This window comes from Lutibacter citreus, from assembly GCF_003260195.1.
Lineage (GTDB): Bacteria > Bacteroidota > Bacteroidia > Flavobacteriales > Flavobacteriaceae > Lutibacter > Lutibacter citreus.
Map to the genome: position 1 here is coordinate 230687 of NZ_QEIH01000003.1, position 230686 is coordinate 461372.

203 protein-coding genes and 1 riboswitch (2 of these 204 cut by a window edge) are annotated in these 230686 nt (G+C 29.0%); of the genes, 111 read left to right on the forward strand and 92 right to left on the reverse strand.

From position 1 onward, the window contains the following. Positions 1-759, reverse strand: partial view of an MFS transporter gene (locus tag DAD81_RS07090; protein ID WP_111707557.1) — the 5' portion only. Its footprint begins 384 nt before the window's first position; only the first 759 of its 1143 coding nucleotides appear in the window; its start codon is at positions 757-759; its stop codon lies off the left edge, out of view. A gap of 261 nt (positions 760-1020) precedes the next feature. Further along, entirely contained in the window at positions 1021-2103 is a 1083-nt protein-coding gene (gene gcvT / locus DAD81_RS07095; protein ID WP_111707558.1) for a glycine cleavage system aminomethyltransferase GcvT, read from the reverse strand. Positions 2104-2288: 185 nt separating this feature from the next. Between gcvT and DAD81_RS07100 the strand changes: the two genes are divergently transcribed. Further along, complete coding sequence (locus DAD81_RS07100) at positions 2289-3752, forward strand: aminopeptidase P N-terminal domain-containing protein (protein WP_111707559.1); 1464 nt, start codon at positions 2289-2291, stop codon at positions 3750-3752. Positions 3753-3755: 3 nt separating this feature from the next. Here DAD81_RS07100 and DAD81_RS07105 read toward each other — a convergent pair whose 3' ends face one another. From DAD81_RS07105 to DAD81_RS07150, 10 genes are all read right to left on the reverse strand, one after another. Continuing rightward, on the reverse strand, positions 3756-4250 hold the full coding sequence (locus tag DAD81_RS07105; RefSeq protein WP_111707560.1) for a DUF6265 family protein: 495 nt from the start codon (positions 4248-4250) through the stop codon (positions 3756-3758). A gap of 44 nt (positions 4251-4294) precedes the next feature. After that, a complete protein-coding gene (locus DAD81_RS07110; RefSeq protein ID WP_111707561.1) occupies positions 4295-4636 on the reverse strand; it encodes a P-II family nitrogen regulator in 342 nt (113 codons plus the stop codon). 24 nt (positions 4637-4660) lie between these two features. Then, positions 4661-5914 (reverse strand): ammonium transporter, encoded by a 1254-nt coding sequence (locus DAD81_RS07115; protein ID WP_111707562.1) that lies wholly within the window; start codon positions 5912-5914, stop codon positions 4661-4663. A gap of 29 nt (positions 5915-5943) precedes the next feature. Further along, positions 5944-7239 (reverse strand): threonine synthase, encoded by a 1296-nt coding sequence (gene thrC, locus DAD81_RS07120; protein WP_111707563.1) that lies wholly within the window; start codon positions 7237-7239, stop codon positions 5944-5946. A gap of 100 nt (positions 7240-7339) precedes the next feature. Further along, complete coding sequence (locus DAD81_RS07125; protein WP_111707564.1) at positions 7340-8263, reverse strand: homoserine kinase; 924 nt, start codon at positions 8261-8263, stop codon at positions 7340-7342. A 4-nt stretch (positions 8264-8267) separates the two neighbouring features. Next, positions 8268-10712: a bifunctional aspartate kinase/homoserine dehydrogenase I gene (gene thrA / locus DAD81_RS07130; protein ID WP_111707565.1), complete on the reverse strand. Its 2445-nt coding sequence runs from the start codon at positions 10710-10712 to the stop codon at positions 8268-8270. 354 nt (positions 10713-11066) lie between these two features. Continuing rightward, positions 11067-12275, reverse strand: a complete 1209-nt coding sequence (gene lysA, locus DAD81_RS07135; protein ID WP_111707566.1) for a diaminopimelate decarboxylase — start codon at positions 12273-12275, stop codon at positions 11067-11069. A gap of 158 nt (positions 12276-12433) precedes the next feature. Further along, positions 12434-13666 carry a peptidase T gene (gene pepT / locus DAD81_RS07140; protein WP_111707567.1) on the reverse strand — a complete coding sequence of 411 codons (1233 nt, stop codon included), beginning with the start codon at positions 13664-13666 and terminating at the stop codon, positions 12434-12436. 63 nt (positions 13667-13729) lie between these two features. Next, positions 13730-14287 (reverse strand): hypothetical protein, encoded by a 558-nt coding sequence (locus tag DAD81_RS07145; protein ID WP_157961096.1) that lies wholly within the window; start codon positions 14285-14287, stop codon positions 13730-13732. Positions 14288-14290: 3 nt separating this feature from the next. Further along, entirely contained in the window at positions 14291-15325 is a 1035-nt protein-coding gene (locus DAD81_RS07150; RefSeq protein ID WP_111707569.1) for a WD40/YVTN/BNR-like repeat-containing protein, read from the reverse strand. A 166-nt stretch (positions 15326-15491) separates the two neighbouring features. Here DAD81_RS07150 and DAD81_RS07155 point away from each other — a divergent pair, with 166 nt between their 5' ends. The 3 genes from DAD81_RS07155 (at position 15492) to DAD81_RS07170 (ending at position 19035) form a co-directional block, all read left to right on the forward strand. After that, a complete protein-coding gene (locus tag DAD81_RS07155; protein ID WP_111707570.1) occupies positions 15492-16121 on the forward strand; it encodes a DUF2202 domain-containing protein in 630 nt (209 codons plus the stop codon). Positions 16122-17620: 1499 nt separating this feature from the next. Further along, positions 17621-18118: a CAP domain-containing protein gene (locus tag DAD81_RS07165; protein WP_111707572.1), complete on the forward strand. Its 498-nt coding sequence runs from the start codon at positions 17621-17623 to the stop codon at positions 18116-18118. 518 nt (positions 18119-18636) lie between these two features. Further along, entirely contained in the window at positions 18637-19035 is a 399-nt protein-coding gene (locus DAD81_RS07170) for an acyl-CoA thioesterase (RefSeq protein WP_111707573.1), read from the forward strand. On the opposite strand, the gene DAD81_RS07175 is transcribed toward DAD81_RS07170, so the two are convergent. Both DAD81_RS07175 and DAD81_RS21130 read right to left on the reverse strand, forming a co-directional pair. Continuing rightward, entirely contained in the window at positions 19032-20258 is a 1227-nt protein-coding gene (locus DAD81_RS07175) for a glycosyltransferase (RefSeq protein ID WP_111707574.1), read from the reverse strand. The genes DAD81_RS07170 and DAD81_RS07175 overlap by 4 nt on opposite strands. Before the next feature lie 143 nt (positions 20259-20401). Next, complete coding sequence (locus DAD81_RS21130) at positions 20402-20533, reverse strand: hypothetical protein (RefSeq protein WP_262511271.1); 132 nt, start codon at positions 20531-20533, stop codon at positions 20402-20404. A 110-nt stretch (positions 20534-20643) separates the two neighbouring features. On the opposite strand from DAD81_RS21130, the gene DAD81_RS07180 reads away from it, so the two are divergent. The 12 genes from DAD81_RS07180 (at position 20644) to DAD81_RS07235 (ending at position 34097) form a co-directional block, all read left to right on the forward strand. After that, a complete protein-coding gene (locus tag DAD81_RS07180) occupies positions 20644-22629 on the forward strand; it encodes a tetratricopeptide repeat protein (RefSeq protein WP_111707575.1) in 1986 nt (661 codons plus the stop codon). Between the two features lie 30 nt (positions 22630-22659). Beyond that, positions 22660-23220 carry a hypothetical protein gene (locus tag DAD81_RS07185; RefSeq protein WP_111707576.1) on the forward strand — a complete coding sequence of 187 codons (561 nt, stop codon included), beginning with the start codon at positions 22660-22662 and terminating at the stop codon, positions 23218-23220. Between the two features lie 5 nt (positions 23221-23225). Continuing rightward, the gene (locus DAD81_RS07190; protein WP_111707577.1) at positions 23226-25466 is read left to right on the forward strand and encodes a caspase family protein; all 2241 of its coding nucleotides are present in this window, start codon (positions 23226-23228) and stop codon (positions 25464-25466) included. Positions 25467-25483: 17 nt separating this feature from the next. Further along, the gene (locus DAD81_RS07195; protein WP_111707578.1) at positions 25484-25708 is read left to right on the forward strand and encodes a hypothetical protein; all 225 of its coding nucleotides are present in this window, start codon (positions 25484-25486) and stop codon (positions 25706-25708) included. Between the two features lie 50 nt (positions 25709-25758). Next, positions 25759-27135 (forward strand): toll/interleukin-1 receptor domain-containing protein, encoded by a 1377-nt coding sequence (locus tag DAD81_RS07200; protein ID WP_111707579.1) that lies wholly within the window; start codon positions 25759-25761, stop codon positions 27133-27135. 235 nt (positions 27136-27370) lie between these two features. Next, positions 27371-27811, forward strand: a complete 441-nt coding sequence (locus DAD81_RS07205) for a cold-shock protein (RefSeq protein ID WP_111707580.1) — start codon at positions 27371-27373, stop codon at positions 27809-27811. A gap of 268 nt (positions 27812-28079) precedes the next feature. Beyond that, positions 28080-28556, forward strand: a complete 477-nt coding sequence (locus tag DAD81_RS07210) for a hypothetical protein (RefSeq protein ID WP_111707581.1) — start codon at positions 28080-28082, stop codon at positions 28554-28556. Between the two features lie 76 nt (positions 28557-28632). Further along, on the forward strand, positions 28633-30186 hold the full coding sequence (locus DAD81_RS07215) for a DEAD/DEAH box helicase (protein ID WP_111707582.1): 1554 nt from the start codon (positions 28633-28635) through the stop codon (positions 30184-30186). A gap of 58 nt (positions 30187-30244) precedes the next feature. Beyond that, positions 30245-31159, forward strand: coding sequence for an EamA family transporter (locus DAD81_RS07220; protein ID WP_111707583.1), 915 nt, complete (start codon positions 30245-30247; stop codon positions 31157-31159). Between the two features lie 4 nt (positions 31160-31163). Then, a complete protein-coding gene (locus DAD81_RS07225) occupies positions 31164-32471 on the forward strand; it encodes an MFS transporter (RefSeq protein WP_111707584.1) in 1308 nt (435 codons plus the stop codon). A 410-nt stretch (positions 32472-32881) separates the two neighbouring features. Continuing rightward, entirely contained in the window at positions 32882-33409 is a 528-nt protein-coding gene (locus tag DAD81_RS07230; RefSeq protein ID WP_111707585.1) for an EF-hand domain-containing protein, read from the forward strand. A gap of 94 nt (positions 33410-33503) precedes the next feature. Next, the gene (locus DAD81_RS07235) at positions 33504-34097 is read left to right on the forward strand and encodes an EF-hand domain-containing protein (RefSeq protein ID WP_111707586.1); all 594 of its coding nucleotides are present in this window, start codon (positions 33504-33506) and stop codon (positions 34095-34097) included. 186 nt (positions 34098-34283) lie between these two features. Here the strand turns inward: DAD81_RS07235 and DAD81_RS07240 are convergent, their stop codons facing one another. The 4 genes from DAD81_RS07240 to DAD81_RS07255 form a co-directional block, all read right to left on the reverse strand. Continuing rightward, the gene (locus tag DAD81_RS07240) at positions 34284-34898 is read right to left on the reverse strand and encodes an acetate uptake transporter (RefSeq protein WP_111707587.1); all 615 of its coding nucleotides are present in this window, start codon (positions 34896-34898) and stop codon (positions 34284-34286) included. Between the two features lie 172 nt (positions 34899-35070). Further along, positions 35071-37254 carry an amino acid permease gene (locus DAD81_RS07245; protein WP_111707588.1) on the reverse strand — a complete coding sequence of 728 codons (2184 nt, stop codon included), beginning with the start codon at positions 37252-37254 and terminating at the stop codon, positions 35071-35073. A 106-nt stretch (positions 37255-37360) separates the two neighbouring features. Continuing rightward, a complete protein-coding gene (locus tag DAD81_RS07250; RefSeq protein WP_111707589.1) occupies positions 37361-39739 on the reverse strand; it encodes an outer membrane beta-barrel family protein in 2379 nt (792 codons plus the stop codon). Between the two features lie 491 nt (positions 39740-40230). Beyond that, positions 40231-40620 carry a winged helix-turn-helix transcriptional regulator gene (locus tag DAD81_RS07255; protein ID WP_245949190.1) on the reverse strand — a complete coding sequence of 130 codons (390 nt, stop codon included), beginning with the start codon at positions 40618-40620 and terminating at the stop codon, positions 40231-40233. Positions 40621-40832: 212 nt separating this feature from the next. Here DAD81_RS07255 and DAD81_RS07260 point away from each other — a divergent pair, with 212 nt between their 5' ends. The 6 genes from DAD81_RS07260 (at position 40833) to DAD81_RS07285 (ending at position 47725) form a co-directional block, all read left to right on the forward strand. Beyond that, the gene (locus DAD81_RS07260) at positions 40833-41777 is read left to right on the forward strand and encodes an NADP-dependent oxidoreductase (RefSeq protein ID WP_111707590.1); all 945 of its coding nucleotides are present in this window, start codon (positions 40833-40835) and stop codon (positions 41775-41777) included. Positions 41778-41797: 20 nt separating this feature from the next. Next, positions 41798-42175 (forward strand): putative quinol monooxygenase, encoded by a 378-nt coding sequence (locus tag DAD81_RS07265; RefSeq protein WP_111707591.1) that lies wholly within the window; start codon positions 41798-41800, stop codon positions 42173-42175. A 45-nt stretch (positions 42176-42220) separates the two neighbouring features. Further along, complete coding sequence (locus DAD81_RS07270) at positions 42221-42844, forward strand: putative quinol monooxygenase (RefSeq protein WP_111707592.1); 624 nt, start codon at positions 42221-42223, stop codon at positions 42842-42844. A 148-nt stretch (positions 42845-42992) separates the two neighbouring features. Beyond that, positions 42993-44543 carry an SDR family NAD(P)-dependent oxidoreductase gene (locus tag DAD81_RS07275; protein WP_111707593.1) on the forward strand — a complete coding sequence of 517 codons (1551 nt, stop codon included), beginning with the start codon at positions 42993-42995 and terminating at the stop codon, positions 44541-44543. 112 nt (positions 44544-44655) lie between these two features. Next, positions 44656-45987, forward strand: a complete 1332-nt coding sequence (locus DAD81_RS07280; RefSeq protein WP_111707594.1) for a DEAD/DEAH box helicase — start codon at positions 44656-44658, stop codon at positions 45985-45987. Between the two features lie 271 nt (positions 45988-46258). After that, the gene (locus DAD81_RS07285; protein ID WP_111707595.1) at positions 46259-47725 is read left to right on the forward strand and encodes a tail fiber domain-containing protein; all 1467 of its coding nucleotides are present in this window, start codon (positions 46259-46261) and stop codon (positions 47723-47725) included. Between the two features lie 115 nt (positions 47726-47840). Here DAD81_RS07285 and DAD81_RS07290 read toward each other — a convergent pair whose 3' ends face one another. After that, on the reverse strand, positions 47841-48740 hold the full coding sequence (locus DAD81_RS07290) for an AraC family transcriptional regulator (protein ID WP_111707596.1): 900 nt from the start codon (positions 48738-48740) through the stop codon (positions 47841-47843). Positions 48741-48962: 222 nt separating this feature from the next. On the opposite strand from DAD81_RS07290, the gene DAD81_RS07295 reads away from it, so the two are divergent. The 9 genes from DAD81_RS07295 (at position 48963) to DAD81_RS07335 (ending at position 57098) form a co-directional block, all read left to right on the forward strand. Further along, complete coding sequence (locus DAD81_RS07295; protein WP_111707597.1) at positions 48963-49262, forward strand: putative quinol monooxygenase; 300 nt, start codon at positions 48963-48965, stop codon at positions 49260-49262. A gap of 88 nt (positions 49263-49350) precedes the next feature. After that, positions 49351-50295 carry an aldo/keto reductase gene (locus tag DAD81_RS07300; protein ID WP_111707598.1) on the forward strand — a complete coding sequence of 315 codons (945 nt, stop codon included), beginning with the start codon at positions 49351-49353 and terminating at the stop codon, positions 50293-50295. 10 nt (positions 50296-50305) lie between these two features. Next, positions 50306-50857 carry a thioredoxin family protein gene (locus DAD81_RS07305; protein WP_111707599.1) on the forward strand — a complete coding sequence of 184 codons (552 nt, stop codon included), beginning with the start codon at positions 50306-50308 and terminating at the stop codon, positions 50855-50857. A 173-nt stretch (positions 50858-51030) separates the two neighbouring features. Then, entirely contained in the window at positions 51031-52524 is a 1494-nt protein-coding gene (locus DAD81_RS07310) for a BCCT family transporter (protein ID WP_245949191.1), read from the forward strand. A gap of 690 nt (positions 52525-53214) precedes the next feature. After that, complete coding sequence (locus tag DAD81_RS07315; RefSeq protein ID WP_111707600.1) at positions 53215-53892, forward strand: NAD(P)H-dependent oxidoreductase; 678 nt, start codon at positions 53215-53217, stop codon at positions 53890-53892. 79 nt (positions 53893-53971) lie between these two features. Then, positions 53972-54979, forward strand: coding sequence for a zinc-binding alcohol dehydrogenase family protein (locus tag DAD81_RS07320; RefSeq protein ID WP_111707601.1), 1008 nt, complete (start codon positions 53972-53974; stop codon positions 54977-54979). 245 nt (positions 54980-55224) lie between these two features. Further along, the gene (locus tag DAD81_RS07325; protein WP_111707602.1) at positions 55225-55698 is read left to right on the forward strand and encodes a cupin domain-containing protein; all 474 of its coding nucleotides are present in this window, start codon (positions 55225-55227) and stop codon (positions 55696-55698) included. A 194-nt stretch (positions 55699-55892) separates the two neighbouring features. Next, positions 55893-56462, forward strand: a complete 570-nt coding sequence (locus DAD81_RS07330; RefSeq protein ID WP_111707603.1) for a hypothetical protein — start codon at positions 55893-55895, stop codon at positions 56460-56462. A 204-nt stretch (positions 56463-56666) separates the two neighbouring features. Next, positions 56667-57098: a C-GCAxxG-C-C family protein gene (locus tag DAD81_RS07335; RefSeq protein ID WP_111707604.1), complete on the forward strand. Its 432-nt coding sequence runs from the start codon at positions 56667-56669 to the stop codon at positions 57096-57098. 153 nt (positions 57099-57251) lie between these two features. On the opposite strand, the gene DAD81_RS07340 is transcribed toward DAD81_RS07335, so the two are convergent. Continuing rightward, positions 57252-58865, reverse strand: a complete 1614-nt coding sequence (locus tag DAD81_RS07340; RefSeq protein WP_111707605.1) for a helix-turn-helix transcriptional regulator — start codon at positions 58863-58865, stop codon at positions 57252-57254. 197 nt (positions 58866-59062) lie between these two features. Here DAD81_RS07340 and DAD81_RS07345 point away from each other — a divergent pair, with 197 nt between their 5' ends. The 7 genes from DAD81_RS07345 to DAD81_RS07370 all read left to right on the forward strand — a co-directional run bounded on the left by DAD81_RS07345 (position 59063) and on the right by DAD81_RS07370 (position 69599). Continuing rightward, positions 59063-60505 (forward strand): sulfatase, encoded by a 1443-nt coding sequence (locus tag DAD81_RS07345; RefSeq protein WP_111707606.1) that lies wholly within the window; start codon positions 59063-59065, stop codon positions 60503-60505. A 313-nt stretch (positions 60506-60818) separates the two neighbouring features. Next, positions 60819-62657: a sulfatase-like hydrolase/transferase gene (locus DAD81_RS07350; RefSeq protein ID WP_111707607.1), complete on the forward strand. Its 1839-nt coding sequence runs from the start codon at positions 60819-60821 to the stop codon at positions 62655-62657. A 64-nt stretch (positions 62658-62721) separates the two neighbouring features. Next, positions 62722-64236: an alpha-L-fucosidase gene (locus DAD81_RS07355; protein ID WP_111707608.1), complete on the forward strand. Its 1515-nt coding sequence runs from the start codon at positions 62722-62724 to the stop codon at positions 64234-64236. Positions 64237-64370: 134 nt separating this feature from the next. Next, a complete protein-coding gene (locus tag DAD81_RS07360; protein WP_111707609.1) occupies positions 64371-66269 on the forward strand; it encodes a sulfatase-like hydrolase/transferase in 1899 nt (632 codons plus the stop codon). A gap of 24 nt (positions 66270-66293) precedes the next feature. Then, complete coding sequence (locus tag DAD81_RS07365; RefSeq protein ID WP_111707610.1) at positions 66294-67877, forward strand: sulfatase family protein; 1584 nt, start codon at positions 66294-66296, stop codon at positions 67875-67877. 157 nt (positions 67878-68034) lie between these two features. Beyond that, positions 68035-68205, forward strand: a complete 171-nt coding sequence (locus tag DAD81_RS20695; protein WP_157961097.1) for a hypothetical protein — start codon at positions 68035-68037, stop codon at positions 68203-68205. A 5-nt stretch (positions 68206-68210) separates the two neighbouring features. Next, positions 68211-69599, forward strand: a complete 1389-nt coding sequence (locus DAD81_RS07370; RefSeq protein ID WP_111707611.1) for a sulfatase family protein — start codon at positions 68211-68213, stop codon at positions 69597-69599. Between the two features lie 92 nt (positions 69600-69691). Here the strand turns inward: DAD81_RS07370 and DAD81_RS07375 are convergent, their stop codons facing one another. The 12 genes from DAD81_RS07375 to DAD81_RS07430 form a co-directional block, all read right to left on the reverse strand. Then, positions 69692-70147, reverse strand: coding sequence for a hypothetical protein (locus DAD81_RS07375; protein WP_111707612.1), 456 nt, complete (start codon positions 70145-70147; stop codon positions 69692-69694). 179 nt (positions 70148-70326) lie between these two features. Further along, a complete protein-coding gene (locus DAD81_RS07380) occupies positions 70327-71064 on the reverse strand; it encodes a DUF3667 domain-containing protein (RefSeq protein ID WP_111707613.1) in 738 nt (245 codons plus the stop codon). A 160-nt stretch (positions 71065-71224) separates the two neighbouring features. Then, a complete protein-coding gene (locus DAD81_RS07385; protein WP_111707614.1) occupies positions 71225-71959 on the reverse strand; it encodes an SDR family oxidoreductase in 735 nt (244 codons plus the stop codon). A gap of 114 nt (positions 71960-72073) precedes the next feature. Further along, entirely contained in the window at positions 72074-72472 is a 399-nt protein-coding gene (locus tag DAD81_RS07390) for a MauE/DoxX family redox-associated membrane protein (RefSeq protein WP_111707615.1), read from the reverse strand. 104 nt (positions 72473-72576) lie between these two features. After that, positions 72577-73179, reverse strand: coding sequence for a TetR/AcrR family transcriptional regulator (locus DAD81_RS07395; RefSeq protein ID WP_111707616.1), 603 nt, complete (start codon positions 73177-73179; stop codon positions 72577-72579). Between the two features lie 183 nt (positions 73180-73362). Further along, positions 73363-74031 carry a 3,4-dihydroxy-2-butanone-4-phosphate synthase gene (ribB, locus tag DAD81_RS07400; protein ID WP_111707617.1) on the reverse strand — a complete coding sequence of 223 codons (669 nt, stop codon included), beginning with the start codon at positions 74029-74031 and terminating at the stop codon, positions 73363-73365. A 100-nt stretch (positions 74032-74131) separates the two neighbouring features. Beyond that, a riboswitch (FMN riboswitch) is annotated at positions 74132-74253 on the reverse strand. A gap of 132 nt (positions 74254-74385) precedes the next feature. Further along, a complete protein-coding gene (locus DAD81_RS07405; RefSeq protein WP_111707618.1) occupies positions 74386-75819 on the reverse strand; it encodes a bifunctional metallophosphatase/5'-nucleotidase in 1434 nt (477 codons plus the stop codon). A gap of 630 nt (positions 75820-76449) precedes the next feature. Then, positions 76450-78912 (reverse strand): sugar-binding domain-containing protein, encoded by a 2463-nt coding sequence (locus DAD81_RS07410; protein WP_111707619.1) that lies wholly within the window; start codon positions 78910-78912, stop codon positions 76450-76452. A gap of 11 nt (positions 78913-78923) precedes the next feature. Then, complete coding sequence (locus DAD81_RS07415) at positions 78924-80390, reverse strand: alpha/beta hydrolase (RefSeq protein ID WP_111707620.1); 1467 nt, start codon at positions 80388-80390, stop codon at positions 78924-78926. 63 nt (positions 80391-80453) lie between these two features. Continuing rightward, the gene (locus DAD81_RS07420; RefSeq protein ID WP_111707621.1) at positions 80454-81563 is read right to left on the reverse strand and encodes an alpha/beta hydrolase-fold protein; all 1110 of its coding nucleotides are present in this window, start codon (positions 81561-81563) and stop codon (positions 80454-80456) included. Between the two features lie 23 nt (positions 81564-81586). Continuing rightward, on the reverse strand, positions 81587-82693 hold the full coding sequence (locus DAD81_RS07425; protein WP_111707622.1) for an alpha/beta hydrolase-fold protein: 1107 nt from the start codon (positions 82691-82693) through the stop codon (positions 81587-81589). 43 nt (positions 82694-82736) lie between these two features. Then, a complete protein-coding gene (locus DAD81_RS07430; protein ID WP_157961098.1) occupies positions 82737-83654 on the reverse strand; it encodes a hypothetical protein in 918 nt (305 codons plus the stop codon). 203 nt (positions 83655-83857) lie between these two features. Here DAD81_RS07430 and DAD81_RS07435 point away from each other — a divergent pair, with 203 nt between their 5' ends. Beyond that, positions 83858-85027 carry a hypothetical protein gene (locus DAD81_RS07435; RefSeq protein ID WP_111707624.1) on the forward strand — a complete coding sequence of 390 codons (1170 nt, stop codon included), beginning with the start codon at positions 83858-83860 and terminating at the stop codon, positions 85025-85027. A 455-nt stretch (positions 85028-85482) separates the two neighbouring features. Here the strand turns inward: DAD81_RS07435 and DAD81_RS07440 are convergent, their stop codons facing one another. From DAD81_RS07440 to DAD81_RS07465, 6 genes are all read right to left on the reverse strand, one after another. After that, complete coding sequence (locus DAD81_RS07440; protein WP_111707625.1) at positions 85483-88614, reverse strand: sensor histidine kinase; 3132 nt, start codon at positions 88612-88614, stop codon at positions 85483-85485. A gap of 584 nt (positions 88615-89198) precedes the next feature. Then, entirely contained in the window at positions 89199-91295 is a 2097-nt protein-coding gene (locus DAD81_RS07445; protein ID WP_111707626.1) for a glycosyl hydrolase 115 family protein, read from the reverse strand. A gap of 146 nt (positions 91296-91441) precedes the next feature. Beyond that, positions 91442-93316, reverse strand: coding sequence for a hypothetical protein (locus DAD81_RS20880; RefSeq protein ID WP_218939682.1), 1875 nt, complete (start codon positions 93314-93316; stop codon positions 91442-91444). 217 nt (positions 93317-93533) lie between these two features. Beyond that, positions 93534-96098, reverse strand: a complete 2565-nt coding sequence (locus DAD81_RS07455) for a glycoside hydrolase family 3 C-terminal domain-containing protein (RefSeq protein WP_179950032.1) — start codon at positions 96096-96098, stop codon at positions 93534-93536. A gap of 30 nt (positions 96099-96128) precedes the next feature. Next, complete coding sequence (locus tag DAD81_RS07460) at positions 96129-97523, reverse strand: glycoside hydrolase family 30 protein (RefSeq protein WP_111707628.1); 1395 nt, start codon at positions 97521-97523, stop codon at positions 96129-96131. 83 nt (positions 97524-97606) lie between these two features. Continuing rightward, positions 97607-100468: a glycoside hydrolase family 2 TIM barrel-domain containing protein gene (locus DAD81_RS07465; protein ID WP_111707629.1), complete on the reverse strand. Its 2862-nt coding sequence runs from the start codon at positions 100466-100468 to the stop codon at positions 97607-97609. 248 nt (positions 100469-100716) lie between these two features. Between DAD81_RS07465 and DAD81_RS07470 the strand changes: the two genes are divergently transcribed. Next, a complete protein-coding gene (locus tag DAD81_RS07470) occupies positions 100717-101895 on the forward strand; it encodes a hypothetical protein (RefSeq protein ID WP_111707630.1) in 1179 nt (392 codons plus the stop codon). Positions 101896-102064: 169 nt separating this feature from the next. Here the strand turns inward: DAD81_RS07470 and DAD81_RS07475 are convergent, their stop codons facing one another. The 9 genes from DAD81_RS07475 to DAD81_RS20810 form a co-directional block, all read right to left on the reverse strand. Further along, complete coding sequence (locus DAD81_RS07475; protein ID WP_111707631.1) at positions 102065-102391, reverse strand: DMT family transporter; 327 nt, start codon at positions 102389-102391, stop codon at positions 102065-102067. A gap of 36 nt (positions 102392-102427) precedes the next feature. Beyond that, entirely contained in the window at positions 102428-102820 is a 393-nt protein-coding gene (locus DAD81_RS07480) for an ACT domain-containing protein (RefSeq protein ID WP_111707632.1), read from the reverse strand. After that, positions 102821-103630 (reverse strand): type 1 glutamine amidotransferase domain-containing protein, encoded by an 810-nt coding sequence (locus DAD81_RS07485; RefSeq protein WP_245949192.1) that lies wholly within the window; start codon positions 103628-103630, stop codon positions 102821-102823. It abuts the gene before it with no gap. Positions 103631-103767: 137 nt separating this feature from the next. Next, positions 103768-104331: a Crp/Fnr family transcriptional regulator gene (locus DAD81_RS07490; RefSeq protein ID WP_111707634.1), complete on the reverse strand. Its 564-nt coding sequence runs from the start codon at positions 104329-104331 to the stop codon at positions 103768-103770. 1241 nt (positions 104332-105572) lie between these two features. Continuing rightward, positions 105573-106745 carry a cation:proton antiporter gene (locus tag DAD81_RS07495; RefSeq protein WP_111707635.1) on the reverse strand — a complete coding sequence of 391 codons (1173 nt, stop codon included), beginning with the start codon at positions 106743-106745 and terminating at the stop codon, positions 105573-105575. Positions 106746-106834: 89 nt separating this feature from the next. Further along, a complete protein-coding gene (locus DAD81_RS07500) occupies positions 106835-107212 on the reverse strand; it encodes a hypothetical protein (protein WP_111707636.1) in 378 nt (125 codons plus the stop codon). 11 nt (positions 107213-107223) lie between these two features. Beyond that, positions 107224-107538 carry an HPF/RaiA family ribosome-associated protein gene (locus tag DAD81_RS07505; RefSeq protein ID WP_111707637.1) on the reverse strand — a complete coding sequence of 105 codons (315 nt, stop codon included), beginning with the start codon at positions 107536-107538 and terminating at the stop codon, positions 107224-107226. Positions 107539-107823: 285 nt separating this feature from the next. Further along, the gene (locus tag DAD81_RS07510; protein WP_111707638.1) at positions 107824-108060 is read right to left on the reverse strand and encodes a hypothetical protein; all 237 of its coding nucleotides are present in this window, start codon (positions 108058-108060) and stop codon (positions 107824-107826) included. Between the two features lie 17 nt (positions 108061-108077). Continuing rightward, positions 108078-108221: a hypothetical protein gene (locus DAD81_RS20810; protein WP_179950033.1), complete on the reverse strand. Its 144-nt coding sequence runs from the start codon at positions 108219-108221 to the stop codon at positions 108078-108080. A 638-nt stretch (positions 108222-108859) separates the two neighbouring features. Here DAD81_RS20810 and DAD81_RS07515 point away from each other — a divergent pair. Beyond that, positions 108860-109405, forward strand: a complete 546-nt coding sequence (locus DAD81_RS07515; protein ID WP_111707639.1) for a dual specificity protein phosphatase family protein — start codon at positions 108860-108862, stop codon at positions 109403-109405. 127 nt (positions 109406-109532) lie between these two features. Further along, positions 109533-109724, forward strand: a complete 192-nt coding sequence (locus tag DAD81_RS07520) for a cold-shock protein (RefSeq protein WP_101045874.1) — start codon at positions 109533-109535, stop codon at positions 109722-109724. A gap of 211 nt (positions 109725-109935) precedes the next feature. Here DAD81_RS07520 and DAD81_RS07525 read toward each other — a convergent pair whose 3' ends face one another. From DAD81_RS07525 to DAD81_RS07575, 11 genes are all read right to left on the reverse strand, one after another. Continuing rightward, complete coding sequence (locus DAD81_RS07525) at positions 109936-110775, reverse strand: restriction endonuclease (protein ID WP_111707640.1); 840 nt, start codon at positions 110773-110775, stop codon at positions 109936-109938. A 20-nt stretch (positions 110776-110795) separates the two neighbouring features. After that, a complete protein-coding gene (locus DAD81_RS07530) occupies positions 110796-111692 on the reverse strand; it encodes a hypothetical protein (RefSeq protein WP_111707641.1) in 897 nt (298 codons plus the stop codon). 80 nt (positions 111693-111772) lie between these two features. Beyond that, positions 111773-112894, reverse strand: a complete 1122-nt coding sequence (locus tag DAD81_RS07535) for an ABC transporter permease (RefSeq protein WP_111707642.1) — start codon at positions 112892-112894, stop codon at positions 111773-111775. Further along, on the reverse strand, positions 112894-114000 hold the full coding sequence (locus tag DAD81_RS07540; protein WP_111707643.1) for an ABC transporter permease: 1107 nt from the start codon (positions 113998-114000) through the stop codon (positions 112894-112896). The genes DAD81_RS07535 and DAD81_RS07540 overlap by 1 nt, the downstream gene beginning before the upstream one ends. A 46-nt stretch (positions 114001-114046) precedes the next feature. Continuing rightward, a complete protein-coding gene (locus tag DAD81_RS07545; RefSeq protein ID WP_111707644.1) occupies positions 114047-114775 on the reverse strand; it encodes an ABC transporter ATP-binding protein in 729 nt (242 codons plus the stop codon). Beyond that, a complete protein-coding gene (locus tag DAD81_RS07550; RefSeq protein WP_179950034.1) occupies positions 114775-115677 on the reverse strand; it encodes an ABC transporter ATP-binding protein in 903 nt (300 codons plus the stop codon). Before DAD81_RS07550 ends, DAD81_RS07545 begins: the two co-directional genes overlap by 1 nt. A gap of 6 nt (positions 115678-115683) precedes the next feature. Then, complete coding sequence (locus tag DAD81_RS07555; protein ID WP_111707646.1) at positions 115684-116145, reverse strand: hypothetical protein; 462 nt, start codon at positions 116143-116145, stop codon at positions 115684-115686. Beyond that, a complete protein-coding gene (locus DAD81_RS07560) occupies positions 116142-116507 on the reverse strand; it encodes a hypothetical protein (protein ID WP_111707647.1) in 366 nt (121 codons plus the stop codon). The genes DAD81_RS07555 and DAD81_RS07560 overlap by 4 nt, the downstream gene beginning before the upstream one ends. 118 nt (positions 116508-116625) lie before the next feature. Then, positions 116626-117516 (reverse strand): HlyD family secretion protein, encoded by an 891-nt coding sequence (locus tag DAD81_RS07565; RefSeq protein ID WP_111707648.1) that lies wholly within the window; start codon positions 117514-117516, stop codon positions 116626-116628. A 10-nt stretch (positions 117517-117526) separates the two neighbouring features. Next, positions 117527-118777, reverse strand: coding sequence for a TolC family protein (locus DAD81_RS07570; RefSeq protein ID WP_111707649.1), 1251 nt, complete (start codon positions 118775-118777; stop codon positions 117527-117529). Continuing rightward, positions 118777-119391, reverse strand: a complete 615-nt coding sequence (locus DAD81_RS07575; protein ID WP_111707650.1) for a TetR/AcrR family transcriptional regulator — start codon at positions 119389-119391, stop codon at positions 118777-118779. The genes DAD81_RS07570 and DAD81_RS07575 overlap by 1 nt, the downstream gene beginning before the upstream one ends. A gap of 493 nt (positions 119392-119884) precedes the next feature. Here DAD81_RS07575 and DAD81_RS07580 point away from each other — a divergent pair, with 493 nt between their 5' ends. Next, the gene (locus tag DAD81_RS07580; protein ID WP_111707651.1) at positions 119885-120808 is read left to right on the forward strand and encodes a 1-phosphofructokinase family hexose kinase; all 924 of its coding nucleotides are present in this window, start codon (positions 119885-119887) and stop codon (positions 120806-120808) included. A 134-nt stretch (positions 120809-120942) separates the two neighbouring features. Further along, a complete protein-coding gene (locus tag DAD81_RS07585; RefSeq protein ID WP_111707652.1) occupies positions 120943-121365 on the forward strand; it encodes an MgtC/SapB family protein in 423 nt (140 codons plus the stop codon). A gap of 188 nt (positions 121366-121553) precedes the next feature. Here the strand turns inward: DAD81_RS07585 and DAD81_RS07590 are convergent, their stop codons facing one another. From DAD81_RS07590 to DAD81_RS07600, 3 genes are all read right to left on the reverse strand, one after another. Next, positions 121554-122000 (reverse strand): KTSC domain-containing protein, encoded by a 447-nt coding sequence (locus DAD81_RS07590; protein WP_111707653.1) that lies wholly within the window; start codon positions 121998-122000, stop codon positions 121554-121556. A gap of 185 nt (positions 122001-122185) precedes the next feature. Beyond that, positions 122186-123412: an alginate lyase family protein gene (locus DAD81_RS07595; protein WP_111707928.1), complete on the reverse strand. Its 1227-nt coding sequence runs from the start codon at positions 123410-123412 to the stop codon at positions 122186-122188. 241 nt (positions 123413-123653) lie between these two features. Continuing rightward, entirely contained in the window at positions 123654-124619 is a 966-nt protein-coding gene (locus DAD81_RS07600) for a sugar phosphate isomerase/epimerase family protein (RefSeq protein ID WP_111707654.1), read from the reverse strand. Positions 124620-124913: 294 nt separating this feature from the next. Between DAD81_RS07600 and DAD81_RS07605 the strand changes: the two genes are divergently transcribed. The 25 genes from DAD81_RS07605 (at position 124914) to DAD81_RS07725 (ending at position 146651) form a co-directional block, all read left to right on the forward strand. Beyond that, entirely contained in the window at positions 124914-126245 is a 1332-nt protein-coding gene (locus tag DAD81_RS07605) for a TolC family protein (protein WP_111707655.1), read from the forward strand. A gap of 5 nt (positions 126246-126250) precedes the next feature. After that, positions 126251-127456: an efflux RND transporter periplasmic adaptor subunit gene (locus DAD81_RS07610; protein WP_111707656.1), complete on the forward strand. Its 1206-nt coding sequence runs from the start codon at positions 126251-126253 to the stop codon at positions 127454-127456. A 6-nt stretch (positions 127457-127462) separates the two neighbouring features. After that, on the forward strand, positions 127463-128206 hold the full coding sequence (locus tag DAD81_RS07615) for an ABC transporter ATP-binding protein (protein ID WP_111707657.1): 744 nt from the start codon (positions 127463-127465) through the stop codon (positions 128204-128206). Between the two features lie 90 nt (positions 128207-128296). Next, positions 128297-129517, forward strand: coding sequence for an ABC transporter permease (locus tag DAD81_RS07620; protein WP_111707929.1), 1221 nt, complete (start codon positions 128297-128299; stop codon positions 129515-129517). 6 nt (positions 129518-129523) lie between these two features. Next, positions 129524-130558 carry a sensor histidine kinase gene (locus tag DAD81_RS07625; RefSeq protein ID WP_111707658.1) on the forward strand — a complete coding sequence of 345 codons (1035 nt, stop codon included), beginning with the start codon at positions 129524-129526 and terminating at the stop codon, positions 130556-130558. 82 nt (positions 130559-130640) lie between these two features. Continuing rightward, complete coding sequence (locus DAD81_RS07630) at positions 130641-131270, forward strand: YbhB/YbcL family Raf kinase inhibitor-like protein (RefSeq protein ID WP_111707659.1); 630 nt, start codon at positions 130641-130643, stop codon at positions 131268-131270. A gap of 131 nt (positions 131271-131401) precedes the next feature. Continuing rightward, positions 131402-132136 (forward strand): LytR/AlgR family response regulator transcription factor, encoded by a 735-nt coding sequence (locus tag DAD81_RS07635; RefSeq protein ID WP_179950035.1) that lies wholly within the window; start codon positions 131402-131404, stop codon positions 132134-132136. Positions 132137-132259: 123 nt separating this feature from the next. Further along, positions 132260-133609, forward strand: coding sequence for an MATE family efflux transporter (locus tag DAD81_RS07640; protein ID WP_157961099.1), 1350 nt, complete (start codon positions 132260-132262; stop codon positions 133607-133609). A gap of 415 nt (positions 133610-134024) precedes the next feature. Continuing rightward, positions 134025-134630, forward strand: coding sequence for a DUF6515 family protein (locus DAD81_RS07645; protein ID WP_111707661.1), 606 nt, complete (start codon positions 134025-134027; stop codon positions 134628-134630). 179 nt (positions 134631-134809) lie between these two features. After that, positions 134810-135034: a hypothetical protein gene (locus tag DAD81_RS07650; protein ID WP_111707662.1), complete on the forward strand. Its 225-nt coding sequence runs from the start codon at positions 134810-134812 to the stop codon at positions 135032-135034. Between the two features lie 10 nt (positions 135035-135044). After that, positions 135045-135410: an arsenate reductase family protein gene (locus DAD81_RS07655; protein WP_111707663.1), complete on the forward strand. Its 366-nt coding sequence runs from the start codon at positions 135045-135047 to the stop codon at positions 135408-135410. A gap of 165 nt (positions 135411-135575) precedes the next feature. Next, positions 135576-135926: a carboxymuconolactone decarboxylase family protein gene (locus DAD81_RS07660; RefSeq protein ID WP_111707664.1), complete on the forward strand. Its 351-nt coding sequence runs from the start codon at positions 135576-135578 to the stop codon at positions 135924-135926. 12 nt (positions 135927-135938) lie between these two features. Further along, positions 135939-136769: a 5'-nucleotidase, lipoprotein e(P4) family gene (locus DAD81_RS07665; RefSeq protein ID WP_111707665.1), complete on the forward strand. Its 831-nt coding sequence runs from the start codon at positions 135939-135941 to the stop codon at positions 136767-136769. Positions 136770-136812: 43 nt separating this feature from the next. Continuing rightward, on the forward strand, positions 136813-137202 hold the full coding sequence (locus tag DAD81_RS07670) for a hypothetical protein (RefSeq protein WP_111707666.1): 390 nt from the start codon (positions 136813-136815) through the stop codon (positions 137200-137202). Between the two features lie 6 nt (positions 137203-137208). After that, complete coding sequence (locus DAD81_RS07675; RefSeq protein WP_111707667.1) at positions 137209-138480, forward strand: MgtC/SapB family protein; 1272 nt, start codon at positions 137209-137211, stop codon at positions 138478-138480. Positions 138481-138647: 167 nt separating this feature from the next. Next, complete coding sequence (locus DAD81_RS07680) at positions 138648-139157, forward strand: ferritin (RefSeq protein ID WP_111707668.1); 510 nt, start codon at positions 138648-138650, stop codon at positions 139155-139157. 56 nt (positions 139158-139213) lie between these two features. Beyond that, positions 139214-140032, forward strand: coding sequence for a DUF1269 domain-containing protein (locus DAD81_RS07685; RefSeq protein WP_111707669.1), 819 nt, complete (start codon positions 139214-139216; stop codon positions 140030-140032). 35 nt (positions 140033-140067) lie between these two features. Then, positions 140068-140778, forward strand: a complete 711-nt coding sequence (locus tag DAD81_RS07690; RefSeq protein ID WP_111707670.1) for a 2,3-bisphosphoglycerate-dependent phosphoglycerate mutase — start codon at positions 140068-140070, stop codon at positions 140776-140778. 10 nt (positions 140779-140788) lie between these two features. Beyond that, positions 140789-141289 (forward strand): hypothetical protein, encoded by a 501-nt coding sequence (locus tag DAD81_RS07695; RefSeq protein ID WP_111707671.1) that lies wholly within the window; start codon positions 140789-140791, stop codon positions 141287-141289. Between the two features lie 22 nt (positions 141290-141311). Further along, on the forward strand, positions 141312-141875 hold the full coding sequence (locus DAD81_RS07700) for an HdeD family acid-resistance protein (protein ID WP_245949193.1): 564 nt from the start codon (positions 141312-141314) through the stop codon (positions 141873-141875). A 300-nt stretch (positions 141876-142175) separates the two neighbouring features. Beyond that, entirely contained in the window at positions 142176-143441 is a 1266-nt protein-coding gene (locus DAD81_RS07705) for an NAD(P)/FAD-dependent oxidoreductase (RefSeq protein ID WP_111707673.1), read from the forward strand. 114 nt (positions 143442-143555) lie between these two features. Beyond that, positions 143556-144176 carry a DUF2238 domain-containing protein gene (locus DAD81_RS07710; RefSeq protein WP_111707674.1) on the forward strand — a complete coding sequence of 207 codons (621 nt, stop codon included), beginning with the start codon at positions 143556-143558 and terminating at the stop codon, positions 144174-144176. 176 nt (positions 144177-144352) lie between these two features. Then, on the forward strand, positions 144353-145006 hold the full coding sequence (locus DAD81_RS07715) for a BON domain-containing protein (protein WP_111707675.1): 654 nt from the start codon (positions 144353-144355) through the stop codon (positions 145004-145006). 208 nt (positions 145007-145214) lie between these two features. Continuing rightward, positions 145215-145868: a BON domain-containing protein gene (locus tag DAD81_RS07720; RefSeq protein ID WP_111707676.1), complete on the forward strand. Its 654-nt coding sequence runs from the start codon at positions 145215-145217 to the stop codon at positions 145866-145868. Positions 145869-145886: 18 nt separating this feature from the next. Continuing rightward, positions 145887-146651, forward strand: coding sequence for an exodeoxyribonuclease III (locus DAD81_RS07725; RefSeq protein ID WP_111707677.1), 765 nt, complete (start codon positions 145887-145889; stop codon positions 146649-146651). A gap of 20 nt (positions 146652-146671) precedes the next feature. Here DAD81_RS07725 and DAD81_RS07730 read toward each other — a convergent pair whose 3' ends face one another. The 5 genes from DAD81_RS07730 to DAD81_RS07745 form a co-directional block, all read right to left on the reverse strand. Next, positions 146672-147031: a hypothetical protein gene (locus DAD81_RS07730; RefSeq protein ID WP_111707678.1), complete on the reverse strand. Its 360-nt coding sequence runs from the start codon at positions 147029-147031 to the stop codon at positions 146672-146674. A 33-nt stretch (positions 147032-147064) separates the two neighbouring features. Then, the gene (gene trxA, locus DAD81_RS07735; protein ID WP_111707679.1) at positions 147065-147364 is read right to left on the reverse strand and encodes a thioredoxin; all 300 of its coding nucleotides are present in this window, start codon (positions 147362-147364) and stop codon (positions 147065-147067) included. 68 nt (positions 147365-147432) lie between these two features. Beyond that, positions 147433-147555, reverse strand: a complete 123-nt coding sequence (locus DAD81_RS21135) for a hypothetical protein (RefSeq protein WP_262511272.1) — start codon at positions 147553-147555, stop codon at positions 147433-147435. An 88-nt stretch (positions 147556-147643) separates the two neighbouring features. Further along, a complete protein-coding gene (locus DAD81_RS07740) occupies positions 147644-148585 on the reverse strand; it encodes a DnaJ C-terminal domain-containing protein (RefSeq protein ID WP_111707680.1) in 942 nt (313 codons plus the stop codon). 13 nt (positions 148586-148598) lie between these two features. Further along, positions 148599-149411, reverse strand: a complete 813-nt coding sequence (locus DAD81_RS07745) for a sigma-70 family RNA polymerase sigma factor (RefSeq protein WP_111707681.1) — start codon at positions 149409-149411, stop codon at positions 148599-148601. A gap of 307 nt (positions 149412-149718) precedes the next feature. Here DAD81_RS07745 and ligD point away from each other — a divergent pair, with 307 nt between their 5' ends. The 4 genes from ligD to DAD81_RS07765 all read left to right on the forward strand — a co-directional run bounded on the left by ligD (position 149719) and on the right by DAD81_RS07765 (position 152935). After that, the gene (gene ligD / locus DAD81_RS07750) at positions 149719-150615 is read left to right on the forward strand and encodes a non-homologous end-joining DNA ligase (protein ID WP_157961100.1); all 897 of its coding nucleotides are present in this window, start codon (positions 149719-149721) and stop codon (positions 150613-150615) included. A gap of 103 nt (positions 150616-150718) precedes the next feature. Next, positions 150719-151267, forward strand: coding sequence for a hypothetical protein (locus tag DAD81_RS07755; protein ID WP_111707683.1), 549 nt, complete (start codon positions 150719-150721; stop codon positions 151265-151267). Position 151268: 1 nt separating this feature from the next. Next, positions 151269-151919, forward strand: a complete 651-nt coding sequence (locus DAD81_RS07760; RefSeq protein ID WP_111707684.1) for a hypothetical protein — start codon at positions 151269-151271, stop codon at positions 151917-151919. Between the two features lie 167 nt (positions 151920-152086). Continuing rightward, positions 152087-152935, forward strand: coding sequence for an adenine nucleotide alpha hydrolase family protein (locus DAD81_RS07765; RefSeq protein WP_111707685.1), 849 nt, complete (start codon positions 152087-152089; stop codon positions 152933-152935). A 144-nt stretch (positions 152936-153079) separates the two neighbouring features. Here the strand turns inward: DAD81_RS07765 and DAD81_RS07770 are convergent, their stop codons facing one another. Then, on the reverse strand, positions 153080-153580 hold the full coding sequence (locus DAD81_RS07770; RefSeq protein WP_111707686.1) for a hypothetical protein: 501 nt from the start codon (positions 153578-153580) through the stop codon (positions 153080-153082). Positions 153581-153776: 196 nt separating this feature from the next. On the opposite strand from DAD81_RS07770, the gene DAD81_RS07775 reads away from it, so the two are divergent. Genes DAD81_RS07775 through DAD81_RS21240 form a run of 3 tightly spaced genes read left to right on the forward strand, consistent with a single transcriptional unit; the run spans position 153777 to position 154667 of the window. After that, positions 153777-154103: a YtxH domain-containing protein gene (locus tag DAD81_RS07775; RefSeq protein ID WP_111707687.1), complete on the forward strand. Its 327-nt coding sequence runs from the start codon at positions 153777-153779 to the stop codon at positions 154101-154103. 2 nt (positions 154104-154105) lie between these two features. Next, positions 154106-154465 (forward strand): hypothetical protein, encoded by a 360-nt coding sequence (locus DAD81_RS07780; protein ID WP_111707688.1) that lies wholly within the window; start codon positions 154106-154108, stop codon positions 154463-154465. Next, positions 154455-154667, forward strand: coding sequence for a DUF6327 family protein (locus DAD81_RS21240; RefSeq protein WP_111707689.1), 213 nt, complete (start codon positions 154455-154457; stop codon positions 154665-154667). The genes DAD81_RS07780 and DAD81_RS21240 overlap by 11 nt, the downstream gene beginning before the upstream one ends. 51 nt (positions 154668-154718) lie before the next feature. Here the strand turns inward: DAD81_RS21240 and DAD81_RS07790 are convergent, their stop codons facing one another. The 10 genes from DAD81_RS07790 to DAD81_RS07835 form a co-directional block, all read right to left on the reverse strand. Further along, entirely contained in the window at positions 154719-155789 is a 1071-nt protein-coding gene (locus tag DAD81_RS07790) for a response regulator (RefSeq protein WP_111707931.1), read from the reverse strand. Then, positions 155767-158511 carry a PAS domain S-box protein gene (locus tag DAD81_RS07795; protein ID WP_111707690.1) on the reverse strand — a complete coding sequence of 915 codons (2745 nt, stop codon included), beginning with the start codon at positions 158509-158511 and terminating at the stop codon, positions 155767-155769. The genes DAD81_RS07790 and DAD81_RS07795 overlap by 23 nt, the downstream gene beginning before the upstream one ends. A gap of 64 nt (positions 158512-158575) precedes the next feature. Then, positions 158576-159631: a mechanosensitive ion channel family protein gene (locus DAD81_RS07800; protein WP_111707691.1), complete on the reverse strand. Its 1056-nt coding sequence runs from the start codon at positions 159629-159631 to the stop codon at positions 158576-158578. Between the two features lie 90 nt (positions 159632-159721). Beyond that, positions 159722-160480, reverse strand: coding sequence for a patatin-like phospholipase family protein (locus DAD81_RS07805; protein WP_111707692.1), 759 nt, complete (start codon positions 160478-160480; stop codon positions 159722-159724). 80 nt (positions 160481-160560) lie between these two features. After that, positions 160561-161988 (reverse strand): cardiolipin synthase, encoded by a 1428-nt coding sequence (cls, locus tag DAD81_RS07810; RefSeq protein ID WP_111707693.1) that lies wholly within the window; start codon positions 161986-161988, stop codon positions 160561-160563. 3 nt (positions 161989-161991) lie between these two features. Next, positions 161992-162591: a DUF6134 family protein gene (locus DAD81_RS07815; protein WP_111707694.1), complete on the reverse strand. Its 600-nt coding sequence runs from the start codon at positions 162589-162591 to the stop codon at positions 161992-161994. Positions 162592-162791: 200 nt separating this feature from the next. Then, positions 162792-163226 carry an Hsp20/alpha crystallin family protein gene (locus DAD81_RS07820; protein ID WP_111707695.1) on the reverse strand — a complete coding sequence of 145 codons (435 nt, stop codon included), beginning with the start codon at positions 163224-163226 and terminating at the stop codon, positions 162792-162794. Between the two features lie 224 nt (positions 163227-163450). Continuing rightward, the gene (locus DAD81_RS07825; RefSeq protein ID WP_111707696.1) at positions 163451-164998 is read right to left on the reverse strand and encodes a hypothetical protein; all 1548 of its coding nucleotides are present in this window, start codon (positions 164996-164998) and stop codon (positions 163451-163453) included. Positions 164999-165035: 37 nt separating this feature from the next. Further along, complete coding sequence (locus DAD81_RS07830) at positions 165036-165899, reverse strand: ABC transporter ATP-binding protein (protein WP_111707697.1); 864 nt, start codon at positions 165897-165899, stop codon at positions 165036-165038. A 6-nt stretch (positions 165900-165905) separates the two neighbouring features. After that, a complete protein-coding gene (locus DAD81_RS07835; RefSeq protein ID WP_111707698.1) occupies positions 165906-167228 on the reverse strand; it encodes a serine hydrolase domain-containing protein in 1323 nt (440 codons plus the stop codon). 213 nt (positions 167229-167441) lie between these two features. Here DAD81_RS07835 and DAD81_RS07840 point away from each other — a divergent pair, with 213 nt between their 5' ends. After that, a complete protein-coding gene (locus DAD81_RS07840; protein ID WP_111707699.1) occupies positions 167442-168419 on the forward strand; it encodes a sensor histidine kinase in 978 nt (325 codons plus the stop codon). Beyond that, positions 168420-169118 (forward strand): LytR/AlgR family response regulator transcription factor, encoded by a 699-nt coding sequence (locus DAD81_RS07845; protein ID WP_111707700.1) that lies wholly within the window; start codon positions 168420-168422, stop codon positions 169116-169118. A gap of 107 nt (positions 169119-169225) precedes the next feature. On the opposite strand, the gene DAD81_RS07850 is transcribed toward DAD81_RS07845, so the two are convergent. Next, a complete protein-coding gene (locus tag DAD81_RS07850; RefSeq protein WP_111707701.1) occupies positions 169226-169729 on the reverse strand; it encodes a Dps family protein in 504 nt (167 codons plus the stop codon). A 149-nt stretch (positions 169730-169878) separates the two neighbouring features. Then, a complete protein-coding gene (locus DAD81_RS07855; RefSeq protein ID WP_111707702.1) occupies positions 169879-170043 on the reverse strand; it encodes a DUF1328 domain-containing protein in 165 nt (54 codons plus the stop codon). A gap of 219 nt (positions 170044-170262) precedes the next feature. Between DAD81_RS07855 and DAD81_RS20700 the strand changes: the two genes are divergently transcribed. Beyond that, positions 170263-170433 carry a hypothetical protein gene (locus DAD81_RS20700; RefSeq protein ID WP_157961101.1) on the forward strand — a complete coding sequence of 57 codons (171 nt, stop codon included), beginning with the start codon at positions 170263-170265 and terminating at the stop codon, positions 170431-170433. 42 nt (positions 170434-170475) lie between these two features. Next, complete coding sequence (locus DAD81_RS07860; protein ID WP_111707703.1) at positions 170476-171105, forward strand: SOS response-associated peptidase family protein; 630 nt, start codon at positions 170476-170478, stop codon at positions 171103-171105. A gap of 40 nt (positions 171106-171145) precedes the next feature. On the opposite strand, the gene DAD81_RS07865 is transcribed toward DAD81_RS07860, so the two are convergent. Beyond that, the gene (locus DAD81_RS07865) at positions 171146-172183 is read right to left on the reverse strand and encodes a helix-turn-helix domain-containing protein (RefSeq protein ID WP_111707704.1); all 1038 of its coding nucleotides are present in this window, start codon (positions 172181-172183) and stop codon (positions 171146-171148) included. A 162-nt stretch (positions 172184-172345) separates the two neighbouring features. On the opposite strand from DAD81_RS07865, the gene DAD81_RS07870 reads away from it, so the two are divergent. From DAD81_RS07870 to DAD81_RS07885, 4 genes are all read left to right on the forward strand, one after another. Continuing rightward, positions 172346-172819 (forward strand): hypothetical protein, encoded by a 474-nt coding sequence (locus DAD81_RS07870; RefSeq protein WP_111707705.1) that lies wholly within the window; start codon positions 172346-172348, stop codon positions 172817-172819. Positions 172820-172839: 20 nt separating this feature from the next. After that, positions 172840-173040, forward strand: coding sequence for a hypothetical protein (locus tag DAD81_RS07875; RefSeq protein WP_111707706.1), 201 nt, complete (start codon positions 172840-172842; stop codon positions 173038-173040). Between the two features lie 82 nt (positions 173041-173122). After that, complete coding sequence (locus DAD81_RS07880; protein WP_111707707.1) at positions 173123-173578, forward strand: ferritin-like domain-containing protein; 456 nt, start codon at positions 173123-173125, stop codon at positions 173576-173578. A gap of 181 nt (positions 173579-173759) precedes the next feature. Then, the gene (locus tag DAD81_RS07885) at positions 173760-173951 is read left to right on the forward strand and encodes a cold-shock protein (protein ID WP_111707708.1); all 192 of its coding nucleotides are present in this window, start codon (positions 173760-173762) and stop codon (positions 173949-173951) included. A gap of 89 nt (positions 173952-174040) precedes the next feature. On the opposite strand, the gene DAD81_RS07890 is transcribed toward DAD81_RS07885, so the two are convergent. Together DAD81_RS07890 and DAD81_RS07895 are read right to left on the reverse strand one after the other, a co-directional pair. Beyond that, the gene (locus tag DAD81_RS07890; RefSeq protein WP_111707709.1) at positions 174041-174337 is read right to left on the reverse strand and encodes a hypothetical protein; all 297 of its coding nucleotides are present in this window, start codon (positions 174335-174337) and stop codon (positions 174041-174043) included. Between the two features lie 17 nt (positions 174338-174354). After that, positions 174355-175230 (reverse strand): universal stress protein, encoded by an 876-nt coding sequence (locus DAD81_RS07895; protein WP_111707710.1) that lies wholly within the window; start codon positions 175228-175230, stop codon positions 174355-174357. A 486-nt stretch (positions 175231-175716) separates the two neighbouring features. On the opposite strand from DAD81_RS07895, the gene DAD81_RS07900 reads away from it, so the two are divergent. After that, positions 175717-177447 carry a tetratricopeptide repeat protein gene (locus DAD81_RS07900; RefSeq protein WP_111707711.1) on the forward strand — a complete coding sequence of 577 codons (1731 nt, stop codon included), beginning with the start codon at positions 175717-175719 and terminating at the stop codon, positions 177445-177447. A gap of 56 nt (positions 177448-177503) precedes the next feature. On the opposite strand, the gene hxpB is transcribed toward DAD81_RS07900, so the two are convergent. From hxpB to DAD81_RS07915, 3 genes are all read right to left on the reverse strand, one after another. Then, on the reverse strand, positions 177504-178154 hold the full coding sequence (gene hxpB, locus DAD81_RS07905) for a hexitol phosphatase HxpB (protein ID WP_111707712.1): 651 nt from the start codon (positions 178152-178154) through the stop codon (positions 177504-177506). Between the two features lie 62 nt (positions 178155-178216). Then, positions 178217-178861 (reverse strand): thiamine phosphate synthase, encoded by a 645-nt coding sequence (locus tag DAD81_RS07910; RefSeq protein WP_111707713.1) that lies wholly within the window; start codon positions 178859-178861, stop codon positions 178217-178219. A gap of 60 nt (positions 178862-178921) precedes the next feature. After that, the gene (locus tag DAD81_RS07915) at positions 178922-179533 is read right to left on the reverse strand and encodes a DEAD/DEAH box helicase (protein WP_111707714.1); all 612 of its coding nucleotides are present in this window, start codon (positions 179531-179533) and stop codon (positions 178922-178924) included. A 611-nt stretch (positions 179534-180144) separates the two neighbouring features. On the opposite strand from DAD81_RS07915, the gene DAD81_RS07920 reads away from it, so the two are divergent. Then, a complete protein-coding gene (locus DAD81_RS07920) occupies positions 180145-181149 on the forward strand; it encodes an LLM class flavin-dependent oxidoreductase (RefSeq protein ID WP_111707715.1) in 1005 nt (334 codons plus the stop codon). Positions 181150-181229: 80 nt separating this feature from the next. Here DAD81_RS07920 and DAD81_RS07925 read toward each other — a convergent pair whose 3' ends face one another. From DAD81_RS07925 to DAD81_RS07940, 4 genes are read right to left on the reverse strand one after another with little or no spacing between them, the layout of a single operon-like run. After that, a complete protein-coding gene (locus DAD81_RS07925; protein WP_111707716.1) occupies positions 181230-182612 on the reverse strand; it encodes a TolC family protein in 1383 nt (460 codons plus the stop codon). Beyond that, positions 182612-183973 (reverse strand): HlyD family secretion protein, encoded by a 1362-nt coding sequence (locus DAD81_RS07930; protein WP_111707717.1) that lies wholly within the window; start codon positions 183971-183973, stop codon positions 182612-182614. Before DAD81_RS07930 ends, DAD81_RS07925 begins: the two co-directional genes overlap by 1 nt. A 2-nt stretch (positions 183974-183975) precedes the next feature. Further along, on the reverse strand, positions 183976-185646 hold the full coding sequence (locus DAD81_RS07935; protein ID WP_111707718.1) for a peptidase domain-containing ABC transporter: 1671 nt from the start codon (positions 185644-185646) through the stop codon (positions 183976-183978). After that, a complete protein-coding gene (locus tag DAD81_RS07940; protein WP_111707719.1) occupies positions 185636-186319 on the reverse strand; it encodes a TetR/AcrR family transcriptional regulator in 684 nt (227 codons plus the stop codon). Before DAD81_RS07940 ends, DAD81_RS07935 begins: the two co-directional genes overlap by 11 nt. A 514-nt stretch (positions 186320-186833) precedes the next feature. On the opposite strand from DAD81_RS07940, the gene DAD81_RS07945 reads away from it, so the two are divergent. From DAD81_RS07945 to DAD81_RS08005, 13 genes are all read left to right on the forward strand, one after another. Then, complete coding sequence (locus tag DAD81_RS07945) at positions 186834-189278, forward strand: trypsin-like peptidase domain-containing protein (protein ID WP_111707720.1); 2445 nt, start codon at positions 186834-186836, stop codon at positions 189276-189278. 5 nt (positions 189279-189283) lie between these two features. Further along, positions 189284-190018 carry a hypothetical protein gene (locus tag DAD81_RS07950; protein WP_111707721.1) on the forward strand — a complete coding sequence of 245 codons (735 nt, stop codon included), beginning with the start codon at positions 189284-189286 and terminating at the stop codon, positions 190016-190018. A gap of 16 nt (positions 190019-190034) precedes the next feature. After that, on the forward strand, positions 190035-191087 hold the full coding sequence (locus tag DAD81_RS07955) for a hypothetical protein (RefSeq protein WP_111707722.1): 1053 nt from the start codon (positions 190035-190037) through the stop codon (positions 191085-191087). A 3-nt stretch (positions 191088-191090) separates the two neighbouring features. Then, positions 191091-193727, forward strand: a complete 2637-nt coding sequence (locus tag DAD81_RS07960) for an NACHT domain-containing protein (RefSeq protein ID WP_111707723.1) — start codon at positions 191091-191093, stop codon at positions 193725-193727. Next, on the forward strand, positions 193669-194013 hold the full coding sequence (locus DAD81_RS07965; protein WP_218939684.1) for a hypothetical protein: 345 nt from the start codon (positions 193669-193671) through the stop codon (positions 194011-194013). Before DAD81_RS07960 ends, DAD81_RS07965 begins: the two co-directional genes overlap by 59 nt. Positions 194014-194320: 307 nt before the next feature. Continuing rightward, positions 194321-194668, forward strand: a complete 348-nt coding sequence (locus tag DAD81_RS07970) for a hypothetical protein (RefSeq protein WP_111707725.1) — start codon at positions 194321-194323, stop codon at positions 194666-194668. Positions 194669-194674: 6 nt separating this feature from the next. Beyond that, the gene (locus tag DAD81_RS07975; protein ID WP_111707726.1) at positions 194675-196234 is read left to right on the forward strand and encodes an FAD-binding protein; all 1560 of its coding nucleotides are present in this window, start codon (positions 194675-194677) and stop codon (positions 196232-196234) included. Positions 196235-196956: 722 nt separating this feature from the next. Further along, entirely contained in the window at positions 196957-197652 is a 696-nt protein-coding gene (locus DAD81_RS07980) for an RraA family protein (protein ID WP_111707727.1), read from the forward strand. Positions 197653-197686: 34 nt separating this feature from the next. Further along, the gene (locus tag DAD81_RS07985) at positions 197687-198847 is read left to right on the forward strand and encodes a mandelate racemase/muconate lactonizing enzyme family protein (RefSeq protein ID WP_111707728.1); all 1161 of its coding nucleotides are present in this window, start codon (positions 197687-197689) and stop codon (positions 198845-198847) included. Between the two features lie 16 nt (positions 198848-198863). After that, positions 198864-199649, forward strand: a complete 786-nt coding sequence (locus DAD81_RS07990; RefSeq protein ID WP_111707729.1) for an SDR family NAD(P)-dependent oxidoreductase — start codon at positions 198864-198866, stop codon at positions 199647-199649. A 335-nt stretch (positions 199650-199984) separates the two neighbouring features. Then, positions 199985-200842, forward strand: a complete 858-nt coding sequence (locus DAD81_RS07995) for an AraC family transcriptional regulator (RefSeq protein WP_111707730.1) — start codon at positions 199985-199987, stop codon at positions 200840-200842. Positions 200843-201083: 241 nt separating this feature from the next. After that, on the forward strand, positions 201084-202271 hold the full coding sequence (locus DAD81_RS08000) for a glycoside hydrolase family 88 protein (RefSeq protein ID WP_111707731.1): 1188 nt from the start codon (positions 201084-201086) through the stop codon (positions 202269-202271). 20 nt (positions 202272-202291) lie between these two features. After that, on the forward strand, positions 202292-205591 hold the full coding sequence (locus DAD81_RS08005; RefSeq protein ID WP_111707732.1) for a chondroitinase family polysaccharide lyase: 3300 nt from the start codon (positions 202292-202294) through the stop codon (positions 205589-205591). Positions 205592-205972: 381 nt separating this feature from the next. Here DAD81_RS08005 and DAD81_RS08010 read toward each other — a convergent pair whose 3' ends face one another. Beyond that, complete coding sequence (locus DAD81_RS08010) at positions 205973-206710, reverse strand: NUDIX hydrolase (RefSeq protein ID WP_111707733.1); 738 nt, start codon at positions 206708-206710, stop codon at positions 205973-205975. 326 nt (positions 206711-207036) lie between these two features. On the opposite strand from DAD81_RS08010, the gene DAD81_RS08015 reads away from it, so the two are divergent. The 5 genes from DAD81_RS08015 to DAD81_RS08035 all read left to right on the forward strand — a co-directional run bounded on the left by DAD81_RS08015 (position 207037) and on the right by DAD81_RS08035 (position 214106). After that, complete coding sequence (locus DAD81_RS08015) at positions 207037-207897, forward strand: hypothetical protein (RefSeq protein WP_245949194.1); 861 nt, start codon at positions 207037-207039, stop codon at positions 207895-207897. A gap of 50 nt (positions 207898-207947) precedes the next feature. Next, positions 207948-209663: a purine-cytosine permease family protein gene (locus tag DAD81_RS08020; RefSeq protein ID WP_111707734.1), complete on the forward strand. Its 1716-nt coding sequence runs from the start codon at positions 207948-207950 to the stop codon at positions 209661-209663. Positions 209664-209667: 4 nt separating this feature from the next. Then, entirely contained in the window at positions 209668-211161 is a 1494-nt protein-coding gene (locus DAD81_RS08025) for a mannitol dehydrogenase family protein (RefSeq protein ID WP_111707933.1), read from the forward strand. Positions 211162-211168: 7 nt separating this feature from the next. Beyond that, positions 211169-212059, forward strand: coding sequence for a carbohydrate kinase family protein (locus tag DAD81_RS08030; RefSeq protein WP_111707735.1), 891 nt, complete (start codon positions 211169-211171; stop codon positions 212057-212059). 349 nt (positions 212060-212408) lie between these two features. After that, complete coding sequence (locus tag DAD81_RS08035) at positions 212409-214106, forward strand: patatin-like phospholipase family protein (protein ID WP_111707736.1); 1698 nt, start codon at positions 212409-212411, stop codon at positions 214104-214106. 94 nt (positions 214107-214200) lie between these two features. On the opposite strand, the gene DAD81_RS08040 is transcribed toward DAD81_RS08035, so the two are convergent. Beyond that, the gene (locus tag DAD81_RS08040) at positions 214201-215430 is read right to left on the reverse strand and encodes a hypothetical protein (RefSeq protein WP_111707737.1); all 1230 of its coding nucleotides are present in this window, start codon (positions 215428-215430) and stop codon (positions 214201-214203) included. A gap of 131 nt (positions 215431-215561) precedes the next feature. Here DAD81_RS08040 and DAD81_RS08045 point away from each other — a divergent pair, with 131 nt between their 5' ends. From DAD81_RS08045 to DAD81_RS08065, 5 genes are all read left to right on the forward strand, one after another. Further along, positions 215562-217883, forward strand: a complete 2322-nt coding sequence (locus tag DAD81_RS08045) for a TonB-dependent receptor (protein WP_179950036.1) — start codon at positions 215562-215564, stop codon at positions 217881-217883. A 79-nt stretch (positions 217884-217962) separates the two neighbouring features. Then, on the forward strand, positions 217963-219009 hold the full coding sequence (locus DAD81_RS08050) for a M29 family metallopeptidase (RefSeq protein WP_111707739.1): 1047 nt from the start codon (positions 217963-217965) through the stop codon (positions 219007-219009). A 6-nt stretch (positions 219010-219015) separates the two neighbouring features. Further along, complete coding sequence (locus DAD81_RS08055; protein ID WP_111707740.1) at positions 219016-220284, forward strand: cytosine permease; 1269 nt, start codon at positions 219016-219018, stop codon at positions 220282-220284. A 10-nt stretch (positions 220285-220294) separates the two neighbouring features. Next, a complete protein-coding gene (locus tag DAD81_RS08060; RefSeq protein WP_111707741.1) occupies positions 220295-221734 on the forward strand; it encodes an aminoacyl-histidine dipeptidase in 1440 nt (479 codons plus the stop codon). 8 nt (positions 221735-221742) lie between these two features. Continuing rightward, positions 221743-222999: a purine-cytosine permease family protein gene (locus DAD81_RS08065; RefSeq protein WP_111707742.1), complete on the forward strand. Its 1257-nt coding sequence runs from the start codon at positions 221743-221745 to the stop codon at positions 222997-222999. Positions 223000-223072: 73 nt separating this feature from the next. Here DAD81_RS08065 and DAD81_RS08070 read toward each other — a convergent pair whose 3' ends face one another. Beyond that, a complete protein-coding gene (locus DAD81_RS08070; protein WP_111707743.1) occupies positions 223073-224644 on the reverse strand; it encodes an alkaline phosphatase family protein in 1572 nt (523 codons plus the stop codon). A 380-nt stretch (positions 224645-225024) separates the two neighbouring features. Between DAD81_RS08070 and DAD81_RS08075 the strand changes: the two genes are divergently transcribed. Together DAD81_RS08075 and DAD81_RS08080 are read left to right on the forward strand one after the other, a co-directional pair. Then, entirely contained in the window at positions 225025-229275 is a 4251-nt protein-coding gene (locus DAD81_RS08075) for a T9SS type A sorting domain-containing protein (RefSeq protein ID WP_111707744.1), read from the forward strand. Between the two features lie 363 nt (positions 229276-229638). After that, positions 229639-230686: the 5' portion of a major royal jelly family protein gene (locus tag DAD81_RS08080; protein ID WP_245949195.1), read on the forward strand. The gene runs 59 nt beyond the window's last position; the window shows 1048 of its 1107 coding nt (coding positions 1-1048); the start codon lies at positions 229639-229641; the stop codon falls past the right edge of the window.

The window sequence follows — 230686 nt, forward strand, 5'->3', positions numbered from 1 at the left end:
AAAAAATCTTGATAAAGCCATGCAGGTCATAAATGAAAGATAACCATAGGTAAAAACTTCTTCTTTAATTACTTCTTTAAAATAAACTCCACTCCAATCAAACATACCACCTTCGCATAAAGCAGCGAAGAATATTAGTATTCCTAAGTAAAAAATAAAAGGATCGGGTTTACCAAAAATTAATTTATTTCCAGTAATAGATTTATCGTCTTTAATTAAATATAAAAAAGCTATGAAGGCAATTATTAAAGAAAATAACGAGATTAATAATAAATGATTAGCAATAGAAACATCCATTTTTACCATTATAGTAGAAAAGCCAACTCCAATTAATCCTCCAGTGCTCCAAAGGCCGTGAAATGAACTTACAATTTTCTTTTTAAATTTTTTTTGGAGCGTTATTGATTGTGTATTCATCGCGATATTTAGAATTCTCATACCAAAAGAGAATACACAAATAGCTGTAATTAATAGAGTGGGAGTGGTTGAATAACCAATTAAAATTAATGAAAATGAAAAGAATAAAAAAGAGATTATTATTGGTTTTCTACTATTAAATTTTGAAATAATCCACCCTGAAATAGGAAGACCAATTATAGAACTTATTGGCATAGCTAAAAGTACAGTTCCAAGTTCCGCTTCATTAAAATTAAAAAAAGTTTTAATTGTTGGTATTCTAGATGCCCAGGTGGCAAAACATAAACCTGTTAAAAAAAAATAAGTGCTTAAAGCAGCACGTTGTTTTATTTTTAAATCCATATTTATTAAATCTGTATATAATACAATATATGGCAATAAAATTCAACTAACTTTAATTTAAAAAGCTATTTGAATTTTATAAACCATATTAATTTTAGTAAATTTTTTTTGAAATAATTTAGATATTTTAATAAATACTTATTTATTAAAATGTATCTTATTTTCTCTTAGTAAACATTTGTTTATTAAGAGGTTGAAGTAAAAACAGATAAGGTTTTTACTTTTCAGACAATATCTTTTTATTATTTCATTTTAAGAAACTTATCCTTTATAAAAAGGAAGTTTTACAACTTTAGCTTTAATAGTTTTCTTTCTTATTTGAATGTAAATTTCAGAATCTCTTTTAGAAAATTCTTTAGTTACATAGCCCATTCCTATACCTTTTTTAAGAGTAGGACTCATAGTTCCTGAAGTTACTTCACCAATTTCAACTCCATCAGCGTTTACAATAGTATAATGCTGACGAGGAATTCCTTTTTCCACCATTTCAAAAGCTACTAATTTTTTAGAAACACCTGCTTCTTTTTGCTTTTTTAAAGCTACAGAATTGGTAAAATCATTGGTAAATTTAGTAATCCAACCTAAACCAGCTTCAATAGGCGAAGTATTGTCATTAATATCGTTTCCGTACAAGCAATAACCCATTTCTAAACGTAAAGTATCACGTGCAGCTAAACCAATTGGTTTAATCCCATATTCTTTCCCAGCTTCAAATACTTTATTCCATATTTGTTCAACCTCGTTGTTTTTACAATAAATTTCAAAACCACCTGAACCTGTATAACCAGTTGCAGAGATAATTACATGTTCAATTCCTGCAAAATCAGCCACCTTAAAGGTGTAAAATTTAATAGCAGATAAATCTTCAGAAGTTAAAGATTGCATAGCTTCAACGGCTTTTGGACCTTGAATAGCTAACAAAGAATAACCTTCTGAAATATTTTTCATTTCAGCATTCATATAATTATTTACAGAAATCCAATTCCAATCTTTATCAATATTAGAAGCATTTACAACTAATAAATAGGTGTTTTCTTTAATTCTATAAACAATTAAATCATCAACAATTCCTCCAGTATTATTGGGCATACAACTATATTGTGCATCTCCAATTGCTAATTTACTAGCATCATTTGTTGTTACTTTTTGAACCAACTCAAGAGCGGAGTCACCTTCAATTATAAATTCTCCCATATGAGATACATCAAAAACACCAACACCAGTTCTAACAGTTTCATGTTCAGCGTTTACGCCTTCATATTGTACTGGCATATTGTAACCTGCAAAGGGTACCATTTTTGCTCCTAAATTTTTGTGTATATGTGATAAAGCAGTATCTTTCATTATATATATTTTAGTACGTAAAAGTAATAAATCTATACTTATTGGTATACTATTAATTTACCTCAATTAAATACATTGATATCTTTTAGAGTATTTAATAAACTTTGTAATGCTATAAGTTTAGCATACGTTGTAGAACTTTTTTATATCTTTGAAGCATTTTTAAGCATTTATTTCTAATTTTTATGAAGATTAATTTTCTGTTTTTTTACTTGTTTTTATTTAGTGTTAGCTTCACCTACGCTCAATATAAAGATTATCCACAAGATTTTTTAGACAAAGAATTTCATAAAAATAGGAGAGAACAATTAAGAGCTAAAATGCCAAAAAACAGTGTTGCGGTATTTTTTGCTAATGCCATTAGAAATCGGTCTAATGATGTGGAGTATAATTATCACCAAGATCCAAATTTTTATTATTTAACGGGTTATATGGAACCACATGCTTTGTTATTGGTGTTTAAAGAAGATCAAACTGTTAATAATCAGGTTTTTAATGAGGTTTTGTTTGTTCAGGAAAAAAATGAATATGTAGAAATGTGGTATGGAAAAAGGATTGGGATTAAAGGAGCTCAAGATGATTTAGGCTTTAGAGTTGCTTTTAATGGAAGTGAATTTTCTAGTTTTGAATTAGATTTTAAGAAAATGGATCACATACTATTTAATCAATTTAAAAATGATGTGAGGGATACTGAAAGTAATGTTGATTTATTTGATTTAATTAAAACATTTAAGGAGAAAGTTTCATATGATTTTTCAGATATAAAGAATTTAAAAGATGATAAACTATATAATGAAACTAAAGAAAGATTAGACATAAGTTCTTTAAGTTCATTTATGGCTTCGCTTAGAGAAATTAAGACTGAGGAAGAGTTGATTTTACTTAAAAAAGCGATTGATATTTCTGCTATTGGACAAATTGAAATTATGAAAGCAATTTATCCAGAAATGTCTGAAACCGAAGTTCAAGGAGTTCATGAATTTGTCTATAAAAAATATGGTGCTGAGTATGAGGGATATCCTTCAATTGTTGGAGCAGGAGGGAATGGTTGTATTTTACATTATATTGAAAATAATAAAGTAGAAGTTGGAGATTGGAAATTAGTTTTAATGGATTTAGGTGCAGAGTATCATGGATATACAGCTGATGTTACTCGTACTATTCCTGCAAATGGAAAGTTTTCTAAAGAGCAAAAAATTATTTACGATTTAGTATATAAAGCTCAAGAAGCTGGAATAGAAAAAACAAAAATAGGAAACTCTTTTAGTGCTCCAGATTCAGCTACAAGAAAGGTTATTAATAAAGGTTTGGCCGATTTAGGTATCATTAAATCTGAAAAATCAGTTCATTTGTATTATCCGCATGAATCTTCGCACCATATAGGTTTAGATGTGCATGATGTAAGTAATTATGGAAAATTAAAAGAAAATATGGTAATTACAGTAGAACCGGGTATTTATATTCCAGAAGGAAGTAATTGTGATGAAAAATGGTGGGGAATAGCAGTTAGAATTGAAGATGATATTTTAGTTACAAAAAATGGACCAGTTAATTTATCTGGAAGAGCACCTAGAACTTCAGATGATATTGAAAAAACCATGAAATTACCGAGTATACTTTCTGATTTTAATTTACCAGAATTAGACTAAAAGTTATTTTTTCAACGTATAACTGAACTTCATTTCAGTTTCATCTTTTCCTTCTTCTTTAAAAACAACATAAATGTTTAAGCTGTTTTCATTTATACGTTCAAAAGTTAAATCGTTAAAGTAGGCTTTGTCTTTTTTAATTTTAACTAGTTTAAAATCAATTGTATTATCTTTTTCTTCCCAACCTTTTAAATCATTATTAAAATGTTTTATGCGTAAAATTAGCGATTCATTTTCTTCAGAAATAGTACATAATTCATAAAAACTTACTTTTCCGTCATTAACTAATTTAAACGAACCCATCATTGAATCACCTAATGGGCTTGTCCAAACTTCTTCAGTTACACCACCTAGAGCTTCACCAACCCAATAGCCTGAAATCCAAGAAACATCATTTAACGTTGCTTTTGGAGATTTCTCATCATTTAATTTTAATGTATTTTGAGATGTTATTGTTAACGAAACAAATAAGCATAAAAAAGCTAGATAATTCTTCATAAAATTGAAATTTATCTAGCTAATCTACTATTTTTTAAGGAATATTACTGAATTGCTTCTTTTCCTCTTGTTTTAGTTCTAATTCTAATTGCTTCAGCAACATCATAAATAAAGATTTTTCCATCACCTGTTTCACCGTCAGATGCATTATCTAAAATAACATCTATACATTTCTCCATATTATTATCACTAACAACACACATAATTAATACTCTAGATTGAAGAATCATTGATTGTTCTGTACCTCTATAATGTTCTGAATATGTTTTTTGTAAACCAGTACCTTTTACAGGTAAAACTGTTATACATGGTATTCCAGCTTCTTTTAACCCTTTTTGTACGTCTTTTAATTTTGAGGGTTTTATTATTGCTTCAATTTTCTTCATTTTTAATTTCTAACAGGTTAATAATTATTCAAAAGTAGTGTAGGCCTCAACCCCAAATGATACAGCATCTATACCTGCTTTTTCTTCAGTTTTTGAGATTCTAATTCCAATTGTTTTTCTTAATAAAAACATAACAAGATATGTTATAGAAAAAGAAAATATAGCTATTACAGATACTCCAATTAGTTGCGTAACAAAAAGTTCAGTTCCGCCACCATATAATAATCCACCTTCAGAAGCAAAAAGTCCTACAGCAATAACACCAAAAAATCCGTTTACACCGTGAACAGCAATTGCTCCAACAGGATCATCAATTTTTATTCTATCAATAAGTTCAACTGCAATATCAACTAATACACCTGCAATTGCCCCAATAATTATTGAAGAAATTGGATCAAAAATATTACAACCAGCAGTTATAGCAACCAATCCAGCAAGCACGCCGTTTATTGCCATTGTTATATCTATTTGACCATACCTAAAGTATGTATATATCATTGTTGAAATTCCACCGGCAGCAGAAGCTAAAAATGTATTTGTTACAATACTTCCGATTAATTCGTAATTTCCAACAGCACCTAAAGTAGATCCTGGGTTAAAACCAAACCATCCAAACCAAAGAATAAAAGCTCCTATAGCAGCTAGTGGTAAATTGTGACCAGGAATTGAATTAGGTTTTCCATCTTTACCATATTTACCTAAACGAGGGCCTAAAATAATAGCACTTGCTAAGGCTGCAAAACCACCCATTGCATGTACTGCTCCGGAGCCAGCAAAATCATTAAAACCTCTAACGGCAAGCCATCCATTTGGATTCCAAACCCAGTTTGCTGCCAACGGATACATTACTGCGCAAAAGATAAATACATATACAGCATAAGTCCATATTTTCATACGTTCTGCTATGGCTCCAGAAACAATTGAAATTGCTGCTATTGCAAAACCTAATTGAATAAACCAAAATAATTTATTAGAAACGGTTAACCCTAGTCCAAGGTCTGCTTCCGTAATTCCAAAATCAAAAGCAACCCATCCATTTGAATCTCCATAAGCAATTCCAAAGCCTACTAAGAAAAAGGCAATCCCTCCAAAGGAAATATCAACCATTACTTTAGCAATAATACTCATTGCATTTTTTGCTCTTACAAATCCTGCTTCTAAAAGAGCAAATCCACCCTCCATTAAAAAAATAATTGCTGCACAAATTGATACCCAAACGGTATCTATTGCTGAAATTAATTCAGTGTTCTCGACTACGGCCGACGTTACATCTGTCATATTAGTTTAGTTAGGTGGTTGTTTGAGTTTTATAAACTATTTAGTAAATATTGTTTTAAATCGTTATAAGTAGTTATTTCTAACGCTATTTTCTTATTATTAATAACCTCTAAAATTTGTTGTGGATACTCAATTGTTTCACCTAAAACAGGTTCAACTACATCTAAAAACTTAACGGGATGAGCGGTTTCTAAAAATATTCCTTGAGCATTATGGTTTTTTAAGTATTTTTTTAACCCTAAATACCCAACAGCACCATGAGGATCTGCTATATAGCCAGATTCAGCTTTAATTTCTTTCATGGCTTCCTTCGTTTCTTTATCATCAAAAGAATAAGATGTTAAATTTTCTTTTAATTTATCATCGTTTTTATAAATCTCTTGAATTCTAATAAAATTACTTGGATCGCCAACATCCATTGCGTTAGAAATAGTTTGTTTAGATGGTTTTGGAGTGTAAACACCAGTTTCTAAATAATTAGGAACAATATCATTAATGTTTGTTGAAGCAATAAACTGTTTAATAGGTAAACCTAATTGTTGAGCCATTACACCTGCACATATATTACCAAAATTACCACTTGGTACGGAAAAAACTAAATCTTTTTTCTTATCCTTAAGTTGTTTATATGCTAAAAAGAAATAAAACATTTGTGGTAACCAACGAGCAACATTAATAGAATTTGCAGAAGTTAAATTTCTTTGAGATGTTATTTCTTCATCTAAAAAAGCAGTTTTAACCATTGCTTGGCAGTCGTCAAAAGTTCCATTTACTTCAAGAGCCTTAATATTTTGCCCTAAAGTAGTTAACTGTTTTTCTTGAACATCACTTACTTTACCGCTAGGATACAAAATAACAACATCAACACCTTCAACACCTAAAAAACCACTAGCAACAGCGCCTCCAGTATCTCCAGAAGTAGCAACTAAAACAGTGACCTTTTTAGAGTTTTCATCTTTATTGAAATATCCAAAACAACGAGCCATAAAACGTGCACCAACATCTTTAAAAGCCATTGTAGGACCGTGAAATAACTCTAATGTTGAAATATTTTTGGTTATAGGAACAACAGGGAAATCAAAGCTTAATGTTTCTTCAATAATCTGTTTTAATTCGGTTTCAGGGATTTCATCCGCTACAAATTGTTTAATAACTTCATAAGCAATTTCAGTTTTTGAAAAATACTCAATATGATCAAAAAAATCTTTTTCAAGAGGAGTGATACTTTCAGGAAAGTATAATCCTTTATCTGGTGCTAATCCTTTTACCACAGCTTCTTTAAATGAAACATCCGGTGCGTTTTTATTTAAACTATAAAAGTTCATAATTTAATTTTTTATATTTTTTTCGTCTTTGAAAATCTCATCAATATGATTTCAAATGAGAATGTGAACCTGAATGAAGTTCAGTTTGACGATTGTTTTTTTATTCTAAAATTTTTATTCCTTCTTTATTCACTTTTGAAACGTGAACATCATACTCAATACCAACTTTATTGTAAACTGCTTTCATTGCTTCTCCAACTTTTAAAGCTGTTTCTTCTCCTTTACTTAATGCGAAAATTGAAGGGCCAGAGCCAGAAATACCACATCCAAGAGCTCCAGCTTTAATAGAATTCTTTTTAACTGAATCAAATGCTGGAATTAATATTGACCGTATAGGTTCAATTACATGATCTTCAAGAGAACGACCAATTAAGTCATAATCTTCAGTATACAAACCGCTTATTAAACCTCCAACATTTCCCCATTGTTTAATGGCATCTTTTAGAGAAACAGTTGTTCTTAGTATTTCACGTGCATCTGATGTTTTTACTTCAATTTGTGGGTGAATAACAGTAGCATATAATTCTGAAGGGGTATTAATATTAATAACATCTAAAGGTTCATAACTTCTTACCAATGTAAAACCACCAAAAAGAGCAGGAGCTACATTATCTGCGTGGGCAACACCCGTGGCTAAACGTTCACCTTCCATTGCAAAGCGAACAAGATCTGTTTTACCAAATGGTTTTCCCAGTAATTCATTTATTGCCCAAACCGCACCAGCCGAACTGGCAGCACTGCTACCAATTCCACTTCCGGGTTTAATTCTTTTGTTTATTTCTATTTCAAAACCAAATTCACTATCAGTTTCTGCTAATAATGCTAAAGCAGCTACACCAGCAACATTTTTATGTGTTTCTAATGGTAAATCCTGACCTATAATTTTAGTGATAGTAACTCCTTTTTGAGCTACTTTTTTTATAGTCATTTCATCACCAACATTATCTAATGCTAATCCTAAAACATCAAAACCACAAGATACATTTGCTATGGTTGCAGGAGCAAATATTTTAATTTGTTCCATAATATTAGTTATTTCTTATTCTAATAATATCAGCAAATAGGCCAGAGGCAGTAACATCTGCACCAGCACCAGCACCTTTTATTATTAAAGGTTGTATAGGATATCTTTCTGTAAAAAATAATACAATATTATCACTACCATCTAAATTATAAAATGGATGATCCGAAGGTATTTCTTGTAATCCTACTTTTGATTTTCCATTATTAAATTCAGCAACAAATTTTAATCTACAATCATTTGCAGCTGCTTTTTGGTATATTTTATTAAAGTGATCTGCTTCTGTTTTTAAAGTTTCTAAAAAGTCTGGTACTGAATTTGCTTTTAACGATGCTTTTGGTAAAAATGAATCATTTTCAATATCACTTAATTCTAATCTAGTTCCACTTTCACGAGCTAAGATTAATATTTTTCTCATTACATCAACACCACTTAAATCAATACGAGGATCTGGTTCTGTATAACCTTGTATTCCTGCTTGATCAACAACTTCAGCAAAAGAAGTTTCATTGTTAAAATTATTAAATACAAAGTTTAAACTACCAGAAAGAACAGCTTGTATTTTAGTTACTTTATCTCCTGAAGCAATTAAGTTTTTAAGTGTATCAATAATTGGTAATCCCGCACCTACATTTGTTTCAAAAAGGAAAGGCGCATTATATTCTCTAGCTAATTGTTTTAGGTGTAGATAGTTTGTGTAATTAGATGAACATGCAATTTTATTACAGGTTACAACAGCAACACTTTCTTTTAAGTAATTAGCATATAATTTAGAGATGCTTTCGTTTGCTGTATTATCTACAAAAATGCTATTTCTATAATTTAAGTCAACAACTTTTTTATGAAATAAATCCATATCTAAATCTTCACCTTTAGGTAATTGTGTACTCCAAGAATCTAAATTTATACCATCTTCATTAAAATACATTTTTTTAGAGTTTGTTAATGCAATAACTCTTACTTGTAATTTTAAATTATCTAATAAATATTGTTGTTGTTGTTTAATTTGTTCTAATAATTTTCCTCCTACATTTCCAACACCAACAATAAACAAGTTTAATTGTTTTGTTTGATTTTCAAAGAATTCAGAATGTAGTGTGTTTAATGCTTTTTTTATGTGTTTATGTGAAATTACAGCTGAAATATTTTTTTCAGAAGCACCTTGAGCAATTGCTCTAATATTTACATTGTTTTTACCAAGAGTACTAAACATTTTACCACTTATACCTTGGTGACTTTTCATATTATCTCCAACAAGTGCAATAATAGCATTGTCTTTTTCAACAACTAATGGCGAAATTTTATGATGTTCAATTTCATATTCAAACTCTTTATTTATTTCAATTTCTGCTTTTTCACCATCATTATTACTAATAGCAAAGCAAATTGAATGTTCTGAAGATGCTTGTGTAATTAAAGAAATATTTATTTTGTTTGAAGCTAAACAACCAAATAAACGTTTTGAAATACCAGGTATACCAACCATTCCACTTCCTTCTAAAGTAACCAATGCCATATTTTCTATATGACTAATTCCTTTTATAGGTTCTGAATTTGAAGATACTTTAGTAATTAAAGTTCCTTCAGCTTTTGCATCAAAAGTATTTTTTATACAAATAGGAATTTCCTTTTTTAATACTGGTTGAATTGTAGGTGGGTATAATACCTTAGCTCCAAAGTGAGATAATTCCATAGCTTCATGATAGGAAATACTTTTAATAGGAAATGCTTCTCGTACAAATTTTGGGTTTGCAGTGTACATTCCACTTACATCTGTCCATATTTCTAAAATTGAAGCATTAACAGCTGAGGCTATAATAGCAGCAGTATAATCTGAACCACCACGGCCTAAAGTTGAAACTTCACCAGCTTCAGTTTTTGCTACAAAACCAGGAAGCATTACTACTTTATATTTGTTTGAATCGAAAAATGTTTTAATGTTTTCGTTAGTTTTACTAAAAATTACTGATGCGTTTGAAAAATTATTATCAGTAACAATTAATTCTTGTGAATTTTTAAGAACAGCATCCAAACCATTACTTTTCATTGCTTCAGCAATAATGTAAGATGAAAATAATTCTCCAAAACTTACAATTTTATCGGAAGTTTTGTTAGAAAGTTCATTAATTAAAAATACACCTTCTAAAGTGTTTTCTAATTTATTCAACATTTTTTTTATTTGTCCTAAAACGGCACTTTGATTGTTAACAGGTATTAACTCTCTAACAACATCAATGTGTCTACTTTCTATAGTTTTAAAGCTTTCTTTGTAACTTTCGTCTCCATTACAAGCCAGTGAACCTGCGCTAAGAAGCAGATCTGTAACACCTCCAAGGGCAGAAACTACTACGGCTACATTGTTTTTAAAAGAACTTTCTTTAACTATACTTATTACTTTATTTATGTTTTCGGAAGATGCTACGGATGAACCTCCAAATTTTAATACTTTCATTTGTATTAATTTATATGTTTAATTTAATTTTTGTTTTCAACACCCCTTGTTTCATAAACTTATGAAAACGGGCATATATATAACTGATGATATGAATAGACTAGAACCCCTAAAGGGTAATTGTAGTAGTTTTAGCAATAATAAAGTTGCGCATAGTAATTGCGTTTGTATTTAACTTAATATTTTTTGCTGTTTGCATAAGCCAAAAATAGGTATTTTTTTAAAACTATAACACTTTGAAGTTAATTTTGCTAAAAAAATAATTTTAAACTACTTTAACTTAAAACTAATCATTATTTAAAGAACTTATTGAGAATAACAAAAAACTCCGTTACTATGAACGGAGTTTTTGAATTATTCTAAATCTATAATTACTTGATTTTTTAGTAAATCTTCAAAAGATTCTTGTTTTCTAATCAGATAATCCTGCCCTTCATATATTAAAACCTCGGCAGGTCTAAATCTTGAATTGTAATTTGAAGCCATTGAAAAACAATATGCTCCAGCATTATCAAAACATAAAACATCGTCTTCTCTAATTTCGCTTATTCTTCTGTTAGAGCCAAAAGTATCAGTTTCACAAATATAACCAACTACAGAATAGTAACGTTCTCTTCCGTTTGGATTAGAAACATTATGTATATGGTGATAAGAATCATACATCATTGGGCGAACCAAATGATTAAATCCAGAATCTATACTTGCAAAAACTGTTGATGTTGTTTGTTTTACAACATTTACATTAGCTAAAAATTTACCAGCTTCACTCACTAAGAATTTACCTGGCTCAAACATTAGCGTTAAATCTTTTCCGTAATTCTTACAAAATTTATTAAATCTTGTTGTTAATCGTTCTCCTAATTCTTCAATATTTGTTGAAACATCACCCTCTTTATAAGGTACTTTAAATCCACTTCCAAAATCAATAAAATCTAAATTAGGAAAGTCTTTTGCTTCGTTTAAAATTATTTCTGAGGCAGCTAAGAACACATCAATATCTAAAATATCAGACCCAGTATGTGTATGAATACCATTTATAAGCATTCCAGTATTTTCAACTACTCTTTTAATAAGTGGTACTTGGTGAATTGAAATTCCAAATTTTGAATCTATATGACCTACAGATATTTTATGGTTTCCACCTGCCATAATATGTGGATTAATTCTTACACATACAGGAATGTTAGGGTAGTGGTGGCCAAATTGTTCTAAAATAGAAATATTATCAATATTTATTTGAACACCAAGTTTTGCAACTTCTTCAATTTCTTCTAAAGAAACCCCATTTGGTGTAAATATGATATTTTCTGGTTCAAAACCGGCTTTTAAACCTAATTGAACTTCTTGAATAGAAACTGTATCAATACCGGAATTTAGCTTTTTAAAAAGCTTTAAGATACTAACATTTGTATTTGCCTTTACAGCATAATTAAGTTTTAAACTTTTAACATTTGCAAATGCATTTGTAATGCGATTGTATTGCGAAATAATTTTTTCCGCATCATAAACGTATAGAGGGCTTCCATATTTTTCAGCAAGCGATACTAATAATTGATTATCCATTCAGTTTCTATTTAGAATTTTCAAATGTAAAAGGATTTATATGTTCTCAAAACAATTTTATTGATAATAACAATATTTAACGTTTTGTTAAAAAAATAAACTCTCACCTATAAAAATTAGATGAGAGTATTAAAAAATTGTTTATATTTTTAATATTGCTATTTCGCTTTTTCAGCAGTAAGTTCTGCAATTTTAACAACTACATCAGTTGCTAGTTGCAAAGATTCAGCAGGAACATATTCATATCTTCCGTGAAAATTGTGCCCACCAGCAAAAATATTTGGGCAAGGCAAACCTTTGTAAGATAATTGAGAACCATCTGTACCACCTCTAATAGCTTTAATTAAAGGTTTTATATTTAGTTGTTTCATAGCTTCTTCAGCAATATCTACAATATGCATTACAGGTTCAACCTTTTCGCGCATATTAAAATATTGATCTTTAATTTCAACTTCAATTAAATTGCTTCCTAATTTTTTATTTAAATCGTCAGCTACTTTTTGAAATTGTGCTTTTCTTCCTTCAAAAAGCTTCATATCGTGATCTCTAATAATATATTCTAGTGTTGTTTTTTCAACTTCCCCATTCATAGTATGTAAATGAAAAAATCCTTCATAACCTTCTGTTTGTTCTGGAACTTCATTAGCTGGTAATCCTTTAATAAAATCTGACGCAATTGTCATAGAATTTATCATTTTTCCTTTAGCATAACCAGGATGTACAATTTTACCATTAATTGTTACTTTTCCTCCGGCAGCATTAAAGTTTTCATACTCTAATTCTCCAACCTGACTTCCGTCCATTGTATAAGCCCATTCGGCACCAAATTTTTCAACATTAAATAGGTGAGCTCCACTTCCTATTTCTTCATCTGGAGTGAAACCAATTCTTATTTTTCCGTGTTTAATTTCAGGATTATTAATTAAATATTCCATAGCTGAAACTATTTCAGTAATACCCGCCTTATCATCTGCTCCCAAAAGAGTTGTACCGTCTGTAGTAATTAAAGTTTGACCTTTATACATTAATAAATCTTCAAAATAATTAGGAGATAAAACTATATTTTCCTCTTTATTTAAAATAATATCTTCTCCATTATAATTTGGATGAAATTGTGGATTTACATTAGTTCCAGAATAATCTGGACTAGTATCCATATGAGCAATAAACCCAATTGTAGGCACTTTAAAATCTACGTTAGAAGGTAAAGTAGCCATTATATAACAATGGTCATCTAAAGTAACATCTTCCATTCCAATTTCTTTCAATTCTTCAACCAAAAGCTTTGCTAAATCCCATTGTTTTTCTGTGCTAGGACACGCAGAATTGTTTGGGTCCGATTGTGTGTCTATTGTAATATATTTTACAAAACGATCAATTATTTTTTGCATTATCTTAAATTTTTATTCAAAAGTAAGTATTCAATTAAGGACTTGCAATGTAATTTTCTTAATTTATTGCAAAAATTCAATATTATCAATTATTGAAATGGATTCACAAATTCTACTTTCAATATTAGTAGTTCCATAAATCTCACAATACGATGTAAAAAATGCATTTTTTGAGGTTTTAACAATTAAATTAAATTGATGAAAATCAAAACCTTTCTTTTTACCTTTTGAGAGATACCAATAAGCTGGTTTTTCTTTAAAAAGGATAGTGCCAGAATTTACTTTCTTTAGGTTTGAAGCTTTTAAAATGGAGTCTGTTTTTTTATAAAATGAATTATTAAATGTTAGTGAACCATAATTATAGGCGGCATCAATTATATAAGTTTCGGTTAATTGCTTGGTTGTATCTGCAGCAAATATTTCCGATTGATTTTTATCGTAATATAAATTTGTTTTCCAAGAATTAGGTATACTAATATTAAAGTTTTCTTTGAAATCTGAAATTGCAATTGTGTTTTTTATATTGCCAGTTTTACAATTGTATAGTTTACTTAATTCTGATTGATTTTTACAACCAACCAATATGAAAATTGATAATAGTATTATAAGAGTATGTTTCATGATTTATTGAATAGTCATTTTAGCAATTACTTTATTTCCCGATAACCAAGCTGTATTTTTATCAAAAAAACGAATAGAATAAAACTCTTCATCACTTATTTTCTGCCAGTTGTTTCCATAATTATTAGAAAAAAAGATTCCATTTGTTGAAACTGCAAATAATTCCATTCCTTCCGTTTCTGGCACATATTGAACACAACTAACGTATTTTGGTGCAGAATTTTCAGCAACAATTTCCCAGGTTTTTCCTCCGTTTTTAGTGATTGCTTTGTTAGCTAAATCCCCAAATTTATCTAAATAATCACCACCACAAATAATTCCTTGTTTTTCATTATAAAAATCAATAGAATAAATACCAGTGGTTGATTTTCCTTTAATTATTGGAGTATCATAAACTTCCCAAGTTAATCCCATATCAGGTGAATGAAAAACTCTAGCTTTAAGACCTCCTGTAGCAATCCACGCATGCTCACCAACTATTGAAATATTAGTGTTACTTGCCGAAAATAAAGCTTCTCCTTGGTTAATTTTAGGTAAATCTTCACATTTCATTTTTCCCCAAGAATTTCCACCATCTCTAGTTATAAGGATAGACAAACAGTTATCGGTAGGATCACCAACAGCAATTCCGTTTAATGTATCAAAAAATGCCATTGAATCATAAAATACTTTTTCATTTTCTTCTTTATAAACAATATCAATAGTATTATTTTCATACTTATAAAGTAGTGCGGGGTTAGCAACATTTAAAGCAAATACAGCTTTTTTAGTTGTAGCTAAAGATCTAAAATGAGGGATTATTGTATCGGTTATAATTTTTGAAGCTATAAATTTTTTCTTTTTACCAGATAAAACTGCAATATCTCCATTTGAACCAGCATAAATAACTGTAGAATCATTAATTACTTCAATTGCTCTAATACTTGAACTATCAATTTTTGTTTTCTCTAAGTGAACAGTAATTGTTTCTCTTGGTACATAATTATTACAACTTATAATTAATGTGAAACATAGTATGGCAAATAGTGTTTTTTTCATAAAATAAAATATTAACAAATGTAATTATAACTTTATTATTAAAGTATTTTAGTTTTTGAAAAATAATTGAATAAATAAAAGTGGTAAGTTTCAGTATGGTAACATAAGTTACTGTTTAAGTTTAGTTTAGGTGCGGAATTTGTAGCTAAATAAGAAACTACAAATTATGAAAAATATAAAATATAGCCTTGTGATTGTTTTAGCTCTATTAATGGGGTGTTCAAACAATTCTAATGAAAATGAAATGGATACTTTAGAAACGGAAAATTTAATAAATTTATCGGAAGATGAAATATCAGATGTATTGTTTTTAAGGGAAGAAGAAAAATTAGCACGTGATGTGTATTTGTATGCGTATGATTTATATAAATTAAGTATTTTTAATAATATTGCTAAAAGTGAACAAAGTCATATGGATAACGTATTAACTTTGATAGATAATTATGGTTTAGAAGATCCAATTTTTGAAGAAAGAGGTAAATTTAAAAATATTGAACTACAAGAATTATATAATACTTTAATTAAGCAATGTAATTTATCATTGTTAGATGCATTTTTAGTTGGAAACACTATTGAAGATTTAGATATATATGATATCATTAAAAATGAAAGTAGAACTTCAAAAACTGATATTTTAGATGTTTATTCATCTTTAAAATGTGGTTCAAAAAATCATTTAAGAAGTTTTTATAAACAAGTTACGCAAAGTAATGGCGATTATAATCCAGTTTACATTTCGAGTGAAGAATTTAATTTAATCGTTTCAAGTTCTAATGAATTTTGTGGATCGAATTAAACTAATATTGTAAAACAGCAGAATTATATAGGATTTAAAAAATATGGATTGAGGCGGGTAAGTACTAAAAATAGAAATTAAGTTTAAATAAAAAGGAGTTTGTTTTGCTAACATTTTATTAATTGAATACATATAAATATCATTTGTTTTGTGCTCTAGTTTTATTCCTAAAAAGGAGTTATTAATAATTAAAATATTTACTTAAAATAACCTCAAAAAATAGGGGGTTTTGTAAATAGGAATCTTCACTTATAAATTTGTTATTATTTATCTATTTAAAAATGAATATAACATGTTGTAATTCAGTTTTTTATTTGCTTTGTTAGAATTATGATATACAGTACATTTAAATTGTTACCTTTTTTATTTAAAATAAAATTTAAAGTAAAATTTCAATAAAAATGTTTGGTCAAACTAATAATTGTATATACATTTGGGAGAAATTCTATAATTGTATAGAATTAGTTGTCCCCCCGAAGTTGAATAAAAATGATTAAAAGGAAAAGTTAAACTTACCAATTATTCATTGCTAAATTTATTACATATAGCACACTATATGAATTATAAATTTTCAGATAATATTAGGAGATTTATCTTATTTATTCAATAGTTTCAAATTTAATGTTCTTTAAAAAAATAAATGGATTTATAAGTTAATCTTTAAATCTTTTGTTTAAGAGGTAAATAAAAAAATCAAAATTAGTGAAAACTAAGATTTGATACTTATTTTCTAAACTAAAAGAAAAGATGAAATAAGAATTACTTAAAAAAGGGAAGCCTTTTTATATTTAATTGAAATTATCCATATAGGTTTTTAAAATAAAGTAATAAATAATTGAACCAAAAAAAGCAGAAATATTAAATAAATAATAAAAAGCAGAAATAAATATATCAACCCCAAACCCTATCTTTTTTGGTTAATGTTTATAAAGTATAAATATTAATTTAAAAAGTAAAATTAAAGATTAAAGATGAATTTAACACATAGTATTAGCCCCTTCTTAGCCCCAAACCTTCAAAATAAAACCGAAAAATTTTTAAGTTTAGTTGCTAATAAGATCTATGATTATAAGATTTTTTAATTAAATGATAAATAAATTAACCCTAAACCCTATCTTTTTCAATTATAATTATTACCCCATAAATATTAATTGAAAAAGTAAAATTAAAGAATGAATAAATCAACCCCAAACAAGCTAAAACCCCAACAAAAATGAACCCCACATTCTTTATTAATTTTCTAGTTGCTATACCTAATAGCATTTCATTTAACAGAAATAAAACCATTCCGGCTTTATTTAAGTTTAATACCATTTCATTTACTAATTTATCTAACAGCTTGTTTAATAGATGGCTAAGTAATAATGATATTTTAAAAGCGGTCGCAATAAACTTATCTCCAATTTTTTTGTTCCCACGAAGAAGGTAGATTGGAAGGATAGATTTGCGACTGTCTTTTTTTAAATAAACTAAATCATTTAATTGTAAAACCCCTCAAAATGAAAAGAACACTTCCCCTAATAGGATTATGCTTTATAGTAATATCAATGTTTATGTCTTGTACTTCAGATGATGAGAATGAAAATTTGTTTAATTCTACTTATGAAGCAAAAATCACTTATTCACCAATTGAAAATGAGGTTTTAAGTATTGTAAACGATTATAGATCAAATAAAGGTTTAAATAAATTAGATAGACTCAATATAATTTCTTCAGTAGCAGAAACACACTCAAAATATATGGCGGAAAAAGGAATTGCAAGTCATGACCATTTTTCAGAAAGGAATGAGGAACTTATTGATTATGCTAATGCAAAAAAAGTAGCAGAAAATGTGGCTTATGGGTTTAGTTCGTCACAAGATGTTGTTAATGCTTGGCTTAAAAGTGATGAACATAGAAAAATAATTGAAAACGCTGAGTATACTCACTTTGGTATTTCAACAAAGACAGATAACGAAGGAAGACTTTATTTTACACATATATATATTAAACAGTAATCTTAAAATATTAGCTATGCTTGTTAAAGAACTTATTATACAAAAAACTAAAATTAATGGAAATAATAAAGTAAAACGTATTTATATTAATACGTTAGTTCCAAATTTTAAATTTAAAAATCATAAAAATGAAACGGTATTTAATAAAAATCCCTGTGTAAAACTTTAAGGTTTAGAATTTTATTATTTCTTAATAAAACAAAACAGTTGTAATATATAATTGTCGTCCCAAGAACGCAAGGTATATATATTTATGACTGTTTTATTTTTATTTTAAAAATTCAAAACAGCCGTAATAAATTTGTAAAACTGTCGTCCCCACGAAAATTTTTTTAACACAAAAATTACGACTGTAAATTTTTAAACATGTTTTAAAAAAAATGTTTAGAAATTTTATTATCTATGAACTAATAGGTAACGTAAATTTAAAATTAATCATTAATAAATCGAATATATTTTTAATATTATTTTAATATTTTATATTGTTGTGAATATTGTTAATTTTATTATTTAAAATAATGCCCAAAACATTCTCTTTAAAACTAGTAGTTAGTGAAAAATCAATTGATTTTTTAAACCATGTAAATAATGTAACATATTTAGAATGGGCGCAAAATATTGCAGAGAAACACTGGGGTGAAATTAGTTCAAAAGACTTTAATGATAAATATGTTTGGGTTGTATTAAGACATGAGATTGATTATAAATCTTCAGCAATTTTGGGAGATGAATTAGAATTGAAAACTTGGATAGGTAAGTCACATGGTTTAAAGTCAATAAGATATGTTTATATTTATAGACAAAATAAATTAATCTGTTCAGTAAAAACTAGTTGGTGTCTTTTGAATAAAAATATGAAACCTATTAGAATTCCAGATGAAATATTATCAATTTTAAATTTGCATCAACAAGTTTAGTTTTTATTTTTTTCTTCAATCCATTTAGACATATATTTTGTACTTTTTAAAGTGTGGTGTAAAAGCATTGAGCCAATGAAATTTTGATCTCGATGCAATTTCAACGATTTTTCAATTAAAATAATTCTATTTATTAATTTTTTTTCAAATTTAATTTTGGAAAAACGTTTATTAATAATGTTTATTCCATTTTGTTGAAATTGTTCAAAATAGTTTTCATTTGTATATAACGATACTGCTTTTTGAGCAAAGTCTTCATTATTATTGCTAATAAAACCGTTCCAAGGTAACTTTCCTTTCATTCCTTCAACTCCAGAATTAGTAGTTACATTTGGTGTTCCATATTCCATTGAATTAATAAGTTTTCCTTTTAATCCGGCTCCAAAACGAATAGGAGCTAGGCAAACTCTAGCATTTATAAAAGTTTCTTTAAGGTTTTCAGCTCTTCCTTTAATTATAAAACCTTCAGACTCTTTATGTAATTGTAGTACTTTTTCAGTGCAATAGGCTCCATAAATATGAAGTTGAGCCTTTGGTAATTGTTCTCTAATTAGTGGCCAAATATTATTCTTTAAATGTAAAACGGCGTTCCAATTTGGTTCATGTTTAAAATTACCAATTGATATAAAGTGTTTCCTTTCTTTAAATGAAGGATAAGTTTTATTTTTTTCAGGATTAATTGTATTTAATAAAAAAGGTAAGTATATGAGTATTGACTTTTTTATGCTAAACGCTTTAGTTAAAATTTTCATTTCATATTTTGAAATGATTAGAGTTAAATCACATCTATAAATACTGGCAATTTCTCTTTTTGTGACTTCATTAAATAAATTATTAGTAGAATTATTATTTTTTAAACTTAATTCTCTTGATTTACGCAAAAAATGTAAGTCTTCAGTATCTAATATTTTAATAGTATTTGGGCACTCTTCAGAAACTCGCCATCCAAATTGTTCTTCAGTTAAATAACGATCAAAGATTACAATGTTAGGTTTTAAACTTTTAATAAATTCATTAAAAGAAGAATTGTTAAGTTCTATATCTTTACTTGAAACCCCTATATTCTCTAACTTAAAAGAGTTTTTTGTTTTGGCTGCAGCGCAAGCAAAAGTTATATTAAAATTATTTTTTTTAAATAATTCTATCAGTTGCAACATTCTTGTTCCTGCCGCAGTTGAATCTGGTTCTGGCCAAACAAAACCAATTATTAAAAGTTCCTTCATTTAATTTCAAAATTAAAAAGATAAACCTTAAAACAATACTAAAAAGCATAAAAAAATCTGAATTTTTGTTCAGGTTAGATGTGAATTCTTAAAAGATAAATGATTTTTTTAGTTGAAATTATGTGTTTAAGAAGAATGAAATTTTATTTAGGTTTAATAACAACCCCTGGTTTTGGTTTTATAATAACTCCTGGTTTTGGTTTAATTATTACCCCTGGTTTAGATTTAATTTTTTTTAATTTGTCAGGTTCGTTGCTCTGTTTTTGATTACTCATAGGTTAGTTTTTTTAATTAATATTTTTACTATATTAGTAAAAAATAACTACTAATCCAAAATTAGCACTAACCAATACTGCTTAATTTCAGTAGGTTAATAGTATCTAATATGAAATTAAATCAATTTTTAAAAGAATGTAACAATAAAGAAGTCTTTAAAAAACTTTCAATTTATATTGTTTCAAGCTGGGTTTTAATCCAAGTAATGGCAGTTACATGGGAACCTTTAGGTGTTCCAAAAAAATCGGTAACAGTTCTTCTAATTATACTTTTAATTGGATTTCCAGTGAATGTTTATTTGGTATGGAAATATCACTTAGCACCTCTAGAGGTTAAAAAAATTAAACTAGATGAAAATGGAAATTTAATTGAAACTAAAAAAAATAAATCATCATTTAAAAAGATGTATTTTTCTGTTTTAACAATTATCAGTTTCATTTCAATTTTTGTTTCAACTTTAATAATAAATAACAATTTTAAATCTCATATTAAAATAAATACTGTTAATGTAAGTGATAAAATAGCAGTTTTAAAATTTGGGAATAATACTGGTGATAAAAAGTATGATATTGTTAGTAAAATGGCTGCTGATTGGATTATTCATGGAATATCAGAAAATAAACTTGGGCAGGTAGTTTCACCAAAAATTATTGAAAACTATGCTAAGCTGATTACAACAGCGGTAGGGAATTCATCTGAAGTTGATGAGAAATTAATTAAAGATTATTTTAACCCAGCAAAAGTAATTAGTGGTAACTTTTACCTTAAAGATGACTCTTTGCTTTTTCAGGGGAGTATAAAGGATGGGCAGTTAAATAATACTTTAATTTCCTTTAAATTAGTTGATTGTAAATCAAATGAACCAATTGATTGTATGGAGAAATTGAAACAGTTGATTTTAGGATATCTAATTACCGAAGATAATAAACAATTAAATTTACAAGAAGTTCCTCCGCAGTTTGAAGCATATCAATTAGTGTTAGATGCTAAAGCTAATTTTTCAAATGATGATCGTTATTTAAATTATTTAAATAAAGCAATTGAAATAGATAGTAATTATTTTGAACCGAAGCTTTTAAAGATTGGACATTTTTACAATCTAGGTCAGTTTAAAAAAGCAGATTCTCTTAGAAAGGAAATTCCTATATCTTCAAATAGAAATGAGAGACAAAAAAATTTAATGAATCTTTATGAATCCATGTTGCAGGGAAACAATAAAAAAACATATAATTTCATTACTAAAGAGTACAATATTGCACCTTTTGATTTGGAGTCAAATTCAAGCACAATGACAATAGCTTTACAATATGTGAACAAACCAGAAGATATTAATAAGATTTATAATGAAATTTCAATGGAAGATTTGGATATTGAAAATTCTAAAGTTTGTTTATATAGAATTTATATAAAATCCCTTGCAGATATTGAATTACAGAAGTTAAAAGAAGTTATAAAATATTTAGAGATTTATACTAGAGATTTTGACGATTTTAACCTAAAAAGAACGTTGGCAACAGCATATGTAAGAGATGGTGAAGATATGAAATTACAAAATTTCATTTCAAAAATAAAATTAACTTCAAGTATAAATGAATATGAAGCCATTTGCTTATTTGTAGGGAAAGAATATTTGCTATTAGACAATAAAAAAATGGCTAATAATTATTTAAATACCATAATAAAAATACATAACGGTAAAGAAAATAGCAAAAATTTGGCTGCTGCATATTATTACTTAAACGACTATAAAAATGCAGAAAAAGTTATAGAAAATCTTTTAAATAAAGGTGAGGTAGAAAATGAATTTCAAATAAAATTAGCTGTTTCATATTTTTATAATGGGAAAAAAGAAGCTTCAAAAAAAATATTAGATAAGTTAATACAACTTGAAAGGAACTATAATTTAGGTGAACTAGATTATCATTTAGCTCAATATTATTCAGCTATTGGAAACGGAAAAACATCTTTAGAATATCTATTAAAATCTGTAGCTAAAGGGTATTCATATACTCCTGACACTTATCAAAATGATGTACATTTTTTAAAATATAAAAACTCCATTGAAATAAGTAAAATAATGAAATTCTGGCATTGATTAATACTACTAACTAAAACTTACCATATTATGATTTTTCAAGAAATAGTTTCAAATAAAACTGAGGAACTAAGGTTTTCTTTTGAAAATTTAAATCAGTTTATTGGGCACATTATTTGGCCAATAACTGTTTTAATTATCCTTTGGATGTATAGGAAGCATATATCTGGAGTTATAAACAGATTAGGGTCTTTTGAAGCCGGAGCAACCGGTATATCTATGACATTTGATAGTAAATTAGAAGAAACAATTAATGATTTTTTACCTTCGGAATCAAAAGTTATAAAATCAAAATCAGCTTTTCAAATTAGATCTGGTGAAGTAAAATTAAATTCTCCATATCATCAATTATTAAATATTAGAGAAAATTTATATAATTTAATAATTACAAAATCTCAGGAGTTTAATATAGTAACAGCAGGCAAATCAAGTGTTCAGCTTTGTGAAATTTTAAAAGAAAAAGAGAAAATTTCAAAAAAAAACGCAGATTATTTTTTATCATTAATTGAATTAACAAACTCAGGAAATACAACTATTACTCAGCCCCAAGTAAATAAGGTAAAAGAATTATATAATAATCTTAAATTTTAAATATAATGAATCAATTAAAAAATGCATTTGCATTAATTATTGGGGTAGGAGATGAAGAATTAGATACAGTAAGTGATGCTTTAGATATTAATGATATTCTTATAGATGAACAGTTTGCAGGATATTATAAAGAAAATGTAATTTTAGTAACAGGAGAAAATGCCACTAGAAAAGGTATTTTAGAAGGGTTTAAATTACTTCAAGAAAAAACCACAGAAAACTCATCTATATTTTTATATTATTCGGGCCATGGAGGTTTTCAAGCGGGAGAGTATTTTATACAACCTTATGGTATGACGAATGAGATGAATGAAGAAGAATTTAAAAATGCTTGGGTAAGCGCTAAAGAACTTAAAGAAAATATTAATCAGTTGAATTCTAAACGGTTAATATTTTTCTTGGACTGTTGTCAAGCTGAAGGAATGACTAAAGGGGGTTTGTTTTTTAATAAAAAAGAAAAGAAGAAAGACTTAGGTAATCATATTATAGCAAAATCTGCAAATAAGTTTAATAAAGCAGAAGGTTTAGCTCAAAAAATTGACAATGAAAGGGGAATGTCCATTATTTCTTCGTGCAGAGAAGAACAGCAATCATTTCAAATTGATGAAAGAAATAGTTTGTTTACAAAATGTTTGTTAGAAGTTTTAAAAGGAAAACATAGAAAAAGTTTTGAGCATCCATACATAACTATATATGAAGTTACGGGTTATCTTCAAAGAGAAGTTCCTAAGCGAGCAAAAGTGCACGATTTAGAACAAAATCCTTATGCCAATTTACAAATGTATGATGATTTTACAATATGTTATGTGCCTCAAAAAATAAGAAGTCAACTTGTTTTGAATGAACCAACTGAAGATACGGTTGTTATAGAAAAAGGGCAAAAGGAAGTTGTAACAGTTTTTAGAGAAACTGAAAATGCAACAAATTTAGTGCTATTTATACATGGTTTTTCAGGTGAATCTACAGATACCTTTGGTATAATTCCAGAGTTACTGGCAAGTGAATCTAAAATGGATGGCTGGGATTTAAAACCTTTAGGTTATACTCAACATGTAACACCTGAATTAGGGAAAAATATAATGGCTGGAATTAATGATATTAATAAAATTTCAGATTATTTAACAACATCCCTAAAGTATAAATTTGATAAATATGATCGTATAGCAATTGTTGCGCATAGTTTAGGTGGATTAATTGCTCAGAAAAGTATTTTAGACTTAAAAGAAGAATACCGAAACAAAATTTCACATTTAATTCTTTTAGGAACGCCAAACAATGGGTTTAGTAATTCAGTATTGAATGAAATTAGTAATGAACAATTAAGTGATTTAAGTAGTGAAAGTGAATTTATTATAAATTTAAGACAAAATTGGAAAAATGAATTTAATGATAAGTTACCTTTCAAAATAAAAATTGCTGCAGCTACTAGTGACGAAATAGTGAGTCATTCTTCTTGTTTTGATAGTTTTAATGAAGAATTTTGTGAAACAATTCAAGGCACTCATTTAACTATGGTAAAGCCAATAGATAAGAATAATGATTGTTACCACCTTATTTTAAATACATTAACAGATACTGAGTTTTATAACCAGTTTACCAACAAAGAAGAAATAAATTTAACTCTTGGAAAGTACGATGTTATTGTGAAAAAATTATTACCAAATTTAAATTCAATAGATACTAATGGGTTAAAGCAGTTAATTTTTAGTTTAGAAGGATTAGATAGAAAAGAGGAAGCCATAGAAATATTAAACGAGCACCCTTTAGCTGAAAATAATACAGAATTAATGGGTTTACTTGCAGGAAGGTATAAACGCACTTATTTAAAAACGTTTGAGAAAAAATACGGTGAATCTTCTATGGAATATTATAGAAAATCATTAGATATAGCAATAAAAGAAGAAAATCAAAATCAAATATATTATCACGCAATTAATTTAGCTTTTTTAAGTATTGTTTTAAAGGGGAATGAAACAAGCATGTTAAAATATGCAAATTTAGCCCTAGACACAGCTGAAATATGCCGAGATAATATTTGGAAATTTGCAACAGTGGGAGAGGCATATATGTATATAGGAGATATGGAAAAAGCAAAAGATAATTATAAAAAAGCAGCAGATTTAGCAGGAATAAGAGAGAAAATTTCTATTCATACAAACGCTTATACAGGTTATAAACATTTAATGCAAAATAATAATATTGAAGATCAATTTGTAGAATTTCTAAAAGTAAATTTTTTAACCTAATTCTAAATAATTAAAAGATGCTAATTTTTAAACAAAATGAATTTCCAAAACTGAATTATAAAAAAGCAGTTAAAAAACCTATTGCAATAAAATGTAGCCAAATAGATATGCCTTTTGAAGTTGAAACTATGGAAGGAGTAATGAAAGGAAAAAAAGGAGATTGGCTTATGATTGGGATTAATAATGAAATGTATCCTTGTGATAATAGTATCTTCAAAAAAACATATAATTTGATTAAATAATTTTTAGTATATTGTATATTAGTAAATTACACTAACTAAAAAAATTAAATATGTCTTCAGATTCAATTTTCATAAGCTATTCCAGAAAGGATGCGGAATATATGGCAAAGTTTTCAAACAGTTTAAGAGATGCGGGAGCAAAACTATGGTCCGACAAGCAAATTTTACCTGGTGGTCATTGGGATAGTTCAATTGAAACTGCTCTAGAATCTTGTAGTACTTTTGTTGTTTTAATTTCAAAAGCTTCAATAAATTCTAATAATGTTATGGATGAAGTTTCATATGCTTTAGAGGAAAATAAAAAGGTGATTCCTATTTTATTAGAGCAATGTGATTTACCTTTTAGATTAAGAAGAATTCAATTTATTGATTTAACTCAAAACCCTGAAAAGGGGATGAGTTTATTAAAATCAACTTTAAATTTAACTTCAACACCATCTTCAAGTTTAACTTATAAAGGTGCTGATATTAAATCAAAAACGGCTTCTGAGATTAAAAAAACAGAAGAAAATTTAGAGAGTATTTCTAAAAAAAGTGAATTAAAAAAAGATGCTGTAACACTTAATAAGATTGATGAAAGCACTAAAAAAGATAAAGAAACTGAAAATACAGTTAATCTAGAAAAGGAAGTAATTAAAGAAAAAATAGTAAAGGATATTCCTAAAATAGAAAAACCAGTTTTAGAATCTAAAAATGAAAAATCAAAGAATAATATTGTAAAAATTGCGATTCCAATAGTACTTATATTTTGTGCTTATTTTGTTTATTCTTCAATAAATTCTAGCGAAAAAACAGAAAACACAATAAATGAGGAAGTAATAAATGAGGAGGTTCTAAAAGATGAAGTTGTAAAAGAGGAAAAGGTCACTATTCCTAAAATTGATGAAACAAGTTTGGTTTCAGAAATTGAACCTATTAAAACAGATTCTTCAGAATGGAATCTTGTAAAAAACAGCAAAGATATTATTGAATATAAAGTTCATATGAGATCTTTTTCAGAATGTATACATACTAAAGAAGCAAATGAAATAATTAAAGAGTTAGTTCTGAAAAATGAAGAGAATGAGATGTTTACCAAATCTAATTCAAGTAAAAAACTATTAAAATATATTAATAAATATGGAAAAGAAGGTGAATATTTTGAGAATGCAATAGATTCATTAGATGTTTATTATAAATCTAGCGGATTTGTACAGTTTTCTTCGTCAATCGGAAAATTATACTTTGAAAATATGATTGATGTTGATAACAAAATACCTTCAAAAGGAGATTTGATAATTGCAAATTCGAGAAGGAACCTTCATCTAAGCGCATGGGGTACACCAAATTACCACAAGGTTACGTACACTACTAGCGTTAATGAAGTTTTTAAGGTAAAAAATGTACAGAAAACAGGGTCAGCCTATTGGGTTGAAGTCTCTTATTAGATATATTTTTTTAATTATATGATCCTACATTACAATAAATTGATTAGGAAATATTATCTTTGCATAAGTTATAAGCACTTAATTTATCATATTTATGATAATTATTTTAAAAGGACTTCAATTATTGTTATTAAATTTCAATCTTGATTTTAAATTTAATAAATTATCTAATTTTGAAAAATACGCTTTAACTGATTAATATTTAACAATTTAAAAAAACTTAATAAAATTTTTAATGGCAGGATCACAAGAAACATTTGGTAAAAAAGAAAGAGAAAAGAAAAGATTAAAGAAAAAGAAGGATAAACTTCTTAAAAAAGAACAGCGTAGAGCAAGCGGTCAGGATAGTATGTTTGTCTATGTAGATGAGTACGGACAATTAACGAGTACTCCACCAGATCCAGCCAAAAAAATTAAAGTAGATGCAGAAAGCATCGAAATAGGAATTCCTAAAAAAGAAGATAGAGAAGAAGTAGCTCCGGTTGATAGACAAGGAAAAGTTTCCTTCTTTGATAGTTCTAAAGGTTTTGGTTTTATTATTGATTTAAACTCTCAAGAAAAGTTTTTTGTTCACGTAAGTGGGTTATTAGAAGAAATTAAAGAAAATGATAAAGTTACTTTTGAACTTGAAAAAGGATTAAAAGGAATGAACGCTGTAAGGGTTAAAAAGATTTAATTTTTACATTATATTTTATAAAAAAAGCTACTAATTTTAGTAGCTTTTTTTGTTTAATAAAACTACATTAATTCCTTTTTTTTTAAGTGGATTAGCTTTGTAAATTATAATTGTATTTTTAATCTGTTGATTTAAATGTTGTCTAAATTCTTAAATTTGTTCTGTTTAATAGAATTAAAATAATACTGTTATTTATTGCTTAATACATATTAAAAACAAAAAGTAATGGAAATAGAGTTTAATTAAAACAATTTAAAAATGTAAAATAATGAAAGCAGCTACGGTTAAAGAAATAAAAACTGAATTAAATTATTTGTCGCAAGATGAATTGATTGAATTGGTATTGAGACTTTCAAAATTTAAAAAAGAAAATAAAGAACTTTTAACCTATCGTTTATTTGAGGAATCAGATGAAGAAGCTTATATAAATGCTATAAAAAAAGAAGTAAGTGAACTTTTTACCACCATTAATACAACAAAATTTTTTTATATAAAAAAGAGTGTTCGAAAAATACTTAGAATTGTAAAAACCTATATTAGATATTCAAAAAAGAAAGAAACAGAAGTTGAATTATTGCTGTTTTTTTGTAGTGAATTATTAAATATGAGGCCATCAATAAAAAGAAATTCTACACTTCAAAACCTATATAATCGTCAAATTGTATCAATTGAGAAAATATTATTGACTTTACATGAGGATTTACAATATGATTATAGTGTTGAAATTCAGCGTTTAAAGAATTAATTTCAAAAAAAAATTACAAATAGTTTTATAATACTTCATAAACACCGTATTTTTGTATGTTTCATAAAATCTCGCCGTGACGTTATCTACAATAGAATTAGAAGAAAAAAATACTGGTAAACAATTATATAGTTACCAAAAAGAAGCTATTAGTAAAATCTTTAAAAGGTTTGAAGAAGCACCAAATGATTATCATTTGCTGTTCCAATTACCTACAGGAGGTGGTAAAACAGTAATCTTTTCTGAATTAGTACGCCAATACATAAAACATCATAAAAGTAAAGTGTTAATACTTACTCATAGAATTGAATTATGTAAGCAGACATGTACTATGTTGTCTGATTTTGGGGTAGTAAACAAAGTTATTGATAGTAAAGCCAATTTAGATGATCACAGAGATTATTCTTGTTATGTGGCAATGGTTGAAACATTAAATAATAGGTTAAATGATAATAAGCTAGATATTTCAGATATTGGTCTTGTTATTATTGATGAGGCACATTATAATTCATTTACAAAATTATTTAAATTTTTCCACAAGTCATTTATTTTAGGTGTAACAGCAACTCCGTTAAGTTCAAATATTCAGTTACCAATGACTGATAATTATGAAGAATTAATTATTGGAGAATCTATTGAAACTTTAATTAAAAGTAATTTCTTAGCGCGTGCTAAAACATATTCATACAATGTAGGTTTAACTTCTTTAGTTGTTGGAGCTAATGGAGATTATACCGTAAAATCATCTGATGATTTATATTCTAATTCGGATATGTTAAATAAGCTTGTACAAGCTTATGAAGAACGTTCTAAAGGTAAAAAAACATTAATATTTAATAATGGAATTAATACTTCTATAAATGTTTTTGAAGCTTTTAAAATGGCTGGTTATCCAGTAATGCACCTAGATAATACTGCAAATAAAAGAGAAAGAGAATTTATTTTACGTTGGTTTAAAATGACGCCAAATGCAATATTAACGTCTGTAAGTATTTTAACAACAGGTTTTGATGAACCAACTGTTGATACCATAATTTTAAATAGAGCTACAAGATCTTTAACTCTGTATTACCAAATGATTGGTAGAGGGTCTCGTATTTTAAAAGATAAAACCACCTTTAATGTAATTGATTTAGGGAATAACTTTCATCGATTTGGAATGTGGGGGGCTAATTTAAATTGGAATAAAATATTTAAATCACCAAATTATTACTTAGATAATCTTCTCAATGATGAAGATTTGGAAAGTAATTTTAGATATGAAATGCCAAAAGAGTTAAGAGATAAATTTTCAAAAACTGAAGATGTATTTTTTAATATAAAAGAAGCTTATATAGATGCCATAAAAATTGGAGAATCATCTAAAGTAGTTCTTTCTCGTTCTATTGATCAACATGCTAGAATTTGTACTGAAAATAGTGAAGACGTCTATGATGCTTTAATATTGGCTCAGGAAATAGGAGATGATATTGATCATAGAATCCAACAATACCTTAAATGTATCTGTAAAAGTACAAATAGCTTTACAGATTGGTTAAAAGAAGACTACAGAAAGAAATTAAGAGCTCATTTATTAGCTAATTTTGATACCATATTTGAAGAAATTAACGGATATCCTCCAGAAGAATAATAAGTATTTTTTATAGTGTCTTTAAAATTAAGATTCATTAAAATTAATGCTTATATGAATGAAATCAGATAGTAAATTACTTATAATTCTTGCTTTTTTTTCAATTTATGTTATTTGGGGATCTACTTATTTACTTAATAAAATAGCGGTAAATGAGTTAGAACCATTTTTAATTGCGTCTGTTCGTTTTTTATCAGCCTCATTATTAATTTTCTTAATTGCAAAACTAATAGGATTAAAATTATCCATAACAAAAAAGCAATTTATTAATTGTACCATTGCTGGTTTTCTTTTTTTAACCTATGGAAATGGGGTAGTTGTTTGGGCTTTAAAATATGTTGATAGTGGGTTTACCGCTCTAGTTATTTCTGCAGAACCACTTATTGTATTGCTCTTAATGTTAATTTTTGAAGGTAAAAGGATTCAACCAATGTCAATAATTGGAGTAATTTTAGGAATTATTGGGATTTTTTTATTGGTAAGTCAAAAGCAGTTAATAAATGAAGAAGGCACAATAACTGGAGTATTAATGATTTTTTCCTGTATGTTAAGTTGGGGTTACGGCAGTATTTTTGTTGCAAAAGCCGATTTACCAAGAAATTTCTTTGTAAATACTGGATATCAGATGTTTATGGGAGGTATTATGCTTTTAATAACAAGTTATTTATTTGGTGAAGAATGGGTTTCTGTTTTTAAATGGAGTGAGCCGGTTGTTTATTCAATGTTTGGATTAATTGTTTTTGGGGGGATTGTAGCATTTACATCTTTCAATTATTTATTAAAAATGGTTTCTCCTGAAAAAGTTGCAACTTCTACATATATAAACCCAATAATTGCGCTTGTTTTAGGTTGGTGGTTTCTTAATGAACAAATATCAACCCAATCTATAATTGCGGCAATAATTATGTTAATGGGGGTGTTTTTTATTAATACTAAGAAAAAAATAACCCTCTATTCAAGATTCAAAAAGTAAGATAATGCACAATTCAAATAAATTTTCATTTATTAATCCTTCAAAATTTCCCTTTTATTACGGTTATGTTTTGATGATTGTGGGAACTATTGGTATTTGGGCAAGTATTCCTGGTCAAACTGTAGGTGTATCTGTTTTTACTGACCCTGTTAAGGATGCTCTTGGATTAACAAGAAATCAGTTTAGTAATGCCTATATGATAGGTACTTTTCTAAGTTCTTTTTTGGTTGTTAGGGCAGGAGTTTGGTTTGATAGGTTTGGTGCAAGATACGTAGCTTTTGTTTCAACCCTATTTTTAGCTTTTTCCGTTTTATTATGCTCTGTTTCAGTTGAGATTAGTGATTTTTTTAAAAATATATTAAATATTAATTCTTGGATTATTCCTTTTATCGTTATTTCAATTTTTTTCTTTTTCATTCGATTAAGCGGGCAGGGAGTATTAACCATGGCATCAAGAAATATGATTATGATGTGGTTTAACAAGAACAGAGGGAAAATAAATTCGGTAAGTAGTATTGCAATTTCCTTGGGGTTTTCTATTTCACCAATAATTATAAGTAAATTAATTGATAATAATGGTTGGCAGCTAAGTTGGCAAATAATGGCTTTAAGTCTTTTTATTTTTAGTTTTGTTGTTTTACAATTTTATAGGAATAAGCCTGAAGAATTTAATTTGCAAGTTGATGGTGTTAAGGAAGTTAATTTTAAAAAGACTATTGAAACTGAAAATAATTACACTCTTAATGAAGCTAAAAAAACAAGAATATTTTGGATGTTTGGTTTAATTCTAGCATTTAATAGTTTTTTTATTACAGGATTTACGTTTCATGTAATTTCAATTTTTTCAAGTCAGGATTATACAAAAGATCAAGCTATTTCTATATTCCTACCTATCTCAGTTATTGCAGTATCAGTTTCAACTCTCTGTAATATTTTAAGCGATTATATTGAACATAAAATCTATTTGTATATTATGTTAGTTAGTGCTATTATGGCATCTGTGGGGTTGGTTTTTCTAGATAAATTATTAGGTGTATATATGATTATTGGAGGTTTAGGTATTTTAGGAGGCCTTTTTTCAGTAATAAATGCAGTTACTTGGCCAAAGTATTTTGGAAGAAAATATTTAGGATCTATAACAGGAAAAGTAATGAGCTTTTTAGTAATTGCAAGTGCTATTGCTCCAAGCTTATTCAGTGCTAGTTATACTTACCTAGGGTCGTATAGTTTTATAGGATATATTTGCCTTGGGTTTTTACTTTTTTTGTTAATTGGTTCTTTAAAATTAAAAAGTCCTAAAAAATTAAATTAGGTTACATTTTTTAACTTAAAAAGTTAATTGTGTTATAATAATTTACCTTAGAATATTTATAATTTTAAAGTAAATATTATCATTATACGCTTGTATCATAAAAAATCATTATCTTCAATAAAGTCTTAAATTGTGCTAAACCTTTAAGAAATAGATGCTTTTAGAAAAGCATTTTAAGAAAGAGAAAAATATTAACTGTTATATATAAAATAGCAAACCTTAAAATTAATTTAGGGTATATTTCAAAATAAGTAAAGATTTTGTTGTCCCGTAAAAGTTGCGTTTTTTGTAAACAAAAAATGCAACTTTTTTTATAATTATAAACTTCAAAAGTCTTTACTAATGTGATTAAACCAAATATTTAATATTTAGTCTAAGTAATATAATTACTTAATTTAAAGAATAAAGAAATGAAAATTAAACTTATAATTTTATGCGCTGGTTTATTCGTATTTGCAAACGTGAATGCACAAAGTAAACAAAATTTTATTAGCCTAAGTTTTAATGAGGTTGATAGAAATGGAGATTCACTTATAGAACTAAATGAAATGAATAGAGCTTATTTAGGAAAAGTAACAAGGACTGGAACACCTGTAAATACAGAAAACTTATTCAAATCTAAAGATTTAAATGAGGACGGTGTATTGGATGAAACTGAATTTTCTCATCAAGGTATAAAACCTATAATAAATTCAAATAAGAAGGGGCAAAAAGAACTGAGTTTAACTTCTAAAAATAAAGAGAAATCTTTTGAAAGAATGGATGTTAATCAAGACGGAGTAGTGGTTATTGATGAAATGGTTAAATTCTTTAAAAACAAAAAGAATAAAAACGGAAAAGAAATAAAAGCTAAAAAACTATTTAAATTTAGAGATAAGAATAAAGATGGTAAAATTACAATAGAAGAATTTTTGAATTCTATTGATAATAAAAAATAGAATTATTTATAAAGACATTTATTTTATTTATACGGACAATTTATAGATACTACTAAATTAGATTTATGGTATTAATTAAATATAACAAATACGTATGAAAATTTTAAAAGGAACAATTGTTTTTTTAGGTTTATTAGCCTTTACTAGTGTTAACGCTCAGGATACAAAGGAAAAAGCAGAAAAAAAACTTGGTTGGATGGATAAGGATAAAGACAATTCTATCAGCAAAGAAGAAATGATAGCTTTTTATGATGGTAAAAAGAATAAAAAAGGGGAACCTGTAAACGGAGAAGAAATGTTTATCGGTTCTGATCAAAATAATGATGGAAAAGTAACGGTTGATGAGTTGCAGAAAAAAGTTAACTGGAAAAAAGTTAATAGTAAAAAAGCAGCTGCTAAGAAAATAGGTAAAGCAAAATCTTCAGCTAAGAAAGCTGTAAAAAAATCAAAACTTCCTGATGGTAAAGCAGAAAAAAAACTTTATTGGATGGATAAAGATAAAAATGGTTCGGTTTCTTTAGATGAAATGAAATCCTTTTTCAAAGGGAAAAAAGATAAAAAGGGTGAAGCAATGAATGCCGAGAATATTTTTTATGGTACTGATGCAAATGACGATGGTACTGTTAATTTAGAAGAATTAAAAAAAGGAATAAACTGGAAAAAAGTAAACGCTAAAAATAAAATATAAACATATATAACTTAGTTCTAAGTTAAATATGTATTAGATTATATAAGGTTGTCTAAAAAGTAATAAAACGCGTCATACTTAATTTATTTATAATCTCATAATGCTGATAATATGTCATTATGATAACTTAAATAAAGTTCAGGTTGACGAAGAGTTTACTTATTAGACAGCCTTGTTTTTTAGTTTTTAATGCTGGTGACTAAGTTTTGCTTTATTAACTTCTGTATTGTCACTTTTTAAATTTACCCAAGGTTTTCCTACATTTAATAAAGTTTTACCAGCTACATCATTAATAATAGTTGCAGCCATCATATACCACGCTCCTAAAGCACAGGCTATTAAAACATATGCAGCTAATGTTGTTAATTGTGGAAATCCAAAATGAGCTAAATCAAGCAAAATAAAACCAATAGTTAAGGTAGTAAATGTAAAAGCCATTGCTGTATGAATAAATAAGGAACCTATCCAAAAAATTACAGTTAGAAGCGTCCAAGCAATTAGATAAAAACCAACATCAGTATGTGATGATTCATAAATGCCTGAGCTGTTAAGCATCCAAATAACTCCTAAACCAATCCAAAAAGATCCATAACTTGTAAATGCAGCAAACCCAAAATTATTACCCATTTTTTGTTCTAAAAAACCAGCAATCATTTGTGCTAAACCACCAAATACAAACCCCATTGCAACAACAGGTCCTAGTCCTATTAATCCCAAATTATGAAATTGTAATAATAGTGTTGTTAATCCGAATCCTGCTAATCCTACAACTGCTGGATTTCCTAATTTTGTAGTACTCATATTTATAAATAATTAATTTTAAACAAGATGTAAAAATACCTATTTAAATAGTTATGAATTAATGATTTATATCAGTAAAAAGTTTTAATTACTAATACGATTTCGTACAATTAGAATGATAAGTATTTTTATTAATTTAGAGTTATTGAAAGAGAAGTTTAATTTAAAAATATTATTCTTTATTAATAAAATTTAAATCTAAGACATTAAAATTATTGGCAGCTTTCACTAATAGAGTGGACCCAATTTTTTCGAATAAATGGTTTGTTTTTAATACAAATTTAGCTTGTTTTTCAGCTCCAAAATTAGGTATTCCAACAATTGTTAAATCTGTTTTACCGGAAAAATCTTCAATTATATTGTAAAATGGTTTTTGCTCAACGGCATTATTAATAATTACAATTTCTACCACAACCCTTAAATTTTTAACTAATTTGTCAATTTTTGAATGAATTAATTCATTATCAACGTTGTTATTATTTACAAATAACACCCGTATACTTGTAGCGTTCCATTTTGGAGCAGCAATGATAAAACGAGCAATATTAAGCATCATTTCTGCATTTTTACTATCAGTTTCTCTCCACCAAAAATCAACTGTTTTATAGTTTCCAAATTTTTGTTTTTTATCAAAATCTAAATATAATAAGTTGTAATCTAGATGAATAAGAGTTTTAGTCATTTTAGAATATTCTGTTGAATGTTCTAAGCCTTTTGGCCATCCCATCATTATAGTATTAGGTTCAACACCCGAAAAGCCGTAAGTCATGGCAATGTTTGTAATACCATCATAAATATTACTAACTTTAATTTGTCTGGCAAAAATACCTAATTCAACAAAGGTTTCGTCTCGTACAACTTGATCAACTTTCTTTAACGGTTTATTATTTTCTTTGTCTAAAATTAGTTTAAAATTTGTGACAATACCAGTTCTACCAGAAACTGTTTTTCCTAATTGTAATAAGTATGATTGATGTTCGCTTTCTCCACTAAATAAAATAATATTTGGATTCCAATTAGATTTTTCATGGTCTTCAGCGTCAATTTTTTTCAATCCTTTATTAACAACATTTTCCCAAACACTTCGCCAAACATCATTAGATTGTAGTTTAACTTCTTTACGCTGCAGCCAAAAATACAATGCTGCAATTACAGCAAATGCGCCAAGCATTGCAAGCATATCCAATTTAAACATTACTGCAAAACAAGCTAAAAAACCAACCAATCCGATCCAGCTTTTTATTTTAAAAGAAGGTTGAAAATCTGGGTTCGCCCAACTTTCTAGGAAATAAGAGATGTTAATAAAGCCATAAGCCGTTAAATAGAACATTGATACAATGCGGGCAATAACATCTAATTCTCCAATTAAAATTCCTGCTTCAGCAATTAAAAAAACTAAAAACAATGCATTAACAGGTTCATTATTAACTCCTCTTCCTTTTCTAAAAATTAATGGAGTAACCTTATCAACAGACATTGCTTGTAAAATTCTAGGACCACCTAAAATACCTCCTAAAGCAGAAGATAAAGTAGCTCCCCAAACACCGGCAACTACTGCTGGGGCAAACATTGCAATTTTCATTAAAATATTATTGTCTGTTTTTAAAACTTTGGAATCTACTGTATAGGCAAGAAAAATAGTTAAAGCAATATAAATTATTAAACCAACACCAATAGCATATAAAGTACCCTTTGGAATAGAATTTTTAGGATCTTTTAAATCTCCACTCATAGCAATTCCAGCTGTAAAACCTGTAACTGCAGGGAAAAATACGGCAAAAACAACTTCTAAGGGAACGGCTCCTTCAGAGGAAAACATTTTAACTGTTTCAGGTTGAAATGTTGAGTTTCCAATAAATATAGATATTAAAGAAATTACTATAGCAGCCAAAATAAAAAATTGGGCTTTAATAGCAACAGAAGTACTTATTAATGCTAAAATAGTTATAGATATTAACGCTATAGAACCTGTAAACCTTATATCATTTATGGTTGCTCCAAAACCAAAATAACCATTGAAACTTTCAGCAAAACCAATTAAATATAAAGCTATAGAAAAAGCAGTACCAATATAAAGTGCAATACCAATTGAGCCTCCAATTGGTATACCCATACTTCTTGAAAGAACATAATATACACCGCCAGCACCAATTTTTTTATCAGTTGCAACTGAAGACACACTTAAACCGGTTGAAACAGCTATTACGTGCGCCAAAATAATTATCATTATAGCTCCTATAAGACCTGCATTACCAACTACCCAGCCTAAACGCAGATACATAATAACTCCTAAAATTGTTAAAATTGAGGGGGTGAAAACACCTGCGAATGTTCCAAATTTTTTACCGATTGCCATATAAAACTCCTTAGAATATAAAATTTATATTTCTTAAATAAATATACCTATTACTTATTAAAAATGTAGTTAAAAAATAATTGTTTTTTAATAAAATTGAAATTTTTTAACGTCTCCTTTGACCGGAAAACTGCATAGCTTCCCCTTTGCCAAATCCATAACTAATTCCAAAGGTTATAAAGCGACCTCTTTTTCTGCTATCATATAAATAAAAACTTGGTTGAATGGTTTTAGTTTTATAAACTCTAGATGCAAAAACATCTCTAATGCTAAGGTTAAGTATTGTTTTACCTTTTAATATTTTTTTACGGACACCAAAATCAGCAAAAAGATTACTTGAAACTTCTTGTTGCAATGTTTTGTATTTTGATCTGAAATCTCCCGAAATTTCTATGTCAAATTCTGCTGGAAGTTTAATTTTGGAAGTTATTCTTGTTGACCATTTATTTCCTTTAAAATCAAAAGATGTGTTATTATAAAAACCGTTTCTATTAAAATAATTAATATTAAAATCACCATTTATAGATAACCAATCTAAAGGCGATAATTTTCCATTACACTCAAAACCAGTAGTGTTATTAGTTCCAATATTTTCAGGTCTTGAGATACTTACATTGTTTTCAAATACAGAAACTCTTTCCATAACATCTGTTGTGTACCTGTTATACAGACTAAAATTTAATGATGTTTTTCCAATCTTATGGATACTTGTAACTTCATAAGAATCTGTATATTCTGGCTGTAAATCTGGGTTACCTGTAGAAATGCTAAAATTATTTCGAATACTTGAAAATGGATTTAAAGACCTTAATCGTGGTCTATTTATCCTTTTTGAATATCCAAGTTGCATTGAAAAGTTATTATTTATTTTATAAGACGTGTGTGCGCTTGGAAATAAATTAGTGTAATCATCATTATTTTCAATATTTGTTGTTTTTAATTCAGTAGATAAAATTGTATTTTCTAATCTAAGACCTACTTTTAGACCCCATTTATCATCTTCAAAAGCAGCAGTAGTATATACTCCTAATACATTTTGTTCGTAATTAAATATGTTAGATAAATCTGGATTATTTATCCAATCACCATCTGTTAAATTATCAACAGCAAAATCATTTGTAACATTATTAATTACATATTGAGACCCAGTTTCAATAGTATATTTCTTTAAAAAGGGATGTGTATAATCTAATTTAAAGGTGTAGTCTTCTAATTTATAATCTGTTCTTGTTTTTTGTTCAAAATTCTCAACTTCACCAATAATAGGGTTGTTTTCAAAATTTGAAAATTGATCTTTTTTAAATGAACTTCCTAAGGCACTGAACAATAAACTTTGATCTTTGTGTCTTTTAAAGTTCTTTTTGTATTGTAATTCATAGCGAAGTTTTGGATTTGTTGCTTCTGTTTTTTCATTTCTAATCCAATTATCTGTAATGTTGTTTGAAGCATCATATTTTTTAAAATTCGAAGTTGAAAACTGATCTTCTACTTCGTAAGCGTAAGAACCAGATAGTGTTATTATATTTAAATCGTTTAAATGATAATCTGTTCCAATTAATATATTGCTGAATTTCTCATTAAAATCGCCATCACCAAAACTATTAATACTAATATTATTTATTAAATCGTTATTTATTGATTCACTTTCACTAGGGTAGGTTCGTTTCCCAATACCTATTTGGCTAAATAAATTAAATTTTTCTGTTCGTTTATTTAAACTTAAGCCAAAACTATTACTATCGGGAACACCAACATTTAATGATATAGATCCGTTTAAACCTTTCTTTTCAGATTTTTTAATAACAATATTAATAATTCCTGCTGTTCCTTCAGCGTCATATTTAGCTGATGGGTTTGTAATTACTTCTATTTTTTCAATCATATCAGCAGTAATTGTCCCTAAAGCATTACTATCTCCACTAGCTAAAACTGAAGGCTTTCCGTTAATTAATATTTGAACTCCTTCATTTCCTCTTAAACTAACTTCGCCTTCAATATTTACATTAACAGATGGCACATTATTTAAAACTTCTAAAGCACCTGCGCCAGTAGCACTTAAATCTTTACCAACATTAAATACACGTTTATCTAATTTAAATTCAGTTTGAGATTTTTCTGAACGTATAAAAATTTCATCCAAACTTTCTGAATTTTCTTCCAAAACAATTGTTTTTAAATCAATTTCTTTATTTTCAATAGTATAAGAAGTGATTTTTTTAGTTTTAAAACCAATAAAACTAACTTCAATATAAATAGTTGGTTCTTTTACTTTTATAGAAAATATTCCATTGGCATCAGTTACTGATCCTGCAATTGCTTTTTTCGAATTTTTATCGAAAATAGACACTGTAGCAAATTCAATAGGCAGATTACTAGAACTTTCAATAATCTTTCCACTAATAGTAATTGAAGATTTTTGAGCTGATATATTCATGATATTTGAACCTATCACAAACAAAAAACATAATATATGGGGTGCTTTCATAAGTTTTGTATTTAATTATAAAAGATAAATATAATTAAATTCATTTTTTAATAAGTTATAAGCTTTCTTTAGAATATAAATTATTTAGGTTTAAAGACTAAAAGTGTCATATATAACACACCATTAATAATACGTTGTCATTTGAACATTTAGCCAGTTATTATCCGAAAAGTAATTTAATTAGATTTAATAAAGATAATGTAAGCCCACGTTATAAAATACCAGAAAAAATATCTTAATTAAGGATGATATATCAGAATTTATTAAAGGTTTAGAACATTAAAATTACTTAAGTTTAAGTAGCTTTAAATCTAAAAAGGTTATATTAAAAAAGTCTTTAGAATTTACCTAAAGACTTTTTCAGTTGTTTAATATTTAAATTTTTGATAATTAACATTATCAATTTGTCACTCTTAATGACTTATTAATCAACACTTAAATTTACAAAATAAATTACTATTATCCAAATAAAATTTAAAAAAGATGTGAATTTAACTAACTTTATTAATTATAAATTCACCTTTCTCATAGGCTGCTAAAATACCCCACTCGGTAATAGCTTGTAAAATAGGAATAACTGTTTTACCAAATTCAGTAAGAGAATATTCAACTTTAAGAGGTGGCTTTTTTGTGTAAACTTTTCTAGAAACCAAATCATCTTTTTCTAATTGTTTTAGTTGAAGACTTAATGTTCTTTCGGTAACAGAAGGTAATTCCTTTCTTAATTCGTTATATCTTTTTTTTCTATCAATTAAATGCATTAAGATTACGCTTTTCCACTTTCCACCAATTAATTCCATAGCAGCACTTGTAGGACAAGGAAATAACTTGTCATGTAATTTTATCATTGGTTTTTTTTCAAACAGCTCTTTTCTATCCATAATAATCATATTTAATATAATGCAAAGTTAAGGAACTATATTAAATTACACAACTATACTTTTTATAGGATATTTTCAATAAGTTAATACACAGTATATCAATGTTATATGTTTATTATTTTATACTATCCAATTAGACCGTTATTGCACAGTATGTAAACTATACATACTTTTGTCACTATAAAAATGATAGTATAATTAAAATCAAAAATATGAAAGCAATTGTTTTAAAAAAAGCAGGAAGTGTAGATAACTTAATATTAAAAGAAATTGATCAACCCACAATAAAAGAAAATGAAGTATTGGTTGCTGTAAAAGGTATAAGTGTTAATCCTGCCGATGCAAAAATAAGAAGTGCTGAAGAAGGAGTTAAAATGATGTATGCAGGACAAAGTACTGTAATATTAGGTTGGGATATTTCAGGGACTATTGTTTCTATTGGAAATAAGGTAACAAAGTTTAAAGTTGGAGATAATGTTTTTGGAATGATAAACTTTCCTGGTGCTGGAAATGCGTATGCAGAATTTGTTGCTTCACCTGAAGATCAATTAGCAAAAATGCCAGAGAGTACTTCATTTGAAGAAGCAGCTGCAACAACATTGGCTGCATTAACAGCTTTACAAGTTTTAGAAACAAGAATTAAAAAAGATGATAGAGTTTTAATTCACGCGGGTTCTGGTGGAGTTGGACATTTTGCAATTCAGATAGCAAAAAATATGGGAGCTTATGTTATTACAACTAGTTCAGCAAAAAATAAAGAGTTTGTTATGTCTTTAGGTGCTGATGAGCATATAGATTATAGAGCTCAAAAGTTTGAAGAAGTTTTATCGGATATCGATTTTGTGTTAGATGGAATGGGTGGAGAAGTATTATTTAATTCAGTAAAAGTTTTAAAAGAAGGCGGAGAAGTATTGTCATTACCAACACCTCCACCAGTTTTAGAAGAAGCTCAAAAATTAGCAACTATTAAAAATGCAAAAGTTTCAGCATTAATGGTTCATTCAAACGGAAACGATATGAATAAATTAAAAGTAATGCTAGAAAATAACACTTTAAAACCTCACGTTTCAGCAACTTTTCCTTTTGAAGATATGGCAGATGCACACTTACAATTAGAAAGTGGTAGAACTGTCGGTAAAGTAGTAGTAACGTTATAATAAATAAATAAATAATAATTATGTCAGAAAATACAAAACCAACTTTTGAAGAAACTTACGAATGGCTACAAACTACAGATTATAATAAAGGTATTGGAGTAACAGCGCTATTTAGAGTTAAAGAAGAGCATTTAGAAAATTTTATTGCTTTACTAGAAGATTACATTCCTTATGTTTTAAAAGAGGAAGGCTGTATAGATTATGGTTTTCATAGAGATTGGAGAAACTCAAATGATATTTGGTTAACTGAGAAATGGGTTTCACCAAAAATTCTTGTTGAACATTTAGGTCCAAACGCACGTAAGGGAACAAAGTATGAAGGAAGTGCACCATTAGATAAATTTGCAAAAATGGAAGTATTCCCAGATCCTGCAGCGATTTATAAAATTGGACTTTAATAAAATAGTTTAGAAATAAGATTACCAAATTTTGAAAGGAAGAAAATGATCAATTTAATAATAAAATTTACTGTAAAACCAAAACATACCGAAGAATTCAAAAATGTGTTGTTGGAAAATAAAAAAGGTGCTGAACAAGAAGAAGGATTTAGAGGAATGAATTTGTTTGTAGATAACAAAAATCCTAATGTGTTTTTCGCATATGATAGTTGGAAAGATGAAGCAGCTTTAGAAAGTCATAAAAATACGATTCACGTACAAAATATGATGAAACTTGCTGAAACAGCTTTAGAAAGTGCGCCAGAAATTTTGTCACTAGGAGCAACAAATCCTTCACCTGTAGCTGTTAAACCATTAAATGCTGAAGATAAGCCATTTGTTATTTTCTTCATATTTAAAATTAAAGAAGAATACAGAGAACGATTATTAAATCGTTTTGAAATTCATATTAAAAACACGCGAAAAGAACCAGGTAATTTATTGTTTGATTTATATACTGTAAATGGAGTAAATGATACGTTGGTGGTTTATGAACATTGGAGAACAGCATCTGATGTTTGGGAAATACATATGAAACAACCTTACGCTAAAATAACAGGAGCTTTAATGAATGAGGCAGTTATTGGAGATTTAGAACCGTATATGAGTTTTGTAACAGAAATTAAATAAAAATGTAAAATTATTATAGACTTAAAAGATTCTAAATTGTTTATCATTAAGAACATTATTGTACCTAAAAAAAGAAACTCAATCCTAAAATTATAAAAACTATATTTGCAGGCTTAATAATTTTGAGATAATTGGTTAAATTTTTAGTATGGAGAAAAAGGAAATAAGTGAAAAACAACCAATTTCAGCTGTTGAAATTGAAAAATGTATTCATGTATTAGAACAATTAGTAACTAATACAGATCAAATTTTTGATATTCCTAAGGAACAAAGAACAGCCTTAATTAAAGCAGCTGGATTATTTTCTAGACCAAGTAGAGAAGAATTTTCAAGAAGAAAGAAGGATGGAAAAAAAGCTTTAAAAAGAAAAAAAGCAGCTAGAGATAGACATGCTCGTAAAGAAACAGGAATTAGAAGTGCTCGTGAATCTGCAGTGTTTGAAGCTCCTAAATTGTTAAATGTAGCAGATTTAACAGCTAAAAAAGAACTAGAATTAGAGTCTCCAAGAAATTGTTATGTTTGTAAAGCCTTGTTTACAAAACTTCATCACTTTTACGACACAATGTGTACCGAATGTGGTGATTTTAATTACGCAAAACGTTTTCAAACAGCAGATGTTAAAGGACAAGTTGCAGTTATTACTGGTTCACGTTTAAAAATAGGATATCATATTACTTTAATGCTTTTACGAGGTGGTGCTACTGTAGTTGCAACAACTCGTTTCCCTGTAGATTCTGCATTACGTTTTTCTAAGGAAGAAGATTTTATGGAATGGGGACATCGTTTAAAAATTCATGGGTTGGATTTACGTCATATTCCTAGTGTTGAGATTTTCTGTAATTTTATTGAGCAGAAATATGATAAATTAGATATTCTTATTAATAATGCAGCTCAAACTGTAAGGCGACCAGCAGGATTTTATCAACATTTAATGCTAAATGAAGATCGTCCAATAGAATCGTTACCTCAGTTTGCAAAAGAATTATTGTTTGACCACGCAAATTGTTTAGAGGAATTAAAGGTGTTAACTTCTGGAGCTTCTTCAAATAAAAATATGCCGGTTACTTGGCACGGTCCAGAACCAGGAATTGGATTAAGAGCATCAGCTAAGTTATCTCAAATTCCTTATAGTTTTGATAATACACTTGTTGCTAAGGAAGTGTTTCCTGATGGTGAATTAGATGCAGATTTACAACAAGTAGATTTAAGAAAAACAAATAGTTGGCGTTTAAAATTAGGTGAAATTGAAACTACAGAAATGATTGAAGTACAGTTAGTTAATTCTGTAGCTCCATTTGTTTTATGTAATCGTCTTTCTGAATTAATGAAAAAAGAAAACACCGGTCAAAAGCATATTATAAATGTATCTGCAATGGAAGGGAAGTTTCATACTTTTTTCAAAGAAGCAAGACATCCGCATACAAATATGGCAAAAGCAGCTTTAAATATGTTAACACATACTTCTTCAGGTGCTTTGGCTAAACACGGAATTTATATGAATGCAGTAGATACTGGTTGGGTTACAGATGAAGATCCTGCAGAATTATCTAAGAAAAAACAAGAATTGCATGATTTTCAGCCTCCGTTAGATATTGTTGATGGAGCAGCACGTGTTATGGATCCTTTATTTGATGGTATTAATACTGGTAAACATTGGTGTGGTAAATTTTTAAAAGATTACAAACCAATTAGTTGGTAATGTTGAATTGAACTTATTAACTCATTGTTTTTAAATTAATAAAAATTAAGAATAAAACGCATTGTAACAGTAACTTATAAAAGTGTGGTTATCTTTGCAAAAAATATATTTTATGTCAAAAAAGTTTTCTGATTTAGGTATTAACCAAGAATTACAACAAAGTTTAGTCGATTTAAAAATTTCTGTTCCAACAGATGTTCAAGAAAAGACGATACCACTTATTTTAAATGAAACAAAAGATATAGTAGCTTTAGCTAAAACAGGTACTGGTAAAACAGCCGCTTTTGGTTTGCCTTTATTACAGTTAATTGACATAGAAAATCCGGTTGTTCAGGCAATAATATTAGCGCCAACGCGTGAGTTAGGTCAGCAAATTCATTCAAATTTAGTTTCTTTTGCAACGCATAGTCCATCCATATCTATTGTGCCACTTTTTGGGGGAATTCCTATTAAACCTCAAATTGAAAGTTTAAAAAACACTGCGCACGTTTTAGTTGCAACACCAGGACGTTTAGTAGATTTAATTAAACGAAATGAAATTAATGTTAAAAGCTTACAATATTTAGTTTTAGATGAAGCTGATGAAATGGTAAGCGCTTTAAAAGAAGATTTAGATACTATAATTGCTGAAATTCCAAAAAAACGAAGAACATTATTGTTTACGGCAACAATGCCTGGAACGATAAAACAATTGGTTCAAAATTATATGTCTAAACATGTAATTCAAGTTGAGGCAGATATGGCAACCATGGGCCATCAAGGTATTGAACATGAGTATGTTGTTGTTAAACCTATTGAAAAACTTGAAGTGTTACTTCATTTTTTAAATTCAAAAGAAGGAGAAAGAGGAATTATTTTTTGTAAAACAAAAGCAGCTGTAAATAAATTAGCAAAAAACTTAGCCATTAATAAATTTTCATCAGGCGCCATTCATGGTAGTTTAACTCAAGGAATTCGTGATAGAATTATGGGGCAGTTTAGAGAAGGTTATATAGATATTTTAGTAGCTACAGATTTGGCCGCTAGAGGTATTGATGTAAAAGAAATTTCATATGTGGTAAACTATCATTTACCAGACGCTTATGATACGTATGTTCATAGAAGTGGCCGTACAGCTAGAGCAGGTGCTAAAGGATTTTCATTAACAATTTTACAAAAAGAAGAAGTTGAAGAGATTGCAAATTTTGAAAAAGAATTAGGAATTGTTTTTAAAGAGTTTAAAAAAGCTGATGCACAAAGTATAGAAGATAATAATACTTTACTGTGGGCTAAAAAAATATTTAAAACAAAACCTAATCGTGCTATTCCAGAGCAATTAAAACAAAAAGTAAGAACGATATTTCATCATTTAACCAAGGAAGAGTTAATAGAAAAAATTCTGGCTACTCATTTGGCTCAAACTAATATTGGAAATCCGAAAAAAGAAGATTCTAAAAAGAAATAATAGCTTTTTAAGCTTATTAGATATTAAAATCACATAATGACATACGTTAGTTTATTAAATATTAAGGCTAATTTTATTAGAGTGTTTAATATAGGTATATTATTAATAATTAGGAATTAAACAAATTGTTTAACTAAAAGAAGCTGTATACTAATATACTTGGGCTTTGCTAAGTAAACTGACTAAAAGTAATATTTAATATTTTTAGTTAATTCATTGTTTGTTTTGGTTTTATATTTTAAGTTTACAACCCCTTAAAATTTAACCCTAAATGAAAATTCTTCCTTTTTTAATAATATTTTGCGCTATAAATTCTTTTTCTCAAGTTGGTATAAATACAGATACACCAGATGCATCTTCTATATTAGATGTTACTAGCTCTGATAAAGGTATTTTAGTTCCACGAATTAGTTTATTATCAACAACAGATAAAACTACAATTACAGCACCTTTAACTAGTTTATTAATTTATAATACCGCTTCTGTTTCAGATGTAAAACCAGGATATTATTATTGGAATGGATTAGAGTGGTCTCAAATAGCAACTACTAAAACTGTTGATAATGCTTGGAGTACCTTAGGAACTTCAGGAACGGATGATACCGTAAATTTTATTGGTACTACAGATGATGAAGATTTAGTTTTTAAACGCAATAACATTCCTGCTGGTGTTTTAGGATCTAGCAATGCTGCTTTTGGTGTTTTATCTTTAGCTTCTAATACTTCAGGCTATGATAATGCAAGTATAGGACTTAATTCACTACGGTTTAATACAGAAGGACATAGCAATACTGCATTAGGAAAAGATGCACTTTTATCAAATGGAACAGGAAGCTCTAATACCGCAACTGGTGTTGGTTCGTTGTCGGGTAATACAACAGGAAGTAGTAATACTGCAAATGGTTCGTTTTCACTTGCAGCTAATAATACAGGAACTAATAATACTGCTGTTGGTTCATTTTCTCTTAATAAAAATAATTTAGGGAATGACAATACAGCAATAGGATATAATTCGCTTACGCAAAATACAGAAGGAATACAGAATACAGCAAGTGGTGCTTACTCTCTTTTTGATAACCTTAAAGGAAATAACAATACAGCAAGTGGTTATAATTCTCTTAGCTATAATAAAACAGGAGCTAATAATACAGCAATGGGGTCTGGTGCTCTTAATAATTTAGTTAACCTTTCCGGAAATAATAATACAGCATTGGGATACAATGCTTTAATTACTAATACAACAGGAAGTAATAATACAGCAATTGGATATAATGCTAATGTACCAGATGGAGCATTAGACAATCAAGTACGTATCGGTAATGCAGATGTTACCTATGCAGGTGTGCAAGTAGGGTGGACCGTTACTTCTGATAGAAGATTGAAAAATACCATTGAAGATTCTGATTTAGGCTTAGATTTTATAAACCAATTAAGACCAGTATCTTATTACCGAAATAACGATAAACATAATAAGCTAGAATATGGTTTTATAGCACAAGAATTAAAAGAAGCCTTAAAAAATAGCAGTTCAAAAACTAACGGAATTATAACCGAAGATACAGAAGGTATGTTAAGTGTTAGATATAATGATTTAATGTCTCCAATGGTTAAAGCTATTCAAGAACAAAATAAAGAGATTGAACTATTAAAGTCAGAAAATGAAACTTTAAAATTAAAGCAGCTTTCTATTGAAAACGAGTTAAAAGAGATTAAAAGCTTATTATTAAATAAGCAATAATTAAATCTTTATTTTTTCAATATTAAAGGTGAAAATAAGTAATCAGCTTTATCAATTAAGCTGTTAAATCCATTTTTATATTATCTAATAAATTGGAATTAATAACTTAAATTTACTAAGCAAAAATTGTTGAAGTACAAGATAAATCTCTTTTTAATAACATATACTCACCATTGTTTTTAAACTCACGTATAGATTTGCCGGCGTAGCGTTTAAAAGTTTTAGAAAGATGACTAACATCTGTAAAGCCTAATTCATCTGCAATCTGTGTAAGTGTAAAATCTGAATTTAATAACCGTATTTCAACCAATTTAAGTTTAGCTTTAATAATGTATTCTCGTAAAGACATATGAACTTGTTTCTTGAAATATTCACTAACATAGGTTGGTGACATCATAAAAACATCAGCTAAATTTTCAACTTTAAGTAACTCGGTTTTATCAATGTTTTCATTAATATAGGTTAGCATTTTTGTAATTCTATCATCAGCATTATTCTTAGATAATTCAAAATAACTACTTTTTTTAATATTTCGTATTAACACCTCTAAAATACTCGTCATTAAACTGGTTACCAGATTAATAGATTCTTCTCCATAATTTCTAGATTCTTGTAAAATCATACCAATTAAACTTTCTAAATGATTTCTATCTATATCATTTTTTATAATATCTCCAGGTAATTGGTTGTAGTTAGACAAAATATAAGAAGCTTCTTTAAACCATTCATTTCTATCAATAGTAATTCTGTTTATATTTTTAAAGAAAGAGTCTGTAAACTTTAAAAACACAAATTTTGTAGGTTTTTCTATAGTGAAAGAATGACATTTTAATGGTGGTAATAAAAAGATGCTATCTTTACTATATCTATAGTCGTTATAGTTTATGCATTGGGTACCAGCACCTTCTTTTATTAAAACCAATTCAAAAAAGTTATTTTTAACAGGCCGTTGTTTCCATTCTGTTAATTCAATTTCTTGTATTTCAAAAGGTTTATAAGCTTCAATTACTTGCATTTTACTAAGTTTTAATAAATATTTAAGGCTAAATTAAATAAAAAAGAATTATGAATCCATAATTTTGCGTGATAAACCTTTAAATGTACATGATTATCCATTTATTGTACCAAAAAAGTATAGAGTTGTGTGGGTAACTTTGCAATAAATTAAATAAACCTAAAAGAAGTAAAGATTAAAGTGTTAATAAACTTCTTAGATTAAGATAAAAACACAAGAAATATGAAAAAATCTTATTTAACAATAGTAGCAAGAATTTTAGTAAAGGAAGAATATAAAGAGTTTGTAAAAGCTGAATTACTAAAATTATTAGATGTAACCAGAGCAGAGGAAGGTAATATTAGTTATGATCTTAACCAAGATAATGAAAACCCTAACTCCTTTTTACTTTATGAAAGATGGGTTAATCGTGAACTTTGGCAAAAACATATGGGAAATAAATATTTAGCTCATTATTTAAAAGTTACAGATGGTAAAGTAGACGAGTTTGTTTTAAGTGAAATGACAGAAATTGTAAATTAAATGTCATTTTATTTCTGGATTATTGCAAGAACATGAAAAAATAGGTTGGTTTTTACGCAGCCATTTAAAATAGATTAAAAGAATAAAAATGAAAAAAGTAAAAATAGGAAATACAGATTTAGAAGTCTCTCGTATAAATTTTGGAGGAAATGTTTTTGGTTGGACATTAGATGAAAAAGAATCTTTTAAAATATTAGATGCTTTTGAGGCTGCTGGTTTTAATTTTATAGATACAGCAGATACCTACAGCTGGTGGGTAAATGGAGTTGGAGGGCAATCGGAAACTATTATAGGTAATTGGATGAAAGCTCGTGGTAACAGAGACAAAACGGTTATTGCTACCAAAGTTGGTTCAGAAACCAAAGAGCACCCTAATGATATTAGTAAAAAGCATATTTTAAAGTCGGTTGATGAGTCTTTAAAACGTCTTCAAACCGATTATATAGATTTATATTATACCCATTTTGATGATGAAGTAACTCCTGTAGAAGAGACTTTATCTGCTTATGACGAAGTTATAAAAGCAGGGAAAGTGCGTCATATTGCAGCTTCAAATTTATCACCAGCACGTTTATTGGAATCTTTTAAAGTTTCTGAAGAAAACAACCTACCTAAATATGTGGCTTTACAACCGCATTATAATCTGGTAGAACGTGAAAATTATGAAACTAAATATGCAGATATTGTAGCTAAATATGGATTAAGTGTTATGACTTATTACTCTTTAGCAAGTGGATTTTTAACTGGTAAATACCGATCTGAATCTGATTTAGGTAAAAGTGTACGTGGTGAAGGTGCTAAACAGTATTTAAATGCAAAAGGTTTAGTTGTTATTAATGCATTAGATACCGTATCGGCAAAACATAGTAGCAAACCAGCAACCGTAGCTTTGGCTTGGTTATTGGCTCAACCACACATTGCAGCACCAATTGTTAGCGCTACAAGTGAACACCAATTACAAACGTTATTTGATGCACCAAAATTGAATTTGGATACTGAAGATTTAGAGCTATTAGAAAAAGCTAGTAAATAAATACTGAAAAATGTCTTTAAAATTATCAAATATGATGGAATTGGGTACAAAAGCGCCTGATTTCAATTTATTAAATACTATTACAAATAAACCTGTTTCACTTTCTGAATTAAAATCTGAAATAGCTACAGTAATTATTTTTATTTGTAACCATTGTCCCTTTGTGCATCATATAAATTCAAAATTGGTGGAGGTAGCTAATACCTACCAAGCAAAAGGTATTCAGTTTGTTGCTATAAGTAGTAATGATGTTGTTAATTATCCGCAAGATGGACCAGAACATATGAGTCAGGTAGCGAAAAAAGAAGGGTATTCTTTTCCTTATTTGTATGATGTTACACAAGAAGTTGCAAAAGCATATATGGCAGAATGTACTCCAGATTTTTTTGTTTTTGATGAGAATTTAAAGTGTGTATATAGAGGCCGTTTTGATGAAACAAGACCAGGTATTGGGGAGCCAACGGGTAAAGATTTATCTACGGCTTTAGATGCTATCATTGTTGGAGGTAAAATTGATTCAGATCAAAAACCAAGTATGGGTTGTAGTATAAAATGGAAATAAAAATATTTTAAAGAAATTATAAGTGTTTACTTATCAATAAAAATAAGTAAATATCTCATAAGATTAGGAGGAGGTGAGTTTACTTTCTAAATTATGAAAAAAGTACATTCATAAAATAATAGGGGTTAGGATTTAAATTCTAATCCCTATTTTTGCTAAAAAAAAGAATAATTTTGATATTAAAATACATTAAGAAACATTCAATTTTATCTATTTCAGTAAGTATAATTTTTAGCTGCACATTATTTGTATTCTTTGCTACTGAAGTTAGTTATAATGTTATTGAACAAGCGTCTTTATGGGTGCGTAATTATTTTGGTTATTTTTATCTTTATTTGGGTTTAGGTTGTGTTTTGGCTTTATTGGCTATAGCATTTTCTAAGTATGGAAACATTAAACTAGGGAAACCTTCTTCTAAACCAGAACATTCACTTTGGGCTTGGACAGCTATGTTATATAGTGCAGGAATGGGATCGGGTATTTTGTTACGTGCAGTGCAAGAACCTGTTTATATGCAGCAAAACCCGCCTTATACATCTAATTTACCAGCCGAAACATTAGCTTTAGAGTTTACTTTTTATCAATGGGGATTAACGGCTTGGGCTTTTTATGGACTTTTTGCAATGATAATTGGTTATTCGCTTTATGTAAGGAAAAAGAAAGTAAGAGTTAGCGCAACTATAGAGGATCATATTAAAAACAAAACTGTAAAAAAAGGAGTAGATATTATAACAATTATAACTACTGTTTTTGGATTAATTGCAGCAATAGGTTTGGGAACTACTCAAATTAAAGGAGGTCTTAATCATATAACCGAATCAAACCTTGGATTAATTACAACTATTTTACTTTGTATATTTATTGGTTCTGTAGCTTGTTATTCTGCTTGGCAAGGTGTAAATAAAGGAATTAAAATATTTTCTAAATTAAATATTATAGTCACATTAGCCATTTTAATATTTGTTTTTGTAACCAGTGATATGAGTGCTATTCTTGTATCCTTTTCAAAAGCAATTTTTTATTATATAATAGATTTTATACCTATGAGTCTTGCCATAGGCTCTTATGATCCAGGAATAGAATTTTTAACTGGTTGGACATTTTATTATTGGGCTTTTTGGTTGTCTTGGGCTCCTTTTACCGGTATTTTTATTGCTCGTATTTCAAAAGGTAGAACTATAAGACAATTATTATTGGGTGTTTTAATAATTCCATCTATTGGTACTTTTTTTTGGTTTTCTGTTTTTGGTACATCGGCATTTAACTTAATTGAACAATGGGGTGTTTATAACAACCAATTTAATAATGTATTTTCTTCAATATTTGTTTTTTTTGAACACTATCCATACGCTACATTTTTAAACATAACATCTATTTTTTTATTAATTAGTTTTTTAATTACATCTGTAGATTCTGCGGTATTTGTATTAAGTATGTTTACAGATAATGGTTCTAAAGATCCAAATAAAACACATAGGGTAATTTGGTCTATTTTTATTTTATTGGCTACTATTGCTTTAGTGCTTTTAGGTAATATTAAAGCTAGCGTTAATGTTTTAGAGGCTGTACAACGTTTATTAATTATAACTTCACTACCATTTGCTTTTTTTATAATAATAATGTTTGGATATTTTATTAAGGATATTAAAAAAATAAAAACCAAATAGTTATTAATTAATTTGATTGCCCGCAATATTACATTATACGTTCGTCACCCTGAACTTGTTTCAGGGTCGCATGCAATAAATAGCTGTATGTTAAATAGGAATTAGATGCTGAAACAAGTTCAGCATGACGGATATTGAAAAAATAAAAACCAAATGGTCAGTAATTAAATTGTTAGCCCGCAATATTACATTATACGTTCGTCACCCTGAACTTGTTTCAGGGTCGAATTCAATAAGCAGCTGTATGTCAAGTAGTAATGAGATGCTGAAACAAGTTCAGCATGACGGATATTAAAAAAATAAAAACCAAATAGTCAGTAATTAAATTGATTTCCAGAAATATTACATAGTAGGTTCGTCACCCTGAACTTGTTTCAGGGTCGCATATAATAAATAGCTGTATGTTAAATAGTAATGAGATACTAAAACGAGTTCTGCATGACGTTATATTATATTATTATTAATTACGGATATATTATTAAATTGTATTATTAAAGGATTAATTATTCTATTATGGTATAAATAGAAGTTAATATGAGGTTATTTTGTAGGTTTTAACGAAATTTTAAGAATAAAAAGCACTTAAACCTTTATTTATACTATTATTACCTTTTTTAATACTCTAATTATATGTAAACTTCTTTTACATTTGCCTCATAAATAAAAACAAACAACTAAAAAAAATATAAAATGAGTACACCTAACATTTCAAAAGAAGATATTTTAAATGCATTTAATTTCAGACATGCTACTAAAGAATTTGATGCAACTAAAACAGTTTCAGATGAGAATATTAATTTCATCTTAAAAACAGCAAATTTATCACCAAGTTCATTTGGGTTTGAACCTTGGCATTTTATTGTTGTTCAGAACAAAGAATTACGTGAGTTGTTAAAACCTGTAGCTTGGGGAGCACCATTAAAATTAGATACTGCAAGTCATTTTGTTTTAGGTTTAAGTATGAAAGCACCAATGGTAAAACATGATGCAGATTATATTATGCATATGATGAAAGATGTTAAACAATTACCAGAAGATGTAATTGAAATGTATTCTAAATTCTATAGAGAATTTCAAGAAAATGATTTTGATTTAGATACAGATAAAAAACTATTTGATTGGTCTTCTAAACAAACTTACATTGCATTAGGTAATATGATGACTGCTGCAGCATTAATAGGTATTGACTCTTGCCCAATTGAAGGTTTTCATCAAGAAAAAACAGAGGCTTTATTAAAAGAAAAATTTGGTGTAGATACTGATAAATATGGTCTATCATTTATGACTGCTTTTGGTTATAGAAAATTAGATCCAGAATTTGGAAAATCTAGACGAAATTTAGAAGATATAGTTACTTGGAAAAAATAAAAATTAACACTTATTTAGTCTAATTTAAAAGTTCTAAAGTGTTAAAGTTTAGAACTTTTTTTATTAAAAACACAAAATTATGAAAGCAATAGGATATAAAGAGAATCTTCCAATAGAAGATGTAAAATCTCTACAAGACATAGATTTAAATACCCCAAAAGCAACAGGAAGAGATATTTTAGTTGAAATAAAAGCTATTTCTGTTAATCCAGCAGATTACAAAGTACGTGCAGGAATGCCTGTTGAAGGAAACGATTGGAAAGTAATTGGTTGGGATGCTACCGGTATTGTAAAAGAAGTAGGTGAGGATGTAACACTTTTTAAAGTAGGAGATGAAGTTTGGTATGCGGGAGATTTTACACGACAAGGTAGTTATGCTGAATATCAAGTTGTTGATGAGCGTATTGTTGGTAAAAAACCTTCAAGTTTATCATATGCAGAAGCTGCTGCTTTACCATTAACATCACTTACTGCTTACGAAATGTTGTTTGATAGATTACAAGTTTCAAAAGACGATGCTAACAAATCTATTTTAGTAATTGGTGCTGCAGGTGGAGTTGGTTCAATTTTGGTTCAATTGGCTAAAAAATTAACAAAATTAAATATTATTGGAACTGCTTCAAGAGCAGAAACTACAGAATGGTTAAAAGAATTGGGTGCAGATTCAGTAATTAACCACAGAAATAAATTAAGTGAGGAATTAGAGAAATATAATCTAACTGCGCCAGATTACGTAGTAAGTTTAAATGGAACAGAGCAACATGCAGATGAGATAGCTAAACTAATTAAACCACAAGGAAGATTTGGTTTTATTGATGATCCAAAATCTTTTAATGTGATGCCTTTTAAAGCTAAAGCGGTTTCTACGCATATTGAGTTTATGTTTACACGATCTATGTTTCAAACAGAAGATATGATTGAGCAACATAATATTTTAAATGAAGTAGCATCTTTAATTGATAACGGAACCATTAAAACTACATTAGGTGAAAATTTTGGAACTATAAATGCTGAAAATTTGCGTAAAGCACATGCTTTTTTAGAAACAGGAAAAGCAAAAGGTAAAATAGTTTTAGAAGGATTTTAAACCGAATATCACTTAAAGTAAATTTTTAGGTAAGAAACTAGTATAGAGTAGTTTAGATAAAATATAAGTTCTCGATACAAAATAATAGGTTCGTCACCCTGAACTTGTTTCAGATTCACATTCAATAAATAGCTGTATGCCAAATAGTAATGAGATGCTGAAACAAGTTCAGCATGACGTTATGCTATATTATTACTAATTTCAGATATACAATTTATACATAATTATAATATTATAACAACACAATGAATTTTAAAATAACATTAGCAGCATTGGCTGTAATAACAATATTTACAAGTAATTCGGTAAAAGCGCAAGTAACAACCATAGATTCTGTAGCAACTTCAAAAGTGCAACATTTCAATTTTGATGATATGGAATCTGAAACTATTGGTAAAGGCATAAAACGTAAATGGTTTCATGGTGAAAAAGGACAAATGACTATTTTCAATTTAGAAAAAGGAGCTCATATTCCTTGGCACCAGCATCCAAACGAGCAGATTACATATATTATGTCTGGTAGCGTGAAAATCAAAACTATTATTGATGGTAAAGAAACTTTTGTTGAAGTTAGAGCAGGAGAAGTGATTGTGTTTCCAGAAAATGTACCTCATGAGTTTTGGGCTTTAGAGAAAACAGTAGATTTAGATGTACACGTTCCAGTTCGTCAGGATTGGTTAAGTAAAGAATTACCAGATTATTTAAAAAAGAGTAAATAAGAATCATTAAAAGCAGTTCCTTTTCATATTTTTTTAAAAATAAAACAACTCTAAATTCTTATAATTTAACCTTTAAGATAGTTGTTTTCTAAGGGGTTTTTATCACATTCATAATTAAAAGCAAAATAAATGTGTGTTTTACATTTAATTTATTGAAATTTTATAAATTTGCAATCCTAAATTTATAAATAATTATGAATACAATTTCAAAAATCACATTACTTTTTACAATGTTAGTGGGTTTTGCAATTAATGCACAACATCATCAAGAAGAGTCTAAACATTCATTATCTGAAGAACATGGAAAACACAAATTAGCAGTTTTTACAGGTTTTACTCATGTATCCGCTGCATTTTATGAGCACGAAACACATGAAGAAAGTATTGGTAAATGGATACCTACAATTGGTGTAGACTATTTTTATACGCTAAATGAAAAGTGGAATTTAGGAACTATGATTGATATGGAGTTTGATAATTATTTAATTAAACTTGATAATGAAGAAGAGGAAGAAAGAGCAAATGTTTTAGTAACTTCATTTGTGGCAAAATACAATATTAATCATCATTTAGGTGTTATTTTAGGTCCTGGAGTTGAATTTGAATTTAGTGAAAGTACTAAAAACTTTTTTGTTCTAAAGGCAGGAGTAGAGTACGAAATTGAAATTTCAGACGGATGGGAAATTGCTCCATCATTAATGTATGATTGGAAAGAGGAATATAAAACATTCTCTTACGGATTTAGTATTGGTAAAAGGTTTTAATATAAAAAACTCCTAATTCTTTTATAAGTATTAGGAGTTTTTTTTTTGATTTATAATTTCTAAACTATACAGAAATAAGTTAAGGTCAGAAATATTTTATTGAAATTATATTTGATAAAATTTAGTAATTTAAATCATTTTTTTAATTTAACAGTATTAATTACAGATCTGAAATTTTAATTATTATAAGTAAAACAAAAAACTATGGGAAAAAATATAGAACGGATTTTAGAGAATTCAAACGGATTAAATTGTTGTCAGAAAACATTAAATGCCTTTTCTGAAGATTTAAATATAGATATGGAACCAGCCTTAAAAATGACAGCTGGTTTTGGTAGTGGATTTACTCAAGGTGAAGTTTGTGGTGCTGTATCTGGTGCTTGTATGGTAATTGGTTTAAAATATGCATCTTCTGACAAGGAAGATTTCGAATCTAAAAAAATCACTAAAGAAAAAGTGAGTCTTTTTATGGATGAATTTAAAAAAGAAAATGGAACAATTAAATGTAAAGAGTTGTTGGGTTATGATTGTTCAACAGAAGAAGGAGCAAAAATAATAGGAGAGAAGGGATTACATCAAAAATTATGTCCAAAATTTATTGGTGACGCAATAAAATTAACTGAAGAAATAATTTAGTATTATTCCTACATTTCTAAAACGAAACCTTAATTTAAACTAGAGCGTTTTTAAAATATTACCTAAGAAAACAAAAGCTTTTGAATATTTATTTTTAGAATAAAGATAGATTTTTTAATTAGTTGTAATAAAATAAAATTTCGAAATAAAGGTTTATTCGTAAAATTTTTGTAGAAACTCATTTAAATTTACTTCTCGTTCTAACCCTAATTTTTTTCGGAGGCGACTACGTGACACATTTACACTTTCTGCGCCTATTCCCATAATTTGCGCAATGTCTTTACTTGAGAAACCTAAATTGATAAAAGCACATATTTTTAAATCAGTTTTAGAGAGTTCTGAATATTTTTCTTTTAAAGATTTAAAAAAATTATGGTTTACCGCAGTAAAATGGGTTTCAAATTCTTCCCATTTGTGTGATCGGTTAATTTTTAAGGAATGAAGGATATTATGGATTATAGGCTTGTTTTCTTCATTAAATTTTAGTGAATTTAGTTGTTTTTTTATATCCTTTAACAAGCTGTCTCGTTCAATTAATTGCATTGCCGAAGAAAGCAACTTTTTATTTTTTGACTCAAGTGCCGTTTCTTTAATCTTTAATTCTTCTTCTTGCTTTTCTTTTAATTGTTGTTGTTCTAATTTGTTCTTTTTTGCCTTTTTTATAAAGTAGAAAAATATAATTATAATCATTAAAGATAAAATACCAATATAAATGGCCATTCTTAAACTCTGAATACTTTTTGATTTTTTTAGCAATAATAACTTTTGCTTTTGAATTTTTTTAGTGAATTCATCACTCAATTCAAATAAATCTCTGTTTTGATCGCTTTTACTTCCAAAAAGCTCTTCTCCTAGTTCTTTTGACAGTAATACATAACGATATGCCTTTAATAAATTTCCTTTTTTAAAATAAAGTTGTGATAGATTATTTAGAATTTCTAGTTTGTAATCGGCATGAAGCTCTTGTTTATTCATTAATTTCAAGCTTTTCGTATAGTTTAAAATTGCAGAATCTACCTCATTTCGCATTGAAAAATAATCCCCTATTTTGTAATAGATAAGTGTATTAATATGCTTGTTTGTTCCAGAAAATCGTTCTCTTAAATCAAATAATAATTTGCCAGCATCATTTATCCGAAACATTGTCAGATATAGTTCTGCTAATTGCCATTTGGCATAATATATAGTTGAGTTATTTTTATTATCTGCAATCCCTTTACTAATGCAATTGAGAAGAATAGACTCAGCTTTCAAATAGTTTTTATTCACATTTGATTCTAGATGCGCTTGCATAATATAAAGTCTTCCAAGTAAATAGATACTATCTTTACTTTTATTGCAAAGTAAACGTGTTTGATCAAAGTGAGTATAAAGTACATCGTTAGCCTTTTTGTGTTGTTCAAATAAAACATACAGTCGCACTAAACGAATAAGGATATCAAGTTTTAATTCAATTGGTTCTAGGCTATTTATTTTTGGGTAAATTTCCCAAGCCAGTTTATGTGCTTGTTGATACCTTCCTACATCTGATAGTTTTCCTATTAATTGGAGTTTTGTTTTTAAATATGCTATACTGTCTCCCTTATTTTTATTTAATAGCATTTCTTGTTCTAGCTTCTCTATGCGTAAGTAGGAATTTTTAAATACACTTCTTTCAGATTCATTATTTAGTGAGTTTAAAGTGTCATTCAAAACACTATTTACTGTTGCTGTTATTGAATTTGATATTGTAAAGACTAGAATAAAGCTAAATACATATTTAATCATTGTTAAGTTGTTTAAAATTTTTAACAGTTGATAATCAGTGTGTAAAATTAAGGTATATATATGAATGTTATTATTTATTTTTAAAATATTTTTAATTGTTAATATTATTCTAAAGATTTAAATTCTTTGGTTTAGCTAAAATTAATTCCTTTGTTAGGCTAAAGGTTAATGCATATAACATAAGATAATTAAGTGATATGAAACTAAAAATAAGATTAACAGGTTTACTACTAACTTTATTGCAAATTATAATTGCGCAAGACAAGCCAAATGTGGTATTTATTGCCATTGATGATTTAAATGATTATGCATCATGTATGAATGGTTCTATCAGTGTACCAACACCCAACATAGATAGATTAGCAAAACAAGGTACATTGTTTAATAATGCCCATTGTCAAGCTCCAATTTGTGGTCCTTCTCGAGCTAGTATTATGACAGGACTATACCCTTCAACCACTGGAAATTATTTACAGTTAGATGCAAGTAATATTAAAAAAGGTAGTGTAGCTGCAAGCAAAGCAATCTATATGCAAGATTATTTTGAGCAAAATGGCTACAAAACCATGAGTGTGGGTAAAATTTATAGTGGAGGTGACGAAACTGAATTCTTTCAGGAATTTGGTGGATGTTTTGATAGAGCTGGACCAAAGCCACCACAACGAATGAATTATGATCCTTCTGTAATGCCAAATAAAATTGGAAATACCATGACTGATTGGGGTGCTTTTCCAGATTATGATAACCTAATGCCAGATAATAAGTCTGCAATGTGGGGAGTAAATAAGTTGAACCAAAATCATGATAAACCTTTTTTTCTTGCTGTTGGCTTTAATCGCCCTCATGTTCCTTGGCATGTACCAAAAAAATGGTTTGATATGTTTCCTTTGGAAGATATAAAATTACCTCCTTATAAAAAGGATGATATGGATGATATTCCAGAAATGGGGAAACGTGTTGCAAATGTACCGCAGATGCCCTCAACAGAAGGTTTATTAGAAAGAGGAGAATGGAAAGAGGTAATTCAGGCTTATTCTGCTTGTGTAGCCTTTGTGGATGCACAAGTAGGTTTGGTGCTTGACGCTTTAGAAAACTCTGCTTACGCAAATAACACCGTTGTTGTCTTATGGTCTGATCACGGATATCATCTTGGAGAAAAGAATAGGGTTGCAAAACAAGCGTTATGGGAACGTGATACAAGGTCTATTTTGATATTTAAAGATGTATCTAATAATAGCGGTAAAACGTGTAATGCAACAGTTGAACTTGTTGATGTTTATCCTACGCTACTAGATTTGTGTAAAATACCTGTTTTAGAACAACTAGAAGGAAACTCATTGAAAAGCTTAATGAAAAACCCTAAAAAGAAATGGAAACATCCAGCATTATGTTTTTATGGAGAGAATAATATTGTTGTTAGAGGTGACCGTTATAGGTTGACCCAATACGAAGATAATTCACTTGAATTATATGATATGAAAAAAGACCCTAACGAATGGTATAATTTGGCAAAGTTGGAAGAGCATCAGCATATAATAAAAGAATTACAAAAGCATATCCCTAAAGAATGGACACCATTGTCAAAATATACAGGATATGGAATTAATGAATATTTTAAACAAAAATCAGGATGGAAATAGATATTAATGAATAACGAAACTTTAATATCTTATTTTAATTAGATATTAAAGTGATAATATGCGTCAAAAACTATTGTTCACCACATTATTTTAACCATTTTCCTAACTGTTGATAAAAAGGCCTTGAAAATGCTAAGTGCACTACAGTAAAAATAGAAATTATAAATAAACTTTTGATTGTTTTGAATGCGTATTTGTAGTAGCCGAAATTTATCCACCTTGATTTTATCATCTAGATAATAATGTAATAATGTTTTGGTTCCAAAAGGTAAATATTAATATAATAATTAACAGTAAAACATAGACATACAACATGAGATATTTTAAATTATTTTTTTTGGTTTTAGCTATCTTCTTTAGCTCAGCAAAAACCATATTCGCACAGCAGAAACCCAATGTGCTTTGGATTTTAACGGATGATCATCGTTATGATGCAGTTCGTACATTTAATAAAATGTTGCACGGACGTGAAATGAGTGAACTTGGCTATGTAGAATCCCCAAATATAGACCGCTTGGCTTCAATGGGTACTACTTTTGTGAATTCATACTGTCAGGCGCAAGGTTGCGCTCCATCAAGGGCGTCAATGCATTATGGTAGGTATCCGTTTCGTTCAGGGGTGTACGAATTTGAGTACCACAACAACAATACAAATAACTCGTATCCACACTTACCCGCACAAATGGAAAAGTTAGGTTACCAAACAGTACATGTTGGGAAACTGGGAGTGCGTTTACGAACTGTTGAGAATGGAAAAGCCGTTAAACCGCAGATTTATCAAACCGATATTGATGGTAGGATATTAACTGATGAAGGAATGACGGGATGGGGAAAGCTTTCCAATGTTACTGAGTTAAATGGTCAAAAACTTGTAAAAAAAATTAAACAAGTTGAATTCCTTAAAATTGATAATGATAAGGTTTACTATATATCTAAGCAATTGGAAGATGAGAATGCTCAATTTTTCGGGATGGCCAAAGAAGCTTCTGATAAACTAAATTTGTTACGAAAGTATGGAACAAAAGAGCCCAATTATTTTTTTACCCCAGGAATTTTAGCAGGAGTTAGCCCTCGCGAAGATGGTAAAACAAGAGATGGAGCTATTACATCGTCATTTATTAGCTTTCTGAAAAATGAAAATAAGTCATTTAAAATTGGAAATACAGCCTTTAACGGAGTGGACGCTTCGAAACCGTTATTTTGTCATATCGGATTTAATTTTCCTCATACTCCAGTGCTGCCACCATCAAATTATCGAGACCGTTTTCACAAGCATACTTATAAGGTTCCTGAGCTTACAGACAAAGAATGGGAAACTATGCCTTCCCAGTTAAAAAGGCAAGTTAAAGGTTCATTTTCTAACAACTTTACTAATGAGCAGAAGCAACGAATGATTCAGGATTATTATGCGTTTTGCGCTTATGGAGATAACTTGGTTGGCCAGTCTGCTGATGCATTCATTGCATATAGTGAGAAGAATAGTCAGCCTTGGATGATTGTTTATGTAAATGGAGACCATGGATGGAAACTAAACGAACATGGTGCATACTCAAAGTTTACACCTTGGGAAATCGACAGTCATAATCCTATTATTGTTGTATCCTCCAATCAAAAATTATTTCCGGCAGGAAAGGTGGTTAAAAACTATACAGAGTTTGTAGATATAGCACCAACCATTATTGCTGCCGCAGGTGCCGATATAAACCTTGAAGATTACAAATACCTTGATGGATTAGATTTAGCAAAAGTAACTTCTAAAAAAGCGCCTCAACGAGATTATGTTATTGGCGAAAGTCATGCGGTTACAGGTCCAAGAGCTTTTATTCGTACAAAAGAATATGTATTCTCAATGCAAACACGTCCAAACAAGAAACGTGGTGTAAACATGGAGTGGGCGCTCCATGCCAATTATAAAGATTTAGATCCGGCGCTGTACCATGTTTCAAAAGATCCACATGAAATAAATAATCTAGCATTTGATAAGAATTACAAAAACGTAGTAAAGGCTATGAAAGAAAAGCTTACCAATATTGTGCTTGGAGATAATCGTGCTGAGATAGATTGGGGAAAAGGTACCAGATCAACAGGAACCGTGGTGAAACGCAGTAATTTTTCACCTGGAGCACATGATTATAAATTGAAAATAGAATAATTGAAATCGTTTGAATAGATTAAATAAATAAAATTAAACTGAATTTATCAAAATTAGAATAATTATGAAATCAATAATTGCAGTACTATTATTGTGTTTTTGTGTATCCACAATGAATGCTCAAACCAAATATACAACAGATTGGGAATCACTAAAAAAACACAAAGTTGCTCCAGAGTGGTTTGCTGATGCAAAATTGGGGGTTTATTTTCATTGGGGTGTCTATTCTGTTCCTGCCTATGGTAGTGAGTGGTATCCACGCTGGATGTATGTGCCTGATAAAAAGGAAGGTTTTGGAAGTACAACCTATAAATACCATGAAGAAACCTATGGTAGAGATTTTCAGTATCACGATTTTATTAAAGAGTGGAAAGCAGAAAATTTTTCAGCAAAAGAGTGGGTGGATATGTTCGAAAATATGGGAGCTAAATTTATTGGTTCTATAGCAGAGCATCATGATGGTTTTTCGCTTTGGGACAGTGAAGTGAATGAATGGAATTCAGCACAAATGGGCCCCCATATTAATGTGGTAAAAGCCATTAGTGATGAAGTGAAAAAGCGAGACCTCAAGTTTATGACTACCTTTCATCACGGTTTTCACAACTTGTTTTATCCAAAACCAGAAAGTAGCTACTTAAGACCTTCGAGCCGACACATTTATGCTTACGAAAACTGCGAAGTTCCTCAAGACCCAAAATACCGAAAACTTTACTGTAATATGGGTTATGAAGAGGCAGAAGATTTATGGCTGGCAAAACTAAACGAAGTTATAGATACGTATTGCCCTGATTATATTTGGATGGATTTTGGTCCTCGTTATATACAAGATTCGTATCGCAAGCAATTTTTAGCTAACTATTTCAATAAAGCAGCCGAATTGGGCAAAGAAGTAGTTGTAAATACTAAAGGAGATTGCTTTCCTACCGACATAGCGGTTGTGAATGTAGAGCGTGCAACAATGGAAGATATTACTTCGGAAGTATGGATAACCGATTTTATTTTAGGAGCTGCTTGGTCTTATAATAAGTTTAGACGTACCGCTATTCAATCCGAAAAGGCTATTCGAATGTTAGCAGATGTCGTGAGCAAAAATGGAGTGATGTTATTGTCGGCCGGGCCAAAAGCAGACGGGACTATTCCCATAGAACAAGTTAAAGCGATGGAAGGAATCGGAGCTTGGATGAGGCCTTACGGAGAAGCTATTTATGAAACACGACCATTTGTGGCTTATGGAGAAGGTACAACTATCTTGAAAAGAGACCCTGCAGACGAATGGAATGAATACGGCAGGATTAAAAAAAATCTTGACAAGCTGAATGCTGAAGATCTTCGTTATACTAGCAAAGGTAATATTGTTTATGCTATCCAGCTTGGGTGGAACAATGAAGAGCCTACACGCACGCTTACAACTTTTGCAGATAAAGCAAAAAACATAAAAGTGAAATCTGTAACAGTTTTAGGTAGCAATGAGAAAATTAAATGGAAACGTACATCAAAAGGTTTGACTGTTACACAGCCAAAAGAAAAGCCTGCTGAAGCTGATGCAGCATTGGTATATAAAATTGAAGTGCGTAAATAGGGCTTTAATAAAACAAATAATACAGTCTATTTCCAGAGCAATTAAAATATTAAAAGATAAATTGTATAACTGGAGATTGGAAGTTGGGGCAGAAGTCCCAAAGAAAAAACTTAAAGATTAAGTAAATAGAAATCATGGGGAGAATAAAATTAATATTAGTGGTGTTTGTAACCGTTTTTACAATGCAAAAAACACTTGTTGCTCAAAATAAAGCAGAGAAAAAACCTAATATTCTCTGGATTACAACAGAGGATATTAGTCCTCACTTTGGCTGTTATGATGATGAATATGCTTATACCCCAACTATTGATAAAATGGCAAAAGAAGGAGTGCTGTATAGCAATGCCTATGCTTCAGCCTCGGTTTGCACTCCAGCAAGGTCATCCATTATTACAGGTAAATATGCCAGTTCTTTGGGAACACAACATTTAAGAGCTCATACAACACTCAGTAAAGATGTCAAATGTTTCAGTGAAGATCTTAGAGAATCAGGGTATTATTGTCTGAACTTTAACAAAAAGGACTACAATTTTAGCGCACCCGAAGCTTGGGACTACGATGGGTTCGCTCCCTATGATTCGTTGGTTGTGAATAATCTGGCTAACCTCCCTAAGGATAAACCCTTCTTTTGTGTCTTCAATATGTTTCTCACCCATCAATCACAAACACGTTATGATAAATTTCAGTTGCACACCATAAACAGCTTGTTACCACCGGAAGCAAGGCATACGCCCGATAATGTTCCCGTTCCGTCTTATTATCCAAACACACCAAAAGTTAGAGAAAACTTGGCGGCTTTGCACACGCAAATTACAATTATGGATATGTGGATGAACGAAATTCTGAAACAATTGGAAGAATCGGGCTTAGCCGAAAATACCATCGTTTTCTTTTATTCTGACCATGGAGATGGCTTGCCGCGTCATAAGCGATGGCTGTACGATTCAGGTACAAAGGTGCCTTTTATCATTAAGTTCCCTAAAAAATATCAGTATTTATCTGGTGTTAAACCTGGTGAAGAAAAATCCGATTTAATTAATTTCGTTGATTTAGCTCCAACAATGTTATCTATAACAGGATGCGAAATTCCTGAAAATTTACCAGGAAAGGTGTTTTTAGGAGCAGAGCGTGAGAAGCGGGATTATACATTTTCGATAAAAGACAGAATTGGTGAAAACATTGACTTTAGTCGTTCAGTGAGCGATGGACGTTATCAGTATAATCGCAATTTTATGCATAACAAAGCACGAATGCCTTGGTGTGAATATTCCGAGCCAACTCCTATCCGAATTGAACTTCGAAAATTAGACAGAGCAGACAAACTTAATGAACAAACCGGTTGGTTAATGCAAAAGAGTAAACCTATAGAGGAGTTTTATGATATTCAAAACGACCCGTACCAGATGAAAAATCTAGTAAATGATCCTCAATACCATAAAAAAATGGAAGAAATGAAAAGTATCTTATTTGATTGGATGATTGCTAACCGCGACCTTTCTCTTATTCCAGAACCTTATATGCGTGGTGTTTCAAGGGATTTATCTCCTTTAGATGCTTTTGCTGATAACAATGTATTCCCTATCAAAAAGATACTTTCCATTGCCGATAAAAATGTTAGAGGTGAAGCTCATCTCAAAGCTTTGATTGCAGGTTTATCAGATGCTTCTCCAATTGTAAGGTATTGGGCTGTTATGGGGATTTCGTCGCTCGAAAATAATAATCAAAGTACTTTAGCCTTGTTGAAAGGGCTATTGAAAGATGATGATAGTATTGTTCGCCTTGCAGCGTCAGAATCATTGGTCAAAATTGAAAAGAGCAGAGATGCTATCCAAGTATTAGGTGAACTACTCATACACGAAAATATAGTCACCCGATTTTATGCTGCTCGGGTATTAATTGAATACAGATGTAATTTGGATGATATCAAAGGCAAAATTAATGATTCAAGAGATATAGAGCCTGCATTTATACCTACAAGAGTCTATCGAACTTCTCTGGATGAGGCATTGCAAAAATTAGAAATTAGGCTTTAAAAGAAACAAACATAAATTATAGAAATGAAGACATATATTTATACCGTATTATTAGCATTGTTATTGTCAGTAAGTGCTTATGCTCAGAAAAAGCCCAATATCATCTATATCATGAGTGATGACCATGCGGCTCATGCAATAGGTGCTTATGGTGGCCGATTGGCATCCTTAAACCCAACACCAAACCTTGATAAATTGGCAAATGAAGGAATGGTTTTTGAGAATTGTTTTGCAACAAACTCTATTTGTACGCCAAGTAGAGCTACTATTATAACAGGGCAATACAGTCAAACTAACCATATGCTAGACTTCAGCAGACCTTTAGAAACAGCTCAACTTTATCTTCCACAAGAAATTAAAAAGCAAGGCTACCAAACGGCTATGATTGGAAAATGGCATTTAGACTGCGAACCAACTGCATTTGATTTTTACAGTGTTGTACCAGGACAAGGTAAATATTTTAATCCAACATTTTTTGAGAAGGGCAATGGGATTTATCCAAACAATGTGGTTAAAAGCGTAGGACATTCGTCCGATGTAATTGCTAAAAAGGCTATAGGTTGGATTAAAAATAGAGATAAAAAAGAGACCCCATTTTTCTTGATGTGTCATTTTAAAGCACCACACGATTGGTTTGAGAATGCACCACGCTACAACAGCTACTTGGCTGATGTAAAAATTCCAGAACCAGAAAGTTTATACGATCAACCTAATTGGGGATCGGAAGGCACTAGAGGGAAAAATGATAGTTTAATTCATGAGATTGGAACTTCTATATCACGAAGGTTCAAGTATCAAGGGTATGTAGACCACTATAAAATAGATGATGCTATTTCGGATAAAGAGGCAACATCAAAGGCATATCAAATATACCTAAAAAAATACCTTCGTTGCGTAAAAGGTGTAGATGATAATATTGGGAGACTTATTCAATATTTAAAAGACAATGGTTTGTATGAAAATACGGTGATTGTTTATACTGCCGATCAAGGGATGATGCTTGGAGAGCATGATTTGGTAGATAAACGATGGATGTACGAAGAATCGATGCGCATGCCATTTATTGTTCGTTATCCCAAAATGGTTAAAACTGGGCAACGTAATAATATGCTTATTAATAATACAGATTTTGCACCTACACTTATTGATTTGGCTGGAGGTAAAGTACCCGATAAGATGCAAGGAAACAGTATTAAACCATTATTAAAAGGTGAAACTCCAAAAGACTGGCGTACCGCAAGTTACTACCGTTATTGGTTGCACTTAAGTCATCATGACATTCCTAGTCATTTTGGTATTCGTACCAAAGACTATAAACTCATTTTCTTTTATGGTAGGCATTGGGATTTGAACGAAACAGGTAAACAATCAAGGACTTGGCTTCCTAAAGAAAAATCCTTTAAAATACGGCCAACACCTCCTTCATGGGAATTGTATGATCTATCAAAAGATCCACATGAAGTAAACAATGTATATAACAATCCTGAGTATGTGCAAATTATTAGAACTTTGAAAAAAGAATTGAAACAACAGCGAGAGATGTACAATGAAACAGATAAAAATTACCCTCATATTCAGGAAATAGTAAATCAATATTGGGATAAGTAAAGTTTTCCTTATTTACAATGATTATAAGCTGATAATAGAAAATATTAAGTAAAAACAATATGTTCTTTACAATATAAAAGAGGTTAACGTTGAGACAGAGGTTATCCTATTGATATATGCCAATAAAGGTAAGATTGGTTATTATATTGATTGACTTATGTCTGTGACAAGCTGTATAGACGGAAATGATTACAAGGAAGGACTATCTATTCTTGATCCAAAAAAACAATTTTGGTATAATACTTCTGAGTACAAACCCTACATCGAAAAATGGAAATATAGATCAGAATATCAATCTCGATTAAAAAAAGCGAATAAAATTGAATAGAAAATATGAAAAATAGATTTCTAATTAACAGAATTAAACTTCAATTATTAATTGTCACGATTTGTTTTGCAGGTATAAATGTTGCGTTAGCAAAAAGTAAAACAGCAAAACCTAACATCATTTTTTTCCTAGCGGATGATCAAAGTATTTGGGATGTGGGATGCTATGGAAACGATGTAGTAAAAACTCCAAATATCGATAGATTGGCAGCTGAAGGTATGCGTTTCAACCGGATGTTTACTACTACTGCTATGTGTGCACCTGCTCGAAGTATGCTTTACACAGGCCTTTTCCCACATCGAAACGGTTGCTATATGAACCATGGCTCTACTAAGCAGGGAATTATTTCATTGCCAACGTATTTAAAACCGTTGGGCTACCGTGTTGTTTTGGCAGGTAAAAAGCATATCCATCCAAAAGAAATTTATCCATTTGAATACATTGATCAAAAGGATATTTCGAAGGTGATTAATGGGAGGGAGCCTTACTGTTTGATCATTGCTTCAAACGAACCCCATAGCCCTCATGTTAAAGGAAACTATAATCCAAAAGACATTGAGATGCCAGCTTTTTTACCCGATATTCCTGAAATGAGAAACTTATTAGCTGACTATTATGCCGATATCAAATTAGTTGATAAAGAGCTTGGAATAGCTTTAAATCTCTTGAAAAAAAGTGGAAAAGAACAAAATACATTGTTTATTTATGCTTCGGATCACGGTTATGGTCACATGGCAAAATGGTCGTGTTATGAATCTGGATTACGTGTTCCTTTTATTGTGCGTTGGCCTGAAAAAGTAAAAGCAGCATCTTCAAGCAATGCAATGCTTAGTTTTGTTGATGTATTGCCAACTTTTCTTGAAGCTGCAGGAGCAGAACCTCCCTCAAATATTGATGGTATAAGTTTTATTAATGTACTTAAAGGAAAAACAGATGAAAGCCGAAGCCTAATTTATGGCTCACACACCAATCAAGGAATTATATCAGGTTTACCTTATCCCATAAGGTCGGTAAGAGATTTTCGTTACAAGTATATCCGAAATCTAAACCCTGATGGTATACCGTCTAATACCATAACACATATAAGGGATAAGGAAAAAGAAGAAGGGGACTGGGCGCAATGGAAAAAGGCTGCAAAAACCAATGAAACAGCAGCCAGACTATTAAAGAGAACCATGCACCGACCTCAGGATGAACTATATGATCTTGAGAAAGACCCATGGGAATTGAATAATTTAGCATCTAATTCAAAATATGTAAACATTAAAGCAGAGTTAAGCAAAGATTTGGATAAATGGATGGAACAACAAGGAGATAAAGGAATGGAGGCAGAGTTAAAGGCACGTGTTCATAAATCGCTGACTGATAAAAATTGGAAACCAGGAAATTATTAAATCATGATTAACAAGAAAAACACAATTTTTAAACTTTTTAAATATATATGGTTTTAGTGATAGACTTTTATATTTCGTTTAGCAATTTTTTATTAGTATAGTTGCCACATCGTTTTAAATTCGTTAATCAATGTGTAAATTATCAAGGAAATCAATGAAACTATATAAAACATATAGCATAGCTTTCTTGAAATTACAAAGAATATTGAAGGGTTGATTTGTTCAAATTCTACAGGATCTGGATTTCCGTCTAATCTTTTTAATACAAACTCAGTAATCTTATTTCTTGTTTTATCTAAAATATGAACTTCAGAGTATAATAAAAATATTCCAAATAGAATACCTAATCCAAGTGATGATAATGCAATTGAAAAAAATAAAGCTCTTAAAAATGAATCGCTAGTATTAGTCTTAAATGAAACTAATATTCCAAACAATCCTATTGAAATAGTTATGAGTGTTTTTAACCAAGAGTAAAATTTTTCTTGTCTTTCATCTTGAATTTTTTGAATTTGATTTAAATGTTTTTTTATTTCTTGTTCTGTCATAAGGAGTAAATAAATACGAAATTTTTAGTGTAACCTAAATTGTTTTTATTTGTTGGAATTTTTCGTTTTATAAAACTAATAAAATTAGCCTTTAGAAACATTCTATATTACTGGGCTTAGCAATTATATATGTGTATTTGTTGGCGGATGTTGTTTTTATTTCATTAATAATTAAATCTCTAAATTTTTGATATAAAGTCAATTCCGAATCCTAAAATTACTGCAATCGCATAAAAAGTTACCATTCCTAAAAAATAGGCTACCAATGCTTTTAAATAGTTTATTTTTTTAGTTTTATCAAAAAATTGTCCGATTGCCCACGCAGTATAAAAAAATCCTATAGCTCCTCCAATATGTAATATTTTCAATTTAGTTATAGTTTCTATAATTCCAAATGTTGTATATATTAACATTCCTATTCCCATTATAAAACACAATAGAATTAATATTTCAAAAAAATTGTAAACGTACTTTTTAAAGAAAATTTTAATCCAAATTGTTATAAAAATAGCCATTAATATATTTGCATAACCATAGTTTTTTTGTATCCATTCGTAAATAATAGTAACAGCAGAATCTCCAAATCCACCAGCTTTTACATAACCGTCTTCAAATTTTAAAAATTGTTGAGCTATCGTGTAAATTAATGAGCAAACTATAACAAATATTATAGGTTTTACAAGTCTATTTCTGTCGTTATGAATGAATTTTTGAATGTTTTCTCCTGGTCTTAAAAGCAACTCTTTTATTGTATAGAAAATACCTTTATCAAAGTTTAGTACACTTACAATTTCCGATAGAATGTAATTTCCGTTAATTTTTTTTAATGTTTTGGGATTTCCACATTTAGAGCAAAAATTATCACTCAATGCTGCTCCACACTTTTTGCATTGTATAAAATCAGTGTCTTTATTCATTTTTTTAGTTGGTTAATTGCAGCTAATGGGTTTGTTCCGTTTTTGAAAACGTAATTTACAGAAGTTTAAAATTAAGTTTTTTATGTTTAAGAAACATTCTATATTACAAGATATCGCAATTAATTATATGATGTTAGAACCACTGGATTTTTATTTTTAACTAAACCAAAGCACCATTCGCACCAATTACTTGTCCAGAAATCCATTTAGAATCATCACTTGCTAAGAACAAAACTACTTTAGCAATATCAATAGGTTCTGCTAATCTATTAAAGGCATTCATAGCACTTAACTTATCAATAGTTTCTTGAGATTTTCCATTTAAGAATAATTCTGTTGCTGTTGCACCAGGAGCAATGGCATTAACAGAAATTCCTCTTCCTACTTCTTTAGAAAAAACTTTTGTCATTTGCTCAACTGCTGCTTTTGTGGCCGAATATAAAGCGTATTTTGGAAACATTAATTTTGCTGTGCTAGAAGAAAAGTTAATAATATTTCCATTATCTGCTAATTTACTATTTGCTTCTTGAAGTGTATTAAAAATACCTCTAACATTTACATTAAAGAGTTTTGTAAATTCTTCCTGGGTATTATCCTTTAAAAATTTATTATACATAATACCAGCATTATTTACCAAAACATCTACTTTACCAAAAGTTTCAATAGCTTTATCAAATAGATTGGTTACGTCATTTTTATTACTAACATCAGCTTTAATTGCCAAAGCTGTTCCACCGTTTTTAATAATATATGCTACGGTTTTATTTGCTTCAATTTCACTATTAGAATGATTTACAATTACTTTTGCCCCATTTTTAGCTAATAGAATAGCAACTTCCTTTCCAATACCTTTAGAAGATCCAGTTACAATGATTACTTTATTTTTAACACTCATAATGATTTATTTTTTTAGTAGATTATTTATAATTTGACTTATGATTATAATGAAATGAGGTTATTTTATTTTGATGTGTTATAACAGCTTGTAAAAATTAAGCGTGTTTTAAATTTATATTTTAGTTGATGATGAATTGTCTGTTGTAAAGTATAATAGTAAGAATAAGAAACCTATATAGGTTGCTTGTAAGCCTACAACATCCCATTTTTGTGCTATACAACTTCCAGTAACCAAAATATTCATTAATATAAAAGTAGCAATTAGAGTTTCTCTAGTGAATTTATTAATTAGTAATAGAAGTCCAATTATAAGTTCTGCAATAGGTATTGCATATGCCATTGGTGTAACTAATATAGTTGGAAGAAATGTGTTTTGAAATGTGTTTTGCATTCCCATTACAAATCCTTCTAAATTGGGCAACCTTACTATTCCATGGAAAAAAAAGTTTATACCAAATGAAATACGTAATAAGTTTATTGCTAAAGTTTTATTATTTGTTTTAATGCTCATAGTGTTCAGGTTTTATTATTTTTATATAAATAGAAAAGTTGTTTTTTTATTGCTTGAATAAATTTATTAAAACATTCTAATTGGTGTGTTTATTTGTAAAAAAATTATGGTTTTAATTGATTTAAGTATAATGATAAACCAGAAATATATTGATCAAGAATACTATCATTATCATATAATTTTCTAATTCCTCTAATTCCTTCAAAAGCACTAATTAAATAAATTGCTACGGCTTCACTAGCAATTTCTTTTTTTATAGCGTTTTGCTTTTTACCTTTTTCAATAAGAATTACAAGTTCTTTTTTCCATTTTTCAACAATGTTTTTTAAAGCCAATTGATAGCTACTTTCATAATTTCCTATTTCATTGATAAAGTTGTTCATAGGGCATCCGTTTTGTTTATCATAAAAAGAAAAGGACTTAATTCTATTTAAAAAAGTGCTTTGTAAAATTTCCATTGCATGCCCAGGTTCTTTTAAAGGTAAAATCATACCATCGTAAACACGTTTTTGAATTTTTAATTCAATTACTTCTAATCCAAGTTGGTGTTTACTTTTGTAATGATGATAGAAAGCTCCTTTACTCATTTTTGTAGCTTTCATTACATCATTTATACTTGTACTTTTAAATCCGTTTTTATAAAACAGATTAAACGCTTCATGCACAATGTGTTGCTTTGTTATTTCAGATTTTAATTCTTGTTGCATACAGCGAATATACTAAAAAAAGTACAAGTGGTATGTTTTATAATATTGCTTACGAATTATATAATATTTGTGCAACTGGAAAATTGGAGTTTTTTCTGCCGTTGCAAATAATATATTGAATGTTTGTTGTCTTTATTAGTTTAAATGTGAGTACTCATTTTACGAGTTGTTGTATGTGGAATACTAATTTATCATTTCAAGTTTTTCCATATTTTTTTCAGTCATCATTCTATATTGAAAAATATCTTCAATAGTAACAACTGTCATATTTTGTTTGTTTGCAAAATCACAAATTTCAGGAAGTCGTGACATTGTGCCGTCTACATTTGTTAATTCACATAAAACAGCATATTCTTTTAAACCTGATATTTTCATTAAGTCTATACTTCCTTCCGTATGTCCTCTTCTTTTAAAAACTCCATTTGTTTGTGCTAATAAAGGAAATACGTGACCTGGATGTGATAAATCTTCCGGTTTTGCTTCTTCTGAAATGGCTGTTTTGATTGTATGCAATCTATCCTTTGCTGATACCCCTGTAGTTACTCCTTTTTTTGCTTCAATTGATATGGTAAAAGCCGTTTGGTTTTTACTCGTATTGTTACTAACCATTGGTTTTAATTGAAGACTTTGAGACTTTTCATCAGTTAAACAAAGACATACTATTCCACTACATTCTCGGATCATTAAAGCCATATCTTTTTCTGTCATTTTCTCTGCAGAAAAAATAATATCACCTTCATTTTCTCTATTTTCATCATCTACTAGTAAAATTCCGAAACCTTGTTGTAATTTTTTAACAGCATTGTTAACTCTTTCTACGCTGTCTTTTCCAAATGTATTTATACTATTCATCTTTGCTAATTTTAAATTATTAATATTAATTCTTCTGAGCAAAGTGTACAACAATATAATATGCAACTGATTTACATCAATTACATAATTAAGTGATAGACTTTTTCTTCTCTCATCCAGACTTTAACTGTCGGTTTTGGAGTTTCACCAAATCAGTCCTTTTTCAAGGAGTCGCGGACTTTTACCGCCGGTAGAGAATTGCACTCTGCCCCGAAGAAATTCATCACAAAATTAATTAATAATATTCTATTTTAATAGACTTCTTAAAACTTTAAGAAAATCTTTTTTGCATATAATATTTAAAATTATGTTGATTTTACTCAGGATGAGTAAGTTATTTATTGACTTTAGTTATTATTGAAACCTAAATAAATTATTGCAATCCGAATAGTTTACATCACTATTATAATTTTTTAAGTAGGTTATTATTGTTTCGGCACCCGTCAACAATTGAATATTTCCATTTGAAGGGAAATAATTTTCGTAAACTGCAGGTATGTAATCAATTGTTCCAACCGTTAAAATAGTATTATTAGGTATTATGTTATTATTTAAGTCTTTAATTTGAATTTCATTACCAATTTGCTCAATTTGAATTCCAGAATAGTAAAAGCCCGACCTTGATCCTATTAAAAAGTTTTTAATTTCAGTTACGCTCATATTATAGATAACAGTACCGTTATTAAATGGAGAAATCTCAAAAATTTCTCTATTTGTAATATCCCCTTTATTTAGTGTAGAACGAACTCCTCCAGTATTCTGAAAAGTAACATCTACATTCATAGCACCTTTTAAAGCATCTGTATAAAAACAACCAACTTGAGATTTATTATGATTAAAATGAGAATATCCAATAATTTCATTTAAATAAGGTAAATCATTGTAATCGTCTATAATTGTTTTTAAATCAGCATCATATTCAGTATAGCTATTTAGGTCTATTAATTCATAATTTATTGTTTGAACGGTTTTGTCTTTAATTGTTAATTCAATTTTACCAAGACCATTTAAATTAGACCCAGACTGAAATATTGGAATATTATTAATAGTAGTATTTATTTTTTGATGAGAATGACCTCCAATAATAAGATCAAAATAAGGATATTGTTCAGCAATTTGAGTATCGCCTAAAGAATTACTTCCTCCGTTAAAACCAAGATGCGTTAAGGCAATGTATAAATCAGAATTTTCTTGTAATTTAATATCGGCATATTGAGCTATTACATTTTCTGGTCGTTGAAAAGTAAGATCTTGAACTCTCCAAGGATGCGTAGAAGGAATTGTGTGTGTGTCACTTCCATTAGTTTCTACCAAGCCTAAAAAGGTGACTTTTATATTTTCAACACTTATACTTTGATATTCAAAAGGATCTGGAATACTAGAATTTCCCACATCTACATTGGCACAAACCCAATTAAAATTAGCTTGTTCCATTCTATCTGTTAATATGGATTCTCCATAGTCAAATTCGTGATTTCCAAATACAGAAACATTAAATCCAACACGATTCATAGCATCAATCATTGGATAGCCTTTCTGTGGGTGATTATCTACAACAGGGTTTCCTGAAAATATATCACCACTACAAACCGTTATAACATTTGTTTCTTGTTTTTCTAAGTCTACTATATGTTTAATTTTAGAAAAATTATTTAATTGCCCGTGCTGATCATTTACAAAAAATATAGTTAAATTCTTTACTTTAGATGATTGGATGGCTTCGTTATCTTTTGAACACCCGGTAATTAAAATGATTATAGTAAATAGGAAAATATAAATTTTTTTCATGTATTTATTTTATTAAAGTTGAAGGGATAGTTTAAGATTTGTGCGTTAGAAAATAGAAAATATTTCAGAAAATGCAAATCACTTGTTGAATATTTGTAGTTTGTATTAGCTCAAATTTAAGCATAAATTATATGAAGTATTGACAACTGTACTTTTATTTCCATTTTTTAATCAGTTCTAGTAATCCTCTTTCAATTTCTAAATAATATATTTAGTCCCATATTGGAAGTAGAGTATTACATCTAAAAGACTTGTAAAGACAATTATAAAAACACATATTAGTTTATTATTTCCTTTAATAACATTTCTTAAAATATCAATTAAAGCAATAATAGGAAGTATTATTGTTTAATCCAAGCGAATAATACCATCATCTATTGGTAAAATAGTTAATTTATATCTTTTTGGTTTGGGAATAGTCATTAATCCAATTTTCTTTGGTTCAGGTGTTTTATTTTTTTAGAAGCCTCAATAACTGAAGTAAGTTGATTGTCTCCAATTTTAACAGGAAACATAGCTCCAATGGTCAATCATGTTTTGGTATTTCTACAGGTAAACTAGTTTCCTTTTAATACTGTTTTAATTCTTCTTAGTTCCTAACTAATAATAATATAAATTTGTTTTTAATTGTTAATTCTTATAAGAATTAAGATGTATAGAGGTGCTTCCCAATTTCTCAGAACTAATCGTACAAGTTATTGAACCAGCCTCTTTTGTTGATTGAATAATTGCCAAGCACTTACCATTAAAAGCAGTTCTTTTATTAGCTTTAAAAGGTTCTAATCCCATATTATCTCCATTTCCGACACCTACAATTTTAGCAGGACCTCCAATATAAAATTCAATTAAATTATTTGCTGTTGGAACTTCATTTCCGTCTTTATCAAGAATGGTGCATTCTACATAAATCAAATCTTGCCCATTTGCTTTCATTTCAACTCTTCGAGTTTCTACTTTTATAGATGTTGCTTCTCCCGCTGTTTTCACTATTTTTTCAGCAATTACTTTTCCGTTTTTATAAGATAAAGCTTTTAATTCACCTGATTTATAAACCACCTCCCAAGTCTGGTATTCAACCTCATTTACATCATTTTTCTGTTTACCTAATGATTTTCCATCTTGAAATAATTCTACAGCATCTCCATTAGTAAAAGCATAAACCTTTACAAGATCTCGTTCCATTCCTATTAAATTCCAATGTGGGAAAATATGTACCATTGGTTTGTTTGTCCATTGACTTTGATAAAAGTAGTAAGCATCTTTTGGAAAACCTGCCAAATCAATAACTCCAAAACTAGATGAGCGTGCTGGCCAACCATAAGGAATTACTTCCCCAAGATAATCCCATCCTGTCCATATAAATTGCCCCATTACATATTTCCGATGTTTAATATCTCTCCATGCTGCAATTCCTAATTCAGAAATAGGCGCTTCTCTTTCCGCCCAATTATACGATTCATCATCTTCATAATTCAACTTATCCCAAAAGGCCTTTTTACTTTCACCATAAAGATGAGTTCCTCTAGGATAAAATGATTTTTCAGAAACACATTCTGTAATTACAGCCATACCATCAGGAACTAATTCACGCTCTTTGTCTAATGTAGGTTCCCACATATAATTATAACCTCTAATATCTGAAGTAGATGTAGATTTATCACTTGGCCATCTTTTTCCTCCATATCCATTTACTCCATTAGTCGTAGGGCGATAATCAAGTTTGTGAACAATATCTGCAAGTCGTTTTCCAATTAAAGCTCCTTTATCGTTCTTCATCTCTAAAATTTCATTTCCTATACTCCACATTATTACAGATGGATGATTACGGTCACGTAAAATGAAATCACTTAAATCACGATCTGCCCATTCCTTAAATTGCTTTGCATAATAGTCAACAGGAAGTCTTGATTTCTTTCCATTTGTAGTTATTCCTGGACTTTTCCCCTTCTCCCATTCATCAAACATTTCATTCATAACTAAAAAGCCCATACTATCGCACACTTTTAAAAATTCAGTAGAAAAAGGATTATGTGCGGTACGAATGGCATTACATCCCATCTCTTGCAATTTTTCCAACTGACGTTCCGTTGTTCTACGATGAACGGCTGCTCCTAACGGACCTCCTGCATGATGCAAACAAACACCTTTTAATTTAGTTACTTTTCCGTTTAACTTAAAACCATCGGTAGCACTAAATTCTAGTGTACGAATACCTGTCTTATTTCTTTCAGAATAAACAACATTCTTACCATCTAAAATTTCAGTTTCAATAGTATATAAATTTGGTATTTCTGAAGACCAAATTTGAGGATTTGGTACTTTTAGAATTGTTTTCACAATTGTTTTTCCCGGTTCAATGTTTAAATCTTTAGTTGTTTTAGCAACCAATTTACCATCTAACGTAAATGCCTTTTGACGAATAATTACTACTTTATTTTCATCTAAATCATTCTGAACAGAAGTTTCAATTTTTATATCAGCTTTTGAGGATGTGAAATTATCAGCAACAATATAATTGCCCCAAACAGGAACATATATTTTATTGGTTGATATTAAATTAACATGACGATAAATTCCTGTTCCAGTATACCACCGTGAACCAGGTTGACTTGAATTATCTAATTTCACAGAAATAACATTCTCACTTCCAAAATTAATATGTTCTGTCATATCATAATGAAAAGCAATGTATCCCATTGGGCGTTTACCCAATAAATGACCATTAATAAACACTTCAGAATTTCGATATGCACCATCAAAATATATTACAAACCGTTTGTCTTTTTGACTTACTGAAACCTTAAATGTTTTTCTATACATTACCTTGCCTGTTGGTAACCAAGCACCTCGTGAATGAGATGGATTATCTTTGCTGAAATTACCTTCAATACTCCAATCGTGCGGTAAATCAACATCTCGCCAATCAGTATCTTTAAATGTAGATGACTCGACACCTTCTATATCACCTGCTTTAAACTTCCACCCGAAATCGAAATTTTCATTAGTATTTTTTGTAAGAATTTTATTACAGGCCGTAAATAAAACAAGTACCAATACAGCGCTAAGAATTGTAAGCGTTTTTAATCTTTTCATAAAGAATTATTTTATTTTTTCAGCTTTTTGGTTCCTCTAAAATCTTCCGCAGTTGGAACCCAAGTTCTATTATATTTTGTAACTGGTTTGTATTCGAAATACCTCGCTTTACTTTCTGAATCCAATGATTTCCCAAGCGTATTTAATGTCTCAGAATCAGTAGCTGGCCATACTCCAGTTTCAATACGTTGCTTCATAGTTTCAATAGCAGCAAGCCATTCGGCCAAACTGAAACTACAGTGTCCCCAACTATCTACATAGGCTATTCTAAAAAAATCAGAATACCCTCTTTCCTTCACCAATTCACCGTATCCTTGTGCCATACTCGGATATACTAATCCATCTCCACTAGTATTGATTCTTAAAAGAGGAACTTTAGGTTCTCCAAGATGTGTTCTTCCCGGTGCACTCCACCATTTCAAGGCATTAGCATCTGCCTCAATACGTTTAAAAGAATTGATCTTATCAAGTTCATCACTTAAATTAAGCTGGGTGTTTTTATAAAGTTTTTCAACAGCTTTTTTGTACTGTGGATTTCCATTTTCAAAGGATATTTTATAATCTACATTGGTATTGAATCTTAATTGCCCTGGAGCTGACTGTTCCAACATACCTGTTCCGAATGCTTTTCTAGAAGGTAATAACATGCGTATACACTGATACATACATTCTTGAAGTGTTTTTGCATTATTAACGTCTGGTGAGGGTGGTGCTTTCATCCAAGCTGCTCCCCAAGCCGGCCATTGTCCAATAGTTACAGCCAAAGCAATACGTGCTCGTCCCTCAGGTGTTTTTTGTGCATTATCAATTGCTGTTCTCCACTTTTTTTCTACATCCTCAATTACTTTTCCTTTTAGGGGTAACCCTACAATTGGTAATTCAGGAGCAATTAAAGCCTGTAAAACAAAGAGTCCATCTAAGTGTGTGTTTGCCATCCATGGGCTTGTTGAGGCACAGCCAGCAATAGCTCCATCAATTCGATCAGGATGAATTTCAGCCATAGCCAAAGTTATTGTTCCTCCACCTGAACAACCTAGCTGTATCACATTTTTAGGCTTTCCATAAATGGATTCAAAAATATCTAAAACAGAGATTACATCATGAATTTCATGTGCTGGGTCATAGTTGTATAATCGACCAGATCGACGTTGAGTACCTGATAGAGCAAAACCATGCTCAAGCAAGTATAAATTCCTTTTTGAATTAGCTGACTTTACATAGTCAAGATCACTAATAAGTGTACCATTCCAATTTTCTGGAACACGAATCATGTACTTTGTACCACGAATTGGAATGCTATCCAGTACTTCTGAATAATTAGATTCTATGCTAACTTCAACTGGCGAATTTTCTAAATCAGGAATGTACCAGTTTTGTGAAGACTGCCCATTTTTCTCTTGTGCGTGAGTAGTATTGAAGAATCCTGCAATAAATACAATGAGAATTATTATCGCTATTTGAAATTTTTTAGTATTCATTTCTCTTTTGTTTCTGATACAATTGTTCATCGATATTTTTAATTTGAAAATATATGCCTGTTTTTATTTAAACAGTAAAGGAGCTAAATCCCTTAAATTTTTACGCCATACCATCATTGAGTGACCTCCTGGCATTTCACTGAATTTGTATTTAATACCTGCTTCATCAAAAAGATTCAATGTTTCCATACCATTTTCGTATGCTAGATCCTCAGGACCTCCTTGAGTAAAATACATTAGCTTAACTGATTTATTAAAATTAGAGGCTATTTTATTTAACTGATTTTTTCTTAACTCTTTGTCATCACTTATACCTCTTTTCTTTGCCCAACTATCTGCTAACCACCATCCTGAACTTAAGGCACATATGTAATTAAAATCTTGATAGTTAGACATTGCTGTTTCCAATGTTTGAAGTCCACCCATTGACAAGCCCATAATGGCTCTATGAGCACTATCTGTATATACATTATAATTCGACTCAATAAAAGGAATAATACCTTTCATTAAATCATCTCGGAACAGAGGTAAATTTCCAAACTTTTTATCAGATTCTATGTTTGCATTTGGCATAACCACAATCATTGGCTCTATCTTCCCATCAGCTAAAAGGTTATCTAAAATATTACCTGCACAACCTATAGATGCCCATATATCATCATTATTATTACCTCCACCGTGAATTAAATACAATACAGGTAACTTTCCTTCTGATTTTTCAAAACCAGCTGGCGTCCAAACTTTTAAACGCCTCATTTGATTCAAGGTTTCCGACTTATAAAAACGTTCAGATATTGCTCCGTGAGGAACATCTTCCTTCATTGTAAAAAAATCATTACCATCAGTCATTATAAAAATAGAAGCAGCTTCAGTAGAAGAAGATGCTTTTGGATCGAATGTTCTTACACCATCAACATAAAATCCGTATTTATATGCTCCAGGCTCTACATCTGAAAATATTGCTTCCCATACACCTTGCTCATTTTTTTTAAACTCAGCTTTTTCCTTACCCATTCTTGCACTTAAACTAACACTCTTTGCATTAGGTGCAAAAATTCGAAATGCAGCTTGATTGTTTGGTAATATTTCTGTTGATTTAAAATCATCTTTAGGAGTCTGTGCCATTACAAATGCACTCACACAAAGCAATATACTTACTATTAGTTTTTTCATTATTTGAATTTATAAATTGTATTTTATTTGAATAATAACGGTGCTAAATCTCTTAAATTTTTACGCCAAACAGGCCAAGAATGTCCACCGGGAATTTCTCTGTATTTGTATTTAATACCAGCTGCATCAAATAGTTTTAATGTTTCCATTCCATTTTCATAAGCTATATCTTCTGGACCTCCTTGTGTAAAATAGACAAGCTTAACTTTCTTATTAAAATCAGTACTTATCTTTTTCAACTGTTTTACCCTTAATTCTCTATCATCTGTTATTCCTCGTTTTTTAGCCCAACTATCAGCTATCCACCAACCAGAACTTAAAGGACAGATGTACTCAAACATTTCATAATAATGCATAGCTACTTCTAATGTTTGTAAACCTCCCATAGATAATCCCATTATTGCACGGTGTGAAGCATCTGTATAAACATTATAATTAGACTCAATAAAAGGAATAATACCAGTAATTAAGTCTTCTTTAAAAATTGGTAAATTACCAAGTGAAGTTGGTGTTTCAATTCTAGCATTTGGCATAACAACAAGCATAGGCTCAATTTTACCTTCAGCTAAAAGATTGTCTAAAATATTACCAGCACACCCAACTGTAGGCCAAGCTTTATCTATATCTCCTCCACCATGAATTAAATATAATACTGGTAGTTTTTTTGTTGATTTTTCAAAACCTGCGGGAGTCCAAATCTGCATCCTACGCATTTCATTTAAAATTTCAGACTTAAAATAGCGTTGTGTAATAGCTCCGTGAGGTACATTCTCTTTCATTGAGAAAAAATCATTTCCTGATGTCATCATAAATATTGATGCAGCCTCGGTAGATGATGATTTTTGAGGATCGAAAGTTGTTACACCATCAACTATAAAACGATAACGATAAGCGCCTGGTTCCACATTAGTATAAACTCCTTCCCAAACTCCTTGATCATTCTTTATGAATTGAGCGCTCTTTTTGGAAATGTCACAGCGTAGTGCTACTTTATTAGCTTTTGGTGCATAAATTCTAAATGCAACCTCATTATTAGGTAATATTTCAGTTGATTCGAACTTTATATTACCTGGTTGCGCCATTATATAGACACTCAATAAATATATTAAACTTGTAATTGCTTTTATCATAATAACTTGACTATTGTTTAAAAAAAATTAATTGAAAAGGTTCTTACTTATTTGGACGTTCCCAATCTGACCAACCAGAATCTTCAAGATTATGATTAAAGGCAGGTGCCCAAATAAAATCGATTCTACCGTTAACAACTTTAAAGGCTTCAATAATTGTCATTCCTGATCTACCTTTTTCTCCGTGCTTATTAAATTGCACAATAGCTACAGCAATACCACGTGCTTCATCTACAATATACCATCTACGATTATCAACTCGCCATTGGAATCCTTTGTCTTTTTCGAACTGATAACGACCACTTGAAGTTGTGCCACGAGGAAATTTACTTCCTGGCCATTCCTCTTGAACTTGATTTACTGTATAGCCTCCCATTTCTGTTCGTTGCATATTTGAACTAAAAAGCACATCTGTACCTTCACCCGTGGTTAGAGCCGTAAAATAAGTGTCAGATACACGTATTAATTCTTCTGTACTTACGCGCTCATCTTCAGGAATAACAGGAGCAAATATTGCAGCTTCTTTCCATGGTCTAGCTAAATTTGCTGCAGCGTTGTTTCCTCGGCTAGATTGTTCTTCAATTTCAAAAATATTACCTTCTTTATCAACCGTAAGTCTAACAATGTAACTCCACCAAACGCGTTTCCCCTCTTTCTCTGGCCATCCGCCTGCTACCGTTCCAAAAAACATTGATGTTCGTGTAATAGGATCTACAAAAGTATATCTATTCACAAATCTAACTCCTGGTTTCCATGTGTCTCCTTTACCTAGCTTACTTGCTTTGCTATTACTTGTAACTTTTAGATTAGTAGCCAATGGAAGCCCTTCCAGTTTTCCTCGTACCATGGCTTCCAAATATTGTTCAGTAATATCAGTTAAATAAGTTTTATTAATATTACGTGTTTGCGCCATTGATAAAACGCTTATAAAGCATAATAGAATAACAGTAATTTTTTTCATAATGATATGTTTTATTTTTATATAAATTAATTTGTTATTTTTCACTTTGAATTAAAATGATTCTTTTTGCTGATTTAAAATTAAGCTACAAAAAATATATTTTCCTAAAAATTTGACACTTATACCGTATTATAACGGTTTATAACATGTTATAATTTCCGATATAACTTTGTGTTTAAAGGCATTTTTGCTAATTTGGCTTTATGGAAAACAGCTACGATGTAACTGCAATTGAAGAAGCTTTTGAACAGGTAATTACCAATAGAGTTTTTAAAAGATCTTCTCTTCAGGAACGTATACTACGTTATTTGATTAATCAAGCTTTGGCTGAGAATGATGTAAGTGAACATTCAATAGGTTTTGAGCTTTTTAAAGAGAAATATACAGCTGACCAGAATGATAGTAAAATTAGAGTTTATGTTTTTTACTTGCGAAAAAAGTTAGCTGAATATTATAATGGTACAGGAAAAAATGAAAGTATTATTTTTTATGTAGAAAAAGGACAATATAACCTTACATTTAAACAAAATTCGAATAACATTTCAAAAACTAAAGAAGGTGAATATGTAAGTCTGAAACTTTCAAAAAAAGTTATGCAGGCTATTATTGCTTTGTTTGTTATTTCAATAAGTTTAATTGCTTTTTTTCAACTTTATAAACCTACGTATATTTGGCAGCCTTTTTTTAAAGACAATACTTTGTGTGTTATTGCTGATCATTATATGGTTGCTAATCATACAACAAAAAATAGTTATAGTTATGCCACCTTCCCCAGCATTTATTCGGAAGCTGATGTTAGCAAGTTTAAAATTAATAATCCGGAATTGAATGTTATACCTGCAAGCTTTACTATGACTACAAAAATGGCGTCATTTGGAGTGCATTATTTAGATGAATGGTTTCATAAATTCGATAAAAAATTTGACGTTCAACTGGAAAGTGATACTCAATTATTGGATTACACTAAAAAAAATGTGATTTATATTGGTCAAGCAAAGAAAATGCAGGAAAGCAAAACATTTTTTTTAAGAAATAGCAAGGTTTTTGGATTAATGACTAATGGTTTTATTTATAAAAAAGATACTACAACTGTTCATTATACTGGAACTCATGATGAAATAAAAAATGAAGAATACGCAATGATTTCTTTTCAAAAATTGGATAATGGAATGTTTAATATATTCTTTGTTTCAAACCACGATATAGGAGTTATGGGCACTATAAAAATGTTTACTTCAAAAGAACAATTAAAGGATTTTGTTAAAAAACTTCCTTCAGTAAATAGCCTATTTAATGCATTATTTAAGGTTAATGGATTAAACCGTACTGAAATGAGTATTGAATTAGTGGAGTTGGAAGTATTATCAGACTAAAATAAAAAAACGCAATATTTGGATATAAACTGTCTAGTCTTGAAATATGATATCACTAGAGTTTAAAATCCGTGAGAATTTCTGTAAATAGAGGAGTACCTAGATTAATTATACATTTGTTATTGTTGCACGTTTTCTTATTACGTTAAGTTTTGTTTTTATCTTCTACATTTGTAATTTTTTGACTATTTCTGATATTAATTTTTCTACGTTTTCCTTAAGCCGCGATAGCATAAGAACAAATGTATGAATGGTATCAATTGTATATCTAATGACTCCTTTATCCTCTTTTTTTTAATGAATTTTCGGTAGTTTTTTGGCTTAAAATATCGTACATTATACATTAATTTTCTTTGATATTAATATTTCTTTTCTCAGAACTATTAACTTCGGCTTGCGCTATATTTATTGTTACCAAACGTAATTTAGTGCTAGGGCTAAAAATCTGAATTATTTTACTTTGAAAAAGTAATGATAAAATCGCTGCCTTTTCCTACTTCACTTATTACTGAAATATCGCCTCCATTTTGGTTAATAAACTCTTTACAAAGTATAAGACCCAATCCTGTGCCTTTTTCATTGTTGGTCCCGTTTGTTGATATATTCTCGTCTATCCTGAATAATTTTCCAAGAACTTCTGCAGTCATGCCAACACCTGTGTCTATAATGTGCAGTTCAATATTATCTTCATTTTCTTTATAGTTGATTGTAATAGTGCCCCCTTGAGGAGTAAACTTGATAGCATTGTTTACCAGATTTCCTATAAATGTTACTGAAGTGTTTCGGTCTATAAATAACTCAGTATCAGGAGGTATATTTAGTATTATTTCAATATTTTTTTTCGAAGCATTAAATTTGTACGGAGCAATACTTGATTCAACTAATTCTTTCAGATTGAGTATTTCTTTATTAATTTCTATCCGTCCTGTTTGTGTTCGAGCCCAGATAAGTAGATTATCCAACAATTCAAAAGCCAACTTGGATGATTTATTTATCATACCAATAATCCGCTTTCTATCGGCATCATCCATTGAGTCATATTCCGTATTCAATATATCCGAAAATCCTAAAATACCATTAAAAGGGCTCCTAAGATCGTGAGAAATGATGGTGAAAAACTTATCTTTGGTGGAATTTAAGATGTTAAGTTTCTTATTGTTGGCTTTTAATTCGATAGCTTGATTTTGCAACTTTTCTTTTTGATTAGATATATCAGCAGTTCGCTCATTTACAATCTGTTGTAGTAGTTTATTATGCCGTTTCAGTCGTGCTGAGTTAATTCTTGTTAGTAACCATATGAAAATCATTGTGAATATTCCAAATAATGTATAGGCTAACCAAGTTCGTTGCCAGGGTGGTAGTATTTTAAAAGGATAGGAAGCTATTTCTCCTTGTTTTCGATAGATATTTTGTGATTTTACTTCAAAAATATAGTTTCCTTCGTTCAGGTTGGTATATTCCTTTTTGTGATCAGTTGTCCAGACAGACCATTTGGTATCTGAAGAACCAATGAGACGATAAGAAAACAAATTCTTTTCCGATTCTTCGTAAAAAGTAGCAGAATAGTGAAAGATCAAATTATTATCCTTGTATTTTAACGTTACGGGTTCTTCAGCGAGTGAAAGATTATCATTTGCAGTACCCGCATAAAACAAACTATCTTTACTATATATATTACGAATTAGTGTATTGAATGGGATATTGTAATTAACTTTTTGTGTAGGATGATATTCTAATGCGCCCAAATTTGTTCCAAAATAAACCAAGCTATCGGAGAGAGGGTTAATAGAATATGCATTAGTACAACTTCTATCGGTAAATTTTAAAAAAGGAGTTTTCAAAACCTCATATTTGCCGTTAACTAATTTCAATGCTCCTTTTTCACCAATACTACCTTTTAAATATTCTTCAAAATAAATAGTATTGCTATTTGGATTCTGCATTAAATGAAAGACACCATTTTTAAACATTGGGAAGCCAGGGTGTGGCTCAAAATCATTTTCATCAGGAAGGTATCGGTAAATACCTTTGTCTGAAGCAAATATAATTTCACCATTATTTAAGCGGTATGGCATTACAAAAGAATCGGGCAAATTAAATTTACTCCCAGAGAATTCTTGTAAAAAACTTACACTATCCAAGGTCTTGTTTAAGCGTAATTTATATATGTGGTTGTTAGCTGTTAACCATAAATTTTCATTGTTGTCATCTACAATATAGCGTGCTCTTTTGTTAAACCCTTTTATGAAATGTTTAAATACCCATTGTTTATTTTGGAATTCCATTAAAGCCAATTTATTATCTGCTACTTGCGCTATGATATGATTTGGATGCTTGTTTAAGTGCATTATGGCTAAACTAGTACCTAACTTCTTAAAATCCTTTGATTGTATAGCTTGGTTATTTTTTATTTCAAATATCCCGCTTGGGCTATTCCCTAATAGTAACTTCCCATTTGCTTGAAATAAGTAATAATTCTGACCTGTTGTGCCTTTAATCCGGTCAAATTTACTTTCTTTGTTTTGTATGTACAGATTTTCACTTGTGCCTACATATAATTTATTTTTAAATTTATTCACACAATAAACCGAACCATCTAATCCATTTTTATCTGTATAGTTTTTAAATGGTAAGTTGCACATAATTAAGCTAATTGAATTTTCGCTAGTTATCCATAATTGATGGTTTAAATCTTGAAATAAATAATTGGCATGATCATTTTGTAATCCGTTTAACTTATTATAATGGTTAACTATTTTACCTAGTTTGTCAAAAACAATAATACCATCGTTACTTGTACTTATGGAAAAATGACTGTTGCATGAGACAGTTCCACTGAAAGCATTGTTTTTGATAAGGAAATTATCTACAGCTTCAAATCCTTTAGGTTTCCATAAATTTGGTGTTTTATTTGGGTTATAAATGAAAACTCCTTGTTCATGTGTAGTCAACAATATATCATCATTCTCGAAAGGAAGCATTTCTGTAATATATTTGCTTTTTAGGTCTTCTTTATTTGTTAGAAGACGAAGACTTTCGTTTTCGTAAGTATACAATTCGCCTCCTTCTTTTTGAATATATAGTCGATTATTCACTGTAAACTCACCACTAAATTTTGTGTCGCTAACTAATACCTCAATTTCATTATTTTGCAGTATATATACTTTAGAGTCTGCAATAAAAAAAACCTTGCCTTCTAAAGTATAAATATTCCATATATGTAATACATCTTGATGCTCTTTAACAATTTTCTCTTTTAATGATATATAATTTAATTTACCAGTATTATCAGGTTGTAAATATCCAAAATCGGTCTCCAGACCCACATAAATAACACCAAGACTGTCGATACATATTGAGCGCGCACGTGTTTGAGTATCAATATTCCTCCAATTTACACCATCATATTCTAATATTCCACTGTTATTTGCAAAATACATGATGCCTCGGTTATCTTGTGCAATGGACCAATTTTGTCCTGGAGAGTTATACTCTTTGTGTGAAAAATTACTAATGAAAGTTGTTTGTGCAAAAAGACTCGTTGTTATAAGAAGTAGGGTAAATAAACTTTTTATTTTTCTTATCATTTTTTTTAATATTTAGTCTAGTATAAAATTATTAATTTAAAAAAATGTTCAAAAGTCATATTTTTCTTTATTACAGGGGTTTATGGTATTTTTAACATTCACTTTCCATAATTTACTTTTATGAAACTTCAAAGTTTCAATATAACAACTGAATTTTTTTAAGGCAAATAGTTGATGTTGGGAACGTGTGTATATTGAAAATTGCGATTTTAGATTCGTTATTTTTCAATAAATAAAAGTAATCTAATTTAGATTAATAACCATTCTAAATAAAGGAATTCAACAATTTTTGAGATGCGGTGTGCCTATTTTAAAAGATGACTCAAATGTAAAGAAATACGAGGGTTATTGTTGGAGAAATATTAATTTCATGGCATTCAAGGCAAGAAAGAATATCAAGAAAAACTATTCGCTAACTTTCAGTTAAGTAAGCGAATAGCATGATACAATTTTTATAGGAGATTAAAGGATATTTTGGATTTTATTACCTTTTACAACGATTACCATTATTGTATGCCGTTACTTATCAGTAATTTCATTTGTTTTATTAGCTCTATAAAAGGATTTAACAGAAGGTAAATCTGTTAATCTGCATTTTTCATGTATATAAGTTCATTTTGATATTTACTATCAAAAAAGGGCTGATATTTATACTGGATTCCTGGTGTTTTTGAATTTCTATTTTTGTATTCTAAATTAAAATATTTTAGATCTTTAACATGGTTTAAATAATTAGTAAGTACTTTTTCTATTCTCCAAGTTAAAGCCGTTTCATCCCAACGATACCAGTCTTTAAACTTTCCAAAGCCATTGTTTTCAATTTGTTTTTCAATCTTTAAAGCTTTTTTAGCATGTTCTAATGCAGCGTAGCCTGCCAATTGACTTTTGTGATAATCTTTATTAATATAATAAGTTAAAGATTCTGAAAACTTAGAAGCCATACCAGTTAACTCATACATTTTTTGAGTAGGTAATACCATATCAATGTTAAAGTAGTTTAAATTACTACCTTTTAAATAACCTTTTGCATTTAAAGTTTGTTGAACAGAAGTAGTCCATTTTTGATGGTAATTTTCATATAATTGTTGATACTCTTTTAACGCAAAAGTCATTTTAGAATGAAAACCTTCCAATTTATTAAATTGCTCTTTTTTATTATTAGGAAATTCTTTTTTAAAGAACTTATCAGAAATCTCCTTTTGGTAAGCCATATTTAATAGACGTTCTACATAATAAAAATACCATTCATCTCCAGGTTTTCTTTCTACGTCACCTAAATCAAATTGATTGCTGAAAAAATCTTTATAAGTCTGGATAACATTTTTAGAAGTAGTGTTTAGTTTTTCTTTGGCATATAAATCAAAATAGTAATCTCCTGACGTTTGGTTTTTATATGCATTATAATCATTCATATAATTTACCATTTGTTGAATACCAAATACTTTTTCTTTAAAATTCCCAACGTTTAAAACAATCATATCTGTTAAACCATTGTTGATGGCTTTTCCCATTTCTCTATGAATAGTATTTGGATGAATAGTGTTAATTCTTAAATGTGTTTTTCTATTATGATAAGATACATGTTGATAAATTCCTTTTCCTTGTTTAGTGTTTTTTGAAGATTTCCAAGTTCCTTCAGGAAATGTAGCATAACCTTGATCTGAGTATAATATGATAGTGTTTTCAGGGTATTTAATAAGACCTTTACGATACATACCTCCTAATTCGCTCCATAAATAGCCACATACAGTTGGATTTTCATTTCCCGTAATTTCTTTGATTAAATCATATTGTGTTTGAATTACTTGATTTATTATTTCTGACTTTTTAGCATCAGAGCTATTTGCAGACATATTGGGATCATCATTCCAAAATGCTCCGTCTAAATAACCTCTAAAATTTAAAGTCCATATTACTTTTTTACCCTTTTGTCTCTCTATAGCATCTCTCCAAAATTTTACAAAATGTTCTTTTTGAGTAGACCAAGAATAAGGAATGTTTTTAGGCCAGTATAAAGGAACACTTCCTACAGGTTCTGCATGATGTTGAGCAATATATAACCCCATATCTGATGCCAATTTTAAATGAGGTTCATCAGACAACACTAGGGTAGAAGGGATGACTCCTGTCATTTTTAATCGTAGCATTGTTTCATAGATTTTTTCCATGAACTCTAGATTAAAACCATATTGAAGTTTTTCTTTTTGAAAACCAACAACTAAATCTTCGTCATTTATAAAAAAAATACGATGTTTAAATGTGTATGGTTTAGATTTTATGGTTTTGGACTTTACATGTATTTCAGATTCAATATTAGGTGTTACATCAGTAAAATAGATCATTGGATCTATATCTAAATAATCTTCAGAAAAACTATAGATAGCATGAAGTAAACCTAGTTCATCGGATCCTGTAAATATAATTTTATTTTGTTTTATATCTATTTTGTATTGATCAAACTCAGACCAATTATTATCAATAGTAAAATTGATTATTATAGGCGTTTTTTTTGATTTAGTAGTTCCAAATTTTAAATTAAAATCATTTTGCAATGCTTTTTGAGCATATTCAATAGAAACGAGGTTCGTATTGTTCTTAATAATTAGATTGTTATATATTTTAATATCTTTTGCAGAAATGCTAATGGTAATAAACAGTATTAATAATTTAAAATATTTCATATAATTTGTTTTCGTGTGCGCACACAAATATATGTAATTTTATAATAAATAATTAGATGTAAGTAAAGTTAGTTTTGTCAAATTTGTTAAGTATAAATATAAATAACTCAGATAATTTCAAAATAACTTTTTTTGAAAAAGGTTAATTATTTAATTGAACTATTTAACTGGTTGAATTCTATATCTTTATATAAAACAATTTTATCAATTTGTAAAAACTCTGATCGCCCTCCAATTTTAATAGCGTATTGCCCTGCTTTAGGAAACTCAACTGTTAGCCAGGGCTGCCCTTTTTCGTGCAAATCGAGCTGACCATTTAAGGCGAATAATCCTTTAGCTCTCCCATGGAATTTATTATATCCTTTAAGTTCTATTTTATTACCATAGCATTGGGCATCAGGGAAATTAATCCATGCATCGTTAGATGTATCACCTTCGGAATTATCTGGCTGTCTCATCATCCATTTTACAGTATATAATCCGGGTTCTTCAACTATAAAATAAGCATCACAAACTTCTTTGTTTACCACTTCCTGATAATGATTTTCGCCAATATATTGGATATATCGTCCTCCGCTTGCGTTTTTATCATTAGCAAATTTCCAATGTCCATGTAAATCAAAATGTTCACCTTCAATACTAATAATAGTTCCACTGGTTTTCTTCTTTATTTCTTTTTTAACACAATGAAACTTCAACTGAGTCCATCTACCACGGGCAAAAGCAAAAGCATCATCTTCAGGTATCTTTCCGTTTGAATTTGAATTAAATTCAACCTGTATATCATTAACATCTTCAAGCGTAACATTGTTAAAAGTGTGTGTATAAACTTTGTAATCTTTTTGTGTTCCCTTATTTTGAATTTTTCCTATCTCTTTGCCATTAACTTTCAATCTATAAGTTGATTCCCCATCTATTTCTCCTAAGGTTGAAATAGTGATATTATATAATCCTTTAGGTGCTGTCAGTTGCACCTTGCTTGCTGCATATACATTTTGGTGTTGCGCAGCATCAATAGCCATTGCTTTGCGGTAGTTATCTTTATAAGGTTGCGCAAATCCAGGTATTGTTAGTATTGGAAAATCTTCTACTGCCAACAACGTAAAATTGTTGTTTGAATCTAACTCTTTAGTTACACTAATACCTTGTAAAGAATTTGGAATACCATTTCCTAAAAAGGAATTAAACTTTTCGGGATTCCCATTTTCGTCTCCTGTAAGTAACCAAAACAACATACCAGCGTCAGAAATATCAGCCTTTCCAGTATCATGCGCTTGTACTCTTTTATACATCCATCTAATACTTTCATCTTTATGATCTCGCATCCAATACCAAGGAGAAAAATCTTTTCCAGAACACCACAACACATTTGGTTTAGTACAGGCATTTTGATCATTAATTTTATGATATTGAATTCGGTTTCCACACAATTCTTGAATATTAGCCCAAGTATGATGCCAATCACGTCGAGTTTCATTTTCATTAAAACCACTATGCGAAACTAATTTTACATGTTTTAGCGCTTCTAAACCTCCCATTTCTATTGCTTTTTCAACAGCTTGATAAACAAATTCTGATAAACCAGCGTGAATAAAATAAAGAGGATTCTTTGCTGTTGACTTTGCCATTTCAATAGCTAAACTAGTTTTAGCATTTTCTAACTGCGTAGTAACATCATAAAATTTTGAAGCATTAAAATGCCACCTAATAATTGCGCCATCACAGCTTATTTTATTTTGATTTTCACTATCTGGTCCAGCTGGAGCATCAATAAAATTATTATAAGAACAATGAACCAATTTATCTTGTAACTGAAGCTTAGCAATTATAGCCAAACTTGCTGCTGAAGCTCCCCAATCATCTGGATCACCTATTGGCCATTTATACTGATTATCTGGAGCGCTGTTGCCATCAAAACTAATAGCAATACGATTGTTATTGTAGTTCCAACTTTGGGCATTTAGTATGCTTGATATATTGAAAACAATTATGAAAGTTAGTACTAGGTGTTTTTTCATCATTTTAATTTTTTTAATATAAAACTGCTTTTTTTTAACTCAAATTGGTTACTACTGTTTTAAAATAAACTTATTAATTAAAAAAGTTTTTTATTTCCTTGAGGAATTATTTTTATGGATTACTATTTTACCTCAGAACGAACGTTTTTAATAACCATTAAATAACATCCCAATAAAAACAAACTGCTAGCCAAATTACGATGAGCAATTTGTTTTTTAATTATTTACTAGGGTAAACTGTATATGCTTTCAAATCACCCGGAGGGTATATTGTAATTGACTTTAATTCAACTTCTCCATCTAATATTTGAGCATTAATCTTTTGTTCTACACCATATTCGGGCGGAATAGGTATCTTAATTTTCAACTTACCTTTTGCTTTTACATCTGATTTATTCAGTTTATAAGTATCAATATTGTTACCAAGTATTGATAACTTAAAGACTGCTTCCCTGCTTTTTACCTCATAATTAACAACCGCATCCCAGGTATTTACATAGAAGCCAGGGTCTGTGAAGGTGGTTTTAAATACTAGCCCTTCTACTTTATTCTCTTCTTTTTTTACTACTTTCAGAAAAGACTTATCTGTATAGATAGCATCCCATTTTTTAGTACGTAGTGGGTCGTTTGCATCGAACCAAGCACTTTTGTTTTCAATATTTACAGGGGCTAAAGCACCGCTTCCTACTTTAATTGTTTTACTTCTGCTTATGTTTTCTGATGAGTTACCCACCAATATATCAAATTTACCTTTGTATACTTCAAACTGAGAATTGATGGTGTCATAGTAAGCAAAAGCTTCATATGGTACATCGAGCACAACATTTTTTGTTTCACCAGCTTTTACATTCACACGTTTAAAGGCTTTTAGTGCTTTTAGTGGTACTTTTGTTTTCGAATATAAATCTTTGATGTAAAGCTGAACCACCTCGTCACCATCACGTGCTCCAGTGTTTTTTACATCAACGTTTACTTTCATTCGTTGGCCTAAATTTAGTGTGGTTTTATCTAACTGAAGGTTTGCTATTTCGAAATTAGTATAGCTTAATCCAAAACCAAAGGGGTAAAGAGGTTTACCTTCATAATACATGTAAGTACGATTGTTTTTGATGTTGTAATCGTGCATATCGGGTAGATCTTCGTGTGAATTATACCAAGTAGAATTCAACTTACCACCAGGATTTACCTTTCCAAACAAAACATTGGCAAGTGCAGTTCCTTGTTCCTGACCATTGGGCCACATACACACAATGCCCGGGATGTGCTTTTGTGCCCATGGAATAGCAGTAGGGCCACTTGGCACCAATACAAGAACTACGTTCTTGTTCACACGGTAAATTTCTTCAATCAATCGCTGTTGAATTCCTGGGAGTGCAAGGGAGTGACGATCTACATTTTCGGTAGAAGTACCTTCGTCGTTACCCACTACTACAATAGCTAATTCTGCTTCTTTTGCTGCTATTACGGCTTCTCGAAATCTCGACTTATCATCATTACCATCTGCTATACCGCAGCCTTCCTTGTAAACAATTTTTGCTTTGGTGGCTGCTTTAATACCATCGAGTGGAGTTATTTTACTTTGGGGATGTCCAGAGTAAATTCCCAACCAGCATTGGTCGGCAAATGGTCCCACTACAGCTATCGATTTATAATCTTTTTTTAAAGGTAAAATACCATCGTTTTTTAGCAATACCATTGATTGTTCTGCTGCTTTACGAGCCAAATTTTTATGTGCATCACATTCTAATACTGATTTTGGAATATCTGCCCAAGGGCTCAACTTTTTATCATCAAAATCACCTGTCATAAATCGCAAACGCAATAAACGAGCTACTGCTACATCCAATTCTTTTTCTGTAATCAAACCTTGCTCAATAGCACCTTTCAAACCTTTTACCATTTTTGAAGCTTTCGGGCGAAAACATTCTTGATCGCAAGAGGCTTTGATGGCCATTGATGCAGCTATTTCGTAACTATCTACTAACTTTTTGTAGTCTTTGTGGCCACCAATATCACCCCAGTCGGCTATCACATAACCTTTGAATCCCCATTCATCACGTAGCACATTCTGCAGCAACCATTTGTTTGTGGAACAAGGAACACCGTTAAGTCCGTTTAGTGCAGTCATAATTCCAGCTGCTTCTTCATCGGTAACCAATGATTTGTAAGCTGGGAAATAATATTCGCGTAGGTCTTTCTCGGATATATTTGAGTATAAGTTTTCACGACGAAACTCTACATTATTAGCAACAAAGTGCTTTACTGTCGTTACTGTTTTTAGATATTTATCATTGTTGCCTTGCATACCACGCACATACATACGTGCCATTTCTGTCATTAAAAATGGGTCTTCGCTATAACACTCTCCATTGCGGCCCCAGCGAGGATCGCGCGCCATGTTTACGGTTGGTGAAAACATCATCACTTCTTTTTTACCTATATTCTTTAAAGCGCGAGCTTCGTTAGAAATCGCTGTAGCCACTTCGTGCATTAGCTCCGGGTTCCAAGTTGCTCCCATTGCAATATTTTGCGGAAAAGAAGTTGCGCCCCAGCCAATAATACCGTGCAAAGCTTCTCCATACCACATATAGGAGGGGATACCCAAACGTTTTATAGCTGGAATATCGGAACTACATTGGCTTATTTTTTCTTCTAATGTCATCTTCGACAATAAATCATTTAACCGCTCATCAATAGGTACGTTAGGATCTTTCCAGGTTTGGGCGTTTATTAAATTCCCCATAATAAGGAATAATAACATAAATTGATTTGTAATAGTTTTCATTTTAAAGGTTTGCATTATTAAGTAAATTATTTAGTATAAAACTATTGCGGTAACTGCATTAGAAGGAACATTAACTTTTATTGACTTGTCTTCAATAGCCAATTCAAAAACACCATCTTTATCATCAGTATTTTGTACCAAAACTTTTATGGTTCCATCTGGTGATTTTACGGTGATAATTGGGTGACTATTACCTCTGTTTACTGATGCTATGCGCACATCTCCCGGTTGAATAAACTTGCTAATAATGTACATAGCATTGTAATCTGGATTGTATTGTATAGTTTTATTTTTGCGATCAATGTTAATTAATGAGTTTTGTGGCCAATCCCATCCGCTTTTAGTGGTTTCGTTCAAAACCATGTTCCAATAAGTGAAATTGGTACTACCACTGTTAATATAACTGGCTACTTCTTTTAATCTGTTCTTAGCTTCATCTGTAGAGTTTTTTCCATTATAGCAGTCACCTTCGGTATGTATAATTTTTATATTAGGAACTAAAGTTCGTGCATCGTTAATAATTTTTGTTTCAGTATATTGAATACCAATACCATCAATTCCTTCAGTATTTTTACATTGAACAAAATCCATTAAATCCATTTGGTCAGCAGCTCTAAACGTTCCTGCATAAATTTTGGTTTTAATTTTATTTTTTTTGAAGGCAGGAGCCATATATTTGTTTGCAAAAGCAACCATTTCTTTAGCAGGAAATACACAACTTGGATACTTTGTATCGGCATCATTTTCATTTTGAATACAAATACGATCAACTATAACACCTTCTTTAGCATATGCCTGAACATATTTAACAAAATAATTGGCGTAGGCTTTTTTAATTTTAGAACCGCTTTTCATTCTATTTCCTTCTTTTTGTAAGCCAACCATTTTACCGCTTTCTTTCATCCAAGCTGGAGGACTCCAAGGTGAGGCAAATAAGGTGAAATTAGGATTTATTGCAATGGCACTTTTAATGTAAGGCAGTACATATTTTTTATCGCGCTCTATAGAAAATTGATCCATTTCAAAATCATTAGGTGTTATAGAGTAGCTATAGGCATCAATTCCAAAGTCACTTGCTCCAATTGCCGTTCTACAAAATGAAAAATTTGCTTTATTAGGAGAAAATAAGTTGTTCATTAATTCTTCTTGTTCTTCTATTGGAAGTGAAAGTAGTGCCTCACCACCAATTTCATTAAATGCACCTCCAATACCTTCTATGGTTTGAAAAGTTACATTTGGTTGAATGTAAATACGATTTTTCCAACCCACCTTTTTATCTTGGGTGTTGTTTTCAACTTTAAATAATGGTGAAGCTATTCCATCGTCGAGTTTTACAGCAAATACATTAACTGCGTTAGTTTGTGCAAAACTGGTAATATTTAATGCTAATCCAATTATTAGCAATAGTTTTTTTATGTTTTTCATTCTTATGTTTTCTTGATGTTTTGTTTAGATTTTATTCATTTCACAGTTAAGCAAACGATATTTAACCTGCTTGAAAATACAAGCTATTTTATACGTTTAAACTCAAATCCATTCAACCAAGTGTGTGCATCTTTTTTATCAGTTTCAAATTTGATAACGACTGGATTTACACCATCACTCTCAATAAGATTAGTTACAAACATTGGTTTTCGCTCACCTATGTCTGTTCCATCTTGAATTCCCACCGTAGCGTCGTCTGATATGAATTCATATATTCCATTGGCATCACTCAATTCTACTTTCATTTCGTATGGGAATAACTTTTTTAAGTTTTGAAATGAATGGTGGTAAGATTTCAATTTAAACTTACCTCTTGGTAAATTATTTATTGTTAATGTAAGTTTACCATTTTCTGTGTAAACACCATCACAAGCCATAAAAGCCAAGTCTCCCAAAATGGCATAAGTACCTTTTCTCCAAGCTAAACTAGATTCTGAACTTACCGTGAATGCGTAATCTCCAGTTTTAAAATTAAGTGCAGTTTTATCTCCTCCATTTACAATACTCCAACCAAATTGCTCCAATTGGTCTTCAGTTTGAATATCAATTTTATATGTTGGATATTCATAAATTGGTTTAACTTTTGCCATTATTTCATTAGAAATAAATGGCGTTGAATTTATAACAAGTTTTCCAGGTTTTAAATTTCCTAAAGTTGCTTTTATACTAATTTCTCCAGCCTGTTCAGCTCCTTTTAGATAAATTGTAGCTACACCTTGATATGTTTGCATATTTTCGGTAAAACGCTTATTTGCGTACATTATTGAGCCTTTACCTTTTGCTTCAAAATGTACTTTTACATTAGCATTAGTAACTGTTTCTCCATTTTCATCTACTACATATGCACGAATCATTTTTAAATCTGAACCACCAGATTGCAATAATAAATCAGGGTTATCAATAGCTAATTTTAAAGCATACGGTTCTAATGTTTTAGTTCTTGAATGAGTTGCCACTGTAGTATTGAAACTTAAAGTTTTTGCAGTAATTTTTTCGTTAGTCCAATTATAGTTAAATGTAAATGAAGGGTGATTATTCCACAATCTTAACGGATCGTTATCTGCTTTTTGAATTGCTACTAATTTATCATTTGCATAAAGAGCTACTTCGGTAGCATTACTATACACATGTATTTTTCGATTTTTATAAACCGATTCATCTGCAATATGAACGTATGGAGCATTTGTTAATTCTGATTTATACCAATAATATGATGGATGTGGAATTCTATAAGCTGTTTGTAAACCATACTCTGTAATAAAATCGTAGGTTTCAGGGTTGGCTTGTAAACGATTGTAATCTGCTCCTACCCAAAGTAATGCGCCAATATTATTTTTACGCTTTTTATAACGAGAAATATGGTGCTGCTGAGAAAGACCATTGTGAGAATATCCGTGTTCCATTACCATACAAAAATCACCTTCAGGAAAATCTGTTTTACGATAATCCATAGTCGCATAAATATCAGTAATTCCCGCATTTTTTATTCCATTCCAAGGAGCTGATGCACTTGCTGTTAAACGAAAAGGATCTTCTTCTTTAGCTGCATTATTTAGTTGTGGTACTGGACCTCTATGGTTAATTCCAGCTCCCCAAATTATAATTGAAGGATGGTTTCTATGATTACGCACCATTATTCTGAGAGATTGCTCCAATTTATCCATCCATTCACCTTCTTTCCATCGGATCCAAGTAGCTGGTTCTTCATAAAGTAAAATTCCAAGTTCATCACAAGCTTCAATAAAAGAATTGTCTTGAGGGTAATGAGATAAACGAATTGTATTAATACCTGCCTTTTTGTAATTTAAAGCTGCTTCATAATGCATTGAATTAGGAACGGCATCTCCTATATGTGGGTAACTTTGGTGACGATTTACTCCAACCATAAAAAAGGGTTCACCATTTAATAATAAACCTTGTCCATCTACTAATTTAATAGAACGAAAACCAAATTTATTTTCAACAAAATCAACAGCTTTACCATTCAAATAAATAACTGAAACTGCTCTATATAAATAAGGATCACTTGGTGACCATAAACGAAAATCATCTATTATCTCTGTTGTTTGACGAAATGTATGTGAATGTCCAGCTTTAACTTTTGAAGTTGATTTTAACTTTTTAATTAAGTATCCATCGGCATTCAATATTAAGGTTTCTATTTGGCATTCCGCTTGATTATTATACTCATTTACTATTGTAGTTTTTACTGAAACCGTTCCATTGTTCTTTTTAACAACCGGAGTGGTAATGTGAACGCCTGCATCAAAACTTTCCCAATTATAGTTTACGTGTAATTTATTGGTTTTAACAAGGTAAACATCTCTATAAATTCCACCCCATTTTAAATAATCGGTTTCAAATGGATCAGGAGCAATTGTTGGATTGAAGCTATTATCGGCTAATACTGCTATAGTGTTTTTTTCTCCTGAAATTACAAAGTCAGTTATATCAAAATGATGTGGTACATAACCATTAACTTCAAACCTACCAACAAACTTACCATTTACATAAAGCTCAGTAGCATTATGTACACCCTCAAATTCTATAAAAGCTTTTTCATCTTCTTGAAGTTTAATTAGCATCTTTTTTCTATACCAATTATGATCTCTAATAAATTGTTTCTGTTGCCACTTTTCAGAAACACTGTCTAATCTTAAAGATAGCGGATCTGGATTATGTGGTAAGCAAACATTTTCCCATTGGTTATCATTAAAATTAATGGCAATAGGCTTATTTGCTTTAGGCATTTTAGAAAATTTCCAATTGAGGTTTATATTCTCTTTTGTTCTATTAGTATTAGGATAACCTTCAGGCGTTTTTGCATATGAAGCTCCAAAAGTTCCAACTAATATAAATACAACTAGTAGTTTAATAATTTTCATTTTATGATTGCTTTATAATTTCAATTACAACAAGTTTATACCTTTTTTTATCCGTTCTATAATAATTAGTTTGCAAAACTGTAATGGACACTGTGATTTAACCGTTAAAGATGCAATGTTAAACACTGTTAATTAGCTAATTAATTACATGTTATTACATTTACTTAAATTTGAATTCAAAATATTGCTTTGAAAAAAACAGCGTTCTTTTCTTTCTAATCTCAACTTCAAATTCTATTTTTGAAAGGATGATTTCAACTGAAAAAAGAAAAGAAATAAACGAAGCACTAAACCGCATTAAATTGCATGAACTTTTTGTACGATCATCAACCTATTCACGTTTATTGAAATATTTAGTTGAAAAAGCCATAGTAGGAGAAGATTTAAAGGAATATACCATTGGAGCAGATTTATTTGGAGAGAATTATGTTAACAATAAAAATGATGGTACGGTTCGCTCTAAGATGTATAAGTTGCGAAAAAAACTCTCGAAGTATTATGAAACTGATGGTAAAAAGGAAATTGTAATATTTGATATTGAAAAAGGGCAATACAATTTAAGCTTTTTATCGGCTGATGAATATTTTAAATCGAAGACTGGAAAAACCGAAACTGTAACTATTCAAATTAAATATATAAAACTTTTACTTGGTGTAATTCTACTTTCGCTTATTTCATTTTTTATTATTAAAACGATTGTTACAAAACCAAATTTTATTTGGGAGCCTTATTTTGAAAAAACATCTGAAAACCTACTCATAATTTCTGATCAATTTATTGTTCATGAAAAAATGGAAGATGGTAAAATGTATGGAATTTCTTACCCAGAAATTAACAATTATAATGACTTTATAAAATACACTCAAAAACATCATAATAAAGAATTAAAACCAACAGATTATACTTTAATGTCTAAAATGGCGCCATATACTGTTAATACTCTTAGTAAATGGTTTGAATTCAATAAAAACGAATTTGATCTTAAACTGGAAAGCAAACTTAAATATGAAGATATTCAAAATCATAATATTCTTTTTGTAGGACAGTATAAAACAATGAATCTTTCAAAATCTTTATTTTTACAAAGTAGCAAAGTGTTTACAACCTTTGGAGATGGTTTTAAATATAAAGATGATAGCAATGAAAAAGTTTACAACACTAAATTTGGCAATAATCTAAAGGTTGAATACGCTATGGTGTCTTACACTACTTTAAATAACGGAAAATGTGCATTGTATTTTGTTTCAAATAACGATATTGGAGTAATGGCAACTGTTAATAAATTTACCAACAATAAATGGCTTGCCGAATTTAAACAACAATTACCAAGTAAATCAAAACACTTTAATGCCTTATTTGAGGTTAGTGGAATGCAACGAAATGATGTAAGTTGTAAATTAGTAGAATTGGAAGTTCTAAAAAACTAAATAAAAAAAACGCTAACACTAATATTCTTTTCAGAAGTTAAGGTTAGCATGTCTTGTTCTTAAATATGCCTAACGATTAAAATCCTTAAGAATTTTTGAAAGTAGGCTTGCACGAGCAATTAATTTTACCGTATGTTGGCAGTATGTTTTATGAAATATTTTAATCGGTTTAATGCGAAACTACTTTCAGTCCAACAATTGAAACAATTAATGTTGTAATAAAAAATAGTCGCCAAAATGTTGCTGGTTCTTTAAAAATAAGAATTCCAACCAGAACAGTTCCTACAGCACCAATACCTGTCCAAACTGCATACGATGTACCAATGGGCAAATGTTGCGTAACTTTTAAAAGAAGCCCCATACTCATTACTAAACAAACCAAGAAACCAATGTACCAATAGGTTGATTCAATTCCTGTTGCCTCTTTTGCTTTTCCAAGACAGGCAGCAAAAGCTACTTCAAAAAGTCCAGCAATTATTAATAATATCCAATTCATTTGTTATTAATTTCTTTTTTACAAACAGTGAATTCTTTATTTTGAAAATTCATTCAAAATTTCCATTGCTTTGTCTGTATCTTTTTTATCTACAAAAATATGGTCGTGATAATAGGCTGCAACAACATTGCAACTAATTCCATTTTTGGATAATGCATTTGAAAATGCAGCTGTTAAACCAACTGCTTCTAAGGAAGAATGTACTGTAAGTGTAATCCAGGAAGCAACAAAAGAATAGTCTAAATTTAATTTGTCTGCAACATTCTTTTCAGCAATAATGGTAATGCTTTCTTCCTCTTTGAATGTCATTATAATTTGGCTCAAATTTATTTCACCCAAATTATCTGTTTTACAAAATACAAATTCACCTACATTGTGTTTCGGTTTCATTGATTTTAAAAGCGCTTCTAAATTTTTTTCTCCACTCATTTATTTTACACTTTTGTTTAGTTTTTGTAATTCCTTTAAAGTTGCATTTCCAACACTTGAAGCAGATTGTGGATTTTGCCCAGTTGCTAATCTTTGGTCAGCAACTACGTGTTTAGTAAAAGGAGCAGACTTTTCAAAAATAGCGCCTCGTTCTTTTAACTTCTCTTCAAGTAAAAAAGGAACTACATCCTCTAATTTTATTTTAACCTCTTCTTCATTGGTAAAACCATTTACTTTTTTACCATCCACAAGATACGATCCATCGCTTAATTTAATGTTTACAAGGCCAGCAGTTCCGTGACATACGGCACTTACTACACCATTGTTTTCATAAATCTTCGCTGCTATTTCAGCAATTTCTGTATTATCCGCAAAATCCCACATAGCTCCGTGACCTCCTGCATAATGAATGGCTACATAATCATCCGGATTTACTTCACTCGGTTTTTTTGTGTTTTCAATTTTATTGCGATACACGTCGTTATCCCAAAATTTCTTATTGATAGCATCAGTCATATCAAATGCATCTACAGGTGCTTTTCCACCTTTTGGACTTACAAAATCTATTTCGTAACCAGCAGTATGTAATACATCCCAAGGATGAGAAACTTCTCCTAAATAATAACCTGTTTTTTCGCCTGTATTTCCTTTTTCACTATGACTTGTAACTACAAATAATATCTTTTTTAATGCTTTTGTTTCTATTTTCACTATGGATTTCTCTGAGTTGCTTTTATTTTTACAGCCCATAAGAAGAACCGTAAATAAGGATAGAAAAAGAAACGTTTTAATTTTTATTGTATTTGACATTTTTAATTTTATTTTAAAGTTAGTTTTTAGATTATTCCATTTTTTAAAAAGTATAACCTTTAATAGAGAATAATACTGCAGCGCAAAACTCTTAAACATTTTGGAGAAACTATTTAACAAATGATAAAAAAATAAATTTATTTTATGTTCGCTCTAATTCGACTTAAACTAACTTGGGTAATGCCTAAATAGGAAGCTATATGAGATAATTGTACACGTTGTATAATGCTAGGATAATTTTTAAGAAGTGCTAAATATCTTTCGGTTGCGGTATTAAATTGTAAAGAAATAAGTCGCTCTTCCGATTTAATTAGTTCTAATTCTGAAAATTTGCGTCCCCAATTTGCAATTTCAATATCTTTTAAAAAGAGTTTATGGAGTTTTTCTGTTTTTAATTCATAGAGTTCACAATCTTCCAATAATTCAACATCTTCATACCCTTTTTGATTGTTAACATAGCTTTGCATGGAAACAATAGGATCTCCTTCTTTGCCAAACCAAAAAGTGATTTGATTATCATCTGAATAAGCATATGCTCTTGCTATTCCTTTTTTGATAAAATAAATACTTGTTTCTATTTTATTTGCTTTAAATATAATATGCCCCTTTGGAAATTTAACTTCAATTATCGATTTTTTTATTAAGTTTTTTGATTTTGTTGATAGGGGATATATATTATCAATAATTTGGTCTATTTCCATATATTTATTAGAAATTAATTTTTTGCTATTTCAGTTTTATTAAATACTATATTAATTCTAAAGTCTGTGATTTAATTACTGTCAACTTGTTTGTGTATGAAAAATAGCAGAGTTGTGTACCATTTTTAGGTTTATAACAAAGATAGCAGAAAAGAACTAAACAATTGATTTAGTCCTTGACTGCTATTTTTTTTTAATAAAGTTTTAGGCATTGAGAGTATTTAGTTTAAAAATCGAAACTCACTTGGATTTAACAGTGTTTTCTTTTTAAAAAGGGTACTAAAATACTGTGGATATTCAAACTCTAAGGAATTCTCAATTCTTTCAGCTGTATAGAATCGCAATAAGAAGCAAGCAATTCTTCAAACTAACTTACTTTATCTTTATTAAAAACCGACCGTGTAAAAAACTTACGTTCATAATAACGTGTGGCATAACTTAAGATTAATTCTATAGTTGAAACAATTACATTTTGGCTGTGTCTATCTATATTTTGAATATATTCTGTTTCAATATTTTCTACCTATAGTTTGATTTCGTTGCGTTCTTTTTTAGATAAATATAAGGCTTCATATAGGTTGTATGAAAAGAAATCGTAAGGCTTAATTTTACTGGAAAGCTGAGTTTATCGAATTAAATCTGGATAAAAAAACAACATCCAACCTTCATCATTTTACCCTTTTGTACGACTCCTGGTGAAATTATTTGACCAGGTTCAATAAACATCATTGTGCCACTCTCAAAATCGAACTTGTTTCTCCCATAACTGAAATCATATAAAGAAATGTCTTTTACGGAAATACAACATAGGTTGATAATAAAATGTTTATTATCAAAACTCTTACGAATATTAGGATCGTTTAAACGAATCACAGAGACTAATGTGGGATTTGGTGAATCTATATTAAAAATAGAATTTACTTCACTTACAGTATTAATAGATATAAATTGTGGTTTTATTGGTTTTTAATTTTGTGCTTGTTGCACAAGTTGAATCAAATATAAAGGAATACTTGGATTATTGAAGAAGAAATATTAATTTAATGATATGGTTATTTAGAAAATATTATAAGAGCTAGGAAAAGTGAATTATCATTAATATAGTTTCCTTTCTTGCTATTTACCCTCTCTATATATCGTAGGTAAGGAGTTTTTTGAGTAGTATTTTCTAATTTTTATTGCCTTGTGCAACGGTTAACATTGTTAACGGTAGTGTTTTATTCATTATAGTTTTTCTCTTATTATTTTTTTCTAGTTTTATTAGTAAACATAATACCAAATGTCATAATTAATGATGATATAATAATTACTTGAATAATTAGAGACTTATTAACTATTAAGATACTGTCATTAGGATCAATAGCCAAAAATAGTAGGATAGTAATAAGTCCTCTTGGCGCTACAAACAGTAGAGGAGTCAATTTAAGTTTTGATGATTTAAGCTGAATTACACGAAGAACAAAAATTATAGTTACAATGCTTAAAGACCATATTAAAGTTTTTGTATTAAGAATTTCAGAAGTTTTTAGCATATAACCAAAAAGGATAAAGAACAATGCACGAATTAGAAAGGCACCTTCAATTGTAAGCGCTTTAAATTTTTGAATTTCATCCCTAATATCCTTTGTATCAAATTTATTTATCCATTTTATACGCTTAAATTCTCCTAAATTACCAATAGATAATCCAAAAATTAGGATAAAAATAAGAGCGGGAAGGTGGTATACTTTAGAAATAGCATAAATGAGAATTACTAATAAAATTATAGGAACAAACTTCACATGATGATCAATTTTGCTGAGTAAGCGAGAAAGCACAATTGTAGCAATAAAAGAAACAGTTATCATGATAGCGAACTTTAAACCAAAGAATCCAAAAGATGATAGTTCAATACTTTCATTTAAAGCAATGAAATTAAAAAATAGGACTCCTAAAATATCCGATAAACTACTTTCATAGGTCGTAAATTCCCTATCAAATGTTGTCAAGTTTCTAGCGCTGGGAATTGCTATAGCACTGCTAATGATACATAAGGGAATGGCATTAATTAAACTAATTTTAAAGGAATAATTACCATAATACTGAAACATAAAAGCAAGTAATAATGCCATTCCTACCATTGGAAATAATGCTCCCATCAGGGATTTTTTCACTAGACCAACCTTTGATTTATTGTATTCCAATTCTAATGAACCTTCAAGTACAATTAGCACAAGACCTATTGTTGCCAATATTGGTAACAGTTCAGTAAAGTCAGGAAGTTCAAATTTTAAAAGGAGGGTGACTTGTTTTATACTCCAACCTAATAATAACAGTAGAATTACGGAGGGTATATTGGTTTTTGAAGCAGTGAGATTAAATATGTATGCTATAAGTAGTAGCGAGCAAAACGCAATTATAATAGTGTATGTCATTTTAAATTGTTACTACATTGTTTTATAAATATTGCTATAAGAGCGTTTAATTGACTATTTTCTTAATTACTGCTTGGGCATTTTTATATTTATATATTTTTGAAATGATTTGTTACAAAGGCATCTTTTTCATTGTCGGTCATTTTATCTCTTGGTTCAATGTCAATTTTAATATTCTTAAAATGTAAATCTTTTTTTAAGTAATTGTGCAGTTCTACTTTTGCGTTTGTTGGCCCAAACAAAAGCACATGGTTGTATTTTATAATTTCATCTGCTATTTCTTTGTAATATGCTTCATGCATTTGCTGTCTTTTGTTATGCATAAGGCTTTCGCTTGTATTTAATGCTTCTTCTTTTGTTTCTGAAGTAAATTTTGAGACAATAGTTCGTGATTCGTTTTTTGAATTTATATCAATTAAATTAGCAACTGAATGATCCATCCAGATACCTAAATTATTATTTTTCATTATGTTAAGTTTTAGTGTTTTTGAATTTTTCCAAGAATACTTTCTATAGCGGTTTTAATTTTATCAATAGCACCGGTTACAGCCATATCCATGGTGTTTGCCTGATTCGTGATAGCTATAGGTTGTTTGCCCTCAAGTCTGGCTTCTAGTAGACAAGATATACTATTAAATCCATCCTTTTTCCCATTTTCATCTTTAAAATGAACCTCTATTCTGGTAATATGAGATTCGAACCTTTGTAATGCTTCAGTAATTTGAGAAATAAAAAAATCGGAACTTCTTTTTTCTCCCGTAAGAGTTTTGTCTGTATTTATTTGGATTGTCATATTTTATAGTTTTTTAATGTTCTTTTGCATAAGTTTCTAATAAATTATTTAAGGAATCTAGATAATATTTTAGTGCTTTGTTACTGACACCTTTGTTAGTATTCGATTGGAAGTTTCTTGGTATTTTATCCATGTATTTAATCAGTTCTGGATAATCCTCTTGAGTTTTTAAGGTAGTCAATCGGATGTTCTAATTAAGGTTATTTTTAGATTCTATTTTCTATAGGTTTTTAAAATTAAAAAAATCTTTAGTTTAAGGCTGCTTTTAGTCAATATTCTAATGAATTAACAAACTATTCCTTGTTGCTTTATTCCTGTTTTTTGAGCTTTATTGGAAAGGGTTACTTGACCATGGGCGGCAATTGTGCTTTTTTCCGCTTTTTGATGGTTTCCTTCTTCATAATGGGAGGCGGCTTCTAGATGGAATTTTGAAGCCGCTTGTAAATGTTTTGCTGCTTTTCTATGCTTTTTAATCCTTATTAGGTTTTTTTCTATTGTATCACTTACTTTATGTCTTTTCATATTTGTTTCGTTGTTTTTTATTTTTTGTTTTGTTGTTTTTTTATTGTAGTCTTCTCAATATCAAAATGGTCATTTAATTGATTAATATTACCAGTTGGATTTGTTGGATGCGTCTGTTGTTTTGTTCTTTTGAATTTCTTTCTATCTTTAATCATTCCCATGTTATTTGTTTTAATGGTTCATTGATAGTATAAAGATTTAAGACTAAAACATTGCCAATATTGTCTTAAAACCAAAGAATTATGTTAAATAGGCTTAACCATTAACATACTTTATTAAGATTAATTTTAGCTAATTTTTTTATTGGAAGCGATTAATATAACGTCTAATTTCTCTGTTATTCTGATTAGAGTTATATAGTTTTTTTTAGTCAGTGTTCATTTTGTGTTTTCATAAGTGACTATAATTAATATTTTAATTTTTAGGAAACCTATTTCAGGTCTTGCATGACCTAATAATTCTTGAATTAATCTTAAGTCAATATTTATATACTCTAAAAAAAAATTAATATCCCTATTTTTTAATTTCGAAATTTGTTTAGACTGAATATCGGTTATAGAACCTTCAACAAAACTAGTATGCGTTTTTACAGTAAGGCACTTAGTTCTAGAATATCCATTTTTATTTATCTTGAGATTTTTGAATTATATCATTCATATTTTATTGATACTTTTTTATTAGGAGGTTTGTTTTATATCGTTTTAATCTAAAAGTCAATAATAAAACCTACAAATACTATTAGTATAAATAATTAAGCTGTTTTGCATCATTTTTGATAACTAATTTCAAAAATAATTAAATGAGAAAATTATTAACAGTAGTGGTGTTTTGTTTTGGGATAATGAATTGTAGTTACGCTCAAGAATTAACACTTAAAAAGGTAGAGTCAAAACATTTTAAAAATTTATATAAAGTTAATGAAGTTCTGTATAGATCGGAACAACCAAGTAAAAAAGGTTTTAAGGAGGTTGAATTAATAGGAGTGAAGACTATTCTTAATTTAAGACGACTTAAAAATAACATAAAAAAAGCTAAAGACTTCAATTTTAATTTGGTGCACCATCCAATTAAGACAAAACTTTTAAATGAAAATGATATTTTAAAAGCTTTAAGTGTTATTAAAAATTCGGATCAACCAGTTTTGGTGCATTGTTGGCACGGATCAGATAGAACAGGAACTATTATAGCAGCTTATAGAATGGTTGTTGATAATTGGTCTAAAGAGCAAGCAATTAAAGAATTTAGGAAGGATAATTTAGGTTATCATTATAAAATGTATCCTAATTTATTGGTTTTGCTGAAAAACTTAAATATTAATAAAATGAAAATTGATCTAAATAGCTAAGTCTAGTTTAGACTTTTCTGATGAAATATTAAAAAATAAATTAAAAATTAAATTATAGTATTGTTTATCAAAAAATTAGCGTTACATTTGCGCCATAATTAAGTATTATAAATTAAATTACATTAAAATGAGTAAAGGAACAGTAAAGTTTTTCAATGAAACTAAAGGATTTGGATTTATCACAGAAGAAGGAGTTGAAAAAGACCACTTTGTACACATTTCAGGATTAATTGATGAAATTCGTGAAGGCGATGAAGTTGAATTTGATCTACAAGAAGGAAACAAAGGATTAAACGCAGTGAACGTAAAAGTTATCTAATACATATACTTCAAGTTTTCAAAAAGCCCATCATAAATGATGGGCTTTTTTTGTTTTTAATTGTAAATAAGTATTTTTTTATAATATAATTCTTTAAAATGGGTTTTAATAGAAACTTCATTTACTTATAGGTAATTAAATAGAATTTGAGGTTTAGATTAAGTGGTGTATTTAAATTAAGAGCTAGTTTTGTATAGTATAAAGTTTTATTTTATGAATTACATAACATATGTATTTCATCTAAAACTAATCCTTTTTGTTTTTCTGAGATAGATAGTTGATTAAGTGAATTAGGGATTTCGGAAAGCTCTTTTACCAAAATAATACCTTTTTCTATAAGATGTGATTTTTCTTTTTTTGTTAAAGTTGTTAAAGTGGTAATGGGATATAAACCATATTTATTAATATTTTCTTTTATTCCGTTATTTATAGGATAATCCCAACTTAACAACGTTAAATCTACACACTTTGAGTAGTCTATTGCATCTTTTGAAAATCGTGTATTGGTTACCAACCAACCTTGTTTTAAGTGGGTTGTTTTATCTGAATTATTCCAAATATTTTGAACATCAATAAATCTAGAATTTATATATAAAGGAATTCTCACATTATTTACAGCTGAAGAATCTTTATGAAATTTACATTCCACAGTATAAACATTACCATCTTTTTCAGCTAAAACATCTATTTCATGGGTAATACATGCTCCTTTTAATATTTCACCAATTTTAGTTTTATATCCTTTTTGCTTTAATAATGCGCTTACCAATTTTTCAAAAGGAAAACCAGTTGGTCCTAATTCAAAAATAGCTCTTTTTAAACTGTATTTTGAAGCAGAAATTCGGTTGTTTTTTTTTAATAAACGAAAAGCTTTTTTATAAATTAAGTTTGTTGAAATTCCATCGTATAAATCTGGGGCAATACGTATAATGATTTTTTCAATTTCGTGTGGAGTTGCTCCACTATTTTTTAATGAGGTTTTTAATTTTTGTGTTGAAAAGGGTTCTAATTCACCCGATTTTTTTTTAACGTTTACAATTATATCGTTCATGTTTTATTAGTTAGTTGTTCTTAAAAGCGTAAAATTTCAGTCATTAGTCCAAATCTTATAATATCTAATCTATTTTGAAAATTAATATTGTAATAATCATTGCCATGGTAAAATTGAACAAATAATCCAATATCTTCTAAAAATTTTGGATGGTAATATATTGTTAGACTTGCATTTAATCTATTTATGTTAAAAGTATCTAAATTATTTATAGCATCAAACATCCAGGTAGTTTCTAATTTTAAAGAAATGGCAGGTCTTTTTTCGGATATTAAGTTTGGAAAAGGAAGTTTTATAGCCTGAAATGTGTTTTTCCACCTAAACCCGCTATAAACTCCATGTAAATTTCTAATCATCCAATTTTTTGGGTGAAGTTCAATTGAGCTTTTAAAAAAATTAAAAGCATTTAAGGATTTACTGAATGATGAATTGATAAAACCTAATTCAATAAAATTTGTTGAAAAACTCCCTGTATTTAAATTAATATTTCCATCTTCGTTAAAGAAATTTCCATCCTGCCCGTTTGAATGGTGTGCAATTCTACCAAATAAAGTAAGTTTTTTTGAAGCTTGTTTATTCCCTGTTAAATAGTAAAATGTTAGTTGGGGTATATAACTAGGTGTGCGTACTGGATAAGAATATTCATTGTACATTCTTATAATTATTTGGGGAGTGAAAACCCCCATTAACCTGGAATCTTTTCGTTTTTTTATTACAAAACTAGGACTAACATTAGCTTCAAACAATAGGGGAGCAATAGCGCCAATATCTGTTGGAAAAGTAACGTAGCTGTCACTTTGATTAATTAATGCTATTTTTATAAGTTCTAATTTTAAAGAATCATTTTTTATTTGTTGCGAATAAGTAGAGGGAATAAAAAAAAATGCCAAAATAAAGATATAAAAATACTTTCTCATATTTGCTAAGTTATTAATAGTAAGATACTTTTATTTTGTTAAAGAAATTAGAACTTATCGAAAAAAATGTTTTAAAAAATTTATGTTGTTTTTTTATAACTCCAAACAGCTAATCCATTCATTATAAAAGCGTAAAGTAATGTTTTTAATAATTGAGGTATAATATCTACAAAACCAGATCCTTTTAACATTACCATTCTCATTACTTCTACAAAGTATTTTATAGGATTAAAGTCAGTAATATATTGCGCCCATATTGGCATACTTTCAATTGGGGTAAACAAACCACTCATTAAAATAAAAATAACCATAAAAAACCATGCAATAAACATTGCTTGCTGTTGTGTGTCTGTAAAGTTTGAAATAAATAAACCAATTCCTAAAACTACTAAAATGTAAATGGATGTATAAAAATACATTAGGCCTAAACTACCAATCATTGGAACATTAAAAACAAGTTTAGCAATTATTAATCCTACTGTTAGTAATCCTAAACCAATTACCCAAAACGGAAAAAGTTTACCAATTATAAATTGACTTTTTTTAATTGGTGTAACATTAATTTGCTCTAAGGTTCCAATTTCTTTTTCTCTAACAATATTCATTCCTGACAGGAATAAGGTAATCATAGTAACCAATAAAACTAATATACCGGGAACCATAAAGGTTTTATAATTTAATGTTTTATTATACCAAAAGGAAGGAATAGTAGTGATGTTAATAGATTGAACTTGCATATCAGATGGTTGCATTAATTCAATTTTTAGCTTTTTATTAAAGCTCTGAATTATTTGTGTAACATATACATTTTCTAAACCTGCAGCAGCTCCATCAATAGCATTTATAGTTACTCCTATATTATTATTCTTTTCAACTTGTAAATCGCGTTCAAAATAAGAGGGAATTGTTATTAATACATCAACTTCACCTTTAAGTATGGCGTTATTCGCAAATTTTTCTGTAGGATAATTAGTTAACACATTAAAATATGTAGAAGCATTAAATTTTTCAATTAAAGCCCTTGATGTTGTTGTATGATCATAATCTACATACCCAAATTTAATATTTTTAACATCAAAAGTAGCTGCGTTTGCTAATATTAAAAGCTGAATTATAGGCATTACAAATATTATAGGCAACATAGCTTTATTTCTAAAGATTTGCTTAAACTCTTTTTGTATGATATAAAGTATTGTTTTCATTACTCTAGTCTAATTTTATATTTTTTAACACTCAAGCCAATAAAAAACACTGTCATTCCCAATAAAATAAGAGTTTCTTTCCATATATATTGTAGCCCAACACCTTTTAGCATAATTGCTTTAATAATAATAATAAACCACTTAGCGGGAATAATGTTACTTATAATTTGTAATGGTAAAGGCATACTTGTAACGGGGAAAATAAAACCAGATAATAGAATAACGGGTAACATTAGTCCCATTAAAGATATCATCATTGCTGTTTGCTGTGTAGCTGATATGGTTGAAATTAAAATACCCAATGCTAATGATGTAATTATAAATAGTACACTTTCCAATCCTAATAAAAATAAACTTCCTTGAACAGGCATTTTAAAAATAAATAAGCTTAAAATAATGATAACAACAGCATTTATAATAGATAGAAAGATATAAGGAAACACCTTACCAATTATTACTTGTAAAGGTTTTAACGGAGATACTAATAAAATTTCCATAGTACCTAGTTCCTTTTCTCGGGTAATAGAAATTGAAGTCATCATTGCAGAAACCAACATAAGAATTATAGTCATTACTCCAGGAACAAACATATATACACTCTTTAACTCAGGATTAAATACCATACGAGATTGCGGTGTAATTTGGTAAGCAGAAGTACTATTTTTATTTTGTTCTCTAAGATAATTTTGAAGAATGGCATTCACATAATTACTTATGGTATTGGCTGTGTTTGGGTCCGTAGCATCTGTGATTACTTGTATATTTGAATGATTTTCTTTTATTAAATTTTTGCTAAAATCTTTTTCGAAATTTAAAACGGCTTTTACTTTACCTTTTTTAAAAACCGATTTTATGTCTGATTCTTTTTCAATAAATTGATCGATACTAAAATATTTTGATGCAGATATTTTATTGATAATTTCTTTAGTTGTCGCATCTTTAGAATGATCTAAAACAGCAATATCTACATTGTTAATTTCATTAGTAATAGCGAATCCAAAAAGTAAAATTTGAGCTATTGGCATTCCAAAGAGAATAAACAATGAACGTTTATCTCTAAAAATATGGTAGAATTCTTTTTTTATGAAGCCTATAAATCTTTTCACGTTTGTATAATTTTAATAGAGATTTTAAATTTTGTTAAACCTTGTTTCATCCTCTTGCTAATTTTAAAAAAACATCATTCATACTTTTAGCTTTAAATTGTTCTTTCAATTTTTTAGGTGTGTTTAAAGCTTCAATTTTCCCGTTTACCATTATTGATACTCGGTCACAATATTCTGCTTCGTCCATATAATGTGTGGTTACAAAAATGGTGGTTCCTTGGTTAGCAGCCTTGTAAATCATTTCCCAAAATTGTCTTCTGGTAATAGGATCTACACCTCCAGTTGGCTCATCTAAAAATACAATTTTAGGATTGTGTAATAATGCTACTGAAAAGGCTATTTTTTGTTTCCAACCCAATGGTAATGAGCCTACTAATTGGTTTGAAACATTTTGTAATCCTAATTCTTCAATTAAAATAGTTGATTTTTCTTTTATCTTTTTTCTTGATAAACCATAAATACCTCCAAAAAAGGTAATATTTTCTTTAACGGTTAAATCGTCATATAAAGCAAATTTCTGACTCATATAACCTATGTTTTTCTTAATGTCTTCAGCATTTGTGAATACATCAAAACCAGCTACATTTGCAGCTCCAGAAGTTGGATTGGAAATACCAATTAGCATTTTCATTGCTGTTGTTTTTCCAGCTCCGTTTGCTCCTAAAAAACCAAATATTTCACCTTTCTCAACGTTAAAAGTAATCGCATTTACAGCGATAAAATCTCCAAACATTTTGGTTAAACCTTCAACTTCTATAACTTTATTATTGCTCATTATTTTGCTAATTCCATAAAAGTATCTTCTATGGTTGGTGCTGTTTTATTTATTATTATATCCAATAAATTTTTAGACTCTAAATACTGTTCTAATTCTTTTGGTTTAAAATCTGATCTGCTATCTGTATAATGTACAAACTCACCAAAGGGATATACACTGTGGTTGTGCGAGTAATCATTTAAACTTTTTAAAAGTTGATACATATCATTTGCGCGTACATTGTAAATAGGTTTTGGATAGTGTTTTACTATAGCTTTTGGAGTATCAATCTCTAAAATTTTTCCATCTTGAATTAATGCAATTCTATCACATAGTTCGGCTTCATCCATATAAGGAGTTGAGACTAAAATAGTAATTCCTTTTTGTTGTAAACGTTTCAACATTTCCCAAAACTCCTTTCTTGAAACAGGATCAACACCTGTAGTTGGCTCATCTAAAAACAACACTTTTGGTTTGTGAATTAAAGCACAACACAAGGCTAATTTTTGTTTCATTCCTCCAGAAAGTTTACCGGCTCTTCTGTTTTTAAAGGGTTCAATTTGAATGTAAATATCTTTAATTAAATCATAATTCTCTTCAATGGTAGTACCAAAAATGGTAGCAAAGAAATCTAGGTTTTCTTCAACCGTTAAATCTTGGTATAATGAGAATTTACCAGGCATATATCCAACATTATTTCTAATGCTTTTATAATCATTCACTACATTAAAACCTGCAACTGAAGCTGTTCCTTCACTAGGAATTAAAAGAGTAGTTAAAATACGGAATAAAGTTGTTTTACCAGCGCCATCTGGACCTATAAGTCCAAATAGTTCGCCTTGTTTAACATTAAAAGTAATGTTTTGTACAGCGTTTACTTTGTTGTAAGACTTGCTAATATTTTTAAGAGAAATACTCATTATAGCTTATTCAAAATAGGTTTTATAGGTTTTTAAATGTGTGTTTAATTTGTTGAAATGCGCTTTGCTATTTTTAAGATCTGAAGCGGTTAAACCGTTAAATAAACCTTTCATAGGAACTAAAAATACATGCAATTGATTGTGCGCTTCCCCAGTCATAGTACATTTTTGTACAATTGTTTTAAACTGCGTTTCTAAATTTTGTTTTAGCATTTCATAAGCTTCTGGGTTTTCAACTTCGGAAAAATCGGACATTAATTGTAGCATTGCATTAATTCCTTCAGTAGTTTCAGAATTGGCTTCCCATAAGTTACCGTTATTTAATTGAAGTTCTTCTGCATTATTATGTTGTTGTTCTTCAGTTTGTTGAGGCTGTTCTTGTACAGATTTTTTTTCGGTAGTATTTTTACAAGAAATTGTGAAAAATAGGATTGTTACAGCAAAAAATAGTTGTGTTGATTTTTTCATTCTGATTGATTTTTAAAAGCTAAAGTTAAAAGCGCAATTACAACCCAAATACTAGTTCTAAAAACCATTGCATTGATACTTTCTGAGGCTACATTTTTATTAAAAAAATAGAGATAAAAAAGTAGCATTAAATGTGATGCAAGTATAAAAACAATTGCTTTTTTTGTGAATTTATGTTTTAACCAAATAAGATAAGCAGCAATGATTGAAATAAATCCAAAAATCACATTATATATTACTAACCAGTTGAGCACTGTGTAGTTTTTTGTGTCAATTCCTAACAGTACTTTTGAGCCTGCAAATATTGACATTGCGCCAATTATAAATGCAAGTATTGAAGCTGTTTTATATATGTTTTTCATAGAGATACTTATTATATATTGTAAAATTTCGATACTATTAACTAGTTTTTGAATCTTATTAATTCTTAATCTTGATGTGAACCTGAATCAAGTTCAGGTTTACGTTTTTTAGTGCATATTATTTAGAAATCCACATTTCTGCAGGCATTCCAATTTTTAAACTACCATCATTTTTAACATCTATTTTTACAGCATACACCAACGCTACACGTTCTTCTTTTGTTTGAATTATTTTTGGTGTAAATTCTGCTTCTGAAGCAATCCAACTAATTGTACCGTTATAAGATTTCATAGCAGTTGCGTCATCAATTTTCACAGTTACTTCATTACCTATTTTTATGTTTGCTAATTGAGTTTCGCTAATATAAACACGCAATTGCATTGTGCTTAAATTTGCTATTTTATAAAGTGGTTTCCCAAAAGAAGTGATCTCATTAGGTTCTGAGTATTTGGTTAAAACTGTTCCATTAACAGGATTAATTATTTTACTTTTTGAAATTTGATCGTCTAGTTGTTTCAGCTGAACATCAATAGATTTAAGTTCATTTACTACTGGAGCATTTTGAATTTCTACACTTTTAATTCTATTTTTAATAACATCCATTTCTCCTAGAACATCATCCAATTGTTTTTGTGTACCAGCGTTGTCTTTAATTAAATTGTTAATTCTAACTTTATTTGTATTTGCAGTTTTTAATTGGGCTTTTAAAACAGAAATTTGTGATAAAACACCTTTAGATTTTGAACTAATTACAGCTTTAGAAACCAATAATTGTTCTTTTTTTAAAGCTAACGGAATGGTATCTATATAACCTAAAAACATGTCTTTTTTAAGTATATCACCTTCATTAACATTAAACTGCATTAATTTCCCATTGTTTTCGGCTGAAATAGTTATTTCCGTAGCTTCAAAATTGCCATAACCATCTGCTTTTCCGTTAGTGTCTTTACAAGAAAATAAACTTGTTGTAATAATGCTTATTACTAAAATATAATTGTAGTATTTCATCTCTTAAAAATTAATGTCCTTTTATGATATTATAATTTGCTTTTGCTAGTTGTAGCTGAATTTTATGTTTTACCAACGCATTTTCGGCTTCATATAAATTGGTGAGCTCTGTAATATAAGCTGATGGTGTAATAACCCCATTTTTAAGCTGAGAATTTGAAGATTGTAACACTTCTTTTCTAAGTTTTATAATGCTCTCATCTGAAGTGATAATAGAATTAATTTTTTCAATTTCTTGTTGTTGCTTATTCAGCTCTATATTAGTGTTCAATTTAAAAACTTCAGTTTCATTATCCACAATGTCTTTGTTTATGGTTAATGATTTACGTTCATTTTTGTTAGTATTCCAATCAAAAACATTCCAGTTTAGTTTAACACCAACCGTATAAAATGGTTGAAATGAATTATCTAACATATTTAATCCAGGATTTCCATAGCCACCAGTAGCAAAGCCAAGTAATTTTGGTGAATTTTTTTTTGAAATTAAAGTTTTAGAATTTTCAATTTCATCTTTTTTAAACTGAAATAATTCCAGTTCTGGTCTGTTTATAACCGTGTTTAAAGGAGTTTCAACCAGCGGGTTTTTAAAGATGGTTGAAATATTTAAGGGTTTGTCAATTAAACTTGAAAGTGTTTCAATTAGTGATGTTTTATTATTTTCAACTTCAATAAACTGTTGATTTATTTTTAATAATTCAGCTTCTAAAACTTTGTCTGAAGCAGGAAGCAATACACCATATTTAACACCTGATTTTACTTCTTTAAGTTTAGTTTGTAATTGGTTTTCTTTTACTTTTAACAACAAATAAGTTTCTTGAGAAAGGAGTATAGAAAAGTACAATTGGTTTATCTGTTGCTTTAACTGATATAGGTTTACTTCAATTTGTTTTTGTTTTGTTTTAAGTTGTGCTGATTTTACATTTAGTAATGCGTTTGTTGCACCTCCATTATAAATAAGCTGATTTACAGATAAAGTTGCACGATATTGGTCTTTATTTAAAGGTTCTATACCTGACATTGCAAGTGGGAACTCAATTACATCAGAGAGGTATGTTGCCTGAACATCCAAATTAAATTGCGGTAATTTAGCGTTCGAAATTACATTATTGTCTAATTGGTTTTGCGTATCCAATAATTGAGATTGTTTAGCCAATGGGTAATTTACGGTTACCAAATTATAACATTCTTCTAATGTAATGGATTGTTGTGCAAAGATAGGAATGCTAAGTAACGTTAATAAAATTAGTATTTTTTGCTTCATTATTTTGATTTTATTGAATTGATAATAAAGGTTGAAACTTCTGTTTTTCGGTCTTCAATTAATTGTTGGTAAGCTTCACTATCTATTTTTGTTATCGCTTTAATTAAAGGAGCAGCTATAAAGGGAAATATGTTTAGTGCTAATATATTAATGAATAATTGTTCTGCTTTTATAGGTATAATAATCCCTTTTTCAATCTCAGCATTTAATTTAATTTTAAATTTATTAATGTTAGGAAGTTCAATGTTTTTTTGAATTTCGGAAACAAACTCAGTATTTCTATTAAGTTCTTGAAAAATAAAATTAGGTAAATATGGATGTTTTATAATAAATGGGATATAGTTAGATGTAAAATTTTTTATTTTATCTTCAATAGAAGAATCATCATTTAAAATAGTATTTATTTGTGGCGCTATTAATGAAAAAGCCTTTTTAAAAACGGCTTCAAAAAGTAATTGTTTACTTCTATAATAATAATGAAGCATTGCTTTGTTTATTCCGGCTTTATCTGCTATTTCTTGCATTCTAGCACCGTCCATTCCTTTAAACTGAAATATGTTTTCTGCGGCATTTAATATTTGTTCTTCAGTATTTTTGTCCTTAGTTTTTTTCATTTTAACTACACGGTTTAACCATATGGTTAACAAATGTACAAAATATTTATAATCTTGTTAATTTATTTACTTAAAAAAATAAATTTAAAGAAAAGAAGGGAAGAGTAATAGAGTTTTTTGGTAGTGAGGAAGTAAGTTTAATTTAAGGGAAGTTAATAATGTTTTTAAAAAACGAACATTATAGTTTACTTTAATGAACTTTTATTTCTTAAAATTACTTTTAAAAAATTTAAATACTAAAATGAAAATTTAACAGGTTTAAAAAAACAAATAATTTTTTTTGAGTGAATACTCATTATAATAACAAGCAAAAGAGTTAAATTAATTTTTTACCTTTATTGTTTATTATTTTAATAATAAGAGCTGTAATTTAACCATAAAAATTGTAAAATAGTTCTTTAAATAATTGTTTTAATTATGTAAAACAACAATACCTTAATTGCCTTAAATTAAGATATAATAGTGAAAAATATAAATATATAATATAGCTAACATGAATATAATTACGTTAACAGTTAATCCAGCTTTAGATAAAAGCGCAAAAGTTGATCAAATTAAGCCAGATCAAAAACTTAAATGTCATTCAATAGAGTACCAGGCTGGAGGAGGAGGCGTTAATATTTCTAGAGTATTAAATGTCCTAAAAGTTAAAAATAAATGTTTATTTACTGCAGGAGGTGATACAGGATTAAATTTAAAAAATCTTTTATTAAAAGAAAATATTAATTTAACTGCTATTCCTGTTAATGCTTGGACCCGAGAAAACTTATCAGTTGTTGATAACCAAACACAGTTGCAATATCGTTTTGGAATGCCGGGGAATGAATTAAGTACCAGTGAAATAGCGCTGATTAAAACCATAATTAGTGATGAAATTAATGAAGATTCAATTTTAATTTTAAGTGGAAGTTTATCTGAAAAAATGCCTATAGATTTATATGTGCAATTGATAAAATTAGTTAAAAAGAAAAATATAAAAGTTATAGTAGATACATCTGATAAAGCTTTAATGGAAACTTTAAAAGAAAATGTATATCTAATAAAACCTAATCAAAAAGAATTAGCACAACTTGCAGGGAAAGAATTCTTATCAAAAAAAGAACAAGAGGCTTTTGCTATGAAATTATTAAATTCAAATAGAGCAAAATATGTTGTAGTTTCTTTAGGGGCAAGAGGGGCTTTTTTAGCTTCTTCAGAAGGTGTATTTTATAAAACTACTCCATCTGTTAAAGTTAAAAGTACAATTGGAGCTGGTGATAGTATGGTTGCAGGAATGGTTTATGCTATTGAGCAAGGGCTTTCTTCAGAAGAAATATTAAAATGGGGAGTTGTTTGTGGTACAGCTACAACAATGAGCGAAGGTACAAACTTGGCCAGTATGGAAAGTATTAATCATGTAATAGAAATGATTGGTTAAAAACTAAAACAGTTCAATTTATTTAAAAAATGGTGTAATTTATTATTGCATTAATAATCTATTATTTAAGACGGAAAGAGTATTTTATGTGAAATGAAAATAATACTTTAACTTTATTTTTATAAAAGAATAAAATGACAATTACAGAATTTACAATGCGACTTCTTGTTGCCTTAATTGCGGGATTAGCTATAGGTTTTGAAAGGCAATGGCACCATAAAACGGCAGGTTTAAAAACTAATATGTTAGTAGCTGCGGGAGCTGCTATATTTGTTTTATTGTCGTTTATTATGAAAAATGACGATCCAAATATTGATATTACAAGAATTATTGCGCAAGTAGTAACTGGTGTAGGTTTTTTAGGAGCAGGTGTTATTTTTAGAGAAGGAGTAAATGTTCATGGGTTAGGTTCTGCTGCAACTATTTGGTGCAGCGCAGCAATTGGTTGTATTGCAGCTTCTGGTTTATATACTGAAACTTTAATATGTACCTTATTGGTTATTATTGTAAATTCTTTTATAAATCCTCTTGATGATTATTTAAAAAATAGAAAATAATTGAGTGTTCATTTGAATATAAAATTTAAAAATGATCAAGATTTCATTTTTTAGAAAAAAAATCCCCTAAAATTTCGACTGAAATAATAGGGGATTTGTTTATATTTTAAGGTTTAGATCACTTTTAGCTTTCAAAATAATATGTTATGAATTTAAAAGATTCTAAGCCTAAAAAGTAAGTTTTTAATTTATGCCATTACTGGTGCTTTTTTTGATTTTCTATATAAATAAGAATTGAAAATATTTCTTCTTCCAAAATTGCTTAACGATTTGCTATTTGCAAATTTCATATAAAGCTTTCGGTTTACACCAAAGTATTCGTAAGTACTACCATCAGTAAAAGTAACCTCTAACAGTAAACTTTTATGATGAAAATCTGCAACTTTTGCTTCTTTTATTGTAGTAGTATATTCATCTAAATTAGATTCTTTAGTTGCGGGAGCAATACTTACTAGAAAATGATATGCATCAATAATTTTTAAACTTACTTGGCCAGCTTCTTCTTTTTTATCTTCATCTTGAAATTTATCTGGATGCCATTGTTTTACAAGCCCTCTGTAAGTAGTTTTTAACTCTTTAAGATCAATAGAGTTTTCAACTTTAAAAAGCTTTTTAGATTCATTAATACGCTTCATATTCCGTGTTTTGATTTTTGTGCAAATGTATTCCTATTATTTGTATTAAAGCAGAAAGTATTGATTTAATATAATAATAGTAAGTTTTGGCCAAAGACGCCAGTTTTACTCACTTTTCAATTAAAATATATATACGTGAAAATATTTTTTTTGATTTTGATAAAAGAAATGTCTGTAAAAAACATCTAATTGGATGTGTGTAACAACCAAAACTCCAATAATTTATTGTTTATATCTTTTTCTTCAGTAATTTTTAAAATATTTTCTAAAGCCTTTTTATATGTTTCAGAATTATATTTAGCCGGTATTTTTGCAATTACAGGGATTAACCCAGATAAATCAATAGGTTTTAAGGTATTATAGTTCCATTTTTTACCATTTAAAACTGGAGTTAGATAATTAATAGCTAAGAATAAACTCTTTTTGTTTTCAGTTTCAAATTGCCACATATTCATACCAACTTTATCACCCAAAACAGCAATATTCGTTAATGCTTGTAAATTAAAACAACTATAAAAAAATGATCTTGATCTAGCAAGTTCATGAATTTGTCCACCTTCAATATTTAGCATTTTATCCAAGCTATTTTGTGTTATTTCAACCATTTGTTTAACTAACTGCTTATCATCTAAATAAAGTGCTAAAGAAGCTACTTGATATCTGTACCAAGAACCGTGATTATTTTCTTGCATACTTCCTTTTATACCTAAATCACTTTTTGTTAACCACGTTAAATAATCCGATAACCATTTTGTTGTTTTTATTTTATGTTTTGGCTCCCAATTTTCAGAAACTGAAAGTAAGTTTATTGCATCCGGAACGCACATAACTATTGAGCGTCCATCTAAAATGCCAGTTGCTCTTTTATTAGGATTACCCGGAACAGTTTGTGCAAATTCTAAATGTGGATTCATAAGCGTAGTTGGATTCAAAAACCAGGTTTCAATCATACTAATAGCTTTTTTAGAATACGCTTCATTTTTGGTAAAATAATATGCTAAACTGAGCCTCCAAACACTTTCACCCATAAAACCTAATCTTCTTCTATCCACAGCATCGGTTTGTGTGTCAGGATTTGTTTTTCCATCATGTCTCACCCAAGGCAAACCATCTATTGTATCAGCATTTGGCCACCAATAACGGCTAATACTTAAGTAATCATGCTTGTTTCCTGATGGCGGAAGTATGGTTTTATCCAGTACCGTTGGGTTGTTGCTTTTTAGTAATTTATTGGCATTATTAATTAATTTTTTATACGCAATAAGTGTTATTTCTGAAGCAGTTCCATTTTCAATCATTTTTTTTGTTTTTGCCAAACCAATGGAATCTAAACGAATAAATGGATTTGAAAATGTATTAGTACTTATAAAACAAATTAAAATTAATAATAAGACCTTTTTTGTTTTTGTCATAAATATACTTTTGTGCTGTTTAAAAAATTTAAGTTTAAATATAGCCATATATTCAATTATTATAATATTATCAAAAATGAGAAACAAAGCATAAAGCTTATTTTTTTAATAAAATTGGAGCTGTTTTTTTTAACTATTATGTTTCTTGTTTTAAATGGAAACACACTACAAATCAATTGAGTATTTATATATAATTTATTTAAAAGAGCTTTGTTAAATAGAATAATCTTTAAAACCTTTATTAAGAATTTTTCCAAGCTTCTTTAATAAACATTAAGTCTTTTTTAATGCTTTTAAAAACTTCTTTCTCATTAATAGTTATTTTTTTATTTCCTTTTTCAGCACCACCTAAATCATACTCTACATGAAGAGAAACAGGAACGTTAATTTTATATTTTTTAAGTAAAGAAAAATAGCGATTAAAATCTACCATACCTTCGCCTAAAGGAACATTAATTGGCTGCCATTTTCCATTTACAATTCCCCATTTAACATCTTTTAATACAATGGAATTAATAAATGGTTTAATACGTCTTAACCCAAGCTCCCAACATTCACCACCTTCTATTACAGCATGTCTAATATCATATTGGCTCCCCATATATTTTCCTTCTGTTGCTTCTAAAATAGGAAGAAGATCCCAAACAGGAGCGCCTACATTTTTACCTGAATTATTTTGATATCCACCAATAAGTCCTAGTTTTTCATTTAGAATTTCTAAATCTCTTGCTTGCTTTCCATATAAAGCTTGACTTTCAGTAATTGGTGTATCTTCAGGGTACTTTAACCAATCTGTACGGTAATTGGTAAAACCTAATTTGCTTGCCGTTTCTAAAACCGTCTTTTGTACTATATTTTTAGCATCCCAAACATTAGTTGACATCATTTTTGGGGCAAGACCATGTTTTTTCATAGCTTCCATGGCTTTTGGTAAATCATCCTTTACATTTTCAGGTAATACATGGCCTTTTGGTCGTACTGTTAAATCTAAACCATCAAAACCCATTTCAGCTGTAGCAGCAGACATATCATTATAATTTAAAAACTGTAGGTGTTTTGAAAATAAATGAACATTTAGTTGGTCTTGTGATGACGACTCTGTTGTATTTAATACATTTTTAAAAGACATTAAAGGAATAGCTGCAAGTCCCATTGCAGAAAGTTTGGAAAATTCTCTTCTAGAAAAATTAGTTGAATGCTTGCTCATTTTGAAGTGTTATTTATAGATGATTTTATATAGTATGAAAGATAGTTGATTTTAATTGGATTTTGAAATTAGGAAGTGATATTGTGTTATTATGAAGAAATTTAAGAGGGGTTATAATAATAGTAATCAATTGTTAAGAAAAAATACATTATGATATTTATTCTCTTCAACCAAAAAATCTCATCTATTAAAAATGGGTTTTTGTATATTAAATCTGCCCAAACGTATATTGCTTTTTATTATAAGAGTACATAGTTACACCTTTGAAGTGTTAAATTAAAAACATTCAAAAAAATGAAATTATATCTCATTATAGTAAGTTTATTAATTATGCAAATTTCGTTTGCACAAGAAACTTTAAATAACTCAAAGTCAGAAGTATGGTCTTTAGAAGATTGTATTAATTATGCTTTAGAAAATAATATTACCATTAAAGATGCGGCATTAAACAAGAGTATTTTTGAAGTAGATTATAATAAATCGAAATCGTCTAGATTACCTAATTTGTTTGGGAATGCTTCACAAAATTTTTCTAGTGGAAATACAATAGACCCAATTACTAGCGATTATGTAACAGACCAAATTAATAATACAAATGTTGGTATTAATAGTTCTGTAACGTTATTTCAGGGAAATCAAATTAGTAATCAGATAAAACAAAATAAATTATTATTTGAACAAAGTATTTTTAAAGAAGAAGTAGAAAAAAACAACATTGTTTTAAATATTTTAGAAACTTATTTACAAACGTTATACAGTAAAGAAGGTATAACTATTGCTGAAAATAATTTAGCAGCTTCAGAAAAAGAAGTTGAACGTGCAAAAGCACGTTTAGATGCCGGAACAATTGCATTAAATGATTATACAGAAGCACAAAGTCAAACTGCAACTAATAAATACAATTTAATTAATGCAAAAAATGACTATCAGCAATATATTATTGTACTAAAACAATTATTAGAATTACCACCAACTGAAAACTTAGAAATTGAAACTATTAGTGAAAATTCTGCATTGGTAAATTTAGAGTTAAACAAATTAAGTATTTACAATAATGCATTAAACTATTTACCAGAACTAGAAGCAAGTAACTTAAATATCGCTGCAAACCAAAAGGAATTAGACATTGCAAAAGGTGGTTATTTACCAACGTTGTCATTAAATGGAAGTCTTGGGTCTGGTTACACAAGTGTAAATAATGATACTTTTGGTAGCCAGTTTGATGTTAACTTCAATCAAAAATTAGGGCTATCATTAAGTGTTCCTATATTCAACAGAAATCAAACTAAGGCTGCTGTACAAACGGCAACTATAAATATTGAAAAGGCAGAAATTCAAAAACAAAGTACTAAAAAAGATATTTATAAAAAAGTAGAAACGGCTTACCAAAATGCATTATCTGCGCAAGAACAAGTAATTGCGGCTGAGGCTTCAAAAAAAGCTGCTAAACAATCTTATGAATTGGTACAAAAAAAGTATGAATTAGGCGATTTAAGTACTACAGATTTAGTGATTAGCCAAAATACATTCACCAATGCACAACAAAATTATTTACAAGCAAAATACTTAAATATTTTATACCATCAATTATTACAATTTTATCAAGGAAACGACATTAAACTTTAAACAAAATGAAAAATAAAAAGAACATCATTATAGGCATTATTGCAATAGTTATAGTATCAATTTTAGCATACAGTCTATTAAAAGGTAGTGATACTATTGTTATTGAAGCTAAAACTGTTGCAGCTAAAAAAGCAGCTGTTACAACAATGGTAACTGCAACAGGAACCATTGAGCCAATAACTCAAGTTGAAGTTGGTACACAAGTTTCAGGAGTTGTAGAAAGAATTTATGTAGATTATAACAGTAAAGTAACAGAAGGACAACTTATTGCAGAATTGGATAAAACCAACTTAAAAGCTACTTATTCTCAAAATAAAGCAGCTTACGACAATGCTGTAAGTCAAAAAAATTACTTACAAACAATTTACAATAGACAAAAAACCTTGTTTGAAAATCAAGTTATTAGTAAAGCCGATTTTGATGAAGCCGAATATAACTTTCAAACAGCAAAAGGTTCTGTAACAGAACGATTATCAGATCTTCAAAAGGCTAAAACAAATTTAAGTTACGCTAATATTTATTCGCCAATAGATGGTGTTGTTCTTTCACGAGCTATTGATGAAGGACAAACAGTTGCTGCTAGTTTTAGTACACCAACTCTTTTTACCATTGCTCAAGATTTAAAAGAAATGCAAGTTGAAGCTGATGTTGATGAAGCAGATATTGGACAAGTTACAGAAGGGCAGCGTGTTGAATTTACGGTTGATGCTTATATAGGAGAAACATTTGAAGGTGTTGTTACTCAAGTGCGTTTAGACCCAACAGTAACATCAAACGTAGTTACTTATACTGTAGTAATTAAAGCTAGTAATCCAGATTTAAAATTAAAACCAGGATTAACTGCAACCATTTCTATTTATACCTTAGAATTAAAAGATGTGTTAACGGCTGAAGCCAAAGCAATCAACTTTAAACCTGAAAGAGAAATCCTAGCAGCATACAATCTACAGCATCAACTAGAGGTTAATAATAGAGAAAGATCTAGAGAAAAAACCACACTTTGGGTGTTAGAAGCTAATAAAAGTATTACACCAAAAACTGTAACATTAGGAGCCAGTGATGGGGTACATGTTCAAATATTAAGTGGAATTTCCGAAGGCGAAAAATTAGTATACAGTTTGGCTGGTGTTAGTAAATCTGACACAAAAACAGCAGATAAAAGTGAAAGTCCTTTTATGCCAAAACGACCAGGATCAAACAAAAAAAAGTAAACTAAAATGAGCAAAGAAATTATTAAAATAGATGATTTAAAACGTGAGTTTACTATGGGAACTGAAACGGTTCATGCTTTAAGAGGTATTTCATTTTCCATTAAAGAAGGCGAGTTTGTAACTATAATGGGATCTAGTGGATCAGGTAAAAGTACATTATTAAACATTTTAGGATGTTTAGATCAGCCTACTTCTGGAACTTATATAATTGATGGTGAAAAAGTTAAAAGCTTAAGTAAAAATGAATTAGCTAAAATAAGAAATGAAAAAATAGGGTTTATTTTTCAATCTTATAATTTATTAGCCAGAACATCCGCTATAGAAAATGTAGAATTACCGTTATTATACAATAGCAAAGTATCTACTGAAGAACGACGATCTCGTGCTATTAAAGCCTTAGAAATGGTTGGTTTGGCCGATAGGATGGATCATACACCATCAGAGCTTTCGGGAGGACAACAACAGCGTGTAGCAATTGCTAGGGCTTTAGTTAATAATCCGGTTATGATTTTAGCAGATGAAGCAACAGGTAATCTTGATACACGTACATCTTACGAAATTATGTCACTTTTTCAAGAGTTAAATAAACAAGGAATTACCATTACTTTTGTAACACATGAGCCTGATATTGCAACATTTAGCAGTAGAACAATTGTATTAAAGGATGGGCATATTATACAAGATTATAAAAATCATAAAGTACAATCTGCAGCTGACGAGTTAGCTAAATTACCTAAACAAGACGATTAATTATGAAATGCCTAACAAAATTTTCAATACCGAATTATTTGCTAATTGTGGCATTCGATATGGCCATTAAAAAACATTAAATATAAACAGATGAGACTATTAAATTTATTTAAAATCGCTTTTAAAGCCATAGTTCTTAACAAAACAAGAACTTTGCTAACCATGTTAGGAATTATTATTGGGGTTGCTTCTGTAATTGCAATGTTAGCAATTGGTGAAGGTTCAAAAGAAAGTATTCGTACTACCATTTCAGCAATGGGTTCAAATATGATTACGGTTAGACCTGGATCTGGTGTAAGGGGTGGTGTTAAACAAGAGCGTAGCGCTATGGAAACATTAAAGCTTAAAGATTATTACGCTATTAAAGAACAAGCAGACTTATTAACTTATATAACACCAATGGTTAATGGAGGTGGACAAGTAATAAATGGTTCTAATAACTGGCCATCAAGTATATATGGAGTAAATTCAGATTATTTAAAAATTAAAATAGTTGATTTACAAAGTGGAAGTATGTTTACAGATGCCGAAGTTAAAACAGCTGCTAAAGTAGCTTTAATTGGTCAAACCGTTGTAGATAACGTGTTTCCTGATGGGCAAGAACCTGTGGGGCAAATGATTCGTTTTAACAATATTCCTTTTAAAATTATTGGTGTTTTAGAAGAAAAAGGAGAAAATACTTTTGGTCAAGATCAAGATGATGTTGTAATTGCGCCATACACAACCGTACAAAAACGAATTTTAGCAATAGACCATTTAGAATCTATTATAGCATCTGCTATAAGTGAAGATAAGGCGCCAGAAGCTGTAACTCAAGTTTCAGAAATTTTACGAAAACAACACAAAATAACAGAAAATGATGAAGATGATTTTCATGTACGTTCTATGGAAGAATTAATTTCAACCTTTAGTTCAACAAGTGAAATGTTAACCATTTTATTGGTTGCTGTTGCTGGTATTTCATTATTAATAGGAGGTATTGGTATTATGAATATTATGTATGTATCAGTAAAAGAGCGTACTAAAGAAATTGGTTTGCGAATGGCAGTAGGAGGTAAAGGCTCTGATATTTTAATGCAATTTTTAATTGAAGCTATTTTAATAAGTATTACCGGTGGAGTTTTAGGTGTAATTTTAGGGTTAGGATCAACCGTTTTTATTGAAAAATTCTTAAATTGGCCAACAAGTGTAGCGCTGTATTCAATAATAATTTCATTTGTTGTATGTGCTGTAACAGGTATCTTTTTTGGATGGTATCCGGCTAGAAAAGCAGCGGCTTTAGATCCAATAACCGCTTTACGTTATGAATAATTAATTATGCATAAAAATAAAAAAATAACAGTTTTTTCACATATTTTAGTATGGATAGTTTTATTTAGCATACCTTATATTTTATCGTATGGACAATCGCTAGAGTTTAGTAGAATTATTGCTCATTTTTGGATTCCGTTAGGGTTTTATGCAATTATTTTCTATGTCAATTATTTTATACTTATAAATCGGTTTTTATTTACAAAAAAAATGTTACTGTTTATTGGTATTAACCTTGGCATGATAGCCTTGTTTTTAATTTTAAAAGAACAAATCGAAGATTCTTTTTTTCAAGAAATTGTAAGAAAAGAATCTAAAGATAAAGGTAATGGCCCTCCTTTTAAATTATTTATTTATGTACAAATGTTATCCTATGTTGTGCCATTGCTATTTTCAATTGCTATAAAAACGACCAAAAGGTGGGCGCAAACAGAAACAGCACGTAAAGCAGCAGATACTATAAAGTTAGAATCAGAATTGCAACATTTACATTACCAATTGCAACCGCATTTCTTTTTTAATTCGTTGAACAATATTTATTCAATGGTAGATATTTCACCAGATCAGGCAAAAAAGTCTATTCATAGTTTAAGTAAATTAATGCGTTATATGTTGTATGAAACTAATATGGAATTAGTTCCGCTTTCAAAAGAAATCGATTTTATGAAAAAATATATTGATTTAATGAAGTTGCGTGTTTCTGATAAAACGGTGGTTCGTTATAATTTTCCTTCAAAAGAATCAGGAATTAAAATAGCTCCATTATTGTTTATTTCTTTAATTGAAAATGCATTTAAACATGGTGTTTCAGCAAGCAAAGAAAGTGAAATTAACATAAATATGACTACTGAAAATAATACTGTATTTTTTAGTATTGTAAACGATAATTTTCCTAAAAAGAGAGATGACAAAAGTGGTTCAGGAATTGGATTACAAAATTTAGAAAAACGCTTAAAATTATTATATTCAGGTAAATACAGTTTTACAACGAAAGTTAAAAATAACCATTTTTCAGTCCATTTAAATATAGAAACATTATAAGTTATAGCTAGTTTAGTACTAATACTTTGATTTATAATATTATGAATCCTAACGGAATTTCAATTGTTGAAAATCATAAAAAATGAAAGCAATTAAAAGTTTAAAAATTTTATTTCCACTACTATTTGTTTGTATTATTTCTTGCAATAACAAGAGACCTAATCCAAACAAAAAGAATAAAACATTAACTAAAATAAATCATGACGATTTTAAAACAATCCATTCTAATTTCAAATTATCCAGTATCGCAATAGAAAATGGTGTTTTGAAAGAAGACTATAAATGCGAAAAGAAGGTAAATGATGTTGAAAATTCAATTCCTCTTTCGTGGGAAAATGTTCCTAAGGGTACAAAATCTTTAGCCATTGTTATGTATCATTATCCTAAAAAAGAAGATAAAACCGAAATTAATTCCTATTTGTTATTGTGGGATATAAATCCTGAAATTACTGAAATACCTTATAAAATGGCTCCCAATGGAGATTGGTTTATGGGAGCTAACAAAGATGGTACAGCTGTATCCTACACTTCTCCTTGTTCTAAAGGAAAAGGTACGCATGAATATATTATTGCGCTTTATGCTTTATCAGAAACACCTGCAATTTTACCTAAATTTAACTCTATAGATGTAGACTATAATATATTTATGAATGCAATTGCAACAGTAAATATTATTGATAGAACTACTCTTAAATTTGTAGATTCTAATTAAAGTATAAAACCTTAAAAATAAGATGCTTTTTATTGTTTTTTACTACTTTTACAATTGCAATAAAGTTGGTAGATTGGGAAGGAATAATGGATTGGATTGAGAGAACTTTAAAATAGAAACAAATTTAACTTATGAGCAACATAAAAATTTCGTGTGTTATTGTTGATGATGAACCTATGGCGCTTAATTTGGTAGAAAGCTATGTAGAAAAAACACCTTTCTTGGTTCTTGAAAAAAAATGTAGTAGTGCTATTGAAGCAATGGAATTTATAAAATCGGAGCCTGTAGATTTACTTTTTTTAGATATTCAAATGCCAGATCTAACGGGAATTGAGTTTTCTAAAATGTTGCCAGAAAATACACGTGTAATTTTTACTACTGCGTTTGATCAATATGCTCTAGAAGGTATAAAAGTTGAAGCTTTAGATTATTTATTAAAACCTTTTGATTATGCTGAGTTTTTAGCAGCTGCTAACAAAGCAAATAAGTGGTTTTCATTGGTAAAAGGAAAACAGCAAAATGTAGTTTCCGAAGAAAAAGAATTCCTTTTTGTAAAATCGGAGTACAAACAATTGCGCATTAAATTGTCTGATGTATTGTATTTTGAAGGCTTGAAGGATTATATTAAAATATGGTTAAAAGATAATCCGAAGCCTATTTTAACACTTATGAGTTTAAAATCTTTACAAGAAGAACTTCCTGAAACTCATTTTATGCGAGTTCATAGATCGTTTATTGTTTCATTAAAAAATATTGAAGAAATAGAGCGTAGTCAAATTATAATTAATAAGCAACGTATTACAGTTTCAGAGCAATACAAACCTAAATTTTTAGAATTTGTAACTAATAATTCTTTAAATACCTAGATACATTTAACTTCTATTATAAAATTATTCGATGCATAAAAGTATTGTCAAATATCTATTTTTTAGATACTATTTTGATAATAGCTTATAAAAAATCTGTTTTTAAAAATTATGAAATCTAAAATGAAATCATCAAAAGATGTTTCTGTTTTAAAACAGCTAATGACTTATACGGGCCCCGCAGTGTTAGGCCTTTTAATTAATGCGCTGTATAATATTGTTGACCGAATATTTGTTGGACAATTTGTAGGGGCAGAGGGATTATCAGCTGTAACAATGGTGTTTCCAGTATCTATTTTTCAATTTGCATTTATACTTTTGTTTAGTAGTGGTACAGGCGTTTTAATTTCTAATTATTTAGGTAAATCTACTCCTGAAAAGGCGGAAATAGCTCTTGGTAATATGGTTGCAGGACTTTTGGTATCTATAGTTGTATTTACTTCTGCTGGATTGCTATTTTACGAACCTTTATTAAAGTTTTTTGGTGCTAGTGGAAAACTTCTTGCTATGTCTGGAGATTATCTTCAAGTAATTGTAATTGGCTTCCCATTATCCTTTTTTATAGCTTTAGAGTTTACTTGTAGAGCAGAAGGAAATCCACGTTTACCAGCAATTCTTGTATTTGTTTCATCAATAATTAACATTTTGTTAGATATTGTTTTTATGAAAGGTTTTGATATGGGAGTTCGTGGAGCAGGATTAGCAACAATTATTGCTCAAGGGGTAAATGGTTCACTTTTATTGGCTTATTATTTAAGAGGCAAGAGTGTGATAAAACTTTTATGGAAAAATATTAGACTGCAGAAAAAAATAATTTTCCCAATGCTATTATTAGGTTTATCACCATTTATAATGGATTTTGCCACCAGTTTACAAAATATGATTATTAATAATCTATTAATTAAATCTGGAGGTTCTGAAGCAGTAGCCGTTATGGGAATTATTTTTAGTGTGAACGTTTTATTTATGATGACATCTCTTGGTATTGGAGATGGAATACAACCTATTGTTAGTTTTAATTTAGGGGCCAATCAGCATGTTAAAAACTATAGAATCTTACGTTATACAATGATTATTATTGGTTTAATTGGACTTTTAGGTGTGTTGATATGTGAGCTGTTTCCAAATTTAATAATTAGGATTTTTATTAATAATGAAGCTATTACTGAAATGGCGGAAAAAGCCTTACAAATTTTTGCATTTTGTATACCTTTTTATATGATTCAAATAATTGCTACACGTTATTTTCAAGCTGTACAAGAAAATAATATTGCTGTATTTTTGGCTATTCTTCGCCCAATATTGTTGTTTGTACCAATATTATACACTTTAAATCATTTTTATGGTTTAAATGGAATATGGATAGCATTTGTAGTAAGTGATAGTTTGGCAGCTTTAGTTTCTTTATTGCTTGTTCGAAAATATTCATTAAAAAAATTAAGAGTTCCAAGAAAATCTAATTGGTTAACTTAAAATTTCAATCTCTATTTTAGCTCAAATATTAAAAATAAAATATTTATTATGTAGAGAAATTTATTATCAATAGCGGTAGCAACAACAAAGATAAAGCTATTAGTTCTAAAGAAGCCATTGGGTATATAGCAGAAAACTTTAATGTATTAGATACAAACAAAAATTAAAGTATTAACCTTACTGAATTAATAGGTTTACTTGGTTTATTGAAATAATTTTATAAAAAAGACATATTTAAAAAGGTATGCTTTTTTTAGGTGAAATCACTAAAATTACTTTACTTATAGATTTAGAATACCCATTCATCTATTTCATTTTTTTTGTAATTATTAGATAAATACCTTTAAACTATTAATGTAAAATAGAGTCTAAGTATTTAGATAAAAAGAAGTATAAATATTAAAATTATGAAATTATGAAATCATTTATGAAAGCATATGTGTTACTAGCATTATTTTTGATGGCTATAACAACGCAGGTTTCTGCACAAACTCGTAGAGGAACTTCAACAAATAATAAAACAGTAAAAAGAACAAGTATTTCTAAGGCAAATAAAAGTTCTATTAGCAGAAGAGTACCAAGTACTAAAGTAATTTATAAAACACCAAAAAGGAAAGTAATTGCAGTACGTAATGTTCCAAACAGAACTATAATTAATTATAAAAATCAAAATTATTATTACGCTAATAATAAATTTTATACACGATCTAGAGGAAGCTATATAGTTATCGCCCCAAAAATTGGTTTTAGAATAAATGTACTACCATCAAATTATAAAAGAATACGTTATAATAACCACAACTATTATAATGCGTATGGTATTTTTTACATACAAATTAATAATGAATATGAGGTTGTAGATCCAGAAATTGGTACAGTAGTTTATGAGCTGCCAGATAATTACGAAAAAGTAGTTATTGATGGACAAACTTATTACGAGTATGCTAATATTTTGTACGAAAAAGTACAAATAGATGGTACTAGAGCTTATGAAGTTATTGGTATTATTGATATGAAATAAAAAATGAATATTAATTGATTGTCCGATTGATTAATAGTTGAAAGGAGAATAGTTATAAAAACTATTCTCCTTTTTTATTTTTATAGATTCTCTATTTTTGGTCTTAAGATTTTAAGACTGACCCAAGTCATTTTATAAAATTCATATCATTTTTATATTTACATATCAAATTTGATATTATGAAAGATTTACATCAAATTCAAAATGAAATTACGGAACTCACAACCAGAATAGAAACCAACTATCCTGAGTTATATCGTTCTTTGGATGAGAATCCAATAACATTGTCCGTAAGTGAATATCCACAAATAAATAAAAAGGTAATGGAAGATTATCTGCAAACCTTAAAGGATATATTAAAGCATTATTTAGAAGAACTAAAAATAATTAATAGTAGTATTTAATAATACGGTTATGGGTGAAATCTCTACATCTAACAGGCAAATTACATTGTATTATAGTTCAAAATCTATTAGAGCAAAGCAAACATTAATATATGCTAAAGCTGAAGGATTACCCATTTATGAAATAGATATTTTAAAAAATAAACTTACAGGAACCCAATTAGTTGAACTTGCTGATAGGTTAAATTTAGAACTTGCTGATCTTGTAAACCAACAACATCCAGCCTATAAATTAAAATTTGAACATCACAATCTTTCTACAAATGATTGGATAAAAATGATTCAACATAATCCAGAAATTATGAAACAACCAATTGCTTTACGAGGCGATATTACTATTTTAATTGAAACACCTACTGATATTATTAAGATTTAAATTACGAGTAAACCTGTTTAAGGGGAAAAATAAACTTAAAAACTTATAAAATGATGTAGATCATTTTGTAACAATTTATTATAAAATAATTTTGAAAAAGCAGATTGTTTTGATGATTTTCTTTAAAGCAATTTATATAACATAACACTTTAAATAACTTTAGTTATGATTAAAGATTATTCTAAACACTACAATGATCTCTCAAAATTAATGAAAGAGATGGGAGAAAGAATCCCTGCTACAATGGAAGGTTTTAACAAATTACATAAAGCTGGTAGCGGTGAAGGGGAGCTTTCATCCAAAACAAAAGAACTTATAGCATTAGGAATTGCAATTTCTGTAAGATGTGATGGTTGTATAGCTTTTCACGTACACGATGCTTTAATATCGGGAGCCAGCTCTGATGAAATTATGGAAACTATTGGAGTTGCCATACTTATGGGTGGAGGGCCTGCATTAATGTATGGTTGTGAGGCAATGGAAGCATTAAATCAGTTTGTAGTATTAGAGAATTAATTAGGAAATATTATGAGGAATAAAATACGTGTCATTTTTTTAACTTTAATAGTATTGGTAGGGTGTAAAACTAAAATTACTAAAAGCCAATACAATCCAGTAAAAATTGAAAAAGTTTGTATTCCAAATAGAGAATATTCAATACAAGCGGTCTTATGGCAACAAAACGCTGCAGAATATCGTGCATTAGCATATCAAGCGTTTAACTTAGCTAAATTACAGTTAAATAGTATTTTAGATACTGAAACTAGTAATAAAAAGCCTTTTGCTATTATTACAGATATTGATGAAACGCTCTTGGATAATAGTCCTTATAGCGGTAAGCAAATTAAATTAGATGAGGAGTTTACCAAAATGAGATGGGCTGAATGGGTTAAGAGAAAGGAAGCAAAAGCAATTCCAGGATCGCTTGATTTTTTTAATTATGCCAGAAGTAAAGGAGTGGACGTATTTTATATTTCAAATAGATCCGTAAATTATAAACAAGAAACTATTGAAAACCTTCGCGAAGCAGGATTTCCATTTGCAAATGCCTCACATGTTTTATTAAAAAAAGCTACCAGTGGAAAAGAGGTAAGAAGACTGAAAGTAAATAAATCGCACGAAATTATACTGTTAATTGGTGATAATTTATCAGATTTTTCAATGGTATTTGATAACCGATCTAAAGATGAAAGAAATAAGAGAGTAGATAGTTTGAAAACTAATTTTGGTAAAAAGTTTATTGTACTTCCTAATCCAACTTATGGAGATTGGGAAACCGATGGGGTTTTAAAAGGAAAATATAATTGGACCTATTTTCAAAGAGATTCTATCCGTCATTCAAATATTAAATCCTATTAAAATGCCTATAAATTGTAAACTTTAAAAACTAAATAGATATACTATGCTAACAGAAATACTATATAACTCTAATATGCATTTTGAACATCAACTTTGGAAACGAGAACTCGCTTTTTGGAAGGATGAGTTAAATTTTTTAAATATAAAATTGAGTGAATTAGTAACACGATGGACAAACAAGGAAGTTCTAGATAAGTTGGAGTATTATCAAAATGAATTTATTGTTCATGGGGGAATTATGGAAGATATTAATGAAGCTATTACAGTTCATGAAACGCATGTAGCAGAAGAACAAGACAATATAGGCTTAAATGAACAAGACATTAAAATGATTAAAAAACATATTGAATTAAGAAATAGTCTTGAAACACAACGACAAATTTATTCAGACCTTAAAAAAGAGTTTTTTAAGTTTCTAGAAGAGTTTATGTAATAAAATATGCAAATATATGAAGCAATAAAAGAACAAGTTGGATCTTATATTCTTGGCGTATTAATAAGTTTAGGTATAGGTTTAATACTTGGTTTGGAAAGAGAATACGACAAGCTCAAGGAAGAAAAAGGTTTTGCCGGAATTCGTACATTTCCTATTGTTGCTATACTCGGATTTTCTATAAGCAATTTAACAGAAACATATACTCCTTGGTTAATTATTATAGGTTTAGGAGCAATAATTTTATTTTTAGCATTAAATTATTTTTCTATAAAACAAGTAGAGACAGGGCAAGGGTTAACTACCAATTTAGCTCTAATTGCAACTTTTGTTTTAGGAATAATGGTTTCTGCTGAATATTATAAAAATGCCGTAGCAACCGCAGTTATTATAGTTACATTACTTTCACTTAAAACTCGATTTCGCTCTGTAATAAAAAATATTACTTCAAATGAGCTTTTTGCATTTATAAAGTTCTCTATTATTGCTTTATTAATTTTGCCTTTTTTACCCAATAAAACGTATGGGCCAAACAATTTATTAAACCCTTTTGAAATTGGTTCTATTATAGTAATTGTATCCTTTTTAAATTTTATAGGATACTTTTTAGTGAAATTTGTAGGTACAAAAAAAGGAATTTTATTAACAGCAATACTTGGCGGACTTATTTCTAGTACTGCAGTGGCCTGGAATTACGCCATAAAAAGTAAAGAATTGCCAGAGTTTTCTAAAAAGTATAGTGCAGGTATTATAGTAGCGTCTGCAATTATGTTTCCTAGGCTTGCTTTATTAGCCTATATTTTTAATAATGAAATTATAAGGTATTTGGCATTTCCTTTTAGTTTATTAACAACTATTTGTATTGTAGCTACTTTAGTGTTAATGCGAAGGGATGATAATAAACCCGAGATTGATTTTAAACTTGGTAATCCTTTAAATATTTTAAATGCTATTGGTTTTGGAGTCGTGTATTTAATTATTCTTTTTGCCGTTTTTTATAGCAACAAATATTTTGGGGAAAATGGGTTATACTTTTCAGCTTTAATAGCAGGTTTGGCAGATACCGATGCAATTACAATTAGTATGTCTAAATTTTCTTTAGAAGGAGATAAACTTCAATTGGCATCTTCAGTAATTATAGCAGCTACCGTAAGTAATATGTTAGTGAAATTGGGTATTTCCATGCTAAGAGGTTCAAAAGTTACAGGTAAACTAGTAGGCTACGCATTTGGGATTATAATTTTAATAGGAGTTATTTACATACTCATCTATTTATAAATAGTATTCCTTTCTCTAAATAAACTCTCAAGAAATTCAAAAATAAAATAAATACTTTTTTTATTAGGCTGACCTAGGTCAGTGCATCACGCTTGATAACTAATTAATTTTGATGTTGAAATATTTAATTAGTATTAAGGAAAAATAAATTTTTAAAACTGATAAAAATGAAAACAAAATCAGAATTTTTAAGTGAAGAAATGGTTAAATTACTTAATTACCGTGTAGAACAAGAAGAATATTCAGCAAGAATATACTTATCTATGGCTAATTGGTTAAATGATAAAGGTTTTGCAGGTGCAGCAAAACTATTTAAAGATTATAGTGATGAAGAACTTGTACATGCAGACAAAGCCAAAAATATGCTTTTAGCCAATGGAATAAGACCTATTACACCTGCCTTAAAACAACCTAAACAAGATTTTTTAAGCCTTCCAGATGTTTTAATATCAGCATTAGATCACGAAAAAGAAATCACAAAACAATGTTATGCACTTACAAAAGCAGCTCATACAGAAGAAAATTTTATGGTTGTAGAGCTAGGTTTATGGTATTGTAAAGAACAAGCGGAGGAATTAAATAAAGTACAATACTTTATTGGAAGATTAGAAGCCTTTGGAGAAGAATCTATTATGTTGAGAGAATTGGATAAAGAAATGGGGCAATTAGCCAAATAATTTGTTCGTGAAATTTAGAATAATAGCAATTAGTAATAACCTTTAAAGTAAAAAAAATGGCAAATATTTTAGTTATTCCTTTTAAGGAAGATACAAAAGCTCTTGAAGCATTACATAAAATAAAAGAATTAGATTCTTATGGTGATATTACACTGTATGATCACTTAATGGTTCGTAAAGTTGATGAAAATCATTATGAATTATTGAACGATCAAACAGCTGGAGAGGGTTGGAGAACTCTTACTGGTGGGGCAATTGGAGGTCTTTTTGGTTCTATTGCAGGTCCTGTTGGTTTTGTTATAGGTTTATATTCAGGTTTAACTGTTGGAGCAGTGATAGATGTTGGTCGTTATAATTTTGAAGATAATTTTATAAAAAAAATCAGTAATAAAATGACTGTAGGAACCATTGCTATTGTAGCTGAAGTGAGTGAAAATAGTTCAGTGTTTATAGATGATGCTCTTAGATCTTATAGTTCAGAAATTATTAGAAGTGAAGCTGAAATTGAGTTTGACGATTATATAGATGAATATATAGAAGATTTGGAAGATAAAATTGAAGATCAACGAGAAAAGTTAAAAAAAGTAACAGCTTCTGAAAAAACTAAAATCAGAATTAAAATCAACGATTTAAAAGCAAAAAGGAAAATTAAAATTACTGAATTGGAAGACAAAAAAAAATCTATGATAAAAGAAATTAAGAACAAAACAACAAATAGAATTAACAAATTAGAATCTAGCCTTAAAGGTTATGAAGATGCCGTTACTAATTCATTTGTTAAAGCTAGAAGAAACAGGATAAAAAAGAGAATTAAAAAACAAGAGGATAAATTAACTCAATTATACAATGCATTGGGTGAAGATATTTTGGATTAATTTGAAAAATTAGAAAATTTTAAAATGAAGTAGAAATGGGGAAGTTAATACTAGTAAGACACGGAAAAAGTTTATGGAATATAGAAAATATATTTACCGGTTGGACAGATATAGATATTGCTCCTAAAGGTATTGAGGAAGCTATAATAGCGGGAGAAATTATTCGAGATCATAATATTACGATTGATATTTGTTTTTCATCTTATTTAAAAAGAGCTATAAAAACTGGTTCTATTATTTTAGAAACTGCTAATATGATGCAAATTGATTTCATAAAAAGTTGGAAACTTAATGAACGTAATTATGGAGCATGGCAAGGAAGAAATAAGGATGATGTAAAAAAGGAAGTTGGAGATGAACTTTTTTGGAAAATTAGAAGAGGATTTAGTACGTCGCCTCCCAATCTATCAATTGATGATGAAAGACATCCAAAATTTGATCCTAAATATGCTAAAATTAGCATAGATGAATTACCTAGAAGTGAATCTTTGGAACAAACCAAACAAAGAGCAGTTCAATATTATTACGAAGCTATTGTTCCTGAATTGGTAAAAGGAAAAAACGTACTAGTTGCAGGTCATGGTAATTCAATTAGAGCTTTAATGGGACAAATTGAAAATATTTCTTCAGCTGAAATTCCAAAAGTAGAGGTGAAAACGGGAGTTTTAAATATCTATGAGTTTGATGCCAATATGAATTTAGAAAAACAATATGAATTAAAACAAGTAAGTAAATTAGAAATTTAAATAATTAGATATGAAAACAAAAATTTTATCCTTAGCTGTAATCGTTTTTATGGCAGGAATTGTATTAATAAGCTGTGGACAGACATCTAAAAAAGATGCGAAATCTGTTAAAGAGGATGTAAAAGAACTTAATAAAGATGTAAAACAAGGAGCAATAGACTCTAGTAAAGAAATTAAAACAACTGTAATTTCAAACTGGAAAAAATTTGAAACTACATCTAAAATTGCCATTGAAAATACAGATAAACAGATTAATATACTTAAGATGAAAATTTCTAAAGCCAATAAAAATGAAAAAGTAAAATTGGTTGAGCAGTTAAATAAGCTTGAACAAAAAAATAAAGAAATTAAAGAAAAATTGACAAAAAGAAGCAAAGAGTTTAAAGATGGTGTTATTTCTTTTAATGAAACCGCTAAAGCAAATGAACAACAATTTGAAAGAGAGTTTAATCATGATATGGACGAGTTAGGTTTGGCTTTAAAAGACCTTTTAAAAAACAACGTAAACTAATAATTATAAAATCTATATAGTTATGACAGTTTTAAGTGCAACGCAATCTGCAGTGAAAAATTGGTGGATATCACTCTTGTTAGGAATATTATTTGTTCTTATAGGAGTATGGGTATTTCAAACTCCATTAGAAAGTTATATGTCGTTAAGCATTATTTTTAGTGCATTTATATTAGTTTCTGGTTTGTCTCAAATTGTATTTTCTATTTCCAATAAGAGTGATATACAAAGTTGGGGATGGTATTTAGCAAGTGGTATTCTAGACCTTATTATAGGGTTATTATTAATAACACATCCGTTTATGACAATGGCCATTTTACCTTATTTTGTTGGTTTTTGGTTACTATTTCAAGGGTTTTTGGCTATAGGTTTATCGCTTCAGTTTAAATTAGTTGGTTTTCCATCTTGGGGATGGTTATTATTTTTAGGATTTTTAATCTTAATATTTTCCTTTTTATTGTTGGCCAATCCTGTTTTTGCAGGTTTTAGTATTGTTTATATGACTGCATTCGCATTTATTTTTGCAGGTATATTTAGAATTTTTCTAGCTTTTAATTTAAAAAAAATGAAGAAAAGTATTGAATAAAATAATTAGAAGCAGTGTTATATTCATAAAAGGGTATAAGTTTTTTCGTTTTGTTATTTAAAACCTTTTGTATAAACACGCTTGTTAGAACAACAAATGTTAAGAATTTACTTATAGAAAATACTTTTATATTTCTAACACTGCTTTTTTTACTTTTAAATATATAGTTATAAAAATAAAAAAAAATAAAAATCCTAAAGAGGTTATTTTAAATACCGTAGGATTTAGAATAAAATCTCTTGCAAGCGCTGTATATTATAAGAAGGGTGAAGTAATACAAGTTAAAAACATTCATTTATTATGAAAAATAAAAAAAGAGTTTTAGTTCTTGGATGCAATTTTGCAGGACTTACAGTTGCTCGTTTTCTGCATAAAGAGGCAGATAATTATATTAAAATTACGGTTATAGATCGTAAAAACTATATCAATTTTATTCCTAATATTCCTATTGAAGTTTTTAATAATCATAATCCAGCAGATACTTTAGAATTTGAATTTCAAAAATATTTAAAATCAGATGGAAGTGAATTCATACAGGCAGAAGTGGAGAGTATTGATTCTGCTAACAAAAAAGTATATTATACACCAAATGAAAGAAAAGGCTCAGCTCAAGAAAATATTGAATACGATTACTTAGTTATAGCCTTAGGATGTAAATTGGCTTATGATAAAATTGAAGGATTTGCCGAATTTGGGCATACTTTTTCTGATACTTTTTATGGTAATGAAGTTCGCAATTATTTAAACAACAATTATAAAGGAGGACATATTGTATTAGGGTCTGATAGATTTATACAAGGTAAAAGTCCAAAACTACCTATAATACCAACCGCATTGGCAGCTTGTGAAGGTCCACCTATTGAATTGGCTTTTTCATTGGCCGATTGGTTAGAAAAACATAAAAAAGGAAATGCTAAAAACATTACTTTATTTACTCCTGGCGATATTATTGCAGAAGATGCAGGTGAAACTATTCTCAATAAATTACTTCCAATGGTATTAAAAATGGGTTATGGTTATAAAAATAATACTATAGGAATAAAAAGAATTTATAAAGAAGGTATTGAGTTTAAAGATGGAACTAGCTTAGAAGCTGAAATGAAAATTATCTTTCCTAATTGGGAACCCCATAGTTTTATGAAAGGTCTTCCTTTTGTAGATGATCAAGGATTTGTTATTACTGATTTATTTATGAGAAATCCTGATTATCCAGAAATATTTGCAGTAGGAGATGCTGCGTCAGTTACAATACCAAAAATAGGTTCTTTAGGGCATATGGAGTGTGAAATTGCTTCAAAAGTTATTGCAAATGAAATTTTAGGAAAAGATGAAAAAATAGATCCATTGCATCCTTTACTTTTATGCTATGGAGATATGGGTAGGCACAAAGGTTTTTATATGCATACGGATGAATGGTGGGGAGGAAAAACAAGTATCTTAAAAATGGGATATACACCTTATATTTTAAAAATGGGTTTTAAAACAATGTATCAAACATTAGGGGGGAAAGTACCAAGTTGGGGACTTCCTTTATCTGAAATAGTTGGTGATCATTCTATAATATAAGTTATAATCGTCAACAATATATTATAGGTTTTATTTTTATAAAGCTAAAAGTATATTAATCGTCATCTTTTATATTTTTTATAAGTATAAAGGGGAACCTTAAAATTTTGACAAATGATAATTAGCAGTACTATAACCATAAAAAAGGTTTGGTTTGTTTTATTATTTTCTTCAATTTGGCTTAATTCTTTAATCGGAACTACAGATATCGCCAATTGGTTTATAGAAAATACATTAACGGTTATAGCGCTGCTTTTTTTAATTTTTACTTATAACAAGTATCGCTTTAGTAATATTAGTTATTTATTCATTTTTATTTTTTTGTGTTTACATGTTTATGGTTCTAAATATACATATGCAGAAAATCCATTTGGCTATTGGTTGCAAAATGTATTTCATTCTTCAAGAAACCATTATGATAGATTGGTACATTTTAGTTTTGGATTTTTACTTTATTACCCTTTACAAGAATGTTTTATAAAATGGCTTAAAATTCCAAAGTATTTAGCATTAAGACTTCCTGTTTTGGTGATTCTTACTTCAAGCGCTTTATATGAAATTATAGAATGGTTAGTGGCAGATGTATTTTTTGTTGAGCAAGGAATTTCATATTTAGGAACGCAGGGAGACGTTTGGGATTCTCAAAAGGATATGGCAGTTGCATTATTAGGTGTTTTATCTTCAGGTTTATTCTTTTATTTATATAAAAAAATGTTTGATTTTTATAATAAATAGAAAAAGTATTTAAAGCTAATTAAAAAATTATATAAAAAAAAAAAGGACTTTAAATATCAATAATATTTTACATTTTGTTAAAATATTCAAAAAATAATTAATGCTGATCTAGGTCAGTGTCAGTACTTTAAAGGTGTAATATCTTTGATGTGTTATTAACATAAATACATGAAATTATGAGATCAGATGTAAGTATTAAAAAAGATGTCTTGGATGAATTAGAATGGCAACCAAATATTGATGAAACTCAAATTGGGGTAGTAGTAAAAGATGGTGTTGTAACATTATCAGGAACTGTAGATAGTTATGTAAAAAAAAGAGAAGCAGAAAATGCAGCTAAAAGTGTAGTTGGTGTAAAAGCAGTAGCAGAAGATATTGTAGTTAAATATAGTTCAAGTACACAAAAAACAGATTCAGAAATTGCAGCAGCAGCAGTAAATGCCTTAAAATGGAATATTTCTGTTCCTGAAAATGATATTAAAGTTAAAGTAGAAGATGGTTGGATTTTCCTTTCAGGTAAAGTAATGTGGGATTTTGAAAAAAATGCAGCAACAAAAGCCGTTGAAAACTTACCAAGTGTAAAATTTGTGGTAAATAATATTACATTAAAAAACACCATAAATGTTAATGATATTAAAGATAAAATTAAAAAAGCATTTGAAAGATCTGCAGATATTGACGCTAAAAATATTGAAGTAAAAGCTGATGCACATAACGTAAAATTAACGGGAAAAGTTCATTCTTTAAAAGAAAAAGAAGATGCAAGAAAAACAGCTTTGTATGCACCAGGTGTATGGACTGTGGATAATGAGTTAGAGGTTGTGTATTAATAATTCTAAAAAAATAGAAGAATTTAATTGTGTGGTTTTCTTAATTAAAATTACCCTAGTTGTAATAATGATTAGGGTAATTTTTTTATGAAATTATTATAACTTAGAGCGTCTTTAAATACAGTTCTGATGCAGATCATTTTAGTTAAAATTCTTCTTAACTAACTTTATATATGAAAATAAAATGTTTAATTAAAAATAAACTATAATGAAATCAGATTTAGAAATTAAATACAACGTATTAGAAGAATTAGCATTTCAACCAAATGTAGATGAAACTCAAATAGGAGTAGAGGTTGAAAATGGAGTAGTAGTGCTTACTGGCGTTGTGAATGATTACCACAAAAAAGTGGAAGCTGAAAAAGCAACAAAAAGAGTAAAAGGTGTAAAAGCATTAGTTGGGGATATTATAGTTAAATATGGTACTAATTATCAGAAAACTGATAAAGAAATTGCCAAAGCTATTGTTAAATCTTTTGAATGGAATATGTTAATTCCTGAAGAGAAAATTGAGATTGAAGTTCGTGATGGTTGGGTTAATCTTTCAGGAGAAGTAGATTTGCCTTCTCAGAAAGATGCTGCAAAACATGCAGTAAAGAATATAGCCGGTGTTAAATGGATAAATAATGTTATTACCATAAAACAAGTTATTCCTCCTTATAATATAAAAGAAGAAATAGCAAAAGTGTTTAAGCACTCGGCAGATGTAGATGCTGAGGGGATTACGATTAATATAGTGGGAAATGTGGTGAAATTAAAAGGTAAAGTACATTCTTTAAAAGAAAAAAATGAAGCTGAGAAAACCGCTTATTTATCTCGTGGAGTTTTTAAAATTGAAAATGAATTGGAAGTAGTAGATTAAATTAATAAAATACGATATATGAAAATTATTTCTTGGAATGTAAATGGTATAAGAGCCATTGTTAAAAAAGATTTTTTAGAAACTATAAATAAATTGAGACCAGATGTTTTGTGTTTGCAGGAAACTAAGGCTCAAGATAATGAAGTAGAAAAGGCGTTGTTACCTTTGAACAATTATAAACAGTATTTTAATTCGGCAGATAAAAAAGGATATTCTGGAACTTCAGTTTTAAGTAAAACTAAACCGTTGAAACTTATAAGTGATATGCATATTCTTGAACATGATACTGAAGGACGGTTACAATGTGCTGAATATAAAAAATTCTATTTAGTAAACGTTTATGTTCCTAATTCTGGGCAAAAATTAGACCGTTTAGAGTACCGAAAACAATGGGATGCAGATTTATTAAAGTATTTGAAAAACCTTGAGAATACCAAGCCTGTGATAGTTTGTGGTGATTTTAATGTGGCTCATAGTTCAATGGATTTAAAGAATGACAAATCTAACTACAACAAAACTGCTGGCTATACGCAAATTGAAATTGATGGAATGGATAATTTTATTAAAGCAGGATTTGTAGATTCTTTTCGCTTTTTACACCCAAATGATATTGTATATACTTATTGGAGTTATCGTTTTAAAGCGAGAGAAAGAAATACAGGTTGGAGAATTGATTATTTTTTAGTGAGTGAATCTTTAATTGGAAAAATTAAAGACGTTACTATTTACTCAGATATTTTTGGTTCTGATCATTGTCCAATTTGTTTGGAGATTGATATATAATTTAATGAATTTTCAATTTTTTAAGATCGCTCGTGAATATATTCTTTTAGAACATCTATTTGAAATTTCCCAACAATGGATAAGCTAGGATCTGCATTCATTAAAACTAACCCATATCCTAAATGAGAAAGTTTACAATCTTGAATAATTTCTTGGTTAATTCCGCTATAAACAGGCATAAAATGCTTTTGTGTATCAATATCTGAAGAATTTGCTATTTTAATTGCCATTTCAATGGCGTTAGTAATTTGTTTAGGAGACAATCCTTTATCCAATAAATCACTAGCCAAATGCTTCATGTTTAAAGCGTAATAAAAATTCGTAAAATTAAGAATAACATCGTTTTCTTTGTATTTTCGTTCGTATATCAATAGTTCCATAGGTTATAGTTTTAAAATGAAAATAAATTGTGGTTATGTATTTTGTTTTATAATATCCATTATTTGAGCTTTAGTTTGTACACCAGATTTACGCCAAACAATCTGTCCTTTTTTAAATAGCGCTAATGTTGGCACACCTCTAACATTATATCGGCTCGCTATTGCTTGGTTTTTATCAATGTCTATTTTTATAATTCTAACCTTGCCGTCTATTTCTTGAGCTACCTGTTTTATAATGGGTGACTGCGATTTACAAGGCCCGCACCAATCTGCATAAAAATCAATAAGAACAGGCTTTTCTCCATTTATTAATTTATTAAAATCTCCTTTCATAATTATAATTTTAAGTTGAAAGATGGATACACTAATTAGAGTATATGAATCAAAAATTAATTTTTCTGTTATAAGCTTTTTACATATTCAAAAACAATTCTTTTAAATGTTTTAAAATCTTTAGTAAAAAGGTTCATTCTTAAAATAATTTCACGATGTTTTTCTCTATAAAAATAATCTGAAAATCCCATTTCACCTAGCTCAATTTTAGATAATAATTGTTCTTATTTAACAATACTATTAAAAACTTTTTCATAATTACCAGGTATTATATTTTCTTTATACTTTATGTTTACTCAAATCCTGAAGTTTTTTAAATAATTCTTCTTCTTCTTTTGAAAGATTTTTTGGCATTGTTACACTTAGTTTAACAAGTAAATCTCCATAAGAAGAATGTTTTCCATATTTTGGCATTCCTTTACCTTTAAGTCTTAGTGTTTTTCCATTTTCATTACCTTTTGGCACTGTAATTTTTAATGTTCCTGTTAGTGTAGGCACCTCTAATTTACCTCCCAAAATGGCAGTGTATAAATCTATTGAAGTATTGTACAGAAGATCATCTGATTTTCTTATAAACCTAGGATCTTGTTGTACTCTTAAAATAATATATAAATCACCTCTTTTACCACCTTTAACACCTTTTTGTCCTTTACCTTTTATTTTTAATTGTTGACCATCATAAGAACCTGGTTTAATGGTAATACGTAAATTTTCATTATGTATTTCAAAAGTACGTTTACTTCCTTTATATGCTTCTAAAAGTGTAATTGGCATTTCTGCTTGGGTATCACCTCCAGAATATGATGACCGTTGGCCTGCTGAGGCACGTCCACCTGCTCCAAAAAATGTTTCAAAAAAACTTGAAAAATCGCCACCCTGAGCACCTTGTCCAAAAATATCTGAAGGATCTCCTTGATAGGAATAAGAGTTGCCTCCTCTTTTATTTTGATTGGCTCTATTTGCATAATCACGCCAATCATCACCTGTATTTTGGTAAGCATCCCAATTAGAGCCAAGAGTATCATACTTTTCTCTCTTCTCTTTATTGCTTAACACTTCGTTGGCTTCATTTAATTCCTTAAACCTTTCCTCTGCGGTTTTATCATTTTTATTTTTATCTGGATGGTATTTCGCAGCAAGTTTTCGGTAGGCTTTTTTAATGTCTTTTGTTGTGGCATCTTTACTAACACCTAATGTTTTATAATAATCCTTATAGTTCATTTATAAAGAGATTTTAATTTACAAAGTATCTGTTGAAAAAACTTACTTGTATTGCTTTTTTAGCATTATTTAAAAGTTGATCAACTTCTTCAACAGTAGTATTTCTTATTTTTGCAATTTCTTCTAAATCTAGTAGCTCATTTGTATACAATTCAAAAACATTTCGCATTGCAAAAGGTAAATTGTGTAATACCATTGCTATATGATTCTGAATTTGTTCAGCACTTAATTGTTTATCAATTTTTTCAGCTAAAGCTATTTGATCATCCTCAATAAAAACGTGATTTAAAGTATAGTCATTATGGTTATAAGATTTATCATCTAACTCTTCAATCATTAATAAATCACCACCACCATCTGTACTGAATTTTTCCTCCATTTCATCCAATTCAGGTTTAGAATAATCATCTATATTTTTAAAGAATAAATTATCAAATTCTTCTTCTACAATTCTATCATCTAACAACTCGTTTGTTTTTTTAAATAACCAGAGGTAAAAATCATTTTTAGTTTTAACTTCTTCAATATTATCATATATTTCAATAAAAAGCTGATTTATAAAGTCATTTGCATTATACTTATCTTTTGAAAAATGTCCTTTTTTTATAGCAGTATTTAATTGCCCATTCACATACTTTCTTATTAATGGTAAAATTTTTAAAACTAATTTATTAAATGAATCTTGGTCACCTTCTTTTTTTAAATGAATAAGATTAGGGAAAGTATTGGTAACAAAGAGTCTAACTTCTTTTTTACTTTGGTAATATGAAACATTTGCTTGCATAATATAGGTGCTTAAATAAGTTATATGTAAAGGTGCAAACATATAACGTGAGATGAAATGACCTAGATCAGTCAATAAAAAGATATTGTACTGATTTGTATCATTTTAAAATGTTCTTAGTTGTAATAATTTTGAGTTACTTAATAAATATTTAATTAAAATAAAATATTGTAAGATTAGATTTAAATATTTAAGAAATATATACTTGAGGAGTTAGCCTGATAACCAAATATTGGTAAAACTTAAATTAGAGTGAACTTTAGAAGCTAAAAAAACTTCTTTATACGTTTTTAAAGTATAAATTAATAATGAACTGCATGTGACCGAAAAAAACATTAAAAATAAACACATGAAAACTACGAGTCTTAATTTTGAAATTACACAAAAGGATAAAGTTTTATTTCCTAATTCGGGAGTTACAAAAAATGATTTAATGGTCTATTATGAAAAAGTAAGTGACTACATGATTCCTTATTTAAAAAATCGTCCATTAACAATGCAACGTTTTCCAGAAGGGATTTCAAAAGAAGGTTTTTTTCAGAAAAATGCATCTAAATATTTTCCTGAATGGGTAAAAACGGAAGAGATTAGAAAAGTTGGAGGTTGGGTAAATCATGTGATTTGTAATAATAAAGCTACACAACTTTATTTAGTGAATCAATATGTTGTCACTTTTCATGTTTCTTTAAGTACAATTGATAATATTGAGTATCCTGATAAGCTTATTTTTGATTTAGATGCTCCAAATGGAAATTTTGAATTAGCGGTAGAAGGAGCTAAGGTATTAAGAAATCTTTTAGAAAATAAATTAGGTTTTAAGGCTTTTTTAATGACTACTGGTTCTAAAGGATTACACGTTGTTGTTTCTTTAAAACAGCAAGAAGATTTTAATGAAGTACATGCTTTAGCTAAATTGATATCAAATTATATTTCTACTCAAAACCCTAATTTGTTTACAACAGCTATACGTAAAGAAAAACGTGAAGGCCGTCTATATATAGATTTTTTAAGAAATTCATATGGACAAACAAGTGTTGCGCCATATTCCGTTAGAGCAATTGAAAATGCACCAGTTGCAACACCAATTTTTTGGGATGAATTAGATGATAAAAAATTGAATGCACAAACTTGGAACATAAAAAATATATTTAAAAGATTGGTAAAAATAGAAGATCCTTGGGGAGATTTTGAGGCATCAAAAAAAAGTATTGAAGGTGTTAAGAATTTGTTGGAAAAACTAAACTAAAACAAAAAATCTAAAATTTATTGAGGTTATTCAATTTCATAATTATTGATTTTAGATTTAAAATATAATTAATCACATAAGTGATTTAATAAATATTAATAAAATGAAAAAAATTATTTTAGGCCTATTATTTATAGGATTTGTAATGCAATCTTATGGTCAAGACGTGCTTTTTCAAGCAAAACTTAAAAAAGAAAATGTTCCCGTAGCTGTTATTGAGGCAATTAATGGTGATTTTGGAGATGTTGAAATGATGGATTTTTATGCCATCCCAATAGAAATTATTGATGAAGATGTTTACATAAACCAAGACATTAATAATGATGAAGACTATGATACCTATCAAGTAACTTTAAAAGGAGGTAATGATAAAATTATTGCCACTTACAATAAGGATGGTATGCTAATAAGTTCAATTGAATATCTAAAAGATGTTTTATTACCTGCAAAAATTAGAAATACTATTAATAAAGCTTTCCCAGGATGGTATTTAACAAAAGACAAGTATAAAATGACACACTTTTCTAAAGCAAAAGCCAAAGAGCGATATAAAATTATTATTAAAAAAGGAAAAGAAATGAAAGTAGTATATATGGATGAGAAAGGTGAAGTTTTAAAAGTTCACCATAAAGTTAATTTTAAAATTATTTGATATGAAATCTAAAATATTATTAGTCGCCATTTTAACAATGGTAACTTTATTTAGTTGTAAGCAAAAAGATACTGAAATTAAAGTGGAGGACGAAACAGTAATTAAACTCCCTAATACTTCTGATGAAGAATTTATGACTGCAATTTACCTTTTAGATCAACAAAAAGAAAAAGAAGCTGTTGCATATTTAAAAAAAGGAATTGAAGATCTTAAAAAGGAAGGTAAAGAAATTAGCGGTCTTTATAAAACTAGTTTAATTAATTCAATTGAAAAACTAAATAAAATAACAGCTGATTTAGAAAATGGTAAAAGCGTTTCTACAGAAAATGTTAGAGAAAATATTGCAAATGCAGAAATAAGCATTGCACATAATTACCTTTCTACAACAGACATTTATGTACTTGAAGAACCAGATAATATAGCCTCAAACAGAACCAAAAGACATTTTAATAGAGTTCTGAAAAGTTTGAAAAAAGAAGAAGGTAGAATGGTAGATAAAGCTAAAGAAAAAAGTAAAGCTTTGTTAAAAGAAGGAGAAAAACTTGATAAAGAATACAAAGATTGGGAAAAGAGAGCTAAAGAATATACTAAGAAAACCAACGAACACTTTAAACAACATGATCCAGTTAATTATACTCCATATTTTTGGTAGTATTATGCCTATACATATTTAAGCTAAAAATGCAACATATTAAAAGTTTGCTTAATAGTTAACTTAATAATTGGAGTTACGTATAAAAAGGAAGTCTTGGTTTTTTGACTTCCTTTTTTGTTTATATTATTACTAAAAGTATCATTAAAATAATTAATCTTTTTAAAATGGAAAAAAGAATTTTATGTTACAGCGATTTTTCTAATAATGCGCAAAATGCTATTGATTATGCCATTAAGTTATATGAACAACAATCTTGTGTGTTTTATATTTTAAATGCCTTTCATGCAGATAAAAACGCTTCGGATATTGAAGCGCTAATCCCTGAGCCAGGTAATAAAATTTATGAAGAAGCTAAAAAATCTTCAGAAGTTGGTTTAAAAAAAATAATAGACACTTTAAATTCTAATTCTAAAAACACAAAACATACTTTTAAAAGCATCTCAATATTTAATTCTTTATTATATGCACTAAAAGACACTATTAAAATTAAAGCTATAAACTTACTTATTATAGGCGCCAAAAGCACTTTAGAAATTGAAGAAGATAAAAATATACCAACTCTAGATGTTTTGGAGTATATTACTGAATGTTCAATTTTGGCAATTCCTGGAAATTATAAATTTTGTGAATTAAAAAAAATTGTGCTTCCTATAAATTATCAAGAAGTATTAAATAAAGCCAATTTTTCTGAAATATTTGATATAATAAAACTACACAATTCAGAAATAAATATTTTACACATTAAAAAAGAAAATCATTTGAATAATAGTCAATTAGAATGTAAAAAATTGTTAGAAACTATTTTTAAAGGATTTAAATTTAGTTCTCATACTCTTGAGCGTATGAATGTTAATAAAGGAATTAACCTTTTTATTAAAAATCAACACAGCAATCTTATTGTTTATACAGAAGAAATATCTAGTTATATAGGCAATGAACTTCCAAGACCTTTGTTAAAGGAATTGGAAAATAATTTAACCTTACCTGTGATGGTAGTTAATGTTATTATTTAAAATTAAATTTATAAATAAGAAGGTAATAATTTTAGGTAATTAAGCTTGTACTAAGTGTTAAATAACGATGGAGAATAATTATAATAAATTAATTAATAACTGCTTAAGACAAGCTGGATGAGCCTATTAATTAAGAATTATTTATTAATTATTTATTAATTGTTTCTTATATGATAATTGTATTAAACTATCTTCTAGCTTATTTAATTTATTGTTGAACCCTCTTATTATTAACAAATATTTTCCGTTTTTTAATGCCTTTAAACACGTTGTTACTTTTTCTTGAACAATTCCGAGTCCGCATAAAATACTATTTGGTCCCATAGACATTGATCCTATTTTTTTACCATTAATTTCTTGTAAAAACATTGATGTAAAAGAGCCAATAATAAAAACAGTTCCAATTTCTGAGTTAGTAATAATACCAAAGTTTAAAGGTGAGTTAAATAAGCCTTTCAATTGTGTTTTTATTGCTTCAAGCTTATTTTTTTTTGAAAATTCTCCTATAATAGTAACCTGTAAGTGATCCTCGTAATAATTCTCTTTAAGAATTTTTATAGCATCTTCAATTTGGTTGTATTTTGTAAATGTTTTTAAAAAAATTCGTCTTTGTTGCTTTGTCTCTTGAATTTTAGATTTTGTCATAATTTTATAATAGTACTATAATAGTTTCCCATTGAGTTACAAATTTACAAGAGACTACATAAAACTAGAATGATCTATCTCAATCCTATTGTTTTTATAAACTTATTATTTTTTTTTTAAACTGACCTAGGTCATTCTAAATTAGCTGTTGATGATTTAATTTTGAAGTATAAAATTAATCGTTAAAATTAGAATTATGGCAAAGAATACTGAAAACACACTATTAGCTTTATTAACTGGAGCAGTAATAGGAGCAGGGATTGGAATTTTGTATGCACCTGATAAGGGGTCAAAAACTAGAAAAAAAATTAAAAGAAAAGCGGAAGAAACTCAGCACGATATTTCTGAGCGAGTTTCAAAAGCTAAAGAAGACCTAACAAAATCTGTAAATGAAAAAAAAGTAGAATTTGAACAAAAACTAGATGATACTATTTCTAATATGAGTGGCAAAGCTGAAGATATAATTTCTAGCTTAGAAAGAAAGTTAGAAGAGCTTAAAAACAGACAGCCTCTAAAAAAATAATTATGGCTTTTGAGAAATTAAAAGAAAACGTACTAGAGACAGATGTTAATATTCATGGCTATATAAAAAGTAGTGAAGAATATATAAAACTTAAAAGTTTTAAAGTACTTATGTTAGGCGTTACTTACATTACTAAAATGTTAATTTTAGGAGCTTTAGTGTGTATGTCTTTACTAATATTATCATTTGCGGCTGCTTTTAGATTAGCTCAAGTTTTAGACAACACGTTTTATGGTTTTTTAATTGTAGGGTTATTTCATGTTTTGATTTTAATACTTGTTTATTTTTTAAGAGATAAATTTAATGGACCATTATTGAGAAAATTTTCTAAATATTATTTTATTAAAGATGATGCCAAATAACTACAATTCGTTTGACGAAATAGATAATCAGTTAAAAATTTTAAGTTTGGAAAGACAGATTTATAAAGAACGTATAAAATTAACTTTAAAAAGCTCTAAAATGAATTTCAACGCTATTAATATTAAAAATGAAATTAAAAGAGCGTTGCAAGAGCAATTATTAACTTTTGTAATGAATAATTTAGTTAAAAGATTTAGATGAAAAAAGGGGAATTTTATTATTATAATAAAATTCCTTTTTCTTTTTATGTTACTAACCAAATTCGGCAATATGTTTAAGGAGTTCTTTTTTTAATAAAACCAGTTTTCTGTTTGTTTCTATTCTAATTAACCCTTCATTTTTAAATTCTGTTAACATTCTAATAGCAGTTTCTGTTGCTGTTCCAATAAGTCCTGCAAAATCTTCACGAGGAATATTAATTCCATCATGATCTTCATTTTTAATCATTCCTTTTTCATCTAATTCTAAAAGTGCTTTTGCAGTTTTTTGTCTTACTGTTGCAAATGCCATATCAACTAAATGCTCTTGTAGTTCAATTACATTATTAGATATTATACCAATAAATTTATTAGATATTTCTTTATTTCCAAATAACAATTTTGTAAAATCGGCCTTTGGAATAGCACAAATCTCTGCATTTTCTAAAACACTGGCAGTTTCTACATGAATGCCTTTATTACTAAGAAGGGAAAGCTGCCCTATAAAATCTCCGGGGCCATAAATGCCTGTCACCAATTCTTTTCCTGTTTCTGTGGTTCTATATGTTTTAACATTTCCACTTTGAATAAAAAATAACTGATGTGCGGGACTTCCTTCTGTAAAAATTTCTTCTTTAATTTTATACATATCAAGACTACGATCTTTAGAAAGCTCCTCTAGTTTAAGGTATTCAGAGGCTTCATTAAGGAAATCATTTATACCTTCAATATTTTTAGAAAATTCTTTTTTTAAAAAATCATTTTTATTAATTCTACATTCTATCGCTTCTAATAATTCATTCTCATCAAAAGGTTTGGTTAAATAGTCATCTGCTCCAAGGTTCATACCTTTTCTAACATCTGTTTTTTCTGTTTTGGCAGTAAGAAAAATAAAAGGAATACTTGCTGTTTTTGAATTTTTGCTTAAACTTTCAAACACACTATAACCGTCTAATTCAGGCATCATTATATCGCAAAGAATAATATCAGGAATATATTCTAAAGCCATTTTAACTCCTATTTTACCGTTTTCTGCAGTAACAACATCGTAATTTTCCAGTTCAAGAATATCTGCTGTATTTTCTCTTACATCTTGATTATCTTCAATTAATAATATTTTTTTCATCTTTTTTTTCATTTAAAGGAAACTCAATATAAAATGTAGAACCCTCATTTAACTTACTCTTAAAGCTAATTGTACCACCTATTAACTCTGTATATTGCTTTACAATATTTAAACCTAAACCAGTTCCTTGAATATTTGAAGCATTGTCTGCTCTATAAAATTTTTGAAACATATTACTTTGATCTTCTATTGGGATTCCTATTCCTTGGTCTTTTATTTCTATGCCTACAAGCTGGTTTTTTATTTCTATTTTAATAGTTACTTCTTTGTTTTCTTCTGAATATTTTATAGCATTGGATATTAAGTTATGAATAATATGTTTTAGTAATTTTGAATCTAAAAACACTTCAATTTTTTTATACTTACAAAGCAATTTAATAATTTGACCATTTTTTTTGATTCCATCAATTTCTTCAATTAAAGACTTGGTAAATTCAACAAGATTAAATGTTGTTGGTTGAGCAATTATATTACCTTCTTGCAGTTTACTTAATGATAAGAAATCATTTAAAATTACCACCAAATTTTTAACATTAGATCTGATTTTTGATACATAATTTATCCTTTTTTCTTCTTTACCAGGTTCATTTTGTTTTTCAATTAAAATAGCAGAAGACAAAATAGCACTTAAAGGTGTTCTAAATTCGTGTGACGCCATTGAAATGAAACGAGATTTTAATTCGCTTAATTCACGTTCCTTTGTTAAGGTATTTAAGATTTCTAATTCTACCTGTTTTTGTTTAGAAATATTATTAAGCACTAACAGTACCTGATCTATATTATCTTCATTATTTGATAAAGGCATGGTATTTATAAGGTAAGATCTCTTTTGAAAATTTATTTCAAAAGAGCAATGTTCACCGTTAAATGTATTTTTAATATTTGCTACAATTTTTTCATTTTCATTATCCGGAATCCCTTTTATATCTTGAATATTAGTATTTAAGTTTGCTAGGTTGCTAAAACCTAATTCTTCTATTTCTTCACCTTCAATAAAAACAACATTCATATTTTGGTTAACAACAACTACAAAACCCTTAGGGAAATTTTGCGCAATGCTTGATAGTAATACCTTACTAGATAAAACTTTATTTTCAGCTTCTTCAGTTATTAATATTTGATCTTCTAGACTTAAATTAGATGCAATTAATTTTTGAACAGTTGCAGTGAGTTCTTTGGTTCTTTCAGTTACTTTTTCTTCTAATTCAATAGCTTGAGTGCGTAATTTATTTTTACTCTTTTTTAATTTTTTTGCAGCTTTTTTCTGATTTGTAATATTATTAGTTACACCAATTATTCTTACAGCTTCTCCTTTGGTATTTTTAAATACTTTTCCTTTTTCGTGTAGCCATTTTATGGAAGTGTCTGGAAGAGTTATTCTATAATCTATAGAATAATTACTTGTGTTTTTTATTGCCTTAGAAATTGATGTTTCAACCTTATTTCTATCTTTAGAATGAACCTTGCTTAAAAACGTTTGGTAAGTTGCACTACAGTCTTCATCCGTTAAACCAAATAACGAATTTTGGTATTTATCTCTAACAATTTTATTTGTTAATAAATTCCAATCCCAAGAGCCAAACTCACCAGCCTCTAAGGTAAGCATAAGTCTTTGCTCGTTTTCTTTAATATTTTTTTCTGCTTTTTTTCTTTTTGTAATATCACGTACTATTGCCAAGAAATTTCCAGTATCTTTTGCTATAATTCGTGTTTCATAATATCTCAAAGTATCCATAACAGGAATTGAGTATTCTATAATTTGAGGTTCCTTTGTTTTTTCAATACGAGAAAAAGATGCAATTATTTTAGTACTAACATCTTTAGGTAAAACATCTAACACATTTTTACCAATGGCTTTATTACTAAGTTTTTGATTTCTTATTGGATTGTTTACTTGAATATCCAAATAAACTCCTTGTTTGTTAAAAACAACTATTAAATCTGGAATTGCTTGTAATATATCCTTGTTTTTTTTCTCACTTTGTTTAAGCTCTTGTTCTATTTTTTTTTGTTCTGTAATATCTTGTATAGTTCCTAATACTTCTATCGGTTTTTTGTTTTTATTGTAGGTTACTTTGCCTTTGGCAATAATATGTCTTATGGTACCATCTAGTCTTAAAATCCTATTTTCGTGTTGGTAAAGTGTTTGATTTTTAATGGCGGTGTTTACAGTTTTTATTGTGCTTTCTCGGTCTTCTGGATGAATAAAATCGAGGATGGATTTTACGTTAAGCCTTTCATCTCCTGGTAGAAGTCCAAAAATTCTATAAAATTCATTAGACCAATTTTTTTCATTGGTTTGTATATTCCAATACCAGTTTCCTACATGTGCAAGACTCTGCGCTTCTTCCATTCGGTTTTCACTAACTACCAGAGCTTGTTTTGCAGATATTCGTTCTGAAACATTAATTATAAAGGCAATTAAAACTTGTTTTTTTTCAATTTCAATTGAGTTTAAATTTAGTTCTAAAGGAAATTGTGAACCATCTTTTTTTATTCCCCATAAATTTAAATGCTGTTCTATATACTTAGTTTTTTTTAATATTTTAGGAATAAGACTGTCTACTTTTTTTTGAATTAATTCATTTTTATTGTAACCGAAAAGTTGCTCACTGGCAGGATTTGTTTTAATGATATTTCCATTATTATCAATTACCAAAATACCTTCTAATGAAGACTGAAAAACATGTTGAAAAATAACATTCTCATTTAATGAATCCATCCTTTTTTAAATTTATTTTTATTTTAAAATTACTATTTTATAGTAGTATTACAGTTTTAATTCCCTAATTTTTTATTGTTTCTAAATACCTTTTTTTTGGTAAGGAATCGGGATAGTTTTTTTGAATAAAACCGATTAGTTGTTCTCTAATTTCACAGCGCAAATCCCAAATATCTGAAGCGTTTTTAGCGCTAAATGTGGCTCGTAATTCTATAGAGTGTTTATCGCTTTTTGTAACCAAGAGACCCCAAACATTTTTATCCCATAATGGGTTTTCCTTTAAAATTGCCAATAACTTTGTTCTTAATACTTGAACAGGAAAAGTATAATCTACATAGATAAACACACTACCAATTAATTCAGTAGAATTAAAAGTCCAGTTAACAAAAGAATTATCACTAAAAAAATTTAATGGTAAAACCAACCGTCTCCAATCCCAAGTTTTAATAACTACATACGTTAGTGTTATATCTTCAACTGTACCATATTCTTCTTGAATAACAACTTCATCATCTATTTTAATAGGTTGGGTAAAGGCAATTTGAAAACCAATAATTAAATTAGCTATAGATTTTTGGGCGGCAACACCTGCAATAATACCAATAACACCTGCAGAAGTTAGTATGGTTGTACCAAGTTTTCTTGCTGCTGGAATATTCCATAAAAGAGCAGATATGGCAAGAGTAAATATTATAACAATAGAAATACTTTTTATAAAACGAAGTTGAGTCATTATTTTTCTTTCTTTCGCTTTATGATTTTCATCAACATTAAATTTTTGTTTAACAACTTGTTCTATTGCATTTATTGAGGCGATAATTAACCATGAAAAATTGAGAATAATAAGACTTTCAATAATCTTAAACCATAATATATTTAAGTCTAAAAAACGAAAAGAACTGTAAATAAAAAGAATAGGGAGAAGATATTTAGTAGGAGTATTTAAATGTTTTAGTAGTTGAGCTTTTATTACTGTTGGCTTTCTTTTATTTGATAATTTAACAAAAGAAAATAAAACCCAACGTACCAAAAGACCAATTAAAATCCCTCCTAGAATAACTATTATATAAGTAATCCAAGATTCTAAATTTATGGGTAATTTTATTTCGTTGAAATTCATAGCTGAAATTCAAAATGAATAACAAATTTACACCATCATTTTTTTATATAAAATGATCTAGGTCATAATGTTAAGTTAAAAGTGAAATTGTTATATATTTTTATTTTCTTGAAGTATTTTTTTTGTGGTTGTATAACCTAAATCAAAAATAGCGTCTATATTGTTCATATCAAAAGTGCCATATTTAACAAGTTCTTCGGGATAAATAACTAAATCACAATCTAAAAATTTTAGCATAGATTCTGAAGCTACTTTTATTTTATAAGCTCTTTGTACTACAGAATAGGAGTGTTTTAAATCTTTAATGTTAATTTTTTTTAATGGATTTACATAAATACCAATAATTTTATCGCAATTATTTTTTAATGGTTCTACGGGAAAATTGTTTAAAGTTCCACCATCTATATAATATTCTCCATTTATTTCGGTAGGAGTAAAAACACCAGGAAATGAGGCTGAAGCTATAATAGGTTTTATAAGTTGGCCTTCACTAAATATTTTTAGAGTCCCATCAATTACATTTGCTGCTGTTATAAATAGTGTTTTTTTTAAATCTTGAAAATTATCTTTTGGAAGGTATTTCTTAAGATCATCATAAAAATTATCTGAATTTATAAATCCTGGTTTATTGTATGCATATCTATTGGTTTGAAATATGGATATAGTTTTAAAGAAACTTAACATTTCAGACCAACTAACACCAGCAGCATATAAGGCACCTACAATAGCCCCAGAACTTGTTCCTGAAATATGAGTTGGAAAAATATTGAATTCTTCTAATGCTTTTATTGCCCCTATGTGAGCTGCGCCTCTTGCGCCACCTCCAGAAAGTACTAGCCCTATAGTCATTATGTGATTTATATTAGTTGTTACAAAGGTATTAGGTTGATTATAAATGAATGTGATTATTATTGGTTATTTTTAGTTCTTTATAAAACGGGACTAAAAACCTTAGCCATACCTTCTTTTAATCGTTCAAGTTTTGGTCTTTTAATAAATTGTTTATAGTCTATTTGTCTACTTTTTTTACAATCATTTAAGAAATCTAGTTTTAAATTAGTCGTGATTTCTTTGTCGTAAATAAGAGCATTTACCTCATAATTTTGTTCAAAGCTTCTAATATCTAAATTTGCAGTTCCTATAGATGTTAAGGCATCATCTGATATAATAACCTTACTATGTAAAAAGCCATCTGAATACAAGTAAATTTTCACGCCAGCTTCTAATAAGTCTTCAAAATGAGAACGAACATTCCATTTTACTAAAAAGCTATCCGAATTAGCGGATAATAGCAACCGAATATCTATACCACTCATTGCGGCAACTTTTAAAGCTTCCATTAATGCCTCTCCAGGAATTATATAGGGGTTAATTATATAAATATATTTATTTGCATTACTAATCATTGAAAAATAAAGTTGTTTTACAGAAGAAAAATCAGAGTCGGGACCACTAGCAACAACTTGAGCGATTGATTTTCCGGGTGTTGAATGCTTTAAATAATACGTATTTAACAAATTATCTGTACCGCTAGCAAAACTCCAATCCATTGCAAAAACAGCTTGTAAACTATTTACAAGAGGTCCTTTTATTTGTAAATGCATATCGTACCATTTACCTAAATCAGGATCTCCGGTTATATATTTATCAGAAACATTAATTCCTCCGGTAAAACCAATATCACCATCAACTATTATAATTTTTCTGTGATTTCTATAATTAATGGAAGAGAGCAGTCTTCCTAATCGCATTGGTAAAAAACTATTCACTTGTATTCCAGTATCCTTAAGTTTGTTTATATACTTGTTACTTAGCTTTCTACTGCCTAAAGCATCATAAAGAAAACGAACTTCAACACCTTCTTTTATCTTTTGTTTTAATATGGATTTGAATTTTTCAGCTAAAACTCCTTCTTCAAAAATATAATACTGAATATGTATAAACTTTTTAGCTCCTTCCATAGCTTTAAAAATAGCATTAAAAGTATTTTGTCCATTTTTTAAAGGGATTAGTTCATTGCCAATAGTTGGTGAAAAATTTGATCCTTTGGTAATAAGCTTTGCTAACTTAATATGATTCTTAATGTCCGCAGGAGTAGAATTATTATCTTTTATAGTACCGTAATAATTTTCAACATTATTAAGGTATTTAGAAATTTCTTTGGTTTTTTTAAGTGTATAAAATTTATTTTTTTTTCTATTTCTACCAAGAATAAAATAAAAAAGCATTCCACCTACAGGAATTGTAAAAATAGCCAATAGCCAAGCCAGTGTTTTAGTTGGCCGTATTCCATTGAGTAATAATTTAACCACTAAAACAAATGCCAATAGAAAATATAAAATAAGTGCTAATGTCATAGTTTAATTTGTGTTTCTTGCGATAATTTTAAATTTAATAGCACCACCATCTATGATTGCTTTTTTTAAAATACCCTTTTTATAAAAGTACATATTTTCCTTTCCCTTTGAGTTTACTTTTTTATAAGTATAATTTCCCATTGCAACTATAGTATTAAAACTACCGTCTTGTTCTGAATAACAAGATTTAATGTTTATTGGTTCATTAAAATACAGTTGTACCGTAGAGTAGGAGATAGAATCTTTAAAGGTTTTTCTTTTCTTCTCATTTTTTATAATTTGATATTTGGCATCTTTCCATTCTGTTAATGTTTTGGTGTGCGACTTATCATTTATGGTAATATGAACATTTGATGTTTCTAAAAAAGCATCTTTAAAAATAACATTGTATTTGTAATTTACGCATATATCTTTTATAATTCTAGTTTTTATAGTGGTAGAACTTTTATAAATGGTTTGAGAATTCTTTATGATTTTAGTAGCTTTTAAACTACCAATTACTTTTGTGTTATGAACAACATCAAAGTAAATGTTCTCTTCTGAAGTGTTAGAATAACTCCACGAACATATTAAAATATTTATAAATATTAAGTTCCAAATCATATAACTTTAAGTATAAAATTTAACTAACTATACTACAAAGTTGCATAATTTAAAAATGATAAACCCTGATTTAGGTCATTTATTAAAGTAAGTAATATCAGTAATTTTTACAGAATAAATTATGATTAATACCATAAAATAGAAACAAAAAAGTAGGAGGTGAAAATATTCACCTCCTACTTTTTTTTAAGATTATAGGTTTAAGCAATTTCTACTTTTTTAGGTTTATGAATCTTAGCTTCTTCTTTTTTTGCAAGATTAAATCTAAGAACACCATCTTTATAATTAGCCTTAACATCCTCTTCTTTTACAGAATCTGGAAGTTGTAATTTTTTCTCAAAAGAGCTGTAACTAAATTCTTTACGAGTATAGTTATCATCTTTTTCTTCAGCTGATTTAGAACTTTCCGCAGAAATTTTTAAACAACCTTCATCAATTGTAACATCAAAATCTTTTTTTTCAAAACCAGGAGCTGCTAATTCAACTTCAAAGGCTTCTTTAGTTTCTTTAATATTTAAAGCAGGCGCATTCATTTCTTTATTCAATAATCTATTGTCAAAGAAATCGTCAGTATTGAAAAAATCTGATACCAAAAAATTTTCCATTGGTCCTCTTTTAAATTTTACTAGTGACATAATTTTATGTTTTTAAGTTAAACAAAATTTACTATGCTAAATTAGGTTTGAAATGACCATTTAGAAATGACTTGGGTCAGTATGATAAAAAAACTAAAATATTTTATAAAACTCCTTTAAAAATGTTCATATATTTTTTTAGGAAGTTTCCTTTATACTTTTGTAGAAAAACTAATTAAAAAGGAGTGAAATATTATATAATTTGAACTACAAAAATATACAAGTTAACCTTTCAATTGATAATTCCTTATAAAGAAGCAAGCGCTTCCTAAAATTAAAGTTATAATGCTAAGTTGTACAGGATAAAACTGATTATGTTCAAATCCGCCAAAATAATCTACAAATACAATTCCGTTAATATTAGCATAAGTAATCATAAAAAACATAACTTCAAATAATTTTTTACCTTTTGATATCATACCCAATACAGATGCTAATAAAACAATAAATATTCCACCCAAAAAAACAGAAAAACTTAAAAGAAAATTGGTGTTTATTACTAATCTAATAATTAATGGAGAAGCTAAAAATAATAGTAATAAAATACTGGAGTATAGTTGAGTAACTAACAATCTACTTAAAGGTTTAAATGATGAAAATGAGAAATAATGTGTGTTGTTGGTTATTTCTTTAGTTGTAATATCTGATAAACGATTTACTTGTAAAAACCATAAAATTGGCAACACCATTTGATGTGCAATAGTTAAAGGAAGTAGAGTTAACAATAACATTCCTATAAGATTAATAATCCACATCCATTTTTTATCTTTTCTAATAAGTAATAATAATTCTGTTTTTAATAACGGAAACCTACTATAATTTAAACTTGCCTTTGGAATATTGATTAATTCAATTTCTTTTGAAAATTCTTTAACTATTGAAACCTTATTTTTAGTGGGTTTTGTGATTTTTTCTTTTACATTAAATCTATGAAAAAATGGAGCAATAATTGCAATTATCCCTACGCCAATAAGAATCCAAATAAAACGACTTAACAGATATATAGTAGGGAAACTAATACCATTAAAATGAAATTTTTTCGCTTTTTTTACATTTTTTAAAACATAACCAATTGATAAATTCTCAGTAGAATTAATGTTTATAATTTTTTTAACTGTATTTTCTAATTCATTCATAACTATTTTAGTTCCAAATATATCTAATGAATATTGAAAGTTATTTTTAGGTGTAAATTGCATTAACCCCAAAAATAAAAAGAAGAAAATACAATTTTGAACAACTGAATATTTACCAAACACAATTTCAAAAACAACAGCTAAAACAGCAATAAAAAACATTGAAGGGATTGTAATAAAAATATAGGGCTTTATAAATTGTAATGGTTCAAAAACAAAACCATCGTTATATAAAAAAAAGAGGATGATACTCATTATAAAAACTATTCCAATAATAGTTATTAAGACTAAGAAGTTACTTAAAACTTTAGAAAACAAATACTTAAAATTTGAAATAGAAGTTGCTGCAACTACTTGGCCAACCCTAGTTGAAATATCTGTTTTAATTCCACTATTTATTAAAAAAAAACCGATGAGAGATAGAGTTATACTTGTTATAATTGCAGTAACATAACCAAACCAAGCTGAATTATAATATCCTACATAATCATCAATTCTAATGGTAGAATACGTTGCATTTGGCTCAGGAACAAATGTGTAGGCAATTGCCAAACTCACACACAATGTTATTAAAAATGAATAACTACGTGTACGTTGTAAATAATCTAATTTTATGATTTTTATAAAGCTTTTCATGATTTTAAGTTTTGTTAAATTGAATAGTAAGTAAACCTTAGTTGATCTTAGTTAAATACAAATACGCGTCTTCAAGATTTGTTTCTTTTTTAATAGAATTTTCAAGCGGTTGACTACTGATATAGCGAACATTTAATTTTTCATTTTTTCTAGAAGTACTCACAATAATATGCCGGTTTTTAAAGTCTGCTAATTGTGTTTTATCAATACTTGTTTTAAACACGTTTCCCTGTATCTTTTTTATGATAGTTTCTTGATTACCATGTGTTATTAGTGTTCCGTTTTTCATAATAGCCACTTTATCTGCTATGGTATCAATATCAGAAACAATGTGAGATGAAAGAATAACAATACAATCATTTGCCAAGTCTGAGATAAGATTGCGAAAACGTACTCGTTCTTCTGGATCTAAACCAACTGTAGGTTCATCAAAAATTACAATTTTAGGATTATTCAATAATGCTTGTGCAATGCCTACCCGTTGTTTCATTCCTCCTGAATAAGAACCAATGGGCTTATGTGCCGCATCTAGTAAATTTAAACCTTCAAGAATTTGGTTAATTCGTGGTTTTAAATTTGGGCCTCCAATCCCTTTCATTGCAGCCATATACTCTAAAAACTCAACGGCATTTAAATTAGGATATACACCAAAATCTTGTGGTAAAAAACCTAATTGTTTTCGCATATAATTAGCATCTTTTAGAATATTGTTTTTATTTAATATTATTATTCCTTCAGTTGGTTTACTTACGGTTGCAATCATTTTTAATAAAGTAGATTTTCCGGCACCATTAGGGCCTAATAAGCCTAAAATTCCTTTTTCAATTGTTATTGAAAAATCTTTTAATCCATATTTATTTCTATTGTATTTTTTAGATACGTTTTGAATTTCTAGTTTCATATGCTTTTATTTTTTAGTTGTGTTAACTCTTGAAATAGTTGTTTTATAACCATTTTGAGTAAATTTTAAAGTATTTATATCTCCATTAACACGTTCTAAATCTACTCCGTGACTGGTTTCAAAAAGAGTGTTTTCATTTTTTTGAACTAATAGATTTTTAGTTCCTTGACCTACTAAATACATTTTACTATTTTCTTCAATAATCTCTAGTGTTATATTGGCTTCCTTAAGTAAATAATTTCCAATAAAATTTTTGAAACTATCCAAATCAATTTCATTTAATTTGGTTTCAATTTTTTCATCATGTAAGTAAGCTAATACATCATTTTTTATAGATTTTTCTGATGGAATTCTCTGCGAATTAGAAAACATTAAGTATAAGTTTTTGGTGATAGGATTGTATCCGTTTCTAAAAGAATATCCTATGTTATTACCACCATGACCATAGTATTTAACATTATTATAAGTAGATTTCCTAAGACCTAGTCCGTAGAAATTATATCCAGAATCCATCATTTTTTCAACAGTTTCTTTCTTCAATAAAATATTTGTTTCAAATAGAGAAGTATAAAAGATTTCCATGTCTGTGAGTGTAGAAGCAATACTTCCTGCAGCATAGGCAATGTTAGCAAAATAGCGATAATCTAAGTATTCTGTTACATCTTTATCTTGGTGATATGGTGTTGCAAGGTTTTCAATGTTTTTATGCACATACGGATATGAATGTGTCATTTTTAAAGGGTTAATTATACGTTCTCTTAATAAATCAAAATAGCTTCTATCTGTAACTTTTTCAATAATTTTTCCTAGTAGAAAATAATTGGTATTGCAATAATCATATTTCCCTAACATTTCAGAATTATTTTTTTCAACTTGATCTAATAATTGCGCATTATATAATGAATCATTTTTGGCAAAAAATATAGTTTCAATATTACGTACAATTACTTCATCCAAACCACTTTCATGTAACAGTAAGTTTTCAATAGTTAAAGATTGTGATACAATTTTAATAGGAGTTAGGTACATTCCAATGCTATCATTCAAGCTCATATTTCCTTTTTCAACTTCCTGTAGAATCAATATTGCTGTAAAGGTTTTGGTAGCACTTCCTATATTAAATACTTTATTTTCGGACAAGTTGAAATTACCGAAACTTATTGTATTAATTTGATTGTTTTTTTTAACAAGTACAGCAATACCCTTATTTTCTTCTTGCAATGAAGCGTTATATTTATTAGAAATAATTTCTAAATTATTTGTTTGACTAAATCCAATACTTTGAATAAGTACAAATACTAAAAGTGTAAATTGTTGTGAAATTTTCATGTCTAAATGGTTTTAAATTATACTCAAAACTATTTTAATTCTCAGTTAGGTTAAAATAAGTATGACGAACAACTCTAATAAAATGATGACGAGTGAGAATGACTAATATCATTAAAAACCATACATTGAAACCTTAAATAGTTTCGTTCATCATTAAAAAATGTAGTTTTAAAGCATAAACTTTATTTTTGGAGGGAATTTTAAGCAAACAATATGTTAAAACTTGATAAATGGATAGATAATAAGATAGTTCAAAACCTATTTATATGGTTTTTTCTTTTTTTAATTTTAATAATTACTATACAAGGAGAATCTAAAGCTTTAACATCTATTTTTATAATTCTACTATTAGCGCCAGCCATTTATTTAAATAATTTATTTATTCTTCCATTTTTGAAAAAAAAATCGCTAATTTTTTTCTTTTTATTTGTTGCTAACACTTTATTATTTACTGTGATTTCAGTACTTCTTATAAAAACAGTAACAAACCAAGAGTTAGAGTTAAAAATGTTTATCAACTTTATAGGTATTATGTTTTTGGCACTCATATTTGCTTCATCAATTAAAATTGCTCGAGATAGTTTTATACGAAGACAACAGGGGCAAATAGCCGAATTGAAATTATTAAAAGCTCAATTGAATCCTCATTTTTTATTTAATACGTTAAATAATCTTTATGGGCTCTCAGTTATCAAATCAGATAAGCTCCCAGGTTTAATGCTTAAATTATCAGATTTACTGCGTTATAGCTTGTATGAAACTAAGGAAACATTTTCTCCTTTGGAAAAAGAAATTGTTTATTTAGAAAACTATATTGCATTAGAAAAAATACGATTAGAGGATAAAGTAACAATTAATTTTACCAAAGAAGGTGAGTTTTATAGCCATAAAATTGCGCCTATGTTGCTAATTGTATTTGTTGAAAATGCCTTTAAACATCTTGCAATATTAAAAGATGAAAAGAGCAATGTAACAATTCATATTAAAAAAGAAAATGGTAAATTGAATTTTAAATGCAGTAATTCCAGTGAATTAACATCTATAAGAGATAAGGAATTAGAAAAAGGGAAAAATGGTATAGGATTGAATAATGCCATTAAAAGGTTGAAAATAATGTATCCAGAAAAACACAAATTAAATATATATAATAACACTAATAAGTTTACTGTTGAATTAATACTTGAATTATAAATGAATACTTTACAATGCGTAATAGCGGATGACGAGCCTATTGCACGTCAAATTTTAGAAAACTATATAAAAGAGATTCCAAATTTAAAACTGGTAGCATCTTGTAAAAATGCGTTTGAAGTAATGGAAGTATTTCAAAACAATACAATTGATGTGTTGTTTTTAGATATTAATATGCCTAAATTATCTGGGCTGAGTTTATTAAAAACAATGCAGCAAAAACCAAAGGTTATTATAACAACAGCATATCCAGAATACGCAATTGAAGGTTTTGAATTGTCAGTAACGGATTATTTATTGAAACCTTTTTCATTGGAACGTTTTATACAAGCTGTATTAAAGGTTAAAGAAAACCCATCTAATCATATGGTACATAGTTCTATAGCGGAAGAGGGAATTAAAACATCAATTTTTGTGAAAAGTGATAAAAAGATTATTAAAATAAATTTTGAAAAAATACAGTACATAGAAGCCTATGGAAATTATATTAAAATTTATACAGATAAGATGATATTAACGCCATATACATTATCAGATTTTTTAGATAAATTACCTAATAATTTTTTACGAATTCACAAATCTAGTATTATAAATTTTAATAAACTTAAATTGATAGATGGCAACCAAGTAATGCTTAACAATAATGTAAAACTACCTATAGGAAAGTTGTACAGAAAAGCGATTTTAGATAGAGTTTAGTATTCAAAATATTTTTTTTATAGTTTTTAACTGAATGTAAAAAAGCACATCTCAACGATGCGCTTTTTATCTTAATTAAGATTGTTGTTTTTAAAAATTAACTAATATTAAGATTCAATTAATTCTTCTTTTAATTTTTCGGATGTTTTTTTAGTAAATGCATTTAACATCCAACTTGTTTTTTCTAAGGAAGAAATATAACTTCCAATTAAATCAATTGTTCCGTCATCTTCAGCTTTTTCAGCTTCTTTAATTACTATTGACATTTGTTTCAATAGTAATTTATGATCTTTAATAATTGATTCTATCATTTCTTTATCAGTTTGTAAAGGAGAATCTTCACTAATAGATGAAGCTTTTAAATAGCTGCTATATCTGCTCATTGGATGATATTGTAAAGTTAAAATTCGCTCTGCTATTTCATCAATTTTAATACGAGCATCTGTATACATTTCTTCAAATTTTTCATGGAGTACAAAAAAGTTTCTTCCTGTTATGTTCCAGTGAAAGTTTCGTAATTTTTGATAGTATAAATGGTAATCAGCCAATAACTGATTTAACTCTTTTGCTACTGGTAAAATATTTTCGTTTTGGATATTTAAATAATTCATTTTATTAAATTTTTAACTGTTAATAATTCATTTTTTTATTGATACTACAAAAGTAATTTGACATTTTTGAGCGCTTTTGCTCATATCATTTTATGCTTTGCTCATTTCAGAATGATAATTTATTTCATTCTTAAAAATTAAGTGCTTTTTTAAATTCTCTTTGCTTTTCCACTAATTAATGAAAGTACAAATAGCACTAGAAAGATAAAAAACAAAACTTTTGCAATTCCTGCGGCTGCTCCAGCTACTCCCGTAAATCCTAATACTCCTGCTATTAATGCTATTATTATAAAGGTGATTGTCCAACGTAACATAATCTTAAATTTTAAAAGGTTAATAATTCATTTTTTTTGATACAGCAAAGTTAGGGGAGGACTATACTTTCCTTTTGCTCATTTAAAATTGATGTTAACTCAAATGCAAATACTGTTTGTATTATAATTTACGATATGAGCAAAGATTAAAATGATATGAATTAAAGTAAAGAGGAGTCTTACTATAATTTTGTAATGAACTTTAAAACAACTAATAAAATGAAACAAGGAACAGAAGACTTTAAAATTATAAAAGAGAACCCGAAAGGAAAGAATAGAAATTATATTTTTCAAAATAATCGTATTACTCGAATTGGTTTTTATATAGTTGCAACCTTATTAATTGTTGGCGTGCTAATGGTAATTACTACGGGATTTTTTCTATTATAAATAAACAAAAAACAAAAATTAAAAATCTAATATATATTAATTATGAAATATAGTTTATCTAATACAGCTAGTAAAACTCTAATAGAAGAGGAGCTAGGATTAAATTTTATGTATCCAAATATTTATAAACCAAAACTTAAAATTGATGGACGTAAAGAGCAATTTATTTCAATTTTAACAATTGAAGAACCATCAATAGTTACTCAAGGTATTTGGGGACTTTTACCTCAAAATTTTGAAGGAGATTGGAAAAAATTTCAACGTTTAAAAACAACATTACACGTAAGTAAAAATGATATTATGCATAGTGTTTTATATAAAGAAGCTATAGAAGAACGCAGATGCCTAATTATTGTAACTGGGTTTTATACACATCATTTAAATGGTAATAAAGTTGTTGATTATTTGGTTGAAAAAGATCCTTTAAAACCTTTTTATCTTGCGGGTATTTATAATGTTTTAGAAGATGGTTTTGTAACTTGTTCTGTTATAAATACGAATGCAAATTCATCTTTAAGTTCTGTAAATAATTTATATGAAATTATGCCAATTCAAATACCAGATATTTTTAAAAAAATATGGTTAGATAAAGAAACCCCAATGAAAAATATTAAATACTTAATTTCTAAACCCTTTTTAACTAAATTTAAAATTCAAGAAATCGCATCATAATCATCATAATCCATCATAATTCAGTTGTTTAGTGTGATTTTTAAGCGATTTTAATAGCAGCTTCTTGCTTGTTTTTTAAAAACTCACTTGGACTTAAATTATATTTTCTTTTAAATATTTTCGAAAAATAACTTCTACTACTGAACCCTATAGTATATACAATTTGAGAGATGTTTAAATCTGTTGTATTCATTAAATCTCTTGCTTCTTCCAAACGAACATGGCGAATATATTCAGTTACCGTTCTTGTATATAATAATTTAAAACCTTCTTGTAATTTAGCTTGAGTTAATCCGCTTTTTAAAGCCAACTCATCTACCGTATAATCTTTAGAAACATCTTTTAAGATTCTTTCAGCAACTTTTCTAACGCTATTTAATTCCTTTTTAGTTAGTGATGTATCGGGTTGTTTTTTTAATCGTACATCTTTATTATGTTGTGTCATATGTTCCGATAAAATTTGGTAAACAATACCTTCTTTTATCAAAATTCTAATCATTCCTTTTTGCTTCACCTTATCAAATTGCTTAATTAAGTTGGCTAATTTTAAATTATAGGTTCCAAAATAAGCAAATACTCTTTCATGTTGTTGATCGTGAAAAACTTCATATAAATGTTTATTTAAAACAGAAGCATCATTTAAACGTTTTTTAATGAATTTCATTCGGCTAATTTGTATTAAATGAATATGAACTTCTACATTTTTTTCAAAATAACCATAATTATAGCCATCATCTTTACTAGTAATAATTACAGATTGAAACTGTTCTATTTTTCTTTTTTCTTCATTTAATTTAAATCTATGGAAACTATGGCCTAAAGAAGTATATACAAAATGAATTGGATTAAATTCCGATGCATCCATAATTAAGGAAATATCATCAAAAAAAGTTATATCGTATTGTAAAACGCTGCCTCCCCATTCAAAAGTAATAAAGGTGATTTTACCTTTTGCGTTCTCATTATCAACTTCTAAAACATACTCGCCCCAGCGTTCAGTAATTTTTCCGCCAATAACATCTTTTATTTGTCTAACAGTTCCTTCAGTACTCTTAGCCGTAATTTCAATAATTTTCAAGCTTATTATTTTTTAATTGCTATAAAGGTAAACTAAAATGTGCTTTGTTTAAAAATGAGCTAATTAAGTATAATTTTTAAATGAGTTAAGATCAAAATGATATGAGCAAAACTAACATAGACATTGACCATATCTTTGTATTGAACTTAAAAACAAAAAAAAATGAAATATTTAAAAACAATACTTTTTAGTACAATTTTATTAGTAACAACAGCAATTTCAGCTCAAGATATATCTAAAAATGCATTGGGTATTAGAGTAGGTGATAATGATGGGTTTGGAGGAGAAATTTCTTATCAAAGATACATGTCAGACAATAATAGATTAGAATTTGATTTAGGTTTTAGAAACTCTAATAAGGTAGATGCTTTTAAACTTGTAGCGCTCTATCAATGGGTAAATGTTATAGATACTAATTTTAATTGGTTTATTGGTGCAGGTGCAGGGTTTGGATCTTTTAATGCACCAATAAATGATGGGACTTTTATTTTAGCAGCTGCAGATTTGGGAATAGAATATAATTTTAATATACCAATTGTAATGTCTTTAGATATTAGACCTGAATTAGGTTTTAACGATAATTATAGTGACGACTTAGACTTAGATATTGCATTAGGTATTAGATATCAATTTTAATAAATACAAAACTTATAATTATGAATAAAACGATAAAAATAATTTTAATAGTTGCTGGTTTAGCGCTATTAATTTACGGTGGATATGAACTTGTAACACCTGAAGCATCAGTAGATATTGGTATTGCAGAGTTTGAAACGCAAAATAACAAAAATGCTTATATAAGTATTGGTATTGGTTTAGTAGCTCTTGTTGCTAGTTTTATAGTAAATAAAAAGTAACAATATAACTAACCTATTATATATGATGTAAAACAGTAAGCATCTTAAAATAAATTACTTAATAATTTAAAAAAAACAACTTATGGATAATTACAAAAAAGAAGTATCAGAACAATTAAACGGATTACTAAAAAAAAATAATGACGCAGAAAAAGGTTATAGAACAGCTGCAGAAAATGCAACTAGTGAAAACTTAAAGGCCTATTTTAATAAAAAAGCAAACGATAGAAAAGTTTTTGGTAAACAATTAGCAGCAGAAATTGCCACTTTTGGTTATGTGCCAGAAGAAAGTGGTAGTTTTAAAGGAAAAGCACATAGAGCGTGGATGAATGCGAAAGCATTTGTTTTACCAGACAATGATGAAGCAATGTTAGAGGAAGCTATTAAAGGTGAAAAAGCATCTTTAGAAGAGTATAATGAAATTCTTATTTATTCTAATTTACATTTTCCAAAATCAACAACAAAAATTTTAAAAATCCAAAGAGACACTATTTTTAATGATAAAAATGTTATTAAAGCATTGGAATTAATTAAATAATCCAATTGGAGTTTATTATATAAAAACCTAAATTATAAACTTGATTTAGGTTTTTTTATGTGGATTACTATAGATAAAAGGAGGGAAGTATCAAGTTTTTTTAAAAAATAATTGCAGTATATTTAATTAATGGCACTATCTTTGTTATCTAGTAATTATTAATAAATTAAATTACATTAAAATGAGTAAAGGAACAGTAAAATTTTTCAACGAGACAAAAGGATTTGGATTCATCACAGAAGAAGGTGTTGATAAAGATCATTTCGTTCACATTTCAGGATTAATCGACGAAATTAGAGAAGGTGACGAAGTTGAATTCGATTTACAAGAAGGAAACAAAGGATTAAACGCAGTAAACGTAAAAGTTATCTAATAACATCCATATATTTTCAAAGAAAAGCCCATCTCCTAGAGATGGGCTTTTTTATTAAAGAATAATTAACTAAAAGTAATATGTACATTTTAAAAGCCACTAAATGAAAAATCAGAACAAAACACAGGCAATATAAAAAACGTAAACAAGAAGAATAAAACAGCCCATATAATCCCCATAACAATAGGGTATCCAATAATGTCGCCTTTAATATTTGGTTTTAATGAATGCGCCAATAAACCGTGAATTCCAGCACTAAATAGTAAAAAAATAAGACTTGTAATAACAAGTAAAAATGTTGTAGAATGTGTTTCTTTAAACATAAAAAGATACCATCCTAATAACATAGAAATTATTATTAATATTAAATATATTCTTCTAGCCATTGTTTTAATTTTTATGATTAATAAAATTTTAAAAAGTGTAACAATCCAAAATTATTTTCATTAAAACTTATTAATGGTACTTTGCCATAGAGTTCCATTTTTTTAACTAAATCTTGATGAAATAAATTATTAAAAAAACCACTCTTTTCTCTTTCTAGCATTATTACCATATCTGCATTTACATCACCTAAATAAACCCTAAGAGAATCAAAAATATCTTCAGAGTACAATACCTTAAAGCCTATTTTATCATAGGATATGCTGTTTTTAAGAGTGTCTTCAAATAAATTCATTTGTATTTCTCCTCCAAATTCATTTTTTTTAGAAATATGAACCACTTCTATTTTGGCATCAAATGCTTTTGCTATTCCGGAAAGTTTTTCAATAACTTCAACATCTTCTTTTAGGTCAAAATCGGTTGCGTAAACAATGGTTTTAATTTCGTTATAATAAGTATCTTCAGGAATTGCTAAAACCAAACAATGAGATTTGTCAATTAATTGTCTGGAGGTGTTTCCAAGAATAAGATCTTTTAAAAAGCTTTTTCCTTTCATTCCTACAACAATCATGAATGCATTAATATCATCTGCTTTGTCAATAATTCCATTAACTACTGATGTGTTTTCAATAACTTCAGTACTCACATTTTTTGAGTTTAATTCATCTCCTAAATGAAGTTTACAAAACTTATTAAGTTTTAATTGTTCTTGTTTAAAAGCTTCTCCTTCAAGATTAGGGTTAGATTCTTTAACTTCTGTTTCTAAAATTGTAGGGTAATCAAACACATGAGTAATCAAAAGAGATGCATTTAGTTTATCACTTATTGCAAATGCGTATTTTAAAGCTGTAATTGCATTTTTAGAATAATCGGTAGCACATAGAATTCTTTTCATTTTTATGTATATTATTTACCATTTAATCAAAGTTATTATTATAAAACAAGCAATTAAATGACCATAGTCATAACAATTAGAAAGTGTATTTTTTTTAAACTGATCTTAATCATTTTATACCTTATAAAATTGATTTATATACAATTCTCACCTTATTAAACAAATAAATATTTTGTTTAGTTTCGATAATTAAGGATTAGTTTAAATTTCTTTTATAAGACAATATAGAAGGGGAGTTTAACTAAATTGACATTTTTAAAAAATTAAAAAAATAGAAATATTTACAATAGTTAGGGTATTAAAAAACTAACTGTCATTAGTTTAAGTGTTATATATTTATTACATTACAAATAACATTTAGGTTTTTTTCTTCATAATAATAAAACCTAGTATAAAAACTAAGTAGATTATTACTCCGAGTTTACAGTAGTTAATATTTTTTTGAACAAGCCATATTGCACTAATCACTACAAACTAACCGCCATTATGAAATTAAAATCAAACATTATTTTATTTGGAATAATTATTATTGGTACAGCTCTTTTAACAATAAAATTTACTGCTAATAAAAATGAAAAACCCATTTCAAAAGTAGCTATGAATGTTATAAAATGTACTCCTCAAAAGTATTTATTGGATTATATAGATTCAACAAAACAAATTTCACCTCTTTTTAAAAATTTAGGTAATCTACATTTTTCTGTTACTGCTAATTTAGAACGATCACAAGCATTTTTTGATCAAGGATTAAAACTATCATACGCTTTTAATCATGCAGAAGCACATCGTTCTTTTGTGGAAGCTTCAAGATTAGATTCTAATTTGGCAATGGCATATTGGGGACAAGCTTTTGCTTTAGGTCCAAATATTAATGATCCTTTTCCAACTGAAGAACGAAAAATTGAAATAAATAAAGCGCTATTACAAGCCCAACAATTAGCTTCAAAAGCAAGTTTAAAAGAACAAGCGCTTATAGAAGCCTTGTCTAAAAGATATAGTAATGATTTAACAAAAGATGTTGCAGAATTAAACATGGCTTATATGCAAGCAATGACAAATGTTGTTGCTAGATTTCCTAAAGATGCAAATATTCAAATTTTATATGCAGCAGCTATTATGAATACTGTTCCTTGGAATTATTGGGATAAAAACGGAAATCCATCTCCAAATATAACCGAAGCGAAAAAGGCTTTAGAAACAGCTATGGAATTGAATCCCGAGAATCCAGGCGCACATCATTATTACATTCATATGGTAGAACTTCCTTACCCAGATTTAGGTGAGAAAAGTGCAGATAAATTGGGTTCTTTAATGCCCGGAGCAGGACATATTGTTCATATGCCTTCCCATATTTATATTAGAGTTGGTAGGTATTTAGATGCTGTAAAAGTGAATCAAGCTGCTATTTTAGCAGATGAAGATTATATTTCTCAATGCTATTCACAAGGATTGTATCCTTTAGCATATTACCCTCATAACATTCATTTTTTATGGTCTGCATCTAGTTTGCTAGGTAATAGTGAATTGGCTATTAATGCAGCTAAAAAAACAGCTGAAAGAGTACCAATTGGAGAACTTTTAGAATTGCCATTTTTACAAGATTTTGCTTCAACGCCTTTGTTGGCTTATACTAGATTTGGTAAATGGAATGAAATTTTAACAATACCAGCTCCAAAATCTGAATTTAAACATCTAAACTTGATGAGACATTATGCCAGAGGTATTGCTTTTGTTAGAAAAGGAAATATTAAAGAGGCTCAAGAAGAATTAAATGCTATTGAAACACTTAAATCTGATCCAGAATTAGCAAACTTAATTGCTACACCAAACAATCCTTCATTAAGTGCCGCGAATATTGCTTTTGAAGTTGTTGCAGGAGAATTAGAAGCTCTGAAAGGAAATATTGAAAAAGCAATTAGTCACCTTAAAAAAGCTGTTGTTTTTGAAGATGCTCTAGTTTATACAGAACCTGCTGCTTGGCATATTCCTACAAGACAAAATTTAGGCGCAGTATTACTAAGAGCTAAAAAATATGAATTAGCAGAAAAAATATTTAAAGAAGATTTAGAGGTTCTTCGCCAAAACGGATGGTCTTTAATAGGTTTACATAAAAGTCTTAAAGCCCAAGGGAAACTAAAAGAAGCTAAATTAATTAAACAAGAATTTAATGTTGCCTGGGAACATGCAGATATAGAAATAAACAATTCTGTATTATAACTTGTCTTTTACAAAACAAAATAGGAGAGAGGAATAAAAGAAGGGAAAGTTATTATTTATATGTCAATTTTTAAATAATCAATAACATCTAACATTGAAGAAAAAATATTATTGGCTAAAGAAAATCTTAAATCTGTTTTATCGTAAGGAATTACTAAAGTGTGCATTGTGGCTGCTTTTGCAGCAATTAAACCAGTAATGCTATCTTCAAGAACCAGACAACTTGCAGCATTAACTCCTAATTTTTCAGCAACTTTTAAATAGATTGCAGGATGTGGTTTTCCATATGCTTCATTATCTGCACTGCAAACAACTTTAAAATAATTAGCAATAGAAAGTCGGTTAAAAACGGCATTAATTATTGGTAAGCTAGATGAAGTTGCTAAAGCAATATTAAAATTATTTTTTGTAAGAAAAGTTAAAAGTTCATATAAACCTTTTTTAGCCTCTCCTTTTGTGTTTATTAAATTAACAACTGCAGTAATAATAGCTGTTTCAAGTATTTTTGGGTTTATAGTTAATTTATGTAATTGACACCATATTAAAGCTACATCATCTATCCTTTTACCCATTGTATATTTAATACAATCCTCTTCAGAAATGGTAATATTGTAAGTAGAGAGTATTTCAATTTGAGCTTGTCTCCAAAATGGTTCAGAGTCAATAATAACTCCATCCATATCAAATATAAATGTATTTTTTTTCATGTTTAAATATTAAAAAGGAGGTGTAAATTTTTATATTTTACTTTTTTAAATAAGTACAAATTCTATTCAAATGTATAACGTTGCTCTTCTGTTGAAGAAGCTTTTAATAATTGATGAAATTTACTTATAGAATTAAAATCTTGAGTAATTTCATTAGATACCGCAATTCCAGAAATACCCGTTTTTAATATCTCCGTAACGTCTTTTGTAGTAATTCCACCAAACCCAATAATTGGTGTTTTGGTTTTTAAGACATCAATAATTGCTGCAAAACCATTTAAACCTAAAACCTCACTTAAATTTTCTTTAGTTGTTGAATAATTAAAAGGACCTAAACTAATATAATCTATTTCTTTACTAATTAATGTTTCGCAATCTTGTAAGGTATTTGCGGTTCCACCAATCATTTGCCAAGTGTATAAATGTTGTCTAACTATAGTAGGACAGGTATCTGTTTTTGCTAAATGAACACCATCTGCTTTAATTTCTTTTGCTATTTTATAATAAGCGTTTAAAATTAATCTTGTTTGAAAATGAGCAGTAATCTCTTTTGCTTCATTAGCAAATTTCAAATACTTTTTTTCTGAAATATTTTTTAAACCTATTTGCACTAATTCTACACCAGATGAACATGCTTTTTGTATATTTTCTAAATGCTCTTTTTTAGAACTTCCTTGAGATATATAATGTAATTTAGGAATCATCATAATGTCTTAATTTTTTTTTGAAGTATTATTGTTGTAAGGAAGTGTAAATTATTATTTTTTCTAAATAGAAACAGTTTTTGGATGTTTCATAAAATAGGATTCTAAGCGTTTTAAAATTGGTTGCATTTTTTCAGAGTATATTACAAACTGACATTTAGTTATACCTTGAGTAATTGCCATAGTTGCAGTATATGCAGATCTTTGAGATAAAAACTCAGCATCGTCTATATTAAAAATCTTTAACTGAGAAGTATTTACACCATTTAATAAAAACAACTTATTCATATTTTTAGGTGTAGAAATAAGGATGTCCTGACCTTCAAATATTTCTGATTTTTGCACATCAATATGTAACTTTTCATCACATAAATAAACGCGTAATGAATTATATCTGGTATATTTTATAAAGGTTTCATATAATTCTAACGCACTATCTTTATCTTCTACTAAAATAATAGCTCTTGGAGCTGTTCCAACGGCCTCGCATTTTAATTTTTGTAAGGTAGTAAGTAAAAGTGTGGTTGTTTTACCACTATTTTTTGGAGCTGTACAATATATATTTGCACCACTTTTTATTATAGGAATACTTGCGCTTTGAAAAGGAGTAGGAGTACTTATTTCTAGAGTTTCTAGTATTTCTTTTATATAGGAGTGTAATTTTTTAAAAGGCATAGGAATAAAGTGATGATTATTTAGCGTAAATTCATAATAATTACGGCAAATATACAACTAAATTGACGTAATTTATTTTTTCTATGAAGGCTATTACTGAAAATTATTTTTTATAGTTCAATAATAAAAATTCAAGAAATAATAAAAAGTTAATTGTTGAATTTTAGTTTGAAGCTATATAAAGACATTTTAATTTTATTAAACAATAAACCTTTAAACATACCTCAAATTCCCTTTTTAATACTAATAAATTATGCACCTTTCAGCGTAAATTTGTTGTAATATTTATAGAAAAAAACAATTTATAGAACATAAATAAAGTAATAATATTGTTTTTTAATATAATACGTTGATTATTAATGATAAAGTGATGGTGTAAAATATTCTACAAGTGTAATTCCAATAATGTAAAAACGTTATAACCTGTTAAATATATTGAAGTAAAACAAAAGGGGGAAATTGTAATGTTTTGAATAAAAAAACGACTTTTAATTATGTAGCTTTTTTATGTAAGTCTCTATTGAATTTTAAATATTATCATTATAAAACCAACGTAAAAAATCTTTTATTTTAACAGTTCTGTTCCATTTTTAAAAATGACATCATAAATTATGAAAACTCAACATACATCTTATTCCATTTTAGATCTAGCTTTAGTTTCTAAAGATCATACACTAAAACAAACCTTTAATAACGCTCTAGAATTAGCGCAACAAGCCGAAGCATTTGGTTATACACGTTATTGGTTGGCAGAACACCATAATTCACCTAACATTGGGAGTAGTGCAACCTCAATATTAATAGGTTATGTTGCCGAAGGTACAAACACGCTTCGTATTGGTTCTGGAGGTATTATGTTGCCAAATCATTCTCCATTAATTATTGCTGAACAATTTGGAACATTAGCATCTTTATATCCAAATAGAATTGATTTGGGTTTGGGTAGAGCACCAGGAACCGATAGAGAAACCGCGCAAGCAATTCGCTCTGATTTTATGCAAGCAGCTCAATCTTTTCCAAATGAATTGGAAAAAATAGAGACATATTTTTCAAAAGAAAATGCAAATTCTAAAGTACGTGCTACTGTAGCCGAAGGAATTGAAGTTCCTATTTATATATTGGGATCCAGTACAGATAGTGCGCATTTGGCAGCAAAAAAAGGATTGCCTTACGCATTTGCTAGCCACTTTGCAACAACTCATTTATGGCAAGCTATAGATATTTATCGTAAAGAGTTTAAACCTTCTAGCCATTTAAAAAAACCTTATGTGATGGCTGGGGTAAATATTATTGTTGCAGATACTGACGAAGAGGCTGAACGTTTGTCAACATCTTTAATCCGTATGATTGTTGGAATATTTACAGGGAAACGAGATTTTGTACAACCACCAACAGCTATGACTAATGAGTTTAAAGAAGTACTACAAAACCCTCAGGTTCACCAAATGTTAAAGTATTCTTTTATAGGTAGTAAGGTAACAGTTAAAGCTCAAATAAAAGAGTTTATGGAGCAAACTAAAGCTGATGAACTTATTGCCGTTACTAATATTTATGCCATAAAAGATAGAATACGATCTTATAAATTATTTGCAGAAATTATGAAAGAGTTGAGTTAAAACATAGTAACAGTATATACAAAAAAGAGACGATTATAGTAAAATTATAAACGTCTCTTTTTTTATAAAACCTTTTTTTATTAATACAAATCACTTAAAGTTCTTAATAAGTTCGACTTACTCATAAATAATTTATATTCTGTATCAATTCTTTTTAATTGGTTTTCAATCAATTTAATTTCTCTATAATTTACAAGAAATAAAGAACCTTCTCCTAGGATGAATTTTCGTTCTTCACTATTTACAAGTTTTTTATAATCCGTTACAAGATTTATTAAAATTTGATATTGCTTTTTGTAAGAATTTATTTCTTGTATTGTTGCAGAAATTTTATTTTTTAAATTGACTTTAGTTGCAGAAATATCAAAATTGATATCTTTCAATTTTAATTTTGCTAACTTTAAATCTGCGCGCTCTTTCCTTAAAAAGAAAGGAAAACTAATATTTAATCCGCTTTTATAATTTGTGGTATTTAATGAGTTTAGATTATTATAATCGGAAGTTAAAAAATTGTATTGTAAGTTAACTTCAGGTAGTAAGTTGTTTGTTTTTAGCTTTTTATCAATATTTAAAATTTCTTTTTTAAAATGAAGTTCTTGTAATTTAGGGTGTTGTTCTAAATTATTGTTTAAAATAGAACTATTTAAAACAATATCTATTTTTCGTATTGTATTCACATCTGGATTAATTGCTTTTTCTAATTCTAAAGGCAAATTATTATCCAACCATAAATAATTAGAAAGTTCTAAAGTTGATTTTATATATCCAATTTTTGCCTTTTCTAAATCTAACAATCTATTTTTTAAATTAATAGAGGTTTCTAGGGTGTCAATTGCAGGTTTGTCTCCTGCTAAAAAACTTTTTTTTACAATTTGTAACCGTGTTTCTGCATTTACAAGATAATCTTCATAAATTAATTTTGATTGATAATTTTTTAACCAATTAAAATATGAAATAATTGCACTATATAAAACATCATTTATAATTAACTGCTGTTTTGCTTCAGCTTGTTTTGTATATAATTTTGCTTGTTTTAAAGTAGCCATACGTTGGTTAATTAGTAATCCTTTTGCTAGTGGTACAGATATTCCTGCACTGTACAAACCTTTGTCGGGTGTTGTTAATTCTGGATTTAAATAATAACCATCATTCTTTTCATAATTTGCTTTTAGCTCAATACCATACCAAGTTGGAATCTTAAAAGAGGTATTTAATTTATTATAATATTCGGTTTTTTTAAATTTTTTACTATTGTAATCAACTTGTAATTTAGGGTCAAAAGCACCTCTAGATTTCAGCAGTTTAGTTTCGCTTTCAGTAGTTATAAGTTGTGCCTGTTTTACTATTGGATGATATTTTTTCACAAAACCTAAATATTCTACTAATGTTAAAATACGATCATTTTCTTGCGAAAAGCCTATAGAAGAACTTAAAAAAAATAATAAAATAAAAATTCTTTTCATTATGCTTTCTTTTTATTATTTGAATATTTAGTGTTGTTGTTTGGTTGATAAAAGTTAGGAGGAAAGCTATTTATTAACCTCCATAATTCAAACCAAATAGGAACATTATCTAGCAGTGCAACTGTTTTTGCTCCAGATCCAACACGAATTGCTTCCGGCCAATTAACATCATTTTTATCTGGAGCTAAAAGCACACGATACTTACCATTATTGCTAATAAAATTCTCAATTGCTACAACTTTAGCACCATAAGTTCCGTAGGAAACATTAGGCCATCCACTAAACACAATAGCTGGCCAACCATCAAATTGAACTCGAACATTTTCGTTGGTATGAATAAGTGGTAAATCTATTGGTCTAATGTACATTTCTATTGCTAAATCATAGTTTGAAGGCATTATGTTTACAAGTTGTTCACCTTCTTTAAAAGTTTCTCCTACACCAGATTTAATAGCCTTATTTATAAAACCATCTTGCGGTGCTGTAACATATAAAAGGCTATTACGTTTTTTATAATTTGCAAGATTAGTTTCTAATTTAGAGACTTCTGCTTCTGTATCAAAACCGCTTGATTGTGCTGTAAATAAATTACTTTGTGCTTTAGCTAATTTGTCTCCATAGGTTGCACTTATTGTTGAAATTGAAAGCTGAGAATTTATCACCTCATTTTGAGTACTTAAATACTTATTTTGTTGAGAAATAAGTTTAGCCTCTGCTTCTTGTAATTTGGCACTCTTTTCTTCTACATCTTTTACCGCTTTTAAACCTTCTTCATGTAATGAAACAGTTCTGTTATATTGCGTTTTTGCAATTTTAGCTTTTATTTTAATAGCTTCTAAATCCATACTATCCGTTTTTACTTTTAAACGTGTTTGTATTAATTTATTTTTAGCTTGTTTTAACTTTAAAGCTCTTTCTTGTTGTAATGCTAAAATTTGATTTCTAGAGGCAATAACTTTATTTTTATAAGCCTCTACAGATGATGATTTAGCTGTAAGCTGATTATCTGTTCTTTCTGCTAATCTTTCATCAAAATAATCACTTTTAACTTCTGAAATGCGAATAATAGTATCTCCTTTTTTTACAAAATCACCTTCTTGTACAAACCATTCTTCAATACGTCCAGGAATTTGAGATTGTAAAGTTTGTGGCCTTTGATTTGGTTTTAAAGTAGTAACATTTCCGTTGCTTGTTATATTTTGTGTCCAAGGTAAAAAGAGAATTACTACCAAAATGATAGAAAAATAGAATAAAAAACGCTTAAAACCTTTATGATATTGTTTTGAAAATATTTCTTGACCAGATTTAAACGATTTAATATTTATATTTTCTGAAACTTTATTATTTGAAATGTTTAGCATACTTATATTTTTTCATAATTAATAATAGTCCCATTTTTTAATGTAATAAGTTTATTGCATTTAAGTTTCCATTTCTCATTATTACTAATTATAATTAAGCTCCAATTTTGTGAACTATCGGTTAAAAAGGCAAGAATACGTTCTGCTTCATCCTTATGGAATTGATCTAAAGGATTTTCTAGGATTAACATTTTTGGTTTCTTCATGATTGCTCTTGCCAAAATAATTTTTTTTGAAACTGTGTAAGGAATTTGCTTTCCTTCGGGATTTAAAATGGTATTTAAACCTTTAGGCTGTTGTTTTAAAAAATCTGTAAGACCTACATCATAAAATGTTTTATAAATATCTTCATCAGTAATCTCTTTATTTCCAAAAGTTATATTTTCTCTAATAGTACCTTCAAAAGGAGTTTCTTCAGAAATTGAAATTCCTAATTTGGCTCGATATTCATTAATAAATAAACTTTCAATTGAAAGATTATTTATATAAACATGTCCTGAATTTGGTAATTTTAAGCCAGTAACGAGCTGCAATAAAGTTGATTTTCCAGAACCACTTTCACCTCCAAGTAAAATTCTATCTTTAGGGTTTATTGTAAAAGATATTCCATTTAAAATAGGGTTATTCTTTTCCTTTGTTTTATAAATTACGTCATCAAATTCAACTGTAAAATCTAAATCATCTTTAATTAATTCTCCTTTTTGAGATTCAAGTGGTTTATCTACAATTTGTCCTAATTTCTCAATTGAAGTAAGCACATCATAAAAGGACTCTAATCCTAAAATTAATTTTTCAACAGAGTTTATTACTAAAAGAATAATAATTTCAGCAGCAACAAATTGACCTATATTCATACGCTGATCTAAAACTAAAAAACCTCCAATTAATAATAAACCAGCGGTTATTAATACCTTAAAGCCTATCATTTGGGCAAATTGCAACACTAATATTTTAAAATGATTTTCGCGAGAGTCTAAATAATCACTAACAAGGACATCACTTTTTTGTAAGGCTAAAGAGGTTCTTCCTGAAAGTTTAAAGCTAATTACAGCTCTAGAGATTTCTTGTAACCAATGTGCTACTTTATATTTATTTTTAGATTCAGTTAAACTAGTATCTAACCCTTTTTGAGCTGTGAATTTGAATAAAATAAAAATTAAAATAATTAATAAAAATCCAAAAAATATAAAAAATGGGTGGTAAAAAGAGAGTAGAATTAAAGCAAATATAATTTGTAATAATGCAGAAGGGACATCTATTAAAATTTTAGACAATCCTTTTTGAATGGTTAAAGTATCAAAAAAACGATTTGCTAATTCAGGAAGGTAATAATCATTTAATTCACTCATTTTTATTTTTGGAAAACGATAGCTAAGCTCAAATGAAGCTTTTGTGAAAATACGTTGTTGAATAGTTTCAATAATACGCATTTGCATTAGTTTTAAAACACCTGCAAAGGCGACTCCTGCTGTTACTAATATAACTAATACAATCCAAGATGCTGATACTTGAGCACTTTGTAATAAATTAATAATGGCTTGAATTCCTAAAGGTAAAGATAAGGTTACAATACCTTCAAAAATGGCATAATATGATACTTGATAAATATCTTTACGTTCTAATTCTAAAAGTCCAATAAAACGTTTCCAAGGAGTTAAAGTGTTATTTTTCATTAAGTAATAATAATTTAAGTGCTAAATCTGTGAAAAAAATGGTTGGTGTATTTTTTGAATTACAATTTGTTATAGATTTAAAATGAGTTTTCATAAAATGTTGATGTAATGCACCTTCAATAATTGTACTTGCTAAACTTAAATTGTAGTTGTAAACATTATTATATGATGAAATTATCTCTGATAAACGTGTAACTACACGTTTGTACGACATAAAACAACCGTCTTTATTTTCGGTATCTACATTTTTAGTTAAATATGATTTAGAATTTTCATTAATAACAATTTGGTTTAACAAAACTTCATTAATATGACTAAAATTAGTATCCTCTTTTGTGGTTCTTGTAACTATTTCGATAGCCTTTTTTAACTTTTCTTCATTATTATTAATACTATATGTTTCAAGAACAAGTTGGTATTCTATCCAGCTCCAATACCAAGAAGTAAGATAAACTAGTAACATATGTTTACTTTCAAAATAGCGATATATAGAACTTTCATTAGAGCATATAAGTTTTCCTAATTTTTTAAAATTAAAATCTTCAAAACCAATTTCCACTATTAGAACAATGCTATTTTCAATAATTTTCTTACCTAAAGTGGATGATTCTGGATCTTTTAAATAAATTCCTTGAGGAATTTCTATTTTAATATTTGATAGTATACTTCTCATAATTAAAACTATTAAAGGCAAATATAATAGTAATACTATTAATTATGAAAATATTTTGTTAAAAATTATTATTTGGTTGAATAACATTATAAAACTGTATCGAGTAAAAGGATTGTGAAATTTTTAATATTATATCTAAATTACCTAATGCATAATGGCTTTATAAAAATTAATACGCACTTGTTAATGGTATCTTTTTAATTAAATCAGCCTTTGATTTTTATACTTAAAAAAGTAAATAAAAAAGAGATTCGTGGATCTTGTGAATTTAATGGTAGAATAAAATAATTGTGAGTAAACATTTATTTTTCTATCAAAAGAAAGAGATTAAGTGTAAAGTATGTAATAAAAATAAATTAAAAATATTTTCTTATATTTGAGATAACCATTAATATTTCAATGGTTTATACTTCCCCAGAATAAGCAACGGTACTATATTTTATAATTGTAAACAATTTTTAAATATAATTATTACTGATAATCAAAACAAAAATATTAATCATATTCCTTTAATATGAGGTATTTTTTAAATTCTAAAGATATGAATCAAGAAGCTATAGACCTTGTTATTAATAATGTGAAAATATTATTATCTAATGATAAGATAGAGGAATCAATTGTTATTTTAAAAAAAGAATTTGCACCGATATCTAAAGATCTCAGTACTCCCATTATTTTAAACTCTGGAAGTTTTAAAACACTAAAAGCAAATCATAATTCAGAACTTATCAGTGAATCCGATTATAAAGTTAACCGTGCTAAACTTAAAAGAAACCTTTTAGGAATTATGGATATGGTAGATACAGAGCTAGAAACGCTTCGTATTATGGATTCTTTTAAAACAATCTACACCACAACTTCCAAAGAAAATTTAGAAAAAATTCAAGGTCCAAATAATACATTGGTGCCAATGAGCTGGGTTTATAAAGCTATTGAAGTTTCAAAAAGTGTGTGTCAAGTTATTAGAGCAGATGGTACAAAAGGAACAGGTTGGTTATTAGAAAATGGTTGGATGATTACAAACCACCATGTAATACCTAATGCAAATCTTGCAGCAACTTCTAAAATAGTTTTTGATTATGAAGAAGATATACATGGATCTAACAGAAAAACTAGTGAATTTAAGCTAGATCCCAAAGGTGCATTATTTAGTTCTTTATTAAAATTAGATTATGCATATATTAAGGTTATTGATAACCCCGCAAACCCATTGAAGAAATGGGGACATTTAAAAGTAAATATTTTTAGCGAGCCTCAAATAGAGCATTTTGTAAACATTATTCAACATCCTTTAGGAGAAAAAAAACAAATTGCCTTAACCAGAAATAATATTGTTGCAATAGATAATGAAAAAATATTCTATAAAACAGATACAGAAAAAGGCTCTAGTGGTGCTCCAGTATTTGATGCAGATTGGAATGTTATTGCTTTACATCATGCAGGTAAAACAGAAGAAGATGGAGGATTAGTTGTAAATCAAGAGACAGGCAAAAAAATGGGAGCAAATGAAGGTATTCTTATAAAATTTGTAATGGAAGATATAAAAAGGCAACAAGGAACTAGTGATGTTGCTAATACAGATATTAATGAAGATGAAGAAGTGCATTCAAATTTACAAGCATTTAATTCCAATAAAGTTATAACACCAGAATCTTTTTTAGAAAAAGCAAGAGCCCAAATTTCAGATGATCCAAAAACACGTTTAACATTTTTAGTTAAAACATATCTGGCAGAACCAGACTGTGTTATTGATATACATACACATATTTTTGATAAGCGTTGTCTATCTATAAGATATATATTATTAAGAATGCTAAAATCTGTAGCATTAAGTAAAATGGGGATTGAAGCTGTGGAGCAAGAGACTCAAAAAATGGAGTTACTTATAAAAGAAGAAGAAGAAATTTATGAAGAAATATCACAAGGCATGGATGATTCTGATGCCGATTGGGAAAAATTAGAGGCAGAACTTGATAAAACAGTAGATATATATGAAAACTTTGAAATTTTTGGATTTGATGTAAAAGAAGCTCTTCAAGTTCTTAGAAAGAAGAACATGGCTGAAGTTCTAGACTTTTATCATGACAAATATGCAATTACAAACTTACCTGAATTTTCAAACAGTAAAATGGTTATAGGTATCTTACAAATGGATTTAGAGACAGGGTGGGGAGGAACTCCAAGACGTAATTTTAAAGAGCAAATTAATGATATTAAAAAAATTAGTAAAGAACGTGCCATAATACCATTCTTAGCTTTAGATCCAAGACGTGCAGATGCAAAAGGAAAAGATGAAAACTTATACGAATTATTTTTAGATGTTTTCTCAGATCCAAACACACCGTTTTTTGGTGTAAAATGTTATCCTTCTTTAGGTTATAAGCCAACAGATATTAGATTAGATCCTATTTTTAAAATTTGTGCTGAAAAAAATATTCCTGTGTTAACGCATTGTGGAGGCGAAACAGTTTCTACATTTAAGAAAACAATTAGAATTAAAGATAAGAAAGGGTATCATAATTACAAAATACCAGGTAAAAAAAGAAATGATAGGGCTCGTTATTTAAATGAGCCTGAACATTGGGAACCAGTTCTAGAAAAGTATAATAACTTAAAATTAAATTTAGGTCATTTTGGGGGTGATGATAATTGGTTAAACTTTGGAAAATTTAATAAAAACACAAGAATTGAGCGCATTTTTAAAATGATGAAAAACCCGAATTGGAAAGTTTATGGTGATTTTTCTTTTAATCTAGTAGAAGACAATTTATTCAAAAAGTTTAAAGATGAATTAGACAAACAACCTGATATTGCTGCAAGAACACTTTATGGTACAGATTATTGGGTGGTTTTACCTGCGGGTGATTTACTGCAAGAGCAAGATAAATTTTTAAAGCAGCTAAACAACCATAAGGCTGCAATGCTTAGAGATAATACCTTAAAATATTTATTAGATTAAAAATTATGGATACTAAAACATACATTGAAAAATTAGAGCTTATAAAAATAGATTCTAGAATAAATTTTACGGATTATAGTAAATTTGAATCTGATACAAAAACACCAAGTTTTTTAAACTATAAAGGACTTAATTCTTTTACTGAAAACGTGTCTAAGCAGTCTAGAGAAGATGTGCTCAACTCCATGTTGTTAGCACAAAGAGCTGCTACTAAATCATTTCCAGAAGAAACACAAATGGCAGATTGGTACACTATGTATTTTGAAGTTTTACAACGTTTGGGATGGCTCATTAGTCAAAAAGATTTTAACGCCCTTGGAGAAGAAGCAAATGCTTTAGAATTAGATAAGGCTATTTTTTCATTGCTAAAAGATTTATTAACTGGACAACAAATAAATGTACTTTTAAAGTCTTTAGATCTTTTAAAATCTTTAGGTGAAGATGATAAAAGGTTGGTAGCTTTTGAGCAAAATACATTAACACATAATCGAGGAAATTTTCAGTTGGGTTTGGCAGAAGAGTTAAATGGTAATGTGTCTATTTTAGGTTCTGGATTTATATTAGAATCTAAGAAAAAAATTAGAAGAATCTTGTTTGTGAAATTTGGTAAAAATGTAATGAAAATGAAGCTTCATTTTTTTAGAGCAGAATTAGTTACTTCCGCTTATGCTAAAAATAGAGACTTTGTGATAAAAAAATTAGGAAATTCAGAGCAGTACATTGCATCGTTAGACATTTAATTAAAAATATTATTTTATGACAATTTCAGGGAAAATAAATTTACTAATAGAGAACGTTAAATATAAAGAAGCTATTGTTCTTTTAAAAAATTCTTGTGTTGGTGCCTTAAGTGTTTTTAAACCAAGAGTTATTATCCTTTCTTCAGAATTAAATAAATATAAACAAGATGAAGTTAATCTAGTAGAAGATGTAAAAGATTTAAATAAAATTCGCTTAGAGATTATTACTCTATCACAACAAATGGATGTGCATCATATAGAACTGGATACAGAAAATATAAACGAACTTCTGGCTTGTTCTTTACTTATTGAAGATAGTTTTCCTTTTATTGATCGTACTAAGTTTAGAGATAAAATTAAAAATGCATTAGCATCTAATAAAGCTGATGTTATTTTAGTTAATGGAGAGCCTAGATCTGGGATGTCTTATTTAGAAAAATTTTTAAGAAACATTTCAACTAGCTTAGATATTTTAACCTTTGTACCCATTGAAATACCCGCTGTATTGGGAGATCCAGATATTATTCTAGGTGAAAAATTAGCAAAATCTATACTTAACGAGATTGGTTTAGAAATTGAATTTGATACAGAAGAAAACGAGCAATTTAAATTTAAACAATTCATTAATAAGTTAAAAAAATGTGTAAAAGAAGAAAATAAAGTGCCAGTTTTCTTTTTACACGATTTTCATAAAATAGAAGATAATAATGACAATTTGTTAGAGTTTATCTTCACCTTAATTAAAAGTATAAAAAACGATTTTCCTAAATGTATATTTATAATTGCAGGATTTAATTATCAAAATATAAGACATTGGCATAGCGATTTAAAATTTACTACACCTGTATACAATATTGAAAAAATACAAGTAGATGATGTGAAAAAATGTTTATCTAAAATTTATTTAAAATACGAAACTAAAATCCATGCTATAGATGGATTTGACAATATAACACTTGATGAATATATAGACGGAATGATTTCAATGTTAATTGAAGATAGTAATAAAATAGATATATCTGCTATAGGTTTAGGGATTTCAGAACATTTATTGGCTTTAAAAGAATAACATATGGATTCTAAATTTAATTTTGATTTACTTTTTAAAAAAACAAAAACTATAGATTATAAAAGTCTAGAAGTTTTTAAAAAAGCAGCGCTCTTGTACCAAGTTAATCCTGTTAAAGATTTAAAGGAATTTGATGCCGTAGATACTCAAACCTTTAAAAATATAGCTTTTAAGAATAGCGATGGTTCTTATAGATTAAAAAAAGAAGATAGAATGGCAATCTTAAAAGATACCATTGGTATAAATAATATTCAAGATTATATTAATAAATATCAAGTAAATACAACTTACTCTAATGTTCTTTTAATGAGTATGGAAACAAACACTATCAATATAAAACAACTATCTAATGAAGAAGTGTTTTATGCCATTCTTCTGTCTGAATTGTTTCCAAGAAAGTTGCCTAAAGATGAGTTAAAAGGAATATACCAAAGACGTCAATTTTTCAAGCAATTTGAGCGAATTACTAAAAATTTTGCTGGTCGTAGCAAAGAACTAAAAAGAGTGAATGATTATGTAGACTGGCTCCCAAAGTCTAATATCGTAAACAAAATATCTTCCACATTTAGAAATATTATTAACTGGCATGAAAAACCACCTCTGTTAATTAAAGGTATTGGTGGTATTGGTAAATCTACTATTGTTGCTAAATTTATCATGGATCAAAATGGCAGCAATGAAAAAGGGAATTTACCATTTGTATATATAGATTTTGATCTTCCTGGTTTTACCCTAAAAGAACCTATGACAATTTTAATTGAAGCTCTTAGGCAAATTAATATACAATATCCTATACATAAAGACTTAATAAACAGAGTAAGTGAGCAAATTTCTTCATTAATATTATCAGATAATGAAAATGTTGAAATGATAAAATCTACGAATACTACTACTAGAAATTATATTTATGGAACTATTGAAGGCATTATTAAAAACAATAATTTAGATTTTAAAACAATAGGGAAAAAACCCATTTTGGTAGTTTTTGATTCTTTTGAAGAAATGCAGTACCGTGCTTCTTCAACAGAACTGTTTACTTTTTATCAATTTATTAGCGAAATTTCTGAAAAATTCCCTAGAATTAGACCAATTTTTGTAGGTAGATCAGAACTATATATTGGTGTAGATAACTTTAAGTTTGATTTAATGGAAATTAAAGAGTTTGATGCAGATTCTGCTAATTCTTTACTAGAAAAAACTGGAGTTAGCGATAAGGAAACAAGAAATTTTATATATGATAATTTTGGTGGAAACCCTTTAATGCTAACCTTAGCTACAGATTTGGCAAAAAGAGATGGTGGATTTAACTTTAAAAATAAAGAGGAAATTAAAGGGAAGAAATGGCAATATCTAGTAAGAAGAATCTTAGGTCATATTCATGATGATGATGTAAGAAAGATTGCTGTTCCAGGAATGTTAGTTCGTTATTTAAACCCAGAAGTTATTATACAAGTATTAGCAGAACCAACTAAATTAGGCTTCACAGATAGGTCTAAAGCCGAAAAAATTTATGAAGAACTTAGAAAAGAGGTATCATTAATTTCTAAATCAAGTGATGGTGAATCATTTTCTTTTAGGCAAGATTTACGTATGACTTGTGAGTCTATGATTTTAGAAAATTATCCAGAAGAATCAAAAGCTATTAGGGAAAATGCCATTAATTATTATTCTAATTATGAGGCTATTGAAGATTTAGAAGAACGTAAAAAACACCAAGCAGAATATTTTTTTCACTTACTGAAAAAGGAAGTTATACCAGAAAAATTAGATGCTTCTACTTTTAATGAGTTAAGACCATATTTAGAGCATTCTATAATTGAGTTACCAGCATCATCTAGGCGTTTTATAGATTCGCTAAGTAACCAAAACTCTTCTGAAGAAACTGTAAATGAAAGTAATATAAGTAATGACGATTGGGAACAATATAATTTGGGCTTAGTAAAAGATGCTTTAAACGGTGAGTTTGCTTTTTTAGGAGAAGTTTATGAAAAGTTACGCCAAAATAATAAACGTGTTAACAATGGATTTTCAGAATTTGGTAAATACGAAGCTTTGGTTTATCAACGTTTAAATAAAATACAACTTTCAAGAGAATTTATTAATCGAGCTTTACAAAAAGCAACAGTTAATAAAAACAAAAATTTAAAATTTGAACTGCAACTTATTCAAATACAGAATTTTGAATATGAAGAACGTTATAAAGATGCGTTATCATTATGTAATCAAATAAAAAAAGATGCTTTAAGGATAGGTAAGGAGATTCGTAAAAAATATGAATTTCTTTTATTTAGACTTGAGAATAGGTTAGAACATAATAGACCCATAAATGACTTTCAAGAATTTGTGAATACGGAATCATTTTATGCAAAAGAAGATTATAGAGATACAAAATGGGAGTTTATTTTTAATAAACTAAAATTAGATGCTATTCAATTTAAAAAACACTTTGAGTTTAATTCAGAATATAGAAAACTTAGAAAAGATTTAAATAATATAGATGTTTTAGAAGGTTATGCTAAAAAAAATCTAGATTTCTTTCTTAAGGATATTACAAATACAGGACATTTTAATATTGTATTGCGTGACGTTTTATTTGCTAAAGAAATTATGGATAGTAATTTGGATATTATTTTTACATAATATAAAAATTGCAATAAACAAACCTTTAAAAGCCATAAAACTTTACAAACAATCTGCTCACGTTTATAGAGAATTAGTAGAAGAAAATCCAGAATGTCTTTATAATTTATCAGAAGTACTTGCCACATTAACATCTTTATTAGAACAGGTAAATGAAATTGATGCTGCTAAAGAAAAAATTGAAGAAGCACTACAAATTTCTGAAACCTTAAAAGAATTTAACCCTAGTGCATCAATTACATATAACTCATTAACAAAAGAAAAAGTCAGATTAAATAAGGATTAAAATTAAGTTTAGATTTTTATAAATTTTTAACTGTTTGAAGTTTAATAAAACACATAATACTCATATATTTAACAGGTTACATAAAAATCAATTAATTATTTTTTGTATATTGAACTTGGTTAAAATCAATATTTACTGTTTATCATGTCAATTTCACCTATTTTTTGACTATGATATTAAATTGATTATATAAAAATATTTTTACCTAAAAAATTGAGAGTGCTTATAAGGTAAATGATGTTAGTTTAAGCATTAAGTTTAAGTGAAAAATTACAACAATTTATTAATAATCTTTAATATATTAATTATGAAACAGATTAAATTCCTTCTATTCACTATTAGTTTTTTAATATTAACTTCTTGTTATTCTGTTAGATTGAGAAATGTAAATGGAGCTCCACAATTAGATCCTTTTTCTGAAAGAGATGATTATTATCGTGGTATGGCTGTTATTGAAATTGATACGGTTATTAATATTAAACTAACATCAAAAGACTTTACCTATCTAATTAAAGAAAATGATGTTTGTGAATCTGGTAAATTAAATATGATTGAGTATCGCAATACATTGGGAAGCCTATTTCTTAGTGCTATAACCTTTGGGAAAAAACGAAAAGTGAAAATCAAATATGTATGTGAAAAACCTCAAAATTAATAGACTATGGCAACTACAAAATCTAAATCACTAAAAGAATGGAATACCTTACATAAAAATGGGCCTTTCCCTTTAAAAACCTTGTATCAAACAAAATTAGAAGGAGAACGTTTAATGCCAAAAAAACTTGATAGATATAATGATGTTGCACTTGAAATACAACGCTTAATAAAAGAAACTCATCAAGCTGGTGATGGTTTTAGAGCATATGGCTCTGCTTGGTCAATGAATAATATTGCTAGTAATAAAGACAGAATGCATTTTAATGGAGCTATGAATTTATCTATGCCTATTCTAGATCACAATTGTCATAAAGACAGTAATTATGACCCCTCAAATTTGTTTTTATTTCAATGTGGAAATACCATTAAGGAAATATCTGAGACTTTAGCTGAAAACGGAAAATCATTAAGCACAACAGGGGCAAGTAATGGACAAACAATTGCGGGTTGTATATCAACAGGTGTTCATGGTTCAGCTCTAGACACTGGAGCCGTGCAAGATTACGTTGTAGGTCTTAACCTTATTATAGGTCCAAATGTTGGTGATATTGTTTATATAGAACCAGCATCAAAACCGGCATTAAGTAATGATTTTGTAACTACTTTAAATACTAGAGTTATAAGAGATGATGATTTGTTTTATGCAGCTTTGGTTGGTTTGGGAGGTTTTGGATTTATCCATGGTATAGTGGTAGAGGCAGAGCCTATTTTTCTTTTAAAACGATATGTGAAAAAAATAAGCAAAAGTTCAGCTTTTGAACTAGCGAATACAATGGATTTTAAAAATTCTACTTTTTTTATTCCTGAGGAAACAGATGAACAAGGAAATGGAAAGCGACCTTATCATTTTAAAATATTTATCAATCAGTATAGTAATGATCCAAATTGCGTAGTTGAATTAATGTACAAAAAACCTTATAAAGAACCTTATCCAGATCCTTTTCCTGTTATTAAAGAATCATTATATAAAGATTTAATATTTCTCTTTGTAAAACTTGCTGAAAATTTCCCAAAAAGTATTCCTTGGTTGGTTAAACGGTTGCGTAAAACAATTTTACCTGAAGTGAATGAAGAAACTACAGGAATGCTTAAAGAGATTTTCTGGGATGCCCCGTATCAAGGGCCAGCTTTTGCTTGTTCATTTGGAATTCATCATAAACATTCTGAAAAAGCAATGAATCTGCTTGGTGATTTAACACGCAATGAAGGACCAATACCAGGTATATTTGCATTGCGTTTTGTAAAACAAACAAAAGCTACTCTTGGCTTTACAAAATTTCCGATAACTACTATGATTGAGATTGATGGTGTTCTCTGGAAAAAAACAAAAAAAATAATGAGTTTAGAAGAATATTCTAAGAGAATGGTGGAAGTTTTAAAAGAAAACAATATTCCTTTTACTATTCATTGGGGAAAAAATAATGCTTGGGATTTTCCTGGATTAGTAAATCTTATGTACGCTAATAAAGCTGAAGATTGGAAAGAGCAACGCAAAAAATTATTATCACCTGAAATGCAGGAAATGTTTTCTAACAAATTTTTAAAGACTGTTGGTTTAGCTTAAAAAATGAATTAATATTTTGGAAGCTAATTTTTCCTCAAAATCGATAATTTTAATAAACTTTAAAAGTTTAGTTATTTTGCGCGTGAAATACGGTTGGGAATTGTGTTTTAAATAAGTAATTGAACACATTGACGTCCGGCAATTTTTCATAACGAATAATTATAAGTGTTAATTTATAGTTCTAAGGTTTCTTGAGAATCACGTATTTAAAAAATCTTTAACGGTATCTTTTGAAAACAGAAATTTATTGGTAATTACATATAATTGCAATTATAACTTCATAATGACTGAACCTGTAGAATTATGAAAATATACTAGTTGAAAATATTGACTTAATAAATAGACATATCCCTTATTCTCAATTTTCTAAAATTTAATAAGAATAATTTAAAATTATTAATCAACTATTTTCGGGCAACAATACAATTATATTTTATTTAAAAATTGTTAATTAAAAGATATTTCTTTGAAACGCAATAATTACCATGAAAGGGAATAGTATTCCTAATAAGTATTTAATAATGACCTTCATTCCGTATAAAATATATTAACAGCAAACATAGAGGATATGACTGCAAATTAAAAGTACCAGAAAAAAAGTATCAAACACTAATTTTGTTATATAGAGTTTTTAAAACTCTTTTAGTTCTAAACCTTGGATTTGGTAACATTTCCGTTAGTGTTTATTCCTAAAATTACAAATAATTAAACCATACAATAACATGAATAAATTTTGGAAAAATGATGATGAGCTGTTTATAGCAGCAAAAAAAGAATTATTTACCGCTGTAGTAGGTGATGCTATGGATAAAATGAATTTATTGCATCAATTTTTACCACCTCAGATACAACCATTAAAAAACGACATGTTTTTGATAGGGAGAGCAATGCCTGTATTAGAAGCAGATACCTTTGAAGAATTAAGTATTGGAAGTCAAAATCCATTGATGTCGAAACCATTTGGTTTAATGCTAGAAGCCTTGGATGATTTAAAAAAGAACGAAGTATATATTTGTGCAGGAGCTTCTCCAACCTATGCGCTAGTAGGTGAATTAATGATGACCAGAGCTAAAGTATTAGGCGCTGCTGGAGCTGTAGCAAATGGTTATTCAAGAGATACCTTTGGTATTATGGATTTAGATTTTCCGGTTTTTTCATACGGAAACTATGCACAAGATCAAGGGCCTAGAGGTAAAGTAATTGATTTTAGAGTACCTATTGAAATAGAAGGTGTACGCATCAACCCAGGCGATATTGTTGTAGGTGATATAGACGGTGTTTGCGTTGTTCCGCAAGAACATGAAGAAGAGGTTTTTCTACGTGCGTTTGAAAAATCTAGAGGAGAAAAAACTGTGCTAAAAGCCATTCAAAATGGTATGAGCGCCGTAGATTCATGGAACAAATACCATATAATGTAAGCTTCTAATAAATAAAGATATAATACCAAAATAAATGAAAATAACAGATGTAAAAGTTTGGCTAGTTGAAGGAGTAAAGTATAACTGGACCATGTTAAAGATATATACCGATGAAGGAGTAACAGGTGTTGGTGAGGCTACTAATTGGCCTGGAAGTCAAATTGTAGAAGCAGCAGCCAAAGAATTGGGCCAAAGAATTATTGGATTAGATCCCATGCGAATTGATTTTATCTGGACAAAGTTGTACAGAGATTTAAACTGGGTTGGACCTTATGGAGCTAGCATGTGCGCCATTTCAGGAATAGACATGGCATTATTAGACTTAAAAGGGAAATCATTAGGCGTTCCTGCATATGATTTGTTAGGAGGTTCATATAGAACTAAAATACAATTATATGCCAATTATTGGTTTACAGGTGGAGGACATAATGAAGTTGACTATGCAAAACAAGCAAAAGAAGTAAAAGCAGCTGGTTTTACAGGATTGAAATTTGATCCTTTTGCCCATACCAATTATTTTTATGGAGAAGATTTAGATACCAATCTATCACTTTCCAAATCACAGCAAAATAGAGCTTTTGAAGTTAGCAAAGCTGTAAGAGAAGCTGTTGGAGAAGACATGGATATTATGATAGAAACTCATGCCATGCTTAATTTTAAAGTAGCAGTTACTATGGCAAAACGCTTGTCTGTCTTAGATATTACTTGGTACGAAGAACCTGCAGGCCCAGAAAGTGCAGACACATTAAGAGCTTTTAGAGAACGAATAGACCCTGAAGTTTCTATTTGTGTAGGAGAACGTCACTATACAAGACATGGTATTCGACCAATATTAGAAAAACAAATTTGTGATGTTATAATGCCTGATATTACAAGGTGTGGTGGACCATCTGAAATGAAACGTATGGCAACTATGGCAGAAGCCTATAGTGTTTTAATGGCGCCTCACAATCCTAATGGACCATTATCTACATTAGCATCTGCGCACGTTTGTGCATCCATTCCAAACTTTTTTAAGCAAGAATTTATTTTTAAAGACGTACCTTGGAGAGACACAGTTATCAGTCATCCTATAGATATTCAAAACGGACAATTGATACTTAGTAAAAGACCTGGTTTAGGGGTAGATTTAATTGAGGAAGAAATGGAAAAACACCCTGGAATTAGAGAGCATAGAGATGGATTTTATATCTAAAAATTAAAACAAGAGTATGTTAATTATTGATTTAAAAGGGAAAACAGCCCTAGTAACAGGAGTAAGTAATGGCGTAGGACTAGGCGTTGCAAAAATGTTGGCAAAGGCCGGTTGTAATGTATCAGGTTGCGGTCGTTCTTCGGAAACAACGGAAGGAGCAAAAACTTTTATTAATACCATTGAAAAAGAAGGAGCTAAAGCAATATATACATCTCTTGATATTACATCCAAAGAAGAGCAAGAAAAACTCATCCGAAAAACCGTAGAAGCTTTTTGCGGTATTGATATTTTAGTATCCAATGCCGGTGTTAATGTATTTGAAGGAGTAGAAAAATGTTCTGATGAACAGTGGGAATATAATATGGATTTGAATTTAAAATCGCACTGGCAATTGAGTAAATTATGCAAGCCTTACCTAGAAAAAAGCGGAAAAGGCGTAATTTTATTAATGACTTCAAACCACTCAAATTATACAATACCTGGTTGTTTCCCTTACAATGTAGCCAAAACAGCAATAAAAGGCTTGGTGCAATCGTTGGCAATAGAATGGGGGCCAAATATTAGAACGGTAGGTATTGCACCTGGGTTCATAGAAACTAAGGGCAATCAAAAATGGTTTGATAGTTTTCCAGATGCAAAAAAAGAACGTCAACGAACTATAGATACGCATCCTGTTAAACGGATAGGAACTACAGAAGAAGTTGGTGCTTTGTGTGCTTTTTTAGCTTCTGATTCTGGGGCATTTATCTCTGGAACTACCTATTTAATGGATGGAGGTAGATCTGCTTTAATGCAAGATTAAGTTTTAAAGTTAGATTAAGTAAATAATAGATGTAATTAACTTCATCAAGTTAATTAATGTGGATTTATATTAATAAAGACTAAATACATTTCTTTACATTTAAAATAAGTTACATGTTTTAATATATTATTTAAGTAAAACTACATAAATACCCAAATATCTTTACTTAAGGTTTTTTTTACCTCCTCAATTTGAGAAGGTAATTCTGAAGAGAAAAATAGATATATACCCAATATGTAAATATATTTTTTATATCAAGTAAAAGTAAAATGGTGTTGGTGGATATAACTTAAAATGACATTCTCTATATTTGCTTTAAATAATTAAACGACCTTATGAAAGCAAATTTCAGAAAACTAAAAACACCTATTGAACATGCTTTTCATATTCGTAAAGATATACGAGAAATTTTTGATGATGCTTGGCATTATCATGATATGCTTGAACTAGTTTATATAGTTGAGGGAAAAGGTGAACGATATATAGGTGATTCTATAGAGACTTTTAAAAAAGGAGATATTATTTTAGTAGGAAGTAACTTACCCCATGTGTGGAAAAGCACTTCTCCTTTGTCTGATAAAAGTTCCATAGCTATAGTAATACAGTTTCCAAAGCATTTTTTAGGAGCAAACTTTTTAGAACTTTCAGAAACAAAAGATATTAAAGACCTATTTAAAAGGGCTGAACGAGGGGTTACTTTTGAAGGTAAATTAAAAAATAAGCTAACTAAACAACTTAATGATTTGCTAAAACTTGATGGTATGTTACAACTAATTAAGTTTCTTGAAATGCTAAATGCGCTTTCAAATTTTAAAAATTATAGATTACTAGCAAGCCCATATTTTATAAATACCATATTTAGTAATGATTTAAAGGTTAACAAAGCTTATGAATATATTATAAGTAATTTTAAAGAAGATATAAAGCTTGAGGATATTGCAAATCATATAGGTATGAACAAAGCAGCTTTTTGTAGGTACTTTAAAAATAAAACTAAAAAAACATTTAGCGCATTTTTGAATGAAGTTCGAATAGGGTATGCGTGTAAGCTAATAATGGATGATAATTTACAAGTAAATGAAGCTATTTATAGAAGTGGTTATAATAGTCCATCTTATTTTTATAAAAACTTCAAACTAATAAAAGGTGTTTTACCTACTGAATATCAGGCTTTTTACAAAACTAAAATCTAGTTTAATAGAGCAAAATGATTTTAAAAACACTTAAAAAGCACGTAGCTTACCAATTTTAATTCTACAAAATTAAAGAAAATAGTCTTCACTTTTAGTATCTAATAATAACTCTAACTGCAAGTTAAATATACCTATAGCAAATATAGAGGATATGTGTGCAAATTAAAAGTACCAGAAAAAAAATATCAAACACTAATTTTGACATTAAAGTGAGTAAACAAAAGCACTTTAGTTCTGGAATATGAAAACGCTTAAACAGATTTTATTAGTATTAATATGCTCAATCAGTCTTATTTCTTGTAAAACTAATAGCCAAAAAAAAGGACCAATTGACAAAGAGTTATTAAGTCATATAGATAAACAATTAACACTATTAGTCTCTAAATCTTTAGAGGGAAAAAGTATTCCCAGAACTGTAAAAGATGGTGAAATTAGATGGTCGAATCCAAATTGGGATTGGACTGAGGGTTTTTTTCCAGGAACGTTATGGTACCTTTATAAAACTACTAATGATGAAAAATGGAAGGATGCTGCAGAACAATTACAAGCTCAGTTTGAAGATCATAAATACAAAACAACACAACACGATGTTGGGTTTGTTTTCAATTGTTCTTATGGAAATGGATACAGATTAACAAAAAACGAATCGTTTAAACAAGTTATGATTACCGCCGGAGACTCTTTAATTACACGTTTTAACCCTGTAATTAAAGCCATACAAAGTTGGGATGTTGATAAAGGTTGGCAGGCTGAACGAGGATGGAAATTCCCTGTTATTATTGATAATATGATGAATCTTGAATTACTTTTTGAATTGAGTAAAATTACAGGAGATCCAAAATATAGCAAAGTAGCCATTGCACATGCAAATACAACTTTAAAAAATCATTTTCGAGACGATTATAGTTCATTTCATATGATTGACTATGATCCTGAAACGGGTAATGTTAGAAGTAAACAAACAGTTCAAGGATATAAAAATGAGAGTTCTTGGTCTAGAGGGCAGTCTTGGGGTTTATATGGTTATACACTGTGTTATAGGTACACAAAAGATGAAAAATATTTGAAACAGGCAGAAGGAATTGCTAAATATATTATGAATCATAAAAATTTGCCTGCAGATGGTATTCCATATTGGGATTATTATGCTCCAAATATACCTAATGAACCAAGAGATGCATCAGCCGCAGCTTTGGCCGCTTCAGCATTAATTGAATTAGATAAATATTCCAAAGAAAATTACGCTCCATTTATTGATAAAATACTTACATCATTATCTTCAGATAAGTATCTAGCTGAAGTAGGAGAGAATAATTTCTTTTTATTAAAACATAGTGTTGGTAGCATACCTCATGGAGAGGAAATAGATGTACCTTTAAATTATGCTGATTACTATTACATAGAAGCACTAATAAGACGAAGCAAATAAGGTAAATTCAAAATATTAAGATGAGATTAAAGTTAATTACTCCACAAAGTTTAGGATTTCTGTTAGCATTTTTTATGTGCGTTTCAACCTACACATATTCCCAGAAAGCCTCTTATAAAATTATGGAAAGTTTTGAAGAAGAACTTCCTAGTGAACTCCATACTATAGGAGGATCTATAGAGTTGGATACTCTACGAATGAAACATGGGAGACAATCATTAAAATGGAATTGGGAAGGAAACAGCAAGTTAATTTTAGATAGAGATTTGGGATATCATCCGCAGCGTGTAATAGATCTTGCAAATAATGAACTAATGAAAGGTTTACGTGGTGGTGGTAAAACAGGTATTCTTAAAGAACCTTCAAGAGGAATTTTACTATGGATATATAATCCTGAAGCTCGAAAGCAACGTTTACGTTTTCAATTTGGGAAAGATGATCACGTGGCAACGGAGTTTGATTTCAATTTAAATTTTAAAGGTTGGCGTACTATTCAGGTTATGTATGATACTGGCGATATGATGGGAGCTCCTTATGAAGGAATGAATAGAATGACGGTTCTTGCCCCAAACATTGGGAAGGGAACTTTTTATATAGATGCTTTAGGTACATCTTTACCAATGAATTTCAGACAAAATACGCCAAATCCACAACTCCCTAATATTGATCCTCATCCAAGATTAGTGAGTAATTATGAGCATAGATTGTATGAATGGAGCAAAAACCTACCTACAATGGAAGTAGTACCGCTTACAACTGAAAAGAAAAGTGAGCTTGAAAAAATGGATGCTTTTATAGAAGAATTTCTTTTAGATAAAATGGAGACCGATAAAACTATTCAATCAGCATTGAAAAGTATTCAAAAGCGGTATTCAAAATATAAAATTCAAAGAAAAGGAAACGAGATTTTTGGAAGACCATTAATGTCTGACAATATTTATACAGAATACTTTACAAATGCAGGGTTGCCAAATGAAGCATTGAAAAACCAGTTTGAGGATTGGAAAAATTATAGTACTTTAATGTGTGATATTGCTAGTTTATATCAAAGAACTGAAGAGCAAAATACAAGAGCAGAACTTTCAACGCTGTTTATTAATCTTTTTGATTACGGTGTGGATCAAGGAATTGATACAGGAGCAGGGCTTATGTGGATACATCACTATGCATATCGTTTAGGTAAAATGCCAATTTCTATTTTTTTAATGCGTAAAGTACTTGAAGAAGAAGGTCGTCTTGATAAAGCTATTGAAATTACGAAATGGTTTTTCGGCTTTAATCAGGTATACAATGAATCTGTTGTGTATGGTGTAGAAGGTAGAAAAGGAATTGATGCTGATGATGCTCATGGTATTTTATTAGGTAAATTATTAAGTGCAATGTCAATGCCTAATTCAGCAGAAAAAGATCGTGATTTAAGACAATTTTCATCTTATTTTACAAATGTTGCTGCACATACTAGTAATGGAATTGATGATGGTTTAAAACCAGATGGAACCGCATTTCATCACGCTATTCACATATTGAGTTATGGAGGTCGGTTAATAACATCCATGGGAACTATGCTCTATTTATTATCAGATACTCCTTATCGCGCTGGTAAATCTGCTCATGTAAATATTAAAAGAGCCGTTAACACCCTATTTCATATACAGGGGCCAACAGCACTTTCTGCACCCACTACTTATGCAACAACTCGCTTTAAGATAGAAGAACTTCCTAAAGAAACTCATTTACTTCCTGCATATTTAGCACTCTGTGGAAACCCTGAAACTAATGATGTTATTGATAAAGAAATGGCTGATTATGCTTTTTCAGTTCTCGAAAAATCTGAGAATGGTTATTTTCATTATTATGATAAAAGACGTACTAATAAGAATGCAAATTCAGAAAAAAATGTAAAAGTTGTAAACCCTGTTTTTGAAAAATTTAGAAGTAAAATTAAAGTGAAATACCCAAAGGTAAAAGCAACAAATTATAATGGGATTAAAATACTTCCTTTCTCAGCAAGCGCATCCAAAAGGTTAGAAAACACGTGGCTTACATCAGTAAGAGCGCATAGTAAATATGTAGTGCCCTTTGAAAGTTGGGCAACAACCTATTTTGGGTATCCGTTATTTATTGCAAATGGTTATTTGGATGTAGCTTACCCAAATAGCATAGACAGTACTACGCCACATTCAGATGAAAAGAAATGGTTTGATGGTTACGATTGGCATAATTGGCCAGGAACTACAACAGTAAGGTTACCGTTTAAAGAAATGGTAACTTCACCAGAAAGCATTAGGGATGAAGGAGGAGAGTACTTATTTTCAGATCAATCATTTTGTGGTGGTGTAAGTTCAAATAATGGAAATGGTATCTTTTCTTTTATACTTAAGGGACACGATAAATACAACTTAGAATCATTAAGAGCAAAGAAAAGTTACTTTATGTTTGGAGATAAAATAATTTGCCTAGGTTCAGATATTCAATCAGATTTATCAGGATTACCTGTAGAAACCACGCTATTTCAAGATGCTCTTACAATTGCTAAAAATCCGACACAGACCAATTTTATGGGTGATGTAAGTGATTTCCCAGTAAATAAAACAATTTTAAAAGCAAATAACCAATGGTTTCTAGATAGCAGAGGAAGTGGGTTTTATGTTAACAGCATTGAAGGAAACAGTAAATTAAAATTTGATAGAACCAAGCAAACAGCACCCAATGTATTTGCAGAAAAGGAGGTAAGCGGAAACTTTGCTAAAGCTTATTTTGATCACGGTACACAACCAAAAGCAGCCAAGTATGCTTACACGGTAATTCCTTATGCGAATAAAGACAAGTTGAATATTTTTGCTGAAGAAATGGCATCTAAAAAGCCACCTATAAAAATAATTCAACAAGACGAAAAAGCGCACGTAGTTCATTCAACTAAATTAAATACAACTGGCTATGCAACCTTTATTAATAGAGTAGATTTTAAAAAAGGGATTGTAAAGAGTATTGAAAGTCCTTCAATACTAATGGTTGAAGAAAAAAGTAAACACAAAATAGAACTCAATGTGGTTAACCCAGATTTGAATATTTATGACGGACAGGATGACTTGCTACCAAACGGAAAACGAACAGAATTATCAATATATGAACGAGAATGGTTTTTTTGGCCTTCACGACCAACATATACAACTATAACCCTCAAGGGAATTTGGAAAATTGAAGAAGGTGAAAAGCATTCACAAAACATAAAAGAAATAATTTATTCAAAAAAGAATTCTTTATTGCGTGTTATGAGTTTAAATGGTATTTCTGAAACAGTTGTTTTGGTGAAGAAGTAATGGAATAATTAATACATACAGAAAAGTAAATATCGTTTAGGTAATGTGAGTTATTATAGATTGTTGATAAAAAAATATCTACTGTTTTTTTTTAGTTTATATCGGATTATTATCTACTTATGAATGATATAAAGAACAAGATTTCATAAAATTAGAACTAAAAATCTTTGATTTAGAGTTAATTTTAAAAAACCAATAGGTGTTATATTAAAGTTTATTTAAAGAATTTTAAGAGCTCCTATAAATGATTTTTAGCTTCAGTCTCTTTATGTTTATTAAACTTTCAATATCGATAATAGTTTCTTTTATAAGTAGATTAGTGTATTTATTTAAATAATAAGTTTAAGACTATATTAAATGTAAATGTATTTTTTCTTTAAATCATATATTAATTAAATAGTTTTTCTGAAACATTTTTTCATAAATATCTTTACTAAACATATATAATCTTGCAGGCTTATTTGTTACACCAACTTGTTTTTCATCTAGAGGAATAATATACTTCTTATTTATTAACTTTCGTCTAAAGTTGCGGTTATCAATTTCTATTTCTAGAATAGATTGATATAGATCTTGTAAATCATTAATTGTAAATTTATCAGGTAATAATTCAAAAACTATAGGTTTATAAGTTGCTTTTGATTTTAAATCTTCATAAGCTTGATTGATAATTTCTAGGTGATCAAAACCTAATTCAGGAAGATTTTTTATTGGAAACCATTTCGCATTGTGCTTGTTATCTTTTAAATTCACTTCATAAGTTTGAAGTAGAAAATAATAAGCAACTGTTATAGTTCTTAAATTAAAATTTTCGCTTTTCGCCCAAATAATATCCTTTTCATTTAATAATCTGTTTGGATTTCCAAAAGATTTAAATTGTTTTTTATATAGATTATCTAGCCCTGTTAGTTCTTTTAAAATTCTAGTTGCTGTTTCATCAAGTCTTTCGTTTTCATAAACATGATATCCAGTAAGTACATAATCATTAACTAATAATTCATTCGTTTCTTTATCTTTTAATTGACGTTGTATTAACAATACGTTTAAAGATTTGGTTTTAGCATCATAACCAAAAACTACACAATCTACAGATACATTTGGAATTATTTTAGGAGTCATATTATATAAATTTTAAATAATAATTTATTCTATAATTATTTTTTTTGCAATATTAATAATAGTTTTTTTTATAAAAAAACAAAGCTTTAAAAAGATAGTAAACGTCAGTATAACGCTATATTTTACTCAATCTGCCGTAAAATTAAGAAAACGTTTAAGTATATCAAAATAGCCTATTATATTGCTAATATAGAACATATATTTCCAAAAAATTAGGTTTATCAAAATAATTTTATTTACATTTGAACTATAAACGTCATTATGACGCTAACTAATGAAAAGTAATTTTGAGCGAGCAGAATGTTTTAATTAAAAAAAGATAATTTATGTTACCTTCATTTAAAAATTCAATAAAGCAACATTCTATTAAATGTGCTACAATTAATTTCAAAAATATACTGTTATTATTAATAGTAATGCAAAATATTAGTTTTGTAAATGCTCAAGAAAAGGAAATGGTTTCATACAAACCTTTTAAAGCTAATGCACATTTAAAAAATATGCATACTTGGCATGGTTCCGTGGTGCATCCAGGAGCCATTTTTGCAACAAGCTTAGAATACAATTCTCGTAATTCAAAATTTACATTAGGTGTGTGGGGTGGAGCAGGTTTTTCAAGTACAGATGTATACAATAGTTATACACAAGAAAATGTAAGTGCTAATTATAAAGAATTTTCAATGTATGCAGTTTATCATTTTTCAGATAACTTTTTTATTGAAGCGGTTTCACATAATAATTATACAGGTGTTGAAGAAAGAGGAGATAAATTACATTTCTGGAGTTATGATAAAACGCAAGGTTATAATTTTGTAGATTTAAACTTTGGAGTTAATGTTTCAAAAAATACATCACTATATTTAGCTACAATATTAGGCGGAGGATCAGGAGATTATGAAGTGGAAACAAATGGTTCTTATAAAGATTCTTGGACACATTATTTAGAAATAAAAAGTAAAGTTTGGGAAAAAGAGGATTCTAAATTATCGCTTTTTGCTGGTGGCGCCTGGTCTTTTATAACTGATAAAACATTTTATACCGAAGGTAAAGGGAATTTTATTAATGTAGGAGCAACTTTTGGTCAAAACATTAATTTGGGTAGCTATAATATGCCAGTGGAAGTTATGGCTATGTGGAATCCTGAAAAGCAAAAAACAATTCTTCAGCTTGATTTAACCATATTCTAGAAGCATATAAATAATGCCAAATATAAATAAGAATCTCAAAAACAAATAGTATGGACACATCCAATAATTACCAGCAGTTTAACAACTTAGAAGCAGAGCAATTACCAGTTGCAAAGCATAAATTACATAATTGGACTCATTTTGCAGGTCTATATGCCGCTGAGCATGTTGCCGCTACCGAGTTTGTTATTGGAGCCACTTTTGTAGCTTTAGGAGCAACAACTAAAGATATTATTTTAGGTTTATTAATAGGTAATATTTTAGCTGTTTTAAGCTGGACACTTATTACTTCGCCAATTGCGGTTGACACACGTTTAAGTTTATACACTTACTTAAATAAAATAGCAGGAGATTCAATGACCAAGCTTTACAATTGGGCTAATGTTATTATTTTCACGGTTATCTCTGCTGCTATGATTACGGTATCTGCAACAGCAGTTCGTTTTGCATTTAATATTCCTGCACAACTAAATTGGTATCCAACCAATTTATGGTTTATAGTAATAGTTTTAATTGTGGGGTCCGTTGTGGTTTCTATAGCCATATACGGTTTTAAAGCAGTCTCAGAGTTTTCTGGAATTTGTGCACCTTGGTTGTTTGTAATGTTTACTTGTGGAGCCTTTGTATTGTTACCTGCTTTATCTTTAGAGGTGTTAGGAAAACCAATACCAGATGGTTGGAATGATTTTATAACCTTAGGCGACAAATCTATATGGACTGGAATTAATAGTAACGGAGAAGCAGGAATTGGATTAACAGAAGTTATTGGTTTTGCTTGGGCTGCAAATACTATTACACATTTTGGCCTTATAGATATGGCTTTATTGCGTTTTGCTAAAAAGAAATCATACGGATTAGCTACAAGTACAGGAATGATGTTTGGGCATTATGTTGCTTGGATTTCAGCAGGAATTATGGGAGCTGGAGCTGCAGTAATTATTGGAAAATCTATTGTTGAACTTGATCCAGGTGATGTTGCTTATTATGCATTAGGTTGGTCTGGATTTGTTATTGTAATTGTAGCTGGTTGGACCACTGCCGTTGCTAATCTTTACCGAGCAGGTTTGGCAGCACAAGCTATTTTCAAAAATCATACACGTAAAAAAACTACTATAGTAGTTGGTTTGGTAACTATGATAGTTGCTTGTTTTCCTTTTGTGTTTTCTCAAATACTTCCGCTTCTAACGTATGCTGGATTACTAGTAGTTCCAGTTGGGGGTATTGTATTTGCAGAACATCAAATTTTTCCTAGAATTGGGTATACAAGATATTGGGCACAGTATCGTGAATTAACTTTTAGCACTCCTGCAATAGCATCTTGGGGTTTAGGACTTATATTCGGTTTTGGTTTAAACGCTTTAAATGTAATGTCTTTCTTTTATCTATTTATACCAACTTGGATATTCACCATAATTATCTATACTTTTTTAGCGGGACGTTATGGAGCTAAAAGAAAATATCCTGAAGCAGCAGAAAAAGAAAAATTACGCAATATAAATATTGAAAAATTTCAAGAAGAACAAGCAAAAGAAGAAACTGTACATGTAAAAGACACTTCGCTTTTTACAAAAGTTTTAAGAAGCATTTCATTACTTGTTTTACTTATTACTATAGCCTTGGCGTGTAAAGTTTTATTTGGAAGTTCAGATGAAGCTAATTATATAAAAAACCGTGAACTATTTTATCAATATGCATTTATATGTACGTTAACTTATTTTGTTACTGCATATTGGGCGCTTAAACGTGGAAAAATTCAAAACTCATAATATCATGAAAAATATAATAAACCTTAATCAAAATAATTTGGCTAAAATTGCCAATCGTATTGCTTGTCCTAAATACAATAGAACTGACATAAAAACAGGAATAGTACATGTTGGTATTGGTGGCTTTCATAGAGCTCACGAAGCTTTTTATACAGATCAATTATTACATGATGAATCCGTTAAAGAATGGGGAATTTGTGGTGTAGCTTTGTTAGATTTTGATACTAAAATTTACAATACACTTAAAGAACAAGATGGTCTATACACTTTAATTGTAAAAGAATTAGATGGTTCTTTAACAAAAAGAGTTATTGGTTCTATTGTTGAATATTTATTTGCACCAGAAAATCCTTCAAAAGTAATTGAAAAAATGGCGAGTCCAGATGTTAAAATTATAACATTAACTATTACTGAAGGTGGTTATAATTATAATGAAGCAACAAGAGCCTTTGATTTCGAGAACCCTTTAATTCAACATGATTTAGAGCATTCACAAGCACCAAAAACTATTTTTGGATACTTAACCGAAGCGTTAAAATTAAGACAACAAAGAGGTTTAAAAGGTGTAACTATTCAATCTTGTGATAATATACAAGGTAACGGACATATGGCTAAAAAAATGCTATTGAGTTATGTTGAAAAAGCAGCGCCAGAATTGGTTTCTTGGATAGAAAAAAATGTGTCGTTTCCAAATAGTATGGTAGATAGAATTACGCCTGCAACATCGCCAACAGATATTTCAAATTTATTAGAAACATCGGGAATTGAAGATGCTTGGCCAGTAGTTTGTGAACCGTTTAAACAATGGGTTATTGAAGATGATTTTATTGCAGGAAGACCTGCTTGGGAAACTGTTGGCGCTCAATTTGTTGAAGATGTAGTTCCGTTTGAAAAAATGAAATTGAGTTTGTTAAATGCCGGACATTCTGTATTAGGTATTTTAGGCGATTTAATGGGCTACGCAACTATAGATGAGTCGGTTCATAATAATGAAATAAATAGGTTTTTAACAAATTATATGAATATTGAAGTAACACCAACTTTAGCTGGTTTAGAAGGTGTTAACTTAGATGAATACAAACAATCTTTATTACAACGATTTGGAAATATTTATATAAAAGATCAAATAGACAGAATTTGTTCAGAAAGTTCAGCCAAATTTCCAATATTTATTTTGCCAACGGTAAATAAACAATTAGAAAAAAACGGACCTGTTGAATTTGCATCATTTGTAGTCGCTGCTTGGGCAATTTATAGCTTAGGAAAAAATGAAAATGGAAAACCATTACTTATTAAAGATGCTATGAAAGCTATTTTAAATGAAAAAGCAATCTTGGCAAAAGAAAATCCAGAAGCGTTTTTAGAAATAGCATCCATTTTTGGAAAATTAAATGATTCTAAAATATTTGTAAATGCATATACAACAGCATATAATAATATTGTTAAATATGGAGTTGAAAAATGTGTTATAGCTATTAATAATAAGGTTATTAAATAATTATTTTATGAAAAATTTAGTTTGTTTTGGTGAGGTTTTATGGGATGTATTTCCAAATCATAAAAAAATTGGAGGTGCACCTTTAAACGTAGCTTTAAGATTGCAATCTTTAGGTAATAATGTTTCTATAATTACAAGAATAGGAGATGATTCCGAAGGAATGGAAATAAAAGAATTTATTAAAGAACGAGGTGTACAAATAGAAAACATTCAAATTGATGCAACATTAAAAACAGGTGAAGTAGCTGTTGTGTTGAATGAAAAAGGTTCCGCAACTTACACTATAAATTCTCCTAGAGCTTGGGATAATATCCAATTAACAGAGAGCGCTAAAGAAATTATTAAAAAATCTGATGCTTTTATATTTGGAAGTTTAATTGCTAGAAATGATGTTTCAAAAAATACGTTGTATCAGCTTTTAAAAATTGCGAAATACAAAATTTTCGACATTAATTTAAGAGCACCTCATTACACCTTAGAAGTACTGAATTACTTAATGAATGAAGCCGATTTTATTAAGTTTAATGATGATGAGATTTTTGAAATAGCAGAAGAGTTAAATTTTAAAAATGAATCTTTAGAGGAAACAATTAAATTTATTGCAACGCAAACAAACACAAAATCTATTTGCGTTACAAAAGGTCGTCACGGAGCAATATTGTACTGTAATAATACCTTTTATTGCAATAATGGTTATAAAATAGTTGTTGTGGATACAGTAGGAGCAGGAGATTCTTTTTTAGCTTCATTAACAAATAAATTATTAAAAGGAACTTCGCCTCAAGAAGCATTAAATTTTGCGTGTGCCGTTGGAGCAATTGTAGCAAGTAAAGAAGGTGCAAACCCTATAATAACTGAAGAGGCTATTGAAAATTTTATTTTTACAGCCAAAAAATAAAAGTATCGTTCGTCATTTCCAAAGTTCACAAGACTTTGGAAATGATTCGGTAAAAGGTAGACCAGATATTAAATACTTCTAGAATATTTAGCATAATTTACAATTAAAAGCATCAATTACTTTTGTAAATACGAATACCGAAAACAAAAGAAATGAATAAGTAAATTACATAAAAAGGTATAAAAATAAAAATTGTTTAATTTCTATTAAATTACCTCACCAAATGAGGAAAGTTAAATATTTGTAGAATGGTTTAGAAAATAATTATTCTTTTGAAATTTAGATTTCATATCAAGAGTGTTTGAATGTAAATAATATTTACCTTTAGCTATTTTTTAAATGTATTAAGATGACTGATTATAATGAAGAGCCTTTTACTCCTTTTGAAAGTATTGGGCTTTGTTTTAGTGGTGGTGGTTATCGCGCTACTTTTTTTGCTCTAGGTGTTGTTTCATATTTAAATAAAATTAAATATAAGGAGGTTTCATTACTTGAAAATGTTGAAGCTTTAAGTACAGTAAGTGGAGGTACCCTTCTAGGGGTGGCTTACTCTAAAGCTACTCAAGAACCTGATTTTAATTTTGAATTATTTTTTAAAAAATTCTATAGTTTATTCGAACCAGAGAATGATCAATTACTAAAAACGGCCATATCTAAATTAGAAGATGATGAAGTTTGGAGAAAGAATCCCTACAAAAAAAGGTCGCTAATTAATGCATTTGCACTTACGTATGCTGAAATGGATATATTTAAAGGAGATTTTAAGCTCTTTAAAAATACAACCTCCAAACATCTAAAACATGTATGTTTTAATGCCACAGATTTTTCTTTTGGCTTAGCCTTTAGGTTTCAAAATACAGGGCTTTTTGGTAATAAAATATTAAATAATTCTCATATTAATAAATTAAAATACAATATAGAATTAGGTGATATTGTAGCATCATCTTCATGTTTTCCTTTAGGTTTTGAACCTTTAATATTTCCCGATGATTATTTTAAAAATCAAAACACAACAGATTATAAATCCCTTAAAAGTTTAGACCGCTTTATAAATGGTGTTGGAATAATGGATGGTGGTATTACCGATAACCAAGGTATTGGTAGTATGATGAATATTAGCGAGCAAAGTAGTAGAAAACGGAGGCTCGATTTAATTATTATAAACGACGTGGGAACATTTAAAATGGAACCTTGGGAGTCTGATACATCTTCTATAAATAATGGTTTAAGTTTAAAACATAACGTTTCTAAAATCCTTAACTATTTTGAAATAAAGCCATTGTATTGGCTTATCCTATTATTTGGTATCTCCATTATAGTTCTTAATTCTTTAGAATTAATTAATAATACAGCGTGGGTTTCGCTTTATATTTTAGGAAGTATTATTACAGGTATCGGGCTTACCTTAACCTTTTTAGGTATTATAACAGGCATCGCAAAAAAAGTTGGCGCAAGCTGGTTTAGTAATATATTTAAAAAAAATGTACCCAAAGTAATTTTAGATGATTTAGTAAGTTTTAATAATTTAAATATTAATCTTGTGCAACGTATGCTTAAAGATCGGGTAACCTCTTCAGTTAAAATGGTTAACGAAATATTCCTAATACAAATACGACGTTTAAATTACGATTTATTGTACACCAAACCGTCTATAAAAAACAAAATTATAGCTTCAACAGTCTATGAACTAAACGGAAAAAAAACAGCATATACAAACACCTTTAAGTACAATAGAGCTATTGAACCAGCACCAAGTAAATTATTAAAAAGTATTGGGCTCACAGCTTCTGAAACACCTACAACACTGTGGTGGGACAAAACAGATATAGCTAAAAACAGAATGGATACACTTATTTCCTGTGGACAATTTACAACTTGCTATAAATTGCTAGATTATATTTTAGAATTAAAAAAAGATGCTGAAATACAAAATATTGATACTGTAGCTATTGATAAGTTGTATAAATTACTTTTAGAAGATTGGAAATCCTTTAATGAAAACCCTCTGTTTATGGTGGAAAAGTTGAAAGCTAATGAGAATGATTAGTTTTATACTAAAACTTTTGTAATACAAACGTTTGTTGAACAGGTGTTATGTTAGCTTATAAAAGGAGGGAAGCGTAATTTGTGTAAAATGGCATTTAAGAATAAGGAGTAAAATTAATAGTTAAAGTTCCATTTACCAACCTGTTTTCATTATCAATACCACTAAAAACACCAGTTTGATTGTATTCTTCACCTTTTAAATAATAAGTTTTTAGATAAAAATTTACTCTTTCTAGAGCAATAATTCCTGTAAAAGTAAACCTTAAATTTATAACAGAACCTTTATTAATAAGCTCTAATCTGTCTTTTTCTATGTAAACATTTTCGGTTAACGTAATTATTTTATAGCTATTTGGTAAAATTTGAAAATTTATAATTTCTTTAATATTGTCTTCTAATTGAAATGTGATCTCATAGGCTCCTGGTATTTTTTCATAGATTGATGCATAGGGACTTTTTTCAGACAATTCTAGAAAGTGCCTAGGAACATTGTTGTTATTTACTATACGTTTATTACGTATTTCCATAGCGATGTAAGGTGGTATGTATGGAGATTTAGCTTTTTGTTCCATATCATCTTTACCATCACATTTTTCAAGAATCGATCGTCCAGCTACTGTATTGTTATAAATGTCAAAGTTGCAATAAGTTCCTACCAAATAATTAATATTTGATGGTGCTTTATTACCAATGTAATAAATTTCACTAGCACCCTCTAAAAAACGTTTGCCAGAGGGTGTTTGTGTTTTAATAGTTATAGTATCTTCTTGTCTGTTTACTGTTCCAAGAGTATAAATTTCCCTAAAAGAGCCATCTTCAAGAGGATAAAAAAATATGTGTTGAATTTTTTTCCAGTTATTTGAAATAATTGTTTTCCCTTTAATAATGCTATTATTATCCTCGTCAAAATAATAATTTAAATAGTAGTATGTAGCATCTTCATGGTTTGTTAATAAAGAAAGTTGTCTCTCTTTGTCTTCATCTGTTGATTTTCTGGTATTTATAAAATCCACAAAGTTATCATAACCAATGTATAATAATATAACAGACTTATAGTATTTATTAATTTTAATTAGAGGTTTTCCTTTTTCAAATTCACGCGTTTTATCATAGAGATACTTCCCATTAATAAATTCGTTTCCAACTTCTTCAAAGTCATTTTTTAAATTAGGTTTACTTTCATCAAAAGATCCATAGCCATATAGTTGAAAAGTCCTTGGAATGTTAGTTATCTCGTGCTTATGAATAAATATATCCAGTATTTTATCTAATACTAATTTAAAGTACTCTGATGTTAAAACTAATGATTCTGATTTTGCCTCCATAAATTCCTAAAATAATATTAAAATTATTGATAATATTAATAATATCCAAAATTAATCTGAATTAATTATAAGATTCTAATTTTGTTATTGTTAAAAAAATGAATTTTAATTATAAAAAATCATATATTATTATGAAAAAAGCTATTCTATTTCTTGCTCTATTAGTTGCAACCTTTGGTTTTGCTCAAAAAAATGTATCAGGTAAAATTAGTGATAAAAATGGTGAAACATTACCTGGAGCAACAATTATTGAAAAAGGAACTTCAACAGGTGTTGTTACAGATTTTAATGGAAATTATGAAATTTCAGTTTCATCAAATGATGCTATTCTAGTTTTTTCATTTGTAGGGTTTGAAACTAAAGAAATTAATGTTCAAGGCAAAAATTTGTTGAATATAGAATTAGCAGAATCTGCTGAGTCTTTAAATGAAGTTACCGTACAAGGTTTTACTGGAGTTATGGGTAAAGCTAGAAAACGTACTGAATCTGTACAAAGTATACCAGAATCTGTAACAGCATTTAATAGTGAAGGAATTGAAAAAACAGGAATCAATAATGTTGCAAGTTTCGCAAATTTAGTACCTAACTTAAAGTTAAGCGAAAGTCAAGCAGTTGGTGTAAACTCTTTAGTGATTAGAGGTATACCACAAATAAGAAATACGGATGCACCCGTTGCATTTGTTTTTGATGGAGTTACTATTGCAGATCCAAGTTTGCTAAATCAAGAATTGTTTGACATTGCTTTAATTGAAGTTGTTAAAGGACCACAAGGAGCGTTATATGGTAAAAATGCTATTGGTGGTGCCATCAACATCTATTCTAAAGAACCAACAAATGTAAGTAAGAACAGGTTTTCTATCGGTTATGGAAATGGAAATGCATTAACCTCTAGTTTTATTTCTTCTGGCGCTTTAAAGAAAGATAAAGTATTCTATCGTTTTTCTTCTCAGTATAAAAACTTTGATGGTTTATTAACGAATGATTTTTTAAATAAAAAAGTAGATTTTAGAAAAGAACTTACGCTAAGAGGGCAATTAAAATTTAAAATTACACCTAAATTTAAAGCAAGTACTACTTTACAATATATAGATTCTGAAGGAGGAGCAACACACTATTCAATAAGTCCGGAGGATGCAGCAAGTGGAAATGGATGGACAACGTATTTAGATCCGAATCCTACAAAAGGAAATAATGTTATTTTTCAAGATGTTTTTGGAGAATCTGATATGACAAACTTATATACAAACCTAAACCTAGAGTATACTTTAGATAACGTAAAACTACAAGCAATAACTTCTTACAGTAAAGTAGACAGGTCTACTATTGGTGATTTAGATTTTACAAGTGTAGATATTTTTAACGGAGGTTTAGACCAAGGAGAAACAAATGATACAAAGTCTTTTAACCAAGAACTTCGTTTAAGAAATAGAAAAACAAATACTAAATTCGACTGGAGTTTAGGTGGGTTTTATCAAAATGTAGAGCGTTCTTTTTTTCAAAGTGATTTAACATTTAGTAATGAATGGGCAGTTACAGATTATGTTGTTAATTTTAATACGGTTGCATTATTTGGTTTTGTAGATTATAAATTGACGGATAAGCTTACTGCTTCTGCTGGTTTACGTTATGATATTGATAAAATAGAGTTAGATGATTCTTTAAATGCTCAAAAAGATGAAAAGGAAAAAAATGTATTACAGCCTAAACTTTCTTTAGCATACCAAGCAACTAAAAACACTTTATTGTATACAAATTATGGTCGTGGTTACAGAAATGGTGGATTTAACCCAGTTGCAACCGATTTATTTGATCGTGGTTTTGAAGCAGAAATTTCTGAAAATTATGAACTAGGTTTTAAAACTTCTTCTTGGGGAAATAGATTTATTATTAACGGAGCTGTTTTTTATTCTGACTTTACAAACAGACAACAGTTTGCAACTACAAGCGACTTCTTTATTCCAGGAAACTTCAACTACGATAAAAGTACAATTGTTGGTTTTGAGGTTGATACTAAAACAAGAGTTTCAAAATATTTAGATGTATTGTTTAACTATGGTTTTGTAAAGTCTCAAATTAAAGATGGTGGTACTTTAGAAAGTGGAAGAGATTTAAATGAATTTAATGATAAAAACACCTCATTAGTACCTCAAAATAACTTCAACTTTGGATTAGAATCTAGCTTTCCTTTAAATGAGGTTTCAACCTTAGATTTAAGTGTAAATTATAATGGAACAGGTAAAATATATTGGACAGATTCTAATGATAGTAGTTTAACTTCTAATGCTTACCAGTTATTAGACGCTAAAGCGACATTAACACATAAAAAAATAAAAGTATCTCTTTGGGCTAGAAATATTTTAGACCAACAATATTACTTAGAATATCAAGATTATGGTTTTGGTTGGAGAGGAACTCCTGCAACTATTGGGACCACTTTTACAGTAAACTTTTAAATTATTTATTTGAATTAGTAAATTACCTTTTGAAGAGGGGAGTATAAATTATTCCCTTCTTTAATTTAAACAAAAAATTATGGCAGATTATTTTTTAGAGCGAGCAAAAGTCGCTAAAGTAATGATAGAAGATATGTTTAAAGTGAAACCTGGTGAAACTGTAGCTATTACAGGTGATTCAGGTTCAGACAGAGATTTTGCAGATGCATTGGCAGCTGCAGCTTATTCAGTTAGAGGTTTACCTTTAATATTATGGACACCAAAAGCTTCACAAGATGGACAAGCAGGTATTAACGATTGGCCAGCAAAACCCTTAACAGCAGCACTTTGTAAAGTAGATGTTTGGATAGAATTACAATCTACCATCATCTTATATTCTCATATTTGGGAAACTGCGATGGCTAAAAACAAAAAATTAAGATATTTAATAATCGCAGATAGTTCTATTCAATCTTTAATGAGAACGTTTGTTGGTTTTGATATTAGTACTTTAGATCAATTTCTTGTACAAGTTAAAGACATGGCAATGAAATCTAAAGTCGTAAAAATTACAAGTCCCAATGGTACAAATGTGTCTTATGAGACCGATTTAAATTACTCTTTTGATATCGATAGTGGCGATTACTCTAAACCTTTATTTGGTACCGCACCAGGGTATGTAAATTTAGTGCCTAAGCTTGAAAGCATGAATGGAAATATCGTTTTCGATTTATTAATGAATGCCAAAGTATATGGTACAGATAATCACGTTGAATTTATTATGAAAGATGGTAGAATTGACGATGTAATAGGTGGGAGTGAAGCTGAAAATTTTAAAAAGTATTTAGCCTCTTTTGAGGATCCAAATATGTATAAAATATCTCATAATATGTTTGGCTTTAATCCTAATGTTCATAAAATGTGTGGGGAAGTTGTAGAAGATGAACGTATTTGGGGTGGCGTAGATTTTGGTTTCGGACATACAAGTCCTATGGATATGCCTCCTTTTGGGCAAGTTGCTAAATCTCATTTTGATGGTATTGTTGGTAAAGCAAGTATCTTTTTAGATGATATTCAAATTGTAGATGATGGAAATGTTTGTCATCCAGATTTAAAATCATTAGCTTACAAATTAATAGGAAATTAAGAATAAATGGACACCAATAACCTACAAGAAACAGATGATTATACAAGAACAAAAGTTCCAGAAAACAAAACGGTTCACGGTATAAACATAGCGTCTATTATTGTTGGTATTGGTGTAACACTTCCCACATTTTATGTTGGTGGAGAAGTAGCACAAGCTATAGGTTTGTCAAAATCTTTATGGGTTTTTATTCTTGTAAATCTGGTGTTAGGTATTTTATGTGCTATCACTGCAATTATTGGTAATAGAACTCGATTATCTACCTATATGTTATTGCATTTTTCTTTTGGAAAAAAAGGAACCCTTTTTATCAACTTCTTAATAGGAATCACACTTTTAGGTTGGTATGCAGTAACTGTAGAAATATTTGGTGAAGCGTTAACAGATGCTTTTAAACATTTATTAAACATAAATGTACCCATTTCAATTAGTATTATTGTTGGGAGTGTTTTAATGACGATAACAGCCATTTTTGGCTTTAAAATAGTAGAACGTTTTTCTGCTTTAGCAGTGCCTTTAATGATTATATTCTTAATTTATGTATTATACATTACTATTGGTTCACAGAGTATAGAAAGTTTATTGAGTATAAAAGGAAATGGTAATATGTCTATTACTGAAGCTATTTCTGCAATTGTAGGATTGACTATTTTAACGCCTGTTTTAATGCCCGATTTCTCAAGGTTTGCGCGTACAGATAAGGATAGTTTAATTTCTGTTTCAGCATTAGTTATCGGTTTTCCCATTATACTTTTAGCAGGTGCAATACCTAGTTTAATTACGGGTGAAATAGACATTATGAAAATAATGATCAGTTTAAGTTTAACAATTCCTGCGTTTATCATATTGGTTTTTTCTACTTGGACTACAAATACATCCAATTTATATTCAACACAATTAACGCTTTCAACCATTTTTAAAAAACAAAAAATGGCGACGCTTGGTATTATAGCAAGTGTGGTTGGTACCTTGGTTGCGGTGATTGGAATTGCAACTCATTTTATAGAATTATTAAGTATTTTAAGTGTATTAATTCCCCCAATTTCTGCAATTTTTATAGCAGATTTTTTCTTTATTAAAAAGCAAAAATATGATTTAAACGATTTTGATAAACTCCCAGATTTCGGTGTTCCGGCTATTATAAGTTGGGTTGTAAGTTGTGTGGTAGCATACCTTGCTAATTACAACTATATCAGCCTTACATCTATTTCGTTTTTCGATTCGTTTATTGTAGCATTTATTGCTTATTTACTCCTAAAAAAAATTATTAAATAAATAGTGAACTATGAAAATTAGTGAATTAAACCCTAAAAGCGTTTGGAAACATTTTGAAGCTATAAATGCAATTCCAAGAGCTTCAACCAAAGAAGAACACATTATTGAGTATATGATTTCTTTTGGTGCCTCTTTATTGCTTGAAACAATTGTTGATGCTACTGGAAATGTAATCATAAAAAAACCAGGAACTGCAGGAAGAGAAAACGATACTGCGATTGTTTTACAAGGGCATTTAGATATGGTGCATCAAAAAACAGTGACTTCTAATTTTGATTTTGATACCCAAGGTATAGAGATGTATATTGATAACGATTGGGTAAAAGCAAAAGAAACAACTTTAGGTGCAGATAATGGCATTGGTGTTGCCGCAATTATGGGAGTACTATCTTCTAATGAAATTGAGCATCCACCAATAGAAGCGTTGTTTACCATTGATGAAGAAATGGGAATGACAGGAGCGATGGCATTAACAAATGAGCAATTAAAAGGTACAATTCTTTTAAATTTAGATTCTGAAGAAGATGACGAAATTACGATTGGTTGTGCAGGAGGAGTAGATGTTGAAATTACTGGAAATTACCATCAAGAAACAATAAATAACGATTATCAATACTATGAAATTAGTGTTTCAGGTTTAGCAGGAGGACATTCTGGTGTAGACATTCATTTGAATCACGGAAATACGATTCGGATTTTCGCTAATTATGCACTAGCATTAAAAAAAGGGATTTATCTTAAAGTCAGTAGAATCTTAGCAGGAACATTAACCAATGTAATTCCAAGAGATCTAACAAGTACTGTTGCCATTAGAAAAACGGACGTTTCTGAATTTGAAAAAACGCATAAAAGTATTGTTGCAATTATTCAAGCAAAATATCAATCAACTGATAAAAATCTAAACATAACAATGAAACCTATTAATGGTTCGTTTTCTGTTGTGGAAGACAACTTTTTAAAACAACTTTTAGAAGGAATACAAACAATGCCAAATGGTGTTTTTTCAATGACTGAAGGAATGGACGATTTGGTACAAACATCTAACAGTGTTGCGAAGATAAATGTGCAAAAAGGTGCATTTAGTATTGCTTGTCATACAAGAAGTTCTGTTGATGCAGAACGTGATGTGGTTGTAAAAAAAATAAGAGAAAGTTTTCCGAATGGTAAAACTGAAGAAATAGGACCTTATCCTGGTTGGGAACCAAATCCTAAAAGCAAACTATTGAGCGTTGCTAAGAAATGTTATCAAGAAATAAATGGAGTAGCACCCGCAGTAAAATCTATTCATGCAGGTTTGGAATGTGGTATTATTTCAGAAATTTATCCAACAATGGAAATGATTTCTTTTGGACCAAATATATTAGGAGCACATTCGCCCGAAGAACGTTTACAAATTAGTTCTACACAGAAATTTTGGAAGTTTTTAACATCACTTTTAAAAGAATTATAAATTAAATTATGACGGAAGACAATCAATATACAACAACGAAAGTGCAACCTAAAGATTTTACTTCAGGTTGGCTTATTGGTATATTAATTGCAGGAACAGGATTAACATTACCAATTCTGTTTTTAGGATCTGAAGTTGCTTTAGCTGTTGGGTTTAAAAAGGCTTTGTGGGCCTTCGGAATTTCAACCTTTGTACTTACAATTATGTGTATGGCAACCACAGTTATAGGCAATAGATCGCGATTATCTACCTATATGATAATGCATTTTAGCTTTGGTAGAAAAGGAGCCAAGATTATGAATTTTATCTTCGGAATCACTTTGTTAGGTTGGTTTTCGGTAGCGTTAGAATTGTTAGCCATAGCAGTAAAGGACACCGCTTTACAAACATTACAAATTAATTTATTAGAATGGCCTATTATAATAATTGTTAGTGCGTTAATTATAACCACAACAATTTATGGGATAAAAAGTTTAGAGCGATTGGCAAATTTTGCAGTACCAGTTTTAACTATCTTTTTAGGTTATGTTGTTTATAAATCTATTTCAGGAACTTCTTTTCAGGAAATAGTAAATTTTGTTCCAGAAAACCCAACTATGTCATTATTTGAAGCTACATCAATATTAGTAGGCTCATCTATATTGTTTCCGGTTTTAATGGCTGATTTTTCAAGGTTTATTTACAATGATAAACAAAGTTTAATAGCGGTTTTAGGGATTGCCATTGGGTTTCCTATTGCATTGTTGTTTAGCGCAATACCATCTATTCAATCAGGTGAAGTTGATATTATAAAAGTTATGGAAAGTTTGGATCTAGTAGTTCCTGCCTTTGTACTATTATTTGTTTCAACTTGGGTTGGTAATGCATCCAATTTATATTCAACAGTATTAACATTTTCAACCGTTAAAACAGATTGGTCATTTAAAAAAATGGCTATAATTACAGGAGTTATAGGCACAATTGCCGCAATATTGGGATTCTCGGATTATCTTTTTGATTTTTTAAACTTCCTGGGTATTTTAGCGCCTTCAATTTCTTCTATCTATATCATCAATTTTTTCTGGGTGAGAAAGCAAGATTATAATTTAAATGAAATTTCTGAATGGGAATTTGAAGCTTTAATAAGTTGGGTTATAAGCTCTGTAATAGCTACGTTTACTTATTTTAATGTTTTTCAATTAACACATGCTTATTTCATTGATTCTCTCTTATTAGGGGGGATTATATATTTAATTTTGAAGAGAAAAGTTATATTTAAAAAATAATTTCTAATCCTTCAAAAAAAAACACCTGTCTGTTGTAAGGCAGGTTTAAAACTTTCTTTACCCAATAGAAAGGCTACAGATTATCCAAAGATTTTAAAATATTCTTCATATGATCTATAGATTCTCCTATTTTTATTTCTTCTTTTAATGCTCCTACATTCGCTAAATCTTTTGCTAATTCATGTGCCATACCTAAAATAGCTTTTTGTAAATCATTAAGTGGAGAGTATAAATTGTTATTATTCTTTGAGCCTTTAGGCTGATCGATAGATTTAAAACAAGGCCATTCATTACCAGGCAAAGGACTGGTTCTATTAAAGATTTCTAGAAAATCAGGGGCGGAGGCATCTCTATCTGTTAAATGCTTAAAATTCCACTTCATACCAAGTGTTTTAAGCATAGAAGTATGCTGTTTTTGAGAGTTAATTACCTGTGGATCTGACCAAGCCGAGATTATAATAGTAGGAACTCTAATACCCAAACGATCAAAAGGGAAGCCCATTTCATGCATAGATCCATCATTAGGCGGTGTAGCGCATTTTGGCGGAGATACATGATCATAACAGCCACCATGCTCATCATAAGTTATGCAAAGTAACGTGTTTTCTGAGTTACTGCTATTTGATTTTTGGCTCTTAGAATTTTTAACGGCAGTATAAACCTCATTCACCAATTCTTCACCAGCGGTTACTGAGGAGGGCTGAGGAATATCCAGAATCTTAATTGGTGGATGCATGTCATTATGATTAAAGAATAACCTTGGCTCAATGAAAGAATAAGCTGGCAACTCTCCGTTTTCAACATCTTTATGGAAATCTTCCATATGTCTAAAATGTTGTTTCCGTTGCTTTTTTTCTTTAAAAAAAGGCCAGAGCTTTTGAAAGTGGATTAGTAGTGTTAACGGAAAGACATCATTTTTATCATAATAGATAACCCAAGGTTTACCTTGTTCTTCAAGACGGTTAAAGATTGTATCACGATTAAAATCTTTTTTCAACCATTTTAAATATTTAGTGTTAACCACCTGACCGTTAGATGTACCAGCGTTAAAAAATGAACGATTGCAAAAAGTTTGGCTAGGCACGGCACAATGCCAACGGTCAAAAACCGCAAAACTCTTGGCTAGCCCGGTCATAACAGGTACTTTCTCAGCTGCAAAGCATTCCATAATAATGCTATATTCATTACTATGTGGTGTATGGAAGATACCCATAGTGCTATTAATTTTATTATAATAATCTTGTACAAAACCCGTCATTGGAGCAGGATAAGGCAACTCTGTACACGCTACTGACTTAGGACTCCCAGTAACAGGTTGATTGTAAGGTGCTTTAAAATCTTTTTGTTTTGTAGAAAAGGCGTTTTTTGATGGGTGTACACAATTATACAGTTGTGTATTTATATGAGGAAAGTACTCTCCAGGATCTGGATTAGGATTATCCATAGTTGTACCTGGCCTAACCTTAATAGGTCCGCCACCACCGTGAACTTTTTCACCGTCCGTTCGGGTAGGAGAAGGATTTGAAAGATTTTTTCCTATTACACCATCAAATTTTTCGGAGGCATAACCTAAAATATTATCAAAAGAGCGGTTCTCTAACATTAGAACAATTACGTGGTCAAAGCAATCTAGTTTATTTTTCATAATTTTTTTAAAAAGTTAGTAGTTCTCTGTAAGTTAGGGTTTTAATTATAAATAAAATAATATGGTTAAAGAATTTAGAAGAGTATGGCAATCACAAACACTGAATTAAATAATAAATTCATGATTTAGATTATGTATTACTAAAGTTGTATTCCATTGTAATTATTTATTTTTATAGATAAATTTAATAACCGCTTCGGTAAATAAAACGGGTTCATTAGTAATTAATGGCCAAAAGAATTGTTTAAAATAAAAAAGAGGCTCACTATTTTCACTTTCCATTATAGATATTGTTAATATATCTTAACACTATGTTAATAACTCTCAACATATAAGCTCTATATTTTCTCTAAATTTACGTGTACTAAAAAATTAAAAATATGAAACACAATTACTTAAGTAAACATTTATTTTTATTTGTTTTAATTCTTTTTATGAGTATAAATGAAAATTTATTTGCTCAAACAGTTTTTATTAATGAAATTCATTATGACAATGTTAATGGAGATGAAGGTGAGGCAATTGAAATTGCCGGTCCTGCAGGAACAGATCTTACAAATTGGAGTATTGTTTTATATAATGGAGGAAATGGTGCAGCATACAAAACTACATCATTATCAGGTTCAATTCCAGATTTAGGGGATGGGTATGGAGTGGTTGCAGTAAATTACCCTGTAAATGGAATTCAAAATGGTGCACCAGATGCAATAGCTTTAGTAAATAACGCTACAGTTATTCAATTTATAAGTTATGAAGGCTCTTTAACTGCTGTTAATGGACCTGCAATTGGTATGACAAGTACAGATATTGGAGTTTCTGAAACTGGCACTACATTAATTGGTAATTCAATCCAGTTAATTGGATCAGGTTTATTATATACTGATTTTACCTGGCAATCACCTTCACTTAGTAATTTTGGGAGTATTAATTTTGGGCAAAGTTTTTCAGGTTCTATAGTTATTGATACAGAAGCACCAACCATACCTACAAATTTATCAACTTCAAACATTACACAAAGCACAGTAGATTTATCGTGGGATGCTTCAACAGATAATGTTGGAGTAGTTGCTTATCAAATTTTTGAAGGAGTAAATCAAGTTGGAACAACAAATAATACTATATTTCAAATAACAGGACTAACTGATAATACGATATATAGTTTATCCGTGAAAGCGGTAGATGCAACAGGAAATGTTTCTTTAGCTAGTGCGAGTGTTGAAATAACAACATTAGAAAACACAACTCCACCAATAACAGCTGGAGCGGTATTTATTAATGAAATTCATTATGATAATGCAGGAAGTGATAGTGGTGAAGGTGTTGAAATTGCTGGTCCGGCAGGAACAGATTTAACAGGTTGGACAATTGTACAATATAACGGAAATGGAGGAGCTTCTTATGGAACTACAAATTTATCAGGAGTAATTTTAGATCAATTAAATGGATATGGTACAATAGCTGTTTCTATAAGTGGCTTACAAAACGGATCTCCTGATGGGGTAGCTTTAGTAGATAATAACGGTACAACTGTTCAATTTTTAAGTTATGAAGGAACTTTTACAGCTACAAATGGTCCGGCATCTGGACTGGAAAGTACAGACATTGGTATTTCAGAATCAAGTTCTGAAGCAGTTGGTAATTCACTTCAATTAACAGGTAAAGGAAAAGTATATAACGATTTTACATGGCAAATAGTAGAAAATACATTTGGTGCTATAAACACAGATCAAAAATTTGGAGATTTGGTATTTATCAATGAAATGCACTATGATAATGCAAGTACGGATACAGGAGAAGGTGTTGAAATTGCAGGTTATTCGGGAACAGATTTAACAGATTGGAGTATTATATTATACAATGGAAGTAACGGAACATATTATGGAACAATTTCATTATCAGGTATAATCCCTGAACAAATGAATGGATATGGAACCCTTTCTTTTTCTAAAAGTGGTTTACAAAACGGTTCACCTGATGGTTTAGCATTAGTAAATAATAATGGTGTTGTAATTCAGTTTTTAAGTTATGAAGGAACTATTACAGCTACAAACGGTGCTGCATCTGGTATTGAAAGTACAGATATAGGCGTTGTAGAAACAGGTAGTACAATTGTAGGGACTTCACTCCAATTAATTGGTACAGGTTTAATATATTCAGATTTTACTTGGGAAACTGCTGATAATACTTTTGGAGCAGTTAACACTATGCAAATATTTGCTGATCCTAGCTCTGTAACACCAGAAATAGAATTATCAACAATTGCTGAAGCACGTGTTGTTGCCGATGAAACTACAGTAAAAATAACAGGAGTCTTAACAGTGTCCGATCAATTTGCTGGTTCTGCCTATGTTCAGGATGAAACTGGAGCGGTTGCCGTTTTTGATCCTTTAGTGCATGGAGATGGTTTATTTCAAATTGGAGATGTAATTACAATTACAGGAGTTAAAAGTTCTTATAATGATCAAATTCAAATTAGCCCAGTGAGTTTAGTTGAGCTTAATTTAGAATCAACTTTAACTATTGAGCCAGTAACTATTACATTAAATGAAATGGTAAATCACCCTTCTGAATTGGTACGAATTTTAGATCCAAATTTTCCAAAACCAGGTGATATTATGTTTGGTAATGCTAATTATGTGTTAACAGATGTAAGCGGAACAGGTGAATTAAGAATTGATTATGATGTTGAAGAAATTGTAGGTTTAGGGCAACCTGAGACTTGTAGTGAGCTTATAGGTGTTGTAGGAAGATATTTTGAAACGTATCAATTATTACCTAGACAAAAATCAGATATTTCTTGTGCCGGACCTTATGAACAATCTGGAAGTGATTTATCAATTTCTAAAGATAAAACATTAGATATAGTTACATGGAATATAGAATGGTTTGGTGATGAAGCTAATTCACCAGCAGCTGGAAATCCTGATTCAGATCAAATTCAAAAAGAAAGTGTTAAAAATGTACTTCAGCAATTAAATGCAGATATCTATGGTGTAGAAGAAGTGTCGGACGATGCATTATTTGCTCAAATGGTAAGTGAAATGCCAGGATATGATTTTGTGCTTTCAGAAGCAACTTCATACCCAAATGATACGGAAGGTGTTAAACAAAAACTAGGTTTTATTTATAACACAAATACTGTTGAAGTTGTTTCAACTAAAGTATTATTAGAATCTATACATCCTTATTACAATGGAGGTGATGAAAGTGCTTTAACAGATTTTCCAGATCCTGATAAATCACGTTTTTATGCAAGTGGTAGATTACCTTTTATGTTAACTGCGAATGTAACAATTGATGGTACTACGGAACAAATAAATGTGATAGACCTTCATTCAAGAGCAAATACAGGTGATAATTTGTTAAAATATAATATGCGTAAGTATGATATTGAAATGTTAAAAGACTCATTAGATGTATATTATCCAGATGCTAATGTAATTATGATAGGGGATTATAATGACGATGTAGATGAAACAGTAGCTAATGTTGCTCCAATAACAGATTCAACATTTAAGGCTTTTGTTGATGATTCAGAAAATTACAATGTGTTAACTGGTATTTTAAGTGAAGAAGGCTTTAGATCTTATGTTTCTTATGAAAATATGATTGATCATATTATGGTTACAAATGAACTTTCAGATAAATATATAAATGAGTCTGCAAGGGTACATTACGAATTTTATAGCAGTACTTATACACGAACAGCTTCAGATCATTTCCCTGTTTCTGCAAGATTACAGCTAAAATTATTAACTCTTGACGAAAGTATTTCAACAGATGTAACTTGTAATGGAGATTCTAATGGAACAGCTACAGTTAAAGTTTCTGGAGGAATTACGCCTTATACTTATGAATGGAGTGATGGCCAAAATACTTCAACAGCAATAGGTTTTTCTGCTGGTATTTATAATGTAACTGTAACTGATGGATTAGGAGCAACAATAACTCAGGAATTTTCTATAAATGAACCAGATGCTTTGGAAGTATTAACCTCTGAAAATAGTACGGTTTATCTTGGTTATGCTCCAGAGGAATGTACAACACTTTCTGTAACTGAAACTTTAGGAGGAACAGCACCTTATACTTACATATGGAGTACAGGTGAAACTAATGAAGTATTAGAAGTTTGCCCAGAAGAAAATACAACTTATACGGTAACTGTAACAGATGCTAATGGATGCACTGCAACAGCAGATATTAATATAACCGTTGAAAATATAACTTGTGGCAATAATTCTAAAAACCCAAAAGTAGAAATTTGTCATAATGGAAAATCAATTTGTGTATCTAAGAATTCAGTTCAGGCTCATTTAAATCATGGAGATAGCTTAGGATCTTGTTATTCTTCAAAAACCTCTGAGGAAAGTTTAATTATAGCGAACTTTAAAACATACCCAAATCCGATTAGAAATTTTATGAATATTAGTTTTGACAGCAATCAAAATTTAAGCTCTGATTTACTTGTATTCGATTTTAGAGGTCAACTAGTAAACCAATCTGCGCTGCAAATTAATGAAGGTAAAACAGAATCTAAAGTGAATTTAAGTAGTTTAGGAAGTGGTTTTTACTTTGTTAAAATTTTAGTTAATGGAGAAGTTAAAGAGGTTAAATTCATATATAAAGAATAATAATATTTTTAAAATTTACTTTTTTTAAGTTTTAAATTAGAAAAAAGCCATCAAGAGATTACATTTGATGGCTTTTTTTATTTATTAAGATTTATTATCAATGATATAAGTGTGTTTCCATTTATAAGTCTGTTTTAATTTAAAATCACATTTACAGTGTATTTGCCTTAAAATGTGACAAATACAAACCAACGAAAGGAGGGAAGTTTAAAGAGCGTGGAATGGAAAAATAGTTCTAAATAAATCCTTTTTTTTTATATTTTTGCGCTAAATACTACACTATTAAATGGCTACTGCAGAAGCACGTAAAGAACATCAAAACCTTGTAGAAGAGTTTTATAGTATCTAAAAAAAATAAATAAAATGAAAAAAATTAGTTTCTTATTAATTATAATCACATCAGTTATGTCAATACAGGCACAAAATACATTAACTGAAGCAGAAGTTTTTACAACCACAGAACAGGCTGTTGGTAATATTACGTTTACCAATTCTGGAGATTTAGTGTATAGTCATCATCCATTTTTTGCGCCAGAAAATAGAGTGATGCTTATGGATGCTAAAACAAAAACAAGCAAGCCTTATCCAAATAAAGCTTGGAATACACCAAGAGCCACCGATGATAATTATTTAAGTAATGTTCTAGGTATTAGAAACGATAAAAACGGTATTGTTTGGATGTTAGATATGGCACAACGTGATAACGTAACACCTAAAATAGTGGGTTGGAACACAAAAAACAATCAGTTAGAGCGTATTTATTATTTACCAAAATCAACAGTACCAACGCATTCTCAGCCAAATGATATGGTTGTAGATACTAAACATGGTTATTTTATAATTGCCGATGAAGGTATTGGAAACGGGGGTGATGGTACTAGTGCAGCATTTATTATTGTTGATATGAAAACTGGTGTAACACGTAGATTATTAGAAGGTACACGTACCACGTTACCAGAAAATACACCAACTGTAATAAATGGAAAACATTTAGCTGTAAATGGTACTGATTTATTAGTTGGAAACGACGGAATTACTGCTGATGCAAATTTTGAATACATTTATTACGGTCCGTTAAACGGAACAAAAATTTACAGAATTAAAACGTTAGATTTAGTAAATGAAGCGTTTACTGAAACAGAATTAGATAGTAAAATTGAAACCTATTCCGAAAAACCAAACAATGGTGGAATGAGTATAGATAAAGAAGGAAATATTTACTTAACAGCATTAGAAACCAATAGTGTAGCTGTAGTTTTAGCAAAAGATAAAAGTGTAAAAACTATGATAAAAGCCAGTAAAATGGTTTGGCCAGATGGTGTAAGTTATAATCATGTTGATGGTTACATGTATGTGTCTGCAGCACAAGTAAATAAAGGAGCTGTTTTTAATAATGGAGAAGATTTATCTA

Excerpts from the sequence above, each read along its gene's own strand:
- DAD81_RS07720 (WP_111707676.1), top strand. The coding sequence starts at position 145,215 with ATGAAATCAGATTTAGAAATTAAATACAACGTATTAGAAGAATTAGCA.
- DAD81_RS07185 (WP_111707576.1), top strand. The coding sequence starts at position 22,660 with ATGATTTTTCAAGAAATAGTTTCAAATAAAACTGAGGAACTAAGGTTT.
- thrC (WP_111707563.1), bottom strand. The coding sequence starts at position 7,239 with ATGAACTTTTATAGTTTAAATAAAAACGCACCGGATGTTTCATTTAAA.
- DAD81_RS07330 (WP_111707603.1), top strand. The coding sequence starts at position 55,893 with ATGAATACAATTTCAAAAATCACATTACTTTTTACAATGTTAGTGGGT.
- DAD81_RS07760 (WP_111707684.1), top strand. The coding sequence starts at position 151,269 with ATGAAATCTAAAATATTATTAGTCGCCATTTTAACAATGGTAACTTTA.
- DAD81_RS07535 (WP_111707642.1), bottom strand. The coding sequence starts at position 112,894 with ATGAAAACAATACTTTATATCATACAAAAAGAGTTTAAGCAAATCTTT.
- DAD81_RS07985 (WP_111707728.1), top strand. The coding sequence starts at position 197,687 with ATGAAAATAACAGATGTAAAAGTTTGGCTAGTTGAAGGAGTAAAGTAT.
- DAD81_RS21135 (WP_262511272.1), bottom strand. The coding sequence starts at position 147,555 with ATGGGATTTTCAGATTATTTTTATAGAGAAAAACATCGTGAAATTATT.
- DAD81_RS07280 (WP_111707594.1), top strand. The coding sequence starts at position 44,656 with ATGTCAAAAAAGTTTTCTGATTTAGGTATTAACCAAGAATTACAACAA.
- DAD81_RS07765 (WP_111707685.1), top strand. The coding sequence starts at position 152,087 with ATGGAAAAAAGAATTTTATGTTACAGCGATTTTTCTAATAATGCGCAA.
- DAD81_RS07780 (WP_111707688.1), top strand. The coding sequence starts at position 154,106 with ATGGCTTTTGAGAAATTAAAAGAAAACGTACTAGAGACAGATGTTAAT.
- DAD81_RS07795 (WP_111707690.1), bottom strand. The coding sequence starts at position 158,511 with ATGGATTCATTAAATGAGAATGTTATTTTTCAACATGTTTTTCAGTCT.
- DAD81_RS07730 (WP_111707678.1), bottom strand. The coding sequence starts at position 147,031 with ATGGAACTATTGATATACGAACGAAAATACAAAGAAAACGATGTTATT.
- DAD81_RS07485 (WP_245949192.1), bottom strand. The coding sequence starts at position 103,630 with ATGTCAAATACAATAAAAATTAAAACGTTTCTTTTTCTATCCTTATTT.
- DAD81_RS07660 (WP_111707664.1), top strand. The coding sequence starts at position 135,576 with ATGATTAAAGATTATTCTAAACACTACAATGATCTCTCAAAATTAATG.
- DAD81_RS07350 (WP_111707607.1), top strand. The coding sequence starts at position 60,819 with ATGAGATATTTTAAATTATTTTTTTTGGTTTTAGCTATCTTCTTTAGC.
- DAD81_RS07460 (WP_111707628.1), bottom strand. The coding sequence starts at position 97,523 with ATGAAAAACATAAAAAAACTATTGCTAATAATTGGATTAGCATTAAAT.
- hxpB (WP_111707712.1), bottom strand. The coding sequence starts at position 178,154 with ATGAAAAAAAATACATTTATATTTGATATGGATGGAGTTATTATTGAC.
- DAD81_RS07670 (WP_111707666.1), top strand. The coding sequence starts at position 136,813 with ATGCTAACAGAAATACTATATAACTCTAATATGCATTTTGAACATCAA.
- DAD81_RS07675 (WP_111707667.1), top strand. The coding sequence starts at position 137,209 with ATGCAAATATATGAAGCAATAAAAGAACAAGTTGGATCTTATATTCTT.
- DAD81_RS07590 (WP_111707653.1), bottom strand. The coding sequence starts at position 122,000 with ATGAAGCGTATTAATGAATCTAAAAAGCTTTTTAAAGTTGAAAACTCT.
- DAD81_RS07970 (WP_111707725.1), top strand. The coding sequence starts at position 194,321 with ATGAAACAGATTAAATTCCTTCTATTCACTATTAGTTTTTTAATATTA.
- cls (WP_111707693.1), bottom strand. The coding sequence starts at position 161,988 with ATGACATTAGCACTTATTTTATATTTTCTATTGGCATTTGTTTTAGTG.
- DAD81_RS07725 (WP_111707677.1), top strand. The coding sequence starts at position 145,887 with ATGAAAATTATTTCTTGGAATGTAAATGGTATAAGAGCCATTGTTAAA.
- DAD81_RS07345 (WP_111707606.1), top strand. The coding sequence starts at position 59,063 with ATGAAACTAAAAATAAGATTAACAGGTTTACTACTAACTTTATTGCAA.
- DAD81_RS07955 (WP_111707722.1), top strand. The coding sequence starts at position 190,035 with ATGACAATTTCAGGGAAAATAAATTTACTAATAGAGAACGTTAAATAT.
- DAD81_RS07800 (WP_111707691.1), bottom strand. The coding sequence starts at position 159,631 with ATGAATTTCAACGAAATAAAATTACCCATAAATTTAGAATCTTGGATT.
- DAD81_RS07275 (WP_111707593.1), top strand. The coding sequence starts at position 42,993 with ATGGAGAAAAAGGAAATAAGTGAAAAACAACCAATTTCAGCTGTTGAA.
- DAD81_RS07880 (WP_111707707.1), top strand. The coding sequence starts at position 173,123 with ATGGATAATTACAAAAAAGAAGTATCAGAACAATTAAACGGATTACTA.
- DAD81_RS08060 (WP_111707741.1), top strand. The coding sequence starts at position 220,295 with ATGAAAATTAGTGAATTAAACCCTAAAAGCGTTTGGAAACATTTTGAA.
- DAD81_RS07860 (WP_111707703.1), top strand. The coding sequence starts at position 170,476 with ATGAAATATAGTTTATCTAATACAGCTAGTAAAACTCTAATAGAAGAG.
- DAD81_RS07500 (WP_111707636.1), bottom strand. The coding sequence starts at position 107,212 with ATGAAAAATAATAATTTAGGTATCTGGATGGATCATTCAGTTGCTAAT.
- DAD81_RS07910 (WP_111707713.1), bottom strand. The coding sequence starts at position 178,861 with ATGATGATTCCTAAATTACATTATATATCTCAAGGAAGTTCTAAAAAA.
- DAD81_RS07565 (WP_111707648.1), bottom strand. The coding sequence starts at position 117,516 with ATGAAATACTACAATTATATTTTAGTAATAAGCATTATTACAACAAGT.
- DAD81_RS07125 (WP_111707564.1), bottom strand. The coding sequence starts at position 8,263 with ATGGAACAAATTAAAATATTTGCTCCTGCAACCATAGCAAATGTATCT.
- DAD81_RS07600 (WP_111707654.1), bottom strand. The coding sequence starts at position 124,619 with ATGAGCAAGCATTCAACTAATTTTTCTAGAAGAGAATTTTCCAAACTT.
- DAD81_RS07690 (WP_111707670.1), top strand. The coding sequence starts at position 140,068 with ATGGGGAAGTTAATACTAGTAAGACACGGAAAAAGTTTATGGAATATA.
- DAD81_RS07335 (WP_111707604.1), top strand. The coding sequence starts at position 56,667 with ATGGGAAAAAATATAGAACGGATTTTAGAGAATTCAAACGGATTAAAT.
- DAD81_RS07355 (WP_111707608.1), top strand. The coding sequence starts at position 62,722 with ATGAAATCAATAATTGCAGTACTATTATTGTGTTTTTGTGTATCCACA.
- DAD81_RS07315 (WP_111707600.1), top strand. The coding sequence starts at position 53,215 with ATGAGTACACCTAACATTTCAAAAGAAGATATTTTAAATGCATTTAAT.
- DAD81_RS07895 (WP_111707710.1), bottom strand. The coding sequence starts at position 175,230 with ATGAAAAGAATTCTATGTGCTACCGATTATTCTAAAAATGCAATTACA.
- DAD81_RS07520 (WP_101045874.1), top strand. The coding sequence starts at position 109,533 with ATGAGTAAAGGAACAGTAAAGTTTTTCAATGAAACTAAAGGATTTGGA.
- DAD81_RS07680 (WP_111707668.1), top strand. The coding sequence starts at position 138,648 with ATGAAAACAAAATCAGAATTTTTAAGTGAAGAAATGGTTAAATTACTT.
- DAD81_RS07580 (WP_111707651.1), top strand. The coding sequence starts at position 119,885 with ATGAATATAATTACGTTAACAGTTAATCCAGCTTTAGATAAAAGCGCA.
- DAD81_RS07390 (WP_111707615.1), bottom strand. The coding sequence starts at position 72,472 with ATGAGCATTAAAACAAATAATAAAACTTTAGCAATAAACTTATTACGT.
- DAD81_RS07835 (WP_111707698.1), bottom strand. The coding sequence starts at position 167,228 with ATGAAAATTTCACAACAATTTACACTTTTAGTATTTGTACTTATTCAA.
- DAD81_RS07100 (WP_111707559.1), top strand. The coding sequence starts at position 2,289 with ATGAAGATTAATTTTCTGTTTTTTTACTTGTTTTTATTTAGTGTTAGC.
- DAD81_RS07950 (WP_111707721.1), top strand. The coding sequence starts at position 189,284 with ATGGATACTAAAACATACATTGAAAAATTAGAGCTTATAAAAATAGAT.
- thrA (WP_111707565.1), bottom strand. The coding sequence starts at position 10,712 with ATGAAAGTATTAAAATTTGGAGGTTCATCCGTAGCATCTTCCGAAAAC.
- DAD81_RS07995 (WP_111707730.1), top strand. The coding sequence starts at position 199,985 with ATGAAAGCAAATTTCAGAAAACTAAAAACACCTATTGAACATGCTTTT.
- DAD81_RS07615 (WP_111707657.1), top strand. The coding sequence starts at position 127,463 with ATGAGCAAAGAAATTATTAAAATAGATGATTTAAAACGTGAGTTTACT.
- DAD81_RS07245 (WP_111707588.1), bottom strand. The coding sequence starts at position 37,254 with ATGGCAATCGGTAAAAAATTTGGAACATTCGCAGGTGTTTTCACCCCC.
- DAD81_RS07385 (WP_111707614.1), bottom strand. The coding sequence starts at position 71,959 with ATGAGTGTTAAAAATAAAGTAATCATTGTAACTGGATCTTCTAAAGGT.
- DAD81_RS07270 (WP_111707592.1), top strand. The coding sequence starts at position 42,221 with ATGATCAATTTAATAATAAAATTTACTGTAAAACCAAAACATACCGAA.
- DAD81_RS07360 (WP_111707609.1), top strand. The coding sequence starts at position 64,371 with ATGGGGAGAATAAAATTAATATTAGTGGTGTTTGTAACCGTTTTTACA.
- DAD81_RS08005 (WP_111707732.1), top strand. The coding sequence starts at position 202,292 with ATGAGATTAAAGTTAATTACTCCACAAAGTTTAGGATTTCTGTTAGCA.
- DAD81_RS07510 (WP_111707638.1), bottom strand. The coding sequence starts at position 108,060 with ATGAAAAGACATAAAGTAAGTGATACAATAGAAAAAAACCTAATAAGG.
- DAD81_RS08000 (WP_111707731.1), top strand. The coding sequence starts at position 201,084 with ATGAAAACGCTTAAACAGATTTTATTAGTATTAATATGCTCAATCAGT.
- DAD81_RS07715 (WP_111707675.1), top strand. The coding sequence starts at position 144,353 with ATGAGATCAGATGTAAGTATTAAAAAAGATGTCTTGGATGAATTAGAA.
- DAD81_RS07700 (WP_245949193.1), top strand. The coding sequence starts at position 141,312 with ATGACAGTTTTAAGTGCAACGCAATCTGCAGTGAAAAATTGGTGGATA.
- DAD81_RS07235 (WP_111707586.1), top strand. The coding sequence starts at position 33,504 with ATGAAAATTTTAAAAGGAACAATTGTTTTTTTAGGTTTATTAGCCTTT.
- DAD81_RS08030 (WP_111707735.1), top strand. The coding sequence starts at position 211,169 with ATGAAAAATTTAGTTTGTTTTGGTGAGGTTTTATGGGATGTATTTCCA.
- DAD81_RS07685 (WP_111707669.1), top strand. The coding sequence starts at position 139,214 with ATGGCAAATATTTTAGTTATTCCTTTTAAGGAAGATACAAAAGCTCTT.
- DAD81_RS07165 (WP_111707572.1), top strand. The coding sequence starts at position 17,621 with ATGAAAAGAACACTTCCCCTAATAGGATTATGCTTTATAGTAATATCA.
- DAD81_RS07430 (WP_157961098.1), bottom strand. The coding sequence starts at position 83,654 with ATGAAAAAAATTACTGTTATTCTATTATGCTTTATAAGCGTTTTATCA.
- DAD81_RS20810 (WP_179950033.1), bottom strand. The coding sequence starts at position 108,221 with ATGGGAATGATTAAAGATAGAAAGAAATTCAAAAGAACAAAACAACAG.
- DAD81_RS07855 (WP_111707702.1), bottom strand. The coding sequence starts at position 170,043 with ATGTTACGTTGGACAATCACCTTTATAATAATAGCATTAATAGCAGGA.
- DAD81_RS08020 (WP_111707734.1), top strand. The coding sequence starts at position 207,948 with ATGGACACATCCAATAATTACCAGCAGTTTAACAACTTAGAAGCAGAG.
- DAD81_RS08015 (WP_245949194.1), top strand. The coding sequence starts at position 207,037 with ATGTTACCTTCATTTAAAAATTCAATAAAGCAACATTCTATTAAATGT.
- DAD81_RS07150 (WP_111707569.1), bottom strand. The coding sequence starts at position 15,325 with ATGAAAAAAACACTATTTGCCATACTATGTTTCACATTAATTATAAGT.
- ribB (WP_111707617.1), bottom strand. The coding sequence starts at position 74,031 with ATGAATAGTATAAATACATTTGGAAAAGACAGCGTAGAAAGAGTTAAC.
- DAD81_RS07445 (WP_111707626.1), bottom strand. The coding sequence starts at position 91,295 with ATGAAATATTTTAAATTATTAATACTGTTTATTACCATTAGCATTTCT.
- DAD81_RS07705 (WP_111707673.1), top strand. The coding sequence starts at position 142,176 with ATGAAAAATAAAAAAAGAGTTTTAGTTCTTGGATGCAATTTTGCAGGA.
- DAD81_RS07230 (WP_111707585.1), top strand. The coding sequence starts at position 32,882 with ATGAAAATTAAACTTATAATTTTATGCGCTGGTTTATTCGTATTTGCA.
- DAD81_RS07530 (WP_111707641.1), bottom strand. The coding sequence starts at position 111,692 with ATGAGAAAGTATTTTTATATCTTTATTTTGGCATTTTTTTTTATTCCC.
- DAD81_RS07220 (WP_111707583.1), top strand. The coding sequence starts at position 30,245 with ATGAAATCAGATAGTAAATTACTTATAATTCTTGCTTTTTTTTCAATT.
- DAD81_RS07935 (WP_111707718.1), bottom strand. The coding sequence starts at position 185,646 with ATGAAAAATAACACTTTAACTCCTTGGAAACGTTTTATTGGACTTTTA.
- DAD81_RS08045 (WP_179950036.1), top strand. The coding sequence starts at position 215,562 with ATGAAAAAAGCTATTCTATTTCTTGCTCTATTAGTTGCAACCTTTGGT.
- DAD81_RS07745 (WP_111707681.1), bottom strand. The coding sequence starts at position 149,411 with ATGTTTGCACCTTTACATATAACTTATTTAAGCACCTATATTATGCAA.
- DAD81_RS07480 (WP_111707632.1), bottom strand. The coding sequence starts at position 102,820 with ATGAGTGGAGAAAAAAATTTAGAAGCGCTTTTAAAATCAATGAAACCG.
- DAD81_RS07495 (WP_111707635.1), bottom strand. The coding sequence starts at position 106,745 with ATGACATACACTATTATAATTGCGTTTTGCTCGCTACTACTTATAGCA.
- DAD81_RS07465 (WP_111707629.1), bottom strand. The coding sequence starts at position 100,468 with ATGAAAATTATTAAACTACTAGTTGTATTTATATTAGTTGGAACTTTT.
- DAD81_RS08040 (WP_111707737.1), bottom strand. The coding sequence starts at position 215,430 with ATGGAGGCAAAATCAGAATCATTAGTTTTAACATCAGAGTACTTTAAA.
- DAD81_RS07885 (WP_111707708.1), top strand. The coding sequence starts at position 173,760 with ATGAGTAAAGGAACAGTAAAATTTTTCAACGAGACAAAAGGATTTGGA.
- DAD81_RS07300 (WP_111707598.1), top strand. The coding sequence starts at position 49,351 with ATGAAAAAAGTAAAAATAGGAAATACAGATTTAGAAGTCTCTCGTATA.
- DAD81_RS07605 (WP_111707655.1), top strand. The coding sequence starts at position 124,914 with ATGAAATTATATCTCATTATAGTAAGTTTATTAATTATGCAAATTTCG.
- DAD81_RS07525 (WP_111707640.1), bottom strand. The coding sequence starts at position 110,775 with ATGAACGATATAATTGTAAACGTTAAAAAAAAATCGGGTGAATTAGAA.
- DAD81_RS07770 (WP_111707686.1), bottom strand. The coding sequence starts at position 153,580 with ATGACAAAATCTAAAATTCAAGAGACAAAGCAACAAAGACGAATTTTT.
- DAD81_RS07195 (WP_111707578.1), top strand. The coding sequence starts at position 25,484 with ATGCTAATTTTTAAACAAAATGAATTTCCAAAACTGAATTATAAAAAA.
- DAD81_RS07395 (WP_111707616.1), bottom strand. The coding sequence starts at position 73,179 with ATGCAACAAGAATTAAAATCTGAAATAACAAAGCAACACATTGTGCAT.
- trxA (WP_111707679.1), bottom strand. The coding sequence starts at position 147,364 with ATGAAAGGAGATTTTAATAAATTAATAAATGGAGAAAAGCCTGTTCTT.
- DAD81_RS07805 (WP_111707692.1), bottom strand. The coding sequence starts at position 160,480 with ATGACTATAGGGCTAGTACTTTCTGGAGGTGGCGCAAGAGGCGCAGCT.
- DAD81_RS07820 (WP_111707695.1), bottom strand. The coding sequence starts at position 163,226 with ATGTCACTAGTAAAATTTAAAAGAGGACCAATGGAAAATTTTTTGGTA.
- DAD81_RS07870 (WP_111707705.1), top strand. The coding sequence starts at position 172,346 with ATGAAATATTTAAAAACAATACTTTTTAGTACAATTTTATTAGTAACA.
- DAD81_RS07250 (WP_111707589.1), bottom strand. The coding sequence starts at position 39,739 with ATGAAAGCACCCCATATATTATGTTTTTTGTTTGTGATAGGTTCAAAT.
- DAD81_RS07110 (WP_111707561.1), bottom strand. The coding sequence starts at position 4,636 with ATGAAGAAAATTGAAGCAATAATAAAACCCTCAAAATTAAAAGACGTA.
- DAD81_RS21240 (WP_111707689.1), top strand. The coding sequence starts at position 154,455 with ATGCCAAATAACTACAATTCGTTTGACGAAATAGATAATCAGTTAAAA.
- DAD81_RS08050 (WP_111707739.1), top strand. The coding sequence starts at position 217,963 with ATGGCAGATTATTTTTTAGAGCGAGCAAAAGTCGCTAAAGTAATGATA.
- DAD81_RS07200 (WP_111707579.1), top strand. The coding sequence starts at position 25,759 with ATGTCTTCAGATTCAATTTTCATAAGCTATTCCAGAAAGGATGCGGAA.
- DAD81_RS07945 (WP_111707720.1), top strand. The coding sequence starts at position 186,834 with ATGAGGTATTTTTTAAATTCTAAAGATATGAATCAAGAAGCTATAGAC.
- DAD81_RS07635 (WP_179950035.1), top strand. The coding sequence starts at position 131,402 with ATGAGCAACATAAAAATTTCGTGTGTTATTGTTGATGATGAACCTATG.
- DAD81_RS08075 (WP_111707744.1), top strand. The coding sequence starts at position 225,025 with ATGAAACACAATTACTTAAGTAAACATTTATTTTTATTTGTTTTAATT.
- DAD81_RS07545 (WP_111707644.1), bottom strand. The coding sequence starts at position 114,775 with ATGAGCAATAATAAAGTTATAGAAGTTGAAGGTTTAACCAAAATGTTT.
- DAD81_RS07980 (WP_111707727.1), top strand. The coding sequence starts at position 196,957 with ATGAATAAATTTTGGAAAAATGATGATGAGCTGTTTATAGCAGCAAAA.
- DAD81_RS07155 (WP_111707570.1), top strand. The coding sequence starts at position 15,492 with ATGAAAAATATAAAATATAGCCTTGTGATTGTTTTAGCTCTATTAATG.
- DAD81_RS07210 (WP_111707581.1), top strand. The coding sequence starts at position 28,080 with ATGAAAGCAGCTACGGTTAAAGAAATAAAAACTGAATTAAATTATTTG.
- DAD81_RS07960 (WP_111707723.1), top strand. The coding sequence starts at position 191,091 with ATGGATTCTAAATTTAATTTTGATTTACTTTTTAAAAAAACAAAAACT.
- DAD81_RS07930 (WP_111707717.1), bottom strand. The coding sequence starts at position 183,973 with ATGCTAAACATTTCAAATAATAAAGTTTCAGAAAATATAAATATTAAA.
- DAD81_RS07740 (WP_111707680.1), bottom strand. The coding sequence starts at position 148,585 with ATGAACTATAAGGATTATTATAAAACATTAGGTGTTAGTAAAGATGCC.
- DAD81_RS07830 (WP_111707697.1), bottom strand. The coding sequence starts at position 165,899 with ATGAAACTAGAAATTCAAAACGTATCTAAAAAATACAATAGAAATAAA.
- DAD81_RS07875 (WP_111707706.1), top strand. The coding sequence starts at position 172,840 with ATGAATAAAACGATAAAAATAATTTTAATAGTTGCTGGTTTAGCGCTA.
- DAD81_RS07585 (WP_111707652.1), top strand. The coding sequence starts at position 120,943 with ATGACAATTACAGAATTTACAATGCGACTTCTTGTTGCCTTAATTGCG.
- lysA (WP_111707566.1), bottom strand. The coding sequence starts at position 12,275 with ATGGATAATCAATTATTAGTATCGCTTGCTGAAAAATATGGAAGCCCT.
- DAD81_RS07665 (WP_111707665.1), top strand. The coding sequence starts at position 135,939 with ATGAGGAATAAAATACGTGTCATTTTTTTAACTTTAATAGTATTGGTA.
- DAD81_RS08065 (WP_111707742.1), top strand. The coding sequence starts at position 221,743 with ATGACGGAAGACAATCAATATACAACAACGAAAGTGCAACCTAAAGAT.
- DAD81_RS07405 (WP_111707618.1), bottom strand. The coding sequence starts at position 75,819 with ATGAAAAAAATTTATATTTTCCTATTTACTATAATCATTTTAATTACC.
- DAD81_RS07285 (WP_111707595.1), top strand. The coding sequence starts at position 46,259 with ATGAAAATTCTTCCTTTTTTAATAATATTTTGCGCTATAAATTCTTTT.
- DAD81_RS07190 (WP_111707577.1), top strand. The coding sequence starts at position 23,226 with ATGAATCAATTAAAAAATGCATTTGCATTAATTATTGGGGTAGGAGAT.
- DAD81_RS07515 (WP_111707639.1), top strand. The coding sequence starts at position 108,860 with ATGAGAAAATTATTAACAGTAGTGGTGTTTTGTTTTGGGATAATGAAT.
- DAD81_RS07320 (WP_111707601.1), top strand. The coding sequence starts at position 53,972 with ATGAAAGCAATAGGATATAAAGAGAATCTTCCAATAGAAGATGTAAAA.
- DAD81_RS07560 (WP_111707647.1), bottom strand. The coding sequence starts at position 116,507 with ATGAAAAACATATATAAAACAGCTTCAATACTTGCATTTATAATTGGC.
- DAD81_RS07170 (WP_111707573.1), top strand. The coding sequence starts at position 18,637 with ATGCCCAAAACATTCTCTTTAAAACTAGTAGTTAGTGAAAAATCAATT.
- DAD81_RS07380 (WP_111707613.1), bottom strand. The coding sequence starts at position 71,064 with ATGAATAAAGACACTGATTTTATACAATGCAAAAAGTGTGGAGCAGCA.
- ligD (WP_157961100.1), top strand. The coding sequence starts at position 149,719 with ATGAAAACTACGAGTCTTAATTTTGAAATTACACAAAAGGATAAAGTT.
- DAD81_RS20700 (WP_157961101.1), top strand. The coding sequence starts at position 170,263 with ATGAAACAAGGAACAGAAGACTTTAAAATTATAAAAGAGAACCCGAAA.
- DAD81_RS07375 (WP_111707612.1), bottom strand. The coding sequence starts at position 70,147 with ATGACAGAACAAGAAATAAAAAAACATTTAAATCAAATTCAAAAAATT.
- DAD81_RS07775 (WP_111707687.1), top strand. The coding sequence starts at position 153,777 with ATGGCAAAGAATACTGAAAACACACTATTAGCTTTATTAACTGGAGCA.
- DAD81_RS07505 (WP_111707637.1), bottom strand. The coding sequence starts at position 107,538 with ATGACAATCCAAATAAATACAGACAAAACTCTTACGGGAGAAAAAAGA.
- DAD81_RS07710 (WP_111707674.1), top strand. The coding sequence starts at position 143,556 with ATGATAATTAGCAGTACTATAACCATAAAAAAGGTTTGGTTTGTTTTA.
- DAD81_RS07645 (WP_111707661.1), top strand. The coding sequence starts at position 134,025 with ATGAAATCATTTATGAAAGCATATGTGTTACTAGCATTATTTTTGATG.
- DAD81_RS08070 (WP_111707743.1), bottom strand. The coding sequence starts at position 224,644 with ATGAAAAATAAACTAGATTGCTTTGACCACGTAATTGTTCTAATGTTA.
- DAD81_RS07455 (WP_179950032.1), bottom strand. The coding sequence starts at position 96,098 with ATGAAAACTATTACAAATCAATTTATGTTATTATTCCTTATTATGGGG.
- DAD81_RS07115 (WP_111707562.1), bottom strand. The coding sequence starts at position 5,914 with ATGACAGATGTAACGTCGGCCGTAGTCGAGAACACTGAATTAATTTCA.
- DAD81_RS07845 (WP_111707700.1), top strand. The coding sequence starts at position 168,420 with ATGAATACTTTACAATGCGTAATAGCGGATGACGAGCCTATTGCACGT.
- DAD81_RS07255 (WP_245949190.1), bottom strand. The coding sequence starts at position 40,620 with ATGGATAGAAAAGAGCTGTTTGAAAAAAAACCAATGATAAAATTACAT.
- DAD81_RS20695 (WP_157961097.1), top strand. The coding sequence starts at position 68,035 with ATGTCTGTGACAAGCTGTATAGACGGAAATGATTACAAGGAAGGACTA.
- DAD81_RS07850 (WP_111707701.1), bottom strand. The coding sequence starts at position 169,729 with ATGAATTATTTAAATATCCAAAACGAAAATATTTTACCAGTAGCAAAA.
- DAD81_RS07295 (WP_111707597.1), top strand. The coding sequence starts at position 48,963 with ATGAAAAAATCTTATTTAACAATAGTAGCAAGAATTTTAGTAAAGGAA.
- DAD81_RS07370 (WP_111707611.1), top strand. The coding sequence starts at position 68,211 with ATGAAAAATAGATTTCTAATTAACAGAATTAAACTTCAATTATTAATT.
- DAD81_RS07640 (WP_157961099.1), top strand. The coding sequence starts at position 132,260 with ATGAAATCATCAAAAGATGTTTCTGTTTTAAAACAGCTAATGACTTAT.
- DAD81_RS07490 (WP_111707634.1), bottom strand. The coding sequence starts at position 104,331 with ATGGAAATAGACCAAATTATTGATAATATATATCCCCTATCAACAAAA.
- DAD81_RS07925 (WP_111707716.1), bottom strand. The coding sequence starts at position 182,612 with ATGAAAAGAATTTTTATTTTATTATTTTTTTTAAGTTCTTCTATAGGC.
- DAD81_RS07790 (WP_111707931.1), bottom strand. The coding sequence starts at position 155,789 with ATGAAAAAAATATTATTAATTGAAGATAATCAAGATGTAAGAGAAAAT.
- DAD81_RS07205 (WP_111707580.1), top strand. The coding sequence starts at position 27,371 with ATGGCAGGATCACAAGAAACATTTGGTAAAAAAGAAAGAGAAAAGAAA.
- DAD81_RS07415 (WP_111707620.1), bottom strand. The coding sequence starts at position 80,390 with ATGAATACTAAAAAATTTCAAATAGCGATAATAATTCTCATTGTATTT.
- DAD81_RS07630 (WP_111707659.1), top strand. The coding sequence starts at position 130,641 with ATGAAAGCAATTAAAAGTTTAAAAATTTTATTTCCACTACTATTTGTT.
- DAD81_RS07815 (WP_111707694.1), bottom strand. The coding sequence starts at position 162,591 with ATGATTTGGAACTTAATATTTATAAATATTTTAATATGTTCGTGGAGT.
- DAD81_RS08055 (WP_111707740.1), top strand. The coding sequence starts at position 219,016 with ATGGACACCAATAACCTACAAGAAACAGATGATTATACAAGAACAAAA.
- DAD81_RS20880 (WP_218939682.1), bottom strand. The coding sequence starts at position 93,316 with ATGATGAAAAAACACCTAGTACTAACTTTCATAATTGTTTTCAATATA.
- DAD81_RS07650 (WP_111707662.1), top strand. The coding sequence starts at position 134,810 with ATGAAAGATTTACATCAAATTCAAAATGAAATTACGGAACTCACAACC.
- DAD81_RS08010 (WP_111707733.1), bottom strand. The coding sequence starts at position 206,710 with ATGACTCCTAAAATAATTCCAAATGTATCTGTAGATTGTGTAGTTTTT.
- DAD81_RS07900 (WP_111707711.1), top strand. The coding sequence starts at position 175,717 with ATGAAATTAAAATCAAACATTATTTTATTTGGAATAATTATTATTGGT.
- DAD81_RS07555 (WP_111707646.1), bottom strand. The coding sequence starts at position 116,145 with ATGAAAAAATCAACACAACTATTTTTTGCTGTAACAATCCTATTTTTC.
- DAD81_RS07920 (WP_111707715.1), top strand. The coding sequence starts at position 180,145 with ATGAAAACTCAACATACATCTTATTCCATTTTAGATCTAGCTTTAGTT.
- DAD81_RS07265 (WP_111707591.1), top strand. The coding sequence starts at position 41,798 with ATGTCAGAAAATACAAAACCAACTTTTGAAGAAACTTACGAATGGCTA.
- DAD81_RS07595 (WP_111707928.1), bottom strand. The coding sequence starts at position 123,412 with ATGACAAAAACAAAAAAGGTCTTATTATTAATTTTAATTTGTTTTATA.
- DAD81_RS07470 (WP_111707630.1), top strand. The coding sequence starts at position 100,717 with ATGATTTCAACTGAAAAAAGAAAAGAAATAAACGAAGCACTAAACCGC.
- DAD81_RS07610 (WP_111707656.1), top strand. The coding sequence starts at position 126,251 with ATGAAAAATAAAAAGAACATCATTATAGGCATTATTGCAATAGTTATA.
- DAD81_RS07225 (WP_111707584.1), top strand. The coding sequence starts at position 31,164 with ATGCACAATTCAAATAAATTTTCATTTATTAATCCTTCAAAATTTCCC.
- DAD81_RS08035 (WP_111707736.1), top strand. The coding sequence starts at position 212,409 with ATGACTGATTATAATGAAGAGCCTTTTACTCCTTTTGAAAGTATTGGG.
- DAD81_RS07755 (WP_111707683.1), top strand. The coding sequence starts at position 150,719 with ATGAAAAAAATTATTTTAGGCCTATTATTTATAGGATTTGTAATGCAA.
- DAD81_RS07990 (WP_111707729.1), top strand. The coding sequence starts at position 198,864 with ATGTTAATTATTGATTTAAAAGGGAAAACAGCCCTAGTAACAGGAGTA.
- DAD81_RS07145 (WP_157961096.1), bottom strand. The coding sequence starts at position 14,287 with ATGAAACATACTCTTATAATACTATTATCAATTTTCATATTGGTTGGT.
- DAD81_RS07435 (WP_111707624.1), top strand. The coding sequence starts at position 83,858 with ATGGAAAACAGCTACGATGTAACTGCAATTGAAGAAGCTTTTGAACAG.
- DAD81_RS07440 (WP_111707625.1), bottom strand. The coding sequence starts at position 88,614 with ATGATAAGAAAAATAAAAAGTTTATTTACCCTACTTCTTATAACAACG.
- DAD81_RS21130 (WP_262511271.1), bottom strand. The coding sequence starts at position 20,533 with ATGAGTAATCAAAAACAGAGCAACGAACCTGACAAATTAAAAAAAATT.
- DAD81_RS07915 (WP_111707714.1), bottom strand. The coding sequence starts at position 179,533 with ATGCCTTTTAAAAAATTACACTCCTATATAAAAGAAATACTAGAAACT.
- DAD81_RS07890 (WP_111707709.1), bottom strand. The coding sequence starts at position 174,337 with ATGGCTAGAAGAATATATTTAATATTAATAATAATTTCTATGTTATTA.
- DAD81_RS07240 (WP_111707587.1), bottom strand. The coding sequence starts at position 34,898 with ATGAGTACTACAAAATTAGGAAATCCAGCAGTTGTAGGATTAGCAGGA.
- DAD81_RS07575 (WP_111707650.1), bottom strand. The coding sequence starts at position 119,391 with ATGAAAAAAACTAAGGACAAAAATACTGAAGAACAAATATTAAATGCC.
- DAD81_RS07425 (WP_111707622.1), bottom strand. The coding sequence starts at position 82,693 with ATGATAAAAGCAATTACAAGTTTAATATATTTATTGAGTGTCTATATA.
- DAD81_RS07290 (WP_111707596.1), bottom strand. The coding sequence starts at position 48,740 with ATGCAAGTAATTGAAGCTTATAAACCTTTTGAAATACAAGAAATTGAA.
- DAD81_RS07695 (WP_111707671.1), top strand. The coding sequence starts at position 140,789 with ATGAAAACAAAAATTTTATCCTTAGCTGTAATCGTTTTTATGGCAGGA.
- DAD81_RS07975 (WP_111707726.1), top strand. The coding sequence starts at position 194,675 with ATGGCAACTACAAAATCTAAATCACTAAAAGAATGGAATACCTTACAT.
- DAD81_RS07340 (WP_111707605.1), bottom strand. The coding sequence starts at position 58,865 with ATGATTAAATATGTATTTAGCTTTATTCTAGTCTTTACAATATCAAAT.
- DAD81_RS07105 (WP_111707560.1), bottom strand. The coding sequence starts at position 4,250 with ATGAAGAATTATCTAGCTTTTTTATGCTTATTTGTTTCGTTAACAATA.
- DAD81_RS07420 (WP_111707621.1), bottom strand. The coding sequence starts at position 81,563 with ATGAAAAAACTAATAGTAAGTATATTGCTTTGTGTGAGTGCATTTGTA.
- DAD81_RS07475 (WP_111707631.1), bottom strand. The coding sequence starts at position 102,391 with ATGAATTGGATATTATTAATAATTGCTGGACTTTTTGAAGTAGCTTTT.
- DAD81_RS07180 (WP_111707575.1), top strand. The coding sequence starts at position 20,644 with ATGAAATTAAATCAATTTTTAAAAGAATGTAACAATAAAGAAGTCTTT.
- DAD81_RS07550 (WP_179950034.1), bottom strand. The coding sequence starts at position 115,677 with ATGAGTATTTCTCTTAAAAATATTAGCAAGTCTTACAACAAAGTAAAC.
- DAD81_RS07410 (WP_111707619.1), bottom strand. The coding sequence starts at position 78,912 with ATGAAAAGATTAAAAACGCTTACAATTCTTAGCGCTGTATTGGTACTT.
- DAD81_RS08025 (WP_111707933.1), top strand. The coding sequence starts at position 209,668 with ATGAAAAATATAATAAACCTTAATCAAAATAATTTGGCTAAAATTGCC.
- DAD81_RS07325 (WP_111707602.1), top strand. The coding sequence starts at position 55,225 with ATGAATTTTAAAATAACATTAGCAGCATTGGCTGTAATAACAATATTT.
- pepT (WP_111707567.1), bottom strand. The coding sequence starts at position 13,666 with ATGCAAAAAATAATTGATCGTTTTGTAAAATATATTACAATAGACACA.
- DAD81_RS07940 (WP_111707719.1), bottom strand. The coding sequence starts at position 186,319 with ATGAGAAGTATACTATCAAATATTAAAATAGAAATTCCTCAAGGAATT.
- DAD81_RS07365 (WP_111707610.1), top strand. The coding sequence starts at position 66,294 with ATGAAGACATATATTTATACCGTATTATTAGCATTGTTATTGTCAGTA.
- DAD81_RS07260 (WP_111707590.1), top strand. The coding sequence starts at position 40,833 with ATGAAAGCAATTGTTTTAAAAAAAGCAGGAAGTGTAGATAACTTAATA.
- DAD81_RS07570 (WP_111707649.1), bottom strand. The coding sequence starts at position 118,777 with ATGAAGCAAAAAATACTAATTTTATTAACGTTACTTAGCATTCCTATC.
- DAD81_RS07625 (WP_111707658.1), top strand. The coding sequence starts at position 129,524 with ATGCATAAAAATAAAAAAATAACAGTTTTTTCACATATTTTAGTATGG.
- DAD81_RS07825 (WP_111707696.1), bottom strand. The coding sequence starts at position 164,998 with ATGAAAAGCTTTATAAAAATCATAAAATTAGATTATTTACAACGTACA.
- DAD81_RS07620 (WP_111707929.1), top strand. The coding sequence starts at position 128,297 with ATGAGACTATTAAATTTATTTAAAATCGCTTTTAAAGCCATAGTTCTT.
- DAD81_RS07175 (WP_111707574.1), bottom strand. The coding sequence starts at position 20,258 with ATGAAGGAACTTTTAATAATTGGTTTTGTTTGGCCAGAACCAGATTCA.
- DAD81_RS07305 (WP_111707599.1), top strand. The coding sequence starts at position 50,306 with ATGTCTTTAAAATTATCAAATATGATGGAATTGGGTACAAAAGCGCCT.
- gcvT (WP_111707558.1), bottom strand. The coding sequence starts at position 2,103 with ATGAAAGATACTGCTTTATCACATATACACAAAAATTTAGGAGCAAAA.
- DAD81_RS07840 (WP_111707699.1), top strand. The coding sequence starts at position 167,442 with ATGTTAAAACTTGATAAATGGATAGATAATAAGATAGTTCAAAACCTA.
- DAD81_RS07655 (WP_111707663.1), top strand. The coding sequence starts at position 135,045 with ATGGGTGAAATCTCTACATCTAACAGGCAAATTACATTGTATTATAGT.